The sequence below is a fragment of the Microcoleus sp. FACHB-SPT15 genome (assembly GCF_014849525.1).
Classification (GTDB): Bacteria; Cyanobacteriota; Cyanobacteriia; order Cyanobacteriales; family Coleofasciculaceae; genus Symplocastrum; species Symplocastrum torsivum.
In genome coordinates this window covers 57672-281803 of record NZ_JACJNU010000029.1, presented here as the reverse complement: position 1 = coordinate 281803, position 224132 = coordinate 57672, and the positions used below count along the sequence as shown (strand labels likewise).

The 224132-nt window shown below is 46.1% G+C and carries 211 protein-coding genes, 2 tRNA genes, 1 pseudogene, 1 CRISPR repeat array and 1 riboswitch; of the genes and pseudogenes, 101 read left to right on the top strand and 113 right to left on the bottom strand.

All coding sequences use genetic code 11. From position 1 onward, the window contains the following. Positions 1–121 precede the first annotated feature (121 nt). Entirely contained in the window at positions 122–544 is a 423-nt protein-coding gene (locus H6F98_RS10475; RefSeq protein WP_192218600.1) for a M48 family metallopeptidase, read from the bottom strand. 140 nt (positions 545–684) lie between these two features. After that, on the bottom strand, positions 685–1041 hold the full coding sequence (locus H6F98_RS10470; protein ID WP_192218599.1) for an iron-sulfur cluster assembly accessory protein: 357 nt from the start codon (positions 1039–1041) through the stop codon (positions 685–687). Between the two features lie 330 nt (positions 1042–1371). On the opposite strand from H6F98_RS10470, the gene H6F98_RS10465 reads away from it, so the two are divergent. Both H6F98_RS10465 and H6F98_RS10460 read left to right on the top strand, forming a co-directional pair. Next, the gene (locus H6F98_RS10465; protein WP_192218598.1) at positions 1372–3027 is read left to right on the top strand and encodes a DUF6930 domain-containing protein; all 1656 of its coding nucleotides are present in this window, start codon (positions 1372–1374) and stop codon (positions 3025–3027) included. A gap of 167 nt (positions 3028–3194) precedes the next feature. Continuing rightward, the gene (locus H6F98_RS10460; protein WP_192218597.1) at positions 3195–3401 is read left to right on the top strand and encodes a bromodomain-containing protein; all 207 of its coding nucleotides are present in this window, start codon (positions 3195–3197) and stop codon (positions 3399–3401) included. 216 nt (positions 3402–3617) lie between these two features. Here H6F98_RS10460 and H6F98_RS10455 read toward each other — a convergent pair whose 3' ends face one another. Further along, entirely contained in the window at positions 3618–5873 is a 2256-nt protein-coding gene (locus H6F98_RS10455) for a Tex family protein (RefSeq protein WP_192218627.1), read from the bottom strand. Positions 5874–6156: 283 nt separating this feature from the next. Here H6F98_RS10455 and H6F98_RS10450 point away from each other — a divergent pair, with 283 nt between their 5' ends. Continuing rightward, positions 6157–6744, top strand: a complete 588-nt coding sequence (locus H6F98_RS10450; protein ID WP_192218596.1) for a Uma2 family endonuclease — start codon at positions 6157–6159, stop codon at positions 6742–6744. A 12-nt stretch (positions 6745–6756) separates the two neighbouring features. On the opposite strand, the gene H6F98_RS10445 is transcribed toward H6F98_RS10450, so the two are convergent. Continuing rightward, on the bottom strand, positions 6757–7254 hold the full coding sequence (locus H6F98_RS10445) for a DUF4385 domain-containing protein (protein ID WP_199348400.1): 498 nt from the start codon (positions 7252–7254) through the stop codon (positions 6757–6759). Between the two features lie 79 nt (positions 7255–7333). On the opposite strand from H6F98_RS10445, the gene H6F98_RS10440 reads away from it, so the two are divergent. Both H6F98_RS10440 and rsgA read left to right on the top strand, forming a co-directional pair. Continuing rightward, positions 7334–7798, top strand: coding sequence for a VOC family protein (locus tag H6F98_RS10440; RefSeq protein WP_192218595.1), 465 nt, complete (start codon positions 7334–7336; stop codon positions 7796–7798). 538 nt (positions 7799–8336) lie between these two features. Beyond that, the gene (gene rsgA / locus H6F98_RS10435) at positions 8337–9398 is read left to right on the top strand and encodes a ribosome small subunit-dependent GTPase A (RefSeq protein WP_192218594.1); all 1062 of its coding nucleotides are present in this window, start codon (positions 8337–8339) and stop codon (positions 9396–9398) included. Positions 9399–9674: 276 nt separating this feature from the next. Here the strand turns inward: rsgA and H6F98_RS10430 are convergent, their stop codons facing one another. The 3 genes from H6F98_RS10430 to ptsP form a co-directional block, all read right to left on the bottom strand. Continuing rightward, the gene (locus H6F98_RS10430) at positions 9675–11480 is read right to left on the bottom strand and encodes a PTS fructose-like transporter subunit IIB (protein WP_192218593.1); all 1806 of its coding nucleotides are present in this window, start codon (positions 11478–11480) and stop codon (positions 9675–9677) included. A 175-nt stretch (positions 11481–11655) separates the two neighbouring features. After that, positions 11656–12594, bottom strand: a complete 939-nt coding sequence (gene pfkB / locus H6F98_RS10425) for a 1-phosphofructokinase (RefSeq protein WP_192218592.1) — start codon at positions 12592–12594, stop codon at positions 11656–11658. Positions 12595–12799: 205 nt separating this feature from the next. Next, positions 12800–15253: a phosphoenolpyruvate--protein phosphotransferase gene (gene ptsP, locus H6F98_RS10420; protein WP_192218591.1), complete on the bottom strand. Its 2454-nt coding sequence runs from the start codon at positions 15251–15253 to the stop codon at positions 12800–12802. Positions 15254–15686: 433 nt separating this feature from the next. Between ptsP and ppsA the strand changes: the two genes are divergently transcribed. The 10 genes from ppsA (at position 15687) to H6F98_RS10370 (ending at position 30422) form a co-directional block, all read left to right on the top strand. Next, a complete protein-coding gene (gene ppsA / locus H6F98_RS10415) occupies positions 15687–18206 on the top strand; it encodes a phosphoenolpyruvate synthase (protein ID WP_192218590.1) in 2520 nt (839 codons plus the stop codon). Positions 18207–18443: 237 nt separating this feature from the next. Continuing rightward, positions 18444–19742 carry a hypothetical protein gene (locus H6F98_RS10410; protein WP_192218589.1) on the top strand — a complete coding sequence of 433 codons (1299 nt, stop codon included), beginning with the start codon at positions 18444–18446 and terminating at the stop codon, positions 19740–19742. Positions 19743–19885: 143 nt separating this feature from the next. Then, the gene (locus H6F98_RS10405) at positions 19886–20701 is read left to right on the top strand and encodes an ion transporter (RefSeq protein WP_192218588.1); all 816 of its coding nucleotides are present in this window, start codon (positions 19886–19888) and stop codon (positions 20699–20701) included. A 617-nt stretch (positions 20702–21318) separates the two neighbouring features. Continuing rightward, positions 21319–22437 carry an NAD(P)-dependent oxidoreductase gene (locus H6F98_RS10400; protein WP_192218587.1) on the top strand — a complete coding sequence of 373 codons (1119 nt, stop codon included), beginning with the start codon at positions 21319–21321 and terminating at the stop codon, positions 22435–22437. 55 nt (positions 22438–22492) lie between these two features. Beyond that, positions 22493–24595 carry a GDP-mannose 4,6-dehydratase gene (locus H6F98_RS10395; protein WP_192218586.1) on the top strand — a complete coding sequence of 701 codons (2103 nt, stop codon included), beginning with the start codon at positions 22493–22495 and terminating at the stop codon, positions 24593–24595. A 38-nt stretch (positions 24596–24633) separates the two neighbouring features. After that, a complete protein-coding gene (locus H6F98_RS10390) occupies positions 24634–25917 on the top strand; it encodes a TIGR04295 family B12-binding domain-containing radical SAM protein (protein WP_192218624.1) in 1284 nt (427 codons plus the stop codon). Next, on the top strand, positions 25914–27008 hold the full coding sequence (locus H6F98_RS10385) for a DNA topoisomerase IB (RefSeq protein ID WP_199348398.1): 1095 nt from the start codon (positions 25914–25916) through the stop codon (positions 27006–27008). The genes H6F98_RS10390 and H6F98_RS10385 overlap by 4 nt, the downstream gene beginning before the upstream one ends. A 27-nt stretch (positions 27009–27035) precedes the next feature. Continuing rightward, entirely contained in the window at positions 27036–28223 is a 1188-nt protein-coding gene (locus H6F98_RS10380) for a glycosyltransferase family 4 protein (protein ID WP_199348397.1), read from the top strand. Between the two features lie 4 nt (positions 28224–28227). Further along, positions 28228–29346 carry a glycosyltransferase gene (locus H6F98_RS10375; protein WP_192218585.1) on the top strand — a complete coding sequence of 373 codons (1119 nt, stop codon included), beginning with the start codon at positions 28228–28230 and terminating at the stop codon, positions 29344–29346. Continuing rightward, positions 29343–30422, top strand: coding sequence for a glycosyltransferase (locus tag H6F98_RS10370; RefSeq protein ID WP_192218584.1), 1080 nt, complete (start codon positions 29343–29345; stop codon positions 30420–30422). The genes H6F98_RS10375 and H6F98_RS10370 overlap by 4 nt, the downstream gene beginning before the upstream one ends. Before the next feature lie 106 nt (positions 30423–30528). Here H6F98_RS10370 and H6F98_RS10365 read toward each other — a convergent pair whose 3' ends face one another. Continuing rightward, the gene (locus H6F98_RS10365; RefSeq protein WP_192218583.1) at positions 30529–31884 is read right to left on the bottom strand and encodes an FAD-binding oxidoreductase; all 1356 of its coding nucleotides are present in this window, start codon (positions 31882–31884) and stop codon (positions 30529–30531) included. A 196-nt stretch (positions 31885–32080) separates the two neighbouring features. Further along, positions 32081–33052 carry a quinolinate synthase NadA gene (nadA, locus tag H6F98_RS10360; RefSeq protein ID WP_192218582.1) on the bottom strand — a complete coding sequence of 324 codons (972 nt, stop codon included), beginning with the start codon at positions 33050–33052 and terminating at the stop codon, positions 32081–32083. A 173-nt stretch (positions 33053–33225) separates the two neighbouring features. Between nadA and H6F98_RS10355 the strand changes: the two genes are divergently transcribed. After that, a complete protein-coding gene (locus tag H6F98_RS10355; RefSeq protein ID WP_192218581.1) occupies positions 33226–34173 on the top strand; it encodes a TIGR04168 family protein in 948 nt (315 codons plus the stop codon). 30 nt (positions 34174–34203) lie between these two features. After that, positions 34204–34288: transfer RNA gene (locus H6F98_RS10350), tRNA-Ser, on the top strand. A gap of 332 nt (positions 34289–34620) precedes the next feature. Here H6F98_RS10350 and H6F98_RS10345 read toward each other — a convergent pair. Together H6F98_RS10345 and H6F98_RS10340 are read right to left on the bottom strand one after the other, a co-directional pair. Then, positions 34621–35655 carry a transposase gene (locus H6F98_RS10345; protein WP_192218622.1) on the bottom strand — a complete coding sequence of 345 codons (1035 nt, stop codon included), beginning with the start codon at positions 35653–35655 and terminating at the stop codon, positions 34621–34623. A gap of 129 nt (positions 35656–35784) precedes the next feature. Next, positions 35785–36582, bottom strand: a complete 798-nt coding sequence (locus H6F98_RS10340) for an alpha/beta fold hydrolase (protein WP_192218580.1) — start codon at positions 36580–36582, stop codon at positions 35785–35787. A 362-nt stretch (positions 36583–36944) separates the two neighbouring features. Between H6F98_RS10340 and H6F98_RS10335 the strand changes: the two genes are divergently transcribed. Both H6F98_RS10335 and H6F98_RS10330 read left to right on the top strand, forming a co-directional pair. After that, positions 36945–38207, top strand: coding sequence for a mannosyltransferase family protein (locus H6F98_RS10335; protein ID WP_192218579.1), 1263 nt, complete (start codon positions 36945–36947; stop codon positions 38205–38207). A 215-nt stretch (positions 38208–38422) separates the two neighbouring features. Next, on the top strand, positions 38423–38614 hold the full coding sequence (locus H6F98_RS10330; RefSeq protein WP_192218578.1) for a hypothetical protein: 192 nt from the start codon (positions 38423–38425) through the stop codon (positions 38612–38614). A gap of 243 nt (positions 38615–38857) precedes the next feature. Here H6F98_RS10330 and H6F98_RS10325 read toward each other — a convergent pair whose 3' ends face one another. The 4 genes from H6F98_RS10325 to H6F98_RS10310 form a co-directional block, all read right to left on the bottom strand. Further along, positions 38858–40747 carry a class I tRNA ligase family protein gene (locus H6F98_RS10325; RefSeq protein ID WP_192218621.1) on the bottom strand — a complete coding sequence of 630 codons (1890 nt, stop codon included), beginning with the start codon at positions 40745–40747 and terminating at the stop codon, positions 38858–38860. Positions 40748–41086: 339 nt separating this feature from the next. After that, positions 41087–41680, bottom strand: coding sequence for a sulfite oxidase-like oxidoreductase (locus tag H6F98_RS10320; protein WP_192218577.1), 594 nt, complete (start codon positions 41678–41680; stop codon positions 41087–41089). Between the two features lie 145 nt (positions 41681–41825). After that, on the bottom strand, positions 41826–41999 hold the full coding sequence (gene rpmF / locus H6F98_RS10315) for a 50S ribosomal protein L32 (protein ID WP_192218576.1): 174 nt from the start codon (positions 41997–41999) through the stop codon (positions 41826–41828). A 179-nt stretch (positions 42000–42178) separates the two neighbouring features. Further along, on the bottom strand, positions 42179–43009 hold the full coding sequence (locus H6F98_RS10310) for a hypothetical protein (protein WP_192218575.1): 831 nt from the start codon (positions 43007–43009) through the stop codon (positions 42179–42181). Between the two features lie 306 nt (positions 43010–43315). Between H6F98_RS10310 and H6F98_RS10305 the strand changes: the two genes are divergently transcribed. Then, a complete protein-coding gene (locus tag H6F98_RS10305) occupies positions 43316–45241 on the top strand; it encodes a caspase family protein (protein ID WP_192218574.1) in 1926 nt (641 codons plus the stop codon). Positions 45242–45424: 183 nt separating this feature from the next. Here the strand turns inward: H6F98_RS10305 and H6F98_RS10300 are convergent, their stop codons facing one another. The 6 genes from H6F98_RS10300 to H6F98_RS10275 form a co-directional block, all read right to left on the bottom strand. Further along, a complete protein-coding gene (locus tag H6F98_RS10300; RefSeq protein WP_192218573.1) occupies positions 45425–46546 on the bottom strand; it encodes a hybrid sensor histidine kinase/response regulator in 1122 nt (373 codons plus the stop codon). Positions 46547–46959: 413 nt separating this feature from the next. Further along, a complete protein-coding gene (locus H6F98_RS10295; RefSeq protein ID WP_192218572.1) occupies positions 46960–47718 on the bottom strand; it encodes a Stp1/IreP family PP2C-type Ser/Thr phosphatase in 759 nt (252 codons plus the stop codon). 34 nt (positions 47719–47752) lie between these two features. Continuing rightward, entirely contained in the window at positions 47753–49510 is a 1758-nt protein-coding gene (locus tag H6F98_RS10290) for an AarF/ABC1/UbiB kinase family protein (protein ID WP_192218571.1), read from the bottom strand. Between the two features lie 144 nt (positions 49511–49654). After that, positions 49655–49981: a DUF6825 family protein gene (locus tag H6F98_RS10285; protein WP_192218570.1), complete on the bottom strand. Its 327-nt coding sequence runs from the start codon at positions 49979–49981 to the stop codon at positions 49655–49657. Between the two features lie 127 nt (positions 49982–50108). Continuing rightward, the gene (locus H6F98_RS10280) at positions 50109–51542 is read right to left on the bottom strand and encodes a serine/threonine-protein kinase (protein ID WP_192218569.1); all 1434 of its coding nucleotides are present in this window, start codon (positions 51540–51542) and stop codon (positions 50109–50111) included. Positions 51543–51666: 124 nt separating this feature from the next. Continuing rightward, entirely contained in the window at positions 51667–54450 is a 2784-nt protein-coding gene (locus tag H6F98_RS10275; RefSeq protein WP_192218568.1) for a CBS domain-containing protein, read from the bottom strand. A gap of 301 nt (positions 54451–54751) precedes the next feature. Here H6F98_RS10275 and psbZ point away from each other — a divergent pair, with 301 nt between their 5' ends. The 5 genes from psbZ to H6F98_RS10250 all read left to right on the top strand — a co-directional run bounded on the left by psbZ (position 54752) and on the right by H6F98_RS10250 (position 57766). Next, positions 54752–54940, top strand: coding sequence for a photosystem II reaction center protein PsbZ (gene psbZ, locus H6F98_RS10270; protein ID WP_192218567.1), 189 nt, complete (start codon positions 54752–54754; stop codon positions 54938–54940). Between the two features lie 46 nt (positions 54941–54986). Continuing rightward, complete coding sequence (gene ribH / locus H6F98_RS10265) at positions 54987–55592, top strand: 6,7-dimethyl-8-ribityllumazine synthase (protein ID WP_192218566.1); 606 nt, start codon at positions 54987–54989, stop codon at positions 55590–55592. Positions 55593–55720: 128 nt separating this feature from the next. Further along, positions 55721–55792, top strand: a tRNA-Gly gene (locus H6F98_RS10260). Positions 55793–56077: 285 nt separating this feature from the next. Next, positions 56078–56485 (top strand): hypothetical protein, encoded by a 408-nt coding sequence (locus H6F98_RS10255; RefSeq protein WP_192218565.1) that lies wholly within the window; start codon positions 56078–56080, stop codon positions 56483–56485. A 12-nt stretch (positions 56486–56497) separates the two neighbouring features. Then, on the top strand, positions 56498–57766 hold the full coding sequence (locus H6F98_RS10250) for a glutamate-5-semialdehyde dehydrogenase (RefSeq protein ID WP_192218564.1): 1269 nt from the start codon (positions 56498–56500) through the stop codon (positions 57764–57766). Positions 57767–57852: 86 nt separating this feature from the next. Here H6F98_RS10250 and H6F98_RS10245 read toward each other — a convergent pair whose 3' ends face one another. Further along, complete coding sequence (locus H6F98_RS10245; RefSeq protein WP_192218563.1) at positions 57853–58668, bottom strand: acyl-CoA desaturase; 816 nt, start codon at positions 58666–58668, stop codon at positions 57853–57855. 120 nt (positions 58669–58788) lie between these two features. Here H6F98_RS10245 and H6F98_RS10240 point away from each other — a divergent pair, with 120 nt between their 5' ends. Continuing rightward, positions 58789–60018 (top strand): methionine gamma-lyase family protein, encoded by a 1230-nt coding sequence (locus H6F98_RS10240; protein WP_192218562.1) that lies wholly within the window; start codon positions 58789–58791, stop codon positions 60016–60018. 150 nt (positions 60019–60168) lie between these two features. Beyond that, the gene (uvrA, locus tag H6F98_RS10235) at positions 60169–63156 is read left to right on the top strand and encodes an excinuclease ABC subunit UvrA (protein ID WP_192218561.1); all 2988 of its coding nucleotides are present in this window, start codon (positions 60169–60171) and stop codon (positions 63154–63156) included. 155 nt (positions 63157–63311) lie between these two features. On the opposite strand, the gene H6F98_RS34425 is transcribed toward uvrA, so the two are convergent. Beyond that, positions 63312–64481 (bottom strand): helix-hairpin-helix domain-containing protein, encoded by a 1170-nt coding sequence (locus tag H6F98_RS34425; protein ID WP_192218560.1) that lies wholly within the window; start codon positions 64479–64481, stop codon positions 63312–63314. Positions 64482–65030: 549 nt separating this feature from the next. On the opposite strand from H6F98_RS34425, the gene H6F98_RS10225 reads away from it, so the two are divergent. From H6F98_RS10225 to H6F98_RS10205, 5 genes are all read left to right on the top strand, one after another. Then, positions 65031–66188: a glycosyltransferase gene (locus H6F98_RS10225; RefSeq protein ID WP_192218559.1), complete on the top strand. Its 1158-nt coding sequence runs from the start codon at positions 65031–65033 to the stop codon at positions 66186–66188. A 522-nt stretch (positions 66189–66710) separates the two neighbouring features. After that, complete coding sequence (locus tag H6F98_RS10220) at positions 66711–67118, top strand: fasciclin domain-containing protein (protein ID WP_192218558.1); 408 nt, start codon at positions 66711–66713, stop codon at positions 67116–67118. Between the two features lie 251 nt (positions 67119–67369). Further along, positions 67370–67912, top strand: coding sequence for a response regulator (locus H6F98_RS10215; protein ID WP_192218557.1), 543 nt, complete (start codon positions 67370–67372; stop codon positions 67910–67912). 61 nt (positions 67913–67973) lie between these two features. After that, positions 67974–68933, top strand: coding sequence for an orange carotenoid protein N-terminal domain-containing protein (locus tag H6F98_RS10210; protein WP_192218556.1), 960 nt, complete (start codon positions 67974–67976; stop codon positions 68931–68933). 1139 nt (positions 68934–70072) lie between these two features. Next, positions 70073–70228, top strand: a complete 156-nt coding sequence (locus H6F98_RS10205) for a hypothetical protein (RefSeq protein WP_192218555.1) — start codon at positions 70073–70075, stop codon at positions 70226–70228. A gap of 17 nt (positions 70229–70245) precedes the next feature. Here the strand turns inward: H6F98_RS10205 and H6F98_RS10200 are convergent, their stop codons facing one another. The 4 genes from H6F98_RS10200 to H6F98_RS10185 all read right to left on the bottom strand — a co-directional run bounded on the left by H6F98_RS10200 (position 70246) and on the right by H6F98_RS10185 (position 76109). Next, positions 70246–72543: an NACHT domain-containing NTPase gene (locus H6F98_RS10200; protein ID WP_192218554.1), complete on the bottom strand. Its 2298-nt coding sequence runs from the start codon at positions 72541–72543 to the stop codon at positions 70246–70248. A gap of 235 nt (positions 72544–72778) precedes the next feature. Continuing rightward, positions 72779–73156, bottom strand: coding sequence for an inositol monophosphatase family protein (locus H6F98_RS10195; RefSeq protein ID WP_242058463.1), 378 nt, complete (start codon positions 73154–73156; stop codon positions 72779–72781). Positions 73157–73250: 94 nt separating this feature from the next. Beyond that, positions 73251–74711, bottom strand: coding sequence for an S-layer homology domain-containing protein (locus H6F98_RS10190; RefSeq protein ID WP_192218553.1), 1461 nt, complete (start codon positions 74709–74711; stop codon positions 73251–73253). A 195-nt stretch (positions 74712–74906) separates the two neighbouring features. Then, positions 74907–76109: an FAD-binding oxidoreductase gene (locus tag H6F98_RS10185; RefSeq protein ID WP_192218552.1), complete on the bottom strand. Its 1203-nt coding sequence runs from the start codon at positions 76107–76109 to the stop codon at positions 74907–74909. A 164-nt stretch (positions 76110–76273) separates the two neighbouring features. Between H6F98_RS10185 and H6F98_RS10180 the strand changes: the two genes are divergently transcribed. From H6F98_RS10180 to H6F98_RS10165, 4 genes are all read left to right on the top strand, one after another. Then, on the top strand, positions 76274–77047 hold the full coding sequence (locus tag H6F98_RS10180) for a GntR family transcriptional regulator (protein ID WP_192218551.1): 774 nt from the start codon (positions 76274–76276) through the stop codon (positions 77045–77047). Between the two features lie 119 nt (positions 77048–77166). Continuing rightward, positions 77167–78129 (top strand): glutamine amidotransferase, encoded by a 963-nt coding sequence (locus H6F98_RS10175; RefSeq protein WP_192218550.1) that lies wholly within the window; start codon positions 77167–77169, stop codon positions 78127–78129. A gap of 59 nt (positions 78130–78188) precedes the next feature. Further along, positions 78189–78905: a protein glxC gene (locus tag H6F98_RS10170; protein ID WP_192218549.1), complete on the top strand. Its 717-nt coding sequence runs from the start codon at positions 78189–78191 to the stop codon at positions 78903–78905. 219 nt (positions 78906–79124) lie between these two features. Continuing rightward, on the top strand, positions 79125–80432 hold the full coding sequence (locus H6F98_RS10165) for an FMN-binding glutamate synthase family protein (protein ID WP_192218548.1): 1308 nt from the start codon (positions 79125–79127) through the stop codon (positions 80430–80432). Between the two features lie 214 nt (positions 80433–80646). On the opposite strand, the gene H6F98_RS10160 is transcribed toward H6F98_RS10165, so the two are convergent. Further along, positions 80647–80931, bottom strand: coding sequence for a hypothetical protein (locus H6F98_RS10160; protein WP_192218547.1), 285 nt, complete (start codon positions 80929–80931; stop codon positions 80647–80649). A 399-nt stretch (positions 80932–81330) separates the two neighbouring features. Between H6F98_RS10160 and H6F98_RS10155 the strand changes: the two genes are divergently transcribed. Beyond that, entirely contained in the window at positions 81331–82233 is a 903-nt protein-coding gene (locus tag H6F98_RS10155; RefSeq protein WP_313929832.1) for a 3'(2'),5'-bisphosphate nucleotidase CysQ, read from the top strand. 12 nt (positions 82234–82245) lie between these two features. Here H6F98_RS10155 and H6F98_RS10150 read toward each other — a convergent pair whose 3' ends face one another. After that, positions 82246–82953, bottom strand: a complete 708-nt coding sequence (locus H6F98_RS10150; RefSeq protein ID WP_192218546.1) for a hypothetical protein — start codon at positions 82951–82953, stop codon at positions 82246–82248. Between the two features lie 537 nt (positions 82954–83490). Here H6F98_RS10150 and H6F98_RS10145 point away from each other — a divergent pair. Further along, positions 83491–83889 (top strand): RidA family protein, encoded by a 399-nt coding sequence (locus H6F98_RS10145; protein WP_192218545.1) that lies wholly within the window; start codon positions 83491–83493, stop codon positions 83887–83889. 27 nt (positions 83890–83916) lie between these two features. Continuing rightward, a complete protein-coding gene (locus H6F98_RS10140; protein ID WP_199348392.1) occupies positions 83917–84543 on the top strand; it encodes a hypothetical protein in 627 nt (208 codons plus the stop codon). 90 nt (positions 84544–84633) lie between these two features. Here H6F98_RS10140 and H6F98_RS10135 read toward each other — a convergent pair whose 3' ends face one another. The 6 genes from H6F98_RS10135 to H6F98_RS10110 all read right to left on the bottom strand — a co-directional run bounded on the left by H6F98_RS10135 (position 84634) and on the right by H6F98_RS10110 (position 90345). After that, positions 84634–85914, bottom strand: a complete 1281-nt coding sequence (locus H6F98_RS10135; RefSeq protein WP_192218544.1) for a WD40 repeat domain-containing protein — start codon at positions 85912–85914, stop codon at positions 84634–84636. A 90-nt stretch (positions 85915–86004) separates the two neighbouring features. After that, positions 86005–86919: a pentapeptide repeat-containing protein gene (locus tag H6F98_RS10130; RefSeq protein ID WP_192218543.1), complete on the bottom strand. Its 915-nt coding sequence runs from the start codon at positions 86917–86919 to the stop codon at positions 86005–86007. A gap of 375 nt (positions 86920–87294) precedes the next feature. Further along, on the bottom strand, positions 87295–88968 hold the full coding sequence (locus H6F98_RS10125; protein ID WP_192218542.1) for a sodium:solute symporter family protein: 1674 nt from the start codon (positions 88966–88968) through the stop codon (positions 87295–87297). A gap of 9 nt (positions 88969–88977) precedes the next feature. Further along, a complete protein-coding gene (locus H6F98_RS10120; protein WP_192218541.1) occupies positions 88978–89232 on the bottom strand; it encodes a DUF4212 domain-containing protein in 255 nt (84 codons plus the stop codon). 457 nt (positions 89233–89689) lie between these two features. After that, positions 89690–90004, bottom strand: coding sequence for a WGxxGxxG family protein (locus H6F98_RS10115; RefSeq protein ID WP_192218540.1), 315 nt, complete (start codon positions 90002–90004; stop codon positions 89690–89692). A gap of 50 nt (positions 90005–90054) precedes the next feature. Continuing rightward, positions 90055–90345, bottom strand: coding sequence for a WGxxGxxG family protein (locus H6F98_RS10110; protein WP_192218539.1), 291 nt, complete (start codon positions 90343–90345; stop codon positions 90055–90057). Between the two features lie 654 nt (positions 90346–90999). Between H6F98_RS10110 and H6F98_RS10105 the strand changes: the two genes are divergently transcribed. From H6F98_RS10105 to H6F98_RS10090, 4 genes are all read left to right on the top strand, one after another. Beyond that, on the top strand, positions 91000–91860 hold the full coding sequence (locus tag H6F98_RS10105) for an alpha/beta fold hydrolase (protein ID WP_192218538.1): 861 nt from the start codon (positions 91000–91002) through the stop codon (positions 91858–91860). Between the two features lie 2 nt (positions 91861–91862). Next, positions 91863–92009 carry a hypothetical protein gene (locus H6F98_RS10100; RefSeq protein WP_192218537.1) on the top strand — a complete coding sequence of 49 codons (147 nt, stop codon included), beginning with the start codon at positions 91863–91865 and terminating at the stop codon, positions 92007–92009. Positions 92010–92168: 159 nt separating this feature from the next. Continuing rightward, positions 92169–92369 carry a chlorophyll a/b-binding protein gene (locus H6F98_RS10095; RefSeq protein ID WP_192218536.1) on the top strand — a complete coding sequence of 67 codons (201 nt, stop codon included), beginning with the start codon at positions 92169–92171 and terminating at the stop codon, positions 92367–92369. A 140-nt stretch (positions 92370–92509) separates the two neighbouring features. Beyond that, positions 92510–92863, top strand: coding sequence for a DUF2442 domain-containing protein (locus H6F98_RS10090; protein ID WP_192218535.1), 354 nt, complete (start codon positions 92510–92512; stop codon positions 92861–92863). Positions 92864–92989: 126 nt separating this feature from the next. On the opposite strand, the gene H6F98_RS10085 is transcribed toward H6F98_RS10090, so the two are convergent. From H6F98_RS10085 to ahcY, 8 genes are all read right to left on the bottom strand, one after another. Beyond that, entirely contained in the window at positions 92990–93223 is a 234-nt protein-coding gene (locus H6F98_RS10085) for a hypothetical protein (RefSeq protein WP_192218534.1), read from the bottom strand. Further along, positions 93220–93351 (bottom strand): hypothetical protein, encoded by a 132-nt coding sequence (locus H6F98_RS34010; RefSeq protein ID WP_277927552.1) that lies wholly within the window; start codon positions 93349–93351, stop codon positions 93220–93222. The genes H6F98_RS10085 and H6F98_RS34010 overlap by 4 nt, the downstream gene beginning before the upstream one ends. 36 nt (positions 93352–93387) lie before the next feature. Then, positions 93388–95073, bottom strand: coding sequence for a DUF262 domain-containing protein (locus H6F98_RS10080; protein WP_192218533.1), 1686 nt, complete (start codon positions 95071–95073; stop codon positions 93388–93390). Beyond that, on the bottom strand, positions 95045–95176 hold the full coding sequence (locus tag H6F98_RS34005) for a hypothetical protein (protein WP_277927551.1): 132 nt from the start codon (positions 95174–95176) through the stop codon (positions 95045–95047). Before H6F98_RS34005 ends, H6F98_RS10080 begins: the two co-directional genes overlap by 29 nt. Further along, positions 95169–97727 carry a pentapeptide repeat-containing protein gene (locus tag H6F98_RS10075; protein WP_396811312.1) on the bottom strand — a complete coding sequence of 853 codons (2559 nt, stop codon included), beginning with the start codon at positions 97725–97727 and terminating at the stop codon, positions 95169–95171. The genes H6F98_RS34005 and H6F98_RS10075 overlap by 8 nt, the downstream gene beginning before the upstream one ends. A gap of 293 nt (positions 97728–98020) precedes the next feature. After that, positions 98021–98608 (bottom strand): DedA family protein, encoded by a 588-nt coding sequence (locus H6F98_RS10070; RefSeq protein WP_396811309.1) that lies wholly within the window; start codon positions 98606–98608, stop codon positions 98021–98023. A gap of 79 nt (positions 98609–98687) precedes the next feature. Continuing rightward, positions 98688–99308, bottom strand: coding sequence for an exopolysaccharide biosynthesis protein (locus H6F98_RS10065; protein WP_192218531.1), 621 nt, complete (start codon positions 99306–99308; stop codon positions 98688–98690). A gap of 219 nt (positions 99309–99527) precedes the next feature. Beyond that, positions 99528–100805, bottom strand: a complete 1278-nt coding sequence (gene ahcY / locus H6F98_RS10060) for an adenosylhomocysteinase (protein WP_192218530.1) — start codon at positions 100803–100805, stop codon at positions 99528–99530. Between the two features lie 331 nt (positions 100806–101136). Here ahcY and H6F98_RS10055 point away from each other — a divergent pair, with 331 nt between their 5' ends. The 5 genes from H6F98_RS10055 (at position 101137) to H6F98_RS10035 (ending at position 105967) form a co-directional block, all read left to right on the top strand. Further along, the gene (locus tag H6F98_RS10055) at positions 101137–102789 is read left to right on the top strand and encodes a mechanosensitive ion channel family protein (RefSeq protein ID WP_192218529.1); all 1653 of its coding nucleotides are present in this window, start codon (positions 101137–101139) and stop codon (positions 102787–102789) included. A gap of 81 nt (positions 102790–102870) precedes the next feature. After that, positions 102871–103134, top strand: coding sequence for a hypothetical protein (locus tag H6F98_RS10050; protein ID WP_192218528.1), 264 nt, complete (start codon positions 102871–102873; stop codon positions 103132–103134). A gap of 85 nt (positions 103135–103219) precedes the next feature. Continuing rightward, positions 103220–103582, top strand: coding sequence for a hypothetical protein (locus H6F98_RS10045; protein ID WP_242058462.1), 363 nt, complete (start codon positions 103220–103222; stop codon positions 103580–103582). Positions 103583–104023: 441 nt separating this feature from the next. After that, entirely contained in the window at positions 104024–104734 is a 711-nt protein-coding gene (locus tag H6F98_RS10040; protein WP_192218526.1) for a pentapeptide repeat-containing protein, read from the top strand. Between the two features lie 144 nt (positions 104735–104878). Beyond that, positions 104879–105967 carry an aromatic ring-hydroxylating dioxygenase subunit alpha gene (locus H6F98_RS10035; RefSeq protein ID WP_192218525.1) on the top strand — a complete coding sequence of 363 codons (1089 nt, stop codon included), beginning with the start codon at positions 104879–104881 and terminating at the stop codon, positions 105965–105967. 295 nt (positions 105968–106262) lie between these two features. Here H6F98_RS10035 and H6F98_RS10030 read toward each other — a convergent pair whose 3' ends face one another. Beyond that, positions 106263–106742: a cupin domain-containing protein gene (locus H6F98_RS10030; RefSeq protein ID WP_192218524.1), complete on the bottom strand. Its 480-nt coding sequence runs from the start codon at positions 106740–106742 to the stop codon at positions 106263–106265. A gap of 91 nt (positions 106743–106833) precedes the next feature. On the opposite strand from H6F98_RS10030, the gene H6F98_RS34000 reads away from it, so the two are divergent. Then, positions 106834–106959 carry a hypothetical protein gene (locus tag H6F98_RS34000; protein WP_277927549.1) on the top strand — a complete coding sequence of 42 codons (126 nt, stop codon included), beginning with the start codon at positions 106834–106836 and terminating at the stop codon, positions 106957–106959. A 25-nt stretch (positions 106960–106984) separates the two neighbouring features. Here the strand turns inward: H6F98_RS34000 and H6F98_RS10025 are convergent, their stop codons facing one another. Beyond that, positions 106985–108016 carry a sodium:calcium antiporter gene (locus tag H6F98_RS10025; protein WP_192218523.1) on the bottom strand — a complete coding sequence of 344 codons (1032 nt, stop codon included), beginning with the start codon at positions 108014–108016 and terminating at the stop codon, positions 106985–106987. 619 nt (positions 108017–108635) lie between these two features. Here H6F98_RS10025 and H6F98_RS10020 point away from each other — a divergent pair. Further along, positions 108636–112094 (top strand): Ig-like domain-containing protein, encoded by a 3459-nt coding sequence (locus H6F98_RS10020; RefSeq protein WP_192218522.1) that lies wholly within the window; start codon positions 108636–108638, stop codon positions 112092–112094. Positions 112095–112156: 62 nt separating this feature from the next. Here H6F98_RS10020 and H6F98_RS10015 read toward each other — a convergent pair whose 3' ends face one another. Then, complete coding sequence (locus H6F98_RS10015) at positions 112157–112732, bottom strand: Uma2 family endonuclease (RefSeq protein WP_192218521.1); 576 nt, start codon at positions 112730–112732, stop codon at positions 112157–112159. A gap of 227 nt (positions 112733–112959) precedes the next feature. On the opposite strand from H6F98_RS10015, the gene H6F98_RS10010 reads away from it, so the two are divergent. Then, the gene (locus H6F98_RS10010) at positions 112960–113451 is read left to right on the top strand and encodes a DUF427 domain-containing protein (RefSeq protein WP_313929831.1); all 492 of its coding nucleotides are present in this window, start codon (positions 112960–112962) and stop codon (positions 113449–113451) included. A gap of 44 nt (positions 113452–113495) precedes the next feature. Here H6F98_RS10010 and H6F98_RS10005 read toward each other — a convergent pair whose 3' ends face one another. The 12 genes from H6F98_RS10005 to cas3 all read right to left on the bottom strand — a co-directional run bounded on the left by H6F98_RS10005 (position 113496) and on the right by cas3 (position 127942). Continuing rightward, a complete protein-coding gene (locus H6F98_RS10005) occupies positions 113496–114482 on the bottom strand; it encodes an NAD(P)-dependent oxidoreductase (protein ID WP_192218520.1) in 987 nt (328 codons plus the stop codon). A gap of 333 nt (positions 114483–114815) precedes the next feature. Further along, the gene (gene hemE, locus H6F98_RS10000; RefSeq protein WP_192218519.1) at positions 114816–115880 is read right to left on the bottom strand and encodes a uroporphyrinogen decarboxylase; all 1065 of its coding nucleotides are present in this window, start codon (positions 115878–115880) and stop codon (positions 114816–114818) included. A gap of 48 nt (positions 115881–115928) precedes the next feature. Then, a CRISPR array of direct repeats spans positions 115929–116677; the repeat unit is 37 nt; unit sequence GTTTCAATCCCTGATAGGGATTCATGTTCGTTGGAAC. Positions 116678–116943: 266 nt separating this feature from the next. Next, positions 116944–117228, bottom strand: a complete 285-nt coding sequence (gene cas2 / locus H6F98_RS09995) for a CRISPR-associated endonuclease Cas2 (RefSeq protein ID WP_192218518.1) — start codon at positions 117226–117228, stop codon at positions 116944–116946. A 20-nt stretch (positions 117229–117248) separates the two neighbouring features. Further along, complete coding sequence (gene cas1d, locus H6F98_RS09990; protein WP_192218517.1) at positions 117249–118253, bottom strand: type I-D CRISPR-associated endonuclease Cas1d; 1005 nt, start codon at positions 118251–118253, stop codon at positions 117249–117251. Between the two features lie 238 nt (positions 118254–118491). Further along, a complete protein-coding gene (cas4, locus tag H6F98_RS09985) occupies positions 118492–119085 on the bottom strand; it encodes a CRISPR-associated protein Cas4 (protein ID WP_192218516.1) in 594 nt (197 codons plus the stop codon). A gap of 118 nt (positions 119086–119203) precedes the next feature. After that, a complete protein-coding gene (gene cas6 / locus H6F98_RS09980; RefSeq protein ID WP_192218515.1) occupies positions 119204–120025 on the bottom strand; it encodes a CRISPR-associated endoribonuclease Cas6 in 822 nt (273 codons plus the stop codon). A gap of 3 nt (positions 120026–120028) precedes the next feature. Further along, positions 120029–120739 carry a type I-D CRISPR-associated protein Cas5/Csc1 gene (cas5d, locus tag H6F98_RS09975; RefSeq protein WP_192218514.1) on the bottom strand — a complete coding sequence of 237 codons (711 nt, stop codon included), beginning with the start codon at positions 120737–120739 and terminating at the stop codon, positions 120029–120031. 5 nt (positions 120740–120744) lie between these two features. Beyond that, complete coding sequence (gene cas7d, locus H6F98_RS09970; RefSeq protein ID WP_192218513.1) at positions 120745–121764, bottom strand: type I-D CRISPR-associated protein Cas7/Csc2; 1020 nt, start codon at positions 121762–121764, stop codon at positions 120745–120747. A gap of 47 nt (positions 121765–121811) precedes the next feature. Continuing rightward, positions 121812–125135, bottom strand: coding sequence for a type I-D CRISPR-associated protein Cas10d/Csc3 (cas10d, locus tag H6F98_RS09965; RefSeq protein ID WP_192218512.1), 3324 nt, complete (start codon positions 125133–125135; stop codon positions 121812–121814). Beyond that, on the bottom strand, positions 125132–125518 hold the full coding sequence (locus tag H6F98_RS09960; protein ID WP_192218511.1) for a DUF5615 family PIN-like protein: 387 nt from the start codon (positions 125516–125518) through the stop codon (positions 125132–125134). The genes cas10d and H6F98_RS09960 overlap by 4 nt, the downstream gene beginning before the upstream one ends. Before the next feature lie 14 nt (positions 125519–125532). Continuing rightward, positions 125533–125775: a DUF433 domain-containing protein gene (locus H6F98_RS09955; RefSeq protein WP_192218510.1), complete on the bottom strand. Its 243-nt coding sequence runs from the start codon at positions 125773–125775 to the stop codon at positions 125533–125535. A gap of 28 nt (positions 125776–125803) precedes the next feature. Then, a complete protein-coding gene (gene cas3, locus H6F98_RS09950) occupies positions 125804–127942 on the bottom strand; it encodes a type I-D CRISPR-associated helicase Cas3' (protein ID WP_192218509.1) in 2139 nt (712 codons plus the stop codon). Between the two features lie 89 nt (positions 127943–128031). Between cas3 and H6F98_RS09945 the strand changes: the two genes are divergently transcribed. The 3 genes from H6F98_RS09945 to H6F98_RS09935 all read left to right on the top strand — a co-directional run bounded on the left by H6F98_RS09945 (position 128032) and on the right by H6F98_RS09935 (position 130085). Continuing rightward, positions 128032–128889: a YafY family protein gene (locus H6F98_RS09945; protein ID WP_192218508.1), complete on the top strand. Its 858-nt coding sequence runs from the start codon at positions 128032–128034 to the stop codon at positions 128887–128889. Positions 128890–129037: 148 nt separating this feature from the next. Continuing rightward, entirely contained in the window at positions 129038–129544 is a 507-nt protein-coding gene (locus H6F98_RS09940; RefSeq protein WP_192218507.1) for a pyridoxamine 5'-phosphate oxidase family protein, read from the top strand. A 7-nt stretch (positions 129545–129551) separates the two neighbouring features. Next, positions 129552–130085: a CAP domain-containing protein gene (locus H6F98_RS09935; protein WP_192218506.1), complete on the top strand. Its 534-nt coding sequence runs from the start codon at positions 129552–129554 to the stop codon at positions 130083–130085. Positions 130086–130197: 112 nt separating this feature from the next. On the opposite strand, the gene H6F98_RS09930 is transcribed toward H6F98_RS09935, so the two are convergent. Together H6F98_RS09930 and H6F98_RS09925 are read right to left on the bottom strand one after the other, a co-directional pair. Then, the gene (locus tag H6F98_RS09930) at positions 130198–130380 is read right to left on the bottom strand and encodes a hypothetical protein (RefSeq protein ID WP_192218505.1); all 183 of its coding nucleotides are present in this window, start codon (positions 130378–130380) and stop codon (positions 130198–130200) included. Between the two features lie 217 nt (positions 130381–130597). Next, on the bottom strand, positions 130598–131089 hold the full coding sequence (locus H6F98_RS09925) for a hypothetical protein (protein ID WP_192218504.1): 492 nt from the start codon (positions 131087–131089) through the stop codon (positions 130598–130600). 101 nt (positions 131090–131190) lie between these two features. Between H6F98_RS09925 and H6F98_RS09920 the strand changes: the two genes are divergently transcribed. Then, entirely contained in the window at positions 131191–131607 is a 417-nt protein-coding gene (locus H6F98_RS09920) for a DUF2809 domain-containing protein (RefSeq protein ID WP_192218503.1), read from the top strand. Between the two features lie 8 nt (positions 131608–131615). Here H6F98_RS09920 and H6F98_RS09915 read toward each other — a convergent pair whose 3' ends face one another. The 3 genes from H6F98_RS09915 to H6F98_RS09905 form a co-directional block, all read right to left on the bottom strand. Next, the gene (locus tag H6F98_RS09915; protein WP_242058461.1) at positions 131616–131996 is read right to left on the bottom strand and encodes a biopolymer transporter ExbD; all 381 of its coding nucleotides are present in this window, start codon (positions 131994–131996) and stop codon (positions 131616–131618) included. A gap of 83 nt (positions 131997–132079) precedes the next feature. Next, positions 132080–132811: a MotA/TolQ/ExbB proton channel family protein gene (locus H6F98_RS09910; RefSeq protein ID WP_242058460.1), complete on the bottom strand. Its 732-nt coding sequence runs from the start codon at positions 132809–132811 to the stop codon at positions 132080–132082. A 67-nt stretch (positions 132812–132878) separates the two neighbouring features. Then, positions 132879–134027: an NYN domain-containing protein gene (locus H6F98_RS09905; RefSeq protein WP_242058459.1), complete on the bottom strand. Its 1149-nt coding sequence runs from the start codon at positions 134025–134027 to the stop codon at positions 132879–132881. A gap of 401 nt (positions 134028–134428) precedes the next feature. Between H6F98_RS09905 and H6F98_RS09900 the strand changes: the two genes are divergently transcribed. Continuing rightward, entirely contained in the window at positions 134429–135937 is a 1509-nt protein-coding gene (locus H6F98_RS09900; RefSeq protein WP_192218500.1) for a UbiD family decarboxylase, read from the top strand. Positions 135938–135944: 7 nt separating this feature from the next. Next, on the top strand, positions 135945–136883 hold the full coding sequence (locus tag H6F98_RS09895; RefSeq protein WP_192218499.1) for a bestrophin family protein: 939 nt from the start codon (positions 135945–135947) through the stop codon (positions 136881–136883). Between the two features lie 23 nt (positions 136884–136906). Here H6F98_RS09895 and H6F98_RS09890 read toward each other — a convergent pair whose 3' ends face one another. The 3 genes from H6F98_RS09890 to H6F98_RS09880 all read right to left on the bottom strand — a co-directional run bounded on the left by H6F98_RS09890 (position 136907) and on the right by H6F98_RS09880 (position 142624). Continuing rightward, positions 136907–137152, bottom strand: coding sequence for a hypothetical protein (locus tag H6F98_RS09890; RefSeq protein ID WP_192218498.1), 246 nt, complete (start codon positions 137150–137152; stop codon positions 136907–136909). A 904-nt stretch (positions 137153–138056) separates the two neighbouring features. Beyond that, on the bottom strand, positions 138057–141272 hold the full coding sequence (locus H6F98_RS09885; RefSeq protein WP_192218497.1) for an efflux RND transporter permease subunit: 3216 nt from the start codon (positions 141270–141272) through the stop codon (positions 138057–138059). A gap of 110 nt (positions 141273–141382) precedes the next feature. Next, positions 141383–142624: an efflux RND transporter periplasmic adaptor subunit gene (locus tag H6F98_RS09880; RefSeq protein WP_192218496.1), complete on the bottom strand. Its 1242-nt coding sequence runs from the start codon at positions 142622–142624 to the stop codon at positions 141383–141385. Positions 142625–142760: 136 nt separating this feature from the next. Between H6F98_RS09880 and H6F98_RS09875 the strand changes: the two genes are divergently transcribed. The 4 genes from H6F98_RS09875 (at position 142761) to psbM (ending at position 146135) form a co-directional block, all read left to right on the top strand. Beyond that, a complete protein-coding gene (locus H6F98_RS09875; RefSeq protein WP_192218495.1) occupies positions 142761–143312 on the top strand; it encodes a PadR family transcriptional regulator in 552 nt (183 codons plus the stop codon). 218 nt (positions 143313–143530) lie between these two features. Continuing rightward, positions 143531–145552 (top strand): TolC family protein, encoded by a 2022-nt coding sequence (locus H6F98_RS09870; RefSeq protein ID WP_192218494.1) that lies wholly within the window; start codon positions 143531–143533, stop codon positions 145550–145552. Between the two features lie 85 nt (positions 145553–145637). Then, positions 145638–145934: a 2Fe-2S iron-sulfur cluster-binding protein gene (locus H6F98_RS09865; RefSeq protein WP_192218493.1), complete on the top strand. Its 297-nt coding sequence runs from the start codon at positions 145638–145640 to the stop codon at positions 145932–145934. 87 nt (positions 145935–146021) lie between these two features. Further along, a complete protein-coding gene (gene psbM, locus H6F98_RS09860; protein WP_192218492.1) occupies positions 146022–146135 on the top strand; it encodes a photosystem II reaction center protein PsbM in 114 nt (37 codons plus the stop codon). Between the two features lie 179 nt (positions 146136–146314). Here the strand turns inward: psbM and H6F98_RS09855 are convergent, their stop codons facing one another. Then, a complete protein-coding gene (locus H6F98_RS09855) occupies positions 146315–147160 on the bottom strand; it encodes a universal stress protein (protein WP_192218491.1) in 846 nt (281 codons plus the stop codon). Positions 147161–147460: 300 nt separating this feature from the next. On the opposite strand from H6F98_RS09855, the gene H6F98_RS09850 reads away from it, so the two are divergent. Next, on the top strand, positions 147461–147928 hold the full coding sequence (locus H6F98_RS09850; protein WP_192218490.1) for a GNAT family N-acetyltransferase: 468 nt from the start codon (positions 147461–147463) through the stop codon (positions 147926–147928). On the opposite strand, the gene H6F98_RS09845 is transcribed toward H6F98_RS09850, so the two are convergent. Both H6F98_RS09845 and H6F98_RS09840 read right to left on the bottom strand, forming a co-directional pair. Continuing rightward, positions 147878–148291 carry a hypothetical protein gene (locus tag H6F98_RS09845; protein ID WP_192218489.1) on the bottom strand — a complete coding sequence of 138 codons (414 nt, stop codon included), beginning with the start codon at positions 148289–148291 and terminating at the stop codon, positions 147878–147880. The genes H6F98_RS09850 and H6F98_RS09845 overlap by 51 nt on opposite strands. Continuing rightward, positions 148288–148569, bottom strand: a complete 282-nt coding sequence (locus H6F98_RS09840) for a hypothetical protein (RefSeq protein WP_192218488.1) — start codon at positions 148567–148569, stop codon at positions 148288–148290. The genes H6F98_RS09845 and H6F98_RS09840 overlap by 4 nt, the downstream gene beginning before the upstream one ends. Before the next feature lie 160 nt (positions 148570–148729). Here H6F98_RS09840 and H6F98_RS09835 point away from each other — a divergent pair, with 160 nt between their 5' ends. Both H6F98_RS09835 and H6F98_RS09830 read left to right on the top strand, forming a co-directional pair. Then, positions 148730–148942 (top strand): helix-turn-helix transcriptional regulator, encoded by a 213-nt coding sequence (locus H6F98_RS09835; RefSeq protein ID WP_192218614.1) that lies wholly within the window; start codon positions 148730–148732, stop codon positions 148940–148942. A gap of 167 nt (positions 148943–149109) precedes the next feature. Beyond that, positions 149110–149346 (top strand): type II toxin-antitoxin system Phd/YefM family antitoxin, encoded by a 237-nt coding sequence (locus H6F98_RS09830; protein ID WP_192218487.1) that lies wholly within the window; start codon positions 149110–149112, stop codon positions 149344–149346. 150 nt (positions 149347–149496) lie between these two features. On the opposite strand, the gene H6F98_RS09825 is transcribed toward H6F98_RS09830, so the two are convergent. The 7 genes from H6F98_RS09825 to fbp all read right to left on the bottom strand — a co-directional run bounded on the left by H6F98_RS09825 (position 149497) and on the right by fbp (position 157368). Further along, positions 149497–149721, bottom strand: coding sequence for a transcriptional regulator (locus H6F98_RS09825; RefSeq protein WP_313929829.1), 225 nt, complete (start codon positions 149719–149721; stop codon positions 149497–149499). A 67-nt stretch (positions 149722–149788) separates the two neighbouring features. Continuing rightward, positions 149789–150133, bottom strand: a complete 345-nt coding sequence (locus H6F98_RS09820; RefSeq protein WP_192218613.1) for a type II toxin-antitoxin system RelE/ParE family toxin — start codon at positions 150131–150133, stop codon at positions 149789–149791. Positions 150134–150307: 174 nt separating this feature from the next. After that, positions 150308–151834, bottom strand: coding sequence for a cobyrinate a,c-diamide synthase (locus tag H6F98_RS09815; RefSeq protein ID WP_192218485.1), 1527 nt, complete (start codon positions 151832–151834; stop codon positions 150308–150310). A gap of 65 nt (positions 151835–151899) precedes the next feature. Beyond that, positions 151900–153273 (bottom strand): glucose-6-phosphate dehydrogenase assembly protein OpcA, encoded by a 1374-nt coding sequence (opcA, locus tag H6F98_RS09810; RefSeq protein WP_192218484.1) that lies wholly within the window; start codon positions 153271–153273, stop codon positions 151900–151902. A 141-nt stretch (positions 153274–153414) separates the two neighbouring features. Then, positions 153415–154944 (bottom strand): glucose-6-phosphate dehydrogenase, encoded by a 1530-nt coding sequence (gene zwf / locus H6F98_RS09805; RefSeq protein WP_192218483.1) that lies wholly within the window; start codon positions 154942–154944, stop codon positions 153415–153417. Between the two features lie 125 nt (positions 154945–155069). Further along, positions 155070–156230 (bottom strand): transaldolase, encoded by a 1161-nt coding sequence (gene tal, locus H6F98_RS09800; RefSeq protein ID WP_192218482.1) that lies wholly within the window; start codon positions 156228–156230, stop codon positions 155070–155072. A 73-nt stretch (positions 156231–156303) separates the two neighbouring features. Continuing rightward, a complete protein-coding gene (gene fbp / locus H6F98_RS09795) occupies positions 156304–157368 on the bottom strand; it encodes a class 1 fructose-bisphosphatase (protein WP_192218481.1) in 1065 nt (354 codons plus the stop codon). Between the two features lie 244 nt (positions 157369–157612). Here fbp and H6F98_RS09790 point away from each other — a divergent pair, with 244 nt between their 5' ends. Beyond that, positions 157613–158695 (top strand): ATP-dependent 6-phosphofructokinase, encoded by a 1083-nt coding sequence (locus tag H6F98_RS09790; RefSeq protein WP_192218480.1) that lies wholly within the window; start codon positions 157613–157615, stop codon positions 158693–158695. Positions 158696–158882: 187 nt separating this feature from the next. Here H6F98_RS09790 and H6F98_RS09785 read toward each other — a convergent pair whose 3' ends face one another. The 4 genes from H6F98_RS09785 to nrdJ (H6F98_RS09770) form a co-directional block, all read right to left on the bottom strand. Beyond that, entirely contained in the window at positions 158883–159176 is a 294-nt protein-coding gene (locus H6F98_RS09785; protein ID WP_192218479.1) for an RNA-binding protein, read from the bottom strand. A 340-nt stretch (positions 159177–159516) separates the two neighbouring features. Next, on the bottom strand, positions 159517–159735 hold the full coding sequence (locus H6F98_RS09780) for a hypothetical protein (RefSeq protein ID WP_192218478.1): 219 nt from the start codon (positions 159733–159735) through the stop codon (positions 159517–159519). Positions 159736–159823: 88 nt separating this feature from the next. Next, positions 159824–160867, bottom strand: a complete 1044-nt coding sequence (gene nrdJ, locus H6F98_RS09775) for a ribonucleoside-triphosphate reductase, adenosylcobalamin-dependent (RefSeq protein WP_396811365.1) — start codon at positions 160865–160867, stop codon at positions 159824–159826. 503 nt (positions 160868–161370) lie between these two features. Next, entirely contained in the window at positions 161371–162603 is a 1233-nt protein-coding gene (gene nrdJ, locus H6F98_RS09770) for a ribonucleoside-triphosphate reductase, adenosylcobalamin-dependent (protein WP_192218477.1), read from the bottom strand. Between the two features lie 119 nt (positions 162604–162722). Between nrdJ (H6F98_RS09770) and H6F98_RS09765 the strand changes: the two genes are divergently transcribed. After that, the gene (locus tag H6F98_RS09765; protein WP_192218476.1) at positions 162723–163307 is read left to right on the top strand and encodes an Npun_F5749 family FMN-dependent PPOX-type flavoprotein; all 585 of its coding nucleotides are present in this window, start codon (positions 162723–162725) and stop codon (positions 163305–163307) included. A 4-nt stretch (positions 163308–163311) separates the two neighbouring features. Here the strand turns inward: H6F98_RS09765 and cysE are convergent, their stop codons facing one another. Together cysE and H6F98_RS09755 are read right to left on the bottom strand one after the other, a co-directional pair. Then, positions 163312–164079, bottom strand: coding sequence for a serine O-acetyltransferase (gene cysE / locus H6F98_RS09760; RefSeq protein ID WP_192218475.1), 768 nt, complete (start codon positions 164077–164079; stop codon positions 163312–163314). 51 nt (positions 164080–164130) lie between these two features. Then, on the bottom strand, positions 164131–164601 hold the full coding sequence (locus tag H6F98_RS09755; protein WP_192218474.1) for a hypothetical protein: 471 nt from the start codon (positions 164599–164601) through the stop codon (positions 164131–164133). 866 nt (positions 164602–165467) lie between these two features. Here H6F98_RS09755 and H6F98_RS09750 point away from each other — a divergent pair. Beyond that, positions 165468–166733 carry a glycosyltransferase family 4 protein gene (locus tag H6F98_RS09750; RefSeq protein ID WP_192218473.1) on the top strand — a complete coding sequence of 422 codons (1266 nt, stop codon included), beginning with the start codon at positions 165468–165470 and terminating at the stop codon, positions 166731–166733. 60 nt (positions 166734–166793) lie between these two features. On the opposite strand, the gene H6F98_RS09745 is transcribed toward H6F98_RS09750, so the two are convergent. Both H6F98_RS09745 and H6F98_RS09740 read right to left on the bottom strand, forming a co-directional pair. Next, complete coding sequence (locus tag H6F98_RS09745) at positions 166794–167480, bottom strand: phosphoribosylanthranilate isomerase (RefSeq protein ID WP_192218472.1); 687 nt, start codon at positions 167478–167480, stop codon at positions 166794–166796. Positions 167481–167656: 176 nt separating this feature from the next. After that, on the bottom strand, positions 167657–169387 hold the full coding sequence (locus H6F98_RS09740; protein ID WP_192218471.1) for a DUF3352 domain-containing protein: 1731 nt from the start codon (positions 169385–169387) through the stop codon (positions 167657–167659). A gap of 281 nt (positions 169388–169668) precedes the next feature. Here H6F98_RS09740 and H6F98_RS09735 point away from each other — a divergent pair, with 281 nt between their 5' ends. Together H6F98_RS09735 and hrcA are read left to right on the top strand one after the other, a co-directional pair. Next, positions 169669–170028, top strand: coding sequence for a rhodanese-like domain-containing protein (locus tag H6F98_RS09735; protein WP_192218470.1), 360 nt, complete (start codon positions 169669–169671; stop codon positions 170026–170028). 287 nt (positions 170029–170315) lie between these two features. After that, positions 170316–171398, top strand: coding sequence for a heat-inducible transcriptional repressor HrcA (hrcA, locus tag H6F98_RS09730; RefSeq protein ID WP_277927558.1), 1083 nt, complete (start codon positions 170316–170318; stop codon positions 171396–171398). 40 nt (positions 171399–171438) lie between these two features. On the opposite strand, the gene murF is transcribed toward hrcA, so the two are convergent. Beyond that, the gene (murF, locus tag H6F98_RS09725) at positions 171439–172800 is read right to left on the bottom strand and encodes a UDP-N-acetylmuramoyl-tripeptide--D-alanyl-D-alanine ligase (RefSeq protein ID WP_192218468.1); all 1362 of its coding nucleotides are present in this window, start codon (positions 172798–172800) and stop codon (positions 171439–171441) included. Between the two features lie 337 nt (positions 172801–173137). On the opposite strand from murF, the gene H6F98_RS09720 reads away from it, so the two are divergent. Next, on the top strand, positions 173138–174412 hold the full coding sequence (locus H6F98_RS09720) for a hypothetical protein (protein ID WP_192218467.1): 1275 nt from the start codon (positions 173138–173140) through the stop codon (positions 174410–174412). Between the two features lie 73 nt (positions 174413–174485). Here H6F98_RS09720 and pth read toward each other — a convergent pair whose 3' ends face one another. The 3 genes from pth to H6F98_RS09705 all read right to left on the bottom strand — a co-directional run bounded on the left by pth (position 174486) and on the right by H6F98_RS09705 (position 177970). Beyond that, positions 174486–175118 (bottom strand): aminoacyl-tRNA hydrolase, encoded by a 633-nt coding sequence (gene pth / locus H6F98_RS09715; protein ID WP_192218466.1) that lies wholly within the window; start codon positions 175116–175118, stop codon positions 174486–174488. A gap of 295 nt (positions 175119–175413) precedes the next feature. Then, entirely contained in the window at positions 175414–175638 is a 225-nt protein-coding gene (locus H6F98_RS09710) for a DUF2811 domain-containing protein (protein ID WP_192218465.1), read from the bottom strand. 634 nt (positions 175639–176272) lie between these two features. Next, positions 176273–177970 carry an HD family phosphohydrolase gene (locus H6F98_RS09705; protein ID WP_242058458.1) on the bottom strand — a complete coding sequence of 566 codons (1698 nt, stop codon included), beginning with the start codon at positions 177968–177970 and terminating at the stop codon, positions 176273–176275. A 479-nt stretch (positions 177971–178449) separates the two neighbouring features. On the opposite strand from H6F98_RS09705, the gene H6F98_RS09700 reads away from it, so the two are divergent. Beyond that, positions 178450–178872 carry a hypothetical protein gene (locus tag H6F98_RS09700; RefSeq protein ID WP_192218464.1) on the top strand — a complete coding sequence of 141 codons (423 nt, stop codon included), beginning with the start codon at positions 178450–178452 and terminating at the stop codon, positions 178870–178872. Positions 178873–178976: 104 nt separating this feature from the next. On the opposite strand, the gene H6F98_RS09695 is transcribed toward H6F98_RS09700, so the two are convergent. The 3 genes from H6F98_RS09695 to H6F98_RS09685 form a co-directional block, all read right to left on the bottom strand. Next, on the bottom strand, positions 178977–179357 hold the full coding sequence (locus tag H6F98_RS09695) for an alr0857 family protein (protein ID WP_192218463.1): 381 nt from the start codon (positions 179355–179357) through the stop codon (positions 178977–178979). 17 nt (positions 179358–179374) lie between these two features. Further along, entirely contained in the window at positions 179375–179893 is a 519-nt protein-coding gene (locus tag H6F98_RS09690; RefSeq protein WP_192218462.1) for an HNH endonuclease, read from the bottom strand. Positions 179894–179976: 83 nt separating this feature from the next. After that, positions 179977–180213, bottom strand: coding sequence for a hypothetical protein (locus H6F98_RS09685; RefSeq protein ID WP_192218461.1), 237 nt, complete (start codon positions 180211–180213; stop codon positions 179977–179979). Between the two features lie 97 nt (positions 180214–180310). Between H6F98_RS09685 and H6F98_RS09680 the strand changes: the two genes are divergently transcribed. After that, the gene (locus tag H6F98_RS09680) at positions 180311–180649 is read left to right on the top strand and encodes a hypothetical protein (protein ID WP_192218611.1); all 339 of its coding nucleotides are present in this window, start codon (positions 180311–180313) and stop codon (positions 180647–180649) included. Positions 180650–180843: 194 nt separating this feature from the next. On the opposite strand, the gene H6F98_RS09675 is transcribed toward H6F98_RS09680, so the two are convergent. The 4 genes from H6F98_RS09675 to H6F98_RS09660 form a co-directional block, all read right to left on the bottom strand. Further along, positions 180844–181260, bottom strand: coding sequence for an HNH endonuclease (locus tag H6F98_RS09675; RefSeq protein WP_192218460.1), 417 nt, complete (start codon positions 181258–181260; stop codon positions 180844–180846). A gap of 2 nt (positions 181261–181262) precedes the next feature. Then, entirely contained in the window at positions 181263–181682 is a 420-nt protein-coding gene (locus H6F98_RS09670; RefSeq protein WP_192218459.1) for a hypothetical protein, read from the bottom strand. A 162-nt stretch (positions 181683–181844) separates the two neighbouring features. Continuing rightward, positions 181845–181994: a hypothetical protein gene (locus H6F98_RS09665; protein ID WP_192218458.1), complete on the bottom strand. Its 150-nt coding sequence runs from the start codon at positions 181992–181994 to the stop codon at positions 181845–181847. A gap of 51 nt (positions 181995–182045) precedes the next feature. Continuing rightward, positions 182046–183290, bottom strand: a complete 1245-nt coding sequence (locus H6F98_RS09660) for an ATP-binding protein (RefSeq protein WP_192218457.1) — start codon at positions 183288–183290, stop codon at positions 182046–182048. Positions 183291–183466: 176 nt separating this feature from the next. Between H6F98_RS09660 and H6F98_RS09655 the strand changes: the two genes are divergently transcribed. The 13 genes and pseudogenes from H6F98_RS09655 to H6F98_RS09595 all read left to right on the top strand — a co-directional run bounded on the left by H6F98_RS09655 (position 183467) and on the right by H6F98_RS09595 (position 192739). Beyond that, positions 183467–183802, top strand: coding sequence for an NADH-quinone oxidoreductase subunit K (locus H6F98_RS09655; RefSeq protein WP_192218456.1), 336 nt, complete (start codon positions 183467–183469; stop codon positions 183800–183802). Continuing rightward, on the top strand, positions 183799–185232 hold the full coding sequence (locus H6F98_RS09650; protein WP_192218455.1) for a cation:proton antiporter: 1434 nt from the start codon (positions 183799–183801) through the stop codon (positions 185230–185232). Before H6F98_RS09655 ends, H6F98_RS09650 begins: the two co-directional genes overlap by 4 nt. Continuing rightward, positions 185229–185618, top strand: a complete 390-nt coding sequence (locus H6F98_RS09645) for a Na+/H+ antiporter subunit E (protein ID WP_192218454.1) — start codon at positions 185229–185231, stop codon at positions 185616–185618. The genes H6F98_RS09650 and H6F98_RS09645 overlap by 4 nt, the downstream gene beginning before the upstream one ends. Beyond that, positions 185615–185866, top strand: coding sequence for a hypothetical protein (locus H6F98_RS09640; protein ID WP_192218453.1), 252 nt, complete (start codon positions 185615–185617; stop codon positions 185864–185866). Before H6F98_RS09645 ends, H6F98_RS09640 begins: the two co-directional genes overlap by 4 nt. Beyond that, positions 185863–186141, top strand: coding sequence for a monovalent cation/H(+) antiporter subunit G (locus H6F98_RS09635; protein ID WP_192218452.1), 279 nt, complete (start codon positions 185863–185865; stop codon positions 186139–186141). The genes H6F98_RS09640 and H6F98_RS09635 overlap by 4 nt, the downstream gene beginning before the upstream one ends. After that, positions 186134–186721, top strand: a complete 588-nt coding sequence (locus H6F98_RS09630) for a DUF4040 domain-containing protein (protein ID WP_192218451.1) — start codon at positions 186134–186136, stop codon at positions 186719–186721. Before H6F98_RS09635 ends, H6F98_RS09630 begins: the two co-directional genes overlap by 8 nt. Then, on the top strand, positions 186718–187377 hold the full coding sequence (locus H6F98_RS09625) for a Na(+)/H(+) antiporter subunit B (protein ID WP_192218450.1): 660 nt from the start codon (positions 186718–186720) through the stop codon (positions 187375–187377). Before H6F98_RS09630 ends, H6F98_RS09625 begins: the two co-directional genes overlap by 4 nt. A gap of 621 nt (positions 187378–187998) precedes the next feature. Then, positions 187999–188223: pseudogene (locus H6F98_RS09620) on the top strand (SulP family inorganic anion transporter); the annotation flags it as partial. A gap of 91 nt (positions 188224–188314) precedes the next feature. Beyond that, positions 188315–189457, top strand: a complete 1143-nt coding sequence (locus H6F98_RS09615) for a sodium-dependent bicarbonate transport family permease (RefSeq protein ID WP_192218449.1) — start codon at positions 188315–188317, stop codon at positions 189455–189457. A gap of 93 nt (positions 189458–189550) precedes the next feature. Further along, positions 189551–189883: a P-II family nitrogen regulator gene (locus H6F98_RS09610; RefSeq protein WP_192218448.1), complete on the top strand. Its 333-nt coding sequence runs from the start codon at positions 189551–189553 to the stop codon at positions 189881–189883. An 81-nt stretch (positions 189884–189964) separates the two neighbouring features. Further along, positions 189965–190210 carry a hypothetical protein gene (locus H6F98_RS09605; protein WP_192218447.1) on the top strand — a complete coding sequence of 82 codons (246 nt, stop codon included), beginning with the start codon at positions 189965–189967 and terminating at the stop codon, positions 190208–190210. A gap of 94 nt (positions 190211–190304) precedes the next feature. Next, positions 190305–191729 carry a cation:proton antiporter gene (locus tag H6F98_RS09600; RefSeq protein WP_192218446.1) on the top strand — a complete coding sequence of 475 codons (1425 nt, stop codon included), beginning with the start codon at positions 190305–190307 and terminating at the stop codon, positions 191727–191729. A gap of 608 nt (positions 191730–192337) precedes the next feature. After that, a complete protein-coding gene (locus H6F98_RS09595) occupies positions 192338–192739 on the top strand; it encodes a fasciclin domain-containing protein (RefSeq protein WP_192218445.1) in 402 nt (133 codons plus the stop codon). Positions 192740–193014: 275 nt separating this feature from the next. Here H6F98_RS09595 and H6F98_RS09590 read toward each other — a convergent pair whose 3' ends face one another. Next, on the bottom strand, positions 193015–193260 hold the full coding sequence (locus H6F98_RS09590; RefSeq protein ID WP_242058457.1) for a type II toxin-antitoxin system Phd/YefM family antitoxin: 246 nt from the start codon (positions 193258–193260) through the stop codon (positions 193015–193017). 65 nt (positions 193261–193325) lie between these two features. On the opposite strand from H6F98_RS09590, the gene H6F98_RS09585 reads away from it, so the two are divergent. From H6F98_RS09585 to H6F98_RS09575, 3 genes are all read left to right on the top strand, one after another. After that, positions 193326–193577 carry a hypothetical protein gene (locus tag H6F98_RS09585; protein WP_192218443.1) on the top strand — a complete coding sequence of 84 codons (252 nt, stop codon included), beginning with the start codon at positions 193326–193328 and terminating at the stop codon, positions 193575–193577. A 2-nt stretch (positions 193578–193579) separates the two neighbouring features. Next, the gene (locus H6F98_RS09580; protein WP_192218442.1) at positions 193580–194038 is read left to right on the top strand and encodes a PIN domain-containing protein; all 459 of its coding nucleotides are present in this window, start codon (positions 193580–193582) and stop codon (positions 194036–194038) included. A 145-nt stretch (positions 194039–194183) separates the two neighbouring features. Further along, entirely contained in the window at positions 194184–194813 is a 630-nt protein-coding gene (locus H6F98_RS09575; RefSeq protein WP_192218441.1) for a GIY-YIG nuclease family protein, read from the top strand. 158 nt (positions 194814–194971) lie between these two features. Here the strand turns inward: H6F98_RS09575 and H6F98_RS09570 are convergent, their stop codons facing one another. The 12 genes from H6F98_RS09570 to H6F98_RS09515 all read right to left on the bottom strand — a co-directional run bounded on the left by H6F98_RS09570 (position 194972) and on the right by H6F98_RS09515 (position 208653). Next, on the bottom strand, positions 194972–196312 hold the full coding sequence (locus H6F98_RS09570) for a CO2 hydration protein (RefSeq protein WP_192218440.1): 1341 nt from the start codon (positions 196310–196312) through the stop codon (positions 194972–194974). A 213-nt stretch (positions 196313–196525) separates the two neighbouring features. Then, positions 196526–198043, bottom strand: coding sequence for an NADH-quinone oxidoreductase subunit M (locus H6F98_RS09565; RefSeq protein WP_192218610.1), 1518 nt, complete (start codon positions 198041–198043; stop codon positions 196526–196528). A 277-nt stretch (positions 198044–198320) separates the two neighbouring features. Then, on the bottom strand, positions 198321–200183 hold the full coding sequence (locus H6F98_RS09560) for an NAD(P)H-quinone oxidoreductase subunit F (RefSeq protein ID WP_192218439.1): 1863 nt from the start codon (positions 200181–200183) through the stop codon (positions 198321–198323). Between the two features lie 392 nt (positions 200184–200575). After that, on the bottom strand, positions 200576–200782 hold the full coding sequence (locus H6F98_RS09555; RefSeq protein WP_192218628.1) for a diguanylate cyclase domain-containing protein: 207 nt from the start codon (positions 200780–200782) through the stop codon (positions 200576–200578). Beyond that, positions 200739–200846: an AAA-like domain-containing protein gene (locus H6F98_RS09550; RefSeq protein WP_192218438.1), complete on the bottom strand. Its 108-nt coding sequence runs from the start codon at positions 200844–200846 to the stop codon at positions 200739–200741. The genes H6F98_RS09555 and H6F98_RS09550 overlap by 44 nt, the downstream gene beginning before the upstream one ends. 413 nt (positions 200847–201259) lie before the next feature. Next, entirely contained in the window at positions 201260–202036 is a 777-nt protein-coding gene (locus tag H6F98_RS09545; protein WP_192218437.1) for an ABC transporter ATP-binding protein, read from the bottom strand. Positions 202037–202108: 72 nt separating this feature from the next. Next, complete coding sequence (locus H6F98_RS09540) at positions 202109–202957, bottom strand: ABC transporter permease (protein WP_192218436.1); 849 nt, start codon at positions 202955–202957, stop codon at positions 202109–202111. 148 nt (positions 202958–203105) lie between these two features. Further along, positions 203106–204209, bottom strand: coding sequence for an ABC transporter substrate-binding protein (locus H6F98_RS09535; protein ID WP_396811243.1), 1104 nt, complete (start codon positions 204207–204209; stop codon positions 203106–203108). Positions 204210–204316: 107 nt separating this feature from the next. Beyond that, positions 204317–205024: a hydrogenase nickel incorporation protein HypB gene (hypB, locus tag H6F98_RS09530; RefSeq protein WP_192218435.1), complete on the bottom strand. Its 708-nt coding sequence runs from the start codon at positions 205022–205024 to the stop codon at positions 204317–204319. Continuing rightward, a complete protein-coding gene (hypA, locus tag H6F98_RS09525; protein ID WP_192218434.1) occupies positions 205008–205391 on the bottom strand; it encodes a hydrogenase maturation nickel metallochaperone HypA in 384 nt (127 codons plus the stop codon). The genes hypB and hypA overlap by 17 nt, the downstream gene beginning before the upstream one ends. A gap of 3 nt (positions 205392–205394) precedes the next feature. Then, positions 205395–206597 carry an agmatinase gene (gene speB, locus H6F98_RS09520; protein WP_192218433.1) on the bottom strand — a complete coding sequence of 401 codons (1203 nt, stop codon included), beginning with the start codon at positions 206595–206597 and terminating at the stop codon, positions 205395–205397. A 187-nt stretch (positions 206598–206784) separates the two neighbouring features. Further along, positions 206785–206921: riboswitch (guanidine-I (ykkC/yxkD leader) on the bottom strand. A gap of 229 nt (positions 206922–207150) precedes the next feature. Then, positions 207151–208653, bottom strand: coding sequence for a hypothetical protein (locus H6F98_RS09515; RefSeq protein ID WP_192218432.1), 1503 nt, complete (start codon positions 208651–208653; stop codon positions 207151–207153). 359 nt (positions 208654–209012) lie between these two features. On the opposite strand from H6F98_RS09515, the gene H6F98_RS09510 reads away from it, so the two are divergent. Further along, on the top strand, positions 209013–209318 hold the full coding sequence (locus H6F98_RS09510) for a DUF1816 domain-containing protein (RefSeq protein ID WP_192218431.1): 306 nt from the start codon (positions 209013–209015) through the stop codon (positions 209316–209318). A 125-nt stretch (positions 209319–209443) separates the two neighbouring features. Next, on the top strand, positions 209444–209686 hold the full coding sequence (locus H6F98_RS09505; protein ID WP_192218430.1) for a hypothetical protein: 243 nt from the start codon (positions 209444–209446) through the stop codon (positions 209684–209686). A gap of 1 nt (position 209687) precedes the next feature. Here the strand turns inward: H6F98_RS09505 and H6F98_RS09500 are convergent, their stop codons facing one another. The 5 genes from H6F98_RS09500 to H6F98_RS09480 all read right to left on the bottom strand — a co-directional run bounded on the left by H6F98_RS09500 (position 209688) and on the right by H6F98_RS09480 (position 215571). After that, positions 209688–210101 (bottom strand): hypothetical protein, encoded by a 414-nt coding sequence (locus tag H6F98_RS09500; protein ID WP_192218429.1) that lies wholly within the window; start codon positions 210099–210101, stop codon positions 209688–209690. 183 nt (positions 210102–210284) lie between these two features. After that, the gene (locus tag H6F98_RS09495; protein ID WP_192218428.1) at positions 210285–210626 is read right to left on the bottom strand and encodes a DUF86 domain-containing protein; all 342 of its coding nucleotides are present in this window, start codon (positions 210624–210626) and stop codon (positions 210285–210287) included. After that, positions 210623–210934 (bottom strand): nucleotidyltransferase family protein, encoded by a 312-nt coding sequence (locus tag H6F98_RS09490; RefSeq protein WP_192218427.1) that lies wholly within the window; start codon positions 210932–210934, stop codon positions 210623–210625. Before H6F98_RS09490 ends, H6F98_RS09495 begins: the two co-directional genes overlap by 4 nt. Beyond that, positions 210927–212966: a PAS domain S-box protein gene (locus tag H6F98_RS09485; protein ID WP_192218426.1), complete on the bottom strand. Its 2040-nt coding sequence runs from the start codon at positions 212964–212966 to the stop codon at positions 210927–210929. The genes H6F98_RS09490 and H6F98_RS09485 overlap by 8 nt, the downstream gene beginning before the upstream one ends. Positions 212967–213084: 118 nt before the next feature. Further along, positions 213085–215571 (bottom strand): PAS domain S-box protein, encoded by a 2487-nt coding sequence (locus tag H6F98_RS09480; RefSeq protein ID WP_192218425.1) that lies wholly within the window; start codon positions 215569–215571, stop codon positions 213085–213087. 179 nt (positions 215572–215750) lie between these two features. Between H6F98_RS09480 and H6F98_RS33990 the strand changes: the two genes are divergently transcribed. From H6F98_RS33990 to H6F98_RS09425, 11 genes are all read left to right on the top strand, one after another. Next, the gene (locus H6F98_RS33990; protein ID WP_313929827.1) at positions 215751–215921 is read left to right on the top strand and encodes an ATP-binding cassette domain-containing protein; all 171 of its coding nucleotides are present in this window, start codon (positions 215751–215753) and stop codon (positions 215919–215921) included. A 49-nt stretch (positions 215922–215970) separates the two neighbouring features. After that, complete coding sequence (locus tag H6F98_RS09470; RefSeq protein WP_192218424.1) at positions 215971–216954, top strand: NAD-dependent epimerase; 984 nt, start codon at positions 215971–215973, stop codon at positions 216952–216954. Between the two features lie 129 nt (positions 216955–217083). Next, positions 217084–218076, top strand: coding sequence for a threo-3-hydroxy-L-aspartate ammonia-lyase (locus tag H6F98_RS09465; protein ID WP_192218423.1), 993 nt, complete (start codon positions 217084–217086; stop codon positions 218074–218076). A gap of 297 nt (positions 218077–218373) precedes the next feature. Next, positions 218374–218937: a thylakoid membrane photosystem I accumulation factor gene (locus H6F98_RS09460; RefSeq protein ID WP_242058456.1), complete on the top strand. Its 564-nt coding sequence runs from the start codon at positions 218374–218376 to the stop codon at positions 218935–218937. Between the two features lie 181 nt (positions 218938–219118). Beyond that, a complete protein-coding gene (locus H6F98_RS09455; protein WP_192218421.1) occupies positions 219119–219727 on the top strand; it encodes a hypothetical protein in 609 nt (202 codons plus the stop codon). 78 nt (positions 219728–219805) lie between these two features. Further along, entirely contained in the window at positions 219806–220033 is a 228-nt protein-coding gene (locus H6F98_RS09450) for a hypothetical protein (RefSeq protein WP_192218420.1), read from the top strand. Between the two features lie 517 nt (positions 220034–220550). After that, positions 220551–221567, top strand: coding sequence for a sulfate/molybdate ABC transporter ATP-binding protein (locus tag H6F98_RS09445; RefSeq protein WP_192218419.1), 1017 nt, complete (start codon positions 220551–220553; stop codon positions 221565–221567). 152 nt (positions 221568–221719) lie between these two features. After that, positions 221720–222223 (top strand): DNA recombination-mediator protein A, encoded by a 504-nt coding sequence (locus H6F98_RS09440; protein ID WP_192218418.1) that lies wholly within the window; start codon positions 221720–221722, stop codon positions 222221–222223. A 3-nt stretch (positions 222224–222226) separates the two neighbouring features. Next, positions 222227–222652, top strand: coding sequence for an MAPEG family protein (locus H6F98_RS09435; RefSeq protein ID WP_192218417.1), 426 nt, complete (start codon positions 222227–222229; stop codon positions 222650–222652). Positions 222653–222822: 170 nt separating this feature from the next. Continuing rightward, positions 222823–223317 carry a YajQ family cyclic di-GMP-binding protein gene (locus tag H6F98_RS09430; RefSeq protein WP_192218416.1) on the top strand — a complete coding sequence of 165 codons (495 nt, stop codon included), beginning with the start codon at positions 222823–222825 and terminating at the stop codon, positions 223315–223317. 109 nt (positions 223318–223426) lie between these two features. Continuing rightward, complete coding sequence (locus H6F98_RS09425) at positions 223427–223903, top strand: YidH family protein (RefSeq protein WP_192218415.1); 477 nt, start codon at positions 223427–223429, stop codon at positions 223901–223903. Positions 223904–224132 lie beyond the last annotated feature (229 nt).

The following is a 224132-nucleotide window of genomic DNA, read 5'->3' as shown; positions in this document are numbered from 1 at the left end:
AGAGTAGGGCAATTGCCAAAATTAGATGGGCAAACGCTGTATTCCCTAATGTACCTCCTTTGTAGAAAATATTAATAATAGGAAAAACCGGAGAGTGACAGAAGAGGGATATAACTGCGTATCAATCTTCAGATAGCCAGGTTTTGACGCGCTGTAAATTCTTCCAGTCTGGTTTTCTCGTCAGTCCATCTTCGATACTTTCAAACAAATCACGCTGGACTTGTGAGTCAATCGCCATCAGTTGTTTCGCCACATCAATGTGCTTCCTGACTCCAGTTTGACTAGTTTCTAACATGGCAAGGACTAGGTTAATCCGGGCTTGGGGAGCATTACTATCTAATTTGACCCCTTTAAGAGCAACTTTGTAAGCTTGCTCAGGGTTGTCATCCAGTAGATAGAGCCATGCGAGGCAACTCCAAGCAGCGGCGATTTTTGGGGCGCGATCGCATACTTCCTTGAAAACAGGAATCAGGGTGTCTGGACCTTCACCTGCGTTGTAGCGTTCCAGACCTTGATCAAAAACAGCTGCAAAATCGGTCGTCATAAATAGTTGTTCATTATTAGTTCTTCACAATCCAAAACAATACCAGACCCTGCTTCATAGTTGGGTCTGGCTAAGTATTTTAGTTAGCACAACGTTGCTCGTAACTCTTTAGTCGTACCAAGTGTCAGGATACCTGAAGCTCAGACACCGAAAGACTTACCACAGCCACAGCTTTGACTGGCATTAGGATTGGTGAATTGGAAGCCACCACCGATCATGGCATCGCTGTAGTCTAGGACTAGACCATAGAGATAAAGCATACTTTTCGGGTCGCAAATGATCTTAAAGCCCTCATAGTCGAAGACTTGATCATTGTCTCGAACCGAACTTGGGTCTTCAAAATCCATCATGTAAGACATTCCAGAACAACCCCCTTGACGGACACCCACCCGCAAGTAGAGGTCTTGTCCTTGTCTCTCCCGCAGTGCTAGAACATGCTTGAGGGCAGCTTCCGTTAGCTGGATACCTTTTTGTTGCGGCTGAGTTGCTTGTGTCATGAGTATTTTGTGACTCCTATATTGCTTTTTCGTAAGGACAATATGTCTTGAGCAAGTTCACACGCTGAAATTTAGTACTGTTATCGGATTGCCGTGAACTTGTTTAAATTGGCAGTTTATCTCCATTGTAACGATTCCTCTGGGTCAATCCCTTGGATTAAGAGCCTAGAGTATCAATAGTCCCTATCACAAGCGATCGCCTGCATCAATCACTCAATACAATTTTTCTAGAAGAACAGCCTGGAGTTCTTGCGGTTTAATAAGAGTATTAGCTCTTATACTGGCTCATTGAAGAGCCAGTATTTTCGCACTTAAGGCTATCCCTACCCTATGTCTGCTCTGAATCCCACTACTTGTCGTCGGCTCAAGAAGTTACCACAAATTCCTAGCGTATGGGAAGGCGATCGCCGTCCTTTGATGGCTTTTGCCGATGACTCACAGCCGGATGGCCAAGGCAATGGTGAATGTATTCTCTGGGTGGATGGTTCAGAAGGCATTGTTCGGGCGATGGACGTGGTATCTCCAGATATGGGTCCAGAAGCCGTGGTTCGCGCTTTGCTGCGAGCGATGGAGAATCCCCAAAACCCAGCTCGACCTGCTCGACCTTCAAAAATTGTAGTTCGAGATCGAGAACTCCAGTTTTTTTTACGAGGTGTCCTTCAAGAGCTAGATATTACGATTGATTACTTCTCAGATTTACCCCTAATTGATGAGTTGTTTCGGGGGTTTGAGGAAGTTGCGCTGCAACGAAAACCGACACTCCCACCTGAGTATGCGGACCTCCTGTTGGAAAAAGCCTATGAAATTTGGGAGGACGCTCCTTGGGAACTGCTAGCTGACCATAATATTCTCTCGATTGAAATAAATCGTTGGGATGTCGAAACGCTGTATACCTCTGTGATGGGAATGTTGGGGATGGAGTACGGGATACTGCTCTATCGCTCATTGGATTCTCTTAAGCGATTTCGTGCCTCGGTTTTGGAAGAAGAGTCGTTCGAGATGATGGAACAAGCCTTTTTGGGGCAAGATTGCTTCTTTGTTACGTTTGGGCGTGTGGAGGATGACTCAGACGACGAGGATGAAGATGAAGAGATTGATTTAGCAGATTTGTCGGTATCGGAGATTGTTCCAGGCTTTGGAACAGTACATCCATTTGAAGGGATGCGACCGTTTCTGTATGAGGAAGAAGCGATCGCTGTTTATGTGGCACTCGAAGCTATCCACCGCTTTTTTGGGGCATCTTTTCGGCAGTTTGCAGACGATAAGTTTCCAGCAATCACCAAGCGTTACCGCATCCCGATCCCCTTGGAAAGCAAGAAATCAACGGTGCCTGTTAAGGTTGCGACTCTCCCCGATTTGGCATCCGAGTTGCTAGATATGACTGATTTTGACGAAGACGACGACGACGAAGACGACGACGACGAAGACGACGATGACTTGTCCGTGCCACTACGGGATGACTTGGTACCGAAAGATGCTTTCCTTAGCCTAGGAATGATGCCATGGGAAAATTTGGAAATGTTGCGTACTAGTATTGATTGCTATCAATCTAGAGATATTAAGGCGAATGGTGAAGGGCTGCCTGTTGTTTTGATTCAAACAACTCGACCAAAGGCAAAGGCACTGATTGAGCAAATTCAGACAGATGGAGGGTTGAAGGGAATTTGCTTTAATCCAGGAGAAGACCCATTTGAAGGCGAACACTATGATTTAGGCATTCTCCAAACAGAAAACAGTAGTCTATATCTATTTGGGGAATTTCCGGAAGCTGACCCGACTCATATGGCAGCTCGTAAAAAGTGGGATCAGCGCTGTAAGAAAATCAACGGGCATTGTGGCTTAATCATTGCTAAGGGGCTAACTGGCGCTTCTCGTGGTAATCCCCAACCGCGTGACATGATGGCATTATTTGAGGCGCGATCGCTTTCAGCCAAAGAATTGGGGTTAGGAATGTTGCAACTGATTCCCCAGTTTGAGTTTGAATGAACAAGAATATAGAAGTTCAGGAGAATTTCTGGACTCCTTTCAATGGCTGTCCTTGAAGCCTAAACCTAACTCTTAGTGAATATCCCTAATAGCAGAAGTGCTAGCTGCTGTTCAATTCCTACTATTAAGACCGCACAATTGAGGCACAGTTTACCTGTGTTGAACTCATGGACATCAAATATAAGTGGAAAAATGGCGCTCAGCCAAGTCGAGACGAAGCTGCCCGTCGGGAATCTCTGCTAGATGAAGGTCAGTTTACAAGCAAAGAAGATCAGCGGCTAGCAGAAGATAATGCTCGTAAACATCTGGGAGTACCTACACGAACCCCAGATGAGGACATTCCTGTACTACCTCAAGCCGCTCCTCCTGATTAAGGAATTACAGATAGAAAATGGACTTACGCAGCACCTCTACCTGTAGGAGTGTCATGACGCACCCTACTACTAATAGTATTGAAACGAGCAATTTGCGTAAGTCCTAACCTCCTCCAACTGAAAACCGCTAGGGATGCATAACTTGAATGCTACTACCGCTTAGTAACTAAAATGTGTGACAGCTTAATTATTGAGGTTAAAACCTAAATTTATCCTCTAACTCTTCCTGTTAAATTTCGTTTTTAGGTCGTTTAGTGTCGGCGATTTCTGCGGGGTACTAACTGGATTTCTTGCCGTGCTATGTCCAGCATTTGTCTGTTCTGTTGACTTCATGGATAAGCTAATTCGCTTCAATTTTTCATTGACTTCCATGACCCGCACCTTCACGACCTGTCCCACTTTCACAACTTTCTTGGGGTCATCAATAAAGCGATCGGCAAGTTGTGAGATATGCACTAAACCATCTTGATGCACACCGATATCAACGAATGCGCCAAAGTTCGCCACATTTGTCACGATGCCTTCGAGTTCCATGCCAACGGTTAGGTCTTTAATTTCCTTAACCCCTTCTTTAAAGGTGGCATACTTAAACTCAGCTCTAGGGTCGCGTCCTGGCTTTTCGAGTTCACTGATGATGTCACGCAGCGTTGGTTCGCCAATGGTATCGGTGATGTATTTCTTCAAATTCATCGATTTGAATTTATCGGCTGCCTGAGTAATCTGCGTTAATACCACATTTAAGTCAGATGCGATCGCTTTTACAACCCCATAACTTTCTGGATGCACTGCCGTATTGTCCAACGGGTTATCGCCACCACGAATTCGCAAGAAACCTGCCGCTTGTTCAAAGGCTTTTGGCCCCAACTTCGGCACCTTCAGCAGTTCCCGACGATTTTTGAACGCCCCATGCTCATTGCGATAGGCGAGGATATTTTTAGCAACGGTTGGTGTCATACCAGAAACAAAAGTTAGGAGTTCCTTCGAGGCAGTATTTAGATCCACCCCGACATAGTTCACACAGCTTTCTACCGTTTCATCCAACTTTGTTTTGAGTAGCTTCTGATCGACATCGTGCTGGTACTGTCCCACACCAATTGACTTGGGATCAATTTTCACCAATTCTGCTAGTGGGTCTTGCAAACGGCGACCAATACTAATTGCTCCTCGCACCGTAACATCTAACTCAGGAAACTCTTGTCGCGCAACATCGCTGGCTGAATAAATCGATGCCCCCGACTCATTCACTGTTACTTTAATCGGCTTCCGATTCATTGTCGCCAAAACTTCTGAGACAAACTCATCCGTTTCACGAGAAGCTGTACCATTCCCGATCGCAATTAGCTCGATATTATAGTTCTCAATCAAGTTCTTGATCGTGTTAGCGGCTTGAACTCGTTGTGCTGCTGCTTGATGAGGGAAAATTGCCTGATATTCCAAAAATTTTGCTGTTTCCGAGAGGACAGCAACCTTGCAACCTGTCCGAAATCCTGGGTCAATTGCTAATGTCGGCTTCATTCCCGCAGGCGCAGATAGCAGCAACTCACGCAGATTGATTTCAAAGGTCTTGATTGACTCAATATCCGCTTCCGTTTTCTTGGCAGAACGGACTTCATTAATCAGTGAAGTTTTCATCAGACGGTTGAATGCATCTTTGAGCATCCCCCGATAAAAGTCTCGAACTGCCGGAACTTTTGTATGGATTTCCTCGGATTCCAGGTAGGACAATGCAACGTCTTCCTCAAAGGTAAGTTCAAGGTTCAACACTCCCTCTGTCTCACCCCGAAAGAGGGCAAGTAAGTTATGCGATGCAACATCTTTTACCTTTATCTGGTAGTTCCGATACATCTCAAACTTAGTAGAACCTTCGGCATGTTCCTTTTTAATCTCCGAGGCAAATCGCCCTTCTTTCATCAAGTAGTCTCGCAGGTAGGCGCGTAACTCTGCTTTCTCAGAGACTTCTTCTGCGAGAATATCGGAAGCCCCTTTGAGCGCATCCTCAACTGTCTTGACTCCTTTCTCTTCAGAGATGTATTTTGCTGCTTCCTTCTCCAGTGGTACGGGTGCAGCCGTCTTGACGTTTAGTGACTTGATGAACTCAACGAGTGGTTCTAACCCTTTTTCTCTAGCAATCGTTGCGCGTGTGCGTCGTTTAGGGCGATAGGGAAGGTAAAGGTCTTCTAATTCGTTTTTTTGTAAGCAGGATTGGATTTTGGCTTTCAGTTCATCAGTGAGCTTACCTTGAGATGCGATCGCTTCCAGAATTGCGGCTTTGCGTTCTTCTAGTTCAGTCAGATAAGTAAATCGCTCAGACAAGTCACGCAACTGGATTTCATCCATCTCCCCAGTGCGTTCTTTGCGATAACGAGCAACGAAGGGAATGGTTGCGCCCTCAGCGAAGAGTTCGAGAGCGTTTTGTACCTGAAAGGGTTTGAGGGAAAGCTCTTGTGCTAGGAGTTGAGGAATGTTGAGCATTGCGTGTGTGGTCATCTTACCTTCTCTAGAATAAGCACAAGACTTTCACCTTGCTAATACCAGTTCACTTTCTGGTCGATACATATAGTTGGTAGAGGAAAAAGGGGAAGGGGGAAGGGGAAAAGGGAATTTTACTACCTTTCCCCTCTAAGCTGCTCCGAATGTCTATCAAGATTTTAGTGAATTGGTATTAGAGCGATCGCGCTATCTCTCTTGAATCATCAATACCTTGAGAATTGGCTTGCCGCTAGACTAGAGAATATTCAGAAGCTGGGATAAGGCAATGGACGTAGCTGCAATCAACCTACCCCCCACCCTTGAATTAACTATTGATTTAACTGACGAGCAGTTTTTTGAGCTTTGTCAGAAAAATCGCGATTACCGATTTGAGCGAACCGCATCAGGGGACTTGCTAATTATGCCACCTACAGGTAGTGATACTGGCAGACGCAACATTAAGGTATCTGCTCAACTAGAAGTTTGGAACCAAAAGAACAATCTAGGGGTTGCCTTTGACTCTTCGGCTGGTTTTAAACTGCCTAATGGTGCAGATCGCTCTCCAGATGCGTCTTGGGTAAAGCGAGAACCCTGGGAAGCTCTTACCCCAGAACAACAAGAGAAATTTGCGCCACTTTGTCCAGATTTTGTCGTAGAGTTGCGTTCTAAGAGTGATTCTCTCAAAGAACTCCAGAAAAAAATGCAGGAATATATAGCCAACGGCACTCGCTTGGGCTGGTTAATTGACAGAAAAAATCAACGAGTGGAAATTTACCGTCAAGGTCAAGATGTAGAGATTATTCAATCTCCTAATACTCTGTCAGGAGAAGATGTATTACCTGGATTTGTCTTGGATTTAAAAGATATTCTGTAGGCGTACTAGCTTTTAATCTTGCTCGTACATCGCTTTATGCTTTTTTAAAAGCTGTAGATATTTCTCGTTCGTCTTTGCTTGTGTCCATTTTTCTTTGAAAATTGCCGCAGATTCTGCTTTAACTGGGTCTACTTCATTCGGTAAAATATCTTTCCTAGCTTGAAGTTGAGCTTCCTTGGAACTTTCTTTTTGTGGATTTTGCTTGTATTTTCTGCCGCTTTTGTGGTTTGCATAGCGACGCGATCGCGTATATCCCATCTGTAGAAACTTTCGCGCCATATCCGCGCCAATAAAATCATCTTGATTTAGATAATCAAGAAACATTTCATAGATTTTCTCGCTTGAGACTCTTGCAATATCCGGGGTTTTGAAGCGCCAGTGGGGAAGAATCTCTGATTTGTAAGGTTCTACTAGAAGCACTCCCTGCTCACCCTTACCGACTCGATAAAGTTCAGGAGAATCACGAAAATCTATAGTTTTAAAATCTAATGTATAGTCGAATGCCATCATTAATTTTTATTTTGAACTATAGACTTAAAGAAAAAAGTTTGCCTTCTATCGTAAGTAATGGAATGGAGTCGTTTTCACCATGCTATCTAGCCCCGATCTCAACACTGTCCTTGTCCCAGGTCATCTGCGCCGAGTGCATCACATTGCTTTGAATGTGCATGACTTGCAAGCCTCCCGCCACTTCTACGGAGCAATTTTGGGATTGCATGAACTAACGGGAGAAGAAGTTCCAACAACATTGCGATCGCTTGTTGCCGAAGGAAAAGTGACCAACTTCGTCACTCCAGATGGTACCGTACTCGATCTATTTTGGGAACCAGAGTTACCACCACCCGACCAAGACCCGCAGCGTGCCTTTACCCGCGCCAATCACCTCGCCTTTGATATCAACCCGCAGTTGTTTGACCATGCTGTTGAAGTACTCAAGCGAAATCAAGTAACGATTGATCATGGTCCAGTCACCCGTCCCACTGGACGAGGCATCTATTTCTATGACCCAGATGGCTTCTTGATCGAAATCCGCTGCGATCCAGAAGGAACTTAACCGTTTCACCCAAAAATTCCTCAGCCTCACCCAGTCAGGCGAACCAACTGGGTGAAGTGCGCTAATGATTTTTAAACGTTAAATTAATGAGTGGGTATAAATATAGGACTTACGCAATTTGCTCTTTGAAGCGCCATTTGTAGGGGCGCACAGCTGTGCGCCCCTACTATATATGGAGGTAGTGCGTAAGTCCTGAAATAGAAATTCTTGACTACTAACCAAGGAGTTAGACCATGGCTGAGCTTGTAGCGATTGATAGCACCATGCACTTCAAGGGACAACACATAGCAGTCACAGAGTTTTTTGTTCAACCATTCGTCTTAAGTAGGTAATTATTGGCTATGGTGTGTAGGCTTTACACCCACTACCTAAGGCAAAACAGTCTTATGTAACTTGATCTGTTTGAACAGGTTTAAGCGTTTAGCCGGAACATTAGTTCGCGGCGAGGTGCAAGACGTAAAGCCACCTACTTACCGAAATGAAAACAGAATTCCTCTGTGAACTTGCTTGAAACAAGCAATACACATTGAGGAAACCAATGAACTTGGAATTATTAGGCTGGAACAGTTTTTTTTCAAAAAGCTACAAAAGCCATTCACAAGAGGGATATACCGTTGGGAGAGTCGCTCTTGAGCATAAGAGTACCTACATTCTCTATACCGAACAGGGAGAACTCTCAGCAGAAGTTTCGGGAAAACTCCGCTATCAAGCAACTGAACGCCAAGATTTTCCTGCTGTAGGGGATTGGGTTGTTATCAGTGTCAGAGAAGCCCAAAAGACAGCAACAATTCATGCTGTTTTACCAAGAAAAAGCAAATTCTCTCGGAAAACAGTCGGGACTAAAACCGAAGAGCAAATCATTGCAACGAACGTTGATACTGTATTCTTGATTTCCGGATTGGATGGAGATTTCAACCTCCGGAGAATTGAACGCTATCTAATTCTGGTTTGGGAAAGTGGTGCTAACCCCGTCATTATTCTGAACAAGGCGGACTTGTGCGAGGATGTTAAGCAACGCCGAGAAGCAGTGGAAGAAATTGCTCTTGGAGTGCCGATTATTGTCCTCAGTGCTGTCAATAACCAAGGCTTAGATGCATTAATTCCTTACCTGAATCAGAGACAAACTGTTGCGTTACTAGGTTCATCCGGTGTTGGTAAATCAACCATCACAAATCAACTAGCGGGTAAAGCGATTCAATCAGTTCAGGCAGTTCGACAAGGAGATGACCGAGGAAAACATACCACAACACGTCGAGAATTGATTATTTTGCCCTCAGGCGGCTTGCTCATGGATACTCCTGGAATGCGAGAAATCCAGATTTGGACGGGAGATGAAGGTTTACAGGAAACGTTTGCCGATATCAAATCCCTAGCAATGCAATGTCGCTTTCATGATTGCCGACATGAGCAGGAACCGGGTTGTGCTGTGCAAGAGGCGCTTGCAGATGGTAGTCTCGATTCCCAACGTTTTCTAAATCACCAAAAACTCCAAAAGGAACTCAATTACCTTACGAGGAAACAAGATCAACGAGCTGCTCTAGTTGAGAAGGAAAAGTGGAAAAAAATCCATAAATCCTTCCGCAAGCACCCTAAACGCTAAGCTCTCGGAGCATTAGACCTCCTGCACGAATAGAATTTTCGCCCCCCTAGCCCCCCAAAATTGGGGGGAACCGGAGTTCAAAGTCCCCCAGAATTGGGGAGACAGTGCGGTCTTGGGGTCTCCCCAAGTAGAGCATCTGGCGTGGATTTAGGGGGCATTTCATGATTCATGCAGGAGGTCTATTGAAATGGCTCTTATCATCTAATCGTTTTAGGGAATAAGGTCACAGGGAAAAGGTTAAAGAATTTTCTTCTCCTTTCTCCCATAACCTTTGTATTAGGCGTTTGCTATTTCCTTTTCCTTGGCTTTCGGTTGCCAACGCTTGAGTTGGGTAATGGTTAAGGCTGTTACTAAGGTTCCTGCTGCGATCGCAACTATATATAGTCCAGCTTGAGTAACAGCATTTGGAATAGCCAGTACAAAAATACCACCGTGAGGGGCGCGAAGTGTGCAGCCAAACAGCATAGACAGCCCTCCAGTAAGCGCCGACCCTGCAACGCAAGCAGGAATCACTCGGATTGGGTCTTTTGCGGCAAAGGGAATCACCCCTTCAGTGATGAAGGACAACCCTAACACCGTTGCTACCTTGCCAGCCTGAAGTTCATCGGCAGTAAACTGACGCTTCGCAAGCAACGTTGCCAACGCCAACCCCAGTGGAGGAGTCATCCCTGCTGCCATCACGGCTGCCATTGGTTGATAAATATTGCTAGTGAGGAGTCCGACTGCAAAGGTATAAGCCGCTTTGTTGACAGGGCCACCCATATCGACTGCCATCATCGCACCCAGCACCAAGCCAAGCAGGACGGCATTAGTCTGTCCCATTCCCTGGAGGAATGCAGTCAGTCCATCCATAATTGCTTTGACAGGAACGCCGAAGACGTAAACCAGTAGCAATCCAACTGCCAGGGTTGAGAGTAATGGAATCACCAGGACAGGCTTCAGCCCTTCAAAGTTCTGAGGTAGATTCACCTTATCCCGCACGAACAAGGCGATGTATCCGGCGAGAAATCCAGAGAGGATGCCGCCGAGAAAGCCCATGCCCAGATTCGCTGCCAGCATCCCCCCAATTAAACCAGGAGCTAAACCAGGGCGATCGGCAATGGAAAACGCAATGAAACCAGACAGTACCGGAACAATCAATGCAAAGGCAGATTTACCACCAATCTGCATCAACGCATCACCAATGGTTCCAGGTTCAGGTTCTAGACCAAAGATAAAGGACAGGGCGATAATCAAGCCGCCAGCAACAATCACGGGCAGCATATAGGAAACCCCCGTCAAGAGGTGCTTGTAGGGACCGGAACGGTTTGCTGACTGTTGGGTTTTCGCCTGCTTCACGGCTTGCAAATAATCCCCCTGTCCTGCGACTCCCTGCGCCGCTGGTTCCGGCATACTCAGGGCATCCTCAATGACAGACTTCCCTGCTTTCAAGGCTTGCTTTGTGGAGGTTTCATAAACCCGTTTTCCGCCGAATCGAGACAAGTCTACATAGGTATCTGCTGCGATAATCACTGCATCCGCTTGGGCAATCTCTTCTGGAGTTAGCTGATTCTTTGCCCCCACAGAACCTTGCGTTTCCACTTTGATATCGTGACCCAGTTCAACGGCTGCTTTCCGTAAGGCTTCCGCTGCCATGAAGGTGTGGGCAATTCCGGTTGGACAGGCAGTGATGCCGACTAGGTGTTTAGCAGCAGTGGAGACAGCGGCTGGAGGAACGGGTACAGGGGAATCATCGGGAGTTGGAACGATGGATTCGCTCTCTTCTAAGTGGGATTGGTTGATCGCCTCTTCTATGACTGCCTTTGTACTACGAATTGTCCGACTTGTGGAGGTAGCATAAACAGGCTTTCCCGCAAACCGAGACGCATCCACATGGATATCTGCCCCGATAATCACCAAATCCGCATCCGCAATATCCTCCTGTGAGAGGGGACTTCTCACGCCCTCGGAACCTTGCGTCTCTACTTTGATGTCATAGCCCATCACCTCAGCCGTTTTCTTCAGAGCTTCCGCTGCCATGATGGTGTGGGCAATTCCAGTTGGACAGGCAGTGACTGCCACTATTTTTTCGCTCGTTTTCATCTGTTTGTTATTAGTTATTTGTTGTTAGTTGTTTGTTGTTAGGTTTATGTCTTAAGGTTTCGCTGTGGAGGCATTGCCTCTGGCGCTATTACCGTATTGAGGTACTGAAGAAAAGCGATCTGCGCTACCCTTCGGGAACGCCAAAGGCGAAGGCAGCAGCGCTTCGCTATCGCTTCTACAGAGATTGCACGTTGACCTGCTTCATAAAGGATTCAACGGTTTCCTTCGGTGGTAGCCGTGGTCCCACTTGGCTCAGTGCGCCCATTGAAAATGCGGTTGCTAGTCGCGCACAGTCTGCCAGAGATAATCCTCGCAACTTACCTGTAACCAAGCCCGACACCATTGCATCGCCCGCCCCAACGGTACTGACAACCTCAATTTTTGGAGGACGAGCAATTACCACCTCGTCTGCTTCTGCAAAGATGGCTCCTTTCGCTCCCATTGATACAGCTACACATTGAATCCCTTTTGTCAAGAGGTCTTGAGCAGCTTGTGCGATCGCTTTTTCACTCTCCAAGTGTCTACCGAATAACTCCTGTAACTCATCAATATTGGGTTTGATAGCGTAAGGGGCAAACGGAATGGCTTGGTGAAAACTCTCACCACTAGCATCTAGAACAACAGTTTTGTCCTGTGCTTTGAGTCGAGCAACCAATTTCCCGTAAATATCAGGGGACACTCCAGCAGGAAGACTGCCCGAAAGCACGAACCAATCATGGTCTGTTGCAAGGTCGTCAATTACCTGGTACAGGGTTGCTAGGTCGCTTTCTGTCGGTGCCTGTCCTGGAAAGTTGATGTCTGTGACTTGATTTTGCAACCCGTCGATAATTTTGACGTTGACGCGGGTTTTGCCAGGAATAGGAACAAACTGATCTTGGATACCTTTCTGGGTAAAGAAATTCTCGAACAGTTCTATATTGTCCTTCCCCAAAAACCCGGAAACCGTCACCGAAAACCCAAAATTTGTTAGGAAGGAAGCGACGTTCACGCCTTTACCGCCGGGGTCTGCTTGTTCCCACTCCACTCGGTTAACTTCACCCGCTTTGAAATTAGGAATTGAAGCCGTTTGGTCAATAGCTGGATTGAGCGTAATTGTGGCAATTTTTGCGTTCATGATTGCACCTCTACAGGAACGAGGAGTATGACCCCAGCCCCAGCCCCAGCCCCTCCCCTAAGAGGAGAGGAGTCTAGCTCCCCCTTCTCTGCAAGGGAAGGGGGCTGGGGGGTTAGGTTTTCCGAATTCGTCGGCAGCATCATTACATGCGCTCTTGTCTTAAATTGACACGAATAGTTATTGCCATATCTCTACAAAGCAGGCATTACATCAAAGCGCGAACTTCTTGAGCATTCCGACACTTCAAAGCGCGTTTCGCCAAATTCTGAGTTTGCGACAAGGAAAGCTTTCGCAGTTTCGCCTTCACCGCCGCCACACTCGGAATGCTGATGCTCAGTTCCGTCACACCCAATCCTGCCAAGATTGCTGCCCCTTTTGGATCTCCGGCAATCCCACCACACACACCGACCCATTTACCAGCCGCACTTGCTGCTTGTACGGTTTGATGAATCATTCGGAGAACAGCAGGGTGCAAGCCATCGGCTTGTTTTGCCAACGCCGGATGCCCTCGATCCATTGCTAGGGTGTACTGTGTCAGGTCATTAGTGCCGATGGAGAAGAAATCGACTTCCTTGGCGAACTCATCCGCCATTAGCACCGCAGAGGGGACTTCGATCATCATGCCGATGTCTACTGGTTCTGCGCCGACCTCTAAACGCACCTCTTCGGCAATTTTCTTGGCTGCCTTGATATCTTCGAGAGTGGAAATCATGGGGAACATGATTTTGATAGACCCCGTTTGCGATGCCCGGAAAATAGCTCTGAGTTGCGGTTTGAATAAGTCCGGACGTTGGAAGCACAGCCGGATGCCCCGCACTCCTAAGAAAGGATTCTCCTCTGCTGGGAGGTTAAGGTAGGGAACTTCCTTGTCACCACCGATATCGAGAGTGCGAACGATTAGGGGTAGACCATTCAGCGCCTTAGTCATCTGGCTGTAGGCTGCGAACTGTTCCTCCTCGGAAGGCGGTTCGGAACGGTTCAAAAACAGAAACTCAGTACGCAAAAGTCCAACCCCTTCTGCCCCAGCATTTACCGCTTGTTCCGCTTCCGTAGCTGCGCCAATGTTAGCGACAATTTCTACGCGATGCCCGTCAGTCATGAGGGCAGGTTGATAGCAAGCCAGTTTTTCCGCTTCTCGAATTGCCTGCAAATCCTTTTGGGCTGTTGTTGCCGTCTCTAAATCCGCCTGAGATGGGTTGGGATAGAGGTTGCCGCTTTCGCCATCGAGGATGCAGGGGGTACCGTCTGCCAAGTTAAGGATAGCGGGGCCAGCGCCAACGATCGCAGGAATGTCGAGCGATCGCGCAATAATTGCACTATGCGACGTAGGCCCACCGTAAGCTGTACAAAAACCCAACGTCAGTGATGGGTTCAGCCCCGCCGTATCTGATGGGGTCAGGTCTTCCGCAATCAAAATCACAGGGTAATCGGGGAGGGTCATCTCGTCCTCCACCTTGTCTGCTAGCAACCGCAGCACGCGACGACCGACATCCCGCAAATCCGTCGCCCGACCTGCTAACAAGGGGTCTTTGAGCTGTTCCAGGGTATGGGCGCGTTGTTCGTAAGCCTGCTGCCATGCCCAAGCAGCGCTGCGCTTATCCTTGAGAGGAGCAACGGCTTCTTCGACCATTTCCGGGTCGTCCAGGAATTCCTGATGCGCCAGAAATATCGAGGCTTTACCTGTACCCGATCGCTCTTTGACATCCTCGTATAATTCCCGTAACTGCGCCTTACCCGTTTCTACCGCTTGCCGCAGACGGGTTTCTTCTGCTGCTGGATCTTTCGCCGTGGCTTCAAACACAATCTTGCCGCGCTTGAGTTGAAACACCGACCCAATCGCCAATCCAGGTGATGCAGCAATCCCCGCTATCGCCTCAGACTCAAAATTCAGCGTGCGTCCTAGCGTAACAGATGAAGCTTCTTCCGCTTCATCCCCCAAACCCGCTTCGACTTCAAGCTTCAGCCTTTCGAGTGCCTCATCTTCATCCGTTCCCTGAGCCATCAGGCGAATCGTGCCGCCACCTGCCACGCCCAGCTTCAACAGCGATACCAAGCTCTTGGCATTAGCTGTTTGGTCACCGTAGCGCACCCGAATTTCTGACTCAAACTCCTTCGCCAAATTGACCATTACTGTTGCCGGACGAGCATGGAGTCCAGTTTTTCCCTGAATCGCCACATCGACAAACTTGGCAAAGTCCGATTCCGCACTTTCTGGAGCCTTTCCATTAGTCGTTCGGTTAGTCAGGCAGGCAATAATATCGTCCGGATTGTTTGTCTTAGATAGGCGATGTACAGCCTCCTCATCATCCAGAACATGAGTCAGGTTGGAGAGAATCTCGATATGCTCATCCGACTTAGCCGCAATCCCGACCACCAGATGAACCTGTTCTCCAGGATTCCACTCCACTCCATCCGGAATCTGCACGACTGAGATGCCTGTTTGCACAATTAAATCCCGGTCTTTCGACAGCCCGTGAGGAATCGCAATTCCATTTCCCAAATAGGTATGGGCGACCTTCTCCCGCTCCATCATGCTAGTGATGTATCCCGGCTGCATGTTGCCGCTTTCCACCAATAAAGTCCCTGCCTGACGAATCGCGTCGGCTTTATCGGTAGCGTCTGCTTTTAGCTTAATGCTTCCCTTATTCAGCGTAATCATGTCATCGTAAAATCAATCTTTAAAGTTTTGTAAAGAAGACAATTCTTTTGATGTTGAAACACATTTATAGTTCTCACTCTATCGCTCAAAAAGTGATTAAAGGAATCTTCCATAATAGGGATTTAAAATAGCTACAGGACTGATATTAAGACTCTATTAGTCGTTGATACCGATGCCGACTAATTTATTTTCTGCCTCTCAAGAGGTAATGCTTAATATAATAGAACAAAGCTTTATAAACCTCAATGAATATTCTAGTAAAGGTTGCGTTAGACTCGCAGATATAAGGCTTTGAGCAAGCTACGAGGATTATTTTTCTTAAGAGTCTCTTCAAGAAGTTAGATTAAGAAATTTGATAGTTGATGAACTCGCTGCTCTTGGCAACTTGCTGAATCATGCGAATTATTGAACTGAATTTTTGGAAATAAGTACGATGTTTACTGCCAAAAAACTAGATGGTTCTTTTTTAAATCAAAACCTTAAAGAACAAGCATTTGTCCTCTGGTTTGAAGAGGTAGGGATTGCTGATGTGCCGCTGGTTGGTGGCAAAAATGCTTCGTTGGGGGAAATGATTCGACAACTCACGCCTAAAGGAGTGAACGTCCCAACAGGTTTTGCAACGACGGCTTATGCATTCCGTTACTTTATGGAAAAAGCCGGATTGGAAGCTCGCTTACGGCGATTGCTAGCCGACTTAGATGTGGAGAATATCAATAACCTGCGGGAACGCGGCAGACAGGCACGGACATTAATATTGGACACGCCTTTCCCTACGGAGTTAGAAGAGGCAATTACTAACAGCTACGTGCAGTTATCTGAACGGTATGGGGTCAACGTGGAAATGTGCGATCGCCTCACCGGAGACGAATTGCAAGCCTGTCTCAGCCGTTACAGTGGGGTAGATGTGGCAGTGCGTTCCAGTGCAACGGCTGAAGATTTGCCGGATGCCAGTTTTGCTGGACAACAAGAAACCTATCTCAATATCAATGGCATTGATGGCGTTCTAGAAGCCTGCCACCAATGCTTCGCGTCTCTATTTACCGATCGCGCTATTTCCTACCGCACGATCAAAAACTTTGATCACTTAGACGTTGCCCTTTCGGTAGGGGTGCAGAAGATGGTACGCTCCGACCTTGCCTCTTCGGGTGTGATGTTCTCAATCGACACTGAAACTGGCTTCAAGAATGCGGCATTAGTTACGGCGGCATACGGATTAGGTGAAAGCGTCGTGCAGGGTGTGGTCAACCCCGATGAGTACATCGTCTTCAAACCAACACTCAAAGAGGGATTCCGCCCCATCCTAGAGAAGCGACTAGGCAGCAAAGAAATCAAAATGATTTACGACATCGGTGGCACTAGACCAACGACTAACGTGCTTGTCCCGAAGTCAGAACAGGCAAAATATGCCCTCAACGATGACGAAATCATCAAGCTTGCAGAGTGGGCGTGCATCATTGAAGACCACTACTCCAGTGTTCGGGAAACCTACAGCCCGATGGACATTGAGTGGGCAAAGGATGGGACAACAGGCGAATTATTTATAGTGCAGGCTCGTCCTGAAACCGTACATTCCCAAAAGACAAGCAATGTTCTCAAGATCTATAAATTAACTGGAAAAACGCCTTCTGAACCCCTGCTGACAGGTCGGGCAGTCGGTGAAATGATCGGGCAGGGTAAGGTGCGAACTATCGTCGATCTTCGCAAGCTGGATGAGTTTCAGGAGGGAGAAGTGTTAGTAACACCCCGCACCGACCCCGATTGGGAACCTGTCATGAAGAAAGCCAGTGCGGTGATTACCAACCAAGGTGGGCGCACCTGCCACGCCGCTATCATTGCGCGGGAGTTAGGACTTCCTGCGATCGTTGGTTGCGATAATGCTACAGATGTTCTGAAAGATGGGCAAGAAGTCACCGTTTCCTGTGCCGAGGGGGAAGAAGGGCATATTTACGATGGTTTGTTGCCCTTTGAGGTGGAGGAACTCGAACTGGGTACTTTGCCACAAACCCGCACAAAGGTATTGATGAACGTTGGCAATCCTCAAGAAGCGTTCAGACTATCGCTTATCCCCAACGATGGGGTTGGGTTGGCACGCACCGAGTTTATTATCGCGAATCATATCAAAGTCCATCCTCTTGCCCTCCTGCACTTCGACACCTTGAAGGATAAAGCAGCGAAGTGGGAAATCAGTCAGTTGGCGAACCAGTATGAGGAGATGTCTGATTATTTTGTAGACAAGCTTGCCTCAGGAATTGGGATGCTAGCCGCCGCGTTCTACCCTAACCCAGTGGTAGTAAGAATGTCAGACCTCAAGAGCAATGAATATGCTCACCTGATTGGCGGTCGAGAGTTTGAGCCAGAGGAAGAAAACCCGATGATGGGCTGGCGAGGCGCTTCGCGTTACTATGACCCGAAATATCGAGATGCTTTTGGACTAGAGTGCAAAGCCTTCAAGCGAGTTCGGAATGAGATGGGTTTGACGAATGTAATTCCGATGATTCCCTTCTGCCGCACACCTGCTGAAGGACGCAAAGTGCTGGAGGAGATGGCGAAACACGGATTAGTGCAGGGTGAGAATGGCTTACAAGTTTATGTAATGTGCGAATTGCCCAGTAATATCGAGTTAGCCGATCGCTTTAGTGAAATCTTTGATGGCTTCTCAATTGGCTCAAATGACCTAACCCAGCTAACCCTAGGTTTGGATCGGGATTCTGCCTTGGTTTCTCATCTATTTGATGAGCGCGATGAAGCCGTGAAACGCAAGCTAGAGCGAGTGATTGCTTGTGCAAAACAGTTTAATCGCAAGATTGGCATCTGCGGTCAAGCGCCGAGTGACTATCCTGAATTCGCGCAATTTCTGGTGGAACAGGGCATTGATTCGATTAGTTTGAACCCGGATTCGGTATTGAAAACACGGCTTGCGATCGCCAAGACTGAAGCTACCATTCTCAAGTAGGTCAGGACTTAGACCCTTCAACACGCTCTAGAGGGTTGGCAATGCCAGCCAAGTTGAATTGAATCATTGGGAAAAGGCGAAGAGGAAAAGGAAGAAAGAGTCCTTTTTTGTTAAATATAGACACTAAGGTTTAGCCTACGGCAGGCTACGCCAACCGTTACACTGCGTGATAGGCGGCTGATGTTCTCTAGCCACAGTTAACAGTCAACCGTCAACAAAGAAGAACTGAGTGTGAATATGTCTGAAAACCGTCGGCTAGATGCCTTTTCCCTAGCCGCATTACTGGTGTCTGCACATTATGGCTTGGGGTTTCTCCTCGGAACCGCTGAAAAATCATTGACTTTAGATACGGCTGGCAGCCTCTACGCTGTATCTCTTGGCTTAGGGACAATCGCTCTTTTGGGACTGGCAAAGTTTTACTGGACTCAAGTCGAGCAAATCTGGACATTGCTGGGAAACCGCTACGGCAGTCAAGTCAAAATTATTGTGGGGTTGATGTCGTGGTTATCGCTGATTGGTATTGAAGCAGTTCAAATGATTTCTGGTGCCTTTATCCTGAAAGTCTTGGGAATCCCAGTACTTCCCAGCATGATTGTTTTAGCTATCTTATTTACCCTTATTTCCGTGCTGCCAGTCGAGAAAGCCAGCTTTCTCTTTCGGGGGTTGCTTATCCTGAATTTCTTAGCTTTACTCTACGGATTGTGGGTGTTGCATGGTTTTCCGCAGTATTTGCGATCGCCTCTTGAGTTTATCCCTTCGCTTGAACAAGTGAGCCTCCCAACCCTTATTGGTGTCTCACTATCTACTATTTTGCTAGTTCTCATTGATATGAAGTACCAGCAATTTGTTGTTCAGGCAAAGGATGTGCAGAGTCTTTATCAAGGGTGTGTATTGGCAGCAATTTTGCTACTCTTGCTTGCCTTATTACCTAGTTCAGTTGTGATAGCTGCCAAAGAAGCAGGAATTTTGCCGACTGATATTGATGGGAAAGAAACACTCCCCTTTATCCTGTCGTGGATTGGTGGTGGTGCTGATAAACCTTTGGGTGTTGTTCTGATTATTTCGTTATTAGTTCCAGCGCTGGGTGTTGGTAGTAGTATATTGCGGGTGCAAACCAAGACTATTTTGGACTTCAATATTCTGCCTACATCCAACTTTAATCGCTTACTCATCACTATTTTCAATGCTCTCTTGGCTCTCGCCGTTGCCTTGAAGGGGGGCGAGATTATCAATTTAATTGTGTCTTTTTACGCTGCTTATGTGTCCGCTGTCTTAGTTCCTTTTGTTGCCTATCTACTTGCTCAACTTGGACGTTATACGTTCTCTCCTTCAAGCGTAAGGTTGTCTTTAGTAATGAGTAGCCTCTCGGCTTCTTCTGTACTGATTTTAACTCTCATCAACCCTTCCCTAGTTGTGTTTGGCAATGTTGAATTGAACATTATGGCAATAGGGATTTTATTGGGTATTTTAGGTTTATTGGTGGGTCAGGTGATAGAGAAATATGTTCCTGCTTCTAAGGTAAAGGAAGAAATTTAAGCGAAATCTGGCGATTTACAAACGTTGCTGCGAGTAGGAGCTAGGCTTACTATTTACAATAGATAAGGAATCTTGCCCTTGACACTATCACTCCATCGGCTATTCATGTTGATAGACTGATTTAACATTAGAGCGATACTCGCATGAACAGCCTAAACACTTCCGAAAAAGGGGAACTTAAGAAAGAACGGAGCGAGTTGCTGCAACAGGTTGAAGACTGGCTGGAAACGCCTATGCTAGTGCTGGGCTTTGCGTGGCTAGCACTGTTGGTCGTCGATCTAATTTGGGGATTAAGTTCCCTACTTGAAGTTATCAGCAATGTCATCTGGATTCTCTTCATTCTGGACTTTGCTGTTACATTCACCTTAGCTCCACACAAGCTCGTCTATCTCAAGCACAACTGGCTGACAGTTATTTCCTTAGCGCTGCCAGCCTTGCGCCTCTTCCGAATTGTGCGGGTGCTGCGTCTGTTAAGGGCTACCCGTGGATTGCGGTTAGTGCGTGTTATCGGTTCGCTTAATCGCGGGATGGGTGCGCTTCGGGCGAGTATGGGTCGTCGTGGCTTTGGCTACATCATCGCCTTGAGTGCGATCGTCACACTGGTGGGAGCAGCAGGGATGTATGCATTTGAAAGCGAAACTCCCGACGGGCGAGGCTTGCAAGACTACGGTGCTGCCTTGTGGTGGACAGCGATGCTCATAACAACGTTGGGATCGGAATACTGGCCGCAGACTCCAGAGGGTCGTATTCTCTGCTTTATCCTAGCGCTGTATGCTTTCTCGGTGTTTGGCTACGTAACGGCAACCCTAGCGACGTTCTTCGTCGGTCGTGATGCAGAAAATGATCAGGCAGAAGTAGCGGGTGCTAAATCCATTGAAGCGCTCCAGGAGGAAATCAAAGCCTTACGTGCTGATATTCAGGCGTTATCTCGTCAGAACCTAGAACAAGAGAAGACTTAAATAGTCTATGGGAAGTAGAGACAGCAGGGGGATGCACAACATCCATTAGAATCATCAGAAAGTAAGAGGGGTTGCCGACTCAGCACTTCGACCAGCGCGAATACGCCTAATACAAATGTCAGCACTCGTCTCAGTTTCAGGCGAATACCTTCAGTCGCATCTACAAATAGAGAAAGGCTATATTTCAGTCAATGAGTGTAATCGTATACATAAACGGCTGATGCTATTAGCTAGAAATAACAGACTAACGACAAAGGGGCGATATATAAAACAAGGTTTCAAAACTGGATAGCCAAGTTCTCACTTGCTGTACTAATAAAAACGAATGCAAAGATATTTAGTATAGAAAATCACTAAAAGAGATTACATCTATTCCCCTGACCAGCCTTTAGCAATAGCTGTCACCTTGTAGAAGCGAAAACACTTTAGGCTCAGTCTATGCGCTCGCAATAAATCTCATTGAGTCAACCATAAGAATTGCCCCTATTCGAGTCTGTCATTCGGGTGATGACAAAGAAGTATAAGTTCATGAATACTGCTGTTTTCATGCATAAATACGCAAATAACTGCTTTTTCTAGGCATTTATTCAGGCAATCTACTTAGGGAGAAACCACACTTGAGCAAACACATCCTAATCACTGGTGGGGCAGGATTCATTGGCTCTCACTTGGTAGACGAACTGCTTGGCAAAGGGTATCAGGTTCGTGTACTAGACAACCTCTCACCACAAGTTCATGGCGCGGACTGCTCTCGACCTAGCTACTTGAATCCAGAGGTCGAACTGATAGTTGGGGATATTCGCGATCCTAACGCTGTAGCCCAAGCTCTCAAAGGAATTGATGCTGTCTATCATTTCGCCGCAATAGTCGGTGTTGGACAGAGCATGTATGAAATTGGGAAGTACACAGATACCAATAATCTGGGAACCGCTGTGCTACTGGAAGCGCTGATTGAAAACCCTGTTGAGCGGCTGATTGTTGCCTCAAGCATGAGCATCTATGGTGAAGGTCTTTACCAGGCACCAGATGGCAGCTTTTGTAACGGGTTTGAACGAACTCAAGAACAACTTAAGGCAGGAGATTGGGAAGTTTACAATACAAGGCGTGAGGTACTTAAACCCGTTCCTACGCCGGAGACGAAAGTGCCATCATTGGCTTCTGTCTATGCCCTCTCAAAGTATGACCAAGAGCGCATGTGCTTAATCCTTGGTCAAGCTTATGGAATGCAAACGGTAGCATTGAGATTTTTTAACACTTACGGCACTCGGCAATCCCTGTCCAATCCCTACACAGGTGTCCTTGCGATTTTTGCATCCCGCTTACTCAACAACAATCCTCCCTTAATTTTTGAAGACGGCTATCAACAACGTGACTTTGTGAGTATCCACGACGTTGTGCAAGCTTGCCGACTGGCATTAGAAGTACCACAAGCAGCAGGTTGCGCCTTCAATGTCGCGAGTGGTCAGCAATATACTGTCCGGGAGGCTGCTGAACACATGGCAAAGGCGCTAGGCAAAGAGTATATCCAACCCAAAATCATTGGGAAATACCGTGTGGGAGATGTCAGGCATTGCTTTGCTGACATTACACTTGCTCGTGAAGTTTTGGGATATCAACCGCGCCTGACCCTAGAGGAAGGCTTGATTGAGCTGGCTAGCTGGCTAGAAGGACAAGTAGCAGATGACCGGGTGGCAGAGGCTAGTGCCGAACTCGCTGCACGGGGGTTAACGGTATAAGCTCACCCTGTACTTAAGGTCGGGGGATGAAAGCCCTAACTTTTAAAAGTTCATTATGAAAATGCAATCTACATCTAGCCTAACGAAGCCAACTCTAGGTGTACTGGAGTGGTTTCGTCCTGGTGAGTACGAACAGGTAGAACGGGTACTTGCCGACCTGAAGACAATCGGAATCCAACATCTGCGTACAGGGGTTTCTTGGGCGGATTGGCACACAACACAGGGTCAGGAGTGGTACACCTGGCTGCTGAAAAAGTTAGGGGATGAGATTAACGTCCTGCCTTGTTTCCACTACACACCCCCATCATTGGGTATTGCTCCGAAAACTGCTGCACCGCCTCGCCGCCCGAAGGATTATGCAGACTTTATTGACTTAATGATTACGCGCTTCGGTGACTACTTTGAGTGGCTAGAACTTTGGAACGAGCCGAACAACTTGAATGACTGGGACTGGCGGCTCGATCCAGAATGGCAAATCTTCAGTGAAATGATTGGTTCTGCTGCTTATTGGGCGCAGCGTCGGGGCAAGAAAACTGTACTGGCTGGGATGAGTCCCGTAGAACCGCACTGGCTAGCGCGAATGTGCGATCGCGGAATATTAGCCTACATTGATGCCATCGGGATTCATGGCTTTCCCGGAACCTGGGAATTTGATTGGCAAGAATGGTCAATCAATATTGAGAAGGTGCAGGTGGTACTGGAACGGTACGGATTAGAACCGGAATTGTGGCTTACAGAAACGGGTTTTTCCACCTGGAAACATGACGAACACGGACAACTGAAGGCTTTTCTACAAGCGATCGCAGCTCCTGTTGATCGCGTATATTGGTATTCTCTTTATGACCTCCATCCTGATCTATCAACGCAAGATGGTTTTCATGCAGACGAGCGACATTATCACATGGGAATCAAACACCCAGACGGCACGCCAAAGCTGTTGTATCGCTTGTGGGCAACAGGTGGCTTAGACGCTGTTCAAGAAATAGCGCTCAGCAGTCAGCTATCAGCAGTCAGCCAAAAAGAACATCTCCTTATCTCCTCATCTCCCCATCCCCTCATCTCTCTAACTCCTAATCCCCAATTCCCAGTCCTCATCACTGGAGGCGCTGGATTTATTGGCACAAATCTCGCGCATCGGTTGCTAAGTACGGGACAGCCAGTGCTGCTGTTTGATAACCTCTCACGACATGGAGTTGAACAAAACCTGCGCTGGTTACAGCAGAGACACGGGGACTTGGTACAAATTGAAGTGGCAGATGTACGCGATCGCTATGCCTTACGTCGTGCCCTTCAAAACGCTTGTATGGTGTTTCACTTTGCCGCACAAGTGGCAGTGACAAGTAGCTTGAAAAATCCGCTACATGACTTTGAAGTGAATGCAACAGGGACATTGAACTTGTTAGAGGAAATGCGATCGCTTCCCACACCTCCACCTCTAGTCTTCACCTCTACCAACAAAGTTTATGGTGGCTTACAAAATGTCCCATTACGCCTCAACCACAACCGTTATGAGCCAATTGACGATTTAGTATGTCGCTTCGGCATTAGTGAAGACCGTGCTTTGAACTTTTATAGTCCCTATGGCTGTTCAAAAGGAGCCGCAGACCAGTACGTTATTGACTATGCTCGTACCTTCGGGCTACCAGCCGTTGTATTTCGCATGAGTTGCATCTATGGCCCTCACCAGTTCGGTACCGAAGACCAAGGTTGGGTTGCTCACTTCCTAATTCGTGCTATTGAAGAACAGCCAATCACCTTGTACGGTGATGGGATGCAGGTACGAGACATCCTATTTGTCGAAGACCTTGTTGATGCCTTCCTGCTAGCACAGGAAAACATTCATACTCTCTCTGGTCAAGCATTTAACATTGGCGGCGGCAACGAAAATACAACCAGCTTAATCGAATTCATTGATCTAATCGGCGAGGTACATGGCAAAAAGCCTCGCGTTTATTTTGATAGTTGGCGTCCTGGAGACCAACGATACTATGTCTCCGATTCCAGGAAATTTCAAACCGCAATAGGTTGGACTCCTTCCGTAAATCTTCGCCAAGGTGTCAGCAAACTTTATCAATGGCTGTTGGAGAGAAGCGGTCAGCGCTTAGCTGTCAGTGGTCAGCTTTTTGAATCAGGACTTACGCACAACCTCTACCTGTAGGGTGCGTCATGACGCACCCTACTACTACGAAGCGAATTATGAAATATGCACTTGTTAATCCCAACTGGACATTTAATGGCAGTACCTACTTCGGCTGTCGAGAACCGCACTTACCGTTGGAATATGGGTATGCAAAAGCTTTACTGGAACAGCAAGGACACGATGTTCTAATTGTTGACGGGCAGTTAGATAATCTTTCACGAGCAGAAATCAAAAACCAAGTTGCTACCTTTGAACCAGACTTTACTGTTGTCACGACTGCACCCAGTTATCTTTTCTGGCGCTGTGCCCCACCAGAGTTGCGCGTTCCCCAAGACACTGTATTAGACCTGCAAGATATTAGTAGGACAATGGTTGCGGTTGGCCCTCACGGCTCTACAACACCTAAAGCCACTCTGAAGAAGCTGAGTGTAGATGTCGTGATTTTGGGAGAATGCGAGGAAATTCTGCCGAAAATAACTGGAAATTGGCACGATGTGACATCTATTTGTTACTGGGAAGCTGGTGAACCTTGTGTGCAGGGAACTCCCCATACTACCGATCTGAATATGCTGCCAGCACTGCATTGGCCGCAGGAAACAATTGGGCGACATCATCACCACCATCACCGATTTGAGGCAGCACCAATAGGTTCTGGTGCTGAAATGGAAACGTCTCGTGGTTGTCCTTATCATTGCTCGTTTTGTGCTAAAGAGAATTTTCGCGATCGCTATCGCAAGCGTCCCCTATCCGTAATCTTGGAAGAACTGGATGGTTTAATTGCTCAAGGGGTCGAATACGTTTACTTTATTGACGAAATTTTCTTGCCGAATCGACCACTACTTGAAGCATTGGTAGAGCGAGAGGTGAAGTTTGGTATCCAAACGCGAATTGACTTATGGACACCACCATTGCTTGAGTTGTTAGGACGCGCAGGTTGTGTCTCCATTGAAGCAGGCGTTGAAAGTATTTCTGAAGAAGGGCGGCAACTGCTAGATAAAAACTGCAAACTATCTACAGAAGCGCTGAGTGAGTTGTTGATTTGTGCGAAGAAACACGTCCCTTTCGTTCAAGCCAATCTGCTTGATGGGAAAGTGGACGACCCGGAAGCCATTGAAGCTTGGCGTCAGTACTTGCAAAATTCTGGCGTTTGGGCAAACAAACCCGTGCCGTTGTTCCCTTACCCTGGTTCACCGGACTACACAAAAAAGTGGGGCTTTCCAGATGACCAAGCTTGGGAACGGGCAAATGAGTATTATCTGCAAGTCTATGCCGAGTTCAGCGATATTCAGGATGAGCAACCTTTGCCTCTATCCGAGTTAGAACTCAAAGCAATCTCGTGAAAACGTCAACAGTTAAAAAACCTGACCTCACAATCATCACCGATCCAGTCGAATCGGCAAAAACGGCTGGATTGCGCTACGTCACAGACGCAAGTCCCGGCATTCTCCGTAAGCAACGAGGTAAAGGTTTTAGTTACATTGGTGTCGATGGTAAACCGCTTAGCGATGCCTCAGAACGCGATCGCATCGAAGCACTAGGCATCCCCCCAGCTTGGAAGGATGTCTGGATTTGCCCCATCGCCAACGGACACCTGCAAGCAACGGGACACGATGCAAAAGGACGCAAGCAGTACCGCTATCATCACCACTGGCGAACCATCCGTTCTCAAACTAAGTTCAATCGTATGATTCCCTTCAGCGCTGCACTGCCGCTGATTCGGGAACAAACTGAACGTCATTTAGCCCTTAAAGGTTTACCGCGAGAGAAGATACTTGCTACTATTGTCCGGCTTTTGGAAACAACCTACATTCGCATCGGTAACGTTGAGTATGCCCAAGAAAATCAGTCTTATGGGTTGACAACATTACGCAATCGCCATGTCGATGTCTCAGGTTCAACTGTACGATTTCATTTCAAAGGCAAGAGTGGTGTCAATCACGACATTGAGTTTCATGACCGACGTGTTGCCAAGATCATCAAGCGTTGTCAGGAACTCCCCGGACATGAACTGTTCCAATATTTTGACGATGATGGTCAACCTCAAACGATTGACTCTGGAGATGTCAACAATTACCTTCGAGAACTTACCAACGAAGACTTCACCGCAAAAGACTTCCGCACTTGGGCGGGAACGGTAATGGCAGCACGAGAACTGCGGGCAATGGAAGGCTTTGAGTCACAGACTCAGGCAAAGAAGAACGTTGTACAAGCGATTAAAACCGTGGCGAGTGAGTTAGGCAACCGCCCTGCTACCTCCCGCAAATACTACGTTCATCCTGCTGTGATTGATGCTTATCTAGAAGGGACACTTGGTGCTATTGAGGAACAATCTAGTGGTTCAATGTGTGATGATTCACCGTATAGTTTGAATTCAGAAGAACGTGCAGTTGTTGCTCTCTTAGAGCGATCGCTTACTGATCTGGATAACTGAAATCCTACTATTTCTAAATCTGCCCAAATGCTGACCAACTCTCAACCCCAGCTACACACTGACAGGTTTTGGGGCGAAGCGTCCGCCGTTACCGCTAAACGCATCCTGATGACGGCTGATACTGTTGGCGGTGTTTGGACTTATGCGTTAGAACTTGGAGGTGTACTCTCGAAGCAAGGGGTTGAAGTTGCACTGGCAACAATGGGCGCACCGCTTACACCTCAACAATGGGAAGCTGCCAAACAAATCTCAGGCTTGCAGGTGTTCGAGAGTTACTTCAAGCTTGAATGGATGGAAGACCCATGGGACGATGTTCAGCAAGCAGGGAATTGGCTACTCGATCTAGAAGAACGCTTTCAACCTGATGTGGTACATCTAAATGGCTACGTTCACGGAGCCTTACCTTGGAAATCTCCAGTTTTAGTAGTAGGGCATTCCTGTGTTTTGTCGTGGTGGGAAGCTGTCAAAGGCGAGGCGGCACCCAGCAACTGGCAACGGTATCAGCGCGAAGTTGCTCAGGGTTTAGCCGCAGCAGACCTTGTTGTCGCACCGTCAGTAGCAATGCTTGCAGCACTTAAAACACATTATGGTTCAAGCTTTCAGGACAGAGTAATTCCTAACGGGCGCGATTCAGGGTTGTTCTCCCCATTGGAAAAAAAAGAGTTTGTCTTTACGGCTGGACGCTTATGGGATGAGGCAAAGAATGTTGCTGTACTAGAACAGATTGCACCTCAACTAATCTGGTCTACTTATGTTGCTGGCAACCAAAAGCATCCAGATGGTAGGGCAGACTCAATAAATCGCCTCTCGAAAAGCAATATCCACTGGCTAGGACACCTCAACTCTCAAGAACTGGCTGTATGGTATGGCGAAGCTTCGATCTATGCCCTACTAGCACGCTATGAACCGTTTGGGTTGTCTGTGTTGGAAGCCGCTTTGTCAGGATGTGCCCTTGTGCTGGGAGATATCCCAAGTTTGCGCGAAATTTGGGGTGATGCGGCTGTGTTCGTGCCTCCAGATGAACGAGATGCGATCGCATCTGCTATCAATACTTTAATTGCCGATTCACCACGACGTTATCAACTAGCAACCCGCGCCCGTACTCGTGCTTTAGAATATACCTCCGAACTCATGGCATCTAGATATTTAACGGCATATCAAGAACTCATTCACAAGCGAGAATTAATGAGTTTGGAATCTTTAGCTAATTCCTAAAATTATGCGAATCGTAATGTTCTATCATTCCCTCCTCTCAGACTGGAACCACGGGAATGCTCATTTTTTGAGGGGTATTGTGAGTGAGTTGCTCTCTCGCGATCATGATGTGCAGGTGTACGAACCGCAAGAGGCTTGGAGTCTTCAGAACCTTCTGGCAGAACATGGCAATGCACCAATCCTACGCTTCCAAGCGGCTTATCCCGGTTTAGAAAGCTATCGCTACCAACTTAAGACACTCGACCTTGACGAAGCGTTGGATGGTGCCGACTTGGTAATTGTCCATGAATGGAACGACCACCAGTTGGTGCAACGCATTGGCGAACACCGTAATAATGTTGGTGGCTATCGGTTGTTATTTCATGACACACATCATCGCTCAGTAAGCGATCGCTCTCAAATGGCAGCTTATGATTTGACTAATTACGATGGTGTCCTAGCCTATGGCAGTGTTATCCGCGATATCTACTTAACCGAGGGTTGGACTCAACGTGCTTGGACATGGCACGAAGCGGCAGATACACGCCTCTTTCATCCAATTGACGCGGTACAATCTGAAGGCGATTTAGTTTGGATTGGCAACTGGGGTGATGAAGAACGAACCGCTGAGTTGTATGAGTTTCTCATCGAACCCGTGAAGGCGTTGGAGATAAAGACACGAGTGCATGGGGTGCGTTATCCAGAAAATGCGATCGCGTCTCTAAAAGCTGCAAACATTCAATACGCGGGTTGGTTAGCCAACTACGAAGTCCCGGAAGTCTTTGCTCACTTTAAAATCACCATCCATGTACCGCGACGCTTCTATACTGAAGTTCTCCCTGGTATTCCCACCATCCGAGTGTTTGAAGCCTTAGCTTGTGGTATTCCTCTAGTATCCGCTCCTTGGGAAGACGTTGAGGGCTTATTTACACCCGGTAAAGACTTCCTCATTGCTCAAACTGGTGAAGAGATGCAACGTCAGTTGAGTGCATTACTTAAGGATGAACAGATGGCAAAAGAGCTATCAGAAAATGGACTCCGTACCATCCTCAACCGACATACCTGCGCTCATCGTGTTGATGAACTCCTTGATATCTATGCACAACTCCAAGACACCCAACACCATAAGGTGGTGACGACATGACAGGAAAGCTCAACATTGCCTTTTTCGGTTCTAGTCTTGTCTCTGCCTACTGGAATGGTGCCGCAACCTACTATCGCGGTATCATCCGAGCCTTACATGAACGCGGACATCAGACTACATTCTACGAGCCTGATGCGTATGATCGTCAGAAGCATCGTGATATCCCCGATCCTAATTGGGCAAAAGTCGTCGTTTACTCCGCTGACGGTGAAGAGGGAGTGAACCGTGCGCTTGAAGAGGCAAGTAGTGCTGATCTAATTGTGAAAGCGAGTGGTGTCGGTGTTTTCGATGAGTTGCTAGAGGCATCAGTTTTGGAACTCAAGAAACCTAACACCCTCATTGTGTTTTGGGATGTGGATGCACCAGCAACGCTTGACCGAGTGCAAAATAACCAAAGTGACCCTTTTCTCGATCTCATCCCACACTACGACCTAATCCTCACCTATGGCGGTGGTGAACCAGTTGTAAAGGCTTACAAAGCTTTAGGAGCGCGTGAGTGTGTTCCCATCTACAATGCCCTTGACCCAACCACTCACCACCCCGTTGCACCAGAACCTAGATTTCAGTGCAAGCTTGGCTTCCTGGGAAACCGTCTGCCAGATAGAGAATCTCGTGTGGAAGAATTCTTCTTACGTGCGGCGGCTGAATTGCCACATGAACATTTCCTATTAGGTGGGAATGGTTGGGACGACAAGCCACTACCCAGCAATGTCAAATACTTGGGACACGTTTATACACGCGACCATAATGCTTTCAACTGTACGCCTCAAGCTGTGTTGAATATCAGCCGCGAGAGTATGGCGAGATATGGCTTTTCCCCCGCAACGCGAGTGTTCGAGGCAGCGGGTGCGGGGGCATGTATCATCACCGATATTTGGGAAGGCATTGAGTTATTCCTAGAACCTGGACGTGAGGTTTTGGTTGCTCAGGATGGGTCAGACGTTGCTGAACACCTCCGCAATCTCACACCTGAAAAGGCACATGCGATTGGCAAAGCTGCTCATAGAAGAATTATTGCTGAACACACCTATACCCATCGCGCCGCACAACTCGAAACCCTACTCAAGGGTTACTAGTCCAGCAGGGCGGAAATACCTATCCATTTGAAAAAGGATTAACAAGCTTACTGTACAAGCAATATTCCTTCTGCCCTCTGCCCTCTGCCTTTTACTATATTTTCCACTACCGCTCTAGCCAAGCTTTCATTTTGCCAGGATTCATCAACCCATATGGGTCTACCATTTCCTTAAACTGCAATTGCTCTGGATTGACGGTTTTCATTCCCCCATCTTCCAGAATGTAAGTATGAGGATTGGCAATAAAAGCACCCTTCTGTTCGTGATAATGAATAATCTCATTCAAACGTTCCTCAGTTGTATAGCGAACCACTTGCAATGCAGCGGGAGCAACTTGTCCACCAACCCGAAGAAATTCTAAATGCATCATCACTTCATCACCAAAATGATGATACATATGCTCGACCAAGCTGAGATTTTTATCAGCCGGAAACAAGCTCTGCAAATAAGTTAGGTTTGGGTCAACGCTACGGGCGTGGAGTGTCGTGTGGTTCCAGGTAAATTCAAACAATGCTGTGCCTTTACTGGCTTCTTGAGCAGATTTTTGGTAAGTAATCGTGCCACTATACTCCCGAACTAAATCTTGTAGCGGTTCCAAACAAGTCTCAGCAATCATCAATAATGCACAATGCTTCCCTTCTGGAAGGTAACTTTTTAAAGCGGCAAAGTATGAGGGAACTGGTGAAGCATGAATACTAATGAGTTTCTTAATTAAACCATCAGCATCGCCCAAAGCTTGACCAAATCGAGCCGCTGTCATGAAGTCATCAAAGGTGACAATCACTTCTGCCCAAGCATAAGCGGGACCAAGGGGAATTTCTAATTCGGTGATAATGCCGTTGGTACCGTAGCCGTGATTAACCTTATGCACATCATCACCACGTAATTCAATGACATGCGGTTCATCTTCCATTGTGACGACTCGGACAGCGTGAAGATTTCCGCGATCGCGTAATTGTCCATAGGTAATTGAACCAATTCCCCCACTCCCTCCAGCAATAAAGCCGCCAATCGTTGCCGTGCGATATGTAGAGGGAGCCATCCGCAATTCCCACCCTGTCGCCCGTGCTTGTTTATCAAACGCCGCTAGCTTCACTCCAGGCTCAACACAAGCTAACCCTGGTTTAATCCAACGAATCGCATTCATCCGTGTGGTATCCAGAATTACGCCACCATTCAGGGGTACACACTGCCCATAATTTCCCGTACCAGCCCCCCGCACCGTTAACGGCACCTTGTACTTAACACACACCCCTGCCACTTGCAAAACTTCGGCTTCGTTGGTAGGACGCACAACCAAATCCCCTCTTTTAGAGGCAAGTTTGGGTTGTAGTACCGGACTGAAGTGATAGTAGTCCAGAGACAACTTCGCTAGCTGGGTTGGCTCAGTAATAATTTCTATGCCAGCTAGTTCAGAAGCTAGGGCATTCCAGTCAACGGGCTTAGCTGTAGTGGAAGTCATAGTTAGGTCTTAGAAGGATTCGGCAGGTTGGTGGAAGTTGGGGATTAGGGAATTGGTGATTAGGGTTTGGGAGTATGTTATCTCACTTGTTCACTTTGGTAACCCGTCTTTTATGAGTGAAAATAGGATGCTCCTCTTGAGAGTTCCAATTCCCAATTTCCGATTCCCAATTCCCAATTCCCAATTCCCATTCACCTTAAACACTCATCTCTAACATCCGCTGAATTGGGCGCAGTGCAGCCACTCGAATGTGTTCTGGCATTGTAATTTCTGGCTGACGGTTTTTCATTGCTAAATACAGCTTTTCTAATGTGTTGAGCCGCATATAAGGACACTCATTACAAGCACAATTATTCATCGCGGGTGCTGGGATGAAGCGCTTGTTGGGGGTTTGCTTTTGCATTTGGTGAATAATACCCGGTTCAGTGGCGACAATAAACGTGCTTGCGGGACTTGTTTGAGCATACTTTAGCAGTGCTGTTGTCGAGCCAATGTAGCTAGCATGACGCAACACGGGTGGTTCACATTCCGGGTGAGCAATTACCTCGGCTTCTGGGTGTTCGATCTTTAGCTGGATTATCTTCTTTTCTGAGAAGGTTTCGTGAACAATACAGCTACCTTGCCACAGTACAAGGTCACGACCTGTTTGTTCCATCACATAGCGCCCTAAATTCCGGTCTGGGGCAAAAATGATTGGTTGGTCTTCAGGAATCTGGTTAACAATCCGGACAGCATTGGAACTGGTGCAGATAATGTCACTCATCGCCTTGATTTCGGCGGAGCAATTAATGTAGGAAACTACTAGATGATCGGGGTAAGCTGCTTTGAATTTGGCAAACTCTTCGGGAGGGCAACTGTCAGCCAGAGAGCAACCCGCGTCTAAGTCCGGCAACAGCACTAGCTTGTCAGGATTGAGGATTTTGGCGGTTTCTGCCATGAAGTGAACCCCGGCAAAAACGATAACATCGGCACTGGTACTTGCTGCCTGTTGAGAAAGTCCAAGAGAATCGCCGAGATAGTCGGCAACATCCTGAATATCTGGGTCTTGGTAGTAGTGGGCAAGAACAACAGCATTGAGTTCTTTTTTCAGGGTATTAATTGCCCCAAACAGGTCGTAGGGGAGAAATGAAGAAGCTTTCGTCTGTTGAGGAAGTGCAGTCGTAAACACAGGTTTTGAGTTAATTGCGATAAAACAGCCTGAGGTAATTATAGTTATTTTTACCAAAACTGGCATGGTGGCTGAGTGGCTTTAGGAAATCTTCCCTAGGGTTGAATATCCACAAAGACTGCCAAAATCAGTAAGGCTTTTTATCCTGGAGAAAGACCGATAAGAGAGATCACATGAGCAATCAGAGGAATTACAAGCAATCGATCAAAATTGCTGTTGTTGGGGACATCCACGATTTATGGGAAGCTGAGGATGCGATCGCGCTTCATGAGTTGGGTGTTGATTTGGTGCTGTTTGTGGGAGATTTTGGTAATGAAGCGGTGGATATCGTGCGGTTAGTTACTGATATCGACCTTCCCAAGGCAGCGATTATGGGGAACCATGATGCTTGGTATAGCGCCTCCGACTGGGGAAGAAAACGCTGTCCATACGACCGCAAAAAGGAAGACCGAGTGCAGCAACAGTTAGATTTGCTGGGTGAAACTCATGTGGGTTATGGAAAACTGGATTTTCCAGAGTTCAATCTCTCTGTGGTTGGCAGTCGTCCTTACAGTTGGGGTGGCGAAGTTTGGAAAAATCAGGAGTTCTTGAAAGAACGGTGTGGCATTACCAATTTTGAGGAGTCGATTGAGCGCATAGTTGCAGCGGCGCAGACTACGACTTATGAAACAATTATTTTTTTGGGTCACAATGGTCCAGTTGGATTAGGCGATCGCCCAGAAGACCCCTGTGGGAGAGATTGGCAACCGTTAGGTGGGGATTACGGCGACCCAGATTTTGCAGAAGCGATCGCAAAAACTCAAGCATTGGGTAAAAAAATTCCTTTCGTTACCTTTGGTCATATGCACCATACGATGCGCCACACCAAGGAGAAACTACGAACTGCAATCTTTACCAGTCCGGAAGGAACGGTTTACTTCAATTCAGCAAGTGTACCTCGGATTATCCAAACCGAAAGCGATCGCCTTCGTAACTTTTCCCTGGTTTCCCTAGAAGCAGGTGTCGTTCATCAAATCTCTCTAGTTTGGATGGGTAAAGACTATACGGTGGTATCTGAGCAGTTGCTTTATCAGCATCCTGAAGCGACTGTTGTACAACCTGTTTACAGCCAGTCGCCATAAATGCAAGACCTTGATAATATAGATAAACCTGGAGAGGTGGCAGAGTGGTCGATCGCGTCCGACTTGAAATCGGATGAACCGAAAGGTTCCGGGAGTTCGAATCTCCCCCTCTCCGTTTAAGGTTCACGAGTACATTCCTAGAGTTGGTTATCTTCGCTCAAGCGCTGTTGCAACTGGGTCAACTCTAGCGACAAATTTCTACAAGCCTATAGCAATCAGCAGTCAGCTTTGGGCGGTCAGCTTTGGGTCAAATCGGCTCACTTCTGGGGAACGCTCTTCTCCCGTTAATGTCCTAACATTTGTGGCTACTGCTATACTATCCAACCTAATTAGGACATGGTTAGGGAAAAGAGGAAATGCGATCGCACAGCAGAAAAATACTCATCAACACTAAAAACCTTTCCTATCACTGAACTAGATTAGGACTTACGCATTGACAGGAAGCTTCTAGTATGCGTTCAGCCCTATTCTCTGTTTGAGATGTCCCAAAATGAATTCACGAGCAATCTGAAGAGACAAATTTCTCTGTAGTTCATACCAATTCTCAATTAGCTGTTCAGTCCGCATCAACTCTAACTGAGTAAAGGCTCGAATAGCACAAAAAAAGTGGGTCTTGAGCGCATCAGTTGTTCTTACCATAAATCGCTCGATGCCACAGAGCTGCTTGATGGCTCTGTGGTAACATTCAATTCCCCAATGAATTGAATGCATTTGCTTGAAATCATAGCGAGTTAAATGTTCGAGTTCTTCTAGGCAGGGGAGGAACATAATATAGTACCTCTCGACCTCGTTTTTGAACGTTTTCCGAAATACTTTTACCTTCCCAAAATTCTTCAGGTAGACCACTAACCCGTTATCTGGAATTAGCAGTTCCTGAACCTGAGTGTATACTCCTGGCTGAACCGAGACTTTTCTATTCTTGGCAATACCCATGAGAAAACCTAATTTTTGGTTTCTTAAAAACTTGAGATTTTCTTGACTTGAGTACCAAGTATCTCCCGTGACTATCTTGGGCTTCAGTCCCCAAGCTATTAACTCTTCTATCATTTCTCGAAAATAATCGTTTTTAGATTTCCCCTCCTGTTTGTCATAGATGCGATAATTGACAGGAACTGATTGACCTGACGGGTCGGTGTAATACAAGGTTATTAGCTGGATTCCCTTGACAACTCTATGATGTTTCCCTGACCAGAAGTACCCGATTAATTCTGTTAGTGCTGGGTCGCTATAAGGCTTATCAATGACTGTATCGTCTCCGCTTAATGTGCCGTCTATTAAATCAATATGTTGTTTGATTTCGTCGAACAAGTCTTTGGGTTCATACCTTTCTCGCAACAGAAAGCGGTTGATGCTGTCATGGGAAACATCCCCAAGAATTTCTGATAAGCGATTACAGCCAGCATACTTGGGTTCAGCCAGCAGGAATAAAGTGTAAGTGTCGAGATTGCACTTAGCCGTCGATGGCTTGCTTGGCGTTCTGATGGTCTTCAATCTGTGGGAGACAACAGCAGTATTATCGAACTCAACCCGTCCTTGTGACGAAGAGCGATCGCAACTGAATCACAAATTTTCCTTACTGCCCATTCTGCTCACTTTGTCAATGCGTAAGTCCTATAGATAAGCGCTAATTGCTCGCACTACCTCATCGGGCGCACTTAAATGAGGTAAATGACCCTCTGCGTTTATGTTGACTAGCTGACTTTTGGGAATCTTAGAAGCCATATATTCTCCTACCTCTGGTGGGACAGCCTTATCGTTGCTCGACTGTACAATCAGTGTCGGTACAGTTAGACGCAGCAACTCAGCACGATAATCAGACTGGAAAATTGTACGGGCAAGAGCCAGAGCAATATCTGGGCGGACTGCGACAAGAGTATTGGCAAATTCACGCGCAAGGCTTGGACGGTCTGGATTACCCATTAGCAAGGAAGCAAAGAAGCCACACGCCCAAGCCTCATAGTTAGCCGACATTGCTGCGTATATGGCATCCAGATCAGATTGCTCGAAGCCACCGTAGTAGCCTACATCGTTGAGGTAACGAGGTGATGCGCCAATAAAGATGAGGCGGCTGAAGCGCTCTGGCTCGATTAGGGAAGCAAGTAAGCCAATCATTGCACTGACTGAATGACCGACAAAGATGGATTGAGTCAGGTTTAATTCAGCGCACAAGTCCAGTAAGTCTTCCGCATACCCGTAGAGGCTGCTGTAGCGAGAGCGGCTGTAGGCAGTTAAGTCTGACTTCCCTGCCCCTACATAGTCAAACAGCACAATGCGATAGTTGGATTCAAACGCACAGGCAACGTGTCGCCAAACGGTTTGGTCGGCACCAAAGCCGTGGGCAAAGATAAGCGTTTGATTGCCTTGCCCTTGCACGTTGACGTTATTGCGCTTCAGGATACTTGTTTTCATATCTCACAATTTAGTCCACCAGACAACGTGAGCGATCGCCATCAAAGCCGTGAATGGCTAGTTTTCTAGATAGAAACATAAAACCACGATTGTCCCAATAATTCCTACTACCTCCTAAGGCTCGATTCCGTATTACATAGCCGAGAAATGTGATTCGTTAGTTGATTATCTTCATGCCATGGAGTTGAGAGTACAGACGACTCTCTGAGCCAAGATTCTTGCCAATTGATGACCAAAACAAAACCAGTCGTCGCTATAATTCCCTTCAAGCTTATTGCTCAAAAGAGCAGTAGCTGACTTAGGTTGCAATCCTCCTCCAGAGATTTGCCCAATCCCCAGTTGACGCACAAAGCAGGAACTTAATGAGCAGAAGTAAAGCTTTATGGGCAAAAGCCTTCAGGTTTGCCGCTGCTATGTGGCTACTCAGTCGGGTCGTTATTGTTGTGGCAATGGTAGTGATTGCCCCATCACTACCAGTTCCACCAGAAGGGATTGTGCCCACTGTTGATTGGAGCCTCTTCTCTTACTCGGATAGCCCACGCTACGAAACGATTGTTACAGGCGGCTATCAATACGAAAGTACGATCAAGGAAAAATACAATATTGCCTTTTTTCCGCTGTTTCCTCTACTCACCCGTGGCGTGATGTACCTAGGGTTACCATTTAACGTCGCCGGAACGCTGGTGAATAATTTGGCTTTCCTAGCTGCCTTGGTTGTTCTCTATCGTTGGGTAGAGGAACGTCATGGTGGAAGTGTGGCTCGTTGGGCAACGGCTGTTTGGGCGTGGTGTCCGCTTTCTTTATTTGGAAGTGTAATTTACACCGAAGGGCTGTTTATGTTGTTCAGCACAGCGGCTTTAAGAGCTTTCGATAAGCAACAACATGCTTTAGCGGCTCTCTGGGGGGCATTGGCGACAGCGGCTCGTGTGACGGGGGTTGTCCTTGTTCCTACATTCCTGATTGTCGCCTGGAAAGAACGTCGTCCAGTAAGTGCCTACGTCGCTGCTCTACTTACGGCTGGAGGAGTAGTTATTTTTAGCTTATATTGCGCTCTAAATTTTGGTGACCCCTTGGCTTTTGTTCATGCTCAGAAGGCATGGCGAGATACAACTGGATTGAATTGGAAGGATTGGCGTAGAGAACTGATAACAATCGCTATTGGCAAAACAAATTTAGAGCAACGCGCAATTGTAGATCCTTGGCATCCGTTCTTATTTGTACTGCTTTTGGGGAGTATCTATCTCTTATGGCATTTTCGCCAAAAGCTCGGTTCTGTGGTGGTAATCTCTATCTCGTTTGCTTTGGCGTTAGCGTCGTGGCGCTTGGGAGGCGAGTCGTTAATTGTCGTCGTGATGGTTTTTGGTGGTGGTTACCTGCTCTGGCGCTTACGCCATCAACTGCGGTTGATTGAGGTGGTTTATGGGTTTTGCGCCTTAGGGTTAATCATGTTTTCTGGAAGTTCGGCATCGGCTCAACGTTACGCTTATGCTATTGTGTCACTTGCGATCGCACTAGGTCTGGTACTTGATCGTTATCCTCGCTGGGCTTATGCAACGATGGTTTTCTTTAGTATTATTCTCGTCAACTTTGCCATCCGATTTGCTCAACATCTCTGGGTTGCTTGACAAAGAACAGGGAAAAGGTTTACCGACATGAGTTTCAAGGTTCCCGATGAACTGTGATCTGTTGAAATAGTCGTCAGTGGTGATTCTTATCACATTAAAAGAGAGATTGCATCACTAAAAAGTGCTTAATAGCATCACTAACTTCACTTCCAACTATCACAGATTGTTTGGATAAGACACCTGATACTGGCTAAGACACTTGAGGAAACGGGGTTATGTCTACAATTTGTGAGATTGTCCAAGAGGTTCTTCAATCCGGGTATCTGACGGTAGAAGCCGAAGAGCAAATGCGACGACTGTTTGTACTTCAGCATGACTTAGAAGATATAGAAGCTTTAACTCGATTGCAACAAGCCACGATGGACGGTCGAGTCAAGCGGCAGTCGCGGGAGTTAGTCCACTCTTGATTGACAACAGACATCCCAGCATTATTAAAGCCAGAGGTTAAGACTACCTAAGTCTTAACTCTCCTGGCTAATTAAAATATATGTATGACTAAAAATAGCTGGTATGCCACCCGAACACCTATTCCAGCTTTTGTAAGAGTAACGTACTTCAGTGGGCGACAAAGGCTCTAGACCACTGGCAGGGAGGCAAAATGCACGCAACGCCAGCCAGTGGTAAAGCATTCAACTAATGGGATGCGACAATCAAATCACGAGATTGAGAACCCGACCGGGTACATAAACTACACGACGAACTTCCTGCTCATTGATGTAACGCTGCAAGGATTCTGACTGTTTTGCCAACGTGATCGCCTCCTCCTGAGATGCATCCGGAGCAAGCTGGAATGTGGTTCGAGTCCGTCCGTTGATTTGAACAGAAATCGTCACTTGCGCTTGTGTAAGAAACTCTGGATTAGCTTGAGGGAATGGCTGTTGATGAATTGAATAGGATTCACCCAGGCGACTCCAAAGTTCCTCGGTGATGTGGGGTGCAAAGGGAGCCAACATCAACACATAGGACTTGATTTCTGCTTGAGAAAGCTGTTCTTTGGCTTCCAAGGTGTTGAGATAACTCATCAAGGTAGCGATCGCCGTGTTGTACTTCAACGCTTGAATATCTTCTCTCACCTTGTGAATGGTTTGATGTAACCCGCGTTGGGATTCCACATCCAATTCATTGGATTGGATCGAGTCTTGATGTTTCATCGCCAATTGCCAGACGCGATTCAAAAAACGCCGTATTCCTGCAATACCGCGATCCGAGAAATCGCCTCCCTGGTCATAAGGACCCAAAAACATCAAGTACGTTCGCAATGTGTCTGCACCGTATTCCTCAATGTATTGGTCAGGATTCACCACATTCCCCTTAGATTTACTCATCTTGGCTCCATCTTTCGTGAGCAAACCATGAGCGCGGAAGCATCGAAAGGGTTCCTCAAACGGAATATATCCCAAATCGTGCAACACCATTGTGATGAAGCGACTGTACAACAGATGCAATACTGAATGTTCTGCTCCACCAATGTACATATCCACGGGCAACCAGGTTGCCGTAATTTGTGGGTCAAACGGAACATCCGAACAATTGCTGGAGGGATAGCGCAAGAAATACCAGGCAGAATCCAAGAAGTTATCCGATACGTCGGTTTCTCGACGCGCCGCACCGCCACAGGACGGACAGGTTGTATTCACGAATTCAGGAATATCTGCCAACGGAGAATTGCCTGTTCCTTTCGGCAACCAGTCCTGCGTTTGGGGCAACTCAACGGGCAATTGGTCTTCTGGAACCGGAACCGTGCCGCACGTCTGGCAATAGATAATCGGAATTGGCGGTCCCCAATAGCGTTGCCTGGAAATCAACCAATCCCGCAAGTGATACTGCACTGTACCGTCATGTTCAGAACGACCGATCCAGTTACGCTGTGCTGTTTTTACCCGTTCTGACCAGTCCAAATGCTCCAAATTATCCAATAAGCGTTGGGCATAGCGGGTAATCTTGAAAAACCATTGCTCCAATTCACGTTGGATAGCGATCGCACTACAGCGTTCGCATTTCCCTGCAATCACTTGCTCATCTGCCAATACTGTTTTGCAGGACGGACACCAGTTAACCGATGCTTTCTTGCGTTCGGCTAATCCGGCTTTGAACAACTGCAAGAAAATCCACTGTGTCCACTTGTAATATGCCGGACTCGTGGTCTGGACTTCGTGATTCCAGCAGAAGCGGTTGCCAATGCGCTTCAACTGCGTTTCTCGAAATCGTTCAACATTCCGTGCTGTCAATTGTTGGGGATGAATCCCTTTCTTAATTGCAAAGTTCTCGCTGTGAATGCCAAAGGCATCAAACCCCATCGGCTCAAAGACATCCCGACCATTCATCGCCATAAAGCGAGCGTAGATGTCCGCTCCTGTAAAGGCATACACATTTCCAACGTGCAACCCTTCTGCCGATGGGTAGGGAAACATCATCAAATTGTAGAAAGGGCGAGGCTCTGGAGAAGCTCTGTCAATCGCTCTGGCTAGATCGGTTTCGTAAATCTGTGTCTGCTGCCAAACCGCTTGCCATCGAGCTTCAACAGAGCGGTGATCGTAAATCTCAGAGGGTTGATGAATTGCCGGATCAACACGATCCGGACTTACAGGTCCCAGTGATACATTTTGTGAATCCTCTTTTTGTATTGCGATTGTAGCATCAAGAATGTCTTTGTCAATCTCCTGTTTGATGGAGCGGGAAAATGACAGAGGTGGCTAAGCCAAGCGATGTCAGTGCGTTACTTGTCCTGTTGTTCACAAACAGTAAAGCACTTTTGCAGAGAGTCAAACTTGCCATTCCAACTTAAACCTTAAACAGCCCAATGAGCAAGGCAATAGGTGCTGCAAGTAACATCTACATTGTAGGTGGCAAACCATGTATGGCTACAATTTCAAATTTCCTTACTCGCTGTACCGTTCTTCTGCCCAAGGCTCACCTCGACGATGATAGCCATTACGCTCCCAGAAACCTGGTTCATCATGATCGAGAAATTCTAAGCCATTAATCCACTTAGCGCTTTTCCAAGCATAGAGATGGGGAACGACTAAGCGCATGGGGCCACCGTGTTCTGCTGCTAGTGGTTCTCCGAACAAGGTATGAGCAAAAAAGTTTTCTTCCCTCACAAAATCCTCTATGGGAAGGTTAGTGGTGTAACCTCCGTAGCAGTGTTCAACGATGTGAGTGGCTTTTGGATCGACTTCCACATACTTCATAAAGTCGGTCACCTTGATGCCTGTCCATTGCACATCCAGTTTTGACCAACGTGTTACACAGTGAAAGTCATCAGTGAATTCGCTTTGAGGCATTGCCATGAAGTCTGACCAGCTCAAGGTCTTGGCTTCGGCTAAGCCCGATACGCGAAATTCCCAGTCTTCAGTGCTGATTCGGGGGGTCTGACCGTAGGTCAGCACTGGAAATCCTTTGGTTAGGTATTGACCGGGAGGAACGCGATCGCTCTGTTCTGATTCTGGTTTGCGGAAAAATTTTCCGAGCATGATGCCAGTAGAGATAGTGTTTTGGGTACTAATCAAACCGTAGCGTTAGATTTTGCTCTTAGGACAAAATCTTCTTAACTTTCATGGTCATAGCACAAACCGTAAGACCCCTGGTGTTGCCTTTCCCATAGCCCAAAGTTCCGTTCTAGCTCTCTTCTTCTTCTTCCTCTGGTGCGGGATATACAAAGCTAGAACGACCACTCAAAACAGCTTTGCCCAGAGAAAGGGCTTTTTGAGCCTGTAGCGCTGCCTTACGCTTCCAGGTTGCTTTGCGTTTGTCTCGCCTCGATTTTGATGTTTTCTTCTTAGGAACAGCCATGGGAGTATGTTCTGAATTTTGACAGCCTTTTCATTCTATGACATGGATTCCAAAGGGGCTAGGTATGTACTTGATAAAGGCTAACTTTCACTGCCTCTTTTGACGAATAAGCGCAAAAGATGCGAAATATTCCTTTTCTTTTCCCTTTAACCCTTCCCCTTTCGCCCAATTTCTCCTCCCTACTGTCCAGTCTGCTGTGTTGCCGGGGCATTGGGTGCAGGAGCCTGAGTTGGGTTAGGAAAACGCTGAATTGGCGCACCGGGAATGTCGGGAATGTCAATGTTTGTGGGAGCAGTGGGCTGAGTCGTGTTAGCTGGAGCCTGATTAGGAGCCTGAGGTTGGTTAGGAAAACGCCGAATTGGCGCACCGGGAATGTCGGGAATGTCAATGTTTGTGGGAGCAGTGGGCTGAGTCGTGTTAGCTGGAGCGCCCGGTACTCCACCAGGTACTCCAGGCGCTCCGGGGACTCCAGGCGATCCAGGTGGAGGTGGTGGCTGTCCTCCGGGAACCTGAGTTTCAGCGTCTACAAGTGGTTCTTGTTCAAATCCAAGTAGGGTTTGGGTATCGGGGAAGTAAGTTGTCCAACTCTGGGGATCGGGACGACCTCTCCAAGATTGACGGCTTACTTCCAGCAATAAGATAGGGATGATCGCCCCTTGATTTTGCCCAATCACTGTTACGGATACGTCAGTCACCAAGATATCTGAATCAAAGCTGCGTTGCGTTGCTGCCCTAGCAATGGCTTCTGCACGGCGCAGAAAGCTGTTGAAAGATTCTCCGACTTGACGATTTATGGAAAGGTTTACCCGTGCTGTGTAGGCTTGGGCTATCTGAGGAGCAACGGTGGCTGTGGCAAGCCAACTGATGCCCGTGAAGCCTAATAAAAGCATTAATCTTAGCGGTGTAATTTGTTGTTGGGCAATCAACTGGAAAAATGCAGCAGAAGATTTCTTGAACTGGACTGACAGTATTAAGAGCGGGTTGAAATCGCTTCGGTTAGACTTCAACATATGACGCACTCACCCCCCTAGTGATTGTTGGCAATTAGCGTTTTAGGTGCATTATTTTAGAGGATAAGTGTCTCTAGTAGAAGATTTCATCTACCTCTTGACCAAAAACAGTCATAAACTAAGCCTTAGAGGTACAAAAAAACCAGGTATGTCAGGATTCGTTGAGTGGTTGAGCAGTGCGATCGCTTTCTGCTTAACTAGCACTCAACAAATCAAGGAAGCCGATAGTACCAATACTTCCTCTCATTCCAAGACAATTTATTTAACCCACGAACAACTACACCAGACAACTGGGGCACGGAGCACATGGCAAATCACGCTTGCGTTGCAATTGGCATTAATCGCTATCAGTTTTTACAACCTTTGAGTTATGGGCAAGCGGATGCACAGGCGTTGCGGCATTTTTTAGTACGCCAAGCCAGCTTACCGTCTAACCAATGTTTACTCTTAACTGACACGTCTCCACTAGTCAATGACCAGTCAACCTATCCCAGTCGCGAAAATATTTTGAACTGGCTAAGGGCAAATCGCCAGAATTCAAGACAATCAGAGACTTGGCGTTGGTTCTTTTTCAGTGGCTATGGTGTCAATTGGCAAAATGCTGACTACCTAATGCCGATTGATGGAAATCCAGACGATATTCCAGGGACAGGAATATCTATGCGATCGCTATTTGAAACCCTCAAGGCTCAAGGTAGTGAAAACATCTTAGTTCTGTTAGACATGAACCGAGCATCCGGCTTGCAATCTGGTATCCCTGTTGGGGCAGAGGCGGTGGAATTAGCTCGCGAAATGGGTATTGTGTTAGTGCTGTCCAGTCAACTTGACCAATTTTCCCACGAAGCTGCTGTACTTGGGCATGGACTCTTTACAGAAGCACTTCTAGAAGCACTGGGCTACTATCACACCGACACCACCTTAGAACATCTCGAACAGTATCTACACACTCGTCTACCAGAGTTGAGCCAACACCACTGGCGACCTGTTCAGACCCCTTTGACAGTGGTTCCCTCAGAGGCGCAGCGTCAACAACTGATTCTGCCTTCTGTCAAAAACCAACCCATTAAAGAAAGGACTCCTGTTGGCATCTCCAGCGCCTTTATCCCCAAGGCAAAACTAGAAACTGATAACGGTTATACAGAGGATTCTCGCAACGGGGCGACACCTGGACAAAAAACTCCGCTCTCGGCGACACAGACACGACCAACTACATCTCTAATCTCTCCTCCTACTGCTACCTCAACGCCAGCTACTTATAAACCAGGCGCAATGGTTGCTTCTCCAGAACGGCAACCTAAACGCCATGTCAATACTTCTTGGTGGCAACAACTACTACTTTGGGGAGGTGGCGCTATCCTGATTTTGGCGCTGATGATTGCGGCGGTGATATTCCGTAACCGGGATGCTTTTACCACGAAGTCAATAAACGAGACACCAGTTACTAAAGAATTACCAACATCTCCAACGGCTCAAGAACCCCCGACAACGTCACCTCCCAGTCCAACAGCAAAAGCCTCTTCTACCAGTTCCCCCAATCCCAGTCCAACAGCAAAAGCCTCCCCTACCAGTTCCCCCAATCCCAGTAATAAGTTGTCAGTGGCGGCACCCCAAAAACCAGCGCCAACCCGTCTTCAAGCCAATCAAGCGGCTTTGGATCAGGCAAAGCGCTTAATCCGACCCAATCAAGCCTCTCTGTTTAGCAAGGCGATTGTCCAAGCTCGTACTGTGAAACCAGGTGAGCCTTTATATCAGCAGGCGAAGCAAGACATTACACGTTGGAGTGAGGTGATTCTAGATTTAGCAGAGGGACGAGCGAATCAGGGAAATTTTGGAGGTGCGATCGCGGCAGCTCAATTGGTACCAAAAGATAATCCTTCTGTTTATGCCAAAGCTCAGAAGACGATTAATCAGTGGAAGGCTCTAACTACCCAGCAACGGCAAAACCAAGCGATTATTCAATCGGCAAAAAAACAAATCCAACCGAACCAAGCCTCGTCTTATAACCGTTCTCTCACAACTCTCCGTAAAATTCAGGCTGGACAACCAGGGTATGCCGAAGCGCAACAGTTAATTGCCCAAGGAAGCCAGAAGATTTATCTGATCGCGCAATCGCGAGCGTCTCAGGGTAAGTTCAAGGAAGCGATTCAAGCGGCAACTTTAGTCCCAGCTAACACGCCTTCCTACGAGGCGGCTCAAAAGGCGATCGCAAAGTGGAAGCGAGGGAAGCGTTAGTTGGTTGTTGGTTGTTGGTTGTTAGTAGGGGTGCAAGCCACCTAGCGCTGTTAAGGTCGCAGGTTGTAGGGATTAGGAGGTAGGTTAAAGACCATGCACAAGGAATCCAAAACCCTAATTTTTCTTAGTCTTAGTCTAAGTTGTGCGCTACAACTTACGACCTAACACCTAACACCTTGACAGTTAATGATGAGTGGCTAGGCGAATAATGAACAAGCTGCCTTTATCTATCTCAGATTTAACCTCAAGGGTTCCTTGGTGAGTTTCAACAATCCGTTTAGACAAGTGAAGCCCTAAACCACTTCCAGAACGTTTATGGCTACCCTGCCGGAATCGGTCGAATAGTATCGTTTGGTCTTCTAGGGTAATCCCAGGCCCAGTGTCTTGGACTTCAATGACTACCTGGGATACTTCAGGGTTTTTCTCGTCATGGTTATTACTCAGACGCACTTCAACTGAGCCAGTATCTGTAAACTTGATGGCGTTGCCAATCAAGTTTGTGAATACGCGATGGAGTTCTAAGCGATCGCCTACTACTTTACCGTTGACATTCTCCTGGCTTTTGTAGTTCAAGGACAGCCCTTTTTCACTGGCAAGAGGAGCAAGTTCTTGGGTGACTTCTTTAACCACCTCTTGGAGATTAACGGGAGAGAAGCAGAGATTCTTACGACCCGCTTCATAGCGATAGACTTCGAGTAATGTATTTACCATCGCTAGCAAGTTGCGGTTACTACGCGCCATTGTTGAGATGGCTTCTTGCATGGATGGTGATAGTTCTCCCAAGGCTCCTTGCTGAAACAGCATCAGCATCCGCTCTGCTGCGACAATGGGAGTTCTCAAGTCATGCGTCATCCAGGAAACAAAATCTTCCCGTTGACGGGCAATTTGCTCACGTTCATCAATCGCGTGCTTCAGGCGTAAAAGCGATCGCACCCGTGCCAGCAATTCATCGACTTCCACTGGCTTACGAATAAAATCATCTGCACCCGTGTCTAGTCCTTTAACCACACTTGGCTGATCAAACGCTGTGATCAGCAGAATTGGCATAAAGGGCAAACTCGTATTTTCCCGGATGCGCTTTGTGACTTCAAAGCCATCCATCTCTGGCATCATTACATCCAGAAGTACCAAGTCCGGTGGGGACTGTTCGATCTGCTCTAAAGCAATGCGGCCATCCTCCGCCAAACTAATTTCGTATCCCTCTTCTTCTAAAATTGTTTGAACAAGGAATAAGTTATCCGGCGAATCATCTACAACGAGAATATGGTCAGGTTTCGAGGCACGAGTCAGAACCGAAGGATTCATGAGCAGAGCAGACTAAGAATAAATCTGACTAAATTATTTTTTCTTGTATTCTTTTGAATCTCTTAATATTTTTCCGTCTTAGGGTGTAGTTTGCCTCATCCTCTCGAAAGATTCTTACTACAAATTACTACCATTAGTAGTTGCTTAATTGGTCTTCTTAATCTTAAAGTCTTGCAGGGTTTTGGCTTCCTGTTTGTACAGCACACTGCCATGAGGATGCTCGGTCAGCCATCCTCATAGATTAAGTACATTTACTTAGATTGCCATGAATTCTCATCGTTGACTAGAGTACCCGTGTTTTATGGCTCAGTAACCGCCGCCAACAACAGGACTCATCCTTCAATTCAGGCTACTAGTTTTCTCAAGACGAGGAACGACTGTGTGGATTAAGAAGGACAATCAGGTAGTCAATGCTAGAGACTCGGCGCAGTGGCTTCCTCGGGACTGATGGCGTCTATTTCAACAATCACCACCGTGATGTTGTCTCTACCGCCCTTTTCCTTAGCTGCCTCAACAAGGTTAACTGCCGCTTGTTCATAATCCAAGTCAGGTTCGAGGTTAGAGGCAATTAAGGCATCTGAGAGTTCTTCGGTAAGACCATCACTACACAGCAGGAGGCGATCTCCAGGCTGCACATCCATGGGTTTAACATCAACGTGCTGTAAGTCTTTACGACCCAGACATTGAGACAAGACATGACGCCAAGGATGCATTCGAGCTTGCTCTGGGGTAATATCACCGGCTTTCATTGCTCGTGCAACCCAGGTGTGGTCTTCTGTGATTTGCTCTAGATTGGAGCTTCGTAGCCGATAGAGGCGTGAGTCTCCCACATGAGCAAACCAAGGTTGTTCGTTACGGAAGATCGCCACAACAGCAGTTGTGCCCATATCTGAGCGCTCTGGGTGCTTTTGTTGGTCTAGAATAATTGCCTGATTCGCCTCGGAAAAGGCTTGTTCCAGTAACTCTTCAGACGAGGTGGCAGATTGCCAGTGCTGTTCTAAATGAGTCTGAATTGCCTCCGTAGCGAGTTGGCTGGCTTCTTGCCCCCCAGCATGACCTCCCATACCGTCGGCGACAACAAAAAATCGCCCCTCAGGGTCCATGTAGAAATCATCCTGGTTGACATTACGAAGTAGTCCCGGATCGGTGAGACCCGTGAAGCGACATTTCATAAATTGTTTGCTGGCATCAAAGTCTTTATGGGAGTTATAACATACGATCAAAGCGATCGAGTCGTCGGAGCAACCGAATCAGGGCAAATGCCGCGATCGCTGCGACCAAAACGACGACCAACGCCAGCCCTACATTCCCATTGACAAATAGAATGGTGGCTGACAAAGTGAACGCACTGATTAGTAAAGTATAGTTGGTTCCCAACTGAATGCTGCTAATGCGTCGGAGGATTCGGTCAGATTCAATTGACCTGACTCGAACGCGCAGGTCTCCTCGTTCTAATTTCTCGATCGTATCTTCAATGCGCCGGGGTAAACCCAAAGCCGTGCTACCAACTTGAGCCGCTTGGCGTCCCAGTTCATTGAGGAAGCTATTACCATCGGGAGTGTTGCCGTTTGTCATAATCTGCATTGCAAAGGGTTTTGCAACCTCCATAAAGTTGAAGTCCGGGTCTAAACCCTTCCCGACACCTTCCAGAGTCGAGAATGCTCGCATTACGAAGGTAAATGTTGCCGGAAAGCGAAAAGGCTGGTCGTAGGCAATTTCGTAGAGATCCTCACTAATGTCAGCTACCGATTGGTTCTCAAATGGCTTATCCATGAAATGATCCAGCATGTACTGAATGGATCGTCGGACGGGTCCCATATCGTCAACTGGAGAAAGCGCACCCAATTCAACCAGAGAAGTGACAACGCGATCGGCATCTTTTTGGGCAATGCCAAAAAGCGTCTGCATTAGTTGTTCACGCACATTTGACCGAATCCGCCCCATCATGCCGAAGTCATAAAAAATCAGTGCCCCTTCAGCATTGACGGCAATATTGCCGGGATGGGGATCGGCATGGAAGAAGCCATCATTGAGCAGTTGCTGAAGATAAGCTTTTGCGCCAAGATGAGCAATTAACTTACGATCTAGACCAGCGGCTTCTAGTGCTTCGTAATGACTAATTTTAATCCCTGGAAGGTATTCCAGCGTTACCACCCGTGGTGTAGTGTAGCGCCAGTAGACACGAGGCACCTTTACCCAATCATCACTACGGAAATTGCGGCGAAAGGTATCAGCGTTCTTGCCTTCGTTAAGATAGTCAATTTCTTCCCAAAGAATACGACAGCACTCTTCATAGATCCCGAGCCAATCTCGACCACGTCCCCACTCAGGATGGTTTTGAAAGTAACGGGTAATCCCTTTAAGAATTTGTAGATCAATGGTAAAAAGCTTCCGTAAACCGGGTCGTTGTACCTTAACCACGACCTCTTCGCCGCTGTGCAACTGGGCTTTGTGAACTTGCCCTAAGCTAGCCGCCGCTAGGGGAATCGGATCGAAACTGTTGAAGAGTTCTGCAACCGGCTTCCCTAAATCTTGTTTAATAATTGCTTCAACCTGCTCATAGCTAAAGGCAGGTACCCGATCTTGTAGCTTGCTGAGTTCTTCAACATACTCGCTGGGGAATAAATCAGCACGAGTTGAAAAGAGCTGTCCAACCTTAATGAAGGTTGGTCCCAAATCTAAAAACGTGTCACGAATCCAGATCGCTTGGGTTTTACGTCGAGCTGCTCGTTTCTCATCCGTCATCCCGCCGGGATAGCTCCAAGGCTTGCCATCGAGCCATAACCCAGTCATTAGGGATAAAACAAATGACCAAATATCTACAAAGCGTCGGTGACGGGAGTAATTTTCTTTATTCCACCGATAAGCTTTGTCTTTGTAGAGCTTACCTAAGTCACGCTGCGTTGCCACCGTGCGTTCTTTATTTTGCTTAAGGTTGACAGGTTCTTGGGAAAGAGCAGACACTTAGGTTCCTAAATTAGTTTCTCAAAAATCAGGATTATTAAGAACGATTAAGATGAATGAGAGTCTTTTAAGTTTGGCAGGTGTGCCAAGGTTCTCTCATAACAACAAGGTATTCCCTAATTGAACGGTCAGATCGTTTTGGAATTAGACCGATTGATTACGGTAGACTTGCAATTCGGCACGTAAGCGGGCAATTTCAGCTCGAAGTTCATCGATTGTTGCTTGCATGTCAAGTGGCTGAGAGCCAATTGGCACAATTGTAGTTGTTGTTCGCCCACGTACTGTTGTTTCAGCCTCGCTGGAAGCCCTTTCCATGACTTGCTCGGTAAATTGCCGTAACCGTTCACGTTGTTCGGCATCAAATCTACCGAGTTCGCTTAAAGCATTAGTCAGCGCGTCTTCTACCTGTTCATTCAGGGCTTGAGCTACAGCTCTACCTAGAAAAAAGGCGTGAATTACAGAATTACTCATGAGAAAAATTCTTTAGTATCCGCAACAAATTATAACGTGATTCCCATAAATCCTGCCTGAAGAGCCTTTCTGGCTTGGCTGGTTAAGGGAAAATCCCAGAATGAGAACCGTAGTTGCAATGATGGCATTAGAGTTGATGCTTTGACATCGGCCAATTGCTAGAGGGGGGAAACGATTGCTCCGTGTGCAGAATCGAAGAACCGGGTATATTTGGGCTGTTAATCCGGAGTGCAAAGCCAAATCCTACCCCAGCGGATGTTGCGATCGCACTTGTCATTATCAGTGCCTTGAGTGGCAAGCCAGCCTTAGTGGGTTTGCGTTTTTTAGGAACAAGGTAATTATGACCCCCCGACGTTTTGATTTTTGTGATTGGGAGTTGAGGGAGTGTAGGCTGAGGGATCGAATTTTTTGTTGGTGTTAAGGGTGGCGTTTTACCGTTCTTTGGAGTCGGTTGTACTTTCGCCGTTGCTGAGTTATTTAGGGGAGCAACTTCTGGCTCTAATTTGGGTTTAACTACGCTGTTCTTTGGAGTCGGTTGTACTTTCGCCGTTGCTGAGTTATTTAGGGGAGCAACTCCTGTCTCTAATTTGGGTTTAACTACGCTGTTCTTTGGAGTCGGTTTTGCTTTCGCCTTGACAAAGTTGTTTACGGGAGCTACCCCTGCTGTATCTACCTTAGGTTTAGCTACCGGGACTTGAGCGGGTTTAGGCTGAGGCAACGGTGGTTTTTCTGGTTTGGGAAACAGTGCCAGCCATGCCTCTACGGTTTGGGGGCGTTTCTGAGGAGCGATTGCTAAAGCTTGCCACAAGGCTTGTTTAACTGTGGGACTCAGTTTATGGGTGTGTTGCTGTAACTCTGTAAGGAAAAGGCGATCGGCGTTTTTCGTCTGTAGGGCTTGCCGAACTGGTGCGGGTAACGGTGGACGTCCAAGTAGCAAGTCGTAGAGCGTTGCGGCTAGGGCGTAAATGTCAGTTGCTCTGGTACGCTGAGCCTCCAGTGAATATTGCTCCTGCGGCGCATACCCAGCTGAAAGTAAGTTGGTATGAGTTTGCATCACACCTGCGGTGAACTCACAAGTAATCCCAAACTCACACAGCACCACACAATCAGTGTCTTGACGTCGAATAATATTTTGAGGTTTGACATCCCGGTGTAGTAAGCCAGCCTTGTGAAGAACACTCAAGGCGTTAGCCGTTTGACGAATATACTCAAGAGATTTCGCTTCTGGTAGCACTTTTGACTCGACAAGTGCCGCCAGAGTCTGCCCTGGAATGTACTCCATCACCAAGTAAGGACATCCCGCTTCTTCAAAATAATCAAGAACCTGAACGAGATTTTGATGCTTGCAGCGGCTCAAGCGCTCAGCCATCTCTAGAAATTTTTGCTTAAATCGGTCAATTTCTGAATGTTGGCGCAGATTTTCACCAAGAGTTTTGATGACAACCGTTTGCCCGGACTGCGTGTTAGTTGCTCGGTAAGTTAGCTCAAAAACACCATTACCAAGTTGGGTGTCGAGGACATAATTGCCTTTGAGTAGAACAGTTCCAGCCGTCAAGTTCATAAAAGTTCACTCCCCACTGTCCCAATTATGCTACCGCTTAGAGGTCAGAAATAGGAGAATCAACTTTTCCCTAAAGAGCTGATGGCTGAAAGCTGACGGCTGACAGCTAAACCAAGCAACTTAATCACGCATTACCTGTTAGCGGATAATGTTCTGCCAAAAAAGCTTTCGCGTCTGCCTCATTCTGAATCACCTGATCGAGTGTCGCCGCTAGGAGTTCGTCTAGAATTTGTCGGTATTGGGGTCCCGGTTTGTAACCCAGTTGTTTAAGGGTATTGCCATCTAGCGGGGCTTGCATATTAGCCCAAGTGGTGAGGTATTGCCAGATTTTGCGTCGGATTGTTCTTGGACTTTGGACAGCAATTAAAACTAAGCTTGGTAGCTTGTAAGAGCGCAGTAGTTGCACAACTTCACTCCTGCGTTGGCAGGTGGGTAAAGTCTCGACAACCTTCGCTTTTACTTGATCGAGTTGCTCAAGGCGTTCGATACTGTCTGCTGGAAGCTGAAGATTTATGGCAACTGCCGTGCGCGATTCTGGTGCAAGATGAGCCAGCAAGACTTCCAGCCGCATCTGCCAGTGTTCTAGGTTTTTGTCAGGGTCAAATCGTCGCAGCCACCGATTAACCAAACGAACCTGCCACCACAACTGCTCATCTAACTTCAGTGTGGGATGGAGGCACCGCAGTGCTTCTAAAGAATCGAGCAACTCCAAGGCTCTTTCCCAATACGGGGCTTGCAAAATATACTTCAGTTCTGCCTTAAGGCGGGTTTGGAGGGCTGGGGCTTTGCTGTTGGCTAAAAGCGATCGCTCATACACACCACTTTCAATTGCATAGCGAATATAGGCTTCGGTTTGCGCCTCTATTTGAAAGCCCAAGCGTACAGCAAACCGCACTGCTCGAAAAATCCGGGTAGGGTCTTCAATAAAGCTATTGGCGTGCAGTACCCGAATTTGATGCGATTTTAAATCGAGTAAACCGCCAAAGAAATCTAATAGGGGCAACCCTCCACCACGGGAAGTCGTCAAACGAGCCGCCATTGCATTGATTGTAAAATCGCGTCGGTAAAGGTCTTGGCGAATTGAACTGGCTTCAACTTCTGGATTAGCTGCCGGATAAGGATAAAATTCTGTCCGAGCCGTAGCAATATCGATCCAGAGCGAACCGAGAACGGGATCGTTATGCCACAACAATGCCGCCGTTTGAAACGCCCCATGGACTTCTAATCGAGCGTTTGGGTAGATGTTCTGGAGGGCTTTAGCGAGTGTGACTCCTGCCCCTGTATCCGCTGAGCGATGATAGCCATCCACCACTAGGTCAATATCTTCTAGCAGCAGCTTATCCGCCGCGTCAGCGAGTAATAAGTCTCGCACCCCTCCCCCTACCAGATAAAGATGCCAGCCACGTTGGTCAGCCTCTTGAGCAGTCCTCATGAGGAGTTCCCAAAGCGGGGGAGCAAGACGCGATCGCAAATTAGGAATTAGTGATTGAGGATTGGTGATTGGGATAAAATAAGAATTCTCCCCACTCCCCTCTTGATGCCGTTGCCGTAAAACGTCGGTGCGGGTAACAATTCCCACTAACTGCCCATTATCCAAAACTGGCAGACGCCCAATATCGTAAGTCACCATTAGGGACTCTATCTCTGGCAGCAACGTTTGGGGAGTGATTGTCTTCACATTCTTAGTCATGTAACCCTTGACTGGCGCATGACCAAAACCGTGGTGCAACGCTAAATCAATATCCCGTCGCGAGATAATCCCAACTAGCTCGTCGTTTTCATCTACTACCGAAAGCCCTGAATGCCCATACCGCAACAAGATTCTCTGAGCTTCGCTAATCGTGGTATTTGGGCGAATCGTGCGGACTGGCGAAGACATCAATTCTTGTGCAGTTAGAGGCTGGGGAATTTGCTCTTTGAGTTGGTTAACTAGCTGTTCTAGTAGTTCCGAGGGATTCACATCTCGGATTCTCATAGCGGCTGCTTGGGAATGTCCTCCACCCCCAAACGGTTGAAACAACTCGTTTAAATTGGTTCCCTCAATACGAGATCGCCCAATTATGCTTAATTGGGATTGAGGTAATAAAGTTTCTTGTTGATGAGGTGGTAGGGTGGTAGAGCGGTAGGGTGATAATTTTTCCCCATCTTCTTGTCCTCTCCCCCCATACTCTGCCGCTAGCAGTAGGGCATCACTCTCAGTTAATTCTAGTAATCGTGATGCTAGGCTAGATAACCCTGGTACATAGTCAGAGGTTTTTAGAAGTACCCAGGAGATGGTGTGTCCTAGCTGAGTTTGGGACTGTAGACTATCTAGGGCTTCGGTTAAGAGTTCCTGCAACTGGGAAGATAAACCAGGATCGACATATTCAGCAATTTGTCGCACATTTGCTCCTGCCGCCATCAACCAGGCTAAAGCTGCTGCATCCCTTGGTGTTGTTTGGTCATAGGTTAAGGAGCCTGTATCAGTGTGGATACCCAGTGCCATCACTGTCGCCTCAATGGGTGTCAACTGAATTGAGGCTTGTTGTAATTGCTCGACAACTAGGGTTGTAGCGGCGCCTACTGGTTCAATTTGAGTGTGAGTAGCGGGAATATCTGTCTCGCTACCCTGGTGATGGTCGTAGACTTCAATACTTGTTAACTGAGGTAAGTCCAACCACTCTGCGGCTTTCCCTAAGCGATCGCGTTTTTGGGCATCGACGACAATCAGCGATCGAATCTGTTCGATGTTAACGGCGCGACGTTCAATTACAGCATACTCATCCCGATGTAATGCTAAAAAATCCCGCACGGCTGGATGGGCAGCACCTGTAAGAACGAGTTTTGCTCCAGGCTTGAGGCGCGTTAGCCCGACAGCAGCGCCAAGGGAATCAAAGTCAGTTGTTGTATGACATAAAATCAGATCCATTCTTCTCTTCTTGCCTAAGTGGTTTCCTGTGCTACTTGTTGTTCATTGCTCAAAGTGGGTAGTCCATGAACCCTAACAGGACTTCTAAACTGAGGCTTTGGCTCTATAGGCTCTGGAGCGTTACCTGATTTGGGGAATTTCAAAAAAAGCGGGTCAAATTTTGGTAGGTTACTAGTCAGGAAGGTTTTAATATCAGTCACAAGTGACCACGCTTCCTATTTCCGGAGAAGACCTCCGGAGTCTAGCATTGGTCGATTTCCGACTGAAGAGTTTTTATCCAGTCTCTTGGGAGTAACAGAAAATGTCTGTCATATTTCAATTATCACTTGCTGCTCTGGTTGCCTTGTCATTCGTTATGGTCGTTGGTGTCCCGGTTGCCTATGCTTCGCCTCAGAACTGGAATCAATCGAAAAGGCTGATTTTCTTAGGTTCTGGCGTTTGGGTTGCTCTTGTCTTTCTAGTTGGGGCGTTGAGTTCTTTTGTGGTTTAGATTGGGAGGATAATAACCCACACACTCTCAAAATTTAAAGACAGCCATGGCAGTTTTCGAGGGAAATTTTACTTCGTCCACACCCCTACGGTTTGCGATCGTCATTGGTCGATTTAACGATCTAGTGACTGGAAAACTTTTAGCGGGGTGTCAAGATTGCTTGAAACGCCACGGTGTTGATACCAACCCCCACGGCACACAAGTGGATTACATTTGGGTGCCTGGTAGTTTTGAGGTACCCCTGATGGCTCGCCAAGCGGCGCTTACCCGTCGCTATGATGCCGTCATCTGCCTTGGTGCTGTCATCCGGGGTCAAACACCTCATTTTGATTATGTTTGTGCCGAAGTCTCAAAGGGAATTGCTAACGCTGGTTTCCAAACCGGGGTACCCGTAATCTTTGGGATTGTGACGGCTGATACAATGCAGCAAGCCCTGGAACGGGCTGGAATCAAAAGTAACAAGGGTTGGGACTATGCGATGAATGCGTTGGAAATGGCAAGTTTGATGCAAGAGTTTAAAGGTATTGGCTCAGCCTCAAACAACGGTTCCTATGAGGACGGTACCGTGAGAACTCAAGCGCTGCCAGTTTCTTCTAATTATGCGATCGCCTCGGAGTCAACGGTTGAACATATAGAGTCTGCGGATACCTGAGGGATGGAATTAACCTTAACCTCTAGCGTGATTTTTCGGTAAGTAGAGCAGCGGGGAGAAATTCTCAACCAATCCTCCCCATTGACAAATGGGAATAATTCTGCGAAGCTAAAGATTAGTGAATGTTTGCGGGTATAGCTCAGTGGTAGAGCGTCACCTTGCCAAGGTGAATGTCGCGCGTTCGAATCGCGTTACCCGCTTAGAAATTAAAAAATCAATAAAAACAGTTTGCTACTTGTTGGTTACTAAGCTAATTTAACTATAAGTGACATGAAAAGTTGTGTAGGCTGGGAGATTTGTGAACCTTGAAGAACGGGTTATAGTAAGGGATGGGCGTTCCCTAGGTAGCGTCTCAATCAAGTTCAGGGATGCTGCTTTTGTTGTAAGGGTTTGCGATCGCACAAGTTTAGTGTAATTGGCAAACAATAGGGTTAGCATATTTTGGACAATCGGCATTGAAGTTTTTTGGTAATGAAATAGCGCTTGTGCCATCTCAAAAAGCTCAGAAAATTGACCTAACTACTGAGTACCCCTGCCCCTGTCGGCGCCGGGGTTCACTAGTACCGATTACGCTGACGGAAGCCTTCGGCTGCAACCGCTGTCAGCAAATTTTTGTGGTTGAAGAAAGTGGCTATGTGATTGAGCAGCTATCCACAAGCTACCCCTACAAAAAAGCTTGGCGCTGGACAGGGCATCGCTGGAATACAGCTCATGCCAGTCTTGGAGAAAGCTATCTTCCTGTTGCTTTGGGAATTGTCTTGGTATTGCTGATTGTCTGGCTACCACTAGCCTTGCGCTCACCAAGTGGACCAAGCATTATTTTCTGGGCGTTACTGGCGGTGCTGCTAGCTGTACTCCCAGCGCTAATGGTTTGGTTAACTTACCGACGTTAGCAGAAGATGGATATGGATGCGGATGCGGGACGCTTTGCGCCTAACCCTACTGATGCTGTGACCCGTGCTTACCGGGCTTCTTTAACATTGGCGACGACCAGAGGAGGCGATCGCAGTCGTGGTGTTCATGCAATGGCACAGGCGCTGCAAAACGCCTTTGATGACATTTTGGATGCTAATACGCTGGATTTAGAAGCCAGTCGGGAAATGGCAGTGCCAGAGCTAATTTTAGAGTGGCTGAAACTAACACCAGAACGGCTACAGACAACGATTCAGATCTTGCACAGGATTGGGGAACTCGCTGATCCAATCCGGCGAGTGATGAATGCCACCTACCAGCTTGATGATTCTCAGACTTACTGCCAGCTAATGCCACTGGGTGTGATTGCTTTCATTTATGAAGCGTTTCCCGAATTGGCAGCAATCGCAGCAGGCTTTTGTCTCAAAACAGGTAATAGCCTGATTCTCCGAGGCGGTAGCGAAGCCAGTCAATCAAATTTGGTGATTGCCCAGGCGTTACAGGATGCTCTTGATGAGGCTGGTTTACCCCCAGGCTGCTTGGAAATCTTGGCATCAGAGCAAGGCGCTTCGATTCGAGATTTAGTCACTCAAGATCGGTTTTTGAATTTAGTCATTCCCTACGGACGACCAACACTGGTGCAGCAAGTCGTGCAGCAATCCACCGCACCTGTGTTGAAGTCAGCAATGGGCAACTGCTACCTTTACTGGTCTGCGACAGGTAGTTTGGAAATGGTGCGTAGGGTAATCTTGGATAGCCATGCCAGTGAGCCAGATCCTGTAAATGCGATCGAAAAGATTCTCATCAATCGCTATCAAAAACCCTCTGCTTTAATGATCTTGTGGAACAGCCTTAAGGATAAGGGCTTCAAACTCAGGGGTGATTCCGAACTGGTGACTGAGTTTCCTGACCAATTAACCTTGGCAGCCGAATCCGAATGGAACCAGCCTTATTTAGACAAAGTGATTGCCTTCAAAGTAGTCGATAGCATTGAATCAGCGATCGCATGGATGAACCACTATAGTAGTGGTCATGCTGACTGCCTCATTACAGAGTCTTACCAAGAAAGCCGTCAGTTTGCCCTCGGTGTTGATAGCTCCTCAGCTTACATCAATTCCTCACCGCGATTTTCACGTAACCCAAAACGGGGAGACGCGGTATTCTTAGGCATATCAAATCAGAAAGGCTATCGTCGCGGAATGATTAACCTAGAATCACTGACAACCCTTAAACAGGTTGTTCAGGGAAATGGGCAGTTTTAGGAGCATAAAGTTGTAGAGACGTTCCGGCGGAACGTCTCTACAACTAAAAAAAGTGACTATTCAGAGCAAATTTGGTATTAACAGTCCTAAGCCTTCTCAACCAGTTTTACCTTCTGTGCCAAACCCAATAGTTGTAAGCACTGAATTGTCATCCAGGTGAAGTCTATTTCCCACCACTTCATGCCGTGTCGTGCTGAATATTGGTAAGCATGATGGTTGTTGTGCCAGCCTTCACCATAGGTGACTAAGGCAACCCACCAACAGTTTTTCGAGCGATCATTGGAGTCGTAAGTGCGATACCCAAACTTGTGGGTAGCACTGTTGACAAACCAAGTGCAGTGGAACACAACCACAAGCCGAACAAATATTCCCCAAACAACAAACGGCCAACCGCCGATTGCAAACAGCAACAGCCCTAAGACAACTTGAACTGGAACAAAGTAATTTTGTAAGAACTTATAAACTGGGTCATCCCAGATATCTTTAGTGAATCGAGGAATGTCGTCATGAGCCGGAACTTGATAGAACATCCACCCCATGTGACTCCACCAAAAGCCTTTGTTGGAATCATGTGGATCGGTTTCGGTATCGGAATGTAAATGGTGGATGCGGTGGAGTCCAACCCAATGGATGACTCCCCCTTGGCAAGCTAGTGCGCCACAGAAAACCAGGAAATATTCCAGCCACTTGGGAGTCTGAAAACTGCGATGGCTGACTAAACGATGCCATCCCAACGTAATACCCAAGCCACCTGTTACCCAGTGGAGGAAAACGACTAAGCCAACTGCTTTCCAGCTAAAGTTACTGGGAAGTAAGGCAAAAAGCACTCCAACGTGAATCAGAGCCATATAAATAATATTGACCCAGTTGAAGCGGAGTTGAGGTGAGGTGGCAATTGTCATGCAGTAACCCTATATAAGATAAAGATCAATGTTTCAAGTCGATCTGCACAAAGTAGTTTGATGTGCAAATTTCAGATTTATGATTGGTTCTAAAAACCCAAATCGACAATCAACGTTTTAATGAACAGTTCAGAACAGCTGCAAGCAGCCATAAAGGCACTATTCCCGATTTTTTACGGAATTGACACGAGAGTCAAGCAAAATCTCAAAAAAGTGCTGGATTCCTTTCGAGAGCATCGTGTGGGTGTTCATCACTTTGCCGGAGTTAGTGGCTATGGTCATGATGATTTGGGTCGCCAAACGTTAGATAAGGTGTTTGCTCAAGTGATGGGGGCAGAAGCTGCCGCCGTGCGGGTGCAGTTTGTGTCAGGAACCCACGCGATCGCTTGTTGCTTATTTGGTGTGTTACGTCCTGGCGATGAAATGCTAGCCGTTGTTGGTGCTCCTTACGATACGTTAGAAGAAGTCATTGGTTTACGTGGTGAAAACCAAGGCTCCCTGATTGAGTTTGGCATTGATTACCGTCAATTACCTCTAACTCCTGAAGGAAAAGTTGATTGGCAAGCCTTGGGGCAAGCGATAAGCGATCGCACTCGTTTGGTACTCATCCAGCGTTCCTGTGGCTATTCGTGGCGAGACAGCCTTTCGATTACTGATATTGAAAAAATTGTCCAGCTAGTTAAACAACAAAATCCCGATACCGTTTGTTTTGTTGATAACTGTTATGGCGAGTTTGTTGAAGATCGAGAACCCCCAGCCGTTGGTGCTGACTTGATTGCTGGTTCCTTGATTAAAAATCCGGGTGGCACAATTGTTACGGCTGGAGGCTACGTTGCGGGTCGTGCTGATTTAGTAGAAGCGGCGGCTTGTCGTTTGACTGCACCAGGAATTGGCAGTGCGGGAGGCGCGACATTTGAGCAGAATCGGTTGCTGTTTCAAGGATTGTTTCTTGCCCCTCAGATGGTGGGAGAAGCGCTTAAAGGTAATCATCTAACTGCTTATGTCTTCCAAGAACTGGGCTATCCAGTCAATCCTCTGCCAATGGCACCGCGTCGCGATGTGATTCAGGCAGTGAAGCTGGGTTCACCAGAGAAGCTGATTGCCCTGTGTCGAGCGATTCAGCAGCACTCACCCATTGGTTCCTATCTCGAACCCGTACCTGCTGAAATGTACGGTTACGAGAGTCAGTTAGTGATGGCAGGTGGCACCTTTATTGATGGCAGCACCTCAGAATTCTCAGCGGATGGCCCACTACGAGAGCCATACATTGCATTTTGTCAAGGGGGAACGCATTGGACGCATATTGCGATCGCACTTGAAGCAGCGATAGAAGCAGTTGGGGAAGCGTGAGGGAGATGAGGGAGTAATTTCTGCCCTACCTTCCCCACTAGCAGGTTGTAATTCCATTAGGCAGCAATCTTAATCTCTATCGCTTGATTCCGCATGGTCTAGAAGCGGCAGCGTTAAGATTGTTAGGGACTATTTCGCTCTCTGCTTCCCATGTCTGACCGTGCTGATATTTCAGGTTTCTTGTCCACTGAATCCCAAGCTGGGCAACTTTCGACTACTAATACCTATCAAAATAGCCAGAACATCATTCGCATTCGGGGAGCAAGGCAGCACAACCTGAAGAATATTGACCTGGAACTGCCGCGCGATCGCTTAATTGTCTTCACGGGTGTCTCCGGTTCCGGTAAGTCGTCCCTCGCCTTTGACACGATCTTTGCTGAAGGGCAGCGCCGCTATGTTGAATCTCTTAGTGCTTATGCGCGGCAATTCTTAGGACAACTGGATAAGCCGGATGTCGATGCGATTGAGGGCTTAAGTCCTGCAATCTCGATTGACCAGAAATCCACCTCTAATAATCCTCGCTCCACAGTTGGTACGGTAACGGAGATTTACGACTATCTACGGCTATTATTTGGACGGGCTGGGGAGCCGCATTGTCCGATTTGCGATCGCAATATTGCCCCGCAAACGATTGACCAAATGTGCGATCGCATTATGGAACTGCCCGACCGCACCCGCTTTCAAATCCTCGCTCCTGTAGTACGGGGTAAAAAAGGCACCCATAAGAAACTGCTATCGAGTCTCGCCTCAGAAGGATTTGTTCGCGTCAGAGTTGATGGCGAGGTTCGAGAACTCAGTGATTCGATTGAATTGGATAAAAATTATACTCACAACATTGAAGTTGTCGTTGACCGACTGATCAAGAAGCCTGGATTACAGGAGCGTTTGACTGATTCTCTCTCCACCTGTCTACGGCGTACCAGTGGAATTGCGGTTGTTGAAGTGTTAAATGATACTTCAGGAGAGTCAGAGGAGCCAGCAAAACACGATAGTAGTCTACCAGAAAATTCTACAAATGGTGAGGATTCTTATCAACAATCCCCGAAAGAATTAGTCTTTTCAGAAAACTTTGCTTGCCCGGAACATGGGGCAGTGATGGAGGAATTATCACCCCGACTGTTTTCTTTTAACTCTCCATACGGTGCTTGTCCTCAGTGTCATGGATTGGGAAGCTTGCGGACTTTCTCACCAGACTTAGTAGTGCCTGACCCAGAAGCACCTGTGTATGCTGCGATCGCACCTTGGTCAGAGAAGGATAATTCCTATTACCTTTCTCTGCTCTACAGCGTGGGGCAAGCCTATGGTTTTGAAATCCAAACTCGTTGGAAGCAGCTTACAACTGAACAGCAACAGATTCTTTTATACGGTTCGGAAAAACCAATTTGGATTGAAGAACGCAATGATTATCGGCATTACGCAGGTGTCATCCGGATTTTGCAACGACAATATGACGACACAAGTTCAGACTTACAAAAACAGAAGCTTGAGCAATATCTGATTGACCAGCCTTGTGAGGTTTGTCAGGGGAAACGCTTAAAACCAGAAGCCCTTGCAGTACGGCTGGGGCAATATCAAATTTTGGATTTAACAGGTGCTTCGATTCAAAAATGTCGGGAACGAATTGACAAATTGCAGTTAAGCGATCGCCAAGCCCAAATTGGCGACCTGGCACTGAAAGAAATTAGAGCAAGGCTACAATTTCTCCTTGATGTCGGCTTAGATTACCTCACCCTCGACCGTGCGGCAATGACGCTTTCTGGAGGGGAGGCGCAGCGAATTCGCCTTGCCACACAGATTGGTTCGGGTCTGACTGGGGTGCTTTATGTATTGGATGAACCGAGTATTGGCTTGCATCAACGAGATAATGGGCGCTTACTACAAACACTGACGAAACTCCGCGATTTGGGTAATACCTTGATTGTGGTAGAACACGATGAAGAAACAATTCGTGCTGCTAACCACATTGTTGATATTGGGCCGGCGGCGGGTATTCACGGAGGAAAGATTGTTGCAGAGGGTGATTTGGAGACGTTGCTATCAGCAGAGGATTCACTAACGGGTGCCTATCTAGCAGGGCGGAAGGTCATTGAAACACCTGCTGAACGCAGAAAAGGAAATGGGCGATCGCTTCTGATCAAAGATGCCTACCGCAATAACCTCAAACACGTTGATGTTGAAATTCCCTTGGGTAAGCTTGTCTCCATTACAGGTGTCTCCGGTTCCGGGAAATCCACATTAGTCAACGAACTCCTATACCCGGCTTTGCAACATCACCTCATTCGTAAGGTGCCGTTTCCTGCTCAGTTGGAGGAAATGAAGGGGTTAAATGCGATTGATAAAGCGATCGTGATTGACCAATCTCCCATTGGTCGCACTCCCCGTTCTAACCCTGCTACTTACACAGGGGTATTTGATGCGATTCGGGAGATATTTACTCAATCGATAGAAGCCAAAGCTAGAGGTTACAAAGCAGGGCAATTTTCTTTCAATGTCAAAGGTGGGCGCTGCGAAGCGTGCAGTGGGCAAGGGGTAAATGTGATTGAGATGAACTTCCTGCCGGATGTTTATGTGCAGTGTGAAGTTTGCAAAGGCGCACGTTACAACCGAGAAACCTTGCAGGTGAAGTATAAGGGACATTCAATTGCTGATGTCCTGAATATGACAGTGGAGGAATCGTTGGAGGTATTCAAAAATATTCCACGGGCATCCACACGATTGCAAACATTAGTTGATGTTGGATTGGGCTACATCCGCTTAGGTCAAACTGCACCTACTTTATCGGGTGGTGAAGCGCAACGGGTAAAGTTAGCATCAGAACTTGCTCGCCGTGCTACAGGTAAGACCCTGTATTTAATTGATGAACCAACTACAGGTTTATCGTTTTACGATGTCCATCATTTGTTGAATGTTTTGCAACGTTTGGTGGATAAAGGCAATTCAATTTTGGTAATTGAACACAATTTAGATGTGATTCGTTGTTGCGATTGGGTCATTGATTTAGGGCCAGAAGGTGGCGATAAAGGGGGCGAGGTAATTGTGGTAGGAACGCCGGAGGAAGTCGCGGAGAATGAGAGGTCTTATACAGGGCAGTATCTTAAGCAGGTGTTAAAGCAACATCCCCCAAAAGTTGTTGCCTAGCACTATCCCAGGAGGCGTTCTAGTGGTTTGTAAACATCATCGTCGTTGCACTTGCTAGCGTTTCTAATGGGGTACTCTTGCCGAGTTAGGGACGACTTTAGCTCATTCTTACCAGGCGGGTTTAACTTTGCCCGTTCCGATTCGGGCAGCTTCAGTCAAGGTAGCGACTCGAAAGAACCTTCAAACATTACCAAGTATTCAATAATGTCCCATGGCGCGTTAGGACAGCTTCTCTGATTCAGATTGACCAATTCCTCAAATGATTGATATCCACCATCAGGTCGGTTATTTACTATCGCCTTAGCCGTCACTTGGTTAATACCAGGAAATTTGTTAAGAATAGTCCTAAAGTTTGCCTTGTTAATGTTGATAGGTTTCCCATACCAGGCTCTAAGGGAACCCTCAAGCTCAGCCCGAATCATACCAAGCTCAAAAAAATGTTGAGTTTTATTACGGATATGTTCTTGTTTAAGCATTTCCGCTTGTAAGAAACGGTTATCAACCTCTTGCTGATGTCGTTCCTCTATTTCTCTCAATGCAATCGGTGCTAGCGGAGTGGTTAAACTCTGTTGGAGAAATCGCTTAACCTGGCGGTAAATCTGACTCTTTTTATCCGCCACCTTGCAAATAGCGATATGATCCAAATCCATTGGAATGGGAATAACCCCCCTAATACCAGGGTCAGCACTGGTTTGATTCACTACTAAAACCCCTTGAGTCGGTCGCGTTTCGCAGTAAACTAGCATCGGAATTTGGCTAAACTCCTCATCATTGCGGTACAAAAGGTTGAGGTCACGCAACTGAGGATGGTGTGCCTCCAACTCCTCAACCGAGACAGTAGTGCGGAGAATCCCACCGATATACTTAATCCAACTTGCCATATCCGAACCCGAATGCGGCGTAGACAGGAAAACAATCCCCTTCGTCTGGGATGCGATCGCCTTCCATCGACCATAGCTTCTGGCATTGCGAAGCATATGCTTAACCAGCAATCCGCCCATACTGTGAGTAATGAAAATCAGGGGGCGATCGCCTATCTCATAACTATCCAGCAGATCTAAAGTATTCGTGGCTCGATCCGTCAAAGGCATGGAATTACCTTTCCATTTAAAGGGTTTCACCTCATACCCCAGTGACCAAATCCCCACATCTGGGAAATCTTCTCCCAACCACGCAGGCCAGAAATTATTATCATCGTGCCTTTCCTGGGGATGCCAAGTACCTCGCGCATTGCCTCCCAAACCGTGGACAAAAATCACATCTCCACGGCGAGAGGGGTTGTCACAACCAGAGATGTCGAATAAATCATCGTTAAAGTTACTCACAGGTTAATCTCCAGTTGCCATGTTGAACTGTGTTGATAAAGAAATAGGAAAAATTTTCTTTAACCTAGCAGATGACGGCTGAAGTTTGGCAAGAGTACCGCCTGCTTGAACTCGCATTCGAGATCAGGATGCTGAAATTAAGCGAGTGGTCAAAAATGCCAAGGATGAGAATAAACGCAGTGAAGTTGTGAAGTACTACTGCAAAAAGATTCTTCTCGATATGCTTGGGCTAAGTCCTATCTGAAGAAACCCCAAAACAAACGTAAATGACTGGTGTTGCCTTGCCTGAAGTCTTGTCTAGTTTTTGCGATCGCCTTGTACCACGGTTCTAAGATTTACCACTCGCCATTGCTTACATCCTGGGATATGCTTTTCTTGACATTGCCTGTGGCAACTACGCCAGCTCCTGTATCTTGATGAAAGCGATCACCTAGTTGTGCAAACTTAAACTTTAGCTTTACTTTAGAATCCGCCTCTCAACTAAATATGTACACAATAACCTTTCCCATTCCTGTGTTCTCAGCTGACGAGAAACATGTGTCGATTCCTATGGGGCTAGCTCGCGATGTTCTCACGCAGCTCAAATATGAGCCAGAACTTCGACTAATCTGCCTGAGGGCTGCTGACATCAATGCTATGGCAGATACTTATGATATTGCCCTGGAAGAGTACCCAGGACTATCGTTTCGGATTCTCCCCTGGAGTGGTGGGTCGCGCAGTTGGCTGCTCCGATATCCAGCAATCAGGGCGGCACTGATTGAGGAAGCTCGCAATGCATCAGTCTGGCATACGACCTGCTCACGCAATCTGTGGGATTTGACGACATTGAGCTATGAGGTCGGACGTCGGTACGCCAAGGGAATGCAAGTATTTTGCTTGGATAGTGACCCCGCAGCCATGCTTGAAAAGAGTGGCGGTTGGTCAGCACTCAAAGCTGGGCTTGTACGCTCACAGTTCAACAGGCGCGTTGCCGAGGCTGATGCCACGATATTTTTGGGTACTGGAGTAGAGCAACGGTATGGGCACTTGGCGCGTCGCTCGATATTGACTAAAGCTGTTTGGCTTCAGGATGGAGACGTTGCGAATGAGGAGGAGGTGAAGCGTAAGTTTCAACAATCCAGTTCCGAGCCTATCCGGATTATCGTGCCTACTCGACTTGAGGCATGGAAAGGTGTAGACGATGCAATCGAAGCTCTCACCGCCCTTGGAGATCAGATACCTCCCTGGAAACTCGATGTCATGGGCGAAGGTTCGCAGAAGGAACATTTGGTCTCCCTCGCACGTAACCATGCTCAACAGATTCGTTTTCTTACTCCCGTTCCCTACGGGCCGCAGTTCTTTGAACAACTGCGGTCTTATCATATAGTTCTAGTTCCGACTAGAGGTTCGGAGGAAGCGAGAATTGTATATGATGCAGCAGCTTCGGGTTGCGTATTAATCCATTCACGCACTGCCACTCTTGAGGCAGCACTGCATCGTCTGGAACCGCGCTGGAGTTTTGAACCCGGTAACCCTAGCAGTTTGTCTAGTACAATCATGTCTGCCTTGGCTGAACGCTCCCGTTGGGTGGAAGCCGGACTGGCAGGAATCGCGTTAATGCAGGGTGAAACTATTGACGAGATGCACCGTCTTCGAGCTGAGTTCTTCGGTTCTATTAAAGATTTACAGCGTGAGATAGTAGCATCTGGAGCGCAATATCCAGGATAGAAATAGGAATCGAGCCTTAGAGCAGTAATCGGTTGGAAAGTGGCAGGTGTGATAGCTAAGGACAACATCCTCGATATCCAGGAAAAACACTCATTGAGTCTATTAGACACTCCAAAAATTAAGATGAAATCCTTGTAGCACTTGGACTGAAACTTAATTTCTGGAGATGTATATTTCTCTAAATTGACCTCAAACCTATCACCATCTATCGTTGGTGATAAATTAAGCACTTATTATAAGCTACTTGATAAACTATTTTTTTGATAAAAAACTAGCCTATAACTGTAGATTTTTAATGAACTTTGATTACCTTATTAAAGGGTAGATCAAATTCTAGAAACAGATAGACTTAGTTTATGCAATGTTTATGTAATTTTAGCTTTATTTATTGTAACGATTTGAATCTTTTCAGTACAAACTATACAACTTATACACTAATCAAACACTTCGTTAAACATGATTTATAACAACAGGATGTCATACTAAAAGTTGTTAACAGATTGCACAAAAGTAGGTGGATAAATGGCTGATATTGTTGATACTGCAGTTAAAGCTGGTTCCTTCAACACCCTGGTTGCTGCAGTCAAGGCGGCTGGTCTGGTAGATACTCTAAAAGGCGCGGGTCCATTTACCGTCTTTGCACCTACTGATGAGGCATTTGCTAAGCTTCCAAACGGCACAGTAGAAGCATTGCTTAATGACATTCCAAAGCTCAAGAAAATCCTGACGTATCACGTCGTCTCAGGCAAGGTGAAGGCGGCTGACTTTAGCTTGACGCAGAAATCAGCAACTACGGTTGAAGGTTCAGAGGTGAAAATTGACGCTTCCAATGACAGTGTTAAGGTGAATGATGCCACAGTCTCAACATCGGATGTTGATGCTGATAACGGTGTCATCCACATCATTGACACAGTATTGATTCCTGAGTAATTAAACCCATAGATAGTATTAGCTATCTATGGGCTAGTAACTCCCTATTCTTACTGCCCCACGTTGTAAGAACTCAGATTTGATACTTTTCTTACTTTTCTTATCGTAGTTAACCAAATAACCCCAGAAATGAAGCAGCACCCTGCCATTGGGTAGGGGAACTTGAAGAAATTAGTCACCTTCTGGTTAACGCCTCTATAGGGTTAGCGTTTTTAGCAGTCGTTACACATGAAATTTTCATAGGAACTGCTATGTATATAAATCATGGATTTCCGAGTAATATTCCATCCCTCCAAGGGCTACGAATGCTCGTTGTAGATAACAATATCGATTCCTGTGATTTGATGACGCTGCTGCTAGAACCCTATGGTGTAGAGGTGCGAGTAGCCTTTTTAGTCCAGCAAGCTCTGGACATATTTGTGCAATGGCAACCGGATGTCCTCGTGAGCGAAATTGCCTTGCCAAAGGAGGATGGCTTTGCCCTGATTCGCCAAGTGAGAACACTCACGGCAGCGCGAGGGAAAGAGACGCTAGCCCTGGCTGTGACAGCCTATGCCGATAAACAGACGCGACAACATGCTCTCTCGGCTGGGTTTGACATGTGGTTCACTAAACCCCTGAATTTTGATGAGTTCCTTGGTGTGCTTGACTGTTTAGCGATTTGCCAACAATCCAGTTATGCGATAGCGAAGCGCTGCTGCGAAGCGCAGATCGCTCAACGCATTTTGGGTAATGTCCTTAAACATGGCGCTCTAAGTCTCGAAAAGCAGTTAGATTCGACATTTCCAAGCTAGCATCACCATTGTTGAAACACTACCAATAAATTAACGTAATTTTGTTCTGGAGATTTTGTTCATGTCATTTACCATCGATTCAGCTCGGTCAATTTTCCCGAACACTCAAGTTGCTGATGTGGTTCCAGCTACGGTTGAATCATTCAATCAACTTAGTGCTGAGGATCAGTTAGCTTTACTGTGGTTTGCCTATACCGAAATGGGAGTTACAATCACTCCCGCTGCTATGTCGGCAGCCAACATGATCTTCGCAGAAAACACCCTAAATCAAATTAAGCAGATGCCTGCTTTGGAGCAAGCGCAAGTGATGTGCGATCTGGTTAATCAGACTGACACTCCCATCTGCCGCACCTATTCGTCTTTCAGCATGAATGTCAAGTTGGGCTTCTGGTATCAGTTAAGCGAGTGGATGAAACAGGGAATTGTTGCTCCCATTCCAGAAGGCTATAAACTGTCTGCGAAGGCATCAGATGTACTCAAAGTCATCCGTCAGCTCGAAGGAGGACAGCAACTGAGCGTGTTACGGGATATTGTGGTCAACATGGGATATGTGCCAACTGGGGGTACTCAAAAAGTTAAAGAACCTGTAGTTCCACCTCAAGATTTTGCATCCCGAACTAAGGTCAAAATTGAGGGCATCGACAACTTGACAGTGTTGAGCTACATGGAGAACATGAACGCCTTTGACTTTCCGGCGGCTGTAGCTTTGTTTGCTGAAGATGGTGCCCTACAACCCCCTTTCGAGAAACCAATTGTAGGTCACGAGAACATCCTCCTGTATATGCGGGAAGAATGCTACGGACTCAAGCTAATGCCACAGCAGGGGGTATCTGAGTCAGCAGAAGGAGAGTTTACTCAGATTAAAGTGACGGGGAAAGTACACACTCCATGGTTTGGTGAGAGTGTTGGCATAAATCTAGCATGGCGGTTCTTGCTCAATCCTCAAGGGAAGATTTTCTTGGCGGCAATTGATGTGCTGGCATCTCCCAAGGAACTGCAGAACTTAGGCTTGGTTCGGTAGATATAGAAAAAGGCAGAGGACAGAAGGTTTATTACGGGTAAGTTGTCGTTTCAGCCGTTAAATCTGTCCTAACCTTTATTGCGACAGCTATAGCTCAAGAGTCGAGTGTTTGAAACGACACATCTAGACCATTGGTAGGAACCAAACATTTCCTGACTGGTTGAGGATTTCAAGAGTGTGTGAAATCCGTAGGGTAGGCATTGTCCACCCTACTTATCTTTATGCCTGTAAGTTAACTACTTTGATACACCAAGAGATGCAGGAATTGATTCCGTTGAACGAGTCTGAGCAGCTAGCCCCGGAACAATGGGTTAAGTAGCGAAGCGTCAAGCCTGATTTGAGGCTTCGCGCTAGTTCACCGAAACCGAGCGAGATTCAGATTGCGATCGCCCAGGTTTCTGTAAAAATCAGGCAAACTTATCTGGCTCTATAACAGGGAAGACAGTTTTCGGTAACTAGCTAATTGCCCATTTTTTAATAAAGGTAATATTTTTTAAAAATGAGTATTATATACCTGAATTTATTGTAGATTTTCCCTCAATATTTTGTATCTATCCTTGTATGAATATACGATTAATTTGTCTAATAATAAGTAGGTATGCACAAATAAACGAAGGTATATCAATAAATATTAAAAGGCTCAAATCCTCTTCCCTTCTGCCTTCCGCTTTCTGTCTTGCCTCAACGACAAATATTAATACCTACCTACTTATCTATTTTATTATTTGAATAATAAGATTGAGTGATGCGTTTACAGATTATTGTGAAAAGTCTAGAAGATTCAGTACAGGATATACAATTTATACGCTGATCAAACGCCAAATTATACATAATTTATAACACCAGAATGTCATGCTAATACTTGTTAAAATAAATGACCAAACTTTGGTGAAATATATGAGAAATAAAGCTTTATTAACGAGTCGCAGTTACCTGGGTATACCGACAATAAGGAGTCAATCGATGATGAATAAGCATCTTTGTCCTTACTGTTCATACGTTTTACTTCGTCATGTGCGTTTTGGAGAACTTTACTGGCGCTGTAGCCACTGCCATCAGGAAATGCATGTTTAGAAAACGAGGCTTAAAAAAGCGGAGGTTGCATCCGCCTCAGAATGTATGCCGTAGGTCGGAGATTTGTGCATTCTTTCACGCCCACAGACGTGACTATTTTGACGAATAGCACTTTTGAAAACTCATTTCAGGAGGATTCCATTTGGTGGACTTCTGATTTCTTGAGTTCTCAAAGTCAAGCGTTGGCAGTAGCAACCGTCACACGCGATCGCGACTCATAAGCAATTAACCCTCAACTCTACTGCCATTCCCTCTCCTCAAGTTCCTTCTGCGGCAACAATAAGGCGGATTCAATCTCTTGCCGCACGACAGCCGTCACTTCACAGTTACTATTGAGGCAATCGATGAGCAACTGGTTAGCATCATAGTAGCGTTGCAACACTTGCTGCTGCTCAGGGCTGAAGTTCCACTGATGCTGAATATTTCGGTGAAGTGCGATCGCTTCCCTCAACCGCTCACTCCAAGCGACATGGTTGGTTTGCCACCATGCCTGAAACCGTTCTCTGTCCCGTTTGGGGTCAGGGAGTTGGTCTTGAAGTTGTTGTAGGGACTGCTGTAACCCCAGATCCAGCACAATAGTTAGGGCATGACTCAGGGCATCGGCACAGGCATAGGCATGGGCAAAATCAGGGCTGGTGTCAATCGCGCTCTCCAACACCAAGTCATTCAGTGCCGCATCCAGAAAAATACCTTGGTCAACAGTACAGGCAAGAGCAACGTGAGGAGCAAGCTGAGGAGTCCGGGCAAGGGCAAAGTAGAAAGCGCGAATTGCTGATGGCTGGGGAGGAACAACTTGGGACTTTTGACTCGCCCAGGTTAAAAACTCTTGGAGATAGGGGTCTTGGGCGACTAGCCCATCAACTTGTTGCTTCATCAACTGTACCAAGGAGTCTGCACTCCGCAGCATGGCAGCCGTCAACAAAAAGATTTCGCGCCAACGGGGTTCAGTGATGTGACTCACCAGACGTTCCAGGGGTTTTTCTAATGCCTGTAAATTATGACTGGCAACGATTTTCCGGGCAGTGAAGTATTCTTGAAAAGCCAAATAAGAGAAGGAGAAAGTTCCCCGCACTCGTTCTATCAATAATCCATGTTGCAACTCTATAGCCTTAAGCACCACTTCACTATCCAGTTGCAATTCCTCTGGCTCAGTGGAAGCATTCGGTAAATTACGGATATAGTCGCCAATGTGTTCCTCCATGGCGCGTTGCTCAAGAAAATAATGCCCCTGCTCAAACGACACGGCTGCAACCTGACTCAGCAGCTTCAGCTTCTGGGGCAATAAAAACCCCCGGTAAACTGCATCCCGCTGAATCCCCCTAGTTTCATCCCATTTGACGAGAAGAAGGTCTAGACATTGCTTATAAAACTCGCTTTTTTTGGTTGGGAATTTTTCCTGGCGACGGAACACCCAGCAGGCGAGATGCAGAAACAAGGGTGTGACGGCGAGTCTACGGAATTGCAAGTTTTCGGGCAAGCCTAATTTCTCAATGAACTCAATGGCTGGATCGACTTCATCCTCGCCATTCGTTTTCGCCAATGTGGCAAACCACTTCTGAGCAAAGGCAGCAATTTGCTCTTGGGTAAACGGGGCAATTTCCACATCCGTAAATCGCTTGAGGGTAAACGTTTGACCTGCTGTTCGACAGGTGGTGACAAATAGATTCTTTTCATAGTTCTCTGATAATCTGCGGATTTCTTTGACCACAGCGTTGCTATCTGATCCGAGAACTTCATCCAGCCCATCGAGTAACAGCAAGACTCTACCCTCACGCAGTAGGGTTTCAATGATGGAGAGGTCTGAAATTCCAGAGGTAAGAAATTCTGCTCGGATGTAGTTTAATAAGCTGCTATGACCTGCTTCTTTTGACTCGTCCGCAAAATCTCTTAAGGTAATAAAAATAGGAACTCGGTTTGCCGCAAATTTGCCTTGGTTGCACTCAATGGCGAGATGTTGCAAAAAGGTGGTTTTACCAGACCCCGGTTTACCCAACACCCTCAGCTTAGAGTAGGTTTCAACAGCCCTCATCCCTGATATTGGTTTCTGGGAAACTTCACCCAAGCCAAAGCGGTCAAATCCTTCTGGAGTAAGGCGTTCTATGTCGGCGATCTCTAACCACTGCTGGCTTGCAATTTCCTCCACAATATTGACATCGATGTAAATGTCCTCTAGCCCAACAGGACGGCTGATATCTAATAGCTGCAAAGTGCCGCACTGGTTTTGAATTTTGTCGTGGCGTTGCGATCGCACCTGTTTGACCAAGGCATCAATATCTAGACCTGCCTGTTCTCCAGGTTCTGAACCCTCTTCTGGCGGATTTTCCGCAATCTCGCGCCAATTCATCCCCAAGACAGAGCAAATCTCTTTAAAGGTATGGTGTTCAATCGGACGACCTGAGAAAAACCTCCAAATCGGCTGACGAGTCTTTACGTTCACTTCTTCTGCCAGGTTTTCTTGAGTCCAACCTTTATGGGAAAAGGCTCGTTTAGCCTGTTGAATTCCGGCTGGTGATGCCTGGAGCGATCGCTTGACCATACAATAAAAAGCTCATAATAAAACTTAAGATTTTATAAGTAATACGAATTATACAGATTTTTATGCTAAGCATCTTCTACTCTGTTTAAATTATACAAAATCCAAGCGGTCTGGGCGTGCGACGCGCCAGTGCCCCGGCGAATTCGTGACAAGTAAACGTGGTTTGCACTCAGCCTTAACTTGCCACCAATGACCGTCTATAAAGTCTTCATTTAAGTAATACCAGTAGCAGCAATCAGATAATCTTTGAAGTTCCGTAACCCAAATCGCAACCCACTATCGCCTTGGCAATATCTTGACAATCACTGACTCGAATTGCTTTACCGTTGCAGGTAGCTCCAAAACCCCGACGCGCTGCAAAGAGTTCGTCGGCTATTGGGTCATAGATGACACCAATCTCAACCTCGCCTTCAATCAGATAGGCAATGGAGATGCCAAAAAAGGGGATGCTGCGAACAAAGTTAGCTGTACCATCGATTGGGTCAATTACCCACAGCTTGCTACTAGCGACACCACCACGCTCCTCTGCTAAAAAATCATCGTCAGGGAAGCTCTTCGCTAAGTTGGTGACGATGAACTCTTCTACTTTGCGATCGCATTTTTGCAAATACAAAGGGCGAGTTATAAGAAAACCCGCCCTTCGCAACTTAGGGATGTACTCTTTTGGAAATCCCTTAATTCAGACAATCACAACACGCGACTCCTTACTATGGACGATTGCCAGGAGTCCGTCCTCCTTCATCATTACTGCCACCACGAGGCCGAGAGTTACCAGGATCGCAGCCTTCTGCACCATTACCAATCCCTTGGTTACAGTTTTGACGCTGGGGTTTGTTGCGATCGTCGCTTCCACCTGCTTCAACGGCTGGGATTGCTGGTGCTGGACTTGCTGCCGGAACTGGAGTTACCTGCGCTGGAGTTGCTGGCGCTGGGCTTACCTGCGGTGGCGCGGAGAATTCTTGAGTCACCACGTAAGGTGAAGAAATAGCTACCATCTGCCCAGTGCTAACCATTGCTTGATAGAGAAAAGCCGCAACTTCTGCCCTGGTTGCGACTGTATTTGCACTGAAAGTTTTGACATTAGGATAATTCACCACAATACCCCGTTCAGTCGCGGCGGCAACAAGAGTGCGGGCATCGGCAGGGATACTAGCGGCATCACTATAAAACCGTAAAACTGATTCAGTAGAGCTACTAACCGAATAATTCAGACCCTTCGTTAAAGCCATCATCACTTGTAAACGAGTCAGGCTTTGGTTGGGGTTAAACTCACTACCAGAAACCATGTCTAAAAAGCCCATTTCATAGGCTTCTCGGATAGCGTTGTAAGCCCAGTAGTTTGTCGAAACGTCTCTAAAATTAACCGCATTACGAACTTTAGTCTTCTCAAATGCCTTGCGAATCATCGCCGCAAACTGAGCACGAGTCACTGGCTCATTTGGACGGAATTGACCATCTGGGAACCCAGTGATAATATCTTGCCTTGCCAGTTCTGCAATAAAGTCTCTTGCCCAAAAGTTTTGCGAGATGTCTGAGAAACTGACTTGAGTGCTGCGGTTTGTTGCAGCTACCTGCTGTTGTGTCCTTGTAGTGACTCCCCCTGTTGTTTGGCTAGTACCAACCGCTTGAGTGCTTTGACTGCTACTACGTTGAGCGCTGCTAGTACCCGTGACTGATTGGCTAGTTTGAGTTGTGCGGGTAGTTACTTCTCGGCGGGTGGTTTGCGCCGTTGTACTACTGCTAATACTTTGAGTTGCTACTGCATCCAGCTTTACGAGAGAACCCGATTCGTCAGTGCGATAAACCCAGCGCTGTTCACCACTAGCAACAACGACTCGCCAACCTGGAATCATAGCTTGAGTACATATCTGATCGGCACTAGCCAAACCCAAGCAGCCATCTGACCAAGTTTGCCGTTCTACCTCAACAACACGCAGTTGTGAAGCTTCCATCCTACCTTGCTGCATGACATTCTTAAAAATGGCATCAGTAATTGCTTCAGGTAGTAACTGGATCTCATCCTCTGCCATTTGGCTAACAGGGAATTGATTCGCTAAAAGGTTATCGGTTTGAGTTGGCAACGTATTAGCTAGCAAAGGAGTAGAGGTTGCCATCCCTGCTACTGTCAAGACAATCCCACTTAAAGATACAAAAAAACTCGAATTCATGAGTCTCACAACAACGCCGAACGGCAATATAGACTCTGAATTTGAGGGCATGTTCCCGTTTAATTGCCTTCTGTATTCAAACTTTCATGAATCTATAACTTAGTCTCTAATTTGCTTCAAGTTCATCAAATATCTACATTTTAGGGCTAGACAGTAAGAGGAAATTAAGCTAATAAAATATAAAGCCAACAGTGATTAGCGTAAACCTTTAGCTTGGCTATAGCTGATAGGCGATTTAACTAAATCATTTTCTTGAAAGCGACCAAATCGGAAAAGTTTAAGTTGGTTGACTAAATCATTAGTTTCCTCTAAGACATACTGGCTCATTAACTCGCCAATAATTGGACTCAGCTTGTAACCATGACCACTGAATCCAACAGCACAATACAGTCCTGGTAAATGCTCTAATTTGTCAATTATGGGTTGATAATCTGGCGTAATACCCCAAATTCCGCTATAGATTTCTAAAACTTTCCCTTGTTCAAGAATCGGGAAGCGGTGAAGCAACTTTTTATGCAATTCTTCAGTGATATTCTCAAAAAGCTGTCCTTTGAAATCATCCGCATCTTTGAGACTGAACTGAGGATGGTATTTGGGGTCAGAGTTGCCGATGCGAGTTAGTGGTTGATCAGCATCCGATCGCATATAACAAAGATTGACCAAATCTGAAACTACGGGATGGATTTGAGTAAATTCAGAAGGTCGTTCTACTACGACAACATGTTCGACAACTGGAGTTACAGGAAACTCTAACCCTAATTGTTCAGTAAATTTTCTTGCCCAAGGACCAACACAGTCAATTACCGTCCGGGTTGCAATCTTACCTGTCGGTGTAACAACGCCTTCAATCCCTTCGGAATCTACCATGATGTCTAAAACAGGAGTTTGGGTGCGAACCTCTACACCCAAGTCTGCTGCACGTTTAGCGAAAGCGCGTGTAGTTTGTGGAGGACTGCCATAGCCGGAGTCAGGTTCATAAGCGGCAGCGGCTACATCAGTGAGATTCAGGTGAGGTACTTTCTCTTGAACGTGTTGAAGTCCTACCAAATCAACATTAATGTTCATCGACTGATGCCGTTGCACCACCTGATGAAGTGTTTCTACATCAGCTTCCCCTACTAGGATGTAGTAACCGCAGGGATGAAACCCAGCATCATAGCCACCATATCGCTCTGGAAACTGATGATATCGCTGCAACGATTGGTGAGCTAATTCAGCAAGAATCGGGTGGGTGTAGTGAGTGCGGATAATTCCAATTCCTTTACCAGACGCACCATTTGCCAGCTCTTTTTTCTCAAGTAACAGGATTTTTCCTGCCTTCCTTTCTGCCAGATGCAAGGCAATCGACGCTCCAATGCAACCCCCACCTACGACGACTATGTCTGCTGTCTCCACCATGCACCATCCCAAATTTCTTTACGTCAGCTTTTGTTGCGGACTTATTATAACAAGCTCAGCTACTTTGCTAATGAATGGTTTGATACCACGCTTGCCTAATTTTTGAGAGTGGTGAATTCGATATCTATTGAGAGAATTGATCAAGGTATCAAAAATGTCTCTACATGAAACAGAATGGGTTAAACCCTAGCAAGCTCCCCCTGCATTTAGCAATTTCAGAGAAACTACGCCAGCAAATTTTTGGGGGTGAGTACTCACCTGGAGAGCAGTTGCCGAGTGAGCATCAGTTAATGTTGCAGTTTGATGTCAGCCGGATTACAGTCAGACGTGCGATCGCAAATTTGGTCAATCAAGGCTTAGTCTTCTGTCATCGTGGTAAAGGCGTTTTTGTCAAAGAACAAAACAAAGTCACTCGCTCTTTATCCAATCCCCTCGTCTTCTTTGATGAAGACATGACACGTCAAGGAGTCACCAGCAGCATCAAAAGCCTTTGTTTTGAAGTCACAGAACCCTCCCCTAGAGTTCGCCAAAAACTCAAGCTCTCATCCGATACCCCTTACATCTACTGCCAAAAGAAAATCATCCTCACTGATGACATTCCTGTTGCCCTAGATATTACCTACATTCGTTTTGATTTGGGAGAAACATTTGCTGACGAACTGCAATCGAGCTTGATTTACCCCACTCTCGATAGTAATGGCGTTTCCGTTGAACGAGTAGAGACTATTTTGGAGTGTACTCATGCCACTCACGAAGTTAGCGAACACTTGGACATTGCCCTTGGCGCACCACTATTAGTAAACCGCTATGTGGCGTACACTACAACATCACAACCAATTATTTGTGGTGAAACTCTGAGTCGAGCCGATAGGCTTTGCTACTCGGTCGTTTTGACGAAAAATGGTAACGGTTCAAGCTCCTTCGCCCCAAAGAGCTGAACCATAAAACAGTAGTTGACTATACAGTTTTTTAAAGATTATCTTGTCATAACAAGATAATGTCTAATTGATTAGCAGCAGCTAGTCGGCATCAATTCATCAATGAGGAGGAGCAACCTTTGTGTGGCATTGCTGGAGTCATCTATCGTAATCCAGAGTATTACCACAACCTTGGCTTGGATTTACTGAAACTAATCCAGCCGCTAGAAAGTAGAGGCCCAGATTCTTGTGGTGTTGGACTCTACGGTAACTCGGTTGAACCTCAGCAAGTTAAGGTGCTTTTACTGGCTGAGGGGAAGGTGCCATGGGAGAATGTAAAGCAACTCTTGAGCCAACTGGCTGAGGTAGTGGCGTTTGAGAGTGTCGGCACTGGGTGTCGTGTGACGCTGCAAGGGAAAGATGAGCAATACTTCAGCATTGAAGTATTGAAAAGTGAGTTAGTTAGAAGCTTTCCCCAGCTACATTTGATGAGTGTGGGGCAGCAGCTAGAGATTTATAAAGAAGTTGGTGCGGCGGCGAATTTGTTCCAGAAGTATGGTTTGGAAAACTTTGCCGGGAGTCATGGCATCGCCCATACTCGAATGGCAACAGAATCTGTGGTGGATACCTATCATTCCCATCCCTTTACCTCAGCACAGGATTTATGTATTGTCCATAATGGGCAAGTCTCTAACTATTACAAATTGCGCTTTGTGCTAGAGCGACAGGGAGTGGTGTTTGAGACGCATAATGATTCAGAAGCGATCGCACATTATCTCCGCTATCAATTACTCCAAGGCAAATCCCTAGAAGCCTCACTCTACAGCCTACTTAATGACTTTGATGGTACCTATACCTTCTTAGTCGCCACCTCAGACAAAGTTGGATTAGTGCGCGACAAATTTGCAGCAAAGCCAGCCGTAATCTACGAGTCTCCACAAATGATTGCTGTTGCCTCAGAATATCGTTGTCTGCTGAGCCTACCTAGTTTCGACAGCAGTGCAAGCATACGCGAACCTGATGCTGGAGAAGTAAACGTTTGGTCAGTAGCAAGCACTCCCTCTCAAATCCTCCAACTAACTGGAACCGCAACTAAGGTTTAATACCAACTCTAAATTTAAAGACATTCTTCACGCTTGGCGGTTCAAAGTCTTAACTCAGTATGCAAGAGCAAATCCTCCTACAAGAAACCATCATAGACTGTGCCAATCTAAGCACAAGAGAACTGAATCAACAACTCAAAGCTTTAGCTTCAGAAGGTGCCCCAGTTGTCAAAGTACTCAACCCAGCAGGACGACATAACCTAGCTGTAGGAATGGAACAACCGATTACTATACACTTCCAAGGCTCAGTCGGTTATTACTGTGGCGGTTTGGGAGACAGCATCAATATAGAAGTGTTTGGCGCTTGCGGTTGGTCAGTTGGAGAAAACTTGATGGGCGGTACAATTACCATTCATGGCAATGCTTCCGCCAATGCTGCCGCTTCAGCACATGGGGGTAAAGTTTGCATCCTTGGTAACGCTGGTTCACGGGCAGGAATTTCCCTAAAGGGCGGAACCTTAATTGTTACTGGTAACATAGGCTACGGCTCTGCTTTTATGATGCAGCAGGGATGTATGATTGTCTGCGGCAATGCAGGCGAAAATTTGGCAGATTCTATCTACGATGGAGCCATTTATGTTGGGGGAACGATAAGTTCTTTAGGAGCAGATGCAAAGATTGAACCAATGTCTGAGCAAGATTGGCGAACGCTTGAGCAAGAGCTATCCCCTTTAGGAATTGCTCCGCAAGAGTATGATTTTAAAAAAATCGTGTGTGCTAAAGATCTATATCATTTCAAAGCTAAAAATTGGGCAAAATGGAAAGATGCTTATTAGTTGTTGATTGTTGGTTGTTAGTTATTTGTTGATAGCTAAGAATTAGACCATAGACAGCTATACACTTATATCTATAAAATCTGGACGGGCAAGATGCCCATCTCACAAAAGTTTTTTAAAATAGCAACTTGTAAGTTAAATGCTTACGGCTTAATAACCAACAACCAACAACCAATAACCAACAACCAATAACCAACAACCAAAAACTAATAACTAATAATGGAAAAACGTATATTAGAAACTAGCAGTACTTACTCCCCTTCAGTTATCAACGCTATTCAAGAACGGGCAGAACTCGGTCGCTACATGATTCGGGGATATGGTGCCTTTCGCAATGTTCCTCGATTTGATGATTTACTCTTTCTCACAGCTTCCATGACGCGATTTCCTTTGGAAGGCTACCGGGAGAAGTGCAATACCAAAACAGTGTTGGGAACCCGCTTTGCTAAGCGTCCGATGGAATTAGAGGTTCCAATTACAGTTGCAGGGATGAGTTTTGGCGCACTGTCTCGCAATGCAAAGGTGGCGTTGGGACAGGCAGCAACGATGCTGGGAACCTCTACAACAACTGGCGATGGCGGGATGCTGCCAGCGGAACGGGAAGCGTCTTCTAAATTAGTTTATCAATGCTTACCTTCACGTTATGGCTTTAATCCCAAGGATTTGAAAAAAGCTGATGCGATTGAAATTGTTGTAGGGCAAGGGGCGAAGCCTGGTGGTGGTGGCTTATTGCTGGGACAGAAGGTGAATAAGGTTGTTGCTGGGATGCGGACGTTACCGGAAGGGGTGGATCAGCGATCGCCTTGTCGTCACCCTGACTGGATTGGGCCAGATGACCTTAAAATCAAAATTGAGGAGTTGCGAGAAGCAACTGATTGGGAGATTCCCATCTACGTCAAGATGGGGGCGACTCGCGTCAAGGATGATGTGAAACTGGCGGTAAAGGCTGGTGCTGATGTGATTGTCCTCGACGGGATGGAAGGCGGTACTGCCGCAACCCAAAGTATTTTTCAGGAACACAGTGGTATTCCTACGCTTCCAGCATTAGTGCAAGCGGTAGAAGCATTGCAGGAAAGCGGCGTTTATGGACAGGTACAATTGGTGATTTCTGGTGGTATCCGTTCTGGTCCTGATGTCGCGAAGGCGTTAGCGTTGGGTGCTGATGCTGTGAGTTTGGGAACTGCAACTCTGATTGCGATGGGATGCAATAAACCTGTCTACATTGAGGACTATCAGAAGTTAGGCACAGAACCTTATCACTGCCACCATTGCCATACTGGGATGTGTCCAGTCGGGATTACAACTCAAGATGAGGAGTTGATGCAACGCTTACCAGTAGAAGATGCGACAACACATGTGGCAAATTACCTGCAATCTCTGGTAATGGAGGTACAGAGTTTAGCACGCGCTTGCGGTAAGTCGGATGTGCATAATTTGGAACGTGAGGACTTGGTGGCGTTGACTCTAGAAGCTTCAGCAATGGCGAAGTTGCCGCTAGCGGGTACTGATTTTGTAATGGGGCAGTAATACTAATTGATCAGCTCTATTACCCCTGTATACCTAAAGTTAGAGGGTAAGTTAAAGAACTTTCCCCTCTAACTATCTGTAGTAATATGGTCTGATTCTATTTGATTCTTCCCTCACCAGAGATTTGACCTGATTATCTAATTTGTCAGTCTGCTGAGGAAAAAGAGTCACGTATCGAGATCGTTATTTTGCAACAACTTTACTAATTATTTGCTCAAACCTTAATTTTGCTGAGATCAACGGGAAACATAGCAACTGAAGTATTATTGTTCAGAATTATAATTTTTTTAGCTAATCTCAGCCGAGCAACAGGTTCTGCGATCGCCAAAGCCGCATCCACTAGTACTGCTGCTGTGTCTTGCGTGTGGCAGCGGATATACAATGCTCCCCAACGCCGGAATACCTTACAATTACGTAGAGGTGCAAGCTGCCGGAGTTGCTTAGGTTCCTCGCGGTAGAAGTCCAAAATTAGTTGAGCCAGTTGGCAAATACGGTTCATGATTGTTAACCCTTACTTATAGTGCGTACTCCCGCTCAAATCAGCCTGTTTTTGGCAAATGCCCCTTAAGATTGCCAGGTTATATAGGCTAGTTCAGACAAAATTCGACTTAGGCTCTAGTGAAAGCTCAGGGAGTATTCACTCCATTAACTGTTGCTTAAACTGAAGCCATTTGCTCCTACCAAATATATTGAAGCGCGAATTCCTTAGAGGCGTATCTATGTAGAAAAAAGACTTAATAACTACTTATGATGAAGTAACTATAGGCAAAAGATATGTAAGCTAGTTTTCACGCGCTTTTGCGAGATTTTCTGTCAATTTCCTAGGTTAAGGTTTCTTACAAGTTCTTCAAGAAACTAGACAATTGAGATTATTAAAACTGATAGGAGAAATTATCAAGTGGTGGTATTGAAAAGCTTAAGCAATGATCGCTATGAAGGATTAGAGGAGATTGTTGCGATCGCACGTTCCGTTGGTTGGGGTGCTGCCAAAATCTTGCGCTCCTACTATCGTGGCAATTCCAACGATGGAAACTTAGAAATTCAAGAGAAAAAAGATGGTCCTGTCACGGCTGCCGATGTCGAGGCAAACCACTACATCCTAGAAGAACTCCAAGCCTCTCTCGGTACACAAGACTTCGGCTACCTGAGCGAAGAAACGTATAAATCCTTATCAGCGCAAATGCAGGAGTCACTCCAACAGCAACCTTGGGTATGGATTATTGACCCTTTGGATGGCACCCGCGACTTTATTGAGCGTACAGGCGAGTATGCTGTGCATATTGCCCTAGCCCATCAAGGAAGACCCATATTAGCCGTAGTTGCATGGCCGGAAGCCGAGAAGCTGTATTATGCCACCCTTGGCGGCGGCACCTTTGTTGAAACGTCAGATGGTGTCACAACACCCATACGTGTATCAGAGCGTAATGCGATCACAGATTTGTCCCTCGTCGCCAGTCGTACTCACCGGGATGAACGTTTTAACCAGCTACTGCGCCAACTCCCCTTTAAAGAGAAACACTACGTTGGCAGCGTCGGCTGTAAAATTGTGACAATCATTGAACAGAAGGCAGACGTTTACATCTCTCTCTCCGGTAAGTCTGCCCCTAAAGACTGGGATATGGCTGCCCCAGAACTTATTCTCAGGGAAGCAGGTGGACAATTCACTCATTTTGATGGAAGCCCTTTGTTGTACAACCAGGGGGACGTCAATCAATGGGGTGGTGTGATGGCAAGTAATGGTCATTGCCACAGTACTCTTTGTACTCAAGCCTCAGAAATTCTCGCGCAGATAGATAGTTAAGCGTCAAAACCTTCATTTTGAGATGATTGCAACACTATGATTATCTTCTGTTTGTTGCCGCTCTTCTGTAAGACTAATAGTCCGAGATGAACCCTCAGATATATTGAAGACAAACCAAGCAATAAAACTCATCACTATCATTTCGCCAGCATCTTCAATAAGAGCAAGTGATGGTTCCCAATATGGGGATTGGAGCGCTATGTGAAGCATATCTACTACAATCCCGAATAGAGCTAAAGCAAGCAGAAAAATAATTAAATATCTAGAGTTCTTTTTTGATAAGCGATCGCTGAAACGATAGGCAGTAGCGATACAGATCAGGAAGAACAAACCAACGCAGGCAGATACAATAAGTTCTCCAAAGTCTACTGCTCTCAAGTTGAATGCTGGGGAGAAAGCGAGTCGGTAACTAATTTTGCTACCTATTCTTTCGTGGATACTGATAGCATCATCTAGTAACAGGTAACAAAACAGTATAGACCAAGAAAGATAGAGATAAGAACGATTCTTCCAGGCTAAGAAACTTAGTATAAGGGCAATCCAATACTCTTTGATATATTGAAACAGTTCTGCATATCCTTGGTCTTTTTCAATCGAAAGATAGGGATTTGAAGCAAAGTCTGTTGGTAGATAAAGGATATGAAGAAGAATAAAAATTACATCCGTAGCTAAAAACAAATATAAGAGTCGAGTTGTGTTCTTGTTTATATCTAATTTCATCAGTTTGACTCCTGTTGTTTTTGCCCGAATACAAAACTAAAATCCTCGCCATTTCTAAGCAGATAACCGAGAAGAACCTGAAAGATTTCTCTTTCAAAGCATTATGCATAAAGGTAGTTAAAGCTTTTGAAAGAGACATTTAATTCCACACCTCTACTTCTGTAGAGGTGTTTTTTGTGAATAAACCACGCTTAAGTTCAGTGAGTAATCTTTGCAAAGCTATAGAGTATGCTGAGAAGCTTGTGTCACAGGCATAACGCACCTGGACAGGACAGAATTTGGTTGCCCAGCCTTACTGAGCCTTCAATTGCGTTTAATCATGCGCTCAGAAGGCTTTTGGCGTGAGCTTTAGTTAAAAATAAGATAATCTTTTGTTAACCAAATAATAATCTATCTTTAGATAGATATAATATATAAATTTCTAAACTCTAAGAAAAACATAAAGCTGTTAAGCCTCTTGTGCCTGAGCTACAGGAGTTTTGGTGTAGCAAAATAAGGCACAGTTTAGAAAACACTCGCTGCAAAGTGGATGGGAGCGTGGAAAGAAAGAATATAGCGACTGGAACACCTTGGGAACCAATCGTGGGCTACTCACGAGCCGTTCGTGTCGGTTCCTTTATCCATGTCTCAGGAACCACCGCAACGGATGAAGCAGGTAAGCTTGTTGGAGTTGGAGACGCTTACGCGCAAACGATTCAAATTCTCAAAAATATTGAAGCTGCCCTCCTTGCGGCGGGTGGTAGCCTCAAGGATGTTGTTCGCACACGGATGTACGTTACGAACATCAATGATTGGGAACAAATAGGACGCGCTCACGGCGAATTTTTTCATGAAATTCGACCAGCTACTTCTATGGTGGAAGTGAGTCGTTTAATCGATCTGGAGATGTTAGTAGAGATTGAAGCTGATGCCCTGATTATTGAGGCAGATAGCTGAAGGGGTGACGAGTAAGCTGAAGGGTTGATGAAACAATCTGTCTATCCCATAGCCGTTATGAATGAGTCAGTAGATATTGAAGCAGTTAGAGCTGAAGCATTAAGAAAACTGGGGAGGAACATAGTTAATTTTTCAAAAATCGAAGCAGTATTCAAATACTTGCTTACAGTGAGCCAATTAGACGGAAGTGGAAAAACAATCTCAGAGCAGTTACGTAGGAATCAGACCAGGCTCCGAAAACAAACCTTGGGTAAGTTAGTTCAGGAATTTAATAAAAATATTTTGGGAGATGCTAGTCAATCTGAGCCTACACCAGACTTTTCTGGGGCAGGGATTTCTTTGTCATTTAACGTTACTTATAACAATCCAGATTTCTTAAAACTACAAAAACGCACACTTGCCAGCATTGTAGCTGAACGAAACAAATTAATTCATCAAGACCTAGCGTTTATTGATACCAGTTCTGTAGAAGATTACCACAATTTAATTACCCTTTTAGATGAACAAAATCCCCGACTATTAGCTCAACTTGAAGACCTGAGGCGGATAATAGAGTCTCTAAGAGAGGGTTTGAAAGCTTTTGAGGATTTGTCTAAATCACCAGATTTTCTTCAAAGCATACAATCTAACCAATCTAACCAATCTAACGCCTAAGCCTAACACTGCATGGCAGTGGACGATCGAAACCGCTGGTCTTTAGTTCGAGGTTATCTGTTTTACTCCAGACTGACGGAAGAGGGATAGTTAATCGTTCATCCCCCACAGCCGAATCGTATGATCCCAACTGCTACTGACAAGGGGTTGTCCATCCGGACTAATGGCAAAACAGGCAATAGCCCCCTCATGTCCTGATAAGCTATGCAGTTGTTTAAGCGTACCCAAATGCCACAGCCGAATTGTTTCATCCCAACTACAACTGGTAAGTCTCTGTCCATCGGGGCTAATTGCCATGCAATTTACCTCGCCCCAATGCCCAACTAGCGTACTTTTTAATTCTCCTGTATCCAACTGCCATAGCTTGATTGTCTTATCCTGACTTCCACTCGCAAGTGTCTGTCCATCGGGAGTAATGGCAAGACATTTAACCCAATCAGTATGTCCAGTTAAGGTATAGATAGGGTCAGGGCAAATCGCTTCACCTGCGTTATCAGGTAACTGCCATAGCTTAATCGCATTGTCAGCGCTGCCACTAACTAGCAGTTGTCCATCTGGCGTTATCGCCACCGACTTAACCGCCGCTTCATGCCCTTCCAAAGTAGCAAGATATTCACCAGTCGCTAAATCCCACAGCTTGATAGAGTTGTCCTCGCTACCGCTAACAAGAATTTGCTGGTTTGGGATAATTGCAACGCAGTTAATCGATTCGGAATGTCCTGTCAGAGTGTAGATTAGTCCATCGCCAATTACTCGACTTGTAGGAGAAAGCGATTTGTAGTTGCCTACAGTGTTGAGGTTCCAGACTTTCAGGGTTGTGTCTCGACCACCACTAACGAGCGTTTTTCCATCTGGACTTAAGCAGAGGGTATAAATTGAGCCAGTATGCCCTGTGAAGGTGCGGATAATTCTGCCATTACCCAGATTTCGGACTGTGATGATTCTGTCATTACCACCACTAACCATCATCTGACCATCAGGAGTAATGGCGATCGCATAAGTGGTAGATTTTCTTGTTGAATACTTATAGAGGCATTGGAAGAATTGATAGGGGTTGTACTCCTGTAAAACTTGTACAATCCTTGGCTCTTGATAATCCTGAAGTAGCGAGTAGGCAGTTCGCTGTACCTGCAAGGAAGCATCATTTAATGCTTCAATGACCAACTCTAAACCTTCAGCTCCATAGTTTAATGCCTCTTTAAGAGCATCGAGCTGTTGCTCAATAAGGTACGGGCTATCTTTAGAACTATTCCTAGCCAAGCGTCGCTTGACACCTAACAGTCCTCCCAAAACTGCACCATTAACCGGGGCTGGAGTTTGACCACCCAGTACCACATCATACGCTTTAGGCTGATTGAGATTATTGCTCATCGCAAGGTTTTATCGTTCACAATTGGCTTCTTGCAAAACTCAATTGTTATGACGTAGCAGTAGTAGTTATCTCTCAAGGCTTTGCCACGTCTATTGTAGGAGTTCAATGAGTTGAGTATAAGCTCTAAATCCAATGGGAAAATCCGTTTCGTTGTTGTAATACGCCCTATCCAGATTTGCCTCATCCAAGTTAACACCAGTTAGTTTTGCTCCACTCAGATTTGCTCCTCTTAAATCGAGGCTTGTGAATTTTGCTCCAACTAAATTAGCACCACTCAGGTTTGCTCCACTCAGGTTAGTATCGCTTAGGTTAGTCCAACTTAGTGTTGCTTCACTCAGGTTGGTGTTACTCAGGTTTGCATCACTCAAGTCTGCACTTCTTAAGTTTGCTCTAATCAGGGTCGCTTGAGTCAAGTTCGCTTTATTCAGATAGGCTTGACTAAGATTTGCTCCATTGAGGTTAGCTTCACTCAACTCTCCGTCTGTGAGATTGACCTTACTCAAATTCGCTTCACTCAAATCGGCTCCGCTTAAATATGCCTGCTTGAGGTATGCTTCAGTCAGATTTGCCTTACTTAGATCCGCTTCGCTCAGAACTGCCCAAGGCAAGTAGACACCACTCAAGTTAGCTCCCTGAAAATTCCGTTCTCCAATCTCGTAACACTTTAGTAATTCCTTTGCTAGTCTACTACTGTATTGAAGTAACGCTTGCTTGACATAATTCTCAGAGTATGGATTGAGCAGAGAATATGCCGCTTGATGAATATGCCATTCAGCATCATTTAAAGCTTGAATCACCAATTCTAAGCCTGATTTACCATAGTTCAATGCATCGTTTAAAGCAGCAATTCTTTGTTCAATACTGTAGCTGTGGCTTGGCAAATCACCGACACCAAACCGCTGCTTAACCCCTTCAATCCCTCCTAAAACAAGACCGCTATAAGCTGGGGCATTACCACCGATAACGGCATCATAGTCTTTCGGTTGATTGGGATTTTCAGGCATTGCACCTTGATTCCTTTGAAGCGATCGCCTTTTTACTTATATAACAAAAGGCAGAGGGCAGAAGGCAAAAGGGATGCATATTGACGGGTCAAGGTTTTAGTATGAAAGCGAGACTCAAGAGTCACCTTGGCGACTGCTATACGTTAAGTTGAATGGCACTGACTTAAGAAATTCAGTTACAACCAACCAACCCTTGCGCGGGGGGACTGGGGGAGATGCTTGTCCCCCACCGGAGCTTTAGTGAGGAGGGGGTTTGGGGGGCAACGTCCCCCAATCTGGGTTTTTCTACAAACGACTATTTTTCGCTTAACGAGAGTGACATTCAGCTTAAATGAGCAAGGGAAGAAGATTTCTCCCCCTCCTCCCTTCTCTAACTTAATGCACTGCCTCAACGGGTAATTCACCACTGGGAGAACGTAAATCTTCCACCATCTCTTGAATCTCTACTGGTGGTGGAGGAGTCAGGCGAGAAACGACGAAAGTAACGATAAAGTTGATGATCATTCCGAGGGTACCGATTCCTTCAGCCGAAACACCGAAGAACCAGGGTTGCATCCCATAGAACTTCACGCCCACAATATAGAAGATTGTAAAAATCAGACCTGTCAACATCCCTGCGATCGCACCTTCTCGATTAGTGCGTTGATCGAAGATGCCGAGAAGGATAACCGGGAAGAAGCTGGCGGCGGCTAAACCAAAGGCAAAGGCAACTACCTGCGCCACAAATCCCGGTGGATTAATCCCGAAGTACCCAGCCAGCGCCACCGCAAATCCTACCATCACCCGACCGACGAATACTCGTTGCGCTTCCGATGCATCCGGACGCAGGATTCGATAGTAAACATCATGGGCAACTGAACTGGAAACGACCAACAGCAAACCCGATGCAGTAGACAGCGCTGCGGCTAACCCACCAGCGGCAACGAGAGCAATCACCGCAGGAGCTAGTTTGGCAACTTCTGGTGTTGAAAGGACGATAATATCTGGGTCAATTGTAATTTCGCTAGTTGTTTTATCCGGTGTTAGCTCAACGCGCCCATCATTGTTTTTATCTTCAAAGGTCAATAACTTTGTGTTTTCCCACTTGCTTACCCAATCCAGTTGCCGGACTTGTTCAATTGGCTGGTTATGCAAGGTATTGATCAGGTTATAACGGGCAAACGTCGCCAAGGCTGGCGCACTGGTATAAAGCAGGGCAATGAAGAGTAGCGCCCAACCCGCAGAGAACCGTGCCGATCGCACATCAGGAACTGTATAGAAGCGCACGATTACATGGGGTAGTCCGGCTGTTCCCACCATCAAGGCGATTGTGATGAACAGTACGTCTAGCATTGACTTATTCGCAAACGGTTGCGTGTATTCCTGGAAACCCAAATCAACCTGAAGCTGATTGAGTTTAGGAACGATATCGCTGAAGGTGAAGGCTAACTGGGGAATCGGGTTACCTGTGAGTAAAAAGGCGATCGCACTAGCGGGAATCAAGAAGGCAACAATCAACACACAATACTGTGCCACCTGCGTCCAAGTAATGCCTTTCATTCCTCCTAATACAGAGAAGAAGGCAACAATCACCATCCCAATAATTACACCTGTGCTGATGTCTACCTGAAGGAAGCGACTGAAGACAATGCCCACACCTCGCATTTGTCCAGCTACATAGGTTAGTGAAACAAAGAGGGCAGCAACAACAGCAACTAAACGGGCAGTGTTGAAATAATAGCGATCGCCTACAAAATCTGGCACTGTATATTTACCAAACTTCCGCAGGTAAGGAGCAAGCAACAAAGCCAGCAAAACATACCCACCAGTCCAACCCATCAGGTAAATTGAGCCATCGTAACCTAGAAAAGAAATCAACCCCGCCATCGAGATGAACGACGCTGCCGACATCCAATCTGCTGCTGTCGCGGCACCATTCGCAATTGCTGGAACCCCTTGCCCAGCCACGTAAAAACCGGAACTGTCTCTTACACGCGATCGCCAACCGATGTAGAGATATAGAGCAAAGGAAAGAGCAACAAACAAAATTGTCCAAGTTTCAACCGACATGATTCACCCTCACTTTCTGATGCCGAATTTGCGATCAAGTTTGTCCATCTGAAAGGCGTAGATAAAAATCAGCACAACAAACGTTAAGATGGAACCTTGCTGTGCCATCCAAAAGCCAAGGGGCAAAGTACCCAGACGCAGTGCGTTTAAAGGTTGAACCAGCAGAATGCTGAAGATGAGAGACACTAGCGCCCAAACAATCAAAAGATTCCGAATCAAAGCGGTATTAGCACGCCAGTAAGCTTGGCGTTGGTTCTTATCCATTGTTTCGAGATTGCAACATTTAAATAGGGAAATAAAACCAAAACTCCTCAGCAATGTCTGCTCAGGAGTATTAGCCTTTTTCAATTTTTCTGCCTGTTTGTCTTTAAAAAGACAGAATCTTGCATCAAGCTTACCAGGCTAGGGGACAAGCAAAACGTTCGGCTTTGGCATCGCGATAGCAATTCTGGATAGCAGAAGTTGAAGCGACACCTCCTACAGGCTTCCCTGCACATGAAGTGCCGTCTTTTGAGTAGGGGGAAAAGAAATCAATAACAAAAGCACCTCCTTGTCTATGCCTCAAGAAGGTGCCTTGGTGTGAACGGGGCAGATAGCTGTTTACTTCCCCTCATATCTAGTAACCAATATCACTCGCTCAATAAAGGGTGGTTACCTTTTGAGATTGTGAGAGCAGCTACCATGTCTGTGGCGCTCACCCCGAACTCACCCCATAAATACACTATGAGCGATAGTCAGAACCTGGACGGACAACTACATCCGGGTTACTATCAACGTGATGAACAGTTTCTTTACGCTTCTTACCAGCCAAACCTGCTAATCCTGTCAGACCGAGTAGACCTAACCAACCCCAATCATTATTGTCACGCTCAGTACCATCCGCGATCGGACCAACTGCATCGACACCGCTATTTTGCTCTGTAGAGGTATCAGGAGCATTATCCTGAGCTTGTGCAGGAATACTTAAGGGGACAACGGCTAAGCTTGCAGCGATTACACCCGCTCCAACTAACTTGGACAATTTGGAAGTCTTCATTATTTAATCTCCGAATCTCTACTTTGTTTTATCTTTAGAGAGCTACTGGATTACCGATAGTCAGAACCTGTACGTACTCTTACATCGGGGTCATTATTAACATGATGAACAGTCTCTTGACGCTTTTTGCCAGCTAAACCAGCTAATCCAGCTAAGCCAAGTAAACCTAACCATCCCCAATCAAAGCTATCTTCGGTATCTACGGTTTCAATTTCTGTATTGGTTCCAGTTGTACCCGTTGTATTATCTTGGGCTTGTGCAGGAAGAGTAAAAGGGACAACCGCTAAACTTGCAGCAATTACACCAGCACTAAGCACTTTGGACGCTTTAGAAATTTGCATGATTGAATCTCCGTTTTTTTTATCTTGTTTCTGATGTCTATAAGCATAGGTTTTTCCTACATCAATTCAATCAATCTTTAGCGATAAACCTCTTCAACGTTTAACTCGTCTGAAGAAATAGAAAAGCTAACCAACTAGTCTGTCCAAAAGGTGAGGTGAAAATACCTGTCTTCAGAACGAAGAATTACATAACGTTCTGTACTGGGCGATCGCACAACTAGGGCATCAAGCTGTAATCTAATTCTGTCAAGCTTTTTAGCTCTTGTTGACCAAGCTAGGTACGAGGGAAATCACATCGTCCAAACGGAGTTTTAATCAACAGCTAAAACACGGGTTGTGACAATATAGTAGCTATCTATCTGGGTTTGAGGCACTTTATCAACTGTCTTTATACAGCTAGGTTTTAATAAATTTATATAACTTAACACTACACTCATCAATTAATACCCTCACCGTAACGAGTTTATGGAAGAAACCTTACTATGTAGGGCTTGAGTTTATTGTTTTTGTTGGTGCCTGGTTGATTGAATCCATTAGACTTCTATTACTATTTTTTAAAACTTAAGAGCCGATCGCCTATCTATCCTCAGGTGCGAGGCTGGATTAAGGAAAAGTTGATAGGATTCCAAAAACTACTCAGGAGACATTAAGGAAATGACTGTCCTAGAAGGAACCTGGAAACATGAATACATTGTCTCTAATGGAATTAGGCTGCATTATGTGACTCAAGGGGAAGGCCCGTTGATGCTGATGTTGCATGGTTTTCCAGAGTTTTGGTACTCATGGCGACACCAAATTCCAGAATTTGCTAAGGATTATAAAGTGGTTGCCCTCGATCTGCGTGGCTACAACGAAAGTGACAAGCCGCAAGAGCAATCGGCTTATGTAATGAGCGAGTTCATTAAGGATGTAAAGGGTGTTATTCAAGGACTAGGATATGAGCGTTGCGTTTTAGTCGCTCATGACTGGGGTGGTGCGATCGCGTGGCACTTTGCCCATGCTCATCCCGAAATGCTAGAACGGCTGATTGTACTGAACATCCCTCATCCCGCCAAATTTACAGAAGGGTTGCGAACACCCCAGCAGTTGATGCGTAGCTGGTATGTCTTTTTCTTCCAGATACCCGTGCTACCAGAACTGCTTCTACAAGCATCCGATTATCAAGCAATTAGCACCGCCTTGACAGCTATGGCAATTGACAAAAGCACCTTCAGCTCAGAAGACATAGAAGCTTATAAGAATGCGGCAGCAAAGCGGGGTGCATTGACAGCAATGCTTAACTATTACCGCAATGGGTTCGATAATATGTTGCGACAGGAGTGGACTCTCCTCACGGTGCCAACTCTAATGATTTGGGGAGAGGCAGACAAAGCCTTGGGTAAGGAATTAAGTTACGGAACACAGGAGTTTGTTCGAGACTTGCAAATCCGCTATCTCCCAAACGTTAGCCATTGGGTACAGCAGGAACAGCCTGAACTCGTGAATCAATATATGCGAGAGTTCCTTTCGGAGTGAAGATGCGATCGCCTATACAAGCTTTCCTAGCAACTGGAAGTCTCAGCTATATAGATGTAGGTGTTAGCGAAGATGCGATCGCGCTAACCTTCTCGAACGGCATCCTCTCTGCACATATCAAAACCCCAGATTTTTTTGTTCGTCCGTGACAATACTCGCTTCGACTATCTATCTCCTACCTCAAGGCAGAGTTTTCTAACCGTTCTTACTAATTCTTTCCCCTCTAAAGGCAGACGGCACATCAGGCAAGTATTGTTTACATTTGTTAATAACAAAGACAAAACACTTTTTCTTCTGGAGCTTAAATCATGACTAACGCACCAAAAACAACCAATACCTACGAAGATCAGTTTCAGCGCAAATATGGCGAATTTGGCAGCAAGTTTGAGTTTGGTTCAAACCCCACTGCTGAACTGTGGAACGGTCGTCTAGCAATGATCGGCTTCCTCGCCGCAGTCATCGTTGAGCTAACAACTGGTCAAAGCTTTTTACACTTCTTGGGCTTCTAGTCATAATGTATCTTCACTAAAGCCTACGTGGTCTGAAATATTAAATAAAATAGGAACTCTGCAAAGGGTTCCTATTTTTTTTGCCGGTCAAGCTGAGTAACAAAATCCTATTGAACTACTCGAAAAATGGAAGGAAATTCATGGCTAATCCAGATTTGGATGAGGTAACTCTGAAAGCAGCGATCGCAAAAGCAAGAGAAGCAGCAGCAGTTGCGAATGCTGTCGAACCTAGGGCTGACTCTGCATACTATGACCAGAGTAGCGAGCGCATTGTGATTAATTTGAAGAGTGGGGCGACTTTCAGTTTTCCACCAGATTTGGCGCAAGGTCTTGCAGGTGCTTCTTCAGAGGATTTAGCTGAGGTTGAAGTTACTCCATCCGGTGATGGGTTGCACTGGGAAAAGTTGGATGCAGATTTTAGTGTTCCCGCTCTTTTAGCAGGTGTGTTCGGGACTGAGGCTTGGATGGAGCAAATTAAAATGAAGGCTAGTTAGGGAGCGCACTCTGAGACTTAGAATAATGTTCGGTTGAGTATATGAACAAGATTCGCACCCATCCAATCTGCCTGACTTAACTTAGCTGCACTCAATTTCGTACTTATCAAAAATGCATCTCATAGACTATAAGCGATCGCAAGCTTCCGGTTCGACATCGGGAACTTTCTCTAAGACCTGTTGAAATTTTTCCCAATTTCCCCCCTTTGCTTTTTCTTCGATATAGTCTTTTGTCATCCAAGCAGAGACTTGAGCGGATAAAGCGATAGTTACTAATTGCTCAACAGAAATATTTTGACGCTGAGCTAAAGCTTCGACTTGTTGATACAAAGCATTCGGAATGTTAGCTGTGATATTCATCCTTCAATTTCTCCAACAATTTGTAAAAAAACCTTGGGCTGTTGAAAATCCGAATGCATCAGCGATCGCACTTCCCTCTTGCCCATGCCTTCCTGAATTGATGGGAGTTGATGAGGGTGCGATCGCACAACCACAGCCTAATGCTATACAAATTCGCTGTTACTCTATAAGCGCCAAACTTTTTTGAGAACACCAATGAGTTCTTTCTGCCGCCGTTCAATTACTTTAGGTGTCCATTCCTGTTCGTTCAACACTTGCGTTGTTAAAGCAAAGGGCGAAACGCCTGTTTTTGTTGTAAAGTACTTCTGCTTTTTCAGAGCAAAGTCGTAGTTTTTCGCTTGACTGTTTTTTCCAGAGGAGAGCAAAACCAGATTTCCGATACGATGTACATATCTTTCTCGTTCTTCCGGACTTGGAAACCACTTCATCCAGATACTGTTAGAGGCTGGGTTTTGCGGTAGGACATGTTCAACAGTAATAATAGAGAAGTTATACGAAGCCTCACCTTCTGAAAGAGCAGCATCTAAACGCAGCAACACATAAAGACGAATTTTCTGAGTCAGGTAGAGGTCACCATCCAACATCTTAAGAATATTATTCTTTTCTTCAGAGGTCATGTGAAGCGGTGAGGTGGGTGTATATAAGTTTCCCCCACTCTCAATGACAGCTATTAAGCGACCATAGCGTTCAATGCGTTCATTAATATTTGCCCGTCGAATCATTAACCCGGCAGCAAGGCGGTCTAAATCTGTAAAGAATTGCACCAATCGTTCAGGATGATTGTGATTACGGGAGAGGTAGAGAATAGCTGGTGGTATCCAGTCAGAATTATCAATTCGGTTTAATTGCTTAAACAGCTTATTTACTTCCTCTGCATGTTTATCACTTTGATAGGTTGCTGTTTTGATTACGTTTAAGGCATCAGCTAAAGGGCAAAGTGTTTTATCAATAAACTGCTGAGGATTATCGGCGGGGCAAACATGTATACGGAATTCTTTAAGTACACTACTACCGAGCTTTGCCTTGCGGTAAATCATACGGATGTGAGCGAATAGATCTTGAAACGTCTCACGCCCCAGATTATCCTGAGTATCTTCCCACTTGGTGGTGTAAGCTTGCTTTTGAGCTTCAGGAATCGGTCCGATAATCTCTGCTTTTAGAATATCGGTCAGGGAAAGGTCTAATCCCCGTTCATTCAGAACAGAAAAAATACGATATGCAGAGTCCAAGTCACGAGTCGAAACCGTTACCAAGAAACATTGTTTAATAATGAAGTGCGCTAGACGATCCCGCTGAGTTTCGGAAAGTTGTTCTAAACGCTTTAGGAACAACAGTGCGTTCTCTTTAAGATTTTTCTGGCTATCTGAAAGTGCAGTAGAGTTTAAATCGTTAAGCTTGGCTATACCACCTTCATTCTGAATGTATTCCTGAAAAAACGCTGCATCTCGCTTTGCCAAAGTTAAGCGGTAACAATTAGGTTCGTTAAGGAATATATCTCCCTCTTCGTAAAGTAACTTGGTGAAGGTATTGACATACTGGGGTTGTACTAGTGTCCGCAGAACTGCAAGCAAGATAGTAAGTGTGGACAAGCGTTGTTGACCATCCACGACTTGGGCATCTGGTTGATCTTCTTTTTTTATCAGCACAATGCTGCCCAGAAAGTAGGGATTTATCTCATCAATCGACTCATTACCATCTCCTAATGCTGCGATCAAGTCTTCAATCAGTTCTCCAGCTTGTTCATTAGTCCAAGCGTAAGGGCGTTGGTAGAGGGGAATGCTAAAGGCGAATTCCTTACTAAACACTCTCTGAAGGGGATACTCAGTAGCCTGAATCTTGACAGCACTCATGCATAGCTCCTTTGATGGGCATTGTTTGCAACAGTTTCTCTGATGTTAGTGTTCCCTGTCGTAGCTGCTGAGTTGACAGAGCGATCGCGTCTACTCTACTCACAAACACTCCCATCCGGCATCTTTGTCCCTGTCAAATTCGCATCACTCAAATCCGCCCCCTCAATATTCGCACCCGTTAAATCTGCATCACTCAAATCAGCAGCACTCAAATTTGCTCCTACCAACTTCGTCCCAACTAACTGAGCATTCCTCAAATCTGCATTATTCAGCTTTGCGCGACTAAAATCAGCACCACTTAGCCGCGCCTCCTTCAGAATTGCTCCTACCAGTTTCGCTTTGGGCAACTTGGCATTAGTCAAATCTGCATTACTCAAATCTGCAATCACCAGTTTTGCGCCATCTAGCTGGGCATTTCTCAAATCTGCATTCCTAAGAATCGCACCGATTAAATTAGCATTCCTCAAATCTGCCCCTGCTAACTGCGCCCCTGTTAAATCTGCGTTCTGAAAATTTCTCCCGCCCGTGTCATAGCGCTTCAGCAGTTCTCCTGTATCCGTAACGCTAATCTCTCGTTGTGGAGGGCGCTTGAAGGTAAAGGTGAACGTGTCCCTACTCTGCATCACCCGCCACATTTCCTCATACATGGGATAGGAACCTATACCACTCAACTTCACCCAACCCTTCGCTCTGGTTAATGCCACAAATAGTTGGTTACGCAGTTGGAGATTACTCTCATCCTTTGCAACCCTGTCTAAACCCACCACATACACCATGTCTGCCTCATTCCCCTTAGCGCGGTGGATGCGAGAGACGGTAACGCCGCCCTCACACCAATATTTGTTAGGGTCACGGTTTTCTTTGTCCGCTTGGAGGATGTTGCAGTCAGGAGTGCTGGGAATATAGATGTCAATGCCTTGCGATATCAAGAACTCTGCGACAGCGGTTTCTAGTTTCATCGCCTCAAAACCAGAACCTAAAACGATGACCAAAATCTCGCGGCTGGGTTTGAGTCCATCATGGCGGAGATTGTAGAGAATGTTTTGGGCAAGAGAGGTGAACTCTTCTTGGCGATCGCGATAAGTGACAAACTCCAACACTTGCCCTTCCCAGAGTTGCGGGATGAGATTGGGAGAGTTTTCTGGTGGTCGTCTCAGGGTCATTTGTTGACCAGGAGTAAAACGACCCGTTACCTCATATCCAATTGCCCGCCAATCCTCCGCACGGGTAATCCCTGTAAGCATCCCACCATAACGCAGCAACCCCATTCCTATACCATGCGCGGCAGTGAGAATAGGGGCAGGAGTACGGTAGCAACGGTGCATGATTTCACTCTTTTTGATGCCACCACTGTACTGTCCTGTCACCAGATGCCCCAAGTCTTCCCCAAACAACTCACTGGCGTTGGGAATCTTCAGGCTTTCCAGGCTTTGGGCTTCATCGTAACCCCAAATTAAGCGTCGCTGTTCGGGCTGGGTGGGGTCAACAGGTCGTAAGGCTTGATACGCCATCCAGTAGAACGGCTGCTTGCCTTCGTACTTTAGTTCGTCATCAACAATTAGGTCTTGCCCTTCATCAATCAAGATGGCATCATATAGCGTAGGGATGACCGTATTGTGCAATAACTGTGTGCATACGTCAGCTAAGGCTTCATTGGGTTGCTTCCGTTCAGTATCATTAACCGTCAGACGCTTAACTCCAGCCGCTTTGCAAATCGTGCTGTAGAGTCCCGGTTGATATTTGGCTCCCCAAGCGTGCAGTACCTGAAATTTTTGATTCTTTGGGTCATATCCTACTTCACCACTACTGAAGCGACGTAGCCACTTATCTAACTGAGCAATGATCGGGTGGTAGAGGCTACGGCTGAAAAAGACAAAGGCGATATCCCACTCTGGATGCTTTAGGTGAATATGAGCCGCTTTCTGGCACAGCAATACGGTTTTACCTGAGCCAGCAATACCCCGAATCCGTTGTGGTCCTGGAGGAATTTCCTTCCCAATGTGTTCCTGTTGTAAATCAAATTCCGATAAGCGTTGCCGCACTTCGGTAAGGACACTGGCACGGCTTTGCTTATTTTTAGGTTGTCCAAGGTGTAGGGGCGCACAGCTGTGCGCCCCTACGGAAACAGAACGCTTTGTGCGGTAAACAGGGGTACCGCTAACCACAGCTTGCAACAACTTCCACTGTTCACTCGTTAGATTGCACCCTTTAATAATTGGAGTCGTTTGCTCAATCTGCTGTAGTAGGGAGTTGTGAGTTAATTGTTGGTTATTGGTTGTTGATTGTTTAGTTGGCTTCCCATGCTTGGGAGTGTCAAGTTGGTCTTGAAAAATAATGGGGGGACAGCTAGGGAGTTGGTAAAACCCACTCTCGTACCATTGTTCTTCTGTAATTAAAGGTAAGCAAACTAGGGCACGACCTGGTACTTTTCTGCGGAGACTCGGTTCGCGATCGCAATATCCGAGCAAAGCAAATAGTTGATTTTCCGCTTGCTCGTAAGGGTTGCTGCTGGTGGTGTAGAAGTTTTGGAACTCCCAACGATGACCTGCGATCGCTAAAATCTGGTCAATTGTCACAGACTTAATTTCAATGACAATCAAACCCAGCGAAGAGTCAACAATCAGAATATCAGGCTCTTTCCGAGACTTTCCCACCTTAGAAAAAATTGGGTAGCGCCAGTAGCCAATACATTCTCTATCTGCAAAAACCTCTCGGACAGCATCCCAAACCTTTTGTTCGCCTCCTTCACCACTTTTCCCTAACGGTTCAGTGGTGATGAACTTACGAGTTAGATGTGGGCGAGTGACCAGCTTTTGTGATACCCCTTGAAAAGTGTAAAGTTTGTTATTAGTTATTTGTTATTAGTTGTTTGTTAAAAATTAGTTTCCGACCAACAACCAATAACAAATAATACTTGTATCCCCCCTATGAGAAAGCAGGGGATGAGTTATGTTCTGCGTTTTGCCTTTCGCTGTTTAATCACAACCCAAGCAATAAACCCAACAATTAGAATAAGCAGCACAACTTTAGAAACAGGGCCAAGGTACTCCTCTACAAGCTCATATTTCTCACCCAGTTGGAAGCCCAAGAAGGTTAGTAGCATCACCCATGCAGTAGTGCCGAGTGTTGAGTAGATGAGAAAGGGCACTAGGGGCATCTCACTAAGACCTGCTGGCAGCGAGATTAAGGTACGAATTCCTGGCACAAGACGACCAAACAACACAGCTTTGTTGCCGTACCGACTAAACCATCGCGTTGCTTTATCAATATCCTGGCTGGATACTGTAATCCACTTCCCGTACTTGTCAGCTAAATGCTTCAAGCGCTCCTCACCCAAGAGTTTACCTGCGTAGTACCAAGGCAATGCTCCTAGGATAGTGCCGACGACTCCCGCCAAAACGGCAAGCGAGAAGTTCATATTGCCCTTTGATACTGTAAATCCTGCCAAGGGCATGATTAGTTCTGAAGGGATAGGAGGAAATAGATTTTCCGCGAACATCAGTAGCCCAATTCCCCAGTAACCGAGGGAATTCATCGTGTTAAGTATCCATTCCTGCATAAGTGGGTGCTGGGTATTAGGTTAGGTGTTATTTTAATTCAAAGATTGAATACTTCTAGCGCAGCCAACCTTTGATCAGATCCAGTAGACTTGTACCACCCACTAAGATAGCAATCAGGATTGAAGTGGTAAGGATGCCACCGATCAAACACAAGACTAAACCACCCAAACTGATCGCGCCGTCATCCTCCATTAAGCCAAAGCCTGTGACAAAAATGCCCATAGCAGGCAGGGTATTTGTACCCGGAATGGGAATCATCATCGAAATGCCCATCAACGCGATCGCAATTCCAATCGTTACCCGTCCTGGCAAACTGTTGCAAATATAGCTCAGACGAGGACGAGAGATCACCTCAATCCGCCGCAACCAAGGTAGCCCCGCCTTCAGAACTCCCTGCACTTGCTTGAGTTCAATCGGATGTTTACTAATCTTCTGGGGTAACCAGGGGAGTTTAGCACCGGAAATGAGCTGCAAAGCCAATAGAAAAAGAGCTATTCCAAAAGGGACAGAGTAACCAGGAGCAGGAACGGGTAACGCTGAAGGTAGAGACAGGATAACGAACAAAAAACCAAAAATTCTCTCCCCTGCTAGTTGCAGAATTTCAGTCAAAGTTACCTGGGGAGAGCGTTCTTCCTCGAAAAAATAGCGTTGTAATTCTACAGAGAGTTTAGCCATTACACTTAAAAAACGTTGAGTACTGTAATGCCACCCAATACCGAGTCAATACTGCAAATGCTAACCAATAGAAAGAATCGGTTGTTGACACTCCCCGGACTCCATTTCGTTAAAGTCCGGGCATTCTCCATCACAAGTTTGTAAATGACTAGCTCAAGCCGATAAAATCTTCATTTTTGTTGAGGATAGAAGGGTGGGCATCGCCCACCCGTCCTGATTCTAGGTTCCGGAAGTCCAAGAGTTGATGTACTCAGTTTGTTCTGGAGTCAAGCTGTCAATCTTGACTCCCATCGCCTGCAACTTCAGCCGTGCAATTTCTTTGTCTACCTCAACAGGGATAGAGTGAATTCCCGGTTCCAAATTCCCTTTATTTTTCACCAGGTACTCACAAGCCAAAGCTTGGTTCGCGAAGCTCATATCCATTACAGCACTGGGGTGTCCTTCAGCCGCTGCCAGGTTAACCAAACGTCCTTCGCCTAGTACGATGACGGATTTACCGTTTGAGAGTTGATATTCCTGGGTGAATGTTCTTGCTTCTTTGACTTCTGTTGCTTTTGCCCCCAGAGACTTGAGGTCGATTTCGATGTCGAAGTGACCGGAGTTACAAACCATTGCTCCGTCTTTCATAGCATCGAAATGCTCGCCGCGAATGACGTGCTTGTTACCAGTGACGGTGATAAACAAGTCACCTTGGGGTGCAGCTTCTGCCATCGGCATGACTCGGAACCCGTCCATCACCGCTTCGATCGCTTTTGTCGGGTCAATTTCGGTGACAATGACGTTAGCACCCATGCCCCGTGCGCGGAGGGCAACACCTTTACCGCACCAGCCATAACCTGCAACTACAATCGTTTTACCAGCAAGCAAGACGTTAGTTGCCCGGATGATGCCGTCAAGGGTCGATTGACCTGTACCATAGCGGTTATCAAAGAAGTGCTTGGTGTCAGCGTCGTTGACGTTCATCGCGGGGAAGCTCAAAACCCCATCATTGAACATCGCCCGGAGACGGACAATCCCAGTGGTGGTTTCTTCTGTGGTGCCAATGAGGTCAGCAATTTGCTCTTTGCGGTGCTGCACCAGACTGGCAACGACATCACTACCGTCATCAATGATGATGTTAGGACGGTGGTCGAGGGCAATTTCAACGTGCCGAGTGTAGGTTTCAGCATCTTCGCCTTTCAGGGCAAATACGGGGATGCCATAATCAACCACTAAGCAAGCGGCAACATCATCTTGTGTAGAGAGGGGATTGCTGGCAATCAGAACCGCTTCAGCACCACCATTTTTGAGAGCGATCGCTAAATGAGCCGTTTCGGTGGTAACGTGGCAGCAGGCAACCAAACGAATGCCTTCAAACGGCTTCTCTTGAGCAAAACGTTCCTGAATTTGCCGTAGAACCGGCATTTCTCTCCCAGCCCACTCAATCCGTTGTTTGCCTAGTGGAGCGAGAGAAAGGTCTTTAACTTCGTGCTTGAGCTGAGTAACAGTTGCAGTCATGAATTGTACTTTTGAACAAAAATTTGCATCGCAGTCTTAACTAGATTACTCCATCTGACCGAAGAGGGAGGTGAAAACAGAGGCTGACAAGTACTCAAGGACGTAAGTTTAAGCGTAATAAACCGAGTAAAGTTTGCGGCTTACTGAAAATAATGTCTTTCTTTTGATGGACGATAAGCAGCAAGAATCCCTTGTTAAGTAGGTGGGTGTAATAAACATTTACAAAAGGCTGATAGTAGAAAAATTAGAGACTACTAACCACTAACTCCTAACAGCCATGACTTAAGTAATGTTTATTGCGACTGATCTCTTGACTTCTTGATTCAACAGTATGTTAAAAATACGCTTTTTATCTTGGACTATTGCTGGAGCGATCGCTTTTACATGCTGCGCTGTGTTGCCTGTAAAGGCTCAGCTTCCATCAATCCAAGATTTGAACTTGCAAACTCCCAACCTACTGAATCAAGACCAAAACAATCAGGTAGTTCCCGGTTGTATCCGGCTTGATGGTCGTTGCCTATTTGAAATCGCCTCTCCTAAATCTGATTTAAACAGCCGAATTGAAGATATTGATCAGCGATTGAGCGATATTAGTAGCACTTACTTCAAAAACGATTCCGCTCAATTAGAGGTTCGTCAAGAAACAGAAGGACAGATACCCGATATCTACGTCTCTGTCGGAGATAGGCAAGTCCGCCTGATGAGCGTTACTGACCAAGATGCCAATCTCAAAGGCGTTGATATTGATACTAGAGCTGAAGAACTGGTTCAAGAGCTAGAAGAAGGGCTAAGACGAGCGAAGCAGGAACGGCAATCAGAGTTTCTGAGTCGTCAAGCCGGAGTAGCGGCTGGCACTGGTGTAGCGATGGTTGTCGCTATCTTGGCAATCTCCTATTGGGAACGTCGATCAAAGCGCTCGAAAGACCAGCTAGCCCATGCTGAGTCGTCCCCCACACAGCCTATATCAACTCAGCTAACTCAACAGCAACAATGGAATGTCAAAGAAGTTCAGCATCGGTTTTTCCAGCTAGCTCAAGCGGTAATTTTGGCAGGGGGAACTTTATTTATTTTGGGGCTGTTTCCTTACACCCGGATGATACAGATTTTAATTATTACCGGGCTACGGTTTCCTCTACGAATAGGCATTGTTGGATTGGCAACTTATATGGTTACTCGTCTGAGCTATGCCTTAATTGATCGGTTTTCCTCAGTACTTGCCAGTAATTACCTACTAACTCCAGAATCCAATCGGCGCGTACAACTGCGAGTCTCAACGGTTTCTGGTGTGGCTAAGAGTATTGTCACAGTTACTTGGATTGCAGTTGGAACTCTAGTGGCTCTTTCAGTAATTGGTGTTAATATTGGGCCTTTGCTTGCTGGTGCAGGGCTAATTGGAGTTGCTGTGTCTTTGGCTTCGCAAAGTTTGATTAAAGATGCAATCAACGGCTTTTTCATCATCCTGGAAGACCAGTACGCGGTCGGGGATGTAATCAACGTGGCAAACGTGGGTGGTTTGGTGGAAAACATGAATCTGCGGATTACTCAGTTGCGCGATGCTGAGGGACGATTAATCACGATTCCAAATAGTGAAATTAAGATCATTGCCAATCTCTCCAGTAATTGGTCACGAGCAGACTTAAATATTCCTGTGGCTTACCACACGGATGTGGATAAGGCGCTAGCGCTGATTAATAACGTCGCCCAAGAAATGACTCGCGACGAACATTGGCGCGAACAAATCCTCGATAAACCAGAAGTCTTAGGGGTAGATGATTTTGGTAGTCGAGGCGTGACGATTCGAGTGTGGATTAAAACTCAGCCTTTGAAGCAATGGGAAGTGGCGCGGGAGTTTCGCCGACGGCTGAAGGGGGCTTTAGACGAAGCGGGGATTTCGATTCCCTTGCCTCAGCAAGAGGTCTGGTTTAACAACACTCTACCTCTACAATCCTCGCGAGATGGTCGAGGTGTTCACTCCCAAAAGTAGTACATAAATACTATAATAGAGAGGTAGGATTTGACTGTTGTTGAAGCCTGAACCCCTTGAAAATACAAGGTTTTTACCCCCATGACGAAGCACTACATTCTCAGCATCAACCCCAATGCCGAGTACGAATGGGAGCAGTACACCTTACGTGAGCCAATTACATCTGGACGCCCAGATTTTGCCAAGTTGATTGCTGAAGCTGTGGGAGATGAAACGGGTTCTTATCTAGTGGCTGTCAACATTGAAGTCAAAGTTTTAGAGAAAACATCCCCTCAACTGCCACAGATTCCCATCGATATGCCAACGGTGAGTGTGAATGCACAACGCTCAGAATTAGTAGCGTAGTCCAAACAATCTCCTCGACACCGAACAACAAGGACACCCAGCGTGTCCTTACAAATACTTTTCTTATTGGAAGATAAACATGAAAATGAGTCAGTACCCTGCCGCGATCGCACAAGCGGCACAAGTTGTTAATGAATTAGACTCGCAAATTGCTGCCGTTGGGCAACACATCGCCCGACTGGAAGGCAATGCTGACCGAGTCGCGGCGTTTGAGCAAGGCTTGAAGAATGACAATCAGCGTCGGGGACGGCGTTTTGAATTGCTCTGCGTTGATCAAGAATACCAAACGGCACAGAATACGATGATGCGCTTGATGTCTGAGAAGGGAAGTGCGATCGCACATTTAGAATATCTGCGTAACCAGTTTAGCGTGGCGAAGTTGGAAGTACGAATGGCGATCGCTCAACAACTCGTTGGTGCAGAATCTCGTGATCTAGTGGGAGTATAACAACTATCAATTGATACTTCTCGGATCAGCCCTCAGACTAAGCTGATATGCATCTAAATTGCCTAGACACCAATAGGCACCGCCCCCAGCAATGGGGGATTTTTGTATGTTTCCAAAAGAGTTTATTAACGAATATTAATCATAAATGTTTTTATTCCTTGGTAATAAATATCAGGAAAAATCCCCTCATTTTTACAGACTTTTTATATATATCCTTGAGAGATTTATATTAGCTACAAAATTGAGTGTTATCTTATGTTCAATGGTGATTTGATAGCAGCTAAATTTAAAGCGATTGAGGAAGTTTCTCAATACTTAAACTAGGCTTTTATTATTTTCACGAATAAAAAATTGAAATGAAAGTAAGAGGAAGTAGTTACCCAGCTTCTCTAGATTTGCTGCGACTTTGTGTGACAAACGAAATCTACCAATTTATTTACCATGAATACAAAAATTTTCTTGAGTATCGCAATGCTCCTTACAGCAGTCACCCTACCGCTTGCAATTCGTCTTTCAATCATTGAAAAGCTTGGTATATCGCTACCCAAACCTGATACATTGGCTCAGCAAGTTATTCGTCCCTTAAAAGTCAAGCAAGTAGATGTTGAAAAGATTGTCAAAACCAAGAAATGTGCAGGTTGTGACCTTAGCAATCTGAATCTCAGCGGGCTTGACTTGACTGGGGCAGACTTTAGAAATACAAATCTTTCTAACGCCAACCTCACGAATACTATCTTAGAAGATGCAAAAATGAGTGGTGTACGCCTGGACAAGGCTAACTTGAAAGGTGCTGACTTACAGGGAGCTGACTTGAAAAAGAGCAGCCTCAAAGGGGCGAATTTCACGAATGCTCAAATGATGAACATTAGCATGATTTACGCTGATTTAAGCAACGCCAACCTCCATCATGCTGAGCTTAGAGATGCTGATCTGACAGGTGCAAAAATAGAAAAAGCTGACTTAACTGGTGCAAGTTTGTATGGAACACACCTAACAGAAACAAATTTAACTGGGGCAAATTTTAGTAAGGCTAACTTGCGTTACGCCAATCTCCACAAAGCTGTCATGCAGGGTACAAATACAAGTGGTGCTGACTTACGCCTAGCGATTATGCCTGATGGCTCAAGTCCCTACGGAACGAAGGAGTATTAGATAGGGGCTGGGAGATCTGGGATGAGCGGAAATATAGGAGTAATTTCTGCCCCAGCTTCCCTGTTCTATTGCCATTCGAGTATTAACCTACTGTTGGAGCTTTAAGTTCTGGTAGTATTTGGGCAAAAGGTTAGAGGAGTTCGCGTGGAACTTGAGACAGCTCAAAGAAGCCAGACAATTTACATAGCTGCAAGAGAAGCAGAAGCTAACCCGAATCATTGGTATGCGATCGCTCGTGTAGACAAACTCAAGCCTGGGAAAATTCTGACGGCAAAGTTTTGGAACCAACCTCTGGCAATCTTTCGGGATGAAACGGGACAGATTCGCATCCTTGACGATGCTTGCCCTCATAAGGGTGTGGCTTTGCACAAAGGTGTCGTCAACGGCTGTCATCTTGTGTGTCCCTATCACGGTTGGGAGTTTGAGGGCAAGAGTGGTGAGTGTGTGGCAATTCCTTACCTAACTCAAGGACAAAAGCTTCCAAAAGCTAGTGTTCGCAGTTATCCGGTGCAAGAACGGTATGGATTGGTGTGGGTTTTCCCTGGCGATCCCGCCCTTGCATCTGAGAGAGCAATCATTGATATTCCTGAATATGGTGATGACGATTGGTTTCTGGTTCGGTTAGAAGTTAGCTTCGGATCGCACTTCTCGATCTGCAATGAGAATGCGATTGATTTGTTCCACGGTTATTTACACCGGAAGTATCAGGTTTGGTACGATACCAAGCTGGTAAAGATTCAAGAATCGCCAGAGATGATGCAGGCACAGTATGACGTTGCTTATCAAAACCCATTAGCATCGTTATTCGGCTTGAGCAAGTGGGGTGTTAAGGAAACAACGGGACAAATCACCGTCCGCTACCCATACCCTAACCTCACTAGTAGCTTAGGTGACATTTCCCACGTCTACCTACTGCGACTTCCAGCTAGTAACACAGAAAGCCAGTCGTTTGGACTATTTTTTTCCAAAGTCAAAATTCCTAAGATTCTCGCACCTTTTAAACCGCTGATTCGTGCTGCACTCAGACACTTTGTTCTCGTCAAAGTCGTTCAGCAAGATATTGAGATGAACGAGAATGAGCAAGAAATATATGAAAACGATCGCGATCGCCCTTTTGTTGAAGTCAACCCAGCTATTTTTTCGTTACGGCGCCTGATTGTGCGACAGGATGAACAGTATAAAGCCAGTATTAACAGTACACTTCAAAAGGTAAAAGTAGGAAAGCCCCAATGAGCCGCCGTATATAGCAGAAAGCCGTCAGCCATCAGCTTTTTGGTTTTCCTGGCTGAGCCTCTTGTTTCACACACCTTCCGCTGTACCTCATCTCTCTAGGAAACCGCTATATAGGGTTGAAACTTTGGTAAAAATTACAGCCTAGAAAGATTTCCGCCTAATTTTTCAGTACAAAATCAGTGGCTATTAAGGGAAATTCAACACAATGCCTCAAAGCAAGTCTGATACCAAGTTGCGGTCAAACGTAAAGGAGAACTGGGAGCGGTGGGGTCAGCCGTTTGGGAAGTGAGGGGGTTTAGTACGGTGTGCCGTCTTTGTGGACAAATTTCCACAAGCCATCCTCCAGCAGAGCTTTGAGGTCATCATCGGGATAGCTGCCTTCGTCTCCTGGTGTTCTGTCCCCGATTTCGAGGTACAGCACATCTTCTGAGGTTTCGTTGATCAGATGGTGTCCGTTGCCAGTGCCGGCTTTGAAGCCCGCGCACATGCCCGGAGAGAGTTGTGTGCGACCTTCGTCCGTGTGTAGTGTTGGACAGCCCTGCAAAATGTAGATGAACTCGTCTTGCTTGCTATGGGCGTGACGCAGGGCGGAAACGGCATTGGGAGCCAAGCGTGTGAGGTTGACACCAAAGTTCGTGAGGCCAAACAGGTCGCCAAGTGGGCGCTTTTCCCTGCCCACCATACGCGACGCGAACGGTTCAGGATAGTTTGAGGGCTTGGTTCTTGTCGGTGCGTCAGATGCCTTGATAGCGGTCGGCATTGTTTCTTGTGACATACATACATCCTGAGACGGGATGATGAGGGCTAATTATGTATTCAACGTTACATTGACCGATTAAGCATCTATCTTTTCAAAGATTAGGCGAATGACTCTTACACCAATCACCACATTCATTCATCCTCTAGAACTCACTCATCCTCCCCCACCTCAAGCTGGTAAATTTATCTCTGCTTCCGAGTTAATCAAAAGGCTGGAACGGCATTGTTGTTGAATACCACCTACCACCTATTTTCAGATTAGGTTTGGAAAAATAGCAACGAGAAACCACCTAGATATAAAAGCAGCACCAGAACACTCTCAAAGCCAATATTTCCAATTCCATGCTTCTCTCGCCGCAACAAGCCCAATAATAAGATGCCTGTCATCAGAATAGTTAAGGCGACAACAAAAACCTGTCGAGCCGCTAAAGCGTGATAGATTGAACCCTGGCGATAAGCAAAATCTGAGAAAGCGAGTAGCATCACATCAAAGCTATTCCCCCCGATCGCACCTCCTACAGCGAGAGTCAATGCACCTTGGCGAACAGCGGCAATTATTGTTACAAGTTCCGGTAGGGAATTGGATAATGCTGTAAATAGCCCACCAACAAGTGACTCCGAAAGACCAGTCTGAACCGAAAGAGATACCCCAGCCGTGCCGACACTGTAACCTGCGATCGCAACAATCGCGGCTAACATGGCAAACTGTAACCACAAACGGGTCAATTCAGATTGCTCAGATTTGTTGTCTATAACCACTTCCTCAACTCGTGTTTCATCCGTTTGCCGTGGACCCCACATTGGCATTTTTTGTGCCTCAGAAACCAGGCGCAACCCTAAAAAATAGGCAATAGGGATGATTAAAGAGGCTGGATGCACGCCCAGTACACTGATGTCTGGGCCTGCCATCGCCATCAAGGGAATTGCCAACAACGTCACTAGAAGCGTAGCTTGCACGAGAGTCGCGACAGAAGCCGCCGCGTGTTCTAAATTGGCTTTGCGATACACCATATCTGCTACGCCCAAAAACATCGTTTGAGCGGCAATCCCACCCAAAGCGTTACTGACGGCGAGTTCTGGATGATTCTGAGCCGCAGCGGTTATAGAAGTGACAATCCCCGCTAAAGACGTACTACCACCCAAAAACAGTGCCCCGACAAAGGCTTCACCCAGTCCCGTTGCGTCGGCTAAACGGTCAGCAATTCTTGCCATCCTAGTTCCAGCGACGGCAATGACCAAGACGGAGATCAGAAATAAGGTAATAGTAACGGGTACGGATTCGATTTCCATGAACTGCCAAACTTGTGAGCAAGTGTCTCTTGAATTGCGATCGCCAGCTTCATTATTTCCTGCTGGGTAGGTGAAACGCCTGTACTCAAAGTCAGATGTGTGAACTACTACCCACTAGCAGTGAACAGCAAAGTTCCTACAGCGAATGGGGTAGCAAGTTAAAAGACCAAGTAATATGTCTGTAGCTTATTTAACATTTCCTTGAGGAAATACTCGTCAATCCTTAACATCTAGCGTGTACTTTCAAATATGGCTCTTGTAAACAAGCGCCTCTATCCCGCTGCTCATTTTGCTCTTAGATACAGCACCAACTAATGATGTTGAACAGCGATCGCTTTTTTTTGGATGACTGATGTGTTTAAAGCTACTGCGCCGAGTCTTGAGAAAAATTGTCTTAGAACTTCAGTGATATCTGGCAACTAGGTCAGCGATTTTATTAAGCATGAGTTAACACTCCCTAAAGTCTTGTAAGCGCCTCCTTCAAGCTGATCCAATCTCAATAAGCAGTGCTAATAACTAGGTCTGGAAATTCAATCCGGAGCTAGCTAAAACTCTGCGGAAAAAAGCGATCGCATCTCAGTAACTTAAACACTCCAACAACTACCGCAAGGAAATTTTCATGGCTCCCACAACGCTCTCGGCTGGTGACATCGCTATTACTGGTTTTAACTTTGATAATCCTGATGAGTTTAGTTTTGTATTACTAACGGATGTTGGCTCTGGAACGAGTATTTCGTTTACAGATAATGGCTGGCTTAGCAGTGGTGGCTTTAGAAGTGGCGAGGGAACCTATACTTGGACAGCTGGCACAGATCTTACAGCAGGAACTATTATCACTCCCAACCTCAGTAGTGTGGCATTTTCGGCTGATGGTGATCAAATTCTTGCCTACCAAGGCACAGCAAGCAGTCCGACCTTTATTTATGCGGTAAACAGTGACGGTTCAGGGTGGGCAACTGATGCAACTAACTCCAACACCTCGGCATTGCCACCTGGTTTAACGAATGGCTTAACAGCCGTATCTATTCCAGAAGTTGATAACGCAATCTACAACATCAGCAACGGCACGTCTGGAACCAAGGCAGAATTACTAGAGAAAATCAGCAACTCAGCTAACTGGACAGTCAACGACACTACCCGATTTACACAACCGTCTGGTTCATTTACAGTCGGTGATAACTCAACCCCATCCCTTAGCTTGAGTATTGCCCCTGCCTCCTTCTCAGAAGCCGCAGGTGAAGCTGCTGCTACTGGCACAGTTACCCGCACCGGAGATATAAGCCAATCTCTCACCGTCACCTTGGCAAGCAGTGATACCAGCGAGGCAACCGTTGCTGCTACTGTGACGATTGCGGCGAATCAGACATCAACTACGTTTGATGTTACTGCAATTGATGATGCGATCGCAGATGGCTCACAAACCGTAACCTTAACCGCCTCTGCCACTAACTTTACCAGTGGTACAACCAGCCTCACCGTAACAGACGACGACACCACAGCCGGAACTACCCGCATCTACGATATTCAAGGTGCTGCTCATACCTCATCCTTCGCCGGACAAACCGTTACCAACGTACCTGGGATTGTCACCGCTGTTCGTTCTAATGGCTTTTATTTGCAAGACCCCAATCTTGATGCCAATGATGCAACATCAGAAGGGATTTTTGTCTTTACCTCCGCAGCACCTACTGTTATCGTTGGTGACTCAATCTTGGTTAGCGGTACAGTCAGCGAGTTCACTTCCGGCGGTGCTAGTAGTGGGAATCTTTCTATCACCCAAATTGGGGGAAGCCTGACGATTAATAAACTCTCTAGTGGCAATCCTTTACCCGTTGCGACAATTTTGGGTAATGGTGGACGCGCCATTCCCACTCAAGTGATTGACAACGACCAGTTTAGCGCCTTCGACCCAGCCCAAGACGGCATCGACTTCTACGAAAGTGTGGAAGGAATGCTAGTGCAGGTGAACAACGCGGTTGCTGTTGGTCCTACCAGCGATTTTGGTGAAATTCCTGTGGTTGCTGACAATGGGGCAAATGCTACTACCCTTACGCCGCGTGGTGGCATCATTATCCAACCGGGTGACTTTAATCCAGAACGCATCATTATTGATGACGTGTTGGTTTCCTCAGAACCCCAGGTAAATGTAGGTGACAAGTTCAGTGGCGCGATTACAGGCGTGATTGACTACAGCTTTGGTAACTACAAGCTGCTGAATACCTCATCCTTACCCAGCGTCACTTCTGGCGGTTTGACGCGGGAGACGACCACCTTAACTGGAACTGAAGACCAATTAACAGTTGCTAGCTTCAACGTTGAGAATCTTGACCCCAGTGATGGCAGTACCAAATTCGCAAGCCTTGCCAATATCATTGTCAACAATCTCCAATCACCTGACATCATCAGCTTAGAGGAAATCCAGGACAACAACGGGGCAACAAATGACAGTGTTGTTGATGCTGACCTAACTTATCAAACTTTAATTGATGCGATCGCAGCCGCAGGTGGCCCAACTTACGAATACCGTCAGGTTAATCCAGTAGACGACCAAGATGGTGGTCAGCCTGGGGGCAATATCCGTGTCGGCTTCCTCTTCAATCCTGAGCGTGTTGACTTTGTAGATACTCCCGGCGGTACCTCCACAACCAACACCACAGTAAGCAGTGGTGAAGAGGGTCCAGAACTTTCCGCGAGTCCCGGTCGAATTATTGACACCGACCTCTCCGATGGCGATGCCTTTGCCAACAGCCGCAAACCTTTGGTAGGCGAGTTTGTCTTCAACGGCAACAGTGTCTTTGTCATCGGCAACCACTTCAACTCTAAAGGTGGCGACCAACCTCTATTTGGCAGCAACCAACCGCCAACACTAACCTCAGAAGCTCAACGCTTACAGCAAGCTGAGATTGTTAACAACTTTGTAGAAAGCATCTTAGCCGAAGACCCCAATGCGAATGTCGTAGTAATGGGCGACCTGAATGACTTTCAGTTCTCAAATCCCCTAGCTACTTTAAAAGGGGACGACTTGACGAACCTGGTTGACACGTTGCCACTCAATGAACAATATACCTACGTTTTTGAAGGCAACTCCCAAGCACTCGACCACATTTTAGTTAGCGACAATCTCAGCACAACAGCCGCAGCAGAGATTGATATCGTACATCTCAATGCCGAGTTTGCAGATCAAGTCAGCGACCACGACCCATTGGTAGCCCGCTTTACCCTACCGCAAGCGAATAGCGCTCCTGTCGCCAACAATGACACAGCTACAACTAACGAAGATACAGCGGTAACTATCTCAGTTTTAGCCAACGACACCGATGCTAATAGCAATACTACCATTGTGTCGGAGACATTGGCGATCGCAACTGCCCCTAGCAACGGCACCATCTTAGTCAATGAAGATGGCACACTCACCTATACTCCGAATCTGGAATTTTTCGGCAGCGATAGCTTCACCTATACTGTTCAAGACAATCAAGGCGCTACCTCCAACGCCGGAACCGTTAGCCTCACCGTCAATCCTGTTGTGAACGTCATCAACGGCACTTCAGGCAATGACACCCTTAACGGTACAGACAAGCGCGACGAAATCAATGCAGGCGATAAGAACGACAACCTCTTCGGCAACGCTGGCAGCGATAAATTATTCGGTGAAGCAGGTAATGACGAACTCTGGGGCGGTAGCGGCAACGACACCCTAGAAGGAGGTATCGGTAACGACAAACTATACGGTGAAGATGGTAAAGACATCCTCACAGGCGGCACAGGTAACGACCAACTCACAGGCGGTGCTGACGATGACATTCTCCGTGGTGGTGCTGGCAACGACCAAGTAACTGGAGGTACTGGCATTGATACCTTCGTCCTCGCTACTGGTGAAGGCAAAGATACCTTCACTGACTTTGTTGCGGGCACTGACTTGATTGGGTTAACCGATAACCTGACGTTTGGTACGCTCACCATTACTCAAGATGGCAATGACACTCGGATTAGCGTCACGAATACCAATGAATTCCTTGCATCACTAACAGGGATTCAATCGAATACCATCACAGAAAACGCTTTTACGCTTGTCTAATACCCTATCGGTGGGGGAAGGTTGTAGGTGGTAGGTAAAATCAGTTCATCACCTACCACCTACTACCAAACAACATCCATATTTAAGACAAATTCGGGTAAGACATCTTCTCCCGAAAGCTGTTCTGGATTTCTTAATACTTCTACAGATTGGTTGATTCTGTAAATCTCTACATAGTGGTTGTCTCGGTCAACTAACCAACCTAATCTCACACCACTATTCATATACTCCTGCATCTTGGCTTGAGTTTTCTCTAGGCTATCAGTTGGAGAGAGTAGCTCCAGGACAAAATCTGGTGCAATTGGCGGGAATTTTCGCTGTTGCTCTCGTGTCAGTGTATTCCACCGTTCTAAAGCAACCCAGGCAACATCCGGAGAGCGTTCACCACCTTTGGGCAATTTAAAGCAAGTTGAGGAGTCAAATACTTTACCTAATTGGATTTTGCGATTCCAAATCACAAAATCAGCGTTGATTTCAGAGTTGTAGCTCCCTGTTTCTCCTCCAGTGGGTGCCATAACAATAAGCTCTGCGGCTGCACTCCGCTCAAACTTCACATCAGGGTTTGCTTGACACAGTTCATAAAACTGCTCGTCTGTTATGTGAATTACTGGTTCTAGACTGATAGTAAATGCAGTCATGAGAAGGACTTGAGCATAGCACGTTATTTCAGTATATAGGGTTCACTTTCTGGGGGGAGTGCAGATTTTAGTCACAGCCACCGCTTAACAATCCAGATTATCCAAGCCGTTGAGATACAGCTTCTCTATCAGCCGACCGAAAAAGGAACACCCCTCAAGGTACAGAGAAAGGCGATCGCCTCACCTTTACAATAGTTAATGTGAGGCAAGCAGGAGAATGAATCAGCGTGAATCGCCGTATTGAACCCCAACCTGGTCAAGAGTCTGTCTGGGATTATCCCCGTCCACCCCGACTAGAGGAAACACCGAAACCTATCCAGATTATCTTCAATGGCATCACGATTGCCGATACTCGTAGAGGGCAGCGTGTCCTAGAAACCAGCCATCCTCCGGTTTACTACCTTCCTCCTGAAGACATCAAGATGGAGTATTTAATAAAATCCGCTCAAGGGTCGTTTTGTGAGTGGAAGGGGAGAGCAATTTACTACACAGTCGTTGTCGGTGACAAACAAGCCACCAATGCCGCTTGGGCTTATCCCACTCCCACACCAACCTTTGCGCCAATCAAAGATTATTTAGCTTTCTATGCTCACCTGATGGATGCTTGTTACGTTGATGGAGAACAAGTGCAGCCACAGCCAGGAAATTTCTATGGCGGTTGGGTTACTAAGGATATTGTCGGGCCATTCAAAGGCGGGGCTGGAACTTGGGGTTGGTAGCTTTCAGCAGTCAGCTTTCAGCTTTCAGCTTTGAGTAATTTTTATCAGTTCCTAGCTTCAGGAATGCCGCTAATCTTTAGGACATCCGTGAACGTAGGGCAATAGGTTGGTAAACCAAATGTCCCTGGATTAACAACGTCTTGATGGGTAAAATGCCGATAGTTCATCGCAAATCTATCCCAAGCTGCCACCTGAATTCTGAATAGAACGATAATGACGTTGGCAAGCCAGATAGTCAGGGGTAGGCGAAAGTGGATTTTTTTCCCTAAATAGGCACAAACATCTTCTACAGCCTGGTTTGCCGTGACTCGTTGATTGCCTAAAACCATGCGATCGCGTATTACTGCATCTTCCTCTAGATTTAAGTCCTTGGAGGGCGGATGGTCAACCAAGTAGCGCACGACTTGAGCAATATCTCGTGCATGGATGAAGTGGAAACTCGCATCCGCTTTCAACCAGCGAATTAGGTCAACCCATTTCACCACATCAGCAATACCGGATGAGACAGCGGAGTAGGGTTTATTGCTATCTCCCCCTAATACCAAAGTTGGAAACAGGGTGGTAATCTTGGGGGCGATCGCTAGTTTTGATAATCGTCCCAGACAGTCGTACTTGGAACGAATATAATCAGAACCCAGTTGACCCGCTTCCTTCAGTAATTCGTTATTCCGATTCAGAATGCTGGCAGTAGAGAAGTAAATAACCTGCTCACAAATACTGGGGTTGAGCAGGTTCATCAACCGGATTGTTTTAACGACATTAATATCAAACGCTTCCTGTGGTCCTCCCCAAGCTGTTGCTGCCAGGATTGCCACATCCATTGTTTTGAGCAACTTATCAAAGCGTTCAATCTCAAGCAAATCAGCTTGGATAATCGTGATACCAGGACGTGCTTCGTAGTCAAATCCGAGTTTGGCTGGGTTCCTGACTAAGAGGTACAACTCATGATCAGTTTCCTGAATCAACGCTTCGGTGATGTAGTGACCAATGCAGCCACTGGCACCCGTCAAAAAAATCCGCTTAGGGTTCATTCAATGTTGGAGGCGACGATTTTGGATTTAACGAGCGGGATAAAACTGGGGCTTGAATAGTTTGGACTTCCGAATCCAAGGATTTGTTTCGTGAGTTCTGGTTGCGTAGTCAGCGCTTTGCGTGTCACCAAAAGCTTGAACTCGCAACCACTAACTTTAATGATAATCAGCTTTTGTTCAACCCGAATGGGGAGAACGAGGGAGGCGTTTAATTGGATTAGGGTGTCTTTAAACCTTCAGATCCCCCCCAGTCCCCCTTAAAAAGGGGGATGCGAGGGGGATCTTCCTTGCTTTGAGTGCAATAACAAATACTTTGAAAACACCCCCTAGGGATTAGGCATGAACGGTTAGTAATTTGTCAGCTTGCTTAGCTGTTTCAAAGAAGAACCGCACATTGTCTTCCGGAGTTCCTGGTAAAACGCCATGACCGAGATTAAAGATATGACCTCGATTACCTGCTTTGCGAATGGTATCGAGAACGCGATCGCGGATAAACTCCTGTGACCCGAACAGCACACCAGGGTCCATATTTCCCTGTACTTTCATATCCCAACCCAATCGCTGTCTCGCCTCTGCCATATCAACCGTCCAGTCTAAACTGACGATATCTACACCAGAGTGCGCCATCCGTTCTAGCACACCTGCACTGCCACTCACCAGCAGAATGAGAGGTGTATCTGGATGCGTTTCCTTAACTTGCTTGACAACTCGCTGCTGATAAGGTAAGGCAAAAGTTTCATAGTCTTGAGGACTGAGTTGACCTGCCCAGGAGTCAAACATTTGGACAACTTGGGCGCCACTGTCAATCTGATAGCGGACGTAAACTGCGATCGCATCTGCTAGTTTCCCAAGAAGTTGATGGAGTATGGCGGGTTCTGAGAACGCCATGCCTTTAATCACCGAATAGGTTTTGGAACCTTTGCCCTCAACTGCATACGCGGCTAATGTCCAAGGCGCACCGACAAAGCCTAGTACGGTTGATTGGTTGCCAACTTCCTGCCGCAATGCCTTGAGGATTTCCTGGATAAAGGGAAGAGATTCTTGGGGTTCTAAGGGGTGCAGTTGATCAACTTGTTCTTGGGTGCGGATAGGTGACTCAATAATTGGTCCTTTGCCTTCCGCAATATCCATCTCAATGCCTAAGGCGGGTAGCGGTGTCACAATATCGGAAAACAAAATCACCCCATCTGGCTGAAATGCTTTCCAAGGTTGCAGCGAGATTTCAATTGCAACATCTGGTCGTTCAGAGCGATCGCGAAATGAAGGATATTTATCCCGTAAGTCCCGATAAGCTTTCATATAACGCCCTGCTTGCCGCATCATCCATACGGGCGGACGGTCTAATACTTCGCCACGGGCTGCCCGTAATAGATACGGAACCTGGGTTGAGCCAGTCATCTAAATCTTTACCCTAGATAGTTTTTAAATGCATTTGTTAGCTTATCACTTTCAATCCCTGATAGGGATTCATGTTCGTTGGAACGTGTTCGTTGTGCTAAAACTTTTAACCTGTCTAGTTTCAATCCCTGATAGGGATTCATGTTCGTTGGAACAAATTACCGGAGGTTAGCTGATGGCTAAGACCAAGTTTCAATCCCTGATAGGGATTCATGTTCGTTGGAACTTTTATTTGATACACCTACTTCTTCCCCAGAAGTTTTGTTTCAATCCCTGATAGGGATTCATGTTCGTTGGAACCAGTATGCCCTCGCGGCGAACTCATTGGGGAAGTTTCAATCCCTGATAGGGATTCATGTTCGTTGGAACTTACAGAGGAAGCCAATGAACTTGTTAAAAATACGTTTCAATCCCTGATAGGGATTCATGTTCGTTGGAACCTAATGGTGGCAGAAAAGCAGTCCCGGCTGTTTGTTTCAATCCCTGATAGGGATTCATGTTCGTTGGAACGTGCTTTCTACTGTGCAGTGAGGTAATGAAGATGGTTTCAATCCCTGATAGGGATTCATGTTCGTTGGAACTTAATGGAAGCGGGAATATCCCGTAAGCAAATTACGTTTCAATCCCTGATAGGGATTCATGTTCGTTGGAACTTTAGCTGATAATAGCGGATATTTACCCCCTCAAAGTTTCAATCCCTGATAGGGATTCATGTTCGTTGGAACATTCTCGATGCTTGCGGTATCCTCCCAAGGGTGAGGTTTCAATCCCTGATAGGGATTCATGTTCGTTGGAACAGCAGGCACCGGAAAAGCTTACAATATTTAGTTTTCGAGGTGCAGTTGCGCGAATTGCAATTATCCTAACACTGAAAGCCATCACTAGCCAGTAAATTCTGAGCGACTATAAACTGGAACCCTTGCTATTAAAGCAAAAAACAAGTTGCGCGGATGGTGTTAGAGGAGCGATCGCATTTAAACCCTTTTCGACAAGGAAGTTCAGCCATTTTTTGCTTACGCTCCATCTAAACACCTACCCCTCCGCGCTCAACGAACCTACATCGCTACCCCCCACCATCAGCAAAGAAAATCGTGTCATCACGAGGTGGCTCACCACCAATTCTTTCAACCTTTCTCTGACAACCGCAACAGAGAAAGTAAAAGCGGATGCTATCTTGATCAGGTTTGATCAACTTACTCAGCCGTACTCGTAACTTGGCATACTGAGTCTCAGTCAAGTCGCATTCAAACACACTAAACTGCATCCACTGACCATAAGACTTGAGCAGCGAGTGAATCTTCGTTCGGCGCTTGTCCTCTGAAATATCGTAGCTAATGACAACATACATAAGCGCTATGCTCCTCACTTCTACTTGAGAACTAGAGGAGGATACTTCTTGGTTTCGCCCATCAAATACTTCGCCAAGAGTCTCGCTTGAATCTCAAACGCTTCCTGGTAGGTACACTGACGACCAAGTACGGGATGCTTGAATTTTGACTGCTTCTTTTGCTCATACAATCGCAAAAAAGTATGAAGTCCTTCCTTAGTCAAAGAAACAGCCCCAGAGAGTGGTTCCGTTGTAAAGTCAGTAGGAGAAAGCGATCGCTTATTCAGTGCAGCTAATGCGATCGCATCTACAACTAAAGGGCGAAACTCTTCCATCACATCCAGCGCTAGTGAAGGACGACCATATCGTTCAAAGTGTAGATAACCTAGATAAGGGTCAAAGCCAACTATATTCACAGCGGATTGTAAATCATGACGGAGCAACGAATAGCCCAAGCTGAGTAAAGCATTCACTGGATCAGTCGGCGGACGGCGACGTCTGGCTTCAAACTGAAACTCTGAGCCTTTGATAAGCTGATTGAAGCTACCAAAATAGGCAGCGCTGCCTGCGCCTTCTAAACCTCGCAGTGAATTAATTGTTGCTGTCGTCTCCAGTGGTGCAAGTGCTTGCTCTAACCGAGTCATACCCGATTGCAGACTCACTTCAGGACATTCCCGCTCTCGACGCAGCAGTATATTACGATAGTTTTTCAGCTTACCTCTGACAAAGCTTCTGACCAAATGCAGTGCCTGTTCAGATTCTCCATCCGCTTGCCACTGCGCTCTACGAACAAATATATTTTTCGTCATTTCTGGCTCCAAACGACCTAAATAGCGTCCAGTCCCGGTAAGAAAACTCAAGGGAATGTGACGTTCTAAAAGTTCCATCACAACGGCTGGGGAAACAGTTGCCCGTCCCAGCACCACGATGCCATCAACTTTAATGAGAGGCACATCCAGCAGCTTTTGTTGATTCGCTTTCACATACAAACGTTCATCAGTCTTGCCAATGAAAGCATCGTCTTGGGTAACATAAACGGTTCCCATGATTTACTCCTTAATCAGTTGGGGTATGTTTGCAAACTTCTCGCTTTGGCGAATTCCGAATCCTCGCTTTTAACTTGCAAATCCTGCATTTTGCCCCCTAGGGCGTGTTTTCAAACTTTGTTAGCTTCGTTATGTAGTGCAGATCCCCCTAAATCCCCCTTAAAAAGGGGGACTTTAAGAGTTTTCTCCCCCCTTAAAAAGGGGGGCTGGGGGGGATCGAAGGGTTTGAAAACACCTTCTAGTAAGCTTCCTGGTAACGTCCTACTTTATCGACAGCTTGGGGTAAGCATTGAGTGTAAAGACTGCATCCAGTACAACGTTTGCTGTAAACAGCGCTTGGAACAAGACCTGTGTTCAATAAAGTTGTCACCGCTTGGATGGTGGCAAGTGTACTTTCTCGTAATGCGATCGTCATCTCGACGGGCTGACGTTGATGAGAGTGGGCATAGTAGATATAGCCTTGATTGATGGTTTTCCCACTCATTTCCTCCAGGCATAAGGCTTGGGCACAGACTTGCAGTTCATCATTATCCCATTCGCCTCGTCGCCCTCGTTTGTATTCAACAGGATAAATCTGTCCATCGATGGATTCGATTAAATCAGATTTACCAACGAGCTTATAACGCTCTGATTTGAGCCAAATCGCTCGAACTTGCCAGGTTTCTTCTCGGTGTCCCTCACCAACAGTGTGTACGCGATCGTGCAGTCCGGTACCTTCAATGGTGTACTGGTTGTCAGTAAACTCTCCGGCACAGAACATCCGCCAGCAGCGATGAGGACAGTAGGCGTATTGATTCACGGCGGCGATAGGAATGTAGTCAGTGTCATTCATGGATTTGTTAGAGGAGACGCACGGAGTTTTGAGCATTGAGCAGAGTAATTTTGCGGCTGAACTACCGATAATTACCGTTATGGGAATTTGGATTGGGTAAGATGAAGGGCGATGGAGACTAACTCAATCGCCGCACCATGCCCATCCCCATCGGTGTCTTTCTACCGACACCACTATAGAGAGCAAAGTCAGCAAGGGCATTGATTTGCTTGATAACCAGGGGTTCAACGTCTCCTAAGAGGCGAAAGTTTATAACTCCCACACAGCCAATGAATTTGCTACGTTGGTCAGCTACCATTTCGGTGCGAATATCAAAGAAGCTAGGAAAGATGGGCTGTTCGATTAAGGTTTTGGGTAGCTCAATTCCACTGTATTGATTCCAGCGATTGAGCAGACTGTTAAAGACACTCTCTCGCGTAGGGAGGGCTGAGTCATGCTGGCTTTGCCGAAAGGCAGTCGGGGTACAGAAGGAAAATTCAATTTGGCGATCGCATTGGGAAGCTTGTTCGTAGAGTTGGGCATAGGTGCAAAAATTTGCCCAAGGCTGAGTAGATTGAAGCGTACCGAGGAGACTGGTAATCTGCAAATCAGCAGAACCGAGATGCCAAGGGTGTTGAGGATTGAGGTTGAGCCAAAGTTGATTTAGGTGACCAAATAAGGCATCATCAAGCAGAGAAATGCGCCACCAGCAAGGCGTACCAGCAGGAATCGGTTGGTTGTGTTGCCACTGTAAAATGGGGTCACGAGTTGGACGCTTGGCGATTTGAAGGGGGCTGAGAGTGAAGGCTTTTTGCTCTTTTTGCTCGTGAAGGCGATCGCCCAGTGTGCGATCGACGTAGCTTACTAGGTTGAGAAAGAGGGCGTGGAGATGGCGTCCGGTGAGGAACTGGGGATAGATGGGAGAGGCAGGAACGAGATTAAGGACTAAGCTGTGTGGCATTGCTTATACATCTCGAAAACGATACTGCATTTGAGCGGGAATTTTCAGATCTTTGAGACTATCAAAGTAGTAATATTGCCCCTGCAATTGCACATTGCGAATTAAGCTCACAGGCGGCATATTTACTACGTCGTAGCTAATGACACGATTAGTAAACATGACATCAAGAGGATTGAGTGGATAGGGAAAGGTAAATCTTCCTTCAGATTGCTTAGCTTTGGGGAGTTCTTCAACGATTAGTTCAGCTTTACTTGCCCACTTCCCCAAACGAATCCATCTGGGTAACTTCAGCGGCTTTTGGGAGATGGCAAAGAACTCAAAGCGGCTTTCTGGTGCGATTTCTTTTGCTCTTCCAAAGCTGGGGATGTTTTTCTGGGTTTTTTCCATCTCAACGTGGTAGTTGTTGTTGGCATATTTCCAGGTGTTGAGAATGGCAGCGTGAGAAAGCGATCGCGCTGGAGTAATATAAATTCCCTGTTGATTGAGTGGTGTTAAATGCTCCTCATACTTGGGAACTTGTTCGGGGCAAAAGTAGCGATAGGAATGCTCTTCGAGGACACTGGTATGATGAACTTCGCTATCTACTAATCCCAGCGCATAACAAAGTGCATAGTTGTGCAACACTGGCTCTGTCTCATACAGTCGCCCAATCTCACGAGTTGCGAAATAGAGGCTGTCGTGTAGTTCAAGCTGGCAGCGATAAACAAAAGTCATGATATCTACTCCGTTGCAGCCGCAGCTTTTTTGCCCTTCTTGCCTTTTTCAGCGCTCTTGAGAATATATTTCTGAGCATAAGCCGTTGATTCAGTGTTAGCTTGAGCTAACATTGCTTTCAGATCATTTTCATTGCTAGTTATAGACTTCACCTCATTCAACAGAGGTGTCAAAGCATCACCAATAAAATCAGTATGGGGAATGCATTCTAGAGACATCAGTTCATTAATTGCTTGTTTCGCTGCTGATAAAACATCATCTTCATCAAGAGGATCAGGCGGGTTAATTTGCTTGGGATTGGCGTTGCTCATCAAGTCATATATCTTTTGTGTCCAACGCAGATTACTAACAATCTCACCATCAGCAAAAACAATTCCAACTAATTCATTACGAACTCGACCAGTCCGGGTCGTTTGCGCTCCATAGTGACGTGTCCGTAGAATATTGTTAAAGACGTAGATAAATCCAGCCTCAGTAGGGTCTTTCAATGTCACAATGCTGGGGAAAAAAACTTGGGGTAAGATATGGTCTTGGCTATTAATTCGGCTGGTTACTTCCCCTTGACGGCTCATTGTCCCATTCTCAAAGGGAGCATTGAGGGTAAAGTTTAAGTGAGAATCATCAAATGGAGTAATGGAATATGCTGTGTCCACTACAACCTTAGATTTCTCAGAACCAGAATCACCGATCGCAAAACCATATAGAACACAATCAGGTGTAGTTTTGCTGAAATCTACGTTATAGTCGCACTTCTCCCAATCACCGATTTTGTAGTTACGAAGCAACTCTCGACCAGTCAGACGTTCTGGTGTAGACTGCTTGCGTTTAAAAAGTGCTAAACGGCTAATCGCTTCCTTATGTTCAATTCCAGCCCTTACCCTTGCTTTATTGAGTTCACCATCAGTTTGAAATAATGGATAAGATTCTGTCACCCGAATAGTCAGAAAATGAGCATATTTTCCCATCGGTTTTGCGGGAATCTCAGTATGGAAGAATTTGGAATCAACTGTCTTCAGGGCTGTCATTTTGGTTACTCCGTTGCGTGGTTATGTAAAAATTAAGATTTCAATGATTACGCTGCATCTTCAGCGTCTATCTCAGGAACATCTTCCGGTTCATCTTGCTTACGTTCCTGACGTTCTTTGTCGTCTTCTAAGCGGTAAAGATACTCGCAGGTGTCTCGAATTAAGTTGAGTTGAGTACCTGCTAAACGAGCGCGATCGCTTCTAAAGCTTTTCTCAAAAATCTCCCTCACGAAGTACTCAGCAAAGTCGTAGATTGCCTGACGCTCTTCTTCAGAATTTAGAGCGGGCTTCCATTTACCATCAACTAAAACAAGGGTAGGTTTTCCCTCAGCTGCGCGTCGTCGGACATTATTCATTAGCTTTGATAATCGTGCTGCAACAACATCGGTTAGAGATTCAGTATCACTAGCTAAAGCCTTATCAATTTTCAAAATTACATCAGCAGCCTCATCAATAGGTTTCAGCACTGCATTCGCTTTAGCATATTGACTCTTAGCTCGATAAAAATGGCGGTAGAGTTTAGTAAGTTCTCGCAGTTGATTCACAGCATCTCCTTTAGGGTCAAAGTAGTAGTAAAGGTTGAAATACAAACGAATTTTGGCAATCGGTACAGAATCACGCTCTTGTTTGCGTAACCATTTATTGAGGTAATGAAATACATACAGAGGGTTAGTTTCTAAATCACGAGCTAAAGCCGCTAACTTACCCCAATCTGGATTTCCATCTTTCTTCCGGTTGACTTCTAAGTGGATACAGTAAACAGCACTCAGAGCATTCAGCGGTGAAAATTCACGCTTATCTGATATGCGAGGGAGAATTCTATCTAAGCGGAAAGCATCTTGCACTTGCCTCAACTCAGTAGAATTCTGATTAACTAGATTTGGATTTAGATGAATCAGAGAGCGAATCGCTTGATGTTCACCATCCAGTAAAACTGTTTGTTCAAAATCAGCACCACTAATAAAAGGTGGTACAGGTGATTCTGAGGCAACTGCTTTCACATCTAAAATGAGAGGCAATGCTAATGCTAACCAAGTTGGCATAACCCAAGATTCGGTATCTGTAGCATCCTTTCCAGGTGGTAAGGCAAGGAAGAAAAAGGTTAGCGGTTGATTCGGAGGATAGCTAAGTTTGAAGGTACGATCATCTTCAGGCTGCAAGTTTTCCTGAATTAATAATGAATCAACTTGCTGATAATCCTTAATATCGAACTTGGCAACTTGCTCTTCTGCGATTAAGTGCCTACGAATGTCTGCATCAAATCGAGTTCGATCAATCCAGGTGTAAGCCTTCTGAAGGAATTTGTTAGTCTCCGGCGTAAAGAAATAAGTGGGGTAGAGATAGAGATAGCGATACTTCCTACCCTCAAAGTCTCCTCCTGTGGCATTGGTTTGATTCATCAAAATCTGCCTCAACATGATTTCAATTGACCAAATTGAGCAAATTTGACGTTTAGCGGCTTGAGCATTAAACAAAATCTGTCGGTTGCTGTAAACCTGGGGTGCAAATAAAGTTGCTGACTCCATTTGCTCAGTAACGGTGTAAGAGGAACTGGACATTGCACAAACGTTTTCACGTCCTCTTCCGTTAATCTTGGCAGCATTGTATCGCGTCAGTTCAACTAAAAAGGAATCAGCTTCTGGTGCAACAACTGCTCCTGTTGGTAGGGAAATAACCTGACTTACATAACTTCGTAAATCATTCCAACCATCCGGAATTATAAACTCTTCTATGATTGGTCGTATGAAGCTGGCAGCATAATTAACCATTTCTGCCATCTTTTCACGAATTTGGGCTTCATCTAACCCTAAATTTCGCTGAAGATACTTTGCTGCTAGGTAATACCAATCTAGGGGAACACCACCTGTTTTTTTGAGAGATTGAATAGCTTTTAAAGCAGAGATTTCATCTGATAAACCCAAGTGTTCAGCAAGTTTCTGAGTCAAGTCTAAATCGGGTGGACTTTTTCGGTTAGCTTTGGGTTGTTGCTTCTGCCAGTTGTTAAAGCGATCGCACCATGCATTCCAAATACCTCGGCAAAGAATATCGCTAAACTCTGCAAGACGATCAATCCGATAATCATCTACAAACTCGACCTTCAGAGTTTCTGGCAAATCCCCTTCTTTCTGAAAAGCAACTAAGCTATCACTGCGCTTTTTAGCAGAAGATGTTTTTGTACTAGGAATTAGTCGGCAAGCTGCATCAATACTGACTTCCATTAACTGTACAGTATCGAAAAATAGCCAGTAGTATTCAGCAAACTTAAATCCTTTACCATCACGGCTAAAACCTGTTTGCTTCAGCTTTAGCTTATCTGCACAAAAACTCTTAATCTTGGCAATGACTTGCTCAGGAATATCATCAGTTGTAATAGCGGGAGCATCAGCCGTTGCTAGATAGACTACACCATCCGGTAAGTATAGTAGTGGAGTATAAAACTCACTTAGATGAGCCTCCATTAAAGCATTGTTCAGAATATTCGTTAGCACTCCTCGATTATCGGAGAGAGTGTGATAACTAAACTTAAACTGGTGATTACTCAAATTGCCTATAATATCAGGTAGGCTACCTTTTTCTATATCACTAGGATGCTTGACTACTGAGGCAAATCTATCTGATAGTTTGACAAGGTTTGAAAGAACTCCTCTCGTTCTTCCATCTAGTTGATAATCTTGTAATCCACGACTCTCAAGCCCTAAATCAGCATCTCTTCCATCTCCGGCATTATGGCTTACCCAAACAATATCATTCAGGGAATTTTGCCACCCTTCTCCTAAGAAATTGTCTATACCAAAATCCTGAATTTTCTGAGCTAAATAACCACGAGCAAAATCTGGTGCATTATCTTTATTAGCCCACTTTTTATCCTTAAGCTGTTCTTCAGGTTGATGAGTAGTTAACCAAGATATATAATCAGGAAATTTCTCAAAGTCATGCAGGAGATAAGACGCAGTAAATAGATGAGCTGCCTTATCATCGCAAAAGCGTTTGACTTGATTTGTTTCTGGTGTCTCTGTTCTCAGTTTCTTCAAAATACAATAAGTGGGAAAGAAACCATTGAGGAGATGAGCGACAAGAGATTGATCACCAGCATTATCTCTACGAATAGGTTTCCTGTGTCCTGCTGCTACCTCAGCATCCATTTGATCAAAAAATTGACCGCCTTTAGCCGTTGCTCCAACTAACTGCTGAATTAGGTTAGGTAAGACATGGTCTGAAAAGTTGTCTAAAAGGCGATCGCTCTCATTCCCACTAACCTCTTTAATAGCTTCTTTAAACAAGCGAATTGTCAACAGTTCTGGCTTTGCCGGAGTCTCATTATCGTCATTATCGGAAGAATGTAGCCATTGATAAAGATCATCTTCATTCATTGTTCTGTATCCTCTGGCTCATTGGGTCGATATTCCTGAATACGTCCGCTTTGAATAATCCACAACTTCCCTTCAACTTCTGCTACCTCTAACCCACTAATTAATGTCTCTATTGCTTCACGCCAATCTTCAAACGTGGGGCGAGATGGCAAACGAATCACCACAATTCCTGCATAGTCAGGGGGATTGAACCGCATTCGATTCCCAAATCCCCGATCTACAGTGACTAAACATCTACCTTCACGGCGACAGATATCAATCAATTGCTCATCTGGCACTGAAGTCAAACTTTGTTCTCGGACTGTGGCTACATCATGTCCAGCTTGACGCAACCATGTAGCAACCCGAAGACTACCAAGATTTTCATCAAGTTTGATATTCACTTGCTTGGTTCCTTCTAAGTCCTAATTGGAATTTCGACATAGACATCCCTTGTTACTTCAGCAGCGTAGGCAATACAAGCCAAAATATCCTCTTGCTCTAAACCTGGATACTCCTCAAGAAGTTCTTCAATTGTTGCTCCGCCAGCTAACAGATCGAGAATCAAAGAAACCCAAATGCGATGTCCTCGAATACAAGGTTTGCCAAAGCAGATATTCGGATCGATAGAAATTCGAGATAGCAGATTTTCTCTAGTCATAGCCGTTTACCTCTAGTAGCGGACTTTTTCAGCATATCCATCCTTCATCCTCCCTGGGTTTCCAGTGCCAAGTCAGTGTTTCTAGCAACAGCGCAGACTGACCAAAAGCAATGGTGTAGGGCGGCTTTGTGTCATCTACGCGATCGCTAAGGGAGTAAGCTTGAAAGTGGATGGGTAATCCTAGCTTGGCTCGTATAGTGGCGCGATCGCGATCGGAAATGAAGCACACTAAACCTTGCCTAGACAGAGCTTTGCTAACATCATTAAGTCCACTACCCTGTGGTTGCCAAACTTCCAAACCCTTCAGAATCTGTACTTTGCCAGACTTAGCAATCTCGCTGATGTCATCTCCTGAATAGTAAAACTGCCAATTTTCCCGCATCTCTCGATATCCAGTTAACTTCAGGTAGCACAGAACCTTATCCTTGTTGAAGCGGCTTGTTGCTAATCCCGCTGCCTTGAGTCGGCTGATGAACTCTGATTCTTGCATCCATATAAAGGTAAAGTTACTCAGCAAACTGGGGAGATTGTAGGTTTTAAAGCGATCGCGTTCTGGTTGATCTGGATTCGTAACATCATAAATGGCACAATTTAGCTGGCTACTGCCGCGAAAACTCCGAGCTTCTTCAATGATTTTCTTTTTGTTTTCGCTCATACAGCGAAAAAGCTGTGCTTTTTTTTGTTCGATAGTTACTCCCAAGACATTTTTGATATCGGTTGCAAACTTTTCCGCAGCTTCCGGGTATTGTTGCTTCATCTGAAAATTGTTATTTAGTTCTAAATACACACAAGCTGATTGAATCCCACCCCACCGTTTAGGATACTGCTCAAACTCATTAACAGAAGAATAGTTAGTCCTGATAACGTCAGAAAAGGTGATGCGATCGTAAGTTTCGCCATCTTGTAATGGATGCTTATCAGCCTCAAACAGCCGCTCTACAATAAAGTTGGGTAGCAGCGCATAAGCCTGGTATGTCTCAAAACCTTCATGTCTTCCCAATCTGCCAAAGCGTTGGATAAAGTTTCCGGCATCTGCTGCTTCAAACACCAAGAAATTGATCTTGAAGTCCACACCTACATCAATTGTGGATGTTCCTAGAAGTAAATCTGCTTCTTCAACCGATCTACATTTTTCAGTTTCTCCTGTTAACCCAGTATTGGGTAGAACCTTCAGATTGTGGAATTTAAAAATATTCTTGAATTCGGAAAGCAGCTTATGAACAGCAGCAACTGAATTTAGGATAATTGCTCCTTTGCTTCCAGGATTATCTAAAAAGAATTTCAGAATTGTTTTTTCTGCATTCTCTAAAATCCAGTCATAACTAGAACGCAAGTTAGGCTCTAATTTTTGAGGAAATTTTAGATTGATAGGATAACTAATCTGTCGCCAACCTGCGACGGGTGAGAACTGATAAGCATTCTGCTCAACTGGATTAATAATTTGATACTTCAATCCAGCGTTAGACAAAAAATCTTGTAATAACTTGTTGGGTGTAGCAGAGAGAAAAAGAAACTTTTTTCCAGGAAAAGTATGCTTGATTAAAATAATTGCATTAATCACGTTTGTCATTTGAGGAGAAGAGAAAATATGAAACTCATCAAAGACAAATAAGTGGTAATTAATATTAAACTTTGCAAACAGTCGATCTGCCTTATCTCCTTTACCCTCCTTGTTACGCCGAAGATAGCGGAAGTCATGAATGTAGTGAAAGATGTCAGGGTTTGTCAGGAGAATTTCTGAGTTATCAGAACGATCAATCAATCCTGCCAGTTTTGAAGACAGCTTTTTTGTTTCAATGAAATCCTCAAGAATTGCTGCATTCAAGCGATAGATTTGAGGATCATAAATATTTTTATTGTGAGGCTGAAACTTGTCTTTGTAACCGCGCACCTGTTTTTCCTGATCTCGTGCTAGCTCATTTGTCGGGTATGTCGCTAAAGTGTAAGTGCGGCTCGTCATGGCTGCAAGATAAGCCGCTAAACTTTTACCGTCTCCAGTCATGGCTGTATTGAACACCACATCAATCTGTGGATCGCGGAGTGCCTGTAGGGTTGCTGCTTGATGCCACGAGAGGGAACTCCAACCTGGAGGCAAGTTTATTCCTTCAGGCAGTACCTCAGCAGGACGAGAGTATACGGGTCTAAAACTAATAGAATAGGCTGTCATGGTTAGATTGCCTGTGTAAAGAAGTAATCTATATTTAGACTAAACCCAAGATGACATAATTTTCCATAAAGTGCAAGTATAAATTTGAGATGCCGAGAAAAAAAGAAGCTCTTACCCTTTCAGTTCCGCCAGGAACAAAGGAGCAGTTAGAGGCGATCGCCTCCCGTCTAAACATTCTCTGGGGCAAAAAGCCCAGTCCATCAGGTTTAATAGTAGCGATCGCCAAACAGCAGCTAGAGGTAGGGCAGCGGTTCACCTTAACTCCAGTGCAAGTACAGTCTCTCGAACAAGCGGTTAAATTACTCATTGATTCTGGATATCTCCCTCAAGCTCAAACACTGACTGCATTGGTATTGGATCGAGGAAATTTGGAACCCCTCCAACGTCAGTCTCTCCTTCAGCAAATCAGCCAACCTGTTGAAAATTGGCGTGTTCGGCTCGATCAGCAAATCGAAAACAGACAGCCATTTCGCCTCTACTATCAGGATGCCCAAAATAGAGCTTGGGAGTTCATCGTTCGCCATGCTCATATCAGACTTCGGGAAAAGCGGTTTTACCTGGAAACCTGGAACGAACAGACAGAAGACAATTTCGATATTCCTGAACTAGCTCATAATCGCTCTTTGCGGTTGGATCGGATTACAAACTTAGCCATCATACCCACTGAGGGAGAATGGCGAGATAATCAAGACTTAGTAAAAGTGCAATTACACTTTTACAAGAGACTCGCCCGTGCTTATGAAATGAAATCAGAGGATATTAGCGATACCTGGGAGGGAGATATCCGGAAAGTAGTCAAGGAAGTGTCGAGTACCTTTTGGTTATTTAGAGAGGTGTCACCCTATTGGGAGGATTGCGAGATTGTATCGCCAGAGAGTGTGCGATCGCGTTTCACCCAAAAACTGCTAGCCCTTTGCAATCAATATGGGCTGAAAATCCAAGATTAGCCCTAGGGAAACAAACCCAGACAAGCAGAACTCCACCCCTAGACTTAGGCAATCCAGACCTATGAACGTTAACACTGAATATAGCCTTACGAGCCATTGCAACGGGTCGTAGGAGAATATTCATACTCAAAATAAAGAGCAACTAGAGATGACTACTTCGATAGATCACAACGAAGAAATTAAGAAGCTGCGTGAACTCGTCAAAGACATTGACACTGGGATGCTAACGACAATAGACGAGGACGGGACTCTGCATAGCCGCCCGATGTCAACGAATGGGGAGATCGAAGCTGATGGTAGCGTCTGGTTCTTCACCTATGCCAGTTCCCATAAAGTGACGGAAGTTGAGCAGCATCAACAAGTCAACGTTAGTTTCTCAGCACCCAATAAACAACGATATGTCTCAATGTCAGGTACCGCTCAATTAGTACAAGATCGCAGCAAGATAGAGGAATTGTGGAAACCGCAACTCCAAGCTTGGTTTCCTAAAGGACTGGATGAACCCGATATTGCTTTGCTGAAGGTCAATGTACAGAAGGCTGAATACTGGGATGCACCGTCGAGCTTTGTTGCCCACACGATTGGCTTAGTGAAAGCAATCACCACAGGCGAGAAAGCCAGTAGTGGCGAGAATGAAAAAATCAACCTGAGCTAAGTACCCTATGAGATGGTCTGTTTGGGTGGCACTTGCCCTGATTTTGTCCGGATGTGATTCTGTCACCCAATTTCTTTCAGAGTTGCCTGAGTTCGATACTCGCTCCAGTTCCCCACCAACTCCCCTTGCTACACCCCAATCTCCTGCAACAGCGCAAATGGAAGCGCAGGTGCGCCAGCGGATTAATGAAATTCGTCAAAAGCAGGGTTTGAGCGAACTTCAGAATAATGAAAAATTAGCTCAGGCTGCGCGTGACTATAGTCAGGAGATGGCAGAGAAAGACTTCTTCAGCCACACCAGTCCGGAGGGTAGCACGATGGTGAAACGGGTACGCTCAGCAGGAATAATTTTCTACTTCATGCTGGGTGAGAATCTGTTTATGTGTACTAACATCCCTCAACCCGTCCCCGCCTCAGTGCAGGGTTGGATGGATAGTCCAGGTCATCGCGAGAATATCTTGCGTCCTGAATATCGAGAAACAGGTATCGGGGTTTGGCGCACAGGCAATACCTATTACTTCACTCAATTGTTTATGCGATAGCAAAGCGTAATGCGATCGCATTATTCTTTTGTGTATTTTAAACGTCGAGGTCTCTCTTAAAAGCGTACAGTTGCTCTCATCCCTGTTCGCTCTGAGACAAAGCTCTCAGCTTCTAGATATTTTGTAAGGATGATTTTGCTGTTATCCACCGTCCCGTTTCCGGGTCTCGATAAACAGGTGCTTCAACAATGATGTCCTGAAGTGGTTGAGATGGATTCACAACAGTCCACTGACCTGTCTGGGGGTCTCGATAAGTATTGAAGGGTTGTTGTTGAGCCTGTTTCCAAAGTGTCATGATTATTCCCTGATTGACTAGCACACCTCCTGATAAGAGTATCCTAGGCTGTAAAAAAATACAATTTCGTGATAAAGCGCTCTAAATTATCGTGAAGATAGTCACTGAAAATCGTGATTCCTAGCAATCACGAACAATGTTTTCGCTCACAAAAAGTCGGCAGGAAGCCCACATCCGTTTTGGTGTACACAGATAATCCTCATAACTCAGGCTGCGTTCAGGCATCTAGACTTACCCAATCTAGACAAGTGTTCTTGATAGAACCATAAGAATGCATTGCACAGATAAGTTGGGTGTTGCCGTGGCTTTTGCCGTAGTAGTAGCGGCAGCCTTCACAAGTTTTAGGACGCTGAGGAGAACTGTTTGTCGGTCGGCGAATCGAGTAGCTGACGCGAACTGTCTCGACGATGCCACCTGATTTTTGGATAGCAGTACGAATTTTCCAGAGATCGGAGCTGGAAAGACCTGGTAGTTGCGCTCCAATGCTTAACTGGTGGGAGAAGCTACCTGATTCAAGGGGTTGGCAAACACTCATTCCTCCAAGTCGTTGAACTGTGCGCTGAATGATGTCAACAATGCGTTCAGGAGTATTGCAGTAGGCACAGAGGTAAACTGATTTACTGGCAGTGGCAGCTTGAAACGTGATGTAAGTTGGTAGAACTAATTCTATTGGTTCAGGTTGCGGTTCAAAAGAGTGGAAGCTCACCATAGCGCATCAACAGTGTCCTGTTTCTAGAAGACGGCTGATCGTAGTTAGATTCAATAAGAAACTATAGTTGACAAACTATCATTTCTCAAATCAAATCGCTAATGGCTTCCCCACATGTTCAGCCTCATCGTGCTTTCAAGTACCGGGTTGCTTTGCTCATCAGCATCGTCGTAATTGTTCCTTTGGGTTACGCCATTCGGTTTCATGGAACTGCACCTGAATGGCTAAATGACTCGTTTGGGAGCATTGCCTATGAAATTTTCTGGATTCTACTGGTTGCTCTCCTCTTCCCGCGACCTTCACCCTTATGGACTGCTGTAGGGGTATTCTTTACCACCTGTGCGCTGGAATTTCTGCAACTGTGGCAATCCCCATTGTTGCAGACGATGCGAGCAACCTTACCAGGTCGCCTCGTACTGGGGAACACATTTACTTGGTCAGATTTTCCCTCTTACTTGATTGGTAGCGTTCTCGGTTGGCTGTGGATGCGATCATGCTTGGCACGGTACCACAGGTAATCGCTCAGTTAGCTTTCAATTGCCAGAGAAACGCGATCGCCTCCAATATCCCGCATTTTTCCAAGAACCTTTACAACCTCTTCGTAGGGCAATTTACGGTCTGCATTTAAAACAACTGCTCCTTCTGGGTGTTGCTGCAAATAGGCTTGCATTGGTTGAGCTAATTGATCTTCAGTAATCTGTTGCTTCCCTAGAAATAGTTGTCTCTGCTCGTTAATACTCACAACTAGTGGATCGGGTGTTTTCTGCTCACTGAGTCCCTCACCTGCGCTAGGTAGAGTCACATTAACCGCATTCTGCTGATTTGTTAAAGTCATGGACACAATGATGAAGAATGTCAAAATTGTCATAATGACATCCATCATTGGCACCAGGTTAATTTCTGGCATCTGCGAGCTTTTCTGCTTAGATTTGAAGCGCATTGTGTTAAGTTGGGATTCTAGATTTTAGGTATTATTTTTACTCTGAAGACCTAGTATTCAGACGATAGCTGATCGCTGATAGATGAGCTTTTATTAGGAAAAGATGGTTCGTACCAAGTTTGTCGGTAGATTAATTCTAATTCGCTACCAACTTCAGAAAAATAGTCTATTTGTTGCGATTGTAAGGTAACGAAAATTCGGAAAAATGACAAAGCAATGATTGCCACAATCATACCAGCGGCTGTCGTGATCAGAGCCTCACCAATACCAGCCGCTGCCTTGGTTGCACTCTCACTCGCACCACCACCGCCAATATTAAGGTTATTAAACGTGACAATCAAACCCGTTACGGTACCTAACAAACCGAGTAAAGGTGCAAGCCCAACCACACTTTCTAGAAGTTTATCCCCTTTATGCATCCGGACAAATTCTTTGTCACCAGCGGCTTCTAATGCCAGATGAAAAGTTTCAGGGGTGGGGTTCTTGAGCTTTAGTGGTGCTAGTAGGTAGCGACCAATCGGGAGTGCCTGCGTTTGAGAGGCAATAGCAGCAGCCTTGTCTAAGTCAACCCGCGCCGCAGCCAGAACATCGTGGACAATTCTATCTTCTTGTCTCAACAACTGGAACCAAAACCAGCCACGCTCCAAGGCGCAGGCAAAGGTCGCAACAGACAGCCCGACGATGGGTATCATTACCGGGCCACCTGAGACAATCAAATCAAGGATTCTGGACATATAGGGTAAGGGCTGGCTAGGCTGAATCAGGCTTTTCCACGCTAGCATATCGGAATTGCTCAGCGGAACTGGTTAAGCAAGGGTAATTATTTCACTAATTTGTGATTAAGTAGCATCATTTTAAAGTAGCAGGTTCAGGTTGAGCGATCGCAACTTGCCATTCCTTGCCTGTTTGCTTCAGCTTAAAATAACTACAAGACTGTAAAAATCTTATAAAATTACCGTTCAACTGTAAACTTTTCATCATCTTGGTAATTGGTTGATGATATTGTCTACTAAACTGAGTTCCAAGCGTTGAAAGACCAATGTAACTCCCAGGCGATTTTGTAGTTACTTCAGTTAAAAGTTTTATCAGGGCTTGCTCTAGTTCTACTCTTGAGTTGATTTTTCTAGGGAACGAATTCGTTTTTGACTCAATTTCCTTAACCTCATTTTGACGACTCACAGTATCTGGATGATTAACTTCAAATAAAGTTAGATACAGTTCAGCGTCATCTGAAGGCTGATGAACTACAAAATCCTTGCTATTTTCGGTAAAAATATCTCTAGCTCGCTTTCCTGGAAGATGAGCTGACACAACTTGAGAGATAGTTAGTTTGTACTTGGTGTGAAATAATTTGGAAATTTTAGAGAGTTTTACCCAGGGATTGTTGGTATCTTGTTGCTCTACTTTAATTAACTCTTTAAGCTGACTGATTGCTTGCTCCAGCGAGGGAACTTCTAATGAAGGCTTGAGAGAAAGAACCTGAGTTTGATTTGTTTTGCTATTAAATACTGTTAAATTGTCTGCTTGCTTACGAACTCGATATACTGTTAAACCATGAGTTTGAAGCGTGTTACATAAATGAGTCATTACCCCATCAGACGAACAAACTAAAACTTCTCTTGCTGTCGGATAATGTACAAAAATAGAAGAGCCAACAGTTGCCATTTTTACATCAGCACTGTCTTTCCCCGTTGGAACATGAATGAGTTCGTAGCCACGTCCATGAAATTCCACATCTTGCTTACCCATCTTACTCCAGTTAGCAAAAGCAACTTTGATTTGAATAGGATAAACACAAACCCCGGTCAAGAATTTTTCGGTATTAACGTCAAGTTTTAAGTTTTCCGCATCAAGAAGTAAAATAGCAATTCCTTCTGAAGGTTCGGGTAATGCTCTCGATAGCGTTGATGTCAATGGTTTGACTTGCTGCGAATGTCCAACATCTGTTGAGCTATCCAAGACTAAGTGTTGAGTTGAAGAACGAATTTTTTCTATCAAGTTATCGTAATCTGGTAGCTTGAAGTAGCTGGAAACTAGTAAGATTTGCAGGAATTTTTGGACATTTATAATCAGTGCTTCCTGGTCTTGAGCCTTGCTGAATCCTTCTTTTAGCTTTACGAGGAAGGTAGACTGATTTTTGGGATTGTGCAACGGAACGTTCCTATACTTTTCCCTTAGCAAGTTAGGCTGCTGCTGCTGGATTTCGAGAATGGCTTGGTAAATATAGAAGCTGATTTCCTCAATGAGGGCAGAATCATTAATGGGTGTCACACTGGGGTTATCCAACATGATTGCGATGGTTGTCCTGATTTACTCCTGAGCTGAGAGAGGGCGATCCTCATATTTAGGATTCCCCTCATAATATAAAGATGGCGCTTCATACTTCTTAATATCTAATTATGGCGAGAGACTTGCGGGGATTCATCAAACTACTAGAGGAACGCGGGCAATTACGGAGAATTACAACTCTAGTTGACCCAGATTTGGAAATTGCGGAGATTTCCAACCGGATGCTGCAACGCGGTGGCCCAGGCTTGTTGTTTGAAAATGTCAAAGGGGCATCCTTTCCAGTAGCGGTAAACCTGATGGGTACGGTGGAACGGATTTGCTGGGCAATGAATATGCAGCACCCAGAGGAACTGGAGGAACTAGGTAAGAAACTGGGGATGCTGCAACAGCCGAAGCCACCGAAGAAGATTTCCCAGGCGGTAGAGTTTGGCAAAATCTTGTTTGATGTGGTGAAAGCCAAGCCAGGACGTGATTTTTTCCCAGCTTGCCAGCAAGTCGTGACTCAAGGCGATGATGTGGATTTGACGAAGTTACCACTGATTCGCCCTTACCCAGGTGATGCCGGGAAGATTGTCACATTGGGGTTAGTCATTACGAAAGATTGTGAGACAGGAACCGCGAATGTTGGGGTATATCGCCTGCAACTACAATCCCGCAACACGATGACGGTGCATTGGCTATCTGTGCGGGGTGGTGCAAGGCATTTGCGGAAGGCGGCTGAACAAGGGAAAAAGTTAGAAGTTGCGATCGCACTTGGTGTTGACCCCTTAATTATCATGGCAGCCGCGACACCGATTCCGGTTGACTTGTCAGAATGGCTATTTGCTGGACTATATGGCGGTTCTGGCGTTCAGCTAGCTAAATGTAAGACGGTAGATCTAGAAGTACCAGCCGATTCGGAATTTGTTCTAGAAGGAACGATTACGCCAGGGGAAATACTGCCAGATGGCCCATTCGGTGACCATATGGGGTATTACGGTGGGGTAGAAGATTCGCCGTTGATTCGCTTCCACTGCATGACGCACCGCAAAGACCCGATTTATCTTACAACGTTCAGTGGACGTCCACCGAAAGAAGAAGCGATGATGGCGATCGCACTTAACCGCATCTATACTCCGATTCTGCGGCAACAAGTCACAGAAATTGTTGACTTCTTCCTGCCAATGGAAGCCCTCAGCTACAAAGCAGCGATTATTTCCATTGATAAAGCCTACCCCGGACAAGCACGACGTGCGGCTCTAGCGTTCTGGAGTGCTTTACCACAATTTACTTACACAAAGTTTGTGATTGTTGTTGATAAAACGATTAATATTCGCGATCCACGCCAAGTTGTTTGGGCAATTAGTTCTAAAGTTGACCCTGTGCGGGATGTCTTTATTTTGCCCAATACACCCTTTGATAGCCTTGACTTTGCTAGCGAAAAAATTGGCTTAGGTGGTCGCATGGGAATTGATGCAACAACAAAAATGCCTCCAGAAACTGACCATGAATGGGGCGCAACTTTAGAATCAGATCCAGATGTTGCTGCAATGGTAGAACGACGTTGGGAAGAGTATGGTTTGAATGATTTAAACTTGGGTGAAGTTGACCCCAATTTGTTTGGATACGATATGCGATAGAGCAAATATGGCTAAATCAAAACTGAGCAATGATACAGATTGGAAGAAGAATCACTGGTTTCGAGTCGCTTTACGTTTACAAGGGTCAGTTATTCCCTCTATTCTTCCCAGAGTCCTTTTGTCCAGTGTCTTTGGCGTTTTTATTTCAATACTTCACCACTTTGGTTTTTCTGTATCCTTGTCAGTTTTGAGTGGAGTTGTTCCTAGCATTGTCTTAGGTTTACTATTGGTTTTTCGGACAAATACAGCTTACGAACGGTTTTGGGAAGGTCGTAAAGCCTGGGGAACTTTGGTGAATACCGTCCGTAATTTTGCTCGGCAGATTTGGGGAGCGATTGAAGAACATACGCCAGAAGATCGAACCGCAAAAGTGACGACACTGAGATTGTTAGTGGCTTTTGCTGTTTCTATTAAGTTACATCTTCGAGGAGAGCCAGTAAACAGTGAGCTAGAGGCGTTGATGTCACAAGAGCAATATCAACTGCTCAAAACGATGAATCATCCACCTCTAGAAATTGCTTTTTGGATTGGAGATTATCTCCAAGAACAGCAGAGGCGAGGTTATCTCAATACTTATCAACTCACTGCTATGCTGAAGTTACTCGATCAGATGGTAGATGTTTTAGGGGCTTGTGAGCGAATTTTGAAAACTCCAATTCCCTTAGCTTATTCCATTCACCTGAAGCAGTTGTTGTTAATCTATTGCCTCTCCCTACCCTTTCAACTCGTTGATGGCTTGAATGGGTGGACGGGTTTTGTGTCGGGTTTGATTAGTTTTGCTGTATTTGGCATTGAAGAAATTGGTATCGAAATCGAAAATCCTTTTGGTTATGATGCCAATGACTTGCCCTTAGACACAATTTGCGCCACAATGCAACGTAATATTGAAGATTTAATTACCCTAGCTCCTTGCGTAAGAAATTGGCAATCAACAGCAATGAAATAGCAAGTTATCAGCGATCGCAACGTTTAAATTTCTGTTATCCCTGATTCAATTGCTGCCGCATTTGGGGAAGCAACATTTAGTGTTCGCTCAGCTCTCCTCTCATCGTAGATGACATCAGAGTCAGGCTCTATCCCCTCAGGCTTATCCTCACTAGATGCTTGGTCGTTTGGCTTACTACCAGTTTTTGATTCGGCATCACGTTCAAGCATCTCTGGGTCAGAGCTTTCGTGAATTGATAGATTAATTAGTGGCTTTTCTTCAGAATTCATTGAATGGCTCTTGATTAAGTTACCAAGGTATCTACCTGATAAAAAATTAGATGAAGCCAGTACTTGTTCCCTCTAGCTAACGACATAGCTCCTGTGGTTGGGGAAACTTGCCTCTATAGCTGTCGCCATAAAGGTTAAGGCAGATTTAACAGCTCAAATGATCGCGTATCAGTAACACACAAAAAGCCCTCTGCCTGCCGTCTTTTGCTATACCTTCCCAAGTATGGAAACGTATAGTCAGGAGTGCTACAAGTTTGCTTAATGCAGTTTACGCATCACATAGATGCATTAAGTACATCACGAGATAGGAATTGTGTTTTAAGGTAGAGAGAGAAGGCGCTCTTACCCTGAAAAATAGGACTAGCTAATTTTTCAATTTATGAATAGAGTTCAGTTCTACTTGTTGTAGGTACCCTGAAAGCTATTTGAAATGGGCATAGCAACTACTTCTTGACTTCTAGGCTCGTAGTTTTAACGGCTTCTAGCCAAGGTTTAACATGAATAACTCGATTAAACAACAACCCAGCAATTGTCTCGATACATCGTTTAACGATAGCCTTGACCGCTTTAATTTTGACGTTTGGGCGAGTGCCGTTAGACGTCAGATGGTTGCTTCACTTCAAAAAAGGGGCAGTGAAAGGGAATCAAGAGTCAATAGAAAAAATTAACGTCTTACCTAGCCGTTAATTTTTTCTATTGAGTGTAAAAACATTCCCTTTTTATAGCTCTCTTTGAAGTTGCTCAAAACTAACTTAATAGGTTACAAGAAGGCGATCGCTCTTTAACTAAAGGCGATCGCTTTTGGTATGTTCAATATAGCAGTTAGCGCTCAGCTATCAGCCATCGGCTTTTTTGTTTTTCTGACTGATAGCGCTGTTTCACAGATACTAAGCCCAGACAGGCTCTACTCTCCTGTTTGACTCCTTAGGGCTTTCCCGTCAGCCATCGCTTCACCAGCAGTTAGAGAAGAGGCTTGGCGTTTTGATTGTCTCGTCTTTTTGGACTTACCACCGCCTTTAAAGCGATCGCTAAATGACTTGACTACGATATACAGAATAGGCACCACAAACAAACTCAAGAACGTAGCGATCAGCATTCCACCAAAAACTGCTGTACCTAGAGATTGACGGCTACCTGCCCCTGCTCCGGTTGCAATTGCCAAAGGAAAAATACCCAAGAGAGTAGATAAGGCAGTCATGAGAATTGGACGCAAGCGTTGTTCCGAAGCCTCAATCGCCGCCTTCGTAATTGAAAGCCCTTGCTCTCGCAACTGGTTGGCAAATTCCACAATCAGAATCGCATTCTTACTCGCTAGACCAATCAGCATCACTAGACCAATCTGGCAATAGACATCATTGACCAAACCACGCATCGACTGTGCCAACAGTGCCCCAAAAATTGCTAAAGGGACTGTGAGCATAATAATCACGGGGTCAATGAAGTTTTCGTACTGAGCCGCCAGTACCAAGAACACGAACACAAGCCCCAACCCGAAGATAATTGGTGCTTGACCACCCGACTCTAACTCTTCGGCAGAAGTCCCTGACCATTCGTAACCCAATCCTGGTGTCAACACTTTCGCCGCCAGATTCTCCATCGCTTGAATTGCCTGTCCCGAACTAGAACCAGGGGCTGGCGAACCCGTTATTTCAATAGACCGGAATAGGTTGTAGTGGTTAATCGTTTGTGCCCCAGTCGTTGTTGTCACTTTGACCAAATTGCCTAAAGGAATCATCTGATCGCTTGCAGAACGAACGTACAGATTATTGATGTCCTCTGGATTTGAGCGAAACTCGCTATCTGCTTGGACATACACGCGATAATTCCGTTGCTGTAAAGTGAAGTCGTTTACATACTGCGAACCTAATAACGTTTGCAGGGTGTTGAAAATATCATCAATATCGACTTGCAGCGCCTTGGCTTGGTTGCGGTCTACTTCGACTAAAAGCTGAGGTGTGTTTGCGGCAAACGTACTAAACACCTGTGATAATCCACTACCTGGTTGATTAGCTTGCCCAAGGATTTGACCGAAAGATTGAAGCAAAGGCTCTAAACTTTCGTTTCCTCTGCGGTCTTGCAACTGAAAGCTAAAGCCGCCAAAGCTGCCTAAACCCTGAATGGCAGGTGGATTAACAGGGAAAATTCTCGCTTCGGGAATTGCCCCGAACGCTCCAAATAATTTACCGATAATTGCCTGGACTGCTTGGTCTGGTCTTTTACGCTCATCCCAAGGCTTAAGGGTCGTAAAAATCAAGGCACTGTTAGCCGTATTACCGCTGAAACTAAAGCCACCCACCGCGAAAGTCCCGACAACTTCAGGCTCTTTCAGGATAATTTCTTCGACTTGGTTGACGACTTCGCTGGTGTAGTTTAGTGAGACGCCTTCTGGTCCTTGGACAACTGTGATGAAATAGCCTTGGTCTTCTTCAGGAAGAAATCCTGTAGGCACGCTGAGGAAAAGCCAAACGGTTGCCCCCAAGGACAGGATAAATAGCCCAATGACGACGGCTTTAAAGCGGGTCAAAAACGTTAGCGATCGCTGATATCCTCGTCTTGTCCAATCCAGGAACCCATTAATCCGACCAAAAATCCAACCCATCCAACCGCGTGGTGCTTGCCCCTGACGCAGCAGGAGTCCTGAGAGGGAAGGTGTAAGGCTTAGGGCAAGAAAGGTCGAAATCGCGATCGAAAAAGCGATCGTCAGGGCAAATTGTTTATAAAGTGCTCCCGTTGTACCAGGGAAGAATGCCACTGGCACAAACACCGCCATCAGTACGAGTGAGGTGGCAATGACTGCTCCAAACAACTCGTGCATGGCTTCAGTCGCGGCTTGACGAGGACTCATGCCCTTTTGAATAAACGTTGAGATATCCTCGACCACAACAATCGCATCGTCAACCACCATACCTGTTGCCAGGGTTAGACCAAACAGGGACAAGCTATTGATCGAAAAGCCAAAGATTTTAATAAAGGCAAACGTACCAATCAAAGCCAGGGGAATTGTAATCGAGGGAATTAGGGTGGCGCGCCAGTCTTGTAGGAACAGAAAAATGATTAAGACGACTAACGCGATCGCGATCAAGAGCGTAATCAGTACCTCGCTCAGAGACGTTTCCACATAATTCGTTGTGTCAAACGCCACGCGATATTCCAATCCAGGCGGAAACGACTTGGCAAGCGTTTGCATTTCTGTTTTCACCACACGGGCAACATCCAAGGCATTACTGCCGGGAAGTTGATTTATCCCCAAACCCACAGCGTCATTGCCTCGAAATCGCAAGAATGTGCTATAGTTTTCTGCCCCAAGTTCAGCCCGACCGACATCTTTAAGCTTGACAAGCGTGCCATCATCATCGGTCTTTAGGACAACTTCCTCAAATTGGGAAGCATCAGTGAGTCGGCTGACCGCCCGTAGGTCAAGTTGATACATTTGTCCTTCTGGCGCTGGCTGCTGACCAATCCCCCCAGCACCGACCTGTAGGTTCTGCTCATTAAGCGCATCGACTACATCCTGAGGCGTTAGACTCCGACTAGCAAGGCGATTTGGGTCTAGCCACAGGCGCATTGAATATTTGCGCTCACCAAAAATCTGGACATTACCAACACCATCCAACCGTTTCAGGGCATCTACCAGATAAATATCAGCGTAGTTACTCAAAAAGGTGTTGTCGTACTCACCATTTACCGTATAGAGTCCGATCGCCATGAGGATGTTGCTGGACTCTTTGCTGACCCGAACACCAGTTTGTTGAACAGATTGTGGCAATCGGGGTTGGGCGATAGACACTCGGTTCTGAACATCAACCGCAGCAATATCTTTGTCCCGTGAAGGGTCAAACGTGATTGTAATTGTACTGGTGCCATCATTACTGCTGCTCGAAGTCATGTACTTCATGCCTTCGACCCCATTGATTTCTCGTTCAATGATGTTCGTGACGGCGTTTTCTACGACTTCCGCACTCGCCCCACTGTAGTTAGACGTAACGCTGACTTGAGTTGGGCTGATATCTGGGAACTGTGCAATCGGTAGAGTGGGAATACTGATTGCTCCTACCAGTAAGATGATCAAACCGCAGACCGTAGAGAAGACAGGTCGCTTAATGAAAAAATCAACAAACATGGAAGTAGGGGATGAGTGGTTGGGGTTGGGGATTGGGAATTGGGAATTGGGAATTGGGAATTGGATAGTACTCAGTTCCCTGTCCATACTTCCCTAGTTCCCAATTCCCTTTATGACTGAGGGATGATGGGAGCGCCATCAGACAAATTGAGAATGCCAGAAACGATTATTTTTTCTCCTGCTTGCAATCCTTCAATGACCTGATAATTGTTACCTTTAATTTCGCCTAGTTTCACAGGCTTTTGACGAGCGATGAGTTTGGATTCTCCTTGCGGTTGTTGTGCAACAAAAACAAAAGTCTGCCCAGCCACACGCGATATGGCTGTTGTCGGGATGGAAACTCCAGGACTTCTATTCCAAATCACCCTAGATCGAACTAACTGCCCATCTCGGAGGCTACCTTCCGGATTGGGAAAGGTGGCTTTTGCGAGGATCGCCTGCGATTGGGAATTTACTTGAGGTGAGACAAAGCTAATTCGACCTGTGCCTATGGGGGTGCCGTCTTTTGGCCCAGTTAGCTGTACAGGAAGCCCAACGCGCAATTGTGAGGCGCGTTCAACTGGAATGGTGATGTTAAGGTTTAACGATTGGTTTTGGATAATCGTCGTCAGGGTGCTACTTGTGTTAACGAAGTCCCCTAGCTTTACTGGGATGTTACCGACAACACCAGCAATGGGGGCAGCCACTCTGGTATCTTGTAGCTCTTCTCCAGCGAGGTTGGCTTGGGCTTGGGCTTGCTGTATGGCAGAATTTGCCTGATCTAAAGTGGCTCTAGCCGCTCGAACCCGCTCTTCGGCAGCGTTAAGGTCAGCACGGGCAGCGTCGCGATCGCGTCTCACTTGGTCTAATTGTTGTCTTGCAAAGGCTCCTTGAGCAACAAGAGTTGAAATCCGCTCGAATTGCTCGTTTTGAAGTTGCAAGTCAGCCTCTGCACTAACTCGTTCCGCCTCTGCCGCACTGATTTGCGCTTGGGCATTATTTAACGCCGCTCGTTGTGCGTTAACGTTTGCGATCGCACCCGTCACTTCTGCCTGACCTTTATCAGGCTTCAGTTGCACAACTGGAGCGCCAGCGGCAACGCGGCTTCCTTCTGAGACAAAAATTTGAGTGACTCGACCCTCTATAACAGGTCGCAAAATTACCGAGCGATCAGCTTCTAGTGAGCCAACAATCTCAGTGCTTTCCTCAATCGTACCTGTTTCCACCTCCTGAAGTTTCACCGGAACTCCTGGAGGTGCGCCTCCTGCTGCACCTGGAGGAGCATCACCGCGACTACAAGCCCCGGTTAGAAATAAAAGTAGAAGTACTATACCTAGAGATTTACCAGAAAGTGAGGCACCGAGTTTAGCCATTGCACTTGCCTTGGTTGGCTGAGTTGTTGAACGTCAAACGTAGGGTGATTATTCCAGTTTTGAAAAACTAATTAAAGCAATGTAGACTGAACGCGCATATTTTCCGATAGTATATCAGTCTGGTATAGATAAATGAATGCTTGAACTAGCAACTTTAGGTCTACTTCAGTGTGAACCGCTGCACGGCTACCGTTTGAAGCAGCAGTTAGAGCTGTTTATGAGTAGTAGTATCAGTGTTAACTATGGTGCAATCTATCCCTTATTGAGGCGTCTAGAGGAACGAGGAGAAATCGCGACCCTAGCGACAGACCAGGCAGAAACCGGGTTAAGTCGCAAAACCTACTGTATAACTGACAAGGGGCGTCAACGATGGCATCAAAAGATGATTGAGCATCCCCACGAAAGTTGGGTGAACAGTCGTTCTCGCTTTTTCATCAAGTTCTTCTTCTTCGGCAACCTAGAACCCGCTGAACGGATTAAATTACTGAAGCATCGCTTGAATGTCTGTCAGCTACGCCTTGAAAGTTTTGAGGTTGAACATCAGGCACTCACTGACCCCTACCAGAAGAGTGTGGGACAGCAATGCTTGAGTGGTCTTCGGTCAGATATTGAATGGATCAAGGAGCAACTAGAGAAAGAACGCAACAAAAGTGGCTGCCAAGCAGAAACCCGTGTCGGCTTATCCTAAAGAATTTCTTATGATTACAAAGATTAAAAAATTTAGTACGGCTGCGGAGTGTTTACAGGGTGTGAGAGAATTTCTGAATTTCTCAAGCTATGTCTCTTTGCCAAACTAAGCTCATGTGATCGTTTGCCAAGTACACAGGCTTGGGATTATTCTGCAAAGGGTTGCAAATCCTGCAAGAAGATTAGTTCTTTTAAGCTAAAGACCAAAATTTAGAACTTATGCCAAGTGTTCGTCATTTCGTGGCTTTAGGAATTGGGGCTGCGATCGCTTTGAGCTATATAGAGCCTGGAGCCTCAAAAGATTTTCCATTGATTAGTAAACCTCAGAGGCATCGGGCCCAAAGCCAAGATGCCAACCCAGAGGTAGTACCTCATCAAGGACGTCTTGTAGCATCTTCTCAAGACTCACAAGAGGTTGAGAGAAGAGGATCAAAGAAAGCCGGGGGGGAAGATGAACCCAAGCAGTCGGTTGTCATCCCAGACGATGAGGTGCCGACAGAGGCAGATACTCCAGAAAGTAACCTTGCTCCAAATAATCTAGACAATCCAGTTACAAACTCAGATGAGGGTGACCAAAGAGGAGAAGTGGGGGAAGCACGGGAGGAGAGCATCTCTGTCAATAAGTTACAAATCCCTGAATGGGTTCGTGACGAGGAAGAAAAATCGGCTAGCGTTAGCCAAGCCTCAGCGACTCTAACTGAGCAAGAGGAAAGCGATCGCGTTAGCGAAGCGGAACCGCTAGGCTCAGCGCTGCTACCAGCAGATCGCCTAGGGGAAAACACAGCCAATAATCCCGACGTATCTGAACCCTCACAGGATATCGTTGCGCCAACAATTGTTCAGTCTCCAGCATCTGACATTGCCCAATCCCCGCCAGGAAACCAGGGTTCAGCACCAGAATTTCTCAACCCTAGCGCTAATCCGCTACTGTTCCCTACTGAAGCGGAGGAAGTCCAAGTTCAAATCACACAGCCGATTACCCTACAACAGGCGCTCGAACTGGCACAGCGTAATAATCGAGATCTTAGAGAAGCGAGACTAACCTTAGAGCGCTCCCAATTTCAGCTACAAGAAGCTTTAGCCGCTGAATATCCGACAGCAACGTTTGGTGCAGATTTTACCCGCTCCGATTCTGCACAACGCGAGCTAGGCATTGAGGCACAAGCGGACAATCCATTAGCCCCTGACGATGATGATACGATTTCAACGACCTTCAATGGGACAGTGGAATTAAGTTACGACCTATTAACGGCTGGGCGACGTTCAGCTAATATCCGGGCAGCACGAGAACAGGTGCGATTCCAGCAGCTAGATGTAGAACGGATTTTTCAACAATTGCGTCTGGATACTATCCGTTCCTACTACGATTTGCAGGAGGCTGATGCACAAGTTGAAATTTCCCAAGCCGCTGTAACTGATGCGGCACGGAGTTTACGTGATGCTCAGTTGCAGGAACAAGCGGGGTTAGGTACACGATTTGATGTCTTGCAGGCACAGGTGCAACTCGCCAATGAAAACCAAGGTTTGATTAGAGGTGTTAGTCAGCAACGAATTAGACGACGTCAGCTTACTCAGTTATTGAGTTTAGCTCAGCCAGTGGAAGTCTCGGCGGCAGACCCGATTGAAGTGGCTGGTGATTGGGAATTATCCTTGGAACAGAGTATTATCTTGGCTCTGAAAAATCGAGCCGAGTTGGAACAGCAACTGGTGAATCGAAATATTAGCCAACAGCAGCGACGTGCAGCTTTAGCAGCGATTAGACCTCAAGCAAGTGTATTTGCTAGCTACAATATCCTTGGGGTATTGGATGATGACTTTGGACCTGCGGATGGGTTGAGTTTAGGGGCGCGGTTGCAGTGGAATTTTTTTGATGGTGGAGCAGCAAGAGCAAGAGCCAGATCGGAGGAAACTGAGATTGCGATCGCAGAAAATCGTTTTGCTGACCAGCGCAATCAGGTGCGCTTAGAGGTAGAACAAGCCTTTTTCGAGTTGAGTGCTAACGAGGAGAATATTCAGACGGCTTCTTTTGCCCTGGAACAAGCCCAAGAAAGTTTACGATTGGCACGGCTACGATTTCAGGCAGGGGTTGGTACCCAAGCGGACGTGATTACTCAGCAAACCCAGCTTACCCGTGCTAGAGTCAACCGACTCAATGCAATTCTCGACTACAATCGGGCGCTAGCTGCTCTGCAACGAGCAATTAGCAATCTTCCCGATAGTAATCTTTTCGATTTGCCCTAGTTGGAGTCTTTCTCCAGTTTCCGGAGCTTAGAATTATTTAATATTCCTTAATAAAATAAGGATACGGCGAGAGTCTGGAGAAGTAATGGCTAATATCAAATTTGTCAAGGAAGACCAAGAGGTCATTGCTGCTGATGGAGCTAACTTAAGAGAGAAAGCTCTGCAAAACGGCGTTGATATCTACACATTCAGGGGAAAAATGATGAATTGTGGAGGTTATGGTCAATGTGGTACTTGCATTGTTGAGATTGTGGAAGGGGTGGACAATCTTTCCCCTCGGACACCAGTAGAAACACGAAAACTAAAGAAGAAGCCTGATAGTTACCGCTTAGCTTGCCAAGCTTTAGTGAATGGTCCAATAAGTGTAAAAACAAAGCCGTGAAACTCAACTAAGATAGCTGCGATGCGATAAGAGCGTTAATGATATCCTAATAGAGTGGGCTAAAAACAATTTAGAGGCACTGATTCAATGCAAGTTAACGATTTAGGGTTTATTGCCAGCATTCTATTTGTGCTGGTTCCCACAGTTTTCCTGTTGGTTCTGTACATCCAAACGGCTAGCCGCGAAAGCAACAAAAATTAAATTAATTACAATCTGCCGTTAACAAAACCCCCATTCCTGGCTTTAAGCTAGGTGGGGGTTTTTGTTGCGCTTTGGGACTACAGATTAGGGGCTGGTGGCTGGGAAAGAATTCTTATCCAAAAGAAGTTGCGTACAATCGCTAATTCATTTACCCCAATCACCAATCTCCAAAGCTAGGTTTAATCAAGCGTGCGTGCTAATAAAACCGGACAGTTGGCATATACCCGGACGTAGTCTGAGAGAGAAGATCCCAATAATCTATCCAAATCGGGTAGAGTTTTAGCGATCGAAGGACGGCGATCGGGAGAACCAAGAATCAACAAATCCACGTTCATTTCCTCCGCCAATCGGCAAATTTCTTGCCCTGCCTTACCACTACTATTGATACAACGGTAATCCACCCCTTGCTTTTTCGCTTCAGCGGCGGCGGCGGCTAAAACTGGATCGTCTTCTGCATTCGTTGTGGCTTCGCTAGATTTGCGACTATCAGGGTTAACATGAACCAGAGATAGCTTACTACCATTAATGTTTTTGAGGAGTGATAGGGCTAAGTTTAAGCTTTGTTTAGCTGCATCAGATTTATCCATTGCCACCATGACGTGCCTAACTTTTTTGACGTAAGTATCGTCTTTCACCAACAACATGGGGCGGGCTGACAATTGGAAAACGTACTGGCTAACTGAGTTTTGCAAAATGGATTCTAATCGCTTTAGCCCTCTAGAACCCATAATAATTAGGTCAGAATCCTCTTCGTCAGCGACTTGGAGTACTACGTCTTTGGGGTCTCCCTGTTTGAGACGAGGGGTGATTCGGCTGGGGTCTATTTTTAAAGACTTGACAGCCTCTGCCAGAATCTTGCCTCCCTGTTCCAACTTAGCGGACATGGCTTCGGCTGTGACTTGAGGAGGTACAACGTGCAAGACGGTAACTGATGCTTTTTGCATGAAGGGAACCTCCATTAGCATATTGAGCATCTCTTCACACAGTCCCCGACCAGCGACGGTTAGCAAAATTTTTTCAATCATTACTTCAAGTAGTTGTAGTTGTTAATGCAAGGACTTACACGGTTGGGAGAAACGACTAAAGGAGAGTTGCTGGAATCTTTAGAGTTTTGCTTCCCTATTGAGGTGCCTAAATCCTGTAACTGTTTATTGTGTTCAGCCTTCATAAGAATAAGGATACTTTTGATACTGCTGGACAAATTTGACAATTTATTACTTAACTATGGCAATTGCAATATTACTTAATTGTCTAGTGTGAGCGATTCCTGTTGGCATCACCTATAATCATCGCTTCGCTAACACTACATGATTCCTCAAAGGTTGATGACTGAGCGTTCTTCATCGTTACCACCAGGACTTGTTCTCCGTCGTGCCTCTGCTAAGGATATTTGGTCGATTCGCAAATTAGTCTTGTCTGAAAAACTCGACCCAACCCAATTACGCTGGCAGCAATTTTGGGTGATTGAATCTGAGGGACATCTGGTGGCTTGCGGACAGTTGCGTAACTTCTCTGGCGCACAAGAACTCAGTAGTTTGGTGGTTGTACCCGCTTGGCGTAAGCGTGGCTTAGGTATTTTTCTCGCGAAGCATCTAATTCAAGAGGCGACTTTGCCACTTTATCTCGAATGTTTGGGTCAGAAACTGGCGATGTTTTACACCCGTCTAGGTTTTGCAGCAGTCTCCTGGCAGGATTTGCCGCAATCTCTCAAATTCAAGTTTGGCTTGACGCAATTAGGTAAGTTATTGAAAATTCCTGTAGTAATTATGCAGTATCAAGGGCTTCCTAGATAAATTTTGCTCACTCCAAAGCGTTCGAGCGTGTTTTGCCCAGATTTTCAGCAAAAACGAGTAATGCTGATCGTCGTACTGCTTGTTGTGCTTTTTGCAATCGCCTTCGATGGCAAGCCACAACGAGTGCAGTTGTTGACAAGTCGAGCAATTCTGAATCTGATAACCAACAGCATTGCGCCACTGTTGCAACTGGCGATAACTGATGAATTGTCCGCCTCGATCTTGCCGATGGACAAACACTACATATCCCCAAGATTCGACACGTAATATCAGGTGTTTGGAAATCTTCAGTAATTGCGCGATGCAAGTGATACTAATGCGGAATTTTTGAGCAGGTTGAAGGCGACGAAATAGATTAGTCATGATTCATGCCCTTGCTCAGTGTAGACTTTGCCTCTGTCATAAAGACAGACAAAGACGCTGCCATTGTGGGGGACTTGATGCCATCCAGCCCAAACCTCTAGTAAAGAGGTAGAACCTGATGCCGAGACTACAGTATTGTCTACCCCAGTCAGGGCATACAGAGAGCGGTAATCGTCATCATTAACGCGAATGGCTTTAAGTATCGAGCGAATCGCTTGGCTATCTGTAATTAGCTGCCACCCCTTTTCTCGAAAGGTTGCGGGGTCTAGCTTTTTCATCTTGCCAGTCTGCGGTGTTGGTATCATAGACCTATCCTTCCCACGTAAGTGGGTTGTGTTAGGAAAGGCGATCGCCCTCAAGTTTTCCAGGCTGTGGGGTGATCGCTCTTATACGCCAATTTTGATTAAATATGCAATTGCATATTCTGTCAAGGATAAAATGGGGCTAGTTAGGCTGCGAATTCGAGAATTAGCTACTGAGAAGGGTTGGACATTAAAGGAAGTTGCCGAGAGATCGGGAGTAAACTACAGCACAGTCGCCAGCTACACCCGGCGGCAAGCGATGGCAATGACTGACTTCACGGCAATCCAAAAGCTAGCCCGTGCATTTGATATTCCAATTGAAGATTTGGTTGAAGTTCTGGAAGAGTAGATGAAGTGTGTTTCTCTTCAGGATGTATCGGTATGGACGCTGTGTGATCGCCCTCTTAGTCTTGCTTAAGGCGATCGCATTTTCTCTTTATCAGGAGATTGCTGCAAGGGTTTCTGTATGAAATCGTATTCAGGAGTTATTCTGAGTTGTATGTTGGAGAACTAGCAATGCCTACGAAAACAGTTGATGTGCGTGAAGCACAGGTGAGCTTTAAGGAGTTATTGTCTTTAGTGGTTGAAGGTACGGAGATTGTACTGACAGAAGGTAGCACTCCGCTTGCCCGTCTAGTACCAATTGCCTCACCAACTACACCACGTATTGCAGGGTTACACACTGGAGCAATCTGGACAAGTGATGATTTTGATGAGCCTTTACCTGAAGAATTCTGGATAAGGGAGGCATGAAGTTACTGCTGGATACCCATACTTCAATGAAGCGCTAGAAATTGCTGAATCAGACTTCGCTGACTACTTACCGAATTTAGAAGACTATGAGGAACGTCTTGCTCGTGGAGAAATTCAGTGGTAGCAACGCCTCCAGCTAGCTTTCCTCTCTTAATCTTTGGGTGCGATCGCAATCCGAAACCCCAGTGCATCCAGAAATTCAATCAGACTATAAATTTCAGCACCTTTTGTTTCTAACAGCATCTTGTCAAGTTTCTCATAACGCTGTTTAGCTTCTTCCGAGAGATTGTTCATCTGCTCACTCGCTTCCATCACCTCTTTGAGAGCCGAACGGAGCAGTTCAGGTTCAAAACCTTCTTCGTCCAATTCCAACATAACCCCAATATAACCAGCAGCCCTTTCAGGAGCTTTGAGAGATGAAATCAGATATTCGCGGTAGCTCCTACTTCTTTGGGTTTTCACTTCTTTCATAATCTCTCCAATATTCCCTCGCTCGAAGAATGTCCTGTTGTTGGGTACTTTTATCTCCGCCACATAGGAGAAGTACTATCACTGAGCCTATTTGCCCAAAATAGACGCGATACCCCGGACCATAGTCAATTTTTAATTCATAGACTCCTTCTCCAACTGAGCGATAGTCTCCCAAATTGCCTGACGCAATTCGCTTGAGTCTCTTCTCGATTTTATCTATGGCTCTAGTATCTCGCAGAGCATCAAGCCATTCTTCAAAAGGGCTTCTTCCATCTACTGTCAGATAGTTCTGAATCTCTCTTGGCTGGGCATCCACTAAATTGATTGTCAACAAACACGTCATCGCTTAATTTACAGGAAAGCGTTAACGCATCTTCCTCATCATGCCATCATCAATTAATCTTTGAGAGCGATCGCAAAAAGTTGCCCCAAGAAGTACTAGTCCAGCAAGCAGCAACCCAGAAAAACACGTTTGAGTAGAATTCTCCTTCTAACTGAACTGTTGGCAGCATTGTAGAAACTGAGCGGGAATTTCTGGATGCTCACCCCAATGGAGATGAACATAGGAAGCATGTAGCTGATGCACTTGCCAGCCTTCAGTTGCTACCTTACCCTGCTCTTTCTGGTTATATCTCCGTGTCTCAAACAACGGTTTCTCAGGCATTACTGTCAACTGAGAGTGATGAAACTCGTGCCCCCAAACTGTTCCACCAACACTTAGCAGAGGACTATCTTGCAGAGCAGTTGCTTGCCGATATCCTACAGTCAGACGCTTCTCCATTACTGTTGTTGTCGGCAATACTCCCACCATCGACCAGGACTGGTTCTCGTAATCGGTAATGTTTTCACACAAATACATCAATCCCCCACACTCAGCATAAGTCGGCATTCCCTGAAGAATTGTCCTTCGCACTGACTCACGCGCACTGGTATTTTCCGCCAGTTGTTGAGCAAAGACTTCTGGAAAACCACCACCGAAGTACAATCCTTGGACATCCGTAGGCAAAGCCGTATCTATAAGTGGACTCCAGAAAACTAACTCAGCACCTAGTTGTTGCAAGATATCCAGATTGTCCTGGTAGTAGAAACTAAAAGCGCGATCGCGTGCAACTGCGACTCGGATGGAAATCTTGGGTTCTTCCTCCACCTCTAAGACCCCCCTTAATCTCCTCTTGCTAAGGGGGGGAGCAGAAGCCGTTGAATTTGGGCTTCCCCCTGTTACTAAAGGAGATCCCCCTAAATTAGGGTTAAAAAGGGGGACTTTAACTAAATTCTCCCCCCTTTTTAAGGGGGGTTGGGGGGGATCTAAATTTAACAGGAAAGTTTGAAAACACTCCCTATGAACAGTAAGCAACGGCAACAAGCGGTCCCAGTCAAAGCAACTATCTCCCAGATCGGCAAGTCGCTCAATCAAGACATCCAGTTGAGGCATTTCTGCGGTGGGAACTAAACCAAGGTGCCGATCAGGAATCGTGATGTTATCCTGACGCCGCAGCACTCCCAATACCGGGAGTTGCAAAGGTTCCAGGGCATCTTTAAGAAGTTCTAAATGGCGATCGCTTCCCACCCGATTCAATACCACACCCGCTAGCTTAATCCTAGGGTCAAAGGAGCGGTAACCATGTGCGATCGCAGCTACCGAGCGAGACAAACGACTACAATCCAACACCAACAGCACAGGCAGTTGCAATAGCCGTGCCACATGAGCTGTACTTGCCCAATCATCCTGCCCCGATGCCCCATCAAACAATCCCATTACCCCTTCAATCAGGGCGTAATCTACTCCCTCAAGATGACGGGCAAAACAGCTCCGAACATAGTTTTCCGAAGTGAGTACTGGGTCTAAATTCCGGCAAGAACGCCCCGTGACTGAGGCGTGAAACATCGGATCGATGTAATCTGGACCCACTTTGAATGATTGAATCTTCCGATGTTGGCGAGACAAAGACGACAGTAGGGCGAGCGTGACAGTCGTCTTACCCACCCCACTACGTTCTCCAGCGATGACTAAAGTCATAGTTATTGGTTATTGGTTATTAGTTATTAGCAAACAACAAACAACAACCAACAAACAACAAATAACTAACTCGCTAATTCGAGAATCTGAGCCGTCAGCGCCAGACTTTCTTTATAAAGTACATCGCTGCCCCAACGTTGTAGCTGCTGGCTCAGTAAGAACTCAGTTTTTTGGTCAAATAAAGGTGTTACCTGCTGAATGCGGCAAGATTGGGCACCGCCACCCGCCTCCATCCGCATACAACCCGTCGTTTCTGAACAGAGTACCGTACAGCAGTCTGCATCATTATTGGTCGAACCCAAGCGCAAGCTGATTAAGTCGCCAGGAACCTCACCCACATCTGCGATTGGAATTCCTGCCAACTCTGCTTCAATGCTACGTTGGTCAGGTGTCGTGAATTTAATGCGCCGGATGTCATAATCCCCACCCTCTTTTTCATAGGAGGTAGGATGCCACTGGAGCCGACTCGCCAGCCAACCCAAATACATCAGTGCCTGAGCCTCGTTGCCCTTCTCGTAATCGATAGTGACGCGATCGACTTCTTTAAGAGCCTCACGACGCTCTGGTGGGTCAAAAGCAGCAGCGCTTAACTCTTGCCACGCCGCTATCCGCCGCCAGTTGATGTCAGCCATCGGCATTCCCTGTTCCAGAAGGGTGTGTACTCGCATCAAATCCACTTCAGCGGTATTGAAGGTACTAGAGTCGATGATGACACTATTGCTCAGATCGGCTAGCCGCTTGAACAGACCATAGTCTACGTCGGGTGTTGCCTTCCACCAGATAAACTTGGGAAGCTCACCAATCACCAACTCTGAAATCATTCCTGCATTGCGTTCCAGCGCCGCTGCTGTGCCTCGCAGAGTGATGTATTCACAACAGATGAGTGTACTTTGGCTGTGCTTCTGAATCGGACAAGACGCAGAAACCTGAACTGTAACCCCTTCATCTTCACCAGCGGTTGGGCAAAGGGCGATAATCCGGCAGGGATTAGCTGCCGCGATCGCATCAGCAATTCCAGAACTTTCAAGATCTGGAGAATACTGTAGCCGTTCATCTCTGGCTGTATTTGCGGTCGCCCCGCTCTTCATTTTTTCCGTATATTCCTCGTGCAGTTTTGCCTTAGTAGAGGCATCTGCATAACCTGTCCTTGGCAACCCGTAAGCTTTTTGTGCTGCCTTGAGGGCAGACACCATCCGGGGGCCAACAATACCGTCAACTGGACCCGAATAAAAGCCCAGTGCTGCCAATAACTGCTGGGTTTCTTCGGGTTCATAGACAATCAGGCTAAACGTTGATGCTCGTATAGCAGAAGGAATATCACTGTTGTCATCAGAAGAACCATAACTTCGCCAAATTTGGCGAAGTTCCGCCTCAATTTCACTTAAGGAAACATCTTTAGGCGGTTGTATAGAAACCAGAGGAGGAGATTGTGTTGCCATATTCAGTTATTCGTTGTTAGTTGTTGGTTGGAGAGCTGTTGCTCATTATTTATTAGTTGTTAGTTGTTAGTTGTTCGCTATTTAACGGCTTGTGACAACTCAACAATAAATACTAGTAAGAGACATTCCGCCGGAACGTCTTTACAGTCTGCGCCAGCGGCGTCCATCACGATTAATCAATTGCTCCGCCTCCGTTGGCTCCCAAGTTCCTGCTTCGTATTTGGGAATCAACGCTGGGTCAGTTCGTGCCTCCCAAGCCGCCAGTGCTGGAGTCACAACCCGCCAAGCTTCTTCCACTTCATCAGCACGGGTAAATAGAGTTTGGTCACCTACCATGCAGTCGAGTAAAAGGCGATCGTAAGCATCAGAGGTTGAGATGCCAAACGAAGAACCGTAGCTAAAATCCATATCCACCGTGCGGGTGCGTAGGTTGGGCCCAGGCATTTTTGACTCAAAGCGCAATGAAATTCCCTCGTTGGGTTGAATCCGCATCGTCAGCACATTAGGGCTAGCCTGCTGCGCCGCCGATTGAAAGATCAGATACGGCACCTCACGGAACTGGATTGAAATCTCACTCACCTTCTTCGGCAAGCGTTTACCCGTTCGTAGATAGAAAGGTACGCCTTGCCAACGCCAGTTATCAATTAGTAGCTTCATTGCTACATACGTCGGTGTAGTCGAGTTGGGGTCAACTCCAGGCTCCTCCCGGTAGCCAGGAACCTGCTTGCCTTTCATCCAACCGGCTGAATACTGACCCCGAACTGCTGAAACTTCTAGGTTATTGATGTCTGCTAGATGGGTTGACTGAAGTACCTTCACTTTCTCCGTCCGGATGCTATCAGCGTCTAGCGAATTGGGGGCTTCCATCGCCGTGAGGCAAAATACCTGTAGCAGGTGGTTCTGCACCATATCTCGCAGTGCACCAGAGGTTTCGTAGTAACCCGCTCGATCCTCAACCCCTACTGTCTCTGCCACTGTAATCTGAACATGGTCAACAAACTGACGATTCCACAGTGGCTCAAAAATGGCATTAGCAAAACGGAACACTAAGAGGTTCTGAACGGTTTCTTTACCCAAGTAGTGGTCGATGCGGTAAACCTGCTGTTCTTTGCAGACTTGTTGTACGACTCGGTTCAGCTTCTGAGCGGAACTCAAATCTCTACCAAAGGGTTTTTCAATGACCAACCGACTCTTCACTGGGTCAGTTAGCATTTCTGCTGCTCCCAGTTGTCGGATTGCTTCTGGGAAAAATTTGGGAGAAACGGACAAGTAAAATACTCTGTTACCTCGTGTTCCTCGTTTTCCATCCAGTTCCTCAAGGAGAGCTTTGAGCTTCTGATAGCTTTCTGGGTTATCAATGTCACCGGGACAGTAGTACAACCCTTGGGCAAAGTCTTCCCACATTTCCTCGGCTCCGATGCCTGTGGAAAATTGCTCAATGCCCTCGCGCATCTGCTCCCGGAAGTAATCGTGGCTCCACTCTCGACGCGCCACACCAACAATCGTGGTTTCCGGTGGTAGGCGGCGATCGCGTTTCATCTGGTAAATTGCTGGGACAAGCTTGCGTTGGGTGAGGTCTCCAGACGCTCCAAAAATCACCAAGATTGCTGGTTCCGGCGTCCGCTCCTGTTGCAATCCAACGCGCAGAGGATTTTCTAGCAGAGTCACCATAGGGTTGTTCGTCGTTAGTGGTTGGTTAGTGGTTAGTTGTTAGAAAGAGCTATTAGTTGTTGGTTGTTTAATGTTATAGGGAATTAACAACTTCTCTTGTCTAACAACCAACAACTAAAAACTGATTACACTGTCGTTGCCAAGTTTTTGACTTTGTCTTCTAGAGATGACATTAAGGACTCAAAGGGCTTAACAAACTTGGCAATGCCGTCATCAAGGAGTTCGTCCATCACCTCGTCCAGATTGATCTCGATATCAGGGTCTTTAAGAGAGTCGATCACCTTGTAGGCTTCTTCAACATCCGTTTCAATGCGGCTGGCAGGGGAACAGTGGTCAGCACAGGCTTCAATTGTGCTAGGTGGTAAGGTATTGACGGTATCAGGACCCACTAGCTCATCAACGTACATAACGTCGCTGTATTCAGGGTTTTTCGTACCTGTGCTTGCCCATAGTAGCCGCTGGACTTTTGCTCCTTTTTCTGCTAAGGCTTTCCAGCGATCGCTTCCAAAAATCTCTTTGTACTTCTGATAAGCAACTTTAGCATTGGCGATCGCGATTTTGCCCTTAACTGCCTTAAGCCGTGCCTCCATATTTAGGTCATCAACACCCTCAGAGAGTTTTTTGTCAAGGCGATCATCAATATTGCTATCAATCCGGCTCAAGAAGAAACTAGCAACTGAGGCAATTTTGCTGATATCCTGCCCTTGCTCTGCCCGCATTTCCAAGCCCCGAATATAAGCCCAAGCTGTCTCAACGTAGCTAGTTACTGAGAACAGTAAGGTAACATTGACGTTGATCCCGTGGCTAATCACTTGCTCGACGGCTGGCAAGCCTTTAGAGGTTCCTGGAATCTTGATCATTACGTTCTCCCGACCGATCTGTGCGTAATACCGTCGGGCTTCCTCGACTGTCTTTTCAGTATCGTGAGCAATGATTGGCGGCACTTCAATACTTACATAGCCATCGAGACCATTGGACGAGTCATAGATAGGTCTGAGGATATCGCAAGCATTGCGGATGTCATCAAACACTAGGGATTCATAAATCTCCTGAACCGATTTACCTGCACGGATGCCGTCTTCGATATCTGCGTCGTATACGGCATTACCGATGATCGCTTTTTCAAAAATCGCTGGGTTGGAGGTGATTCCTACAATCCCCCGTTCCTCAATCATCTGCTTGAGTTCACCGGACTCAATCAGAGTACGGCTCAGATTATCCATCCAGATACTCTGACCATACTGTTGTTCAATCTGAAAGATCGGATTATTTGCTGTCGATGTCATTAACTTGACTCCTGCTATTTGTGATCGTGATTGGCTGAGGGTTATTGATGAATCAACAACCAACAACAAGCTTCTAAGAACGAGCCATTACCGTTTTTTCTGACTCCCGTGCCCGCTCTTGAATAAAGGACTCTACAAGCGCAACATCCTCTTTACTCCCAATAAACAAGGGTGTTCGCGCATGGAGTGCTTCTGGCACTGCGTCCAAAAGATTCTGGGTTCCCGTACTCGCTCTACCACCCGCTTGCTCTATCAAAAAGGCAAGGGGAGCGGATTCATAGAGTAGACGCAACTTTCCTTCCGGTTTCTTCAACGTACCGGGATACAGGAAGACTCCACCCTGAGACAAAATCCGGTGAAAATCTCCTACTAATGCCCCACTATAACGGGCGGTATATCCTTCATGGCGATGGACATAACGAATATAGTTTCGGATTGACTCGTCCCACTGCCAGAAGTTACCTTCATTGACGCTATAGACGGGACCGTGGTCTGGCACCTTGATGTTTTCATTGGAAAGGATAAACTCGCCTAAGCTGGGATCAAGCGTGAAAGAATGAACCCCTGTACCAATTGAGTACACCAGCATTGTGCTTGGTCCATAAAGGACGTAACCAGCAGCAATTTGTTTATGCCCATTTTGTAGCAGATCACGGGCATCGCCGTCGATATCATCTCCTTCTTGCTTGCGGATTGAAAAAATCGCTCCAACATTCAAGTTAATGTCTACATTCGAGGAGCCATCAATGGGGTCATAGAGCAGGGTGTAACGTCCAATCGGGCAATTTTCCGGGATGTAGTAGGGTTTTTCCATTTCCTCGGATGCCAAGCGACAGACCAGACCGCTTTGCTTAAACACCGATATAAAAACATCATTGGCGTAGATATCCATCTTCTTGACAGATTCTCCCTGCACATTGACATTCCCTGTAAATCCTAACGCTCCTTCCACTAATCCGGCGCGGCTCAAGCGCCGAGAAATTAGCTTTGCGGCTAAGGCAATGCGACTCATGAGCGCACTGAGATCTTGTGCTTCTGTCGAAAAGCTTTGGAGTTGCTGTAGAACGTGCCGAGACAACGTTGTGCAGTCGCGATCCAGGGCGTACTCCTGAGCTACGGGCTGATCCACATCTGCCATAAGTTTCGTCCTCCCTATCGAGTCATGCACTCTTACCTGTAGGGCAGTTGCTCATAAGACTGCCTCAAGAAAGCTGAATGCTCGATCATCTTTATTTCTTATCTTAGGGAGGCATTGCCAATGAAGCGTCTAACTTTAGACGAACTATAGAAATCAAATCTTTACACTGCCTGTCTTGTCTAAGTGACTACCTGTGAGGTCAGATTTAGTGGATGAGACAAAATTTCAAGGTTGAACAAGGTTTATGGGAGAACAGAAAAAGATTGGCATTCTGACCAGTGGTGGAGATTGTGCTGGTTTGAATGCGGTGATTCGGGCGGTAACTCAGCGTGCTGTGGGTACTTACAACTGGGAAGTGCTGGGGATTTGTCGCGCAACTAACGGGTTAATGCATCGTCCCCCGCAAGTGATTACGCTTGCTCCGGATAATGTCGATGCACTCCTAACGAAGGGTGGAACTGTGTTGGGAACAACGAATAAGGGCAACCCGTTTGCTTTTCCGATGCCAGATGGTACATTACGCGATCGCTCTGATGACATTATTGAGGGATACCACCAACTTGGTCTTGATGCCTTGATTGGGATTGGGGGAGATGGTAGTTTAGCGATTCTCCGGAAAATTGCTCTGCAAGGCAATCTTAATTTTGTTGCCATTCCCAAAACGATTGACAATGACGTTGGAGTTACAGAACGTTCAATTGGGTTTGATACGGCAGTTAATATCGCAACAGAAGCGCTCGATCGCCTACACTTTACTGCCGCTAGCCATGATCGCGTAATGATTCTGGAAGTGATGGGTCGAGATGCGGGTCACATTGCAATTTCTGCGGGGATTGCAGGAGGCGCTGATGTTATCCTGATCCCGGAAATTCCTTATACGCTCGAAAATGTCTGCCGCAAAATTAAAGAGCGTCAGGAGCGAGGTCAGCACTTCAGTGTTGTGATTGTATCTGAGGCAGTTTGCACGGAAGCGGGTGAGGTGGTGACAAATAGCGATCGCTTTGGTGGATGTCGTTTAGGCGGTATTGGTCAATATCTTGCTGACCGGATTTCTGCTAGTAGTGGTGCGGAAACACGGGTTACTGTTTTGGGACATATACAGCGTGGGGGAATTCCGTCACCGCTTGACCGTTTACTAGCATCCGCCTTTGGTGTTGCTGCCGTTGATTTAATTGCCGCAGGACAATATGACCAGATCGTAACCTGGCAAAACCGTCAGGTGGTCAATGTGCCGATTGAGTCAGCGATTAGCAAATACCAAGCTGTGGATGCCAACAGCACCCTAGTTAAAACGGCTAGAGGTTTGGGTATCTGTCTAGGCGATTGACCCGTCTCCCTGAATTTTAAGTAATTAAGTGACGAGTGGTGACGTGATTCACGCCGACAACTCGTCCCTTATCTACCCTAATTGCTCAGGAAAGACAAAACTTAGCCGTGCCGCGTCACGGCTAGGGTCAGCTTTTGGTTCTATCTATTGTGCAGATAGACACCCATTAATGACATCAAATGCTTGTTTAGAAACGATTATTTCGCTTTGCACCGCCGCCGCCGTCGCGACTATTCTCCTCTTTTGGTCTAGCTTTGTTCACTCTCAACTGGCGTCCCATCCACTCGGCACCATCTAGTTCAGAGATGGCAGCGTCTTCTTGGGCATCTTCTGTCATTTCAACAAAGGCAAATCCGCGCATCCGACCCGTTTCACGATCTGTAGGTAACACAACTCGCTTAACAGTGCCATACTCGGCGAATACTGAGCTTAAGTCGTCTTCGGTAGCTTGGTAAGACAGGTTTCCAACGTAAATGGTCATGTCGATCGATAAAGCTGAACGAGGAACTAAAGTTCAGAAAGGCAGACTCGAATTAGAGGATGTAGGTTGCTCACAATCTTGTCTGATTGACCGATGGTAATTCTTTAGGGTAAGCAACCACGAAGCAATTCCCCAAAGGGTATCGCCTCGGAATGGCGATCGCAAAACCATAAACTGAACCAAAGGTAGAACTGAACTTGTACATATCGTATTATCATATCCTACTGTTTTGGTTCATAAGTGTTATCTACTTCACATATGCGATAACACAAAAGTGCAATGGGGTCTACTGCTGATTCAGTAAACCCCATAGTTTTGTCCTATTTAGCTAAATTGAGCCTTAATCAATCGAAATTGATTGAGGTCCAGTAGTTTTGCCATTATCACTGCTAGTAGTTGTAGCTGTGTAGCTACTAACGCCAGCTTGCTGATCTAACCAGCTTTTCACTGGGTCATCTGAAAGATTGAGGCGAAATACTCCAGAAAAGAATCCGCCCAAGAAAGCAACAGGCTGTTGGGTCAGTTCTTTCAAAATTGGTGTTAGTTCAGTGAGGAACATTTATGTATCTCCTTGTTGCTGCCGCTTTTTGCTTACTGATTCTTCTGGCATCCTAGCGTGTCTTTTGCTTAGCAGCCTACTGTGGACTCTAAACAGACTTCTGCTCTGGATATAGACACTTATCTGAGTCACATCCGGCTGGGCCTGCTTCTAAGAAATCACCTGAAAGGAGGCTATCCCGCCCCGCTTCACTATCGTAGCGACTCAATGCTAGATGAAAATCGCTCGTTTTGCGCCTATGTTCTACTTCCTGCATAAACTGCTCATACTGTTGACGCGCTATCGGTTCAAACGGCAAACGTGGGAAGGTTTGATGATCATCAAAGCGTGATAGAAGTGCTGCGGAAATATAGCCTTCATCGCCTTTGATTGCTTCATAAATCCGAATCCCAAGGTCATCTATCTCGTTTTCGCGCAGCTCGATTGTCGCACTTGTATTGTGTGAACAATAGAATTTCTGGACTTGCATGTAAAAATCCATCTGTGCGATCGCACTAAACTGAGAAATGTCAATTTCATCAGCTCCTGGTAAATCAGCCCAAGGTACAGCAACCGGAATTTCTACAAGCCATTCAGTGCATCTTGGATCAAAGGGATCGTTTAGAAGATTCCCTTGCTCATCTTTGTCAGACTGAGACGGAATAACGTTGTAACCGTAGTCAATACAAGCTAGGGCTACAGGGTCATTCTTCCTGAATGTAATCCGACGTAGGAAACGTTGTGCCTTCGGAGGGTGCCAGCCAGGGGAAGCACTTGTCAGTAGAGATTTTGTACCGCTAGGCTGAACTGTAGTGCAACGATTTGGACGTTTCAAGGAATGGCGATCGCAATAATCCCACACTACCCGTTGCACAATGTTTTTCCAGCGAGTCAGGTATTCCTGCTCCTGTCGCTTAAACTCCAATCCTACCGACGTTTCTAGCCGTCCAGCTTCCCACCAGCGCAACCAATCAACGCCAAAGGCATTCACGAAAAAGTCAAATAAGCCAGTGAAGGAGACACCGACGATTGGATCAAGTTCTCGTGACTTTCGGTAGCGTTCTTCAACAAATTCGTGATTTAGCAGTCCCGCTACAGATAGCGCTCCAGCCGTGAACGCCTCCTCTTGTTCTTTGTAGTTCTGTGGATCGATTAGGTTGAGATGAATTTCAGCTAGATTGCAATGAAAATTCGAGCCGATGATTTCCAGTTTTGTTACCCTAAAGGCTTTTTATCCCTTAGTTCTACAGGTTCCGATTCCCTGTAGCTCGGCGTACATTTTCTTCCTAAGTAAGGAAGCCCCGCACTCTTGGAGCTACACTTTTCGTGTAGGAGGTGTTACCTCGGATTATATTCTTTGAAGATTGTGTCTTTTAAAAGTCCTTCAAAAGGCAAATACTACCTGTTGCTTTCATAACACAATATTACAAAGGTTCACCCTCTACGCTCTACGGTGTCAAAGGCTTTTTAATTCCTTTAATTACCTCGGTATTAGCAGACTGCTAAGTTGGCAAATCATTCTATACAAATCTCTGTCTTTTTCCTCGGAATGAAATCACCTACATCAAAGTATATTTAAGCAAGTTGATTTACCGAATTTAGCCAGTCATATCTCAGCATCTACCGATTTTACAGGGTTTTTAACGTGAGGCAAAATTACTTATTACCACACGGGTTAAGCCCAACACGAGCTAACCGATGCTCTAATTCATCAGGAGCAAGATCAGGATATTGCTCTTGCAACCATTGTTTTGCTGTTCCTTGTTCGTAAGATTTTAGAAAATCTTTTCTTAGCTCTTGAGTCGGCAGCAAGTCACAATTGGCTCTGGCTACTGCCTCCCCAGCCCATTGAATTGCACCCTCGCCTGAATAATACTGTTTTCTAACAGCTTCTATACATTCTTCTAAGGTCGGCTTATGGTGATAGACGCGGGAGTGGTTAGCCATCCGCAGTGCATCGCGTTCTGGATCAATACGCCAATTGCCATTTTCATCTTGCTGCCAAAGATTAGTCTTTGCATTCGCGCCTAGTTCATCGTTAGCATCGAACTGGCGCATTCCGGCGCTTCTGCGTATATTTCCAGCTACTATTGTGACTGCAGCTTCATCAATTAATAAACAGCATTCAACTGAATTTAATTGTCTTCCTATGGCTTTATTGAGAATTGAAGCGCAACGCTGATAAAGTTCGGGCAGTTTAACAGGATTGGCAACGCCACCAAAGCCTTTTAAGCGTTCTCCTACAGCACGGACATCACTGAGGTTAATTAATACGTTTACTTCACCTGAAAAACGCTCATCTGTAGCTAATTCCAGCAAGGTTTGATAAGACTGAACCCAACCTTGGCGAGAGTCTCCTACGTGAATGGTGACTTGGCTTCCCTCCATCTTTACGTCTGTCTGTTCACGACGCTCTTGAACTGGGGTAGACCCAATTTCACCTTGTAAGGTTATCGTCAGTTGGTTACGAATGAGTGGGAGTTGGTTAATGTACTTTGGTTCAAGTACCGCACCCGTACCACACCCCATCATCGCCAGATCCATCATTAAGCCAAAGGCACGCCAGTCTACTGCATTAGTGCTGGTGCAGTTGTAGGCTCCTGAGAAGTTCTCTTTTCTTTCGATCCATTCGGTGCCACCAACCCACATCCAGCGCCCGGACGGGAGGCTTTTGATCTGGCTCATCATTCGGTGTAGAAGGGTGACTTCACGCTCACTCAACTTGCCGAGTTTAGCCAGACCTTGGGTTGTGCGATCGCATACTTCCTCCCAAGTCTCGCGCCCTGTTTGTGTGCGGCGGCTGTAAGTTCTGAAGAATACTGGATTAGCAGCAGGTGCTGTTTCTGGGAAATCGCGCTTTTGGCGCTCCCGTTCAAGCTCTCGAACCATAGTTAGAATCTGTTGTCGGTTTAGCTAAACCCTGACTATACGCGATGTTAGATATGGGGGCAAATATTGAAAAATCAAAGGATTTGCGCTATGTGTAGAGCTGTAACCTACACCACCAAATGCCTCTTGCTCCTTGGCGATCGCTACTAGCCCGTGCGCTCCACAAAAACCGCAAACTGCCCTACGCCCGCTACTTTCAACTGGCAACGCTTCGTGCAGATGGGCGTCCTGCTAACCGTACTGTGGTCTTTCGCGGGTTTTTAGACGACACTAACCAACTCAAAATTATTACGGATTCCCGTAGCCAGAAAGCAGACCAAATTGATGACCAGCCTTGGGGAGAAGCTTGTTGGTATTTTCCTGAAAGTCGAGAACAATTTCGTTTGGCGGGTCAACTAACTCTGGTTAGGGTAAATCATCCAGACCAAGCCTTACAAGCTGCCCGTAAAACTACTTGGCAAGAGCTTTCTGACCCAGCGCGTCTACAATTTGCGTGGCCTCATCCTGGTGAAGCTAGAACAGAAAATAACGGTGCCTTTTCGCCACCGCCACCTGACCCAGAGCAGCCACTCCCGAATTTTTGCTTGTTGTTGCTAGAACCTATAGAGGTAGACCACTTGGAGTTACGAGGCGACCCACAAAACCGATGGCTTTACTACCGAAACAGTTCTAATGAATGGTCTAAACAAGCGGTCAATCCGTGAGTCGCTAAATACCAGCACCATCAAAAAACTGCTGAATGACTTGATCACTAATATGGCAACTCTTAGCTACCTGCTCAGCCGCATCTGGAGAATCCATCTTGGAAGAGACAGCCTGAAGTTGGGGCATTGTTGAAGACGGTTGCTCTATCAAATCCTGTACTTGTTGTTCTAGTGCCTCAATACGGTCTACTAAAGCGCGAATTACTGTTGCTTCTGAATCAGGTAAGCTACCGTGTTCCAGTGGGTTAACTCGCACACCAGAGCGATAGACAATTCTGCCAGGTACACCAACCACTGTGCAATTAGAAGGAACATCGCGCAACACGACTGAGCCAGCACCAATGCGAACATTGTTGCCGATTTGGATATTGCCTAGAACCTTAGCACCAGCGCCAACGACGACATTCTCTCCTAGTGTAGGATGCCGCTTACCCCCCTCTTTACCCGTACCCCCCAGAGTAACGCCTTGGTAAATCAGGGCATAGTCTCCAATCATTGCTGTTTCGCCAATGACAACGCCCATACCGTGGTCAATAAAAACACCTCTCCCAATCGTTGCTCCAGGGTGAATTTCGATACCCGTCAAAAAGCGAGAGAACTGGGAGATTAAGCGAGGAATGAAAGGAATTCCTACAATGTGAAGCCAATGACAGATACGGTGGAACAGTAGAGCCTGTAAACCGGGATAGCAAAACAAAACCTCTAGCCAGTTACGGGCAGCCGGGTCACGCTCAAAGATGATACGGAAGTCAGTAAGAAGCGCAGATAGCACAGCAGGTTACCTAGCGAATGGTAAAACAAGTCACAAACTATCTTAACTTCCCTACTCACGCACAGTTATGGTGTAATCCAGCCTTTGTCCTGACTCAAAGGAACCAACCCAAATCCGGTATGTGCCTGCTGACCAGTTTGACCCTTGCACACTGGCATCTTTACTGGAACCTGTATCATCCCCACAGCGAACGCTCTGGTCATTTGGACCTTGAACCACTAAGGTTGTATCCTTTCCGCCCGTGTTGACGAGTACGCTGAGGTTTGAGAAGTCTTGCTGCAAGACCATAATGTGATCAGGTGTAGGGTCACCAAAACCGATACAAGGTTTATTGTTGCGATCGCTATTAGCAATTGATGATAATGAGTAGCCACCACCCGTATAACCAGTAACCTGTCCTGCTCCTTTGGGAAAACCAGGTGCTAATGTCAGATTATCGAAATTTGCAGCCTGGGATAATACGGGTGTAGCGCTTAAGGCTGCGATCAATGCGATGACACCTCCGCCATATAACCGTTGCATATCCTTGACCCTCCTAGAAATACTGGGAATTAGTTCTCTCCCCAGTTGAGTACGGAATACAGATGAGACTGTCTACTATTGTCTTATCTAAATTAAGGCACTTACGAAGCAACAGAAGTGACACTCTGCTGTCTGCCACATTACTTTTTCGGTTCTGATGCTTGTTTTGGAGGAATTATGTCCCTCATTATCTTGATTACACTACTGCTATGGAGTAGTTGGTTCTTTTCAGAAGTTCTCGTCTTTGTTCCCCTGAGCCTTCTGCATTCATTAAAGCCCTTCACCTCATTGAGCTTAGTAATTGCCTTGCTGGCTTTCTTATGGTGCTTTGGGGGAGAATGACTCCTCAGATCGTTACCTAGGCACATCGCTTTGAAACGGTAGCCTGGTTACTCAGCCTATATCTCCAAAGATAGGTGTTTGCATAGCTGATAAAATGTAAAATTCCCAGGACTTGTAATTTAAGTTAAAAGTACTACAATAAGCAAAGCATTAGTAATTCATTAATATGTCAGCTCGTCTACTTAATGCTTTACGTAGTGCAATGGAACTTATGATTACTTAACAACGTCCCATGGGGTGTAAGTAAGTTGTTGTAGGTAAAGCGGAAAGATTACTTCCAAGCATAGCGAAGATTTCTAAAAGTCTAATTTGTCGCTCCCAGACGTAAGAATTTATAGTCTTAAATCTTATTAACCAGATATAAGGCTAATTTTCTAATGAGAACAAACGCTTCTATCGCTTATTTATCTGATAGCTAGTTGTTCGTTTGTCAAACGGCTTGTAATTGCTTGCAGGAGATTGAATTGCCAATCCAAGCAATTTACTTTAAGAAAAAAGTTTATTCAGTTACTAAGGAGAAACGAATGCTGAGAACTTTTGTGGACAGAATTAAGCCCCTTGATAGTAACAATCTCAAGACTATATTCTCCAATGTAGAGGTTAGCCAGAGCCGTTTGTTAATTGTACAGTACGCGGGAGATTACCGTGAAGCTGTTGAACGATTTGATCAGGGTGGAGACGAAACGTATTACGCCCAAAGATACAGTGTGGATGCCGTTGCTGACATCGGCGGACAAATCCAGGAAGCAGCAGTTCTTTGTTGTCTGACAGAAGAAGCCTACAATGAGGTTCTTTCTAACAAGGTTCGTGCAATCGGTGCAGGATTTAAAGGAGAGCTTCAAATCAAGAAGCTAATAGAACTGATTGAAGAGTATAATCCGACTCATTTAATTCTCCGTACACCCCTTAGAGAGGTTCTTCGTTGGGCGATTCAACATAATGTCAAAACACTAGCATTATTAGCAGATTCTTTTTCAACCAAGGGTGTTCGGAGCAAGTTACGGAACTACTGGTTGGCTAATTTATTGAATAGTAAGCAAATCGAATGGGTAAGTAATCATGGGGTTAATTCATCCAGATTACTTCAGGATATAGGAGTCAATCCCGACAAGATAGTTCCTTGGGATTATATCTATGAAGTGACACCTGACTCCTTTTTGCCGAAGACTATTCCAGCAGATGTCAAGACTAGGAATTTAGTTTATGTTGGTTCGATTAGAGAATCAAAAGGGATTGGTGATGTTTTAGGCGCGATCGCTAACTTAAAAGCGAAGAACTTATCCGTAAACCTGAAAGTAGCAGGTGGAGGTGAACTTGAATTCTTTAATAACAAAGTTAAAGAGTTGCAAATAGAAGATTGTATAGAGTTCTTGGGATTGATACAGAATAAGGCAGTGGTACCTCTAATGAGAGAGGCTGATATTGTATTAATTCCTAGCCGACATGAATATCCTGAAGGATTTCCTCTAACTATTTATGAGGCTCTTTGCTCCCGAACTCCGATTGTTGCTTCAGATCACCCAATGTTCGTACAGAGTCTAAAGCATGAAATCAATGCAATGATTTTTCCTGCTGGTAATTCTGTTGCCTTAGCGGAATGCCTAGAAAAACTGCTTTCAGATCCAGCACTTTACCATCAGCTTTCTGCAAGATCTTATGAAACCTGGAAGCAATTACAAATCCCCGTAAAATGGGCTGATTTAATTAAATGCTGGCTCTTTGACTCGTCAGAAGATCGGCAATGGTTATTTAACCATCGGCTTTCTTCGGGGATTTACCGAGACAATTAGGTAAGTAAGCTTTCCTCTTCTAGGGCAATGAGTTTAAGGCAACACCAGCAAACGCTTATCCTACTCGACTGAGCTGTTATTGAAGCTTTCTGAAACTTGAGTAAAAAATTGGGATAGCTTTACTTCATCCAGTTTTCCATTGGTGCGGACACCATTGCAAACATCCACACCAAACGGTTCTACCTGTCGAATAGCAGCGATAACGTTATCCGGATTGAGTCCTCCTGCTAAGAAAATGGGCACATCAACTCGCTCTCGGATGCGTCGGCTGATTTCCCAATCGTGGATTCGTCCTGTACCACCAAGTTCTTTAATCACCAAAGATTGATCTCCAGAATCCAATAAAATCCCGTGAACGTGAGGCGCTACCGCAACTGCCTCTTCGATTGATTCTGAACCTGTGACGTGAATTACCTGGATAATCGCAATTCCTGGTAATGCCTGACGTAAATCCTCATATTTGCTCAATTCGAGCTGATCGCAAATCTGAATCGTATTTACGCCCAAGCGTCGTTGCTGGGCAATGATTGCGAGTGGTTCTACTTTACTCGTTAGCAAAAACGAAGACACAGTAGGTGGCACACTTGCTGCTACTTGGGCAATCAGCCCTTCCGAAATTACTCCTGGCCCACTCGGCATTTCGGAAACTAAGCCTAATGCCGCTGCACCGTAATGAATTGCTAGCTTAGCTTCTTCAACACTGCCAATGCAGCAAATTTTCACTCTCGGTCTTTTTGTAGATTCCATTACAATCGGCACGTTGAATTGGATGACGTTATAGCAATCAGCAGTCAGCTTTCAGTGGTCAGCGTTGGGTCAAATCGGCTCACTTTTAGGGAACGCTCTTCTCCCGTTAATGTCCTAACATTCGTGGCTACTGCTATACATCGTTGTGGTGAGTAACCCTTGAGCAAAAGTATTGGCTATGACTCGTTCGCATTATGTAACTGGAAAAACAGTTTGCTGTGTTGAACGCCATTGTCGATACCGTAGCTACTAATACTTAGCGATCGCAAATGCTCAAATAACGGCTTTGCCACGAGTTCCACGACTTGAACAATTGGTAGTTGACGCTTGATCAACGTCTCTCCCTGTGCCCAGTCAAGATACAGATAGCCATCATTTTGTTCAGGTAAAGGTGCGATCGCATTTTTGAATTTGTCACTCTTTACCAACGAATTCTCCAACCCTTGCAGCGCTTCATCCATTGCCTCAATAGAGCTAGTGAAAACCTCATAATTCCCAACAGCCGTGTGGACACCACGGACTTGTGCCTCTAGCTTCAGCAAATTGTCATCTTTCTCCGTGATAGCTGAGGTTGTGAGAAGTTTTGTCCAAGCCGTGATTATCTTATCTCCTAGAGGTAAACTTCCGGTACTAAGTCCTTGCTGCTTCGCTACAGCGTCTAGATGCTCAATTGATTCCTCCGCTGTTGTACCAGGCACTTTTTGGGCAACAAAAATCCAATCTGGATTATCTCTGTCAGGACGGGGTAGCAGGGACAAGGCATATTCCCCTTGTACCCAACTGAAAATATCTTCCGGTAATTGAATACCCCAACGCGACTGCAAACTGGCAATGGGTTGGTCAAGTAGTGACTTCAGGGTGTCATCATCCCCTCGTGCCGTGGAGAGGCGATTCCAGAATTGGTTTAAATCAGTACCAGCGATCGCTAAGCTACTTTCAGCCGGGATGTACTGCAATGCCTCTACTGGCTTAGAAAGGGTAGGACTTTGACTCTCCTCACTTGGCTGGCTTCCCAGTAATGCGGTTTGTGCCAGTAAGCCTTGACGGTTCAATGACAAAGCGATCGCTACTGTATCAGACGCTTGGAAGGACTCTTGTGTGGGTATCGGTTGATTAGAAATCCAGGCAGCTAACGCCGGAAGATTGACAAAGCTAAAACCAATCCGAGGTTCATTCAAGCTTTGTAACACTTGTTGGTATTCAGGGTCATCCTCCAGGTTAAGGTTTGCCGCTTGGACGTTATTGAGGGCATTACGCAACACTTTCGGGTGATTGGCAAACAGTACAAAGCGATCGCCTACTACAGCACTTGTCCAAACCGGGGGAGTCGGGGTTTGATTGGAACCCCCAATCGGTGCGATGGGACGTTTGTAAGTTAGGTTGACACCTTTGTACTGTTCAAAGACTAAATCCTCTGTCCCTGCAATCGCTTGTTTGGAATAAAACAGTTGTAGAAATTCGCGGGCTTTTTGAGCGTCTTTGGTTGTGACGGCAACCAAATACCCAGGCTGGGCAGCATTCTCTTGATTACGGTCAAAATCTAAAGATGTGACAGCGAATGTTATCTCATCCCCAATCCAGGGTTGGATATCCCGTCGATAGTTGATATCTGTATTGGCGAGTAAACTCTCTTCGATCTGGTTTAATTCAGCACGCGATCGCCGTCGGTTTTCCGGGCGGGCAACCAGTTGCCGAAAGGCCTCCAATCGGTCTGGATTCACAAGCAATGATGCCATGAGCGGTGCCTGTTTTGGCACAAATATTGCGGCTGTTGGGGTTGTCACTGTCCCACCCCGCAGTATGTTCAACGGGCTTTGGGAGGTTAACCAAAAAAAGCCAACGGCAGCAACGAATAGCAGCGCAACAGTACCCGCTGCCAAGGCATAAAAAAATGAACGTAGCTTCATTGTGAATTCCGAGCGCGTCTTTGGAGCGATTGACCGAGAAAGAGTACCAATTCCACGCCTATTATATGCTGCCCTTGAATACCTCTGGTTTAAAAATAGGGATTGGGGATTGGGAATGAGACTTTTTATGCAACCCTTGTGTGCTTCAAGCGAATGCAGCTTAGCTTAAAGATAGGGAGTTGGTAATTGAATTGCTTAGAGGGGTCAGTTATGTCTCTATTTGGGTACTCTTGCCGCTTTCTGTTGGTATTCACCTGTAGACTCACAACGAAATTCATCTAATGGCACATCAATTTTCTACTCAAGCTGTTCCCAAAATTAGCGTTGAACAACTGGCAATGCGTATAGCTGAATCTCCTGAAGGTCTTCAGCTAATCGATGTCCGAGAAGAACAGGAAATCGAAATTGCACATCTCGATGGCTTCGAGAATCTCCCTTTGAGTGACTTTGCTGACTGGTCAGATCATATTCACACTCGCTTTGACCCAAACGCCGAGACACTGGTACTCTGTCATCATGGCGTGCGCTCAGCTCAGATGTGCCGCTGGTTGATGAGTCAGGGATTTACGAATGTCAAAAATATCGTAGGGGGCATTGATGCCTACTCGCTGCTTGTTGATTCGAGTATTCCTCAGTACTAGTGGAGAAAGACTACAACCCACTGCCACTGCCATTCTTCTGCTATCTTAAAGCCAATAGTAATTTAGATAACAGTGCCACCGCTTTTTACTCCGTAGTCCAAATCCCGTGTTTGATAATTTTTCTACTAAGAGAGATGCTAGACGTTCTTTTGGGCTGCACTTTACTTGCCTCATACCCAGACTTTACTCCGGATGGGAGTCTGCCGAGTCAGTAGTTCATCTTAATCCAATCAATCATTAGCTTCTGTTTAAAATTCGATTAAAATCAACTTTTGTTCAAAATGTCTCTGCAAGTGAGTCTGACTAATCGACAGCAACAGATTCTTTGGGCAACCATCCGTCACTACATCGCGACAGCCGAACCAGTGGGTTCCAAAGCTTTGGCAGCAGAGTATGACTTGAGTGTCAGCCCTGCTACTATTCGCTCTTGCATGGGCTTTCTGGAAAAATCGGGGTTGTTGTATCAGCCTCATACCTCTGCCGGACGGGTTCCCTCTGATTCTGGCTACCGCATTTATGTTGACCAGCTAATCAAACCTTCTGATGCTTTGGGGCGTCAAGTTGAGCATTTACTCACCGACAATTTAAAGAGCGAAGATCCAAGCTTTGAGAAGCTCTTACGAGATGCGGCGCAAATTCTTGCGGCTGTCAGTGGATACATTGCTTTAATTACGATGCCTCAAACTAGAACTACACGCTTGCGACATTTGCAGCTGGTGCAGGTAGAGCAAGGGCGAGTGATGTTGATTGTGGTAACAGATTCTTATGAAACGCAGTCTGTATTGATGGAACTACCCCAATCAAAGGATGAGGCTCAAGTGGATGGGTCGATTGTAGAGCGGGAGTTACAGATTTTATCCAACTTTTTGAATAGTAAGCTACGGGAGCGATCGCTTAGTGAACTGGCTACGCTGGATTGGAGTGAGTTAGATCGGGAATTTGCTCGATATGCAGATTTCTTAAGAACGTTGCTAGCCGAGGTAACTCGCCGTGCCAAAGCACCTGTTCCTACACCAATCATGGTTCGTGGCATTTCAGAAGTGTTGCGCCAGCCAGAATTTTCGGAGTTGCAGCAAGTCAAGATGCTGCTGCACTTATTGGAAGAGGAACAGGAGCAACTTTGGCCTGTAATCTTTGAATTACCGGAGACACTGGGATCGGAGCGTCGGGTGACGGTGCGAATTGGTTCAGAAAATCAGTTGGAACCCATGCGTACCTGCGCGTTGGTCTGTGCTACCTATCGGCAAGGTGAACAACCTGTCGGCAGTGTGGGCATTTTGGGACCAACTCGAATGATTTATGAAAATGCGATCGCTTTGGTGGAAACGGCGGCTGATTACTTGACTGATGCTTTGAGTCAACCGGCTTAGCTTGACTTTTAAGAAGACTGGGACTTTGAAGGAATAAAATTCAGCTAGAAATTTCTGCCCGAAATTGATTCATGATTTGATCGAGTCCCACTGAACGCGAGGCTTTGAACAAAAAGCGATCGCCTGGTTGTACTATTTCCTTCAAACGCCTGATAAGGGCATCTCGGTTGTCAAAACATTCAGTTTGCAGTGTTGTGGTGCCGGAAGCGATCGCTTTTGCTTCTGGGTCATCGACCACAATCAGCAAGGCATCGAGATTGAGTTTCTCTGCTGTATTGCCAACCTGCTGATGTAGTTCAGGCGATCGCTCTCCTAATTCCTTCATCGTGCCTAGCACGGCAATATGTCGATTCCCTGGGGTTTCTGCCAACAGATGTAGCGCGGCTATCATTGATTCCAATCCAGCATTATACGTTTCATCGAGAATCACAATATCGTTAGGCAAGTCGTAGCGTTGCGATCGCCCTGTTGGCAGTTCCACGGCTAACCCCTTTGTTAGACCTTTCCAGCCAATCTGGAGCAGTTTCGCGACCGCTAGCGCCCCTAGATAGTTTAGGGCGTTGTGGCGACCTGCAAGAGGCAGAGGAAGCCGCATTTCCTCAACCCTGAGTGTTTCTGAATCAATCAGTTGCCCTTGTAAATCACCAGCTTCCAACCCGTAGGTAAAGGTTTGCCCTTGCCAAACTGTTGCGGCGGTTTCAATTAAGCGTTGGTCATCGTGATTGAGAACCGCAACACCAGTGGCAGGCATTTCGGCTAACAACTCACATTTTGCTTGGGCGATCGCTTCTACAGAACCCAAAAGTCCGATATGAGCGGTTCCTACATTTGTAATAACGCTGACTGTGGGACGGGCAATCTGACTCAATAGCGCAATCTGCCCTGAACCCCGCATCGCCATTTCGATTACGGCGTAGTCATGCTCTGCTCCCAATTCCAGCAACGTTTTAGGCACACCGATTTCATTGTTGTAGTTTGCCTGTGTCTTGAGGACGTTGCCTTTGGTTGATAAAACTGCGGCGATTAGTTCCTTGGTTGTTGTTTTACCGACAGAACCCGTTACAGCAATGATGGGGATATCAAACTGATCACGCCACCACCGAGCAATTTGCTGGTAAGCCTGAAGTGTGTCTTCTACCTGTAATTGGGGAATGCCATCAAGCTGAGTCCCGGCGCGACGGTCACTGACTACTGCGATCGCGCCTTTCTCAATAGCCACTCCTGCAAAGTCATGCCCATCAAACTTTTCTCCGCGCAGGGCAACAAACACATGACCCGGTTGGAGGCTGCGAGTATCAGTTGTAATCCCCGTACAGCAAGCCAAAGCCACTTCCTCTGATAGATTCACTGGCGTTGCTGCGAGGATGTCAACTAACTGAGTCACCGAAATCTGACAAGGCATAAGTCTATCTCCCCTAATTTGACAAAATTATGCTTTGCTTGAGTAAGGTTTGGTAGTACATAGTCTAAAGAGGCTAAGAGGTTACTTCACTGAATCTTTACAAAGTGCCGTATATCTACGCATCCCAATGAAGACTTGGTCAAGATATGCTTTTCCTTGGATAGATTATCTTAATTTAGTAAGTCGTTGATTATACCCACATAAATCAGAGAAATAATCTATGATTAATCTAAATTTTAAGTATCTACCTAAGGAGCAGGTCAAGTTTAAATTTGAATCTTCTCGACAAAACTCCTGTTATTAGCCCTAGCATTTGCGTGTAAGGGGGCACACTAAAGTGACTACTTGGACAGACACTGACATTCGACAAACTAGCCTAGAAGAGCAGCAACTGTACGATCATCTACTTTATTGTGTACAGGTAGAGTCATGTAGCCAGTTAATTGAGCGTTTCCAACGCCTTTTTTTGGATGGCGCAAGATATGTAGATCCGCAAATCTGGTTGTCATTGGAAAAGGTGGCAATGGACAAGCGGGCGGAGCAAGATTTCAGGTTTGTACTCAACCGATGCTGCCACATACTAATCAATCGCTGGCAGTTGAGTCCTCAACAACAAGGAGCGATTCCAGAGTTAGTCGCATTGTTTGAAAATCCGCCTGATCCGATGAAGGTGCAATCTCGTGGAGCAAGGCGTCTACGACAACTGGTGCAGCTTTTCACAGAGACAGAGCAGTATGTAACATTACAACGCTTGTCTCGCGTGATGAGTGAGACGGCAGAAGTTAATAATTCCAAGGTAGTAGGAAACCTGATTCAGCGGTATCCCTACTTGTATGAACACTGCCTTCTCAGTGAAGACAGTAGTTACGAGCATCAGCAGACTGTCCGACACATTCAATCACGGGTTCAGCGGCGCTTTGAGTTTGATTTATCCCAATACGTTACCTATCAGGTGCGACGCGCTCAAGCCTTGCGTACACAGTCTGTAGAAACATTAGACAAAATTATTCAGCCAGTCAGAAATCCTACACTATTAAGCGATCGCGAGTTGGGGATAGCTCTTAAGCAGTTTGTTGGCAAAGTCCAAGGTTCTGATACCTATCGGGATATTGCCCAAAGCTTCCTGACTCACACTAGCCAGACAGTTTCCTACAAAGAGTTTAAAAATGATTTGTATGAGTACCTGACGGCTTCGATTGACCCTGCCTATGGGAAGCGCCAGTTTAACGATCGACTGTACACTCATCTAAAAAACACTCTACCAGTTAGCGATTCCCAAAAGCCAAGTGAATTCCTGATTGTACGAACTTGCAGCCAACTCTTAAACTTCTTAGTAGTGGAGAGTCCTCAGCGACCTAACCACTTTGTTTTTGTCGATTTGATTACTAACCTAGGCGCAACCCTAACCACTTGCTTGTTACTCAAGATTGTGTTGTTGTGTCGCAAAGTCAAGCCCTACTTGGAAAAGCGCTTTTCCATTTTGTTTAACCACTACGAGACTTCGGCGAGAGACGGCGTACCCTGGTTAATCAAATCTCTGGAAAACTTGAATATAGCGCTGAGTGTCCACTTTGGGTCAGCTGACCTTTCTTGCCTGAATCAAATTATGTAAGTGGTTGGTTATTAGTTGTCAGTTGTTCGTTGTTATTGGTTTTTTGACCACTGAACATTGTTCGCGATCCTATTTAGGTATTAATCTCTATACTGCGACTATTGTAGAGACTCATCGCCTTTTCAACCCCTTGCCTGAGAGCAAGTTCTACGGCATCAACTACGACTTGGAGAACCTCTGACATCAACTGGGTTTCTTGAGGTGAAAACTTCCCTAGAACGTGAGATACAGTATCTTTGTCTGTGCCCGACTTACCGATACCAATCCGCAGACGAGGGAAATTTTGAGTACCAAGATGTGCAATCGCAGACTTCATCCCATTGTGCCCTCCTGCTGAACCTGAAAGACGTAGACGCAGACGTCCGACTGGTAAATCCATATCGTCATAGATGATTAGTACTGACTCAGGTGGCAGCTTATACCAATCTGTCGCGGCACGAATCGCTTGCCCAGAACGGTTCATATAGGTAAGTGGCTTGAGCAAACGTAATTTGTCTCCCCTGCTTGCTTGCCCTTCCCCAAACAGTGCTTGAAACCGACGATTTTCATTCCAAGAAATCTGTGACCTCTTCGCTAGGGCATCAACAGCATCAAAGCCAATATTGTGCCGCGTTTTCTCATACTTCGGCTCTGGATTCCCCAAACCTACAATCAGCTGAGGAATAACCAAAGTAGATTGGGTAGATTGTGAGGTAGCTTCTGTCATAGGTTTCTACTGGCATTAAGGGCTGGTAACTAGCGATTGGGGGGCGGAAATAACTATCCAGTTAAAAAAGTTTAAAAAGCTTACGGTACAAGCAATATTCCTTCTGCATCCTGCATAAGAGCCTTCTGCCTTCTTGCACTAGCGACTGGGGGGTAGGGAGGTGGGGAGCTAGGAAGTTAGCATACATAAACTTTCGGAGTTTTTCACTTATCACTCCACCTCCCCTTCACCTCATCACTGAGAGCCTTTATTAGAAACCTCCCCTTGAGAAACCCCCTAATCCCCAGTCCCTAACTTAGGCAGGATGCTGAAACAGGGATTCCAAATAGACACGCGCACAAGCGCGATAGCTCTGGGAGGCTTCTGGTGTCTTACTACTCCCATTTTGGAGCAAAAACAGCGACAATGCTGCCGCAAAAACTCGATCTTGATCCCAGCTAGGATGGGTTTCCAGGTAGCGCTTAAGGGATTCGTGCAGGTCTTCAGGGATTTCTGCCAGGATGCTAACGGTTGCGTTCATATATATTTAACTCTCGTTTCGTGCGTGTTGGGACAATGCAAACCTTGCTTTCAGCGCCGGAGAGGAACCGGCTTTCCAACTGAAAGCTTGCGACAAATGAACTTGGAAAAAGCACCCACTTCTACCGCCGCGATCGCTTTTCTCAATTCAAAACTTTTATGGGTTGGTCGCACCATTGTCGGCTGAGATGGGGTGGGGTTGTCAATGCTGCGAAATATTACAACCCCTCGCAAACCTTCAAAATTGCCACGAAAGAATCAGGGTTAAAACCCGATTTCTGTTACATAACTTTACAAGAACTCAGTCCACCTTGACCTTTAGAGATTCACTTGAGGAAATCCCCAGTAAGACTGGAACTCCCGATCCTACCGTTTACACTTGTGGAAAACTCGTGGGAATCTGTGGAAAACTTTGAAAGGCTGTGTGGAAACGCTGGGGAATCTGTGGGGAAAAGTAGCGCGAAAGATAAGAATTGCAAACAGTTCAGGAGGAAGATGGGGAAAACGGCTCAAAAACTTGCTCTGTCTAGCTCTCAGAAAGAAACAGGGAAAAGGAACCAATTGCCCGTTTGCCCCTTCGCCTTTTCCCTTTCTCTCTCAGCGAATCAGTACGCATCCTTGAGTGCAACTCAGTATCAAGCAACCGAATGAACGTCTACTGGCAACGTGTGGCCCAAAACGGTAAACACTTGGCGTTGCTCAAATAACTCAACTAAGTCACTGTTAATTTTGTTTTTGGCAGCTTCCTGTCGCAGAATGTGGAGAACGGTGTTCACAGGTAACCGACGCTTATAAGGGCGATCACTAGCCGTGAGAGCATCATAAATATCCGAGATCGTGAGAATCTGGCTTTGGATAGGAATTTCGTCTTGTTTCAAGCCTTGGGGGTAGCCACTACCATCTAGCTTCTCATGATGGCCGTAGGCGATCGCAGGAACGCCTTTGAGGTGCTTCGTCCAAGGAATCCGCTCCAGAAAGTGGTAAGTATGAGTAACGTGTGATTCAATATCCAAGCGTTCTTGCGGTGTTAAATTCCCTCTAGGTATTAACAATTGCTCCATCTCAGCTTGAGAAATCAAGGGTTTAGTTTCCCCATCAACGTCTCGATAGGTGTATTGTGACAAAGCGGCTAGTTGAGCCGAAGTTTCTTCAGAAAAAGCTTGAAATTCTCTTGTCAGCAAAACATCAGGTTCATTAAGTTCTTGTAGTAGCTCCCAATAGTAATTTAGAGTTTCAATCGTTTGAGCTAGCTGGGTATCAATTTTTTCTAACTTCTCACAGTGGGAACAGCCAGAGGAAGACGAGTCATCCTGATGGGTGTGGCTAGGGTGTTCAACTAGATACTTGAATTTTGTTTGAGCGCATTCCATTTCTAAGGTGCGCTGTGCCAAAGCAAAGCGGTGACGAATGACTTCTAGCTGTGAAGGATAAAGTTTTTTCTGCTTACCTAAAATTGCTTCGGGAATGCCAACTTTGCCGAAGTCGTGCAATAGTGCTGCATAGCGAACTTCTTGAATTTGGCGATCGCTAAAATAAATTGACCGCAATGGCCCAACATTAATAGCACTTGCCTCTTGACTCAAGCGCACAGTCAAGTCAGCGACTCGTTCCGAGTGACCAGAGGTTGTTGGATCTCGTGCCTCAATAATCTGAACCGACGCTTTTACAAACCCTTCAAACAGATTTTCAATACTCTTTTGCAAGTGGTTACGTTCAATTGAAATGGCGGCTTGAGAAGCAAGCGATCGCACAATGCGTTCTTCCCACTCTGTATAAGGCTGAGTTACCTCCATTGCATTCTGTTGTGTCAAAACAATATCGGATTTTACCTTCCGGTTAATTAGCTGTAGGACACCGATAATTTCCCTATCTTGATCTTGCATCGGCAGCACTAATACCGAACAGGTACGATAAGGCATACTAGTATCAAAGCTCCGATCCAACTGGTAAGGCACATCCGATGGCAATTGATAGGCATCTGGCAGATTTAAGCTTTCACCTGTCAGCGCTACATACCCCGCTAGACTTTTTTTAGTCAGAGGCATCGCAAATTCCTGAAAGGAATCTCTCGGTAGAGAATCATTCTGCGCGACCTTGAAGAGCAACTTTGGAATTACATTACTACGGTCTATCAGATAAACGCTACCTGCGTCACTACAAGTAATTTCCCTACTTTTGGATAAAATTAGATGCAATAATTCATCTAAATTGTTGCTGCTCGAAAGCGCTGTACCAATGGCTAATAGCTGCTCAATCAGTTCAGCCTTTTCAGTGGACACTTCTAGAAGTTCTTGGCTTTCAAGGGACATGCTCAAGGGTTTGGAGGCTATCATGAATGTTTGACAAATAAATCAAAATTACGTGGACTCATGGCTGGTCAAAGCCACCTCAGATGCAACCCTTAATTGACCTATTCGTTAGCGTCTCGTTGATCTATAGCAAAAACAAGTGTGAGGTCGCTCTGACCTTTCTGCTCTCTTCATGCACCCAGAGCTAGCCAAGTCATTGGCAATACTTTTATTGTTGACCTTAGTCTGAGTCTTAATACTTACTTTTTAGAAAACTTGATTAATACTTTACACAAGTGATGCGATCTTAGCGTGCTAGCAAGCTGCTTCTTGATGAAGATTTTGCATCTCTTTTGCGGGGAAGTTGCGGAAATATTGCAGCAGACAACGCTTATCTTATCAGAACTGCGTGGTTCAAGATGAAACTCTTCTGGTGAGGAGTCAGAACCTTTTTAAGGAGATACAGAGAAACTCCTGCTCTACCTGATACAATACGTTACAAATCTTAATTTACTAAATCTGCTATGAATCCTGAACCCTTTGTGAATCCTCCCGTATACACCATAATCATGGTGACTAATTTCTTTGCGATCGCCTTTGGGTTCATTTTCAAAGATATGTTGGAATACCAGGTGGCTAAGTGGGATACCAACCGTCAGTCAGAGAAACAAATTACTTACGATACTCTGAATATAAGAACAGCTTATATAGGAATGTGTACTTTTCTAAGTCTATTTATGGGAGCAAGCCTGTCGGTGTTTGGTCTTACCTCCTGGCTAAGCTATGCGATTGGGGCAGTTATTGTCTTGCTACCAGCTTTGCTTGTCTGGGTGCAGTTGGGTTCAATGCTCAGTCTACTGGTCAGTGGCGGCTCCGAGGCAGTAGACATTGACTCCTATGGTGCTGGACAGAAATTCGATCTACAGGCTCCGAAACCAAGTAAGTAATCCGTTGTTTTTAGTTCTCCGCTTGCCACTATAAAAGCGAAGGTAGCACGGCCGTGCTACCTCAGAACTTTTCAAATCGATTTGTAGTTAACGCTTCCATCTAGCTAAGGGAGGCAGCGAGTACGGGTTTGAGACTCCTCCCAAAGCTTGAGCAAGAAAAATTCAACAGCATAGCTCATGGAGGTGACGAAGATACCTGTTTCACCATCAGAGTCTGAAGTCATCCAAGTTCCTTGGAGGCTAACTTCAATATACTCAGCATCGCAAATCGATAAAGCGATCGCATCTTCTCCTTCCCGCATCCTTTCAAGATGATTGAGCTGAGGTAAGTCAGATGGAAGCAGGAACGAGGCAGTGCTGGGTTCGACGCAGAGGCTGGAAGCCGCTCTCAGCGCCAGAATCACTCGCGTTGTCACCCATTCCTCCAAGGACTGAGACAAACGCTCCAGAGAAAAGCCGTTTTCTGTATAAGTGAGTTTCAGCATCAGCTATGAATCTCCTGCTAGTCCAGGTTTACTTGCTGTTCGCGCCAGAACTGTTCCGCAAAGGCAACAGTCGGGTGCATTGGGGCTTTGGGCTTGGTGCGTAGTGTCATTCCCGCTTGGATTGGGGTGCAATTGCCTTTAAGGCTATTACACCGTTCGCAGGCTATAACTACGTTGTCCCAACTGTGTTTTCCGCCTTTTGAGCGGGGAAGAACGTGATCGAGTGTTAACTGTTTCGTGCTACCGCAGTATTGGCAAGTATGCTTGTCCCGTCGTAAGACTTCTTTGCGATTCACTGGAGGAACTCTCCAAACCCGCTCAGCATCGGTAATCGTCAAACGAATCTGTTCGGGTACCAGCAGTACTACACTCGGCGAACGCACAAGGTAGCCTTTGCTATCGGTAAAATCTAGCGGTTCGGCTTTCCTCATTACGAGAAGCGCGATCGCTCGTTTGATGTTGACCCGACTGACTGGCAGGTAGTTCTTGGAGAACACCACCACTGATTGCCTTAACACTTCAGTTGCACTCGTCACGGTTTGACTCCTCATACATCAAAACCCCCGCTTCTTTTAGTTAGGAGCGGGGGTTGAAAAAACTTAAATAGGGTCTTCTCGTCCTATGTCGGTAAGGCGATTTTGTGCCTGTACCTCCCGCTGCGTTTATCTATTTGTCCATCAAATGCCCCTAAATTACGGGCATCTTTATTAAATTGATCTCCAATCTTTTCTGTCCGCTGGGCACTTGAGCCATATCTGCCCTCAAACAAAAACTCCACCGACATTCCTGCTGATTGCCAACCTCGGCGGCTAGCACTTTCAGGGCATGGGGTGGAGTGGGATAGATGAAGGCTCACAGAAGAGAAATTTGGTGAAGTGGATTTGAAAGCTGACTTTCTAAATACTACACTTGTATTACGAGCCTGTCCACAAATTGAGGAAAAAAAAATGATGATTCGTACTCTCGCCCGCACAGCAACGACCGACATGGAAGTAACCAGCATTCGTCTAGAGCGCGAATTGAAAGAGAAGCTTAAAGATCTCTCTGGCAACCAAGGATATCAAGCTCTGATACGAGATGTCCTCTGGAACTATGTGCAGCAAAAATCCGGTGATTATCGACCCGAATTTTCCCCGTCTGATATTCGAGCCAGCATGGAGGCAACGGCTCAGCAAGAAGAACGCTGCGTGCTGACGGGCAAGTTTATTCGACCGCAAGAGCAGATGTTATTGGGATTGACAACAAGCGGGGACATGGTTCCCCTCAGTGTGGAGAGCTTGTCGAACCAATAGCACTTCCACAAAGTACATTTCGTAGGGGCACTCCTTGCTGGGTGCCCTTACTGTATCCACCAACCCGAAATTGCGATCACTTCCCTTCAAAGAGTGTTAGACAAAGAGCGATCGCTCTTATCGTTGTCCAAGAGGGGAGGTGGGTGAAGCGTTAGGTATCCCGCAGGGAATCGCTATCTGCCAACAGTTAATTCTCAGGTAGGAGGATGCCAGTTGCTTTCAATCCACAGTGCCCGTGCTTCAACTACATAATCATTGTTAAGCCTCAGGGCAATAACCGTTGCTCGACCTGTTGGAGTTAAACCTACAATATGAGTCCCTCCATTCGCCCAGGTAAAATGCTCTGTCCAAGACTGCTGGCGAGGATTGAAAAGAGGCACCAGGGTACTTGTCGCAGGATCGGGGGCGTGAGTTTTTGACCCCTTGAACTCATTACAGCGATAGCAGGCTGCTGCTATGTTTTCAGGTTCATCGCTGCCACCTGCAACTTGAGGCAGAATATGATCCATTACCAATGGCATCCCAGTTAACTTGGATGATGTCTTGCAGTACTCACAGCGATAATTGGCTGCTGCACAAATCTGCTGACGAACCTTGTCGGAAATTGCCATTGCTACACGGGCAATTCATTCAAAGACGGTATTCGGTGTCCTCGCCATCGCAACACAGCCCAAGCATAAGCTTTGCGTAACATTAAGCGATCAACAGATGAGCGCAATTCACTCAACTCTTGCCGTTCTTGTGGGCTAATTTCATCAGATTGGTTCTTTTCCAGCAAAGCAGTATGACGCGCTTGTTGTTCAGATTCTATCTGAGCTTGGGTAATTTCCAGAAGTTCATCAATGCTGAGAGTCTGCATCTGTAGGAGTTCAGCTTGCATTTCTGGTGGGGCGTTGTCAGGGGAGGGAGGTAAGTTACTCGTGATGCTTTGAGCAGCAAGGACTTCTAGCGGTTGAGAGGTTGCCTCAGCGATGCGAACCAACTGCTGAAAAACAGGATCGGACAATTCAACGGTGACTCTCTGCGTAGCCATTGCTCAGATTCTTGGCTAATTTACCTCACATCGTAGCAGCGATCGCTTTTATCGTTATCCAAGAGGGGAGATGCGAGCGCTGCCTCAGTCTATGTTAGAAGTCTTGATTCAATGCTGAGAATCATCTGGCTAATTGTCTATATCTGAGCTGAGGTTTTTCTCCTATTTAAATTCTGGTTTATCATTCAATTTTGTTAGGTCTACAGGCGGCTGTACAGCTTGTTCGATTAGTTTTTGCCAGTTTTTAGGTGGCTGTGCAGCTTGTTCCACTAGTTTTTGCCAGTCTTTAGGTGGCTGTGCAGCTTGTTCCATTAATTTTTGCCAATCTTCCCCCTTAAGCGATCGCTCCCGCACAGTTTGCCATCAACTCAGGCGCTGGCAAAGCCACAAAGCAAACAGAGGCAAAGCCAGTCGGTAGCCTTGTTCAGAACCATAAATCAAGCCTTTGTGCTGCAATCCCGCGATCGCACCTTGAAGACTTCCCCCTCTAGACAGGTAATGCTTGTTAATGTAATCTCGACTTTGCGGCTTGTCAGTAGGGTCTAACGCCAGAGACTCCAACAGATGCGCCTGATTAGCTGGAAGCAGCATCAGTAATGATTCAAAAACCATCGACAAGTCAGTTAGCAGTTCTTGAATTGCCTGCTCTACGTGTTCGTTGCGGATTAGCCCGTCAGAAACTCGGACTGATTTGAGACGTCGCACCAGTGCCGAAGCATCGCCTAAGTGTCCCTGTACCGCATTGACAAAGAGTTCCAGCGCTTGCGATCGCGGATCGAAGGTCAGCCCTTCGCCATGCAAAACTGCCTGAACCCATGCAGCGACTACATCGTCGGATAAGGGAGCCAACTGCACGGTTGCCAAGCTATTGCCGGGTTCATCAGGATGAAGACTAGTTTCTGCGATCGTTGCCACCAATACATAACTCACCAGAGTCTGACGCTCGATCTCTTTCCTCAAAAATTTTTCCCACACCCCATTGCGATCCCAAGAGCGGATGTGGGGGAAGCTTTCCAAAATCAGCACCACCCGTTCGCCCGAAGATTCAGCTAACCTTTGCAGGAGATTAAGTAATCCCTCAAATGCTCCCCATTGCTGCTCTGGGCTTTCTGCGCGAACAGGTTTCAGCCTCTGTCTGCCACTTCCTTCGTCTCTCAGGACAAATAATTCAGGTGCCTTACGTTCAATCCACTCTCGCATTAGAGCTTGAACCGTTGCACATTGAAACGTCTGGTCTATACTCTCGCACAGTAGTTGCACGAAGCGCTGACCATCGGTAACCCGGATGCAGTCAACCTCCAGGATTTTTACCCCAACTTCTTGAGCCGCCCGTCGTACCAGAGTCCGCCGTCCGCTTCCCGGCACTCCAACAATCAGCAAGTTGCCATCACGGGCTAGAACCTGTGTAATGCGTTGAAATTGCGCTTGCCGCCCGACCAATTGAAATGGTGCTGATAAATCCACAAGATTCACGGCTTTAGCGTCCCGCTCTGAAGTGTAGAAACCTTTCTGCGGCAAGCCTTCACTAGTTGGCAAGCCGCCAACGGTATCGGTGGGCGAGTCAGGGCTGAGGTTAGGCATTGATTTACTACGAATCGATTCTCTCATCCGGCTATTGTGTGTTTCATCCTACCGATCGCAAGCTCAAACCAACACCTTGGTGTGGCATGAGTCTATCGTTTCCCTCGACACTTTTCAATAGTGTTAAGGTTTTTTAGCACTATTAAAAAGTGCTATATATCTTTTAGCACCATTTGACAGATATTTACTCATAGGCAATTCCCGTGTTAGAAGCATTCGTCTTCGCAACAATATTCTGTGGATTTTTCGGCATCATCCTTAAAAAGAACCTGGTTATGAAGATCATCTCTATGGATGTCATGAGCACAGGAGTTATCGCCTATTACGTGCTGGTTGCATCACGAGATGGCTTATTCACACCCATCGTTTCAGACGGCGCAAATGCCGCTTACTCCGATCCGGTTCCCCAGGCGGTGATATTGACCGGGATTGTGATCGGCTTTTCGATTCAGTGCGTAATGCTGGTCGGTGTCATGAAGCTGGCACGCGATAATCCCACCCTGGAAACCAACGAGATCGAGAAGAGCAATACCCCATGAATACCATTACCCTTGCTTGGATCGCACTACCGTTTTTCTTGGGGTTCACCATTTATCTGTTCCCCAAACTTGACCGATACCTCGCACTGTTCACGGCATTTGCTTCGGCTGGATATGCGTTGCAACTATTTGTCGAAAAGTCGCCGCTGACACTAGAGTTACTGGATCATTTCGGAGTCACATTAATAGTCGATCAGTTAAGCGCCTACTTTATATTGACCAATGCGCTAGTAACAGCCGCCGTCATCCTCTACTGTTGGCACAGCGGTAAGACGGCTTTTTTTTATGCACAAGCCATTATTTTGCATGGCAGCATCAATGCCGCGTTCGCCTGTGCGGACTTTATCAGTTTATACGTGGCGTTAGAGGTCAGTGGGATTGCCGCGTTTCTCTTGATTGCCTATCCCCGGACTAATCGATCGATTTGGGTGGCATTGCGTTATCTGTTTATCAGCAACACGGCTATGCTGTTTTATCTGATAGGTGCGGTATTAGCCTATCAGACCAATCATTCGTTTAGTTTTGCAGCTTTGCGCGGAGCACCACCGGAAGCGCTTGCCCTGATCTTTCTGGGACTCTTGGTTAAGGGGGGAATCTTTGTATCAGGATTGTGGTTACCGTTGACCCACTCCGAATCGGAGACGCCAGTGTCAGCGATGCTGTCGGGAGTTGTGGTCAAAGCTGGAGTTTATCCGCTAGTGCGTTGTGCGCTGATGGTAGAGGAGGTCGATCCACTCATCCGGATTTTCGGAGTTGGGACAGCGCTGCTGGGCGTGTTCTTTGCCGTCTTTGAAAAGGATACCAAGCGAATGCTGGCGTTTCATACGGTTTCGCAGTTAGGCTTTGTCCTTGCTGCCCCAATCGTAGGTGGCTTTTATGCACTGACTCACGGACTGGTCAAATCGGCACTCTTCTTAATTGCAGGTGCTTTACCGAGCCGCAACTTCAAAGAGTTGCAACATAAGCCGATCAAAACAACAGTCTGGATTGCTCTGGTCATCGCCAGCTTCTCAATCTCAGGCTTTCCCTTGCTGTCTGGCTTCGGGGCGAAGGTGTTGACGACGAAGAATCTTCTGCCCTGGCAAGCGATCGCCATGAACGTTGCGGCTTTGGGAACAGCAATCTCATTTGCCAAATTCATATTCTTGCCGCATAAAGCAGACGGCGAGGAGGCAGTAAAGCCCGGTTTCTGGCCAGCGGCGATCTTGCTGCTCGGTGGTCTGTTTATCGCAAACATTGCCTATTACGAGGCTTATACCCTTGCCAATATCGTGAAACCACTGGCAACCATCGGCATTGGTTGGTTGGCGTATCTTTTGATTTTTAAACGATCCGTACTCAAGCTGCCCCGTGTTGTGGAGCAATTTGAGCATCTGATTGGTGGAATGAGTCTAATGTTGCTCCTGCTCTTCTGGATGGTAATGGCATGATTGGACATCTAAATTTGATATTGCGACTGGCCATCTGGTTTTTGCTCACCGCCAATCTGAGTGTGGCAAATATTATCATCGGCATAGCCGTTGCCCTCCTATTACCGGGACGCCCTAAAACCCCGGAAGCATTAAAAGATTGGCTACGTGTGCTGGGTGAGGTCATAGTGGCGATTCCCCAGGCGTATAGGGAGGCATTTGAAATCATCTTCCGTCCCCATAGTCACGAGGATGTGACGATGGAACGAGTCAAAGCCGGACGGACACCCGGACTCATCTTCCTAGATATATTTCTGATCACCTTTACGCCCAAGACCATTGTTTTGAAATACCACGAAGATGGCTGGTACGAAGTCCACTGGGTACGAAGGAGGAAAAAGGCATGAACTTGGTACTGATTGCAATGATTCTGGCTCTGCTCATACCCATGTACGAGGCTTGGCAGGATGAGAATATCTGGCAGAAGATGTTGGCATTTTCAAGTATCGCCACCAAAACATCAATCATGATTCTAGTTGTATCCGTCTTACGGGATGATTGGATGCTCGGTGTTACAGGGGTGATCATCCTGAGTGTGGGTAATGCCGGATTAATGTTGTTGGCACAAGTCCTTAAACGCATAAATGAACTATGATCAACGCGCTTAGTTATACCTTCATAGGTATAGGAATTTTCTTCTGGTTTTGGGGAACCTTTCCCCTAGTCGGTCACCGATCGGTATTATTCAAGCTGCATACTCTTTCGGTTGCAGATACGCTTGGGAGTATGCTCATCATCGTCGGATTGCTCCTGAAAATACCCAGTGAATGGCCGCTGCTTGTCCTTGGCATTATCACCTTAGCAATCTGGAATACAGTGCTGGGGTATGTATTGGCATACTCTTCCAGCACGGGAGGGAACGATGAGTGATAGCTATATCTATGTCATAACCGCCCTGCTACCGTTGTCCGCGCTCATGCTGATACTTCAGACCAATCCCTACCATGCTCTGGTAGTCCAGGGAATACTGGGAGCAGTAGCGGCATTGGTATTTGCGGTTTTCGGGGCAGCGGATGTTGCTTTGACACAAGCATTGATGGGTACTCTGCTGGCGATTACGCTTTATGCGATCGCAGTGCGTTCATCGCTGGTAATGCGTCTGGGTGTACTCGAAGACGGGGCGATCAAGGCAGATGACGAAGGTCATTTTGAGCAACTGATGAATGACATGCGTTCAATTTTTGGCAAACACTATATGCGTCTTGAGCTAGTCCCGTACACGAATACGCAGGCTTTGCACCGAGCGCTGATGGACAAAGAAATCCATGCGACCTGTGCCAGACCAGAGCACGATAATCAAGACTCCGTAGCAACTGAGGATGAACAGCAACCCTATCACACCACAACTAGGGTTCAACGCCTCTATGAGATCATGCGAATCGAACTTTCGTCACCAGCGACAAGCCTAATCTATGTAAATACACCAGACTCAGAGGAGAAACATAAATGAAATGGGTTTACATTGCAGCGGGGATAGCGCTGTTCGTCAAATTTCTGATCATGCCCAATCCGGCACCCGACTTATCGTTCTCGATCGTCCAAGCGCTTGTACAAGATAGTGGAGTACCTAATGCAGTTACGGCTGTCATTCTCAGGAATCGGCTGTATGACACGATCTTTGAAGTGGTGGTATTTACGATCGCGGTAATGGGTGCAAAGTTTCTACTGGCTGATGAAAGACCATTCTGCGCGATCAATCAGTTTACCGATCAACCCTCGATTGTTATGGCGCGTCTAGGAGCAACTATCGCCGCGTTGGTGGGTATCGAACTGGCGATTCGGGGGCATCTGAGTCCGGGGGGTGGTTTTGCGGCTGGAGTGGCAGGCGGAACGGCGATCGGTCTTGTTGCGATTACCTCATCATCGGAGTGGATGCAGGCGATCTACAAGCGCTGGCACGCTGCTATATGGGAAAAGGTTTCGGTTCTTATTTTCATTGTCCTGTCGGTTATCACTCTAGCCGGATTAGAATTACCGCACGGAGAGTTGGGCGCACTTTTTAGCGGCGGGGTTATCCCCCTGCTCAACATCCTCGTCGCAGTAAAAGTCGCGTTGGGTTCTTGGGCGGCTATTTTGGTGTTTATTCATTATCGGGGATTGTTGTAAGAGATGGGAAGTTGGGGAATTATATTAGAGATTAAGCTCATCCCCCTATGCATTAATCGCATCTTTCTTAATATTTGGGAGAGCGATCGCTAACGCTCGATCAAACTCCCATTCCTCCATAAACTATTCTTAATACAATTGAGTTTTTTTTCAATAAAGACAAGTGGCAATTTGTCAAGACTGGTATAACTATTAATCTTGAAAACTTTGTTTCACAATGCTTTCAAGCTTATTAAAAAAGATGTAATTAATGCCTAGCATAAATAATGGTGGATTTCACACCATTAGTCATCCCCCAATACACCGCTCTCTATACAGTGAATCATCAACCGATGGGTTGGTCGCTCTAATCTATGGAAAAGCTAAGAATTTCCAATGAAAAATTGACTGTTCTCTTGGTTAAAAAATGACTATTCATACGCAAATTAACGTATATTAAAAAAATCTTAAAGAATTAAATCACCCAAAAATTTGGAATCTCTGAGGACGTGGACGCAGATTGTCATTTAAATCTGCTCTATTGTGCTACAGCTGATTCCGTTGGCAAGGCAAAACTTCTCCTTGCGATCGCTCAATTGTTCAAATCCAGGACTGTCCTACTATTCTGTCTGTCACTGTTCCATGTCAATTACCAATCGTATTCGTTTTAACAACCTGCGGGGCAATATCTTTGGTGGTGTCACGGCTGCCGTTATCTCGTTACCCCTTGCCCTCGCTTTCGGGGTTGGACCAATCGGTGGTCTGTATGATGCTGTTTGCGTCGGCTTCTTTGCAGCGTTATTTGGCGGTACTCCCACGCTGATTTCTGAACCCACCGGACTCATGACGGTGGTAATGACTGCGATCACGCCTCACTCTTACTCTCTTTAACTCTTTAAAGTTCATTTAGTTCATTTATTGCAATACTCCTCGTAAGAGGAGGCACAAGGAGGTATTCGTGGATTTTTTGTCCTTATTTTTAATGGACTTCGTTAAGCAGTTGCAGTCCCCAACACTCGGGTTTTTGATTGGTGGTATGGTCATTGCCGCCCTTGGTAGCGAATTGGTAATTCCAGAGGCGATTAATCAGATCATCGTCTTTATGCTGCTCATGAAAATCGGTCTGACCGGTGGTCAGGCGATCCGCAATTCCAACCTAACGGAGATGGTGTTACCTGCAGCGTTTGCTGTAGCAGTAGGGATTCTTGTTGTATTCATCGCACGCTATACGTTAGCCAAGCTGCCGAAGGTCAACACCGTGGATGCGATTGCGACCGGGGGATTGTTTGGTGCTGTGAGTGGCTCTACCATGGCTGCCGCCCTGACGCTCCTGGAAGAACAAAACATGCAATACGAGGCATGGGCTGCCGCACTCTATCCCTTCATGGATATCCCAGCGCTCGTAACGGCGATTGTGGTGGCTAACATTTATCTCAACCACAAGAAGAAGCGTAGTGCAGCAGGCGAGTCTCTCAGCAAGCAGGAGTATCTCAGCAAGCAGCCCGTTGCAGCAGGCGATTATCCCAATCAGGAAGATTATCCCAGCAGCCGGCAAGAGTATCTCAGAAAGCAGCAGTCTGCGGATAATCGGGTCAAAATATGGCCGATCGTGAAGGAAAGCCTCCAGGGTCCTGCCCTATCGGCAATGTTGCTCGGCATTGCTCTTGGCTTGTTCACCCAGCCGGAAAGTGTCTATAAAAGCTTCTACGACCCCCTCTTCCGCGGCTTGCTTTCGATCTTGATGCTGGTCATGGGTATGGAGGCTTGGTCAAGACTTGGCGAACTACGTAAGGTGGCCCAGTGGTACGTCGTGTATAGCGTTGTGGCACCGCTGGTGCATGGATTCATCGCCTTCGGTCTCGGCATGATTGCCCACTACACCACGGGATTCAGCCTGGGCGGTGTTGTGATTCTGGCCGTCATCGCCGCCTCCAGTTCAGACATCTCAGGTCCGCCCACGTTGCGAGCCGGGATTCCGTCGGCCAATCCCTCCGCCTACATCGGTGCCTCCACAGCTATCGGTACACCCATTGCGATTGGCTTGGCAATACCGCTCTTCCTCGGACTCGCCCAGGCGATAGGCGGGATAGGCGGCAGCTAATCCCAGGCGGGTCGCGGTCTGTCGGCCCTCCCTTGACCCGGCAGACCAAGCGACTCAATATATAAGATCAATTACGGTAAGGAGGTAACCAAGATGGCAAAGCCAGCCAAAAAGCTCGTCATCGTCACGGAAAAGATTCTGCTGAAAAAGATCGCCAATATCATCGAAGAAGCCGGGGCAACCGGTTATACGGTTCTGGAAACTGGCGGTAAAGGCAGTCGCAACGTGCGCTCGACGGGACAACCCAGCGTTTCTGACACCAATGCGAATATAAAATTCGAGGTGCTCACCCCGGATCGGGATATGGCCGAGAATATTGCGGATCAGGTCGCAGTCAAGTTTTTCCTCGATTTTGCGGGCATGATCTATATCTGTGACGCGGAGGTACTGTACGGGCACAGTTTCTGTGGACCAGACGGCTGTTGAATCGAGACGACACAGACCTAAAAAGCCGGGGCATGACCCCGGCGTTTTGGTGGCCGTTACTCAAAACGTTAGTCGATTTAGATGATGCCCAAATTGTTTGGTATCTCTGGCTCCCTTCGTCCTAAAATCTATCGCATTTTACTCGCCATTATTGTACACAAACCCGTTCCAGAAAGTCCTGGACGCTGTGAACCGAGAGTCAGAAAGCGCCGACAATCAAGCTTATCCTCTCATGCAGCAGCCTCGTTCTTTCCTACGTCAGCAGATGGCGAACGCTTGATTAAACTGGAGCGCATACGGCAACAGCCCAATTGCGATTTCGGGTAGGGCTGATGGCTGGCGATCGCGTAGCGTGCCGTAAGCAATCGGTTGCCTCTAATTCAAATCAGGTTTAAATCGTTTTTACCACCACAACCTAATCATGTTTTTGAACCCTACAATTACAGCTTTGAGTTCTGGGATGGCTGCCTTGGTTGCTCCCATGCCCTTGTTGGCAACTGTCGAGGCAGAAAATTCACCGATTGTTCTGGCTGGAGTTCTGCTGAGTTTAGTAGTGATTTATCTCGCCAGCAAACTTGGCGCAGAAGCGGCTAGACGATTTGATTTGCCACCCGTTCTGGGTGAACTGGTGGCAGGGGTAATTGTCGGGGTATCTGCTTTACACCTGATCATCTTTCCCGAAAGTGGACTTTCCGCCTCAGACTCAGCGGTTATGACCGTGCTGCAATGGATTAATCATCTGTCTCCCGCAGCCCTCACGAGTGTATTTGAGTCCCAGAGTGAAGTCATTTCAGTGCTGGCTGAATTGGGCGTGATTATTCTGCTATTTGAAATTGGTCTGGAATCGGATCTCAGACAACTCAAAGAAGTGGGTACTCAAGCTGTGATCGTCGCCTGTGTGGGGGTGGCTGTTCCGTTTGCCGCTGGTACCGTTGGCTTGATGATGTTATTCCATGTTGCCGCGATTCCAGCAATTTTTGCAGGAGCGGCATTGACGGCAACCAGCATCGGGATTACGTCCAAAGTATTGTCTGAAATAGGACAGCTTAAATCCAAAGAAGGTCAGATCATTGTTGGTGCTGCGGTTATTGATGATGTACTGGGAATCATTGTCCTGGCTGTTGTCGCCAGTTTAGCCAAAACGGGTGAGATTGATGTTGCGAATGTCATCTACCTGATTGTGAGTGCAACAGCGTTTCTGATTGGTTCCATTCTGTTGGGTGGCATCTTCAACAAAACCTTCGTTGCGATTGTAGAGAAACTCAAAACCCGTGGCAACGTTGTCATGCCAGCATTTATCTTTGCCTTCTTCATGGCATTTCTGGGCAACGCGATTCATCTAGAAGCGATTTTGGGTGCTTTTGCCGCTGGCTTGGTTCTGGATGAAACCGATGTCCGCAAGGAGTTGGATGAACTGGTGAAGCCGATCGCAGATTTACTAGTGCCCATTTTCTTTGTGACTGTAGGAGCACGGGCTGATCTGGGTGTGTTGAATCCGACGGTGCCTGAGAATCGTGCTGGACTCTTGATTGCCGCATTTTTGATGGTGGTTGCCATTGTCGGCAAGGTGGTGACGGGTTGGGCGGTGTTTGGTCAGCCTGGAATTAATCGACTTGCGATCGGGGTTGGCATGGTTCCACGGGGTGAAGTCGGGTTAGTGTTTGCCGGAATCGGTTCTGCAAGTGGGGTTCTGGATAAGCCGTTGGAGGTATCTATTATTGTCATGGTGATTCTGACCACATTTCTGGCACCGCCGTTTCTGCGGATCGCCTTTGGTGAGCCAGTGGAACCCCCAACTACAGGAGAACCTTCGAGCGAGCAACCCCTTGTAGTGGGTAAATCTTAGCCTACACCGTGAGGTTGCTGGGGGCGATCGATGTATCATGAACGGCACAGATGGCGATCGCATCACCAGGTTCTCCCCGCAAGCCTTGAATAGACCTCTTGCAAAAGTCGATTTTCACCCCTTAGTCGCTCAATTCTGGGCGAAACCTGAATTCAAAGTTCCTCAACTTTGGGGATTTAGGAAGCATTCCAGGATTTATGCAAGAGGTTTAATATCAAATAGAAAAAAGGTTAAGCTAAAGCGCTCAGACTTTTCTATAGTCGGAACACATCTAAACTCCTAAAGCTAAAATATTGTCTGCCGCATTTCTACAAAATAGCTACGATGAGGGACTTTCAATTGAAAATTTAAAATCAAACCTCTAAATATTCCTTATTGGCGATTGGCATCAGTCTCCTGTAAGAAGACTGGTATATAGCAATTCTCATGTGGATAAGGTACAGACTTCTTGGTTTTCGGGAATTGGGAATTGACAAGAAACTTAGATGTGCCTCACTGAAATGAGAATTGCTATAGAAGGATTGCTTACAAATCTAAAAAATAGCAACAAAAATTAAGTAAAATAATAAGTTAGATTTTTTGGCAAATTCTTAGCTGAGTATAAATAAATGCCTGATATTGTTGATATTGCGGTTAGCGCGGGTTCTTTCGAGACTCTAGTAACTGCTGTCAAAGCGGCTGGATTAGTGGAGACGCTGAAAAGTCCCGGCCCTTTTACTGTCTTTGCACCGAATGACGATGCCTTTGCAAAACTCCCGCCGGGAACGATTCAAACCCTCGTGCAGAACATTCCCCAGCTAACCCGAATCTTGAAGTATCACGTCGTCTCTGGCAAGTTAACAAAAGCCGATTTGGAAAAAGTGGATTCAGTTATTTCTGTTGAAGGTTCACCGATAAGGATTGATACCTCTGATGGTTTTGAGGTAAAAAATGCCACTGTTCTAGCCGCAGATATCGAAGCCGATAACGGTGTCATCCACGTTATTGACACAGTAATTCTGATGGGATAATCGAACCTTGTCCGTAAGATAAGTTACCCCAAGTTGCTGAACTGCTATTTGGAACGAACGCAGATCAGGGCTGTAGAGAAATTAAAAGCGATCGCTTTTAGCGCTACCGTAGGTAATCGCACTTGCTAATCCAGCGAATAGGGAAAGCGCGATCAGCTTCGCTGGGGCCAAAGGCGATCGCAAGCTTTGACCTGAGCAATTAGGTAAATAATTGCCTTGCTTATGCTCTCAGGATAACTTGGTATGGTTCAATAGACTCCAATTTTACAGGTCTATCAAAATCCTAACTCTGCCTTTAATTGTTCTAAACTGATAGTCTCTCCAGCATCGGCTTGTTGGATACCCTCTCGCAACTGAGCCATAAATTCGCGATCAGAAAGAATGTCTAACGTTTCTAAAAGAGATTCAAACTGTTGCAAGCTCAAAGCAACCATTACAGGCTTACCATCCTTAGTAATGATTACTGGCTCAACTGCCAACATATCCGGCAATTCTGGCAGTTGTTGTTGTGCTTCTGTCATTGTTAGGTACTTGGGCATATTTGCAGGGGTATCATGTCTGTATTGACTGCTAATTGGGAAACGTGATGACTTCACAACCTATAGAACTAGAAGGCACCTGGGAAGAAATTGTCGCCCACGCCACTGAACTAGCTGGGCGTAGGGTTCGTGTTATTATCATGCCGGACAAAGCAGAGTCTTCGTCTCCTGAAGCACCACAACCCTTCCGTCCTCCCTCTGGTCGCTCTCTCTTACGACACGCAGGCACATGGACAGGTGATGATTTTGACGAGTGTCTTCAGTTAGTTTATGATACTCGCTCTGAGATAGAGTTCTAAGCGTGTACCTTCTCGATACCAACCATTGCAGCCGCATTATTGCGGGAGATGCAACTGTCCTTCGCCATGTAGCTCAGGTGGGGGAATCTCAGGTGGCTACCTGCATTATCGTGTGGGGAGAGCTGATGTTTATGGCTCATAACTCGGAACAAAGGGTAGATAACTTAGCACGGGTACAAGTATTTTTGGAAGACATCGGCATCTATTTCGTGGATGAGGAAACGGCTGATATTTATGGTCAGTTCAAAGCCGAAATCATCAATCATTTTGGTCCGAGGGAACGCAGGCAGCGACGAAGGACACGAATTGAAGAGTTAGGGATTCATGACAATGATTTGTGGATTGCTGCTATTGCCTTCCGTCACAATTTAACGATTGTTTCAGCAGATAGAGATTTTCAGCGAATGGGAGAGGTAAGGGCATTACCCTTGGAATGCTGGTGGACGCCTGAGTCAACTTAGCTGTGATCGTAAGCTGATCTCTAGCTGTTAAGATGGGCAATGCTCACCCTAATACTGAGTAGGTCACAGCAGCATTGGCACAGCATTTTTCAGGTTAGCCTTGAACCGATCTTCGCATTGTTCTTTTCCTCAACAGGCTAAATACATGAATCTCGAAACTCTTCAACAAAAACTACCTCATGTCTCTCTAACTGAACTGAATGAACTACCTGAAGTCAGCGCGATTTACTACGTGGTGGTTAATGAGACAGTGTTGTATATAGGGAAAGCCACAAACCTAAAAGACAGATGGCGATCTCACCATCGCGCTCTTCAACTTACAACTTTTACCTATGCCGCTATTACTGTGGATATTTACTGGAGGGAATGTGATAAATCGGCGTTGAATGAGGAAGAATCAAAAGACATTAAAATTTTCACCCCTTGCCTGAATAGAACTCCTATTTTGAAGAAGGGAGATAAAGAGACTGAAAAAGAAACCGAAGAAATACCAGTAAAACGACGAACCGTTAAGATTATCAAACTCGATCCTGAGCTGATAGAAGCTGTTAAGGCAAGTATGAAATTTAGGTTGACTACTAAAAGCAGTGTTTTACAAAAGAAAGTAATTGACAGAGTTCCAAGAGAATTGACAATACCAATTCTTGAATGCCTGGAAGCAACCTGGCAGTACAACATTAAAGGAAAAAGTGTTGACGAGTCTGTTAGCTTTGCTGTTCAAGATGAAAAGTCTTTAGCTAAAAGGGGTAGCATTAGCATGGTTTTATTCTCTTAGTGTTATTACAAGAATCAGTAGTAACATTAATCTCACATAAAAGACACTTTGCAGCAGCAACATCGGCATCGCTCTTCATAGCGCTTCGCTAACGCTAACCCACCCCTCCAAAAAATAAGCCCCCCTTGAAAAAGGAGGGCTGGGGGAATCTAACTTCCCTACCTATAATCTGCCGTCTGAATAGCCCCCAAACGAGCCGCATTACGCATCCCATATTCGGGGCGACAGAAGCGATCGAGTTGCGCTTCAAAAAATGCTCGATTTGCTTGCAAGTGCTTCGGATTTGGATCATCTAACGGATACAGCAACGCCGTCCGCAACGCTTGAAACACCCCTGAGGTAACGCAGTACATCGATCGCTGGAACGTTACCGCAATTTGGTTGAGGATATCATCATCGCTGCGGCAACGATCTTTGTAGAAGTCCTTGAGATAGGGAGGCAGGAAATGGTACATATCCTGCATTAACAGTGTCGGTGGGATGCCTGCCGTACCAACTGGGAATTTATCAGCATAGAGAACTCCATAGTGGAAGTCTTTCTGATCGTCGGGAACTTCCCCAGCTTGAGCATTGTAGGATTTTGTTCCTCTAAATGGAGCGGTGCGATAGAAAACAGCTTCTACATAGGGAAGCGCTGCTTCGTACAACCAAGTGAAGCCTTTAGATTTGGGGATGATTTCGTAGCATTCACCCCGGATGTAGACGTGGTGGTAGATGGGACGACCTGCGATCGCAAAAATCCCATTTACAATAAAATTCATCGCCTCCGGAACCGTTGTAATTTTCCCCTCATCGTAGAGGTCAGAAATTTCAAAGAAAACTGGAGCCATGATTTCCCAAAATAACCCCAAATTGCTGTAATAAGATGCCTGACGGCACTGCTCCAAAAACATCTCTGGGAACATTTTATGGAGTCCCAACATTAAAGGATTGCCCTTAAAGTAAGCCTTAATTGCTCTATCTGCGTTGGCTTTGTATTCTTCAGAATCTAAGTAGGGGTCAAATTGGTTAACTGGCGCGTACATATTACGATGCCAAAGCATCGCCCGCATACAGGCTTCAGCGAACTCCATATTAATCCGGTCATGCCACAAGTGATGGAGCAACTTGGGCATTTTGCCTGTTTCCCCCTTCTCGATAAACTCCAAAAGTTCGGGATGGGCAGTCGCTTCTCCTCGCCAAATCCGCAAGTCGGCATCATCGCCAGCGTAATGATTGTGCAGATCTAAATACTCTTTGGGGAGGAAGTATTTAAAGAAGGGGAGGGGATTTAAAAAGACACGTTCGGCAATATAAAGCAAGTCGCGCCAGTAGAAATCCATTGGCACAGCATACGCTTTCCAAATGCCGACAATTTGCATTAGATTTTCCGGCGTATCCGGTATCATTGCACCACCAGCTTCTAGGCGGTGAATGACATCAGCAAATTCATGTCTAGAAGGAGGCAATTTAGGTTTATTTGGTTCACGTGCAGTAGATTTATCTAAAGTTGTGGTCATGGTCTTAATTTCTTTTGCTTAGAATGATGATTTTGTTGGTTACCAATCTCTATTGAAAATAGGGAGTAGGTGCTAGGTGGTAGGGGAAAGGAATTTTCATTCTTTTTTGTGAAGGTAATTCATGGCGAGTCTTGCACCTATTACTTTCAACCGCCGAGGGATTGATTAGGACTTTAGCTATTAGCCAGGGAATTACTTCCCTGGCAGGACTCGCTATTTATTAGTTGCCACCTTTGGCTGAGAGTTGACGGCTACTTGCTGATTACTTTCAGTTGAAGCCGCCGTAATAATTGCTGTGGTAGTCGGCTCCATCCAGCGCACTAACCAAGTAGGTTGTATCCCCAAGAAGAAGATGAGAGCAGCTAAAACAAAAGCAGGGGCTTTTTCAGCGAACAGGACTTTGGGATAGTACGATGTTTTGTTGTCAAGCTTGCCAAAACAGGTGCGGTTGAGGAGAATCACGAAGTAAACGGCGGTTAAGCCAGATGCAAAGATACACAACAGCGTTTGCCACGGGAAAACCGGATAAGTGCCTTGGAACACCATAAATTCAGCAATAAAGCCGACTAAACCAGGAATTCCAGCGCTAGCCATTCCACTCAAAATTAGGAGAGCGCTCACTAAGGGCAAACCGCGCATGGGATTCATCAAACCATTGAGAACATCCAAGTCGCGGGTGCCAACTTTGACTTCGATAATACCTACGAGATAAAACAGAATTGCCAGGATTAAACCGTGACTCACCATCTGGGAAACAGCACCCAAGAGGCTCAAGGGCGTAAGTGCGGCGGTGGCGACAACGATGTAGCCCATGTGACCGATAGAGCTATAAGCGACCATGCGCTTGATGTCTTTTTGCGCGATCGCACTCAGCGCCCCATACATTACACTGACTACGCCGATAATCGATAGTCCCGGAGCAACAACTGCCCAAGTTTCGGGAAATAGCTGTAAGCCAAATCGTACCAAACCATAGGTTCCCAACTTGGCAACCATGCCACCCAAAATAATTGCTACTACTGGAGAAGCTTCAACATAAGCATCTGGCATCCAGGTATGCAAAGGAACCAAAGGTATTTTGATACCAAACCCTACCAATATCGCGGTCAAGAGAACAAGCTGAGTAGTTAAGGATAACCCTTGAGTTTTAATTGCGTCATAGTCAAAGCTGGTGGAGTTGGAAAGCCAAGTTATCCCCAGGAATGCGCCTAGAATCAGAATCCCGGATACTGCTGTATAGATGAGGAACTTCATCGCTGCATATTCGCGCTTCTCACCTCCCCAAATGGCAATCAATAGGTAAAGGGGAATTAAGATTACTTCGTAGAACAGGATGAACAGCAGTAAATTTTGGGCGAGAAACGCTCCGGCAACACCAGCATTAACGAGCAGAATTAGAGCATATTTGAGGCGAGGTCGATCGACCTCAAGCCTACCGCTAAAGATAACGATTAACGTCAGCAGGCTGCTCAGAGCTAGTAAGGGAAAGGATAACCCATCAACACCTAGTTTATAGGTCAATCCAATTTGGGGAATCCAGGGTACATACTCTTGAAACTGCATTCCTGAATTGGTTATGTCAAACTGAAAACCAAGCCAGAGAGTGACAAGTAAGATAGCTGCTGCGATCGCAATAGCGATAGAACGTATCCGCGTACCTGCTACATTTCTGGGCAAAAGCCCGATGATAGCAGCACCTAATAGAGGTAACCAAATTAGGGTACTTAGCATAGAAAAGTCACGCATTCAAAAGTCGAAAGTTTAATACAGTTGAAGGTTGAAAATTGAGAGAGCAAATTGATCACTACTAAGTCGCTAACTTGAAAATAAGGCAGAAGGCAAAGGGCAGAAGGAGTAAGGACTTTCACTCCTTCGTTGTGAGTTCGCGTTCATGGCAGTCTGACTTGAAAATAGGGGTCAGGGGAAAGCGTTTTTTATCGTAATGTTCGTGAGTACTCTTCTCATAGCGCCTAACTTGCTAACGTTCAATCGGCTAACCTTCAAATCGTTAGCCACCACTGATTAGGGTAAGGTGAGACAAAAAAGGCCAGCTCACTACAATCCCAAACAACACTATTCCCGATAGAATCGTTAGGGCATAAAACTGGGTCTGACCGGAAACGTTATACCTTAAGCTCTGTCCACTGAAGACGGTTAATATCCCTACTAGATTGACCACGCCGTCAACAATATAGCGGTCAGCCCAGGAAATTGCTCTGGAGACTAGGTCAACCACAAATACAATCGTCAAGCGGTAAAGCTTCTCGGTGTAAAAGTCGTAGGCAAAGAGGTCTTGCAGGGATTTGGTGCCAAAGCGCACGGGTTTGGCAAAGCCGTTGTTGAGATAAATGAATGACCCAAGACTGCAACCCACTGCACTAGACAAAACTAGCAAGCCAGCAACCGTTGTATTCAAGGTTGACCAGTCTGGTATCAGTTGCCATTGCAGGAGGATGAGCGGAACGTGGAGAGTGAAGCCCATTAAGAGCAACATGGGTAACGCCATCGGCCAGTGAACTTCGGGCGATCGCTCGCTCATTGGCTTGGGTTTGCCGCCAAACACTAAGCCGAATACGCGGGTTAAGCTAAAGGTCGCTAGACCATTCACCAGTAGCAATAGTCCTAGCAACCAGGGGTAAGTGTTAGAAAGATGGTCGCCTACTTGCAATAGAGAAAAGAAACCACCCAGAGGAGGTACCGCCACTAAGCCAGCAGCACCAACGAGGTAGGAGAATGCCGAAGCCGGTCTTTTAGCCCACAGCCCCCCTAACTTGGTAACATCTTGGGTGATGCTGTTCCAGATAATACCACCAACGCTCATGACCAGCAGAGCCATTGCTACGGCATAGGTCAACATTAACGTTAGCGCTGTTTGGGCTTGACCAGTGCCGACGGCGATAAACACCAAACCCATGTAAGCGCTGACCAGATAGGAAAGGGTACGTTTGATGTCAATTTGCGCGATCGCAACCATCGTACCGCCCAACGCTGTCACGGCACCAATAAATAATGTGGCTGATGCCGCCAAGGGAGAAAGCGCGATAACGGGTTCAATCTTAATGAGTACCCAAGCACCCATGCAGACAACCACTGCGTTCCGCAAAATCGTGCTGGGAACTGGCCCTTCCATCGCTAAATCCAGCCACAGATGGAGAGGAAACTGGGCACATTTGCCCATCGGTCCTGCAATTAAAGCCAAACCTAATAGCGCCGCAACTTTTGGGTCTACGTTTGCCGTACTTGCCCATTCGGCGAGTTCCGAAAAATTCCAGGTTCCTGCCAAGGGGTAAATAGCAATAACCCCCATCAGCAGAAATAAATCGCCCACCCGCTTGGTTAAGAACGCATCTCTAGCACCTGTAACCACCAAAGACTGATTGAACCAAAACCCGACTAAGAGGTAAGTTCCGAGGGTGAGGATTTCCAGAATAATGTAGCTGAAAAACAAGGAGTTGCAGAGGGCAAGCGCACACATCCCAGCTTCAAATAATGCCAGTAGCGCATAGAAGCGTGCCCAACCCCAATCCATCTCCATGTAACCAATAGCGTAGATTTGTGCCAGCAGGTTTATTCCTGTGATGACAAGGGTTGCGCCAATGGTAATCGAAGAAAATTCCAAGGGAATGGTCAGATCGAGATCGACAACTTGAAGCCAAGGAATTAGTATTTCTTGTACGGGTTGACTCCAAGTCGCTGGTAAAGCAATTAAACCGTGTAAGAATGCGACGAGGGTCATTAAGGCATTGATGTAACCTGCTGGTCTAGGTCCCGTGCGACGGATAATGCTAGGAGACCAAGGTATCGCTAAAATTGAACCAATTAGCGCATAGCAAGGTATCAACCAAGCCGTTTCGAGGAAGAATTGAGCCATCAACCTTACCTTTTAGGATGGAGAAATTCTGAAATTTTTGAAAGCAATACTAAGCCTACCCTGTTGTTCCCAGGACTCGCTAACGCACCGACTTAACTTTTTTTTAAGCTTTATTACCTCAGTGTAATGGTTAGCTGACAAAAAAAGAAGGATTAAATTAAATAATTCAATAATGATGGCTGTAAATTCTGCTTATATAATGAAAATTAATAATAACTATTGATTTTTATCCCTATATGTGTTTGGCTTTCTCTGGCAATATGGTGCTCGATTCTCTATTAGCATTGGGAAGTATTTTTGCCTAAAAAAGTCTACTGCTCGTGCCTGTATATCCAAAGGAAATCGAAAAATCTGGATATATAGAAATTACTAGGTTTAATCAGTACGAGTATCTAAATGTTAAATTTCTCGATAAACAATAGACCTATGAATAGGAAAATTGCCTTAGCTTGGTACAGCGCAGCATCAGTTACTTGGTAAAGTTCTTGTAGGTCAGTACCATCCTGAGAGTACTCAGCCACCCCTGCACTGAAGGTAATCTGAAATGTCTGATTCTTAGCATTGGTAACTCCTGCTGATGCCAGGAACGCGATCGCCAAAATATTGCCGATATAAATCGCAGCTGAGTGTGACTCGATTTCCTTGCAGATTGACTAGCCCCATCCTCTGCAATTTATTATTCTAGTTTTTCAAGTACACAGATTGAGCTAACTTTGCTGGCTCAAGGTGTTAACGAGGTTGCTTCACAGGTAGACGAATCTTGTCAACTGAAACTGTAGGTGTTGGTTTTTCTGGAGGGCTATGGCAAAAGAGGTAATACCGAATCCGGGTTAGCTACCCCTTTTTCTGCAACCCATAAAAGTATGTAGAGACGTACCCTTCGGGAACGGCTTCGCCGAACCGGTGGAACGTCTCTACGACTAGAATCCCAAAAGGGGATATGGAATCGAATTTAGTTTGAACAGTAGTAGGGTACGTTAAATAACGCACCCTATAAGTAGATTTGCTGCGTAAGCCCTGCATCTATAGAACAACAGCACAACACCCGCGTCAGCTAAAACTAAAAGCCAATGCCGTTAAGCGACTGCGGCAACAGCCTCCTGTCCATGTCTCCGCATTAGCTCCATCAGTTCATCTCGGTAGTCATGGAATATGGAGTGGCGCTTAACGGTGTGGCTGCGTTCAGGCAGGTGGATCGACATTTCCTTTCTAACTGTGCCGGGACGTGCCCCTAAAGCATAAATCCGATTGGAGAGAAAGACAGCTTCTTCCACATCATGGGTAATCATGAAGATCGTGACATTGGTGCGCCGCCAAAGATCAAGGATAAATTCGTGCATCGACTCTTTGGTGTGGATGTCCAATGCGCCGAAAGGTTCGTCCATTAACAGCACTTTGGGTTCTGAGGCAAGGGCACGAGCGATCGCAACCCGTTGTTTCATCCCACCGGATAAATCCTTCGGTAATGACTTGGCAAACTTCGTTAAGCCGACGACATTTAGATAGTAGCTGGCTTGTTCGCGTCGCTGCTTCTTCGGCACACCCTGAAGCTTGAGTCCGAATTCCGTATTGTGCTGCACACTCATCCACGGGTAGAGTGTGTAGTGCTGAAACACCATACCGCGATCGGGTCCAGGGCCAGTGACACGTTCGCCGTCAATTTTGACTTCTCCAGATGTGGGACTATCCAGTCCGGCAATCTGCCGTAGCAGCGTAGATTTACCCGAACCCGATGCTCCTACGGCACAGATAAATTCACCTTGCTCGATTGCCATATCAATGTCTTTTAGGACAACTAAATTTCCTTGCTTTGTTGGGAAGTGCTTGTTTAGGTTGTTAATTTGTAGAAACATTTTGTTAAATCTCCAGATAGGGAATTGGGAATTGGGAATTGGGGATTAGGAGCAACTCAAATAGATACCTGGTTAGCGCTTTTGATTGGCCCACTTACAAGAGACTCGTAGGAAGTATTGGAATAATAGGTCGAAGGCAAGCCCGATCACCCCGATGACAATCAACCCCACAAAAATTTCATCAGTTCTTAGGAATCGACCTGCTACACTAATCCGACGACCTAAGCCTTCTGATGCGGCAATTAGTTCTGAGACGATGACCAATTGCCATGCAGCAGCGAGGTTAATCCGACAGGCATCAATGATTCCAGGCAAGACGTGCGGGAGAATCACCTGAGTTAGAGTTGCCCAGCGATTCCCTCCCAGCATGTAGGTGGCTTCAATCAGTTCTTTTGGTACAAACTTCACGGTATCCATCACCATCAACGAGTTGAAGAAAAAGACTCCGATGAAGATGAGGGTAATTTTGGGTTCCTCGCCGATACCCAGGTACAGAATTAGTAGAGGGATGAAGGCGGGTGCAGGCATATACCGTACCAAGCCGAAGAGCGGTTCTAGCAAGGCGCGAATACTTGCAAAACTACCCATCAGCACACCAACGGGAATGGAAAGGAGTGCAGCAAGCAGAAAGCCAACACCGACTCGCCATAAACTCGCCACTGTATCTTTTAGAAGTTCGCGGGTACTCCACAGCCGTCCAAAGGCTTCCCACACCTTGGCGGGTGAGGGCAAAAATTTGGGGTCTATAGCTCCGAAAGTTGTCACTAACCACCACATCAGCAGCGGCAATGCGATCGAGGTGACAATCAAGGCTGTATTGAGGGGTTTGGGAATGTCTTCCGCGAGTCGCCAGAAAACAGTAGGATGTAAACTCTTAGGCTTGATGAACTCTTGAATCGATTTAGGGCTGCTGTGGCTCATGGTTCAATTTCAGGATGACTGGGAAAGCATTTTGAGGTTGGTCGTTAGCGCTTGGTTACTGGGAGTTGATGAAACGCTAGTTGAGTAGTTTGAGCGTTGATTATCGATCGCCCATGTAGACAAGATGCAACCCTAGATCTAAATTCGCTTATGACTTTTTGACTTTCTCGGCGTAGGCTTTAACGAAGCGATCGTCAAATAATTTGCTCAGATCGGGTTGTGTCTTCGCTAAACCCGCTTCTGTTAAAAATTTAGTCATCTCCTGGGCAGCAAACTGCAAGGAGGTCATAGTATTACCGGGTTGGAAGGCTTTTAAGTTTTCCTCGATTGTGAAAATCTTGGTGCCGTCAGCGTACTCTTTGTATTCGTCAACTTTGACACCTGCCCGTTTCGCCATAATCTCGTAGGCTTTGTCCTGATTTGCCTTCATGTAGTCCAATGTGTCAAACCAGGAATTAACCATTGCTTGCACTTTATCGGGCTTTTCGTCTACAAACTTGCGCGTGAATACCAAGTGATCGGAAATCGCTCCTGGAAAATCCTTAGAACTAAAGAGTTCCTTACTTCCTGGTCGGTTCATCGCCAGAGTCGTGAAGGGAGCAAACACTGCCACTGCATCGACTTGCTCTGCCACGAAGGCAGAGGCTGCTTTACCCGTTTCTAAGGGAACAAACTGAATATCCCGGTCTGATAAGCCTTCTTTCTGTAGCCCCAGTAACAACAGAAAGTGATCGACTGTGCCTTCCTCTGCGGCGACTTTTTTCCCCCTTAGATCGGCAACAGAGTTAATGCCATCCCGGACGATTACCTTGTCATTGCCAGTAGAGTTGTCGTTAACTAGAACAATTACTTGGTCTACGCCACCTGATACGGAACTTACTGTATCCCCTAAAGTTTGGCTGTTTGCATCTATTTGCTCGGCAGTTAGGGTACTGATCGATTCCAAGTAGCCATCGAACCACTTCAGATCGACCGAAACACTGTTTTTCTTAAAGATTCCTTGTTCTTGTGCCACCTGCCAGGGAAACCAACCTGGCCATGCACTGAATCCTAAACGAACTGCCCCCGCAGCCGCTGAAGCGTCAGCCTCCATTTCTGTTGTGGTTTTGATGTAGACGGCTGGATTGGTGCAACCAATGACCAGAGACAAGGTGATGAAAAAGACAATGCAGTAGGATAAGGGCGATTTCCTATGGAATAACTTTCGCGCTTTGCTTGCGATCGCTTCGCGTAACGCTTCACGCATTTTCATGGCATATCCTCAGGAACACAGATTGATTGCCAGTTGGAAGTAGGGTGCATTAAGGTTTGTCGCAATCCTATCGCTAATGCACCCGACTGTTAGTTCTTAATGAACATTTAATGATTAACGGCTAACTCAGGGCTTATGGCTGATGTGCGATCGCATACAGCACGTAGCCATTCAAACCAAGCTTCCAATCCCTCTCCTGTCTTGGCAGAGACAGCAATAATCGTGCAATCTGGATTCATCTGCCGGACATTCGCAACAATCCGATTTACATCAACATCCAGATGCGGTGCTAAGTCCATTTTTGTAATCAACAAACAGTCAGCTTCTTGAAACATCACCGGATATTTCAGAGGCTTATCTTCTCCCTCTGTGATGCTTAAGAGAGCGACTTTAGCGTGTTCGCCAACTTCAAATTCAGCAGGACAAACGAGATTACCGACGTTCTCAACCAATACCATCTCGAATTCTGAAGGGTTGTATTCATGGGCTAATCGGTGAATCCCACCTGCAACCATTTTGGAATCCAGATGGCAGGAACGACCTGTGTTAATTGCAATTACTGGAACATTGTATTGGCGAAGGCGATCGGCATCTAGTTCCGTCGTCATGTCGCCTTCAATTACAGCAATTTTGAGTTCATTGTTGAGTGCAGCTAGTGTTTGTTCTAGCAGAACCGTTTTACCTGCACCAGGACTACTCATGATATTCAAGCAGGTTATACCCCACTGATCAAAATGAGCGCGATTATGGTCAGCTCCCTCTTGATTGGCGTGTAGTAAATTAATGCCTAATGCCGCGTCAAATGTTTGATGCATAAGTTTCTATAGTCGTTTCAGAACAGTATTCAACTCGGTCAATTTTTAGTTCCCGCCCTGAGCGAATATCGTCCATTGGAGAATGACATTCAGGACAGGCGTATTGAATGCCAATTTCAGGTTTGTATTCCTGTTGGCAACGATGGCAAAAAGCAATTAAAGGCGTTTCCTGAATTTCGAGTTTTGCACCTTCCAAAAAGGTGTTACGACACTGCACCTCAAAGGCAAATTGCAAACTCACTGGTTCAACACAAGTGAACTTACCAACTATTAGGTGAACGCAGGAAATCTTAGGTTGATTGGGTTGAGCTTCCTGCCAGTCTTTGAGCGTTAATATTAACGCCTTGGTCATGTCAGTTTCATGCATGGCTTACTTCCACTCATTAACCAATTCCGGCTGGGCTTCCGGGTGAATGTAAGCGGGTTTTTCCTTTCTCGGCAACTGACCTGATACCACCAAATGACCCATTGTGTCGCAAATTACGCGAGCTGCCATCAAGGAAGTCATGTCACTGATGTCGTAGGGAGGAGAAACCTCAACAACCTCTAGTCCACAGACAGGGGCACGTTGAATAATTTTGCCTAGTAAATAGAGTGCTTCACGAGGTAGTAGTCCACCTGGTTCTGGCCAACCTGTTCCAGGGACAAACCCGGCATCAATGCAATCAATATCAAAGCTGATATAGACGCAATCTGTACCGTCTAATGCTCTTTCTAGGGCGAACTCTACAGCGGCATCTAAGCCCATTTCTGTGATGTCTGTAACTGTGAGAATATTGCTAGCCCGTTCGCGATAGAATTTCACACCTTCACGCGGCACTTGCCAACCGCCAATTCCCAATTGCACTAAGTTCTTAGGAGGTGCATTTTTGATATTGGTGGCATGAAACCAAGGGCAGGTATGCATCCGTTCATCTAAATCTTTTTCCTGAGTGTCCACATGGCGATCAAAGTGGATGATTCCCATTTTTTTGTCGCCCAAGTGACGGCATATTCCCCGCACAGTTGGGTATCCGATGGAGTGATCGCCTCCTAAAATAATCGGGAAGGCACCGGAACTAAAGATGTGAGCAATCCCTTTAGAAATTTGGTCAAAAGACTTTTCGTTGTTAGCGGGAATCGTAAAAATATCCCCAACATCGCAAAGAGTAATTTGCTCTCGCAAATCGACACCGAGTTCAAAGCTATAGGGAGTATAAAGTGCAGAAATGCGGCGAATCCCTTGGGGACCAAAACGGGTGCCGGGGCGATAAGTCGTGCCAGAGTCGTGAGGTACGCCGACAACAGCAACATCATACTCTCCCACCTTTCGTACATCTTCTACATAAGGTGCTTTGAGGAATGTGTTTATACCAGCATAGTGAGGTAATTCTCCTCTGGAGAACGTGGGAATTGTGCGATCGCCAATACTTTCTGCTGCCTCTAACCCAAACTCCAAACCTTTAGAAACTTCTTGTTGCCAGCCTGTTAGTGGAAGTCGGGTTTCTCGCTCCAACGCTCGTTCAGCTTCAGTTGGGGGTTGCTCTGGGTGAGACTCTAGACTTTCCGAAAGGGGACGTTCACGCTCAGTCATGTTTAAAATCCTAAAAATTGACAAACTAAAAATCTGTGTTTTTGATGTTGCTGCTCAGCGATAAGACTCCAATTTGCTCCTTATATTCCAAATATTTTTAGAGAGACTACCTGATTACAAAAGTCAAGTCTAAGTTGATAAAAAGAAAAACCCAGGAAAGTAACGATAGTTGCTAACTATCATTTACTTCTCCCGGGCTTTTATCCCGCCGTGTAGCTAATCTTGGTTTGCTAAATTTTGTGAAAATTTCCAAGTCAGCTTGCTTCTCTTGGACCAGTCGCTTAAGCCGTTAATACTTAAACCGGAACCCTAGAAGCTATCAACTATTAGTTTTGGGTGCGATCGGCTCTAATAACTTCCTTAGAATGTGATCAAAATATCTATAGCTAGCTGCACGATTGAAGTACTTGTCTTATTACCTAAGAATACTTAGGCTGTGTCTAGCTTATTGATACTTTTATCAATCTCTCTCTAAAAAAAATGTATTAAAGGCTACTAAACCTATCACGGGGAAGCTCTTAAGCTTTCTCCTTTAAAGCTGATGGCTGACCGTTTACTCAGACTGTGGTTGAGGCCAAGGAATCTGAGTGTTAGTTGCAAGCTGACTTGCTATGGCTGCTGCTCCGTAACGATTAAGATGGCTTGGGTCAGTAAAATATTCATTCTGGGTAAGCCACTGCCCCCCCAAGTCGATAAAGGTAAAGCCGCCACCCGCTTGCCGTTGCATCATCTGCTGAAATTGCTGTTCACGAGTCCGGCGTACAGGGTCTAGATAATCTTGCGTGATTGGCAAGTTAACGAAAACCAAGGGAATTTGTTGTTGTCTAGCAAAGGCTTTTACTGAATTTAGGGCAGTGGCTTGCTGACCTGCGAGACTAAAGGGTTGATAATCTGCATCATACCGCCCAGCAACTCGTGGATTTTTCTGGTAGTAGGTTTTGGGGTCAAAGCGGCTATCAAGAGGGAGGAAGCCATTGGCATCAATGGCAAAACTGTTGTAGCCGCCAGTTGTATTTCGCACTAGCGTCAGCCGAGAAGGCATCTGTCCCTGACTGAGTTGAGTTAAGAGTAAGCGGTTAATCGGAGAGGGTGTAGAATTACTCGCCGTCTCGAACGATACTCGTGCTAACCGCCAACGCATTACGGCTACTGTCGGGTGAGTTGAATCGGAGGAATTAGACTTTTGTTTGGTTTTCTGGGAAATTGCGGCGTCTGGGATGTCTTCGCAAGCATCTGCGGTGTCAGAGGAGGTTGAGGGAAGGGTTGGGCGATCGCCTGCTATCAAACTTTGATACCCTTGGGACGCTACCATGCTGTTGTAGGTGCGGTCTACTCGCCCACTGTTAAACGCACGGACACCATCTGCCCAGACAATGAGTCGGGGTAGTTGCTCACGGGTTAGGATTTGCCGTAGCTGTAAGTCAACCATTTGAGCGGTTGCGCCATTGACCCCAAAGTTGAAGATTTTAAGATTTCCCTTCCCTTGAGCGGCTAATTTTTGCTGTAGTTGACGCGGATCGATACCGATTAAGGCACGGGAACTTCCGACAATTAGAACATCGGGTGGTCCAACAGCTGCAACGTAGGATAAATACAGCAGTAGTTGCTCATCAAAGATTGGGTTGCCAAAGCTGGTGAAGGGAAGCTGAGAATTGGATGTTGCTGCTTTTTGGAGGGCAACGTCTAAGTTTTTTAGGTATTCAGCAACTTTTTTTTGGGCAAAAGCACGTTTGGGGCTTTCTTGCGGGACAGATTGCATTCCCTCGATCGCTTGAATCCAACCCGTAACGACTAAATCCCACTCTTGTTTTGATTGCGCGGATTGAGCAAGCGTAGCGGCATCTTGGGCTTTGCCAATGCCTTTGCTGAAGGGGTCAACTTGGGGGCAACTTGAGGGCGCTTGACTGGAACTTACAGAGCGTGTGCCTGAAGTTGCCCCGAAAGGGAAAGTCCTATTGGCTGTTGTCCTGGGGGGTAATGTCCAGGAGCAGCCAGCCACAAATGTGAGTAAAGCTACGGTAGCGGCACTGTGGAGTCGAAGGCAGAATTTCGGCATAATGCGATCGCCGTGAATTAAACTCTTTCACTGACCTTCTTGCCTCAGCTCCCACTGTTAAGGTGTACCTCTTAACTTGAGGAGGTAAGTGGCTGCGACAAAGCTTCACTATACCACTGACAGATGTGTCTAATCAATGCTAGTGAACCGACCGGATCTACAACGGTGGTAAGAACCTATATTCACAAGTTTTTTGCAAGACTCTTTGGGGAGAGAGCAACCGTTTGTAACAACTTGGGTTAACATATGTCTGGATATTTTGAAGCAGGGTGCCGATTGTTGTGAGCGGCGACACTGCTTGCCCTATTCCCAAAGAACGCCGAGTTACTTAGCTCGCCGACACACCTAAGGTTCCAGAAATGCTCGGAGTTTTTTTATCGCTTCTCTTTTTCGCCTTCTTGTGCATACTTTTCATCCGCTTTCAGAAACCCCAGGCTCAACCTGAGCCATCTCAAACTACATCCACGTCCCCTTGGTGGGTGAAAGTTATCACCGAGAAACCTCGTTGTACTTACTACTTTGGTCCATTTGATAGTCTTCAGGAAGCGAAGCTGAGCCAAGCGGGTTACATAGAAGATCTTGAGCAGGAGGGAGCGATCGGAATTGCTGTTGACATCTTGCAAGATCAGCCAACAGTACTCACGATTGATGAAGAGGATGACTAAGTTGTCGCTTGGCTAACCTTTACTAAATTTTAGGAAAGGATGTAACGGCAAGTCGTGATGGTGCTGTAGGATTTAGGTGCTGTTTAGGATCACAAGGCAACAGTTCTGTGGTTGCCAAAGTAAAGATGATAGATCGACTAATCGGTTGGCTCAACCAGTTGTTAGTGATAGATTTTTTTCTGGTCTTGTTGAGCTTTTTTTGGCTAGCGATCGCAGCTTTTGGTCGCTTGGTTGGTCTTCCCTTAGGGCTTGACCTCTGGTATTACCTTTGGCAACCTGTATTTACGCCAGCAATTGGCATTGTCATCGCTGGCACACTTTTGAGTGGACTGTTTAGCTGGATAGCCAATGCAATGAAACCCAATTAATTTAGTCCGATTGACGGGGTTGTGCGACACGAGCTTCAATATCCTCCAATGTGTTCAGGAGTAGACGCTTTGCCTGTAATTCCCAACCCCATTTCTGAAGGCGGTAGGCAGCAACAGCCCCTGCAACAGCGACAACGTAGCCTAAGGCTTGTGATAGAGAAATTGCTCCCAATAAACCCAATCCAGCAATTCCCCAAAAGGGTAAGGCAACAGTTTGGCGCTGTTCCTCAACGACTTGGCGTAAGCCACCACTGGGTTGCAGTTGTGCTGATAAAGCTTCTTTGGCTAGGCGCTGTTCTGCGGCTGAGACAGAAAGCCCAATTTTACGGCGTAGTTTCTCCATTTTCCGGGCATCGGTACTGTACTCAGTGAGTTCGTCTTCTGCCATTTTGATCATGCGTTCCAGTTGGCTCATTGTTGTTGGTTGTTGGTTGTTGGTTGCTTGTTAAAGAATACAAACAACAAGTAACCAACAACAAATAACCTGGTCATAACTTATTTTTGTTTAAGTCCCGCTATTGAATTGGGATTAGTGAATGCCATAGTTGCCAATCGCTTCAACTCCTTAAACTTCACCTTCAACCCCTGCATTATCTCCTCACGCCTCCCCCAACTCTTGCAACATCTTTTCCACCGTTGCCTTCAACGGTGGTAGATTATTCTGCACGATCGCCCAAACTAAATTCAGCGATACCCGGAAATACTCATGCACCACAACATTTCTGAAGGCAATAATCTGTGCCCACGGCACCTCAGAATATTGATTCATCAAATCACCAGATAACGAAGAAGCCGCTTCTCCAATAATCTGGAGATGATGAATCACCCAAACCTGCATTAGTTCTTGTTCATCAAATGCCTGTCTACCAAGGCTTGCATATCGTTCAATCGCCACAATTGCATCTAAAATATCTTGCAACCGCTCAGGCTCACGCCTCATAGCAGCACAGCCTCACGGCATACGCGATCGCGAATACGTTCCTTCAACATATCCACCGTCGCAATATCAACCTTGCGATTGAGTAGCCGTTCTAAATCAATTAATAGTCCTGCTGGAAACCAGGGCGTGATTTTTCCCAAGTCATAGTCAACCAAAAAATCAATATCGCTCTCTTCGGTTGCTTCTCCCCGCGCCACCGAACCAAATACCCGCACATTGTAGGCTCCATGCTTTTGTGCAATAGCAAGAATTTCCGTTCGCCGCTCTTGCAACAAATCGTTAATTCCTAACCCTGTTTTGCTAGTCATGCGCTACATCCCCGAAGGCATCAGGATTCGATACGAAAGAGTTCAAGGGCAGCGTGACAATAAAGGTTGTTCCCACGCCTACAACACTTTCTACAGTAATTTGACCTCCGTGTAAGTCCAGACACTTTTTGACAATAGCTAGCCCTAAACCTGTACCAGGAATCGTTCCAACATTACTGGCTCGATGGAAAGACTCGAATAGTTTCGGCAAGTCTTCTGCTGGAATGCCAATGCCTTCGTCCTGAATGCTCAAAACAGCAACACTCTCCTTACATTCGAGAGCAAATCGAACTGTGCTTTCTTGAGGGGAATACTTAATCGCATTGGAGAGCAAATTAGTGAGGCTTTGTCGTATCAGTCTTTCATCAAGACAAGTATTAGTACAGTTGCCTCGACTCGTAAAGGTGATAAGCTCTCCAGGCATGGCTCGCTCTAATGAAGCTTGGTTATCTGGAGCCTCTGTGCTGGCACTTACCCTCCTCTGGTTCTGGCTAGCAGAGCGTATTTCTTCAACAAGTTCCTGGCAGAACTGCTCTAAGTTGAGAGGAGCTGGGTTGAATCGTAATCTATCTGCGTCCGCTTGACCGATGAATAGTACATCACTAACTAAGTCAGCCAGGTGTTTGCTGCTGTTCTGAATGCGCCGCAGATGAATCAGTTTTCTCTCTTGTTTCAAGTTATCACCGTAGCTTTCGAGAAGCTCAGCGGAAGAAAGAATTGTGGTGAGCGGGGTGCGGTATTCGTGGGAGATTGTGGTGATAATTCTGGATTTAAGGGAGCTGAGTTCTCTTTCTGTTTCCAGAGCCTTACGAAGTTCTGCTTCTGCTTTTTTGCGATCGCTAATGTCCCGGATAACGACTTGAGCGGCTGGCTTCTCTTGGTAGGTAAAAGGAGCGGCTGCAACCTCGACATCAATAACAGTTCCATCAAATCTAACAGCCTTCTGTTCCCTCAACTCTATTAGTTGTCCTTCTCTAAGTTCTCGTATCTGCTCCTTGACAAGTTCCTGATAGTCTGGATGCACAACATCAAATACGGATTTGCCAAGTAAATCTTCCCGGTTAGTTGCGCCATAAAGCTTGACAGTCGCACTGTTGATAAAGACAAATTGCTCATCACATTGGATAAAGATGGCATCAGGGGATAATTCCACCAGTTGTCGGTAGCGTTCTTCACTCTCACGCAAAACTTCCTGTGCCTGCTCACGCTCTCGTATCTCTTTGAGCAGTTGTTCATTTGCCTGTCGTAATTCTTGGGTACGTTCTGCGACTCGGCGTTCCAGTTCTTCGTTAGCTCGTTGCAGTGTTTCTTCGGCACGTTTGCGATCGCTAATATCCTCTATCAGTCCTTCCAGAACAGGCTCAGCTTCCGTGGTACTAATGGTCTGGTTTAATAAAACCCACAGACTACTGCCATCGGCTCGACGCAACTGCACCTCGCGTTCCGAGACGGAACCCTGAAGTTCCACGTCTGCCTGCCAGACAAGTTCCTGCAAATCTAAGGTTTGGGCTTCTTGCAAAGAACTCACAGCCAATAAACGCAGAAATGCGGCGTTCCCCTCTAGTAAATATCCATCTGAGGTTGACCGAAACACACCAACATTCAAACGATTCAGCAGCGTCTGTAGACGCATCTCCAAACGCTCAGTCTTCCGCTTAAATTCAACTCGTTCCAAGGCGGCACGTACTGCAACCGATAGGCGAATGTAATGCTTAGGTGATTTGATAATGTAATCGTCTAAGCCAGTCTTCATTGCTTCGACAGCAATCTCTTGATTCCCGCTATCAGTGAACATAATCACTGGGCAGTCAGAATAGCGAGACTTGACATCCTTTAGCACACTCAGCCCATCGTTCCAGCGAAGTTGATAGTCCGTAATAACCAGATCAAAATTGCTCGTGCTTAGTGCCTGGTTTAAACCTTCTGTATCGATAATTTCCTCGACCTGTAGGTTGGGAAATTCACGGCTCAATTCACGAAGAATCAAAATGCGGTCTTCTGGGTTGTCGTCAATAATAACAAGACGGCACACTGGTAGTCCTGCAAAAAGTCACCTCCCGAACCATAGACTATTTCAAGTGTTTGTGTCTGCTACCTTTTGAAAGAATTAATAGACAAGTCTAATACTCCTGTACGCTGATGTGAAACATTTAGGTTGTCGGATAAGCTTGCCGCAGTTCTATCCAAAAGCGGCTTCCCTGACCGAGTTGGGACTCTACGCCAACTCGACCCCCCATACGTTCTACTCCCTTACGAGCGATCGCTAATCCAATCCCAGTACCCGGATACGTTTCAGCCCCATGTAATCGCTCGAAAACTTGGAAAATACGCTCCTGATTTTCTGGGTTGATGCCGATGCCGTTATCCTCTACCCACAAGCGAATCCATTTTGTGGACGAGGCAAAGAAGGCAGAATCGTCCTGTGGAGTATCACTAAAAACCTCTCCCCCTGCTCCCCCTGCTCCCCCAACTCCCCCAACTCCCTCACTTTCCACCTCCTGCGCCCATACCCGTACCTGAGGCTGTACACCAGGAGGCATGAATTTAATTGCGTTCGTCACCAAATTTATAACAACCTGAATCAGGGTAGTGCGATGACCCATCACTTTAGGCAACGGTGTCTCTACTTTTACCTGAGCTTGTTTCTCTTGAAATTCTGCCTCCAGTTGCGTGAAGACCATTGCTACGACAGATGCTAAGTCAAGTACCTGGATATTAATATCGGCACGACTAAGACGGCTGTAGTTGAGCAAATCTTCAAGTAGAGTATTCATCTGTTGAGCAGAAGCAAAAAGATGGTTGGCATAAAGCTGACCTTCGTCACCCAATTGGGGGGCGTAGTCTTCCACCAAGGCTTGAGCCAATCCTTGTATCCCTCGTAAGGGTGCCCGCAAGTCGTGGGAAACGGAGTAGACAAACACCTCCAGTTGCTCATTGGCTTCCTGAAGCGCAGCAGTACGCTCTGTAACCCGTTGCTCTAGTTGATTCGTGTAGCGCTGAAGTTGCTCCCGCAGTCGAGCTTGCTGGATTGCAACGGCAAGTTGGTTAGCGACTTCAGAGGCAATCTCTTGGTATTCCGATGTAAATGCGGCAACGTTTCTGGCGAACAGGTCAAGTTGACCAATCAACTCCCCTTCCACAATCAGAGAGACACTAAGCAAACTCCGCTTGCCTTCAGCTATCTGGCGTTCTAGTAAAGGCGGATGCTCCTCAAGAGTAGCCAAGTCTTCTACATAACGAATGACTCCTTGGTGCAACGGAATTTCAACAGGCATCAGGCTAGAGAGCGGCACAGTTGCTCTCGCGAAATCTCCATCTAACCCCCCTGCCAGTAGCTCAGCTTCATTTGTTTCAAACTTGAACAAGACGACTAGCTCTTGCTCATAAGGCACGACACGACGTAGGCGTGAAAGTGCAGCACGGGCAATCTCTGCCGCTGATTCTGCTCTGAGAATGGCACGGTCAATTTCATGTAAAGCTTCTAACCGTTCAGCCGAGCGATGGATTACCTCTTCAGCAAGCTTGCGATCGCTTATATCAAATCGGATGGCAAGATGTTGAAAAGGCTTTCCTTGATCATCTAGAAATGGAACGATCGTGGTGTCTACCCAGTAGTAAGTTCCATCCTTAGCTTTGTTCTTGATTTCTCCATGCCAGACATTCCCCTTAGTAATGGTTGACCAAAGGTTTTGAAAAAATTCTTGGGGATGGTAGCCGGAATTAATGAGGCGATGAGTCTGCCCAATCAGTTCTTCCCTAGAATATTGAGAGATTTGGCAAAACTGGTTGTTTACATCAGTAATAATTCCTCTGGCATCCGTTACAGCCAAAATTGCTGCTCGATCTAGGGCAAATTTGACATCTGATAATTCTTTGAGCAGCTTGCGCGATTCTTCCTCGGCTCGTTTGCGCTCAGTGATGTCGCGCGTAACTTTAGAGTAGCCACGCAGATTTCCAGACTCATCTCGTAAGGCTGTAAGCACAGAACTTGCCCAAAACAGGGAGCCATCTTTACGTTGTCGCCAGCCTTCCCCGACAAAATGACCTTCCGTTGCCGCGATTTGGAGTTCTTGTTCAGGGATATGGCGCTCAACGTCTTCTGCTCCAAAAAGAATTGAGTAATGCCGTCCGATAATTTCTGCCGCTTGGTATCCTTTAATCCTCTCTGCGCCAATGTTCCAAGTCGCAATCCGTCCATTAGGGTCGAGCATGAAAATGGCGTAATCTTCCACGCCTTCGACAATCAGGCGATATTGCTCCTCACTTTCCTTCAGGGAAAATGCGATCGCCTCCTTTCGGAGGTTAGCCTTCTTCAATCCCTCGCACAACCCACTAATCAGCACCCCCTCGACTAAAAATATGCAGATCCGAACCCCTTCGCTTAACCCTATAACGTGTAGGCTAAAAAACGGTTGAATGAAGAAATAGCTACCGACCAAAGCACTCAGGACAGTAGCAAATAGCCCCGGTCTCAAGCCGCCATACCAAGCGCTAACCATCACTGGCATGATAAAGACCAACAAGGGAGCATTTTCCTCAAGGATCGGCATCAGTAGAAAACGGAAGAGCAACGCCGCTAAGGTTGCTAGCACAGCAACCCCATAGCCTGACAGCCGCCAACGCTTTTTTTTCTGCATCTTTAAAATAATGTGCAGCCTTTACCACATTATGTTAGCGATCGCCTCTCAACAGCAGAGATTTCTCTTAAAAGTTTTTTCACTAAAAATTCATGTTCCTTCAAACGAGTGTCCGCGATAATATCGCTTACGGTTCAATTGGGGCAAAGGATGAATAGATTGAAGCGGCTGCCCGTCTTGTGAATGCTCATGACTTCATTACGGCACTGGCTCAAGGGTATGACACTATCTTGGTAGAATCGAGGGCAAGGCTTTCAGGTGGGCAATGGCAACGAATTGCGATCGCGGGTGTGGCGCTACGGAAAGCCCCGATTATCATTGCTCTGAGATTACATCGACCTCTGAAATAGAATCAACCCTTCGCATCAGTCTAGTCAGTAATTATGAAGTGAAAGAATCATGAAAGTATTGGTTACTGGAGCTGCTGGATTTATTGGTTATCACTTAACCCAGCGCTTGTTAGCAGAGGGTATACAGGTTTACGGGATTGATAACCTGAATGACTACTATGATGTGAAACTGAAGAAAGATCGCTTAGCTCAACTAAATCCACAAGCTAAATTTACGTTTGAGATTTTGGATTTAGATAATCGCGATCGCATGATGCGGCTATTTCAAGAACATCGGTTCGATTGTGTCGTTAACCTTGCTGCTCAAGCCGGAGTGCGCTATTCATTACAAAATCCCTTCGCTTATGTTGACAGTAATATGTCAGGTTTTGTCAATTTGTTAGAGGGATGTCGGCACAGTCAAGTCAAACATCTTGTATTCGCCTCTTCTAGCTCCGTCTACGGGGCAAATACCAAGGTTCCGTTTTCTGTCAGTGATAATGTCGATCATCCAATTTCGCTCTATGCTGCTAGCAAAAAGGCAAATGAACTAATTGCTCACGTCTACAGCCATCTCTATAATTTACCAACAACAGGATTGCGCTTTTTCACAGTTTATGGGTCTTGGGGACGACCCGACATGGCTTACTTCAAATTTGTCAAAGCAATACAGGAAGGTAAACCAATTGATGTTTACAACTTTGGTAAAATGAAGCGTGATTTCACCTACATTGACGATGTAGTTGAAGGAGTATTTCGGGTGATGTCGAAACCTCCAAAAGGTAATTCAAAAGACAATACTAATGTCCCCTACAAGCTTTACAACATTGGTAATAATAGTCCTGTCGAATTGATGACATTCATTGAGGTGATCGAAAAGGTACTTGGTAAACAAGCTGAGAAGAATTTTTTACCGATGCAACCTGGTGATGTGCCAAGCACGTATGCCGATGTAGATGATTTGATGAGGGATGTAGGGTTTAAACCGTCCACATCAATTGAAGAAGGTATTCATCACTTCGTACAGTGGTATCAAAACTATTACAAAACATGACTTGCAAGGCAACGCCAGCATTTAACAAGCTCATCCCGATAGCGACATAGTTATTTGGATTTGCAAACCTGCCTGAGCAAAAAAACCGTTACAGTGACTACAGAAAAATTGTCTACATTTCCAATAACGATGACCTCTACAGCATCTATTGCTACTGAAGCGAAGTTTTTACCCGTCACCTATGCTGATATTGAAGCGGCGGCTAATCGCCTTGCTGGGGTAGCTCACCGAACACCTGTTCTCACGTCCAGAACGGTGAATGAGCGCACTAACTCGCAAGTGTTCTTCAAGTGCGAAAACTTCCAAAGAGCAGGTTCTTTTAAGTTTCGAGGAGCCTATAATGCGTTGGTACAGCTATCTGAAGCGCAAAAACAACGGGGGGTTTTGACGTTTTCTTCAGGAAATCATGGGCAAGCACTCGCACTTTCCGGACAGTTGCTCGGTATTCCCACTACAGTGGTGATGCCAAAGGATGCACCAGAAGTTAAGCAAGCGGCTACTCGTGGCTATGGTGCTGAGGTGATTTTGTACGATCGCGCTGAGATGAAACGGGAAGAATTAGCAAAGAATCTCGCACATGAGCGTGGACTAACAATAATTCCTCCCTATAATCATCCGCACACTATCGCTGGACAAGGGACTGCGGCGAAAGAACTGCTCGAAGAAGTTGGTGAACTAGAGCTTTTACTCGTGTGTTGTGGTGGTGGTGGCTTATTATCAGGAAGTGCGATCGCGTCCAAATCTCTCCTACCCAGTTGCCGCATCATTGGCGTAGAACCCTCACAGGCAGACGATGCCACCCGCTCCTTTTACACAAAAACACTGCAAACCGTTCTCAATCCTGACACAATTGCTGACGGGGCAAGAACTCCAAGCCTCGGTCAATTGACCTTTCCGTTGGTGCTAGATTATGTCGATGATATGGTAACTGTGTCGGAAGATGCGATCGTCCGCACCATGTTTTTTATCTGGGAACGCCTGAAAATTGTCGTTGAACCGACAGGTGTTCTAGCCGCCACTGCCTTATTAGAAGGTATCATCACAAAACCTGATTCTCGAATTGGTATCATCATCAGCGGTGGCAATGTTGATCTGAAAACAGTTAGCCACCTGCTGAGTTAAACCCCAGCCTTTTATTCCCTGTCGTAAAATTCAAGCCTCTCCTTGAGTCGGCTAGTGTTCTGGCGGCTGGAAGCAAGCAGGGCGTTAAAATGAGAACTTCAGGCTTAATGGTGTTGCGTGCGGTAGTTCATTCGGTTGGCTTCAGATGTTACTGTGCCAATAGTCGCATTGCTTAAAAATAGGGAATGGGGAGTGGAAAAGAGGAATTTTCAGGGTTTTGTTGTGTGGTTTCACAGTTACTTAGAGATGAGCTTTAACTTGTTACGATTTCCAATCAGATTTTTTACCACTCATCACATGGCAAAGCGTTTAGTGTCCGGTTGCTTATTGAGTCTCGTGGTAATTTTTAGTTGTCTGCTAGTGTTAGGGACACCACCAGCTCTAGCCGGACTAGATGATGACCGATTTGATGGCAACATCTTTGGCCTTTATGCCGGGAATGGTTCTATCGTCCCGCCACGAGTGACATTGGCAGACTCCCTAAAACAGGAGAAACCAGCGCTGTTGGTGTTCTATGTTGATGACAGCAAGGATTGTAAGCAATTTGCCCCAGTTGTCTCGCGGCTCCAAGCTCCTTATGGACGAGCAGCAAATTTTATTGCCGTTAACGTTGACAGGCTACTCTTAAAGTCTAGCTATGAACCGACAGAACCAGGCTACTATTACGAAGGGTTGGTTCCCCAAACTGTACTCATTGACCAGAAGGGTAAGGTAGTTCTGAATGAGACGGGACAAGTATCCTTTGAACGGGTAGATGATGTATTTCGACAAGTCTTTGACTTACTGCCTCGTGAGGAATCAGTTGAGCTAAGACGACGGCAAATCAATGAGTTTAGTAGTGAGCTAACAAACGGGAAATAAGGCTTAGGTTTGACTTATCAGGTTGACGTGAACTTCAGGAGAAGGGGGAAAGGTGAACGGTAAAAGGACATTACTTTTTTTACCAAGCCGTTTATGTTGTTAGTTAAATTCACGCTAATTACTCCCTCTCTCTTTCTACTCGCGTTAATCTGTCTTTAAGTTCAATCTAATAGGTGTGCTGATGTCAGAGGTTTACAGCACAGAGGAGCTAATCAAAATTTTGGCAGATGAGCGTCGCGCCTGTATGAATGGGCAGCGCCTTAATCTTGCCGCTTCAGCGTCTGGTAATCCTTTGATTGACCGATTTTTGAAACCGGACGGCATTCAAAAGTTTAGTGCCTATCGAGACTTTAAAGCGGCTGTTCATCGTTATCAACAGCAACATCAAGTCTCTGGCCTTATCTGGCGGCAGCTGACACTGAAGGGGCAGACGTTGCGTTACCCCGTTGTTGATGAGCAGCTAATGGCACTTAAGAGTGACTTGGAAATATTAAAGGCGGCTAAGGATTCAATTGTGGCTTTCTGGGGCAACGTTACACTGGGCATGGACTTGTACTTAAGTATCACTACAGGCAAAGAGTTTCGGCAGATTATGCCTGATGATGTCGGAGCGATCGCGTATAGAACAGAATGGGCAAATCTTTTTCAACATGGCAATTCTACGTTTTTGGAAGTTATCTTGCAGTTAGGCTGGGGAAAACCGGAGGAAGCCTCTTACAAGCAGGGATGGCCGACATCGGGGAGTGAATATATTCATGCCGTGAATCCCGGCAAGCGTCCGATTGGTTGATATCTACGTTAAGGTCGATGCTTTTGGTAGGGGAAAAGTCGCACCCTACATCAATAGAGAAGGAAGGAGCAGGTGGAGATGGACGAGAATAACCAAGAACAAATTCTCAATAGACCAACGGGTCGAGAATCGTTTGGTATTGAGGAATTAACCAAGCTTGGCAATCAGGCAGTCAAAAAAGGTCTAATTTCTGGACATGGTTTTCATGGAGGAAAGTACGAAATTCTGTGTAATGGTCAGTTTTTTCTGCTTTCACCCGAACAAGCACATTCTTACTTGAAGAATTTGGTCGAGCAACACCAATAGCAAACCCCTATGGGAATGCGATCGTCCACCAATACTTCCGGAGTCTTCATCTGTCTGGGACAATTAGCCAGCATCTGAATGTTATATCCGACTCATCTGTCGTGCTGTCCAAGACGTGTTCAGCACGACATTTTCAGAGCGCGACAAGGATTATTATTAAGTTCTATAAAATACAGTAACTGAGTCGAGTTACCGTACTTAATGGAAATTAAAGAGAATATTACATGAACTGATCTAAAAAGCAAGTTCACTGCTGTGAATATTAATGATTCAGTTTCTTTCCTCTTAATGGTATGGCAGTGGGCACGAATGTTAGGACATTAAGGGGAGAAGAGCATTCCTTAACTAGAGCCGATCTGATCCAAAGCTGACCGCTGAAAGCTGACTGCTGATGGCTATACCTTTGTGACTCTTGATGCAACCTATGGGAGAAGCCTGATTAGTAAATTGCTTTTAAACTACTGTAAATCGCTGGATGTAGTGTACTTTAAGAGATATCAATTCCGAAAAGGTAGCTATGAGTATTACGATTCAGGACGTTTCAAAACAATTTGGTTCCTTTCGTGCTGTTGATCGGGTGAGTTTGGAGATTAAAGGAGGCTCGCTTGTCGCACTATTGGGACCATCGGGTTCAGGAAAATCGACATTACTCCGGATGATTGCTGGACTAGAGCCGCCTGACAGTGGTCAAATCTACCTCACTGGTGAAAATGCAACTCACCAGCCAGTGCAGCAACGCAACATTGGCTTTGTCTTCCAGCACTATGCCCTGTTTAAGCACCTAACCATCCGTCAGAATATTGCCTTTCCTCTAGAGATTCGTAAAGTTAATAAAGCTCAGATTCGTCCACGAGTGGAAGAACTTTTGCAGTTGGTGCAGTTAGAAGGTTTAGGCGATCGCTATCCATCCCAACTTTCTGGTGGTCAACGGCAACGGGTTGCTTTAGCACGCTCACTGGCAGTTCAACCGAAAGTTCTACTGCTCGATGAACCGTTTGGGGCGCTAGATGCCAAAGTTCGTAAAGAATTACGAGCTTGGTTACGACATCTCCATGATGAAGTCAGTGTGACAACAGTGTTTGTTACGCACGACCAAGAAGAAGCGATGGAAGTCGCTGATGAACTTGTGGTGATGAATAAAGGCAGAGTCGAGCAAGTAGGTACGCCAGCCGAAATCTATGACAACCCAGCAACACCGTTTGTCATGAGCTTTATTGGCCCGGTGAATGTTCTACCGAGTACGGCAGCGCTTTTCGCAAACAATGGTTCAGTTGTTCCTTCAGCAGAAGTATTTTTGCGTCCCCATGATGTTCTGATTCAAACGAATCCCAGTGAATCTTATGCACCCGCCAAGGTTGCTCGCATTATTCATCTAGGGTGGGAAATCCAAGTTGAGTTAGTTTTAGGGTCAGGTCAAATCGTGACAGCTCACTTAAGTCGCGATCGCTTTGACCAACTTGAGTTGGAGCAGGGACAGCACGTTTTTGTCAAACCCAAAGAGGCAAAAACTTTCCCAGTTTATGCCTTAACTTGATGAACCACGTAATAAACACGACTATCAGGGTGTCATTATCAAATCCACGACTCCACCACTGCTGCCTTGACCAAGCAAAACATTAGTCAGGCAGCCCCAAGAGCTGCGGCTTCTGCTAAAATAGCTGGGTCGTTCAGCCCAAGCTAGCATCTTTGACTCAATCAGTAGGCATCTCAGGCGTCGATACACTGGCACAAGAACTTGCGACTATTCAGCAAACTGGCTCTAAGCGGATTGCTCTTTTGGGGTCGCGTCATGTTCCTATTACTCATCAAAATTTGATCGAGATGATGAGCTATGCCCTAGTTCTAGAGGGCAATCGTCTCATGACTTCCGGTGCAACAGGCACTAACTCAGCGGCAATCCGAGGTGCAATGCGGGCTGATCCTAGCTTACTGACGGTAATTTTGCCTCAAAGCTTAGAGCGTCAGCCACGAGAATCACGGGAGCAGTTGCAACAGGTGATGCATTTAGTAGAAAACCCAGAAAATGATCAAATGTCTCTGGCTGAGGCGAGTGCTTTGTGCAACCAGGAAATTGTTTCCCGGTGTCAGCAGCTCATTTGCTTCGCGTTTCATGACAGCAAAACCTTGCTAAAAACTTGTGAAGAGGCGGAAGATCAACGTAAGCTTGTCACTTTGTTTTATTTTGATTAATTCATGAATCAACCCGGTTCGGCGATTTTACTATACTGCACTGCGGCAGCAGCCGTATTGATTTATTTGCCTTTTCTCGTTGTAGCCTACAATCGGCTTAGTGTGGGCTATGACATGAGCGCTCCGCGTGCGATGTTTGACAAACTGCCGCCCTATGCCCAGCGAGCAACTTGGGCACATCAAAACTCGTTTGAAACATTCCTTGTTTTCGCAGTGGCCGCACTAATGGCTTACGTGACAGGTCAGAATTCGTCTTTAGCAACAGGATCTGCGATCGCGTTTGTTGTTGCTCGATTGCTATACTCGGTCTTCTATATCTTTAACATCCCCCTTGGGCGATCGCTCATGTTTGCGATTGGCTCACTTTGTAGTGGGACTCTCTTTGTCCTGAGCCTCCTCAGTACTAATAATCCAGCCACATTGCTTTAATTTAAGTTTTGTAGAGATGGGTGCGAGAGCGTTGCGTTGCTGCGTACAGCCCTTCGGGTATGAAAACAGCGAAGCGACTCTGAAAGAGTCAGCACAGATCGCATCTTGAGTTTTTAGCTGTTGGTTGTTAGTTGTTAGTTAATCGACCATAGCCCTTAACTTCTTGATTTATGGCTTCTAATTATTCATTTGATATTGTCAGTGATTTTGACCGACAAGAATTGGTCAATGCGGTAGACCAAACTGTTCGTGAAATCAACAGCCGCTACGACCTAAAAGACACCAAGACAACTTTAGAGTTAGGTGATGAGGCTATTACGGTCAATACCGATAGCGAATTCACGCTAGATGCCATTCAAACAATCCTTCAAACCAAAGCTGCTAAACGCAACCTCTCCTTAAAAATCTTCGACTACGGTAAAGTTGAGTCAGCAAGCGGTAATCGCGTTCGCCAAGAAATCAAGCTCAAAAAAGGTATTAGCCAGGAAATCGCCAAACAAATCAGCAAGTTAATTCGAGACGAATTCAGTAAGAAGGCACAAGCTTCAATCCAAGGTGATGCTGTGAGAGTTTCTAGCAAAGCAAAAGATGACTTGCAATTAGTTATCCAGCGATTGAAGCAAGAAGATTTGCCTGTGGCGTTGCAATTTACGAACTATCGGTAGAGTGAAATGGTAGTTTACTGGTACAGGGTAATACTCTTTTTCCAACCGCTCCACTAACGCCTAAAGCTCCTTATTCTGAGGACATGGCATCTACAAGGCATAGACTGTGATGTCAAACATTGACCGACAGCGAGAGCATCAAGCGAATGAACGTACTTTTTTAGCTTGGCTGCGTACCTCAATTGCTTTGATTGGATTTGGGTTTGCGATCGCTCGTTTTGGTTTGTTTCTGCGTCAACTGGAAACCACAGTCACCAGCCAAAACCTCCCAACTTCCTCCTTCCTCAACTCTCAAAACACTGGACTTGGTTTGGTGATTGTCGGCATCATCGTCATTCTCTTATCGGTGTGGCGTTACAACCAAGTCTTCTGGCAAATTGAGCAAGGTAACTACAAACCAAGCCGCCTAATGGTTTGGTTCACTGCTGGAGTTGTAGTCCTTCTGGGTATCTTCAGCATCCCCTTTCTCCTCTGGCGAGAGTACTCGACTCCTAACACTCCGTCTTCCCCTAGTAGTCGCACTGAGCGACATCCTGAAAAGCTTCTGTCTCTACCACCAACCCTCAAGCGTCAAACTAAACTCTAGGAAGAGCATGAAGCGAATATCCTACAGACACGCTAGCCCTCGCCAAGCCGCTTCAATTACGTTGCCTCAGCATTAGACCTATCTAGAAAATGGAGGCTGAAACAACGCTAAATCGTTCCTATCCTATTTTCATCGCAAGGTTCGTGAGCAAAGGCTCATGGTCGTCTCTTGCAAAAGTCAAATTAACCCCCCTCAATTCCCCCGATGCGGGGGGAAGAAATCTTGCTCC

Coding starts and splice junctions, on each gene's coding strand:
- H6F98_RS10475 (WP_192218600.1), bottom strand. CDS start 544: ATGACGACCGATTTTGCAGCTGTTTTTGATCAAGGTCTGGAACGCTAC.
- H6F98_RS10470 (WP_192218599.1), bottom strand. CDS start 1,041: ATGACACAAGCAACTCAGCCGCAACAAAAAGGTATCCAGCTAACGGAA.
- H6F98_RS10465 (WP_192218598.1), top strand. CDS start 1,372: ATGTCTGCTCTGAATCCCACTACTTGTCGTCGGCTCAAGAAGTTACCA.
- H6F98_RS10460 (WP_192218597.1), top strand. CDS start 3,195: ATGGACATCAAATATAAGTGGAAAAATGGCGCTCAGCCAAGTCGAGAC.
- H6F98_RS10455 (WP_192218627.1), bottom strand. CDS start 5,873: ATGCTCAACATTCCTCAACTCCTAGCACAAGAGCTTTCCCTCAAACCC.
- H6F98_RS10450 (WP_192218596.1), top strand. CDS start 6,157: ATGGACGTAGCTGCAATCAACCTACCCCCCACCCTTGAATTAACTATT.
- H6F98_RS10445 (WP_199348400.1), bottom strand. CDS start 7,254: ATGATGGCATTCGACTATACATTAGATTTTAAAACTATAGATTTTCGT.
- H6F98_RS10440 (WP_192218595.1), top strand. CDS start 7,334: ATGCTATCTAGCCCCGATCTCAACACTGTCCTTGTCCCAGGTCATCTG.
- rsgA (WP_192218594.1), top strand. CDS start 8,337: ATGAACTTGGAATTATTAGGCTGGAACAGTTTTTTTTCAAAAAGCTAC.
- H6F98_RS10430 (WP_192218593.1), bottom strand. CDS start 11,480: ATGAAAACGAGCGAAAAAATAGTGGCAGTCACTGCCTGTCCAACTGGA.
- pfkB (WP_192218592.1), bottom strand. CDS start 12,594: ATGAACGCAAAAATTGCCACAATTACGCTCAATCCAGCTATTGACCAA.
- ptsP (WP_192218591.1), bottom strand. CDS start 15,253: ATGATTACGCTGAATAAGGGAAGCATTAAGCTAAAAGCAGACGCTACC.
- ppsA (WP_192218590.1), top strand. CDS start 15,687: ATGTTTACTGCCAAAAAACTAGATGGTTCTTTTTTAAATCAAAACCTT.
- H6F98_RS10410 (WP_192218589.1), top strand. CDS start 18,444: ATGTCTGAAAACCGTCGGCTAGATGCCTTTTCCCTAGCCGCATTACTG.
- H6F98_RS10405 (WP_192218588.1), top strand. CDS start 19,886: ATGAACAGCCTAAACACTTCCGAAAAAGGGGAACTTAAGAAAGAACGG.
- H6F98_RS10395 (WP_192218586.1), top strand. CDS start 22,493: ATGAAAATGCAATCTACATCTAGCCTAACGAAGCCAACTCTAGGTGTA.
- H6F98_RS10390 (WP_192218624.1), top strand. CDS start 24,634: ATGAAATATGCACTTGTTAATCCCAACTGGACATTTAATGGCAGTACC.
- H6F98_RS10380 (WP_199348397.1), top strand. CDS start 27,036: ATGCTGACCAACTCTCAACCCCAGCTACACACTGACAGGTTTTGGGGC.
- H6F98_RS10375 (WP_192218585.1), top strand. CDS start 28,228: ATGCGAATCGTAATGTTCTATCATTCCCTCCTCTCAGACTGGAACCAC.
- H6F98_RS10370 (WP_192218584.1), top strand. CDS start 29,343: ATGACAGGAAAGCTCAACATTGCCTTTTTCGGTTCTAGTCTTGTCTCT.
- H6F98_RS10365 (WP_192218583.1), bottom strand. CDS start 31,884: ATGACTTCCACTACAGCTAAGCCCGTTGACTGGAATGCCCTAGCTTCT.
- H6F98_RS10355 (WP_192218581.1), top strand. CDS start 33,226: ATGAGCAATCAGAGGAATTACAAGCAATCGATCAAAATTGCTGTTGTT.
- H6F98_RS10340 (WP_192218580.1), bottom strand. CDS start 36,582: ATGAAAACAAGTATCCTGAAGCGCAATAACGTCAACGTGCAAGGGCAA.
- H6F98_RS10335 (WP_192218579.1), top strand. CDS start 36,945: ATGAGCAGAAGTAAAGCTTTATGGGCAAAAGCCTTCAGGTTTGCCGCT.
- H6F98_RS10330 (WP_192218578.1), top strand. CDS start 38,423: ATGTCTACAATTTGTGAGATTGTCCAAGAGGTTCTTCAATCCGGGTAT.
- H6F98_RS10320 (WP_192218577.1), bottom strand. CDS start 41,680: ATGCTCGGAAAATTTTTCCGCAAACCAGAATCAGAACAGAGCGATCGC.
- rpmF (WP_192218576.1), bottom strand. CDS start 41,999: ATGGCTGTTCCTAAGAAGAAAACATCAAAATCGAGGCGAGACAAACGC.
- H6F98_RS10310 (WP_192218575.1), bottom strand. CDS start 43,009: ATGTTGAAGTCTAACCGAAGCGATTTCAACCCGCTCTTAATACTGTCA.
- H6F98_RS10305 (WP_192218574.1), top strand. CDS start 43,316: ATGGCAAATCACGCTTGCGTTGCAATTGGCATTAATCGCTATCAGTTT.
- H6F98_RS10300 (WP_192218573.1), bottom strand. CDS start 46,546: ATGAATCCTTCGGTTCTGACTCGTGCCTCGAAACCTGACCATATTCTC.
- H6F98_RS10295 (WP_192218572.1), bottom strand. CDS start 47,718: ATGAAATGTCGCTTCACGGGTCTCACCGATCCGGGACTACTTCGTAAT.
- H6F98_RS10285 (WP_192218570.1), bottom strand. CDS start 49,981: ATGAGTAATTCTGTAATTCACGCCTTTTTTCTAGGTAGAGCTGTAGCT.
- H6F98_RS10280 (WP_192218569.1), bottom strand. CDS start 51,542: ATGAACTTGACGGCTGGAACTGTTCTACTCAAAGGCAATTATGTCCTC.
- H6F98_RS10275 (WP_192218568.1), bottom strand. CDS start 54,450: ATGGATCTGATTTTATGTCATACAACAACTGACTTTGATTCCCTTGGC.
- psbZ (WP_192218567.1), top strand. CDS start 54,752: ATGTCTGTCATATTTCAATTATCACTTGCTGCTCTGGTTGCCTTGTCA.
- ribH (WP_192218566.1), top strand. CDS start 54,987: ATGGCAGTTTTCGAGGGAAATTTTACTTCGTCCACACCCCTACGGTTT.
- H6F98_RS10250 (WP_192218564.1), top strand. CDS start 56,498: ATGGATGCGGATGCGGGACGCTTTGCGCCTAACCCTACTGATGCTGTG.
- H6F98_RS10245 (WP_192218563.1), bottom strand. CDS start 58,668: ATGACAATTGCCACCTCACCTCAACTCCGCTTCAACTGGGTCAATATT.
- H6F98_RS10240 (WP_192218562.1), top strand. CDS start 58,789: ATGAACAGTTCAGAACAGCTGCAAGCAGCCATAAAGGCACTATTCCCG.
- uvrA (WP_192218561.1), top strand. CDS start 60,169: ATGTCTGACCGTGCTGATATTTCAGGTTTCTTGTCCACTGAATCCCAA.
- H6F98_RS10225 (WP_192218559.1), top strand. CDS start 65,031: ATGGGGCTAGCTCGCGATGTTCTCACGCAGCTCAAATATGAGCCAGAA.
- H6F98_RS10220 (WP_192218558.1), top strand. CDS start 66,711: ATGGCTGATATTGTTGATACTGCAGTTAAAGCTGGTTCCTTCAACACC.
- H6F98_RS10215 (WP_192218557.1), top strand. CDS start 67,370: ATGTATATAAATCATGGATTTCCGAGTAATATTCCATCCCTCCAAGGG.
- H6F98_RS10210 (WP_192218556.1), top strand. CDS start 67,974: ATGTCATTTACCATCGATTCAGCTCGGTCAATTTTCCCGAACACTCAA.
- H6F98_RS10200 (WP_192218554.1), bottom strand. CDS start 72,543: ATGGTCAAGCGATCGCTCCAGGCATCACCAGCCGGAATTCAACAGGCT.
- H6F98_RS10190 (WP_192218553.1), bottom strand. CDS start 74,711: ATGAATTCGAGTTTTTTTGTATCTTTAAGTGGGATTGTCTTGACAGTA.
- H6F98_RS10185 (WP_192218552.1), bottom strand. CDS start 76,109: ATGGTGGAGACAGCAGACATAGTCGTCGTAGGTGGGGGTTGCATTGGA.
- H6F98_RS10180 (WP_192218551.1), top strand. CDS start 76,274: ATGAAACAGAATGGGTTAAACCCTAGCAAGCTCCCCCTGCATTTAGCA.
- H6F98_RS10170 (WP_192218549.1), top strand. CDS start 78,189: ATGCAAGAGCAAATCCTCCTACAAGAAACCATCATAGACTGTGCCAAT.
- H6F98_RS10165 (WP_192218548.1), top strand. CDS start 79,125: ATGGAAAAACGTATATTAGAAACTAGCAGTACTTACTCCCCTTCAGTT.
- H6F98_RS10160 (WP_192218547.1), bottom strand. CDS start 80,931: ATGAACCGTATTTGCCAACTGGCTCAACTAATTTTGGACTTCTACCGC.
- H6F98_RS10150 (WP_192218546.1), bottom strand. CDS start 82,953: ATGAAATTAGATATAAACAAGAACACAACTCGACTCTTATATTTGTTT.
- H6F98_RS10140 (WP_199348392.1), top strand. CDS start 83,917: ATGAAACAATCTGTCTATCCCATAGCCGTTATGAATGAGTCAGTAGAT.
- H6F98_RS10135 (WP_192218544.1), bottom strand. CDS start 85,914: ATGAGCAATAATCTCAATCAGCCTAAAGCGTATGATGTGGTACTGGGT.
- H6F98_RS10130 (WP_192218543.1), bottom strand. CDS start 86,919: ATGCCTGAAAATCCCAATCAACCGAAAGACTATGATGCCGTTATCGGT.
- H6F98_RS10125 (WP_192218542.1), bottom strand. CDS start 88,968: ATGTCGGTTGAAACTTGGACAATTTTGTTTGTTGCTCTTTCCTTTGCT.
- H6F98_RS10120 (WP_192218541.1), bottom strand. CDS start 89,232: ATGGATAAGAACCAACGCCAAGCTTACTGGCGTGCTAATACCGCTTTG.
- H6F98_RS10115 (WP_192218540.1), bottom strand. CDS start 90,004: ATGAAGACTTCCAAATTGTCCAAGTTAGTTGGAGCGGGTGTAATCGCT.
- H6F98_RS10110 (WP_192218539.1), bottom strand. CDS start 90,345: ATGCAAATTTCTAAAGCGTCCAAAGTGCTTAGTGCTGGTGTAATTGCT.
- H6F98_RS10105 (WP_192218538.1), top strand. CDS start 91,000: ATGACTGTCCTAGAAGGAACCTGGAAACATGAATACATTGTCTCTAAT.
- H6F98_RS10100 (WP_192218537.1), top strand. CDS start 91,863: ATGCGATCGCCTATACAAGCTTTCCTAGCAACTGGAAGTCTCAGCTAT.
- H6F98_RS10095 (WP_192218536.1), top strand. CDS start 92,169: ATGACTAACGCACCAAAAACAACCAATACCTACGAAGATCAGTTTCAG.
- H6F98_RS10090 (WP_192218535.1), top strand. CDS start 92,510: ATGGCTAATCCAGATTTGGATGAGGTAACTCTGAAAGCAGCGATCGCA.
- H6F98_RS10085 (WP_192218534.1), bottom strand. CDS start 93,223: ATGAATATCACAGCTAACATTCCGAATGCTTTGTATCAACAAGTCGAA.
- H6F98_RS10080 (WP_192218533.1), bottom strand. CDS start 95,073: ATGAGTGCTGTCAAGATTCAGGCTACTGAGTATCCCCTTCAGAGAGTG.
- H6F98_RS10070 (WP_396811309.1), bottom strand. CDS start 98,608: ATGAATTCCCTCGGTTACTGGGGAATTGGGCTACTGATGTTCGCGGAA.
- H6F98_RS10065 (WP_192218531.1), bottom strand. CDS start 99,308: ATGGCTAAACTCTCTGTAGAATTACAACGCTATTTTTTCGAGGAAGAA.
- ahcY (WP_192218530.1), bottom strand. CDS start 100,805: ATGACTGCAACTGTTACTCAGCTCAAGCACGAAGTTAAAGACCTTTCT.
- H6F98_RS10055 (WP_192218529.1), top strand. CDS start 101,137: ATGTTAAAAATACGCTTTTTATCTTGGACTATTGCTGGAGCGATCGCT.
- H6F98_RS10050 (WP_192218528.1), top strand. CDS start 102,871: ATGACGAAGCACTACATTCTCAGCATCAACCCCAATGCCGAGTACGAA.
- H6F98_RS10045 (WP_242058462.1), top strand. CDS start 103,220: ATGAGTCAGTACCCTGCCGCGATCGCACAAGCGGCACAAGTTGTTAAT.
- H6F98_RS10040 (WP_192218526.1), top strand. CDS start 104,024: ATGAATACAAAAATTTTCTTGAGTATCGCAATGCTCCTTACAGCAGTC.
- H6F98_RS10030 (WP_192218524.1), bottom strand. CDS start 106,742: ATGTCACAAGAAACAATGCCGACCGCTATCAAGGCATCTGACGCACCG.
- H6F98_RS34000 (WP_277927549.1), top strand. CDS start 106,834: ATGACTCTTACACCAATCACCACATTCATTCATCCTCTAGAACTCACT.
- H6F98_RS10025 (WP_192218523.1), bottom strand. CDS start 108,016: ATGGAAATCGAATCCGTACCCGTTACTATTACCTTATTTCTGATCTCC.
- H6F98_RS10020 (WP_192218522.1), top strand. CDS start 108,636: ATGGCTCCCACAACGCTCTCGGCTGGTGACATCGCTATTACTGGTTTT.
- H6F98_RS10015 (WP_192218521.1), bottom strand. CDS start 112,732: ATGACTGCATTTACTATCAGTCTAGAACCAGTAATTCACATAACAGAC.
- H6F98_RS10005 (WP_192218520.1), bottom strand. CDS start 114,482: ATGAACCCTAAGCGGATTTTTTTGACGGGTGCCAGTGGCTGCATTGGT.
- hemE (WP_192218519.1), bottom strand. CDS start 115,880: ATGACTGGCTCAACCCAGGTTCCGTATCTATTACGGGCAGCCCGTGGC.
- cas2 (WP_192218518.1), bottom strand. CDS start 117,228: ATGTATGTTGTCATTAGCTACGATATTTCAGAGGACAAGCGCCGAACG.
- cas1d (WP_192218517.1), bottom strand. CDS start 118,253: ATGGGAACCGTTTATGTTACCCAAGACGATGCTTTCATTGGCAAGACT.
- cas4 (WP_192218516.1), bottom strand. CDS start 119,085: ATGAATGACACTGACTACATTCCTATCGCCGCCGTGAATCAATACGCC.
- cas6 (WP_192218515.1), bottom strand. CDS start 120,025: ATGCCACACAGCTTAGTCCTTAATCTCGTTCCTGCCTCTCCCATCTAT.
- cas5d (WP_192218514.1), bottom strand. CDS start 120,739: ATGACTTTTGTTTATCGCTGCCAGCTTGAACTACACGACAGCCTCTAT.
- cas7d (WP_192218513.1), bottom strand. CDS start 121,764: ATGACAGCCCTGAAGACAGTTGATTCCAAATTCTTCCATACTGAGATT.
- cas10d (WP_192218512.1), bottom strand. CDS start 125,135: ATGAATGAAGATGATCTTTATCAATGGCTACATTCTTCCGATAATGAC.
- H6F98_RS09955 (WP_192218510.1), bottom strand. CDS start 125,775: ATGACTAGAGAAAATCTGCTATCTCGAATTTCTATCGATCCGAATATC.
- cas3 (WP_192218509.1), bottom strand. CDS start 127,942: ATGACAGCCTATTCTATTAGTTTTAGACCCGTATACTCTCGTCCTGCT.
- H6F98_RS09945 (WP_192218508.1), top strand. CDS start 128,032: ATGCCGAGAAAAAAAGAAGCTCTTACCCTTTCAGTTCCGCCAGGAACA.
- H6F98_RS09940 (WP_192218507.1), top strand. CDS start 129,038: ATGACTACTTCGATAGATCACAACGAAGAAATTAAGAAGCTGCGTGAA.
- H6F98_RS09935 (WP_192218506.1), top strand. CDS start 129,552: ATGAGATGGTCTGTTTGGGTGGCACTTGCCCTGATTTTGTCCGGATGT.
- H6F98_RS09930 (WP_192218505.1), bottom strand. CDS start 130,380: ATGACACTTTGGAAACAGGCTCAACAACAACCCTTCAATACTTATCGA.
- H6F98_RS09925 (WP_192218504.1), bottom strand. CDS start 131,089: ATGGTGAGCTTCCACTCTTTTGAACCGCAACCTGAACCAATAGAATTA.
- H6F98_RS09920 (WP_192218503.1), top strand. CDS start 131,191: ATGGCTTCCCCACATGTTCAGCCTCATCGTGCTTTCAAGTACCGGGTT.
- H6F98_RS09915 (WP_242058461.1), bottom strand. CDS start 131,996: ATGCCAGAAATTAACCTGGTGCCAATGATGGATGTCATTATGACAATT.
- H6F98_RS09910 (WP_242058460.1), bottom strand. CDS start 132,811: ATGCTAGCGTGGAAAAGCCTGATTCAGCCTAGCCAGCCCTTACCCTAT.
- H6F98_RS09900 (WP_192218500.1), top strand. CDS start 134,429: ATGGCGAGAGACTTGCGGGGATTCATCAAACTACTAGAGGAACGCGGG.
- H6F98_RS09895 (WP_192218499.1), top strand. CDS start 135,945: ATGGCTAAATCAAAACTGAGCAATGATACAGATTGGAAGAAGAATCAC.
- H6F98_RS09890 (WP_192218498.1), bottom strand. CDS start 137,152: ATGAATTCTGAAGAAAAGCCACTAATTAATCTATCAATTCACGAAAGC.
- H6F98_RS09885 (WP_192218497.1), bottom strand. CDS start 141,272: ATGTTTGTTGATTTTTTCATTAAGCGACCTGTCTTCTCTACGGTCTGC.
- H6F98_RS09880 (WP_192218496.1), bottom strand. CDS start 142,624: ATGGCTAAACTCGGTGCCTCACTTTCTGGTAAATCTCTAGGTATAGTA.
- H6F98_RS09875 (WP_192218495.1), top strand. CDS start 142,761: ATGCTTGAACTAGCAACTTTAGGTCTACTTCAGTGTGAACCGCTGCAC.
- H6F98_RS09870 (WP_192218494.1), top strand. CDS start 143,531: ATGCCAAGTGTTCGTCATTTCGTGGCTTTAGGAATTGGGGCTGCGATC.
- H6F98_RS09865 (WP_192218493.1), top strand. CDS start 145,638: ATGGCTAATATCAAATTTGTCAAGGAAGACCAAGAGGTCATTGCTGCT.
- psbM (WP_192218492.1), top strand. CDS start 146,022: ATGCAAGTTAACGATTTAGGGTTTATTGCCAGCATTCTATTTGTGCTG.
- H6F98_RS09855 (WP_192218491.1), bottom strand. CDS start 147,160: ATGATTGAAAAAATTTTGCTAACCGTCGCTGGTCGGGGACTGTGTGAA.
- H6F98_RS09850 (WP_192218490.1), top strand. CDS start 147,461: ATGACTGAGCGTTCTTCATCGTTACCACCAGGACTTGTTCTCCGTCGT.
- H6F98_RS09845 (WP_192218489.1), bottom strand. CDS start 148,291: ATGACTAATCTATTTCGTCGCCTTCAACCTGCTCAAAAATTCCGCATT.
- H6F98_RS09840 (WP_192218488.1), bottom strand. CDS start 148,569: ATGAAAAAGCTAGACCCCGCAACCTTTCGAGAAAAGGGGTGGCAGCTA.
- H6F98_RS09835 (WP_192218614.1), top strand. CDS start 148,730: ATGGGGCTAGTTAGGCTGCGAATTCGAGAATTAGCTACTGAGAAGGGT.
- H6F98_RS09830 (WP_192218487.1), top strand. CDS start 149,110: ATGCCTACGAAAACAGTTGATGTGCGTGAAGCACAGGTGAGCTTTAAG.
- H6F98_RS09825 (WP_313929829.1), bottom strand. CDS start 149,721: ATGTTGGAATTGGACGAAGAAGGTTTTGAACCTGAACTGCTCCGTTCG.
- H6F98_RS09815 (WP_192218485.1), bottom strand. CDS start 151,834: ATGACTTTAGTCATCGCTGGAGAACGTAGTGGGGTGGGTAAGACGACT.
- opcA (WP_192218484.1), bottom strand. CDS start 153,273: ATGGCAACACAATCTCCTCCTCTGGTTTCTATACAACCGCCTAAAGAT.
- zwf (WP_192218483.1), bottom strand. CDS start 154,944: ATGGTGACTCTGCTAGAAAATCCTCTGCGCGTTGGATTGCAACAGGAG.
- tal (WP_192218482.1), bottom strand. CDS start 156,230: ATGACATCGACAGCAAATAATCCGATCTTTCAGATTGAACAACAGTAT.
- fbp (WP_192218481.1), bottom strand. CDS start 157,368: ATGGCAGATGTGGATCAGCCCGTAGCTCAGGAGTACGCCCTGGATCGC.
- H6F98_RS09790 (WP_192218480.1), top strand. CDS start 157,613: ATGGGAGAACAGAAAAAGATTGGCATTCTGACCAGTGGTGGAGATTGT.
- H6F98_RS09785 (WP_192218479.1), bottom strand. CDS start 159,176: ATGACCATTTACGTTGGAAACCTGTCTTACCAAGCTACCGAAGACGAC.
- H6F98_RS09780 (WP_192218478.1), bottom strand. CDS start 159,735: ATGTTCCTCACTGAACTAACACCAATTTTGAAAGAACTGACCCAACAG.
- nrdJ (WP_192218477.1), bottom strand. CDS start 162,603: ATGGTTCGAGAGCTTGAACGGGAGCGCCAAAAGCGCGATTTCCCAGAA.
- H6F98_RS09765 (WP_192218476.1), top strand. CDS start 162,723: ATGCCTCTTGCTCCTTGGCGATCGCTACTAGCCCGTGCGCTCCACAAA.
- H6F98_RS09755 (WP_192218474.1), bottom strand. CDS start 164,601: ATGCAACGGTTATATGGCGGAGGTGTCATCGCATTGATCGCAGCCTTA.
- H6F98_RS09750 (WP_192218473.1), top strand. CDS start 165,468: ATGCTGAGAACTTTTGTGGACAGAATTAAGCCCCTTGATAGTAACAAT.
- H6F98_RS09745 (WP_192218472.1), bottom strand. CDS start 167,480: ATGGAATCTACAAAAAGACCGAGAGTGAAAATTTGCTGCATTGGCAGT.
- H6F98_RS09740 (WP_192218471.1), bottom strand. CDS start 169,387: ATGAAGCTACGTTCATTTTTTTATGCCTTGGCAGCGGGTACTGTTGCG.
- H6F98_RS09735 (WP_192218470.1), top strand. CDS start 169,669: ATGGCACATCAATTTTCTACTCAAGCTGTTCCCAAAATTAGCGTTGAA.
- murF (WP_192218468.1), bottom strand. CDS start 172,800: ATGCCTTGTCAGATTTCGGTGACTCAGTTAGTTGACATCCTCGCAGCA.
- pth (WP_192218466.1), bottom strand. CDS start 175,118: ATGACAGAAGCTACCTCACAATCTACCCAATCTACTTTGGTTATTCCT.
- H6F98_RS09710 (WP_192218465.1), bottom strand. CDS start 175,638: ATGAACGCAACCGTTAGCATCCTGGCAGAAATCCCTGAAGACCTGCAC.
- H6F98_RS09705 (WP_242058458.1), bottom strand. CDS start 177,970: ATGATAGCCTCCAAACCCTTGAGCATGTCCCTTGAAAGCCAAGAACTT.
- H6F98_RS09700 (WP_192218464.1), top strand. CDS start 178,450: ATGAATCCTGAACCCTTTGTGAATCCTCCCGTATACACCATAATCATG.
- H6F98_RS09695 (WP_192218463.1), bottom strand. CDS start 179,357: ATGCTGAAACTCACTTATACAGAAAACGGCTTTTCTCTGGAGCGTTTG.
- H6F98_RS09675 (WP_192218460.1), bottom strand. CDS start 181,260: ATGGCAATTTCCGACAAGGTTCGTCAGCAGATTTGTGCAGCAGCCAAT.
- H6F98_RS09670 (WP_192218459.1), bottom strand. CDS start 181,682: ATGGCTACGCAGAGAGTCACCGTTGAATTGTCCGATCCTGTTTTTCAG.
- H6F98_RS09665 (WP_192218458.1), bottom strand. CDS start 181,994: ATGGAACAAGCTGCACAGCCACCTAAAGACTGGCAAAAACTAGTGGAA.
- H6F98_RS09660 (WP_192218457.1), bottom strand. CDS start 183,290: ATGAGAGAATCGATTCGTAGTAAATCAATGCCTAACCTCAGCCCTGAC.
- H6F98_RS09650 (WP_192218455.1), top strand. CDS start 183,799: ATGAATACCATTACCCTTGCTTGGATCGCACTACCGTTTTTCTTGGGG.
- H6F98_RS09645 (WP_192218454.1), top strand. CDS start 185,229: ATGATTGGACATCTAAATTTGATATTGCGACTGGCCATCTGGTTTTTG.
- H6F98_RS09640 (WP_192218453.1), top strand. CDS start 185,615: ATGAACTTGGTACTGATTGCAATGATTCTGGCTCTGCTCATACCCATG.
- H6F98_RS09635 (WP_192218452.1), top strand. CDS start 185,863: ATGATCAACGCGCTTAGTTATACCTTCATAGGTATAGGAATTTTCTTC.
- H6F98_RS09630 (WP_192218451.1), top strand. CDS start 186,134: ATGAGTGATAGCTATATCTATGTCATAACCGCCCTGCTACCGTTGTCC.
- H6F98_RS09625 (WP_192218450.1), top strand. CDS start 186,718: ATGAAATGGGTTTACATTGCAGCGGGGATAGCGCTGTTCGTCAAATTT.
- H6F98_RS09610 (WP_192218448.1), top strand. CDS start 189,551: ATGGCAAAGCCAGCCAAAAAGCTCGTCATCGTCACGGAAAAGATTCTG.
- H6F98_RS09605 (WP_192218447.1), top strand. CDS start 189,965: ATGATGCCCAAATTGTTTGGTATCTCTGGCTCCCTTCGTCCTAAAATC.
- H6F98_RS09600 (WP_192218446.1), top strand. CDS start 190,305: ATGTTTTTGAACCCTACAATTACAGCTTTGAGTTCTGGGATGGCTGCC.
- H6F98_RS09595 (WP_192218445.1), top strand. CDS start 192,338: ATGCCTGATATTGTTGATATTGCGGTTAGCGCGGGTTCTTTCGAGACT.
- H6F98_RS09590 (WP_242058457.1), bottom strand. CDS start 193,260: ATGACAGAAGCACAACAACAACTGCCAGAATTGCCGGATATGTTGGCA.
- H6F98_RS09585 (WP_192218443.1), top strand. CDS start 193,326: ATGACTTCACAACCTATAGAACTAGAAGGCACCTGGGAAGAAATTGTC.
- H6F98_RS09575 (WP_192218441.1), top strand. CDS start 194,184: ATGAATCTCGAAACTCTTCAACAAAAACTACCTCATGTCTCTCTAACT.
- H6F98_RS09570 (WP_192218440.1), bottom strand. CDS start 196,312: ATGACCACAACTTTAGATAAATCTACTGCACGTGAACCAAATAAACCT.
- H6F98_RS09565 (WP_192218610.1), bottom strand. CDS start 198,043: ATGCTAAGTACCCTAATTTGGTTACCTCTATTAGGTGCTGCTATCATC.
- H6F98_RS09560 (WP_192218439.1), bottom strand. CDS start 200,183: ATGGCTCAATTCTTCCTCGAAACGGCTTGGTTGATACCTTGCTATGCG.
- H6F98_RS09550 (WP_192218438.1), bottom strand. CDS start 200,846: ATGGGGCTAGTCAATCTGCAAGGAAATCGAGTCACACTCAGCTGCGAT.
- H6F98_RS09545 (WP_192218437.1), bottom strand. CDS start 202,036: ATGTTTCTACAAATTAACAACCTAAACAAGCACTTCCCAACAAAGCAA.
- H6F98_RS09540 (WP_192218436.1), bottom strand. CDS start 202,957: ATGAGCCACAGCAGCCCTAAATCGATTCAAGAGTTCATCAAGCCTAAG.
- H6F98_RS09535 (WP_396811243.1), bottom strand. CDS start 204,209: ATGAAAATGCGTGAAGCGTTACGCGAAGCGATCGCAAGCAAAGCGCGA.
- hypB (WP_192218435.1), bottom strand. CDS start 205,024: ATGCATCAAACATTTGACGCGGCATTAGGCATTAATTTACTACACGCC.
- hypA (WP_192218434.1), bottom strand. CDS start 205,391: ATGCATGAAACTGACATGACCAAGGCGTTAATATTAACGCTCAAAGAC.
- speB (WP_192218433.1), bottom strand. CDS start 206,597: ATGACTGAGCGTGAACGTCCCCTTTCGGAAAGTCTAGAGTCTCACCCA.
- H6F98_RS09515 (WP_192218432.1), bottom strand. CDS start 208,653: ATGCCGAAATTCTGCCTTCGACTCCACAGTGCCGCTACCGTAGCTTTA.
- H6F98_RS09510 (WP_192218431.1), top strand. CDS start 209,013: ATGCTCGGAGTTTTTTTATCGCTTCTCTTTTTCGCCTTCTTGTGCATA.
- H6F98_RS09505 (WP_192218430.1), top strand. CDS start 209,444: ATGATAGATCGACTAATCGGTTGGCTCAACCAGTTGTTAGTGATAGAT.
- H6F98_RS09500 (WP_192218429.1), bottom strand. CDS start 210,101: ATGAGCCAACTGGAACGCATGATCAAAATGGCAGAAGACGAACTCACT.
- H6F98_RS09495 (WP_192218428.1), bottom strand. CDS start 210,626: ATGAGGCGTGAGCCTGAGCGGTTGCAAGATATTTTAGATGCAATTGTG.
- H6F98_RS09490 (WP_192218427.1), bottom strand. CDS start 210,934: ATGACTAGCAAAACAGGGTTAGGAATTAACGATTTGTTGCAAGAGCGG.
- H6F98_RS09480 (WP_192218425.1), bottom strand. CDS start 215,571: ATGCAGAAAAAAAAGCGTTGGCGGCTGTCAGGCTATGGGGTTGCTGTG.
- H6F98_RS09470 (WP_192218424.1), top strand. CDS start 215,971: ATGAAAGTATTGGTTACTGGAGCTGCTGGATTTATTGGTTATCACTTA.
- H6F98_RS09465 (WP_192218423.1), top strand. CDS start 217,084: ATGACCTCTACAGCATCTATTGCTACTGAAGCGAAGTTTTTACCCGTC.
- H6F98_RS09460 (WP_242058456.1), top strand. CDS start 218,374: ATGGCAAAGCGTTTAGTGTCCGGTTGCTTATTGAGTCTCGTGGTAATT.
- H6F98_RS09455 (WP_192218421.1), top strand. CDS start 219,119: ATGTCAGAGGTTTACAGCACAGAGGAGCTAATCAAAATTTTGGCAGAT.
- H6F98_RS09450 (WP_192218420.1), top strand. CDS start 219,806: ATGGACGAGAATAACCAAGAACAAATTCTCAATAGACCAACGGGTCGA.
- H6F98_RS09445 (WP_192218419.1), top strand. CDS start 220,551: ATGAGTATTACGATTCAGGACGTTTCAAAACAATTTGGTTCCTTTCGT.
- H6F98_RS09435 (WP_192218417.1), top strand. CDS start 222,227: ATGAATCAACCCGGTTCGGCGATTTTACTATACTGCACTGCGGCAGCA.
- H6F98_RS09430 (WP_192218416.1), top strand. CDS start 222,823: ATGGCTTCTAATTATTCATTTGATATTGTCAGTGATTTTGACCGACAA.
- H6F98_RS09425 (WP_192218415.1), top strand. CDS start 223,427: ATGTCAAACATTGACCGACAGCGAGAGCATCAAGCGAATGAACGTACT.